Origin of the sequence: Nocardioides gansuensis (assembly GCF_003076135.1) — a bacterium.
Lineage (GTDB): Bacteria > Actinomycetota > Actinomycetes > Propionibacteriales > Nocardioidaceae > Nocardioides > Nocardioides gansuensis.
Genome location: NZ_QDGZ01000001.1, coordinates 339756 through 561297 on the forward strand (window position 1 = coordinate 339756; position 221542 = coordinate 561297).

At 72.0% G+C, this 221542-nt stretch carries 224 protein-coding genes, 4 tRNA genes and 3 riboswitches (2 of these 231 only partly in view); of the genes, 134 read left to right on the plus strand and 94 right to left on the minus strand.

The window, feature by feature from the left end; translation table 11 throughout:
• The 3 genes from DDE18_RS01575 to DDE18_RS01585 all read right to left on the minus strand — a co-directional run.
• Window positions 1–219, minus strand: the 5' portion of a protein-coding gene (locus tag DDE18_RS01575) for a class I SAM-dependent methyltransferase (protein ID WP_116570472.1). The gene continues 882 nt to the left of window position 1, outside the view; only the first 219 of its 1101 coding nucleotides appear in the window; it begins with the start codon at window positions 217–219; the stop codon falls past the left edge of the window.
• A 104-nt stretch (window positions 220–323) separates the two neighbouring features.
• Window positions 324–1925, minus strand: a complete 1602-nt coding sequence (locus tag DDE18_RS01580; RefSeq protein WP_116570473.1) for a LuxR C-terminal-related transcriptional regulator — start codon at window positions 1923–1925, stop codon at window positions 324–326.
• A 68-nt stretch (window positions 1926–1993) separates the two neighbouring features.
• Window positions 1994–2563 (minus strand): DnaJ family domain-containing protein, encoded by a 570-nt coding sequence (locus DDE18_RS01585; protein WP_116570971.1) that lies wholly within the window; start codon window positions 2561–2563, stop codon window positions 1994–1996.
• 94 nt (window positions 2564–2657) lie between these two features.
• On the opposite strand from DDE18_RS01585, the gene DDE18_RS01590 reads away from it, so the two are divergent.
• The 10 genes from DDE18_RS01590 to DDE18_RS01635 all read left to right on the plus strand — a co-directional run bounded on the left by DDE18_RS01590 (window position 2658) and on the right by DDE18_RS01635 (window position 15445).
• A complete protein-coding gene (locus tag DDE18_RS01590; RefSeq protein WP_116570474.1) occupies window positions 2658–3773 on the plus strand; it encodes a PLP-dependent cysteine synthase family protein in 1116 nt (371 codons plus the stop codon).
• Between the two features lie 130 nt (window positions 3774–3903).
• Complete coding sequence (locus DDE18_RS01595) at window positions 3904–5118, plus strand: allantoate amidohydrolase (RefSeq protein ID WP_116570475.1); 1215 nt, start codon at window positions 3904–3906, stop codon at window positions 5116–5118.
• On the plus strand, window positions 5115–6443 hold the full coding sequence (locus tag DDE18_RS01600; protein ID WP_116570476.1) for a formimidoylglutamate deiminase: 1329 nt from the start codon (window positions 5115–5117) through the stop codon (window positions 6441–6443). Before DDE18_RS01595 ends, DDE18_RS01600 begins: the two co-directional genes overlap by 4 nt.
• Window positions 6440–7609: an imidazolonepropionase gene (hutI, locus tag DDE18_RS01605; protein ID WP_116570477.1), complete on the plus strand. Its 1170-nt coding sequence runs from the start codon at window positions 6440–6442 to the stop codon at window positions 7607–7609. Before DDE18_RS01600 ends, hutI begins: the two co-directional genes overlap by 4 nt.
• Before the next feature lie 305 nt (window positions 7610–7914).
• A complete protein-coding gene (locus DDE18_RS01610) occupies window positions 7915–10851 on the plus strand; it encodes a helix-turn-helix transcriptional regulator (protein ID WP_165820978.1) in 2937 nt (978 codons plus the stop codon).
• Between the two features lie 191 nt (window positions 10852–11042).
• On the plus strand, window positions 11043–11801 hold the full coding sequence (locus tag DDE18_RS01615) for a sucrase ferredoxin (protein ID WP_116570479.1): 759 nt from the start codon (window positions 11043–11045) through the stop codon (window positions 11799–11801).
• A 93-nt stretch (window positions 11802–11894) separates the two neighbouring features.
• The gene (locus DDE18_RS01620; protein WP_116570480.1) at window positions 11895–12101 is read left to right on the plus strand and encodes a hypothetical protein; all 207 of its coding nucleotides are present in this window, start codon (window positions 11895–11897) and stop codon (window positions 12099–12101) included.
• 56 nt (window positions 12102–12157) lie between these two features.
• On the plus strand, window positions 12158–13213 hold the full coding sequence (locus DDE18_RS01625) for a cupin domain-containing protein (RefSeq protein ID WP_245916385.1): 1056 nt from the start codon (window positions 12158–12160) through the stop codon (window positions 13211–13213).
• The gene (locus tag DDE18_RS01630) at window positions 13206–14084 is read left to right on the plus strand and encodes a ferredoxin family protein (protein ID WP_116570482.1); all 879 of its coding nucleotides are present in this window, start codon (window positions 13206–13208) and stop codon (window positions 14082–14084) included. The genes DDE18_RS01625 and DDE18_RS01630 overlap by 8 nt, the downstream gene beginning before the upstream one ends.
• Window positions 14085–14140: 56 nt before the next feature.
• Window positions 14141–15445, plus strand: a complete 1305-nt coding sequence (locus DDE18_RS01635; RefSeq protein ID WP_245916386.1) for an MFS transporter — start codon at window positions 14141–14143, stop codon at window positions 15443–15445.
• Here DDE18_RS01635 and DDE18_RS01640 read toward each other — a convergent pair.
• Both DDE18_RS01640 and DDE18_RS01645 read right to left on the minus strand, forming a co-directional pair.
• Entirely contained in the window at window positions 15442–16635 is a 1194-nt protein-coding gene (locus tag DDE18_RS01640; RefSeq protein WP_116570484.1) for a hypothetical protein, read from the minus strand. The two genes, DDE18_RS01635 and DDE18_RS01640, sit on opposite strands and share 4 nt — an antisense overlap.
• A complete protein-coding gene (locus tag DDE18_RS01645) occupies window positions 16632–16940 on the minus strand; it encodes a hypothetical protein (protein WP_116570485.1) in 309 nt (102 codons plus the stop codon). The genes DDE18_RS01640 and DDE18_RS01645 overlap by 4 nt, the downstream gene beginning before the upstream one ends.
• Before the next feature lie 139 nt (window positions 16941–17079).
• Here DDE18_RS01645 and DDE18_RS01650 point away from each other — a divergent pair, with 139 nt between their 5' ends.
• A complete protein-coding gene (locus DDE18_RS01650) occupies window positions 17080–17655 on the plus strand; it encodes a hypothetical protein (RefSeq protein ID WP_116570486.1) in 576 nt (191 codons plus the stop codon).
• 10 nt (window positions 17656–17665) lie between these two features.
• Here the strand turns inward: DDE18_RS01650 and DDE18_RS01655 are convergent, their stop codons facing one another.
• Together DDE18_RS01655 and DDE18_RS01660 are read right to left on the minus strand one after the other, a co-directional pair.
• Entirely contained in the window at window positions 17666–18508 is an 843-nt protein-coding gene (locus tag DDE18_RS01655) for an aldo/keto reductase (protein ID WP_116570972.1), read from the minus strand.
• A gap of 114 nt (window positions 18509–18622) precedes the next feature.
• Complete coding sequence (locus DDE18_RS01660; protein ID WP_165820979.1) at window positions 18623–19318, minus strand: SGNH/GDSL hydrolase family protein; 696 nt, start codon at window positions 19316–19318, stop codon at window positions 18623–18625.
• A 101-nt stretch (window positions 19319–19419) separates the two neighbouring features.
• On the opposite strand from DDE18_RS01660, the gene DDE18_RS01665 reads away from it, so the two are divergent.
• The 10 genes from DDE18_RS01665 to DDE18_RS01710 all read left to right on the plus strand — a co-directional run bounded on the left by DDE18_RS01665 (window position 19420) and on the right by DDE18_RS01710 (window position 29975).
• Window positions 19420–20034, plus strand: a complete 615-nt coding sequence (locus DDE18_RS01665) for a hypothetical protein (protein ID WP_133241126.1) — start codon at window positions 19420–19422, stop codon at window positions 20032–20034.
• A gap of 25 nt (window positions 20035–20059) precedes the next feature.
• Window positions 20060–20845: a GNAT family N-acetyltransferase gene (locus tag DDE18_RS01670; RefSeq protein WP_116570489.1), complete on the plus strand. Its 786-nt coding sequence runs from the start codon at window positions 20060–20062 to the stop codon at window positions 20843–20845.
• A 164-nt stretch (window positions 20846–21009) separates the two neighbouring features.
• A complete protein-coding gene (gene dnaK / locus DDE18_RS01675; protein WP_116570490.1) occupies window positions 21010–22869 on the plus strand; it encodes a molecular chaperone DnaK in 1860 nt (619 codons plus the stop codon).
• Window positions 22866–23537, plus strand: a complete 672-nt coding sequence (gene grpE / locus DDE18_RS01680) for a nucleotide exchange factor GrpE (RefSeq protein WP_116570491.1) — start codon at window positions 22866–22868, stop codon at window positions 23535–23537. Before dnaK ends, grpE begins: the two co-directional genes overlap by 4 nt.
• Before the next feature lie 48 nt (window positions 23538–23585).
• The gene (gene dnaJ, locus DDE18_RS01685) at window positions 23586–24776 is read left to right on the plus strand and encodes a molecular chaperone DnaJ (protein ID WP_116570492.1); all 1191 of its coding nucleotides are present in this window, start codon (window positions 23586–23588) and stop codon (window positions 24774–24776) included.
• Entirely contained in the window at window positions 24776–25207 is a 432-nt protein-coding gene (locus tag DDE18_RS01690; RefSeq protein ID WP_116570493.1) for a heat shock protein transcriptional repressor HspR, read from the plus strand. The genes dnaJ and DDE18_RS01690 overlap by 1 nt, the downstream gene beginning before the upstream one ends.
• A 214-nt stretch (window positions 25208–25421) precedes the next feature.
• Window positions 25422–26771, plus strand: coding sequence for a DUF445 domain-containing protein (locus DDE18_RS01695; RefSeq protein WP_116570973.1), 1350 nt, complete (start codon window positions 25422–25424; stop codon window positions 26769–26771).
• Window positions 26768–27730: an Abi-alpha family protein gene (locus DDE18_RS23275; protein ID WP_116570494.1), complete on the plus strand. Its 963-nt coding sequence runs from the start codon at window positions 26768–26770 to the stop codon at window positions 27728–27730. Before DDE18_RS01695 ends, DDE18_RS23275 begins: the two co-directional genes overlap by 4 nt.
• A 14-nt stretch (window positions 27731–27744) precedes the next feature.
• A complete protein-coding gene (locus tag DDE18_RS01705) occupies window positions 27745–29241 on the plus strand; it encodes a cobyric acid synthase (protein ID WP_116570495.1) in 1497 nt (498 codons plus the stop codon).
• A complete protein-coding gene (locus tag DDE18_RS01710) occupies window positions 29238–29975 on the plus strand; it encodes a cobalt-precorrin-6A reductase (protein ID WP_116570496.1) in 738 nt (245 codons plus the stop codon). Before DDE18_RS01705 ends, DDE18_RS01710 begins: the two co-directional genes overlap by 4 nt.
• Before the next feature lie 243 nt (window positions 29976–30218).
• On the opposite strand, the gene DDE18_RS01715 is transcribed toward DDE18_RS01710, so the two are convergent.
• Window positions 30219–31166: a cobalamin biosynthesis protein gene (locus tag DDE18_RS01715; protein ID WP_116570497.1), complete on the minus strand. Its 948-nt coding sequence runs from the start codon at window positions 31164–31166 to the stop codon at window positions 30219–30221.
• 32 nt (window positions 31167–31198) lie between these two features.
• On the opposite strand from DDE18_RS01715, the gene cobU reads away from it, so the two are divergent.
• Window positions 31199–31711 (plus strand): bifunctional adenosylcobinamide kinase/adenosylcobinamide-phosphate guanylyltransferase, encoded by a 513-nt coding sequence (gene cobU / locus DDE18_RS01720; RefSeq protein WP_116570498.1) that lies wholly within the window; start codon window positions 31199–31201, stop codon window positions 31709–31711.
• A gap of 5 nt (window positions 31712–31716) precedes the next feature.
• On the opposite strand, the gene DDE18_RS01725 is transcribed toward cobU, so the two are convergent.
• The 7 genes from DDE18_RS01725 to DDE18_RS01755 all read right to left on the minus strand — a co-directional run bounded on the left by DDE18_RS01725 (window position 31717) and on the right by DDE18_RS01755 (window position 39787).
• A complete protein-coding gene (locus DDE18_RS01725) occupies window positions 31717–32460 on the minus strand; it encodes an adenosylcobinamide-GDP ribazoletransferase (RefSeq protein ID WP_116570499.1) in 744 nt (247 codons plus the stop codon).
• Window positions 32457–33542 carry a nicotinate-nucleotide--dimethylbenzimidazole phosphoribosyltransferase gene (gene cobT / locus DDE18_RS01730; RefSeq protein WP_116570500.1) on the minus strand — a complete coding sequence of 362 codons (1086 nt, stop codon included), beginning with the start codon at window positions 33540–33542 and terminating at the stop codon, window positions 32457–32459. Before cobT ends, DDE18_RS01725 begins: the two co-directional genes overlap by 4 nt.
• Window positions 33539–34312 (minus strand): CbtA family protein, encoded by a 774-nt coding sequence (locus DDE18_RS01735; protein WP_116570501.1) that lies wholly within the window; start codon window positions 34310–34312, stop codon window positions 33539–33541. The genes cobT and DDE18_RS01735 overlap by 4 nt, the downstream gene beginning before the upstream one ends.
• A 1-nt stretch (window position 34313) precedes the next feature.
• Window positions 34314–34535 carry a CbtB domain-containing protein gene (locus tag DDE18_RS01740; RefSeq protein ID WP_116570502.1) on the minus strand — a complete coding sequence of 74 codons (222 nt, stop codon included), beginning with the start codon at window positions 34533–34535 and terminating at the stop codon, window positions 34314–34316.
• A 140-nt stretch (window positions 34536–34675) separates the two neighbouring features.
• A complete protein-coding gene (gene cobBC / locus DDE18_RS01745; protein WP_165820980.1) occupies window positions 34676–37132 on the minus strand; it encodes a bifunctional hydrogenobyrinic acid a,c-diamide synthase/histidinol phosphate aminotransferase CobBC in 2457 nt (818 codons plus the stop codon).
• 34 nt (window positions 37133–37166) lie between these two features.
• Window positions 37167–37781, minus strand: coding sequence for a cob(I)yrinic acid a,c-diamide adenosyltransferase (cobO, locus tag DDE18_RS01750; RefSeq protein WP_116570503.1), 615 nt, complete (start codon window positions 37779–37781; stop codon window positions 37167–37169).
• Complete coding sequence (locus DDE18_RS01755) at window positions 37781–39787, minus strand: VWA domain-containing protein (RefSeq protein WP_116570504.1); 2007 nt, start codon at window positions 39785–39787, stop codon at window positions 37781–37783. Before DDE18_RS01755 ends, cobO begins: the two co-directional genes overlap by 1 nt.
• 32 nt (window positions 39788–39819) lie before the next feature.
• Window positions 39820–39940, minus strand: a riboswitch (cobalamin riboswitch).
• Between the two features lie 61 nt (window positions 39941–40001).
• Between DDE18_RS01755 and cbiE the strand changes: the two genes are divergently transcribed.
• Complete coding sequence (gene cbiE / locus DDE18_RS01760; protein ID WP_116570505.1) at window positions 40002–41207, plus strand: precorrin-6y C5,15-methyltransferase (decarboxylating) subunit CbiE; 1206 nt, start codon at window positions 40002–40004, stop codon at window positions 41205–41207.
• Between the two features lie 12 nt (window positions 41208–41219).
• Here the strand turns inward: cbiE and DDE18_RS01765 are convergent, their stop codons facing one another.
• The 7 genes from DDE18_RS01765 to DDE18_RS01795 all read right to left on the minus strand — a co-directional run bounded on the left by DDE18_RS01765 (window position 41220) and on the right by DDE18_RS01795 (window position 46978).
• Window positions 41220–41801 (minus strand): hypothetical protein, encoded by a 582-nt coding sequence (locus DDE18_RS01765; protein WP_116570506.1) that lies wholly within the window; start codon window positions 41799–41801, stop codon window positions 41220–41222.
• A 95-nt stretch (window positions 41802–41896) separates the two neighbouring features.
• Window positions 41897–42535: a 5,6-dimethylbenzimidazole synthase gene (gene bluB / locus DDE18_RS01770; RefSeq protein ID WP_116570507.1), complete on the minus strand. Its 639-nt coding sequence runs from the start codon at window positions 42533–42535 to the stop codon at window positions 41897–41899.
• On the minus strand, window positions 42535–43284 hold the full coding sequence (locus tag DDE18_RS01775) for a cobalt-precorrin-4/precorrin-4 C(11)-methyltransferase (RefSeq protein WP_211754363.1): 750 nt from the start codon (window positions 43282–43284) through the stop codon (window positions 42535–42537). The genes bluB and DDE18_RS01775 overlap by 1 nt, the downstream gene beginning before the upstream one ends.
• Window positions 43281–44897, minus strand: a complete 1617-nt coding sequence (locus DDE18_RS01780) for a precorrin-2 C(20)-methyltransferase (protein WP_116570509.1) — start codon at window positions 44895–44897, stop codon at window positions 43281–43283. The genes DDE18_RS01775 and DDE18_RS01780 overlap by 4 nt, the downstream gene beginning before the upstream one ends.
• On the minus strand, window positions 44894–45550 hold the full coding sequence (locus tag DDE18_RS01785) for a precorrin-8X methylmutase (RefSeq protein ID WP_116570510.1): 657 nt from the start codon (window positions 45548–45550) through the stop codon (window positions 44894–44896). The genes DDE18_RS01780 and DDE18_RS01785 overlap by 4 nt, the downstream gene beginning before the upstream one ends.
• Before the next feature lie 47 nt (window positions 45551–45597).
• A riboswitch (cobalamin riboswitch) is annotated at window positions 45598–45676 on the minus strand.
• A gap of 20 nt (window positions 45677–45696) precedes the next feature.
• Entirely contained in the window at window positions 45697–46533 is an 837-nt protein-coding gene (locus tag DDE18_RS01790; protein ID WP_116570511.1) for a hypothetical protein, read from the minus strand.
• Window positions 46534–46570: 37 nt separating this feature from the next.
• Complete coding sequence (locus tag DDE18_RS01795) at window positions 46571–46978, minus strand: DUF1304 family protein (RefSeq protein WP_116570512.1); 408 nt, start codon at window positions 46976–46978, stop codon at window positions 46571–46573.
• 160 nt (window positions 46979–47138) lie between these two features.
• Window positions 47139–47279, plus strand: a riboswitch (cobalamin riboswitch).
• A gap of 27 nt (window positions 47280–47306) precedes the next feature.
• Between DDE18_RS01795 and cobN the strand changes: the two genes are divergently transcribed.
• The 3 genes from cobN (at window position 47307) to clpB (ending at window position 54580) form a co-directional block, all read left to right on the plus strand.
• Entirely contained in the window at window positions 47307–51023 is a 3717-nt protein-coding gene (cobN, locus tag DDE18_RS01800) for a cobaltochelatase subunit CobN (protein WP_116570513.1), read from the plus strand.
• Window positions 51020–51811, plus strand: a complete 792-nt coding sequence (cobF, locus tag DDE18_RS01805; RefSeq protein WP_116570514.1) for a precorrin-6A synthase (deacetylating) — start codon at window positions 51020–51022, stop codon at window positions 51809–51811. Before cobN ends, cobF begins: the two co-directional genes overlap by 4 nt.
• A gap of 174 nt (window positions 51812–51985) precedes the next feature.
• Entirely contained in the window at window positions 51986–54580 is a 2595-nt protein-coding gene (gene clpB / locus DDE18_RS01810; protein ID WP_116570515.1) for an ATP-dependent chaperone ClpB, read from the plus strand.
• 53 nt (window positions 54581–54633) lie between these two features.
• Here clpB and DDE18_RS01815 read toward each other — a convergent pair whose 3' ends face one another.
• Together DDE18_RS01815 and DDE18_RS01820 are read right to left on the minus strand one after the other, a co-directional pair.
• Window positions 54634–54828 carry a hypothetical protein gene (locus DDE18_RS01815; RefSeq protein WP_116570516.1) on the minus strand — a complete coding sequence of 65 codons (195 nt, stop codon included), beginning with the start codon at window positions 54826–54828 and terminating at the stop codon, window positions 54634–54636.
• Window positions 54829–55143: 315 nt separating this feature from the next.
• Window positions 55144–56055, minus strand: coding sequence for an AEC family transporter (locus DDE18_RS01820; protein WP_116570517.1), 912 nt, complete (start codon window positions 56053–56055; stop codon window positions 55144–55146).
• Between the two features lie 98 nt (window positions 56056–56153).
• On the opposite strand from DDE18_RS01820, the gene DDE18_RS01825 reads away from it, so the two are divergent.
• Both DDE18_RS01825 and DDE18_RS01830 read left to right on the plus strand, forming a co-directional pair.
• Window positions 56154–57062, plus strand: coding sequence for a 2-hydroxyacid dehydrogenase (locus DDE18_RS01825; protein ID WP_211754364.1), 909 nt, complete (start codon window positions 56154–56156; stop codon window positions 57060–57062).
• A 55-nt stretch (window positions 57063–57117) separates the two neighbouring features.
• Window positions 57118–58125: a hypothetical protein gene (locus tag DDE18_RS01830; RefSeq protein ID WP_116570519.1), complete on the plus strand. Its 1008-nt coding sequence runs from the start codon at window positions 57118–57120 to the stop codon at window positions 58123–58125.
• Here DDE18_RS01830 and DDE18_RS01835 read toward each other — a convergent pair.
• Window positions 58122–59285 carry a pyridoxal phosphate-dependent aminotransferase gene (locus tag DDE18_RS01835; protein WP_116570520.1) on the minus strand — a complete coding sequence of 388 codons (1164 nt, stop codon included), beginning with the start codon at window positions 59283–59285 and terminating at the stop codon, window positions 58122–58124. The two genes, DDE18_RS01830 and DDE18_RS01835, sit on opposite strands and share 4 nt — an antisense overlap.
• A 22-nt stretch (window positions 59286–59307) precedes the next feature.
• The gene (locus DDE18_RS01840; protein ID WP_116570521.1) at window positions 59308–60501 is read right to left on the minus strand and encodes an MFS transporter; all 1194 of its coding nucleotides are present in this window, start codon (window positions 60499–60501) and stop codon (window positions 59308–59310) included.
• 54 nt (window positions 60502–60555) lie between these two features.
• Here DDE18_RS01840 and pyrE point away from each other — a divergent pair, with 54 nt between their 5' ends.
• Complete coding sequence (gene pyrE / locus DDE18_RS01845) at window positions 60556–61095, plus strand: orotate phosphoribosyltransferase (protein ID WP_116570522.1); 540 nt, start codon at window positions 60556–60558, stop codon at window positions 61093–61095.
• A gap of 68 nt (window positions 61096–61163) precedes the next feature.
• Here pyrE and DDE18_RS01850 read toward each other — a convergent pair whose 3' ends face one another.
• Genes DDE18_RS01850 through DDE18_RS01860 form a run of 3 tightly spaced genes read right to left on the minus strand, consistent with a single transcriptional unit; the run spans window position 61164 to window position 64371 of the window.
• Window positions 61164–62090 (minus strand): carbohydrate ABC transporter permease, encoded by a 927-nt coding sequence (locus tag DDE18_RS01850; protein ID WP_170313254.1) that lies wholly within the window; start codon window positions 62088–62090, stop codon window positions 61164–61166.
• Complete coding sequence (locus tag DDE18_RS01855; RefSeq protein ID WP_116570523.1) at window positions 62087–63016, minus strand: carbohydrate ABC transporter permease; 930 nt, start codon at window positions 63014–63016, stop codon at window positions 62087–62089. The genes DDE18_RS01850 and DDE18_RS01855 overlap by 4 nt, the downstream gene beginning before the upstream one ends.
• Before the next feature lie 17 nt (window positions 63017–63033).
• Window positions 63034–64371, minus strand: coding sequence for an ABC transporter substrate-binding protein (locus DDE18_RS01860; RefSeq protein WP_211754365.1), 1338 nt, complete (start codon window positions 64369–64371; stop codon window positions 63034–63036).
• A gap of 183 nt (window positions 64372–64554) precedes the next feature.
• Between DDE18_RS01860 and DDE18_RS01865 the strand changes: the two genes are divergently transcribed.
• Both DDE18_RS01865 and DDE18_RS01870 read left to right on the plus strand, forming a co-directional pair.
• Window positions 64555–66543, plus strand: a complete 1989-nt coding sequence (locus DDE18_RS01865) for a beta-galactosidase (protein WP_116570524.1) — start codon at window positions 64555–64557, stop codon at window positions 66541–66543.
• Window positions 66544–67338, plus strand: coding sequence for a DeoR/GlpR family DNA-binding transcription regulator (locus tag DDE18_RS01870; protein WP_245916388.1), 795 nt, complete (start codon window positions 66544–66546; stop codon window positions 67336–67338). It begins immediately after the preceding gene.
• Window positions 67339–67414: 76 nt separating this feature from the next.
• Here DDE18_RS01870 and DDE18_RS01875 read toward each other — a convergent pair whose 3' ends face one another.
• Window positions 67415–68158: a DedA family protein gene (locus DDE18_RS01875; protein ID WP_245916389.1), complete on the minus strand. Its 744-nt coding sequence runs from the start codon at window positions 68156–68158 to the stop codon at window positions 67415–67417.
• Window positions 68159–68195: 37 nt separating this feature from the next.
• Here DDE18_RS01875 and DDE18_RS01880 point away from each other — a divergent pair, with 37 nt between their 5' ends.
• Window positions 68196–68870, plus strand: a complete 675-nt coding sequence (locus tag DDE18_RS01880) for a TrmH family RNA methyltransferase (RefSeq protein WP_245916390.1) — start codon at window positions 68196–68198, stop codon at window positions 68868–68870.
• Between the two features lie 13 nt (window positions 68871–68883).
• Here the strand turns inward: DDE18_RS01880 and DDE18_RS01885 are convergent, their stop codons facing one another.
• From DDE18_RS01885 to DDE18_RS23540, 3 genes are all read right to left on the minus strand, one after another.
• Window positions 68884–69822, minus strand: a complete 939-nt coding sequence (locus tag DDE18_RS01885) for an EamA family transporter (RefSeq protein ID WP_116570525.1) — start codon at window positions 69820–69822, stop codon at window positions 68884–68886.
• Window positions 69823–69920: 98 nt separating this feature from the next.
• Window positions 69921–72017 (minus strand): M14 family zinc carboxypeptidase, encoded by a 2097-nt coding sequence (locus DDE18_RS01890; protein ID WP_116570526.1) that lies wholly within the window; start codon window positions 72015–72017, stop codon window positions 69921–69923.
• Window positions 72018–72146: 129 nt separating this feature from the next.
• The gene (locus tag DDE18_RS23540) at window positions 72147–72428 is read right to left on the minus strand and encodes a response regulator transcription factor (RefSeq protein ID WP_245916439.1); all 282 of its coding nucleotides are present in this window, start codon (window positions 72426–72428) and stop codon (window positions 72147–72149) included.
• 286 nt (window positions 72429–72714) lie between these two features.
• On the opposite strand from DDE18_RS23540, the gene fbaA reads away from it, so the two are divergent.
• Window positions 72715–73749: a class II fructose-bisphosphate aldolase gene (gene fbaA / locus DDE18_RS01900; RefSeq protein WP_116570979.1), complete on the plus strand. Its 1035-nt coding sequence runs from the start codon at window positions 72715–72717 to the stop codon at window positions 73747–73749.
• A gap of 75 nt (window positions 73750–73824) precedes the next feature.
• Here the strand turns inward: fbaA and mctP are convergent, their stop codons facing one another.
• From mctP to DDE18_RS01915, 3 genes are all read right to left on the minus strand, one after another.
• On the minus strand, window positions 73825–75540 hold the full coding sequence (mctP, locus tag DDE18_RS01905; RefSeq protein WP_116570528.1) for a monocarboxylate uptake permease MctP: 1716 nt from the start codon (window positions 75538–75540) through the stop codon (window positions 73825–73827).
• Window positions 75537–75815, minus strand: coding sequence for a DUF3311 domain-containing protein (locus tag DDE18_RS01910; RefSeq protein ID WP_245916391.1), 279 nt, complete (start codon window positions 75813–75815; stop codon window positions 75537–75539). Before DDE18_RS01910 ends, mctP begins: the two co-directional genes overlap by 4 nt.
• Before the next feature lie 62 nt (window positions 75816–75877).
• A complete protein-coding gene (locus DDE18_RS01915; RefSeq protein ID WP_116570529.1) occupies window positions 75878–76282 on the minus strand; it encodes a DUF3151 domain-containing protein in 405 nt (134 codons plus the stop codon).
• Between the two features lie 242 nt (window positions 76283–76524).
• Between DDE18_RS01915 and DDE18_RS01920 the strand changes: the two genes are divergently transcribed.
• Window positions 76525–77553: a type IV toxin-antitoxin system AbiEi family antitoxin domain-containing protein gene (locus tag DDE18_RS01920; protein ID WP_116570530.1), complete on the plus strand. Its 1029-nt coding sequence runs from the start codon at window positions 76525–76527 to the stop codon at window positions 77551–77553.
• Between the two features lie 133 nt (window positions 77554–77686).
• On the opposite strand, the gene lysS is transcribed toward DDE18_RS01920, so the two are convergent.
• The gene (gene lysS / locus DDE18_RS01925; protein WP_116570531.1) at window positions 77687–79414 is read right to left on the minus strand and encodes a lysine--tRNA ligase; all 1728 of its coding nucleotides are present in this window, start codon (window positions 79412–79414) and stop codon (window positions 77687–77689) included.
• Window positions 79415–79628: 214 nt separating this feature from the next.
• Between lysS and DDE18_RS01930 the strand changes: the two genes are divergently transcribed.
• Window positions 79629–80612 (plus strand): helix-turn-helix transcriptional regulator, encoded by a 984-nt coding sequence (locus tag DDE18_RS01930; protein WP_133241127.1) that lies wholly within the window; start codon window positions 79629–79631, stop codon window positions 80610–80612.
• Window positions 80613–80618: 6 nt separating this feature from the next.
• On the opposite strand, the gene DDE18_RS01935 is transcribed toward DDE18_RS01930, so the two are convergent.
• On the minus strand, window positions 80619–81524 hold the full coding sequence (locus DDE18_RS01935) for a diacylglycerol/lipid kinase family protein (RefSeq protein ID WP_245916440.1): 906 nt from the start codon (window positions 81522–81524) through the stop codon (window positions 80619–80621).
• Window positions 81525–81643: 119 nt separating this feature from the next.
• On the opposite strand from DDE18_RS01935, the gene DDE18_RS01940 reads away from it, so the two are divergent.
• From DDE18_RS01940 to purB, 4 genes are all read left to right on the plus strand, one after another.
• Window positions 81644–82930: an adenylosuccinate synthase gene (locus DDE18_RS01940; RefSeq protein WP_116570533.1), complete on the plus strand. Its 1287-nt coding sequence runs from the start codon at window positions 81644–81646 to the stop codon at window positions 82928–82930.
• A gap of 143 nt (window positions 82931–83073) precedes the next feature.
• Complete coding sequence (locus tag DDE18_RS01945; RefSeq protein ID WP_116570534.1) at window positions 83074–83565, plus strand: DUF2975 domain-containing protein; 492 nt, start codon at window positions 83074–83076, stop codon at window positions 83563–83565.
• Window positions 83566–83677: 112 nt separating this feature from the next.
• Window positions 83678–84934 (plus strand): phosphoribosylamine--glycine ligase, encoded by a 1257-nt coding sequence (gene purD, locus DDE18_RS01950; protein WP_116570535.1) that lies wholly within the window; start codon window positions 83678–83680, stop codon window positions 84932–84934.
• Complete coding sequence (gene purB, locus DDE18_RS01955) at window positions 84931–86349, plus strand: adenylosuccinate lyase (protein ID WP_116570536.1); 1419 nt, start codon at window positions 84931–84933, stop codon at window positions 86347–86349. Before purD ends, purB begins: the two co-directional genes overlap by 4 nt.
• A 7-nt stretch (window positions 86350–86356) precedes the next feature.
• Here the strand turns inward: purB and DDE18_RS01960 are convergent, their stop codons facing one another.
• Entirely contained in the window at window positions 86357–87121 is a 765-nt protein-coding gene (locus DDE18_RS01960; protein WP_116570537.1) for a sulfite exporter TauE/SafE family protein, read from the minus strand.
• Window positions 87118–87837, minus strand: coding sequence for a FadR/GntR family transcriptional regulator (locus DDE18_RS01965; protein WP_116570538.1), 720 nt, complete (start codon window positions 87835–87837; stop codon window positions 87118–87120). The genes DDE18_RS01960 and DDE18_RS01965 overlap by 4 nt, the downstream gene beginning before the upstream one ends.
• 110 nt (window positions 87838–87947) lie before the next feature.
• On the opposite strand from DDE18_RS01965, the gene DDE18_RS01970 reads away from it, so the two are divergent.
• From DDE18_RS01970 to DDE18_RS01980, 3 genes are read left to right on the plus strand one after another with little or no spacing between them, the layout of a single operon-like run.
• A complete protein-coding gene (locus tag DDE18_RS01970) occupies window positions 87948–89315 on the plus strand; it encodes an SLC13 family permease (protein WP_116570539.1) in 1368 nt (455 codons plus the stop codon).
• Between the two features lie 5 nt (window positions 89316–89320).
• Window positions 89321–90493, plus strand: coding sequence for a CaiB/BaiF CoA transferase family protein (locus tag DDE18_RS01975; protein WP_116570982.1), 1173 nt, complete (start codon window positions 89321–89323; stop codon window positions 90491–90493).
• A complete protein-coding gene (locus DDE18_RS01980) occupies window positions 90490–91944 on the plus strand; it encodes a carboxyl transferase domain-containing protein (RefSeq protein WP_116570540.1) in 1455 nt (484 codons plus the stop codon). Before DDE18_RS01975 ends, DDE18_RS01980 begins: the two co-directional genes overlap by 4 nt.
• A gap of 215 nt (window positions 91945–92159) precedes the next feature.
• Here DDE18_RS01980 and DDE18_RS01985 read toward each other — a convergent pair whose 3' ends face one another.
• Window positions 92160–92345, minus strand: a complete 186-nt coding sequence (locus DDE18_RS01985; protein ID WP_116570541.1) for a hypothetical protein — start codon at window positions 92343–92345, stop codon at window positions 92160–92162.
• Between the two features lie 164 nt (window positions 92346–92509).
• Here DDE18_RS01985 and DDE18_RS01990 point away from each other — a divergent pair, with 164 nt between their 5' ends.
• Both DDE18_RS01990 and DDE18_RS01995 read left to right on the plus strand, forming a co-directional pair.
• The gene (locus tag DDE18_RS01990; protein WP_425437537.1) at window positions 92510–92779 is read left to right on the plus strand and encodes an acylphosphatase; all 270 of its coding nucleotides are present in this window, start codon (window positions 92510–92512) and stop codon (window positions 92777–92779) included.
• Between the two features lie 85 nt (window positions 92780–92864).
• Window positions 92865–93410 carry an antibiotic biosynthesis monooxygenase gene (locus DDE18_RS01995; RefSeq protein WP_116570543.1) on the plus strand — a complete coding sequence of 182 codons (546 nt, stop codon included), beginning with the start codon at window positions 92865–92867 and terminating at the stop codon, window positions 93408–93410.
• On the opposite strand, the gene DDE18_RS02000 is transcribed toward DDE18_RS01995, so the two are convergent.
• The 3 genes from DDE18_RS02000 to DDE18_RS02010 all read right to left on the minus strand — a co-directional run bounded on the left by DDE18_RS02000 (window position 93400) and on the right by DDE18_RS02010 (window position 95656).
• Window positions 93400–93780 (minus strand): hypothetical protein, encoded by a 381-nt coding sequence (locus DDE18_RS02000; protein WP_133241128.1) that lies wholly within the window; start codon window positions 93778–93780, stop codon window positions 93400–93402. The genes DDE18_RS01995 and DDE18_RS02000 overlap by 11 nt on opposite strands.
• Before the next feature lie 215 nt (window positions 93781–93995).
• On the minus strand, window positions 93996–95099 hold the full coding sequence (locus DDE18_RS02005; RefSeq protein ID WP_116570545.1) for a hypothetical protein: 1104 nt from the start codon (window positions 95097–95099) through the stop codon (window positions 93996–93998).
• Complete coding sequence (locus DDE18_RS02010; protein ID WP_133241129.1) at window positions 95099–95656, minus strand: hypothetical protein; 558 nt, start codon at window positions 95654–95656, stop codon at window positions 95099–95101. Before DDE18_RS02010 ends, DDE18_RS02005 begins: the two co-directional genes overlap by 1 nt.
• Before the next feature lie 135 nt (window positions 95657–95791).
• On the opposite strand from DDE18_RS02010, the gene DDE18_RS02015 reads away from it, so the two are divergent.
• The 4 genes from DDE18_RS02015 to DDE18_RS02030 all read left to right on the plus strand — a co-directional run bounded on the left by DDE18_RS02015 (window position 95792) and on the right by DDE18_RS02030 (window position 98934).
• Window positions 95792–96682 carry a phosphoribosylaminoimidazolesuccinocarboxamide synthase gene (locus DDE18_RS02015; protein WP_116570547.1) on the plus strand — a complete coding sequence of 297 codons (891 nt, stop codon included), beginning with the start codon at window positions 95792–95794 and terminating at the stop codon, window positions 96680–96682.
• Window positions 96683–96696: 14 nt separating this feature from the next.
• Complete coding sequence (locus DDE18_RS02020; RefSeq protein WP_281258321.1) at window positions 96697–97110, plus strand: SRPBCC family protein; 414 nt, start codon at window positions 96697–96699, stop codon at window positions 97108–97110.
• An 83-nt stretch (window positions 97111–97193) separates the two neighbouring features.
• The gene (locus DDE18_RS02025) at window positions 97194–98750 is read left to right on the plus strand and encodes a long-chain-fatty-acid--CoA ligase (RefSeq protein ID WP_116570548.1); all 1557 of its coding nucleotides are present in this window, start codon (window positions 97194–97196) and stop codon (window positions 98748–98750) included.
• A gap of 1 nt (window position 98751) precedes the next feature.
• Window positions 98752–98934 carry a hypothetical protein gene (locus DDE18_RS02030; protein ID WP_116570549.1) on the plus strand — a complete coding sequence of 61 codons (183 nt, stop codon included), beginning with the start codon at window positions 98752–98754 and terminating at the stop codon, window positions 98932–98934.
• Between the two features lie 7 nt (window positions 98935–98941).
• On the opposite strand, the gene DDE18_RS02035 is transcribed toward DDE18_RS02030, so the two are convergent.
• Together DDE18_RS02035 and DDE18_RS02040 are read right to left on the minus strand one after the other, a co-directional pair.
• Complete coding sequence (locus DDE18_RS02035; protein ID WP_116570550.1) at window positions 98942–99583, minus strand: response regulator; 642 nt, start codon at window positions 99581–99583, stop codon at window positions 98942–98944.
• A complete protein-coding gene (locus DDE18_RS02040; RefSeq protein ID WP_116570551.1) occupies window positions 99580–101544 on the minus strand; it encodes a sensor histidine kinase in 1965 nt (654 codons plus the stop codon). Before DDE18_RS02040 ends, DDE18_RS02035 begins: the two co-directional genes overlap by 4 nt.
• Window positions 101545–101663: 119 nt before the next feature.
• On the opposite strand from DDE18_RS02040, the gene DDE18_RS02045 reads away from it, so the two are divergent.
• Window positions 101664–102350, plus strand: a complete 687-nt coding sequence (locus DDE18_RS02045) for a hypothetical protein (RefSeq protein ID WP_116570552.1) — start codon at window positions 101664–101666, stop codon at window positions 102348–102350.
• Between the two features lie 77 nt (window positions 102351–102427).
• Here the strand turns inward: DDE18_RS02045 and DDE18_RS02050 are convergent, their stop codons facing one another.
• Window positions 102428–102943, minus strand: coding sequence for a YflT domain-containing protein (locus DDE18_RS02050; RefSeq protein ID WP_116570553.1), 516 nt, complete (start codon window positions 102941–102943; stop codon window positions 102428–102430).
• Window positions 102944–103050: 107 nt separating this feature from the next.
• On the opposite strand from DDE18_RS02050, the gene purS reads away from it, so the two are divergent.
• Genes purS through DDE18_RS02065 form a run of 3 tightly spaced genes read left to right on the plus strand, consistent with a single transcriptional unit; the run spans window position 103051 to window position 104413 of the window.
• Window positions 103051–103302, plus strand: coding sequence for a phosphoribosylformylglycinamidine synthase subunit PurS (gene purS / locus DDE18_RS02055; protein WP_116570554.1), 252 nt, complete (start codon window positions 103051–103053; stop codon window positions 103300–103302).
• Complete coding sequence (gene purQ, locus DDE18_RS02060) at window positions 103299–103967, plus strand: phosphoribosylformylglycinamidine synthase subunit PurQ (RefSeq protein ID WP_116570555.1); 669 nt, start codon at window positions 103299–103301, stop codon at window positions 103965–103967. The genes purS and purQ overlap by 4 nt, the downstream gene beginning before the upstream one ends.
• Window positions 103964–104413, plus strand: a complete 450-nt coding sequence (locus DDE18_RS02065; RefSeq protein WP_116570556.1) for a DUF3817 domain-containing protein — start codon at window positions 103964–103966, stop codon at window positions 104411–104413. The genes purQ and DDE18_RS02065 overlap by 4 nt, the downstream gene beginning before the upstream one ends.
• A 33-nt stretch (window positions 104414–104446) precedes the next feature.
• Here DDE18_RS02065 and DDE18_RS02070 read toward each other — a convergent pair whose 3' ends face one another.
• Window positions 104447–105832, minus strand: coding sequence for a glycoside hydrolase domain-containing protein (locus DDE18_RS02070; RefSeq protein ID WP_116570557.1), 1386 nt, complete (start codon window positions 105830–105832; stop codon window positions 104447–104449).
• Window positions 105833–106054: 222 nt separating this feature from the next.
• Here DDE18_RS02070 and purL point away from each other — a divergent pair, with 222 nt between their 5' ends.
• Entirely contained in the window at window positions 106055–108337 is a 2283-nt protein-coding gene (gene purL, locus DDE18_RS02075) for a phosphoribosylformylglycinamidine synthase subunit PurL (protein WP_245916392.1), read from the plus strand.
• A 59-nt stretch (window positions 108338–108396) separates the two neighbouring features.
• Here the strand turns inward: purL and DDE18_RS02080 are convergent, their stop codons facing one another.
• Window positions 108397–109974, minus strand: coding sequence for a M28 family metallopeptidase (locus DDE18_RS02080; protein ID WP_116570558.1), 1578 nt, complete (start codon window positions 109972–109974; stop codon window positions 108397–108399).
• Window positions 109975–110119: 145 nt separating this feature from the next.
• Here DDE18_RS02080 and DDE18_RS02085 point away from each other — a divergent pair, with 145 nt between their 5' ends.
• Genes DDE18_RS02085 through DDE18_RS02100 form a run of 4 tightly spaced genes read left to right on the plus strand, consistent with a single transcriptional unit; the run spans window position 110120 to window position 113453 of the window.
• Entirely contained in the window at window positions 110120–110836 is a 717-nt protein-coding gene (locus DDE18_RS02085) for an alpha/beta hydrolase (RefSeq protein WP_211754367.1), read from the plus strand.
• A gap of 23 nt (window positions 110837–110859) precedes the next feature.
• Window positions 110860–111231, plus strand: a complete 372-nt coding sequence (locus DDE18_RS02090) for a sterol carrier family protein (protein WP_116570559.1) — start codon at window positions 110860–110862, stop codon at window positions 111229–111231.
• A gap of 9 nt (window positions 111232–111240) precedes the next feature.
• Entirely contained in the window at window positions 111241–112080 is an 840-nt protein-coding gene (locus DDE18_RS02095) for a GNAT family N-acetyltransferase (RefSeq protein ID WP_116570560.1), read from the plus strand.
• Window positions 112081–112100: 20 nt separating this feature from the next.
• A complete protein-coding gene (locus tag DDE18_RS02100) occupies window positions 112101–113453 on the plus strand; it encodes a dipeptidase (RefSeq protein ID WP_116570561.1) in 1353 nt (450 codons plus the stop codon).
• Window positions 113454–113456: 3 nt separating this feature from the next.
• Here the strand turns inward: DDE18_RS02100 and DDE18_RS02105 are convergent, their stop codons facing one another.
• Window positions 113457–115178: a sensor histidine kinase gene (locus DDE18_RS02105; protein ID WP_165820981.1), complete on the minus strand. Its 1722-nt coding sequence runs from the start codon at window positions 115176–115178 to the stop codon at window positions 113457–113459.
• A 193-nt stretch (window positions 115179–115371) separates the two neighbouring features.
• Between DDE18_RS02105 and purF the strand changes: the two genes are divergently transcribed.
• From purF to DDE18_RS02120, 3 genes are all read left to right on the plus strand, one after another.
• Window positions 115372–116922 carry an amidophosphoribosyltransferase gene (purF, locus tag DDE18_RS02110; RefSeq protein ID WP_116570563.1) on the plus strand — a complete coding sequence of 517 codons (1551 nt, stop codon included), beginning with the start codon at window positions 115372–115374 and terminating at the stop codon, window positions 116920–116922.
• A 31-nt stretch (window positions 116923–116953) separates the two neighbouring features.
• The gene (gene purM / locus DDE18_RS02115) at window positions 116954–118018 is read left to right on the plus strand and encodes a phosphoribosylformylglycinamidine cyclo-ligase (RefSeq protein ID WP_211754368.1); all 1065 of its coding nucleotides are present in this window, start codon (window positions 116954–116956) and stop codon (window positions 118016–118018) included.
• A 136-nt stretch (window positions 118019–118154) separates the two neighbouring features.
• Window positions 118155–118346: a DUF3073 domain-containing protein gene (locus tag DDE18_RS02120; protein ID WP_116570565.1), complete on the plus strand. Its 192-nt coding sequence runs from the start codon at window positions 118155–118157 to the stop codon at window positions 118344–118346.
• A gap of 108 nt (window positions 118347–118454) precedes the next feature.
• On the opposite strand, the gene DDE18_RS02125 is transcribed toward DDE18_RS02120, so the two are convergent.
• The 3 genes from DDE18_RS02125 to DDE18_RS02135 all read right to left on the minus strand — a co-directional run bounded on the left by DDE18_RS02125 (window position 118455) and on the right by DDE18_RS02135 (window position 121132).
• Window positions 118455–119528 carry a Glu/Leu/Phe/Val family dehydrogenase gene (locus DDE18_RS02125; RefSeq protein ID WP_116570566.1) on the minus strand — a complete coding sequence of 358 codons (1074 nt, stop codon included), beginning with the start codon at window positions 119526–119528 and terminating at the stop codon, window positions 118455–118457.
• A 101-nt stretch (window positions 119529–119629) separates the two neighbouring features.
• Window positions 119630–120955, minus strand: a complete 1326-nt coding sequence (locus tag DDE18_RS02130; RefSeq protein ID WP_116570567.1) for a hypothetical protein — start codon at window positions 120953–120955, stop codon at window positions 119630–119632.
• A 100-nt stretch (window positions 120956–121055) separates the two neighbouring features.
• Window positions 121056–121132 (minus strand) — tRNA-Phe (locus DDE18_RS02135).
• A gap of 134 nt (window positions 121133–121266) precedes the next feature.
• Here DDE18_RS02135 and DDE18_RS02140 point away from each other — a divergent pair.
• The 3 genes from DDE18_RS02140 to DDE18_RS02150 all read left to right on the plus strand — a co-directional run bounded on the left by DDE18_RS02140 (window position 121267) and on the right by DDE18_RS02150 (window position 121926).
• Window positions 121267–121342 (plus strand) — tRNA-Glu (locus DDE18_RS02140).
• A gap of 77 nt (window positions 121343–121419) precedes the next feature.
• Window positions 121420–121496 (plus strand) — tRNA-Asp (locus DDE18_RS02145).
• A gap of 82 nt (window positions 121497–121578) precedes the next feature.
• Window positions 121579–121926, plus strand: a complete 348-nt coding sequence (locus DDE18_RS02150; RefSeq protein WP_116570568.1) for a metallopeptidase family protein — start codon at window positions 121579–121581, stop codon at window positions 121924–121926.
• 69 nt (window positions 121927–121995) lie between these two features.
• Here the strand turns inward: DDE18_RS02150 and DDE18_RS02155 are convergent, their stop codons facing one another.
• Genes DDE18_RS02155 through DDE18_RS02165 form a run of 3 tightly spaced genes read right to left on the minus strand, consistent with a single transcriptional unit; the run spans window position 121996 to window position 123694 of the window.
• Window positions 121996–122337 (minus strand): fluoride efflux transporter FluC, encoded by a 342-nt coding sequence (locus DDE18_RS02155; protein ID WP_165820982.1) that lies wholly within the window; start codon window positions 122335–122337, stop codon window positions 121996–121998.
• Window positions 122334–122777, minus strand: a complete 444-nt coding sequence (locus DDE18_RS02160) for a fluoride efflux transporter FluC (RefSeq protein WP_116570570.1) — start codon at window positions 122775–122777, stop codon at window positions 122334–122336. The genes DDE18_RS02155 and DDE18_RS02160 overlap by 4 nt, the downstream gene beginning before the upstream one ends.
• On the minus strand, window positions 122774–123694 hold the full coding sequence (locus DDE18_RS02165; RefSeq protein WP_116570571.1) for an ATP-binding protein: 921 nt from the start codon (window positions 123692–123694) through the stop codon (window positions 122774–122776). Before DDE18_RS02165 ends, DDE18_RS02160 begins: the two co-directional genes overlap by 4 nt.
• Window positions 123695–123925: 231 nt before the next feature.
• Here DDE18_RS02165 and DDE18_RS02170 point away from each other — a divergent pair, with 231 nt between their 5' ends.
• Complete coding sequence (locus DDE18_RS02170) at window positions 123926–125401, plus strand: NAD(P)/FAD-dependent oxidoreductase (RefSeq protein ID WP_116570572.1); 1476 nt, start codon at window positions 123926–123928, stop codon at window positions 125399–125401.
• A gap of 21 nt (window positions 125402–125422) precedes the next feature.
• On the opposite strand, the gene DDE18_RS02175 is transcribed toward DDE18_RS02170, so the two are convergent.
• Window positions 125423–125495 (minus strand) — tRNA-Lys (locus tag DDE18_RS02175).
• Window positions 125496–125595: 100 nt separating this feature from the next.
• Here DDE18_RS02175 and DDE18_RS02180 point away from each other — a divergent pair.
• From DDE18_RS02180 to DDE18_RS22740, 3 genes are all read left to right on the plus strand, one after another.
• Window positions 125596–126252 carry a hypothetical protein gene (locus tag DDE18_RS02180; protein WP_116570573.1) on the plus strand — a complete coding sequence of 219 codons (657 nt, stop codon included), beginning with the start codon at window positions 125596–125598 and terminating at the stop codon, window positions 126250–126252.
• 305 nt (window positions 126253–126557) lie between these two features.
• The gene (locus tag DDE18_RS02185; RefSeq protein WP_116570574.1) at window positions 126558–126761 is read left to right on the plus strand and encodes a cold-shock protein; all 204 of its coding nucleotides are present in this window, start codon (window positions 126558–126560) and stop codon (window positions 126759–126761) included.
• 174 nt (window positions 126762–126935) lie between these two features.
• Window positions 126936–127103: a hypothetical protein gene (locus tag DDE18_RS22740; protein WP_165820983.1), complete on the plus strand. Its 168-nt coding sequence runs from the start codon at window positions 126936–126938 to the stop codon at window positions 127101–127103.
• Between the two features lie 43 nt (window positions 127104–127146).
• Here the strand turns inward: DDE18_RS22740 and DDE18_RS02190 are convergent, their stop codons facing one another.
• A complete protein-coding gene (locus tag DDE18_RS02190) occupies window positions 127147–128202 on the minus strand; it encodes a hypothetical protein (RefSeq protein WP_116570575.1) in 1056 nt (351 codons plus the stop codon).
• 45 nt (window positions 128203–128247) lie between these two features.
• On the opposite strand from DDE18_RS02190, the gene DDE18_RS02195 reads away from it, so the two are divergent.
• From DDE18_RS02195 to DDE18_RS02220, 6 genes are all read left to right on the plus strand, one after another.
• A complete protein-coding gene (locus DDE18_RS02195; RefSeq protein WP_116570576.1) occupies window positions 128248–129105 on the plus strand; it encodes an NUDIX hydrolase in 858 nt (285 codons plus the stop codon).
• A 193-nt stretch (window positions 129106–129298) separates the two neighbouring features.
• Window positions 129299–130264 carry a PstS family phosphate ABC transporter substrate-binding protein gene (locus DDE18_RS02200; RefSeq protein WP_116570577.1) on the plus strand — a complete coding sequence of 322 codons (966 nt, stop codon included), beginning with the start codon at window positions 129299–129301 and terminating at the stop codon, window positions 130262–130264.
• A 14-nt stretch (window positions 130265–130278) separates the two neighbouring features.
• Window positions 130279–131211 carry a phosphate ABC transporter permease subunit PstC gene (pstC, locus tag DDE18_RS02205; RefSeq protein ID WP_116570578.1) on the plus strand — a complete coding sequence of 311 codons (933 nt, stop codon included), beginning with the start codon at window positions 130279–130281 and terminating at the stop codon, window positions 131209–131211.
• A complete protein-coding gene (gene pstA / locus DDE18_RS02210; RefSeq protein WP_116570579.1) occupies window positions 131211–132119 on the plus strand; it encodes a phosphate ABC transporter permease PstA in 909 nt (302 codons plus the stop codon). The genes pstC and pstA overlap by 1 nt, the downstream gene beginning before the upstream one ends.
• Before the next feature lie 131 nt (window positions 132120–132250).
• Window positions 132251–133021, plus strand: a complete 771-nt coding sequence (gene pstB / locus DDE18_RS02215; protein ID WP_211754391.1) for a phosphate ABC transporter ATP-binding protein PstB — start codon at window positions 132251–132253, stop codon at window positions 133019–133021.
• Window positions 133022–133291: 270 nt separating this feature from the next.
• A complete protein-coding gene (locus DDE18_RS02220) occupies window positions 133292–133606 on the plus strand; it encodes a hypothetical protein (RefSeq protein ID WP_116570581.1) in 315 nt (104 codons plus the stop codon).
• Window positions 133607–133716: 110 nt separating this feature from the next.
• Here DDE18_RS02220 and DDE18_RS02225 read toward each other — a convergent pair whose 3' ends face one another.
• From DDE18_RS02225 to DDE18_RS02235, 3 genes are all read right to left on the minus strand, one after another.
• A complete protein-coding gene (locus DDE18_RS02225) occupies window positions 133717–134712 on the minus strand; it encodes an inorganic phosphate transporter (RefSeq protein ID WP_116570582.1) in 996 nt (331 codons plus the stop codon).
• Window positions 134713–134719: 7 nt separating this feature from the next.
• Window positions 134720–135337 carry a DUF47 domain-containing protein gene (locus DDE18_RS02230; RefSeq protein WP_116570583.1) on the minus strand — a complete coding sequence of 206 codons (618 nt, stop codon included), beginning with the start codon at window positions 135335–135337 and terminating at the stop codon, window positions 134720–134722.
• Window positions 135338–135439: 102 nt separating this feature from the next.
• Window positions 135440–137632, minus strand: coding sequence for an RNA degradosome polyphosphate kinase (locus DDE18_RS02235; protein ID WP_116570584.1), 2193 nt, complete (start codon window positions 137630–137632; stop codon window positions 135440–135442).
• A gap of 69 nt (window positions 137633–137701) precedes the next feature.
• Here DDE18_RS02235 and DDE18_RS02240 point away from each other — a divergent pair, with 69 nt between their 5' ends.
• The gene (locus tag DDE18_RS02240; protein WP_245916393.1) at window positions 137702–138730 is read left to right on the plus strand and encodes an alpha/beta hydrolase; all 1029 of its coding nucleotides are present in this window, start codon (window positions 137702–137704) and stop codon (window positions 138728–138730) included.
• Between the two features lie 18 nt (window positions 138731–138748).
• On the opposite strand, the gene DDE18_RS02245 is transcribed toward DDE18_RS02240, so the two are convergent.
• Window positions 138749–139114 carry a DsrE family protein gene (locus tag DDE18_RS02245; protein WP_116570585.1) on the minus strand — a complete coding sequence of 122 codons (366 nt, stop codon included), beginning with the start codon at window positions 139112–139114 and terminating at the stop codon, window positions 138749–138751.
• Between the two features lie 23 nt (window positions 139115–139137).
• Here DDE18_RS02245 and DDE18_RS02250 point away from each other — a divergent pair, with 23 nt between their 5' ends.
• The 9 genes from DDE18_RS02250 (at window position 139138) to DDE18_RS02290 (ending at window position 145469) form a co-directional block, all read left to right on the plus strand.
• Window positions 139138–139632 carry a heme-binding beta-barrel domain-containing protein gene (locus tag DDE18_RS02250; protein ID WP_116570988.1) on the plus strand — a complete coding sequence of 165 codons (495 nt, stop codon included), beginning with the start codon at window positions 139138–139140 and terminating at the stop codon, window positions 139630–139632.
• Window positions 139632–140051 (plus strand): Fur family transcriptional regulator, encoded by a 420-nt coding sequence (locus DDE18_RS02255; protein ID WP_116570987.1) that lies wholly within the window; start codon window positions 139632–139634, stop codon window positions 140049–140051. Before DDE18_RS02250 ends, DDE18_RS02255 begins: the two co-directional genes overlap by 1 nt.
• 9 nt (window positions 140052–140060) lie before the next feature.
• Complete coding sequence (ygfZ, locus tag DDE18_RS02260) at window positions 140061–140987, plus strand: CAF17-like 4Fe-4S cluster assembly/insertion protein YgfZ (RefSeq protein WP_116570586.1); 927 nt, start codon at window positions 140061–140063, stop codon at window positions 140985–140987.
• Window positions 140988–141103: 116 nt separating this feature from the next.
• On the plus strand, window positions 141104–141406 hold the full coding sequence (locus DDE18_RS02265; protein WP_116570587.1) for an urease subunit gamma: 303 nt from the start codon (window positions 141104–141106) through the stop codon (window positions 141404–141406).
• 11 nt (window positions 141407–141417) lie between these two features.
• Window positions 141418–141756: an urease subunit beta gene (gene ureB / locus DDE18_RS02270; RefSeq protein WP_116570588.1), complete on the plus strand. Its 339-nt coding sequence runs from the start codon at window positions 141418–141420 to the stop codon at window positions 141754–141756.
• Window positions 141749–143446, plus strand: a complete 1698-nt coding sequence (locus DDE18_RS02275) for an urease subunit alpha (RefSeq protein ID WP_116570589.1) — start codon at window positions 141749–141751, stop codon at window positions 143444–143446. The genes ureB and DDE18_RS02275 overlap by 8 nt, the downstream gene beginning before the upstream one ends.
• Window positions 143446–144078, plus strand: coding sequence for an urease accessory protein UreF (locus tag DDE18_RS02280; RefSeq protein WP_116570590.1), 633 nt, complete (start codon window positions 143446–143448; stop codon window positions 144076–144078). Before DDE18_RS02275 ends, DDE18_RS02280 begins: the two co-directional genes overlap by 1 nt.
• Window positions 144071–144802 (plus strand): urease accessory protein UreG, encoded by a 732-nt coding sequence (ureG, locus tag DDE18_RS02285; protein ID WP_116570591.1) that lies wholly within the window; start codon window positions 144071–144073, stop codon window positions 144800–144802. Before DDE18_RS02280 ends, ureG begins: the two co-directional genes overlap by 8 nt.
• On the plus strand, window positions 144771–145469 hold the full coding sequence (locus tag DDE18_RS02290) for an urease accessory protein UreD (RefSeq protein ID WP_116570592.1): 699 nt from the start codon (window positions 144771–144773) through the stop codon (window positions 145467–145469). Before ureG ends, DDE18_RS02290 begins: the two co-directional genes overlap by 32 nt.
• A 53-nt stretch (window positions 145470–145522) precedes the next feature.
• Here the strand turns inward: DDE18_RS02290 and mshD are convergent, their stop codons facing one another.
• Both mshD and DDE18_RS02300 read right to left on the minus strand, forming a co-directional pair.
• On the minus strand, window positions 145523–146353 hold the full coding sequence (gene mshD, locus DDE18_RS02295) for a mycothiol synthase (RefSeq protein ID WP_116570593.1): 831 nt from the start codon (window positions 146351–146353) through the stop codon (window positions 145523–145525).
• Between the two features lie 23 nt (window positions 146354–146376).
• Window positions 146377–147105, minus strand: a complete 729-nt coding sequence (locus DDE18_RS02300) for a response regulator transcription factor (RefSeq protein WP_116570594.1) — start codon at window positions 147103–147105, stop codon at window positions 146377–146379.
• A gap of 47 nt (window positions 147106–147152) precedes the next feature.
• Here DDE18_RS02300 and DDE18_RS02305 point away from each other — a divergent pair, with 47 nt between their 5' ends.
• The 4 genes from DDE18_RS02305 (at window position 147153) to DDE18_RS02320 (ending at window position 151278) form a co-directional block, all read left to right on the plus strand.
• Window positions 147153–147446, plus strand: coding sequence for a MoaD/ThiS family protein (locus DDE18_RS02305; RefSeq protein ID WP_245916394.1), 294 nt, complete (start codon window positions 147153–147155; stop codon window positions 147444–147446).
• A 198-nt stretch (window positions 147447–147644) separates the two neighbouring features.
• Complete coding sequence (locus DDE18_RS02310; RefSeq protein WP_133241130.1) at window positions 147645–149813, plus strand: MSCRAMM family protein; 2169 nt, start codon at window positions 147645–147647, stop codon at window positions 149811–149813.
• A gap of 110 nt (window positions 149814–149923) precedes the next feature.
• On the plus strand, window positions 149924–150409 hold the full coding sequence (locus DDE18_RS02315; RefSeq protein ID WP_116570596.1) for a thioredoxin family protein: 486 nt from the start codon (window positions 149924–149926) through the stop codon (window positions 150407–150409).
• Window positions 150406–151278, plus strand: coding sequence for an FkbM family methyltransferase (locus DDE18_RS02320; RefSeq protein ID WP_116570597.1), 873 nt, complete (start codon window positions 150406–150408; stop codon window positions 151276–151278). Before DDE18_RS02315 ends, DDE18_RS02320 begins: the two co-directional genes overlap by 4 nt.
• On the opposite strand, the gene DDE18_RS02325 is transcribed toward DDE18_RS02320, so the two are convergent.
• Window positions 151191–152573 carry an O-antigen ligase family protein gene (locus DDE18_RS02325; protein ID WP_116570598.1) on the minus strand — a complete coding sequence of 461 codons (1383 nt, stop codon included), beginning with the start codon at window positions 152571–152573 and terminating at the stop codon, window positions 151191–151193. The genes DDE18_RS02320 and DDE18_RS02325 overlap by 88 nt on opposite strands.
• Before the next feature lie 111 nt (window positions 152574–152684).
• Here DDE18_RS02325 and DDE18_RS02330 point away from each other — a divergent pair, with 111 nt between their 5' ends.
• Entirely contained in the window at window positions 152685–153998 is a 1314-nt protein-coding gene (locus DDE18_RS02330; protein WP_116570599.1) for a tyrosine-protein kinase domain-containing protein, read from the plus strand.
• A gap of 11 nt (window positions 153999–154009) precedes the next feature.
• On the plus strand, window positions 154010–155296 hold the full coding sequence (locus DDE18_RS02335) for a lipopolysaccharide biosynthesis protein (protein WP_165820984.1): 1287 nt from the start codon (window positions 154010–154012) through the stop codon (window positions 155294–155296).
• On the opposite strand, the gene DDE18_RS02340 is transcribed toward DDE18_RS02335, so the two are convergent.
• Genes DDE18_RS02340 through DDE18_RS02350 form a run of 3 tightly spaced genes read right to left on the minus strand, consistent with a single transcriptional unit; the run spans window position 155273 to window position 158207 of the window.
• Complete coding sequence (locus DDE18_RS02340; RefSeq protein WP_165820985.1) at window positions 155273–156337, minus strand: glycosyltransferase family 4 protein; 1065 nt, start codon at window positions 156335–156337, stop codon at window positions 155273–155275. The two genes, DDE18_RS02335 and DDE18_RS02340, sit on opposite strands and share 24 nt — an antisense overlap.
• Window positions 156334–157071: an FkbM family methyltransferase gene (locus DDE18_RS02345; RefSeq protein WP_165820986.1), complete on the minus strand. Its 738-nt coding sequence runs from the start codon at window positions 157069–157071 to the stop codon at window positions 156334–156336. The genes DDE18_RS02340 and DDE18_RS02345 overlap by 4 nt, the downstream gene beginning before the upstream one ends.
• Window positions 157068–158207: an acyltransferase family protein gene (locus DDE18_RS02350; RefSeq protein ID WP_165820987.1), complete on the minus strand. Its 1140-nt coding sequence runs from the start codon at window positions 158205–158207 to the stop codon at window positions 157068–157070. Before DDE18_RS02350 ends, DDE18_RS02345 begins: the two co-directional genes overlap by 4 nt.
• A gap of 156 nt (window positions 158208–158363) precedes the next feature.
• Between DDE18_RS02350 and DDE18_RS02355 the strand changes: the two genes are divergently transcribed.
• From DDE18_RS02355 to DDE18_RS02385, 7 genes are all read left to right on the plus strand, one after another.
• Window positions 158364–159332: an NAD-dependent epimerase/dehydratase family protein gene (locus DDE18_RS02355; protein WP_116570991.1), complete on the plus strand. Its 969-nt coding sequence runs from the start codon at window positions 158364–158366 to the stop codon at window positions 159330–159332.
• A 29-nt stretch (window positions 159333–159361) separates the two neighbouring features.
• Window positions 159362–160561: a glycosyltransferase family 4 protein gene (locus tag DDE18_RS02360; protein WP_116570992.1), complete on the plus strand. Its 1200-nt coding sequence runs from the start codon at window positions 159362–159364 to the stop codon at window positions 160559–160561.
• Complete coding sequence (locus DDE18_RS02365; RefSeq protein ID WP_211754369.1) at window positions 160558–161376, plus strand: class I SAM-dependent methyltransferase; 819 nt, start codon at window positions 160558–160560, stop codon at window positions 161374–161376. Before DDE18_RS02360 ends, DDE18_RS02365 begins: the two co-directional genes overlap by 4 nt.
• 267 nt (window positions 161377–161643) lie before the next feature.
• Window positions 161644–162165 carry a DUF4395 domain-containing protein gene (locus DDE18_RS02370; RefSeq protein WP_116570603.1) on the plus strand — a complete coding sequence of 174 codons (522 nt, stop codon included), beginning with the start codon at window positions 161644–161646 and terminating at the stop codon, window positions 162163–162165.
• Window positions 162166–162193: 28 nt separating this feature from the next.
• Window positions 162194–163042: a sulfurtransferase gene (locus tag DDE18_RS02375; protein ID WP_116570604.1), complete on the plus strand. Its 849-nt coding sequence runs from the start codon at window positions 162194–162196 to the stop codon at window positions 163040–163042.
• A gap of 2 nt (window positions 163043–163044) precedes the next feature.
• Window positions 163045–163341, plus strand: coding sequence for a DUF1416 domain-containing protein (locus DDE18_RS02380; RefSeq protein ID WP_116570605.1), 297 nt, complete (start codon window positions 163045–163047; stop codon window positions 163339–163341).
• Between the two features lie 182 nt (window positions 163342–163523).
• Window positions 163524–163811 (plus strand): hypothetical protein, encoded by a 288-nt coding sequence (locus DDE18_RS02385; RefSeq protein ID WP_133241131.1) that lies wholly within the window; start codon window positions 163524–163526, stop codon window positions 163809–163811.
• A gap of 119 nt (window positions 163812–163930) precedes the next feature.
• On the opposite strand, the gene DDE18_RS02390 is transcribed toward DDE18_RS02385, so the two are convergent.
• Window positions 163931–164359: an Hsp20/alpha crystallin family protein gene (locus DDE18_RS02390; RefSeq protein ID WP_116570607.1), complete on the minus strand. Its 429-nt coding sequence runs from the start codon at window positions 164357–164359 to the stop codon at window positions 163931–163933.
• Between the two features lie 151 nt (window positions 164360–164510).
• On the opposite strand from DDE18_RS02390, the gene DDE18_RS02395 reads away from it, so the two are divergent.
• Window positions 164511–164777 carry a MerR family transcriptional regulator gene (locus tag DDE18_RS02395; RefSeq protein WP_116570608.1) on the plus strand — a complete coding sequence of 89 codons (267 nt, stop codon included), beginning with the start codon at window positions 164511–164513 and terminating at the stop codon, window positions 164775–164777.
• A 64-nt stretch (window positions 164778–164841) separates the two neighbouring features.
• On the opposite strand, the gene cysN is transcribed toward DDE18_RS02395, so the two are convergent.
• Window positions 164842–166140 carry a sulfate adenylyltransferase subunit CysN gene (gene cysN / locus DDE18_RS02400; RefSeq protein ID WP_116570609.1) on the minus strand — a complete coding sequence of 433 codons (1299 nt, stop codon included), beginning with the start codon at window positions 166138–166140 and terminating at the stop codon, window positions 164842–164844.
• On the minus strand, window positions 166140–167054 hold the full coding sequence (cysD, locus tag DDE18_RS02405) for a sulfate adenylyltransferase subunit CysD (protein WP_116570610.1): 915 nt from the start codon (window positions 167052–167054) through the stop codon (window positions 166140–166142). The genes cysN and cysD overlap by 1 nt, the downstream gene beginning before the upstream one ends.
• Window positions 167055–167229: 175 nt before the next feature.
• Between cysD and DDE18_RS02410 the strand changes: the two genes are divergently transcribed.
• A complete protein-coding gene (locus DDE18_RS02410; protein WP_133241132.1) occupies window positions 167230–168363 on the plus strand; it encodes a glycoside hydrolase family 16 protein in 1134 nt (377 codons plus the stop codon).
• On the opposite strand, the gene dtd is transcribed toward DDE18_RS02410, so the two are convergent.
• Window positions 168311–168751 (minus strand): D-aminoacyl-tRNA deacylase, encoded by a 441-nt coding sequence (gene dtd / locus DDE18_RS02415; RefSeq protein WP_116570612.1) that lies wholly within the window; start codon window positions 168749–168751, stop codon window positions 168311–168313. The two genes, DDE18_RS02410 and dtd, sit on opposite strands and share 53 nt — an antisense overlap.
• Window positions 168752–168852: 101 nt before the next feature.
• Between dtd and DDE18_RS02420 the strand changes: the two genes are divergently transcribed.
• A complete protein-coding gene (locus DDE18_RS02420; protein WP_116570613.1) occupies window positions 168853–169689 on the plus strand; it encodes a beta-keto acid cleavage family enzyme in 837 nt (278 codons plus the stop codon).
• Between the two features lie 9 nt (window positions 169690–169698).
• Here DDE18_RS02420 and DDE18_RS02425 read toward each other — a convergent pair whose 3' ends face one another.
• Window positions 169699–170706: a sulfite exporter TauE/SafE family protein gene (locus tag DDE18_RS02425; protein ID WP_116570614.1), complete on the minus strand. Its 1008-nt coding sequence runs from the start codon at window positions 170704–170706 to the stop codon at window positions 169699–169701.
• 75 nt (window positions 170707–170781) lie between these two features.
• Window positions 170782–172047, minus strand: a complete 1266-nt coding sequence (gene cysC, locus DDE18_RS02430; protein WP_116570994.1) for an adenylyl-sulfate kinase — start codon at window positions 172045–172047, stop codon at window positions 170782–170784.
• Window positions 172048–172087: 40 nt separating this feature from the next.
• On the opposite strand from cysC, the gene DDE18_RS02435 reads away from it, so the two are divergent.
• From DDE18_RS02435 to DDE18_RS02455, 5 genes are all read left to right on the plus strand, one after another.
• Window positions 172088–173047, plus strand: coding sequence for an asparaginase (locus DDE18_RS02435; RefSeq protein ID WP_116570615.1), 960 nt, complete (start codon window positions 172088–172090; stop codon window positions 173045–173047).
• 78 nt (window positions 173048–173125) lie between these two features.
• Complete coding sequence (locus DDE18_RS02440) at window positions 173126–173554, plus strand: helix-turn-helix domain-containing protein (RefSeq protein WP_116570616.1); 429 nt, start codon at window positions 173126–173128, stop codon at window positions 173552–173554.
• A 46-nt stretch (window positions 173555–173600) separates the two neighbouring features.
• The gene (locus tag DDE18_RS22745; RefSeq protein ID WP_165820988.1) at window positions 173601–174218 is read left to right on the plus strand and encodes a hypothetical protein; all 618 of its coding nucleotides are present in this window, start codon (window positions 173601–173603) and stop codon (window positions 174216–174218) included.
• Window positions 174219–174322: 104 nt separating this feature from the next.
• On the plus strand, window positions 174323–174616 hold the full coding sequence (locus tag DDE18_RS02450) for a DUF2516 family protein (RefSeq protein WP_165820989.1): 294 nt from the start codon (window positions 174323–174325) through the stop codon (window positions 174614–174616).
• Between the two features lie 123 nt (window positions 174617–174739).
• The gene (locus tag DDE18_RS02455) at window positions 174740–175105 is read left to right on the plus strand and encodes a phosphomannose isomerase type II C-terminal cupin domain (RefSeq protein ID WP_116570619.1); all 366 of its coding nucleotides are present in this window, start codon (window positions 174740–174742) and stop codon (window positions 175103–175105) included.
• 183 nt (window positions 175106–175288) lie between these two features.
• Here DDE18_RS02455 and DDE18_RS02460 read toward each other — a convergent pair whose 3' ends face one another.
• From DDE18_RS02460 to DDE18_RS02470, 3 genes are read right to left on the minus strand one after another with little or no spacing between them, the layout of a single operon-like run.
• Window positions 175289–176698: a sugar nucleotide-binding protein gene (locus DDE18_RS02460; protein ID WP_116570995.1), complete on the minus strand. Its 1410-nt coding sequence runs from the start codon at window positions 176696–176698 to the stop codon at window positions 175289–175291.
• A gap of 2 nt (window positions 176699–176700) precedes the next feature.
• Window positions 176701–177699: a dTDP-glucose 4,6-dehydratase gene (gene rfbB, locus DDE18_RS02465; RefSeq protein ID WP_116570620.1), complete on the minus strand. Its 999-nt coding sequence runs from the start codon at window positions 177697–177699 to the stop codon at window positions 176701–176703.
• A 47-nt stretch (window positions 177700–177746) separates the two neighbouring features.
• Complete coding sequence (locus tag DDE18_RS02470; RefSeq protein ID WP_133241133.1) at window positions 177747–179669, minus strand: DUF4012 domain-containing protein; 1923 nt, start codon at window positions 179667–179669, stop codon at window positions 177747–177749.
• Window positions 179670–179725: 56 nt separating this feature from the next.
• On the opposite strand from DDE18_RS02470, the gene rfbA reads away from it, so the two are divergent.
• A complete protein-coding gene (gene rfbA, locus DDE18_RS02475; RefSeq protein WP_116570622.1) occupies window positions 179726–180610 on the plus strand; it encodes a glucose-1-phosphate thymidylyltransferase RfbA in 885 nt (294 codons plus the stop codon).
• Here rfbA and DDE18_RS02480 read toward each other — a convergent pair.
• From DDE18_RS02480 to gmd, 3 genes are all read right to left on the minus strand, one after another.
• Window positions 180604–181248: a sugar transferase gene (locus tag DDE18_RS02480; protein ID WP_116570623.1), complete on the minus strand. Its 645-nt coding sequence runs from the start codon at window positions 181246–181248 to the stop codon at window positions 180604–180606. The two genes, rfbA and DDE18_RS02480, sit on opposite strands and share 7 nt — an antisense overlap.
• A gap of 69 nt (window positions 181249–181317) precedes the next feature.
• The gene (locus DDE18_RS02485; RefSeq protein ID WP_116570624.1) at window positions 181318–182262 is read right to left on the minus strand and encodes a GDP-mannose 4,6-dehydratase; all 945 of its coding nucleotides are present in this window, start codon (window positions 182260–182262) and stop codon (window positions 181318–181320) included.
• Between the two features lie 7 nt (window positions 182263–182269).
• Window positions 182270–183250 (minus strand): GDP-mannose 4,6-dehydratase, encoded by a 981-nt coding sequence (gene gmd, locus DDE18_RS02490; RefSeq protein ID WP_116570625.1) that lies wholly within the window; start codon window positions 183248–183250, stop codon window positions 182270–182272.
• Window positions 183251–183381: 131 nt separating this feature from the next.
• Here gmd and galE point away from each other — a divergent pair, with 131 nt between their 5' ends.
• The 6 genes from galE to DDE18_RS02520 are packed head-to-tail and all read left to right on the plus strand — an operon-like array spanning window position 183382 to window position 188805.
• A complete protein-coding gene (gene galE, locus DDE18_RS02495) occupies window positions 183382–184386 on the plus strand; it encodes a UDP-glucose 4-epimerase GalE (protein WP_116570626.1) in 1005 nt (334 codons plus the stop codon).
• 43 nt (window positions 184387–184429) lie between these two features.
• Window positions 184430–185335, plus strand: a complete 906-nt coding sequence (locus DDE18_RS02500) for a glucosyl-3-phosphoglycerate synthase (RefSeq protein WP_116570627.1) — start codon at window positions 184430–184432, stop codon at window positions 185333–185335.
• Window positions 185335–186216, plus strand: a complete 882-nt coding sequence (folP, locus tag DDE18_RS02505) for a dihydropteroate synthase (protein ID WP_116570628.1) — start codon at window positions 185335–185337, stop codon at window positions 186214–186216. Before DDE18_RS02500 ends, folP begins: the two co-directional genes overlap by 1 nt.
• Window positions 186213–186746 (plus strand): class III extradiol ring-cleavage dioxygenase family protein, encoded by a 534-nt coding sequence (locus DDE18_RS02510; protein WP_116570996.1) that lies wholly within the window; start codon window positions 186213–186215, stop codon window positions 186744–186746. Before folP ends, DDE18_RS02510 begins: the two co-directional genes overlap by 4 nt.
• The gene (locus DDE18_RS02515; protein ID WP_245916396.1) at window positions 186734–187447 is read left to right on the plus strand and encodes a dihydrofolate reductase family protein; all 714 of its coding nucleotides are present in this window, start codon (window positions 186734–186736) and stop codon (window positions 187445–187447) included. Before DDE18_RS02510 ends, DDE18_RS02515 begins: the two co-directional genes overlap by 13 nt.
• Window positions 187444–188805, plus strand: a complete 1362-nt coding sequence (locus DDE18_RS02520; protein ID WP_116570630.1) for an MFS transporter — start codon at window positions 187444–187446, stop codon at window positions 188803–188805. Before DDE18_RS02515 ends, DDE18_RS02520 begins: the two co-directional genes overlap by 4 nt.
• 62 nt (window positions 188806–188867) lie before the next feature.
• Here the strand turns inward: DDE18_RS02520 and DDE18_RS02525 are convergent, their stop codons facing one another.
• From DDE18_RS02525 to icmF, 3 genes are all read right to left on the minus strand, one after another.
• The gene (locus DDE18_RS02525; RefSeq protein ID WP_116570631.1) at window positions 188868–190028 is read right to left on the minus strand and encodes an acyl-CoA dehydrogenase family protein; all 1161 of its coding nucleotides are present in this window, start codon (window positions 190026–190028) and stop codon (window positions 188868–188870) included.
• 9 nt (window positions 190029–190037) lie between these two features.
• Window positions 190038–190799 carry a helical backbone metal receptor gene (locus DDE18_RS02530; protein WP_116570632.1) on the minus strand — a complete coding sequence of 254 codons (762 nt, stop codon included), beginning with the start codon at window positions 190797–190799 and terminating at the stop codon, window positions 190038–190040.
• Window positions 190800–190902: 103 nt separating this feature from the next.
• Complete coding sequence (gene icmF / locus DDE18_RS02535) at window positions 190903–194151, minus strand: fused isobutyryl-CoA mutase/GTPase IcmF (RefSeq protein WP_116570633.1); 3249 nt, start codon at window positions 194149–194151, stop codon at window positions 190903–190905.
• Between the two features lie 92 nt (window positions 194152–194243).
• Here icmF and DDE18_RS02540 point away from each other — a divergent pair, with 92 nt between their 5' ends.
• Window positions 194244–194729: a MarR family winged helix-turn-helix transcriptional regulator gene (locus DDE18_RS02540; protein ID WP_245916397.1), complete on the plus strand. Its 486-nt coding sequence runs from the start codon at window positions 194244–194246 to the stop codon at window positions 194727–194729.
• A gap of 11 nt (window positions 194730–194740) precedes the next feature.
• Here the strand turns inward: DDE18_RS02540 and DDE18_RS02545 are convergent, their stop codons facing one another.
• A complete protein-coding gene (locus DDE18_RS02545; RefSeq protein ID WP_245916398.1) occupies window positions 194741–195511 on the minus strand; it encodes an IclR family transcriptional regulator in 771 nt (256 codons plus the stop codon).
• Between the two features lie 147 nt (window positions 195512–195658).
• Here DDE18_RS02545 and DDE18_RS02550 point away from each other — a divergent pair, with 147 nt between their 5' ends.
• The 10 genes from DDE18_RS02550 (at window position 195659) to DDE18_RS02595 (ending at window position 203431) form a co-directional block, all read left to right on the plus strand.
• Window positions 195659–195856: a hypothetical protein gene (locus DDE18_RS02550; RefSeq protein WP_116570636.1), complete on the plus strand. Its 198-nt coding sequence runs from the start codon at window positions 195659–195661 to the stop codon at window positions 195854–195856.
• Window positions 195853–197499: a malate synthase A gene (gene aceB / locus DDE18_RS02555; RefSeq protein WP_245916399.1), complete on the plus strand. Its 1647-nt coding sequence runs from the start codon at window positions 195853–195855 to the stop codon at window positions 197497–197499. Before DDE18_RS02550 ends, aceB begins: the two co-directional genes overlap by 4 nt.
• Window positions 197496–198749 (plus strand): DUF6986 family protein, encoded by a 1254-nt coding sequence (locus DDE18_RS02560; protein WP_116570637.1) that lies wholly within the window; start codon window positions 197496–197498, stop codon window positions 198747–198749. The genes aceB and DDE18_RS02560 overlap by 4 nt, the downstream gene beginning before the upstream one ends.
• Window positions 198750–198807: 58 nt before the next feature.
• Window positions 198808–199083, plus strand: coding sequence for a thiamine-binding protein (locus tag DDE18_RS02565; RefSeq protein WP_116570638.1), 276 nt, complete (start codon window positions 198808–198810; stop codon window positions 199081–199083).
• Window positions 199076–199444 carry a helix-turn-helix domain-containing protein gene (locus DDE18_RS02570; protein WP_116570639.1) on the plus strand — a complete coding sequence of 123 codons (369 nt, stop codon included), beginning with the start codon at window positions 199076–199078 and terminating at the stop codon, window positions 199442–199444. Before DDE18_RS02565 ends, DDE18_RS02570 begins: the two co-directional genes overlap by 8 nt.
• 107 nt (window positions 199445–199551) lie before the next feature.
• The gene (uraD, locus tag DDE18_RS02575) at window positions 199552–200043 is read left to right on the plus strand and encodes a 2-oxo-4-hydroxy-4-carboxy-5-ureidoimidazoline decarboxylase (RefSeq protein WP_116570640.1); all 492 of its coding nucleotides are present in this window, start codon (window positions 199552–199554) and stop codon (window positions 200041–200043) included.
• On the plus strand, window positions 200043–200378 hold the full coding sequence (uraH, locus tag DDE18_RS02580; RefSeq protein WP_116570641.1) for a hydroxyisourate hydrolase: 336 nt from the start codon (window positions 200043–200045) through the stop codon (window positions 200376–200378). The genes uraD and uraH overlap by 1 nt, the downstream gene beginning before the upstream one ends.
• 5 nt (window positions 200379–200383) lie before the next feature.
• Complete coding sequence (gene pucL / locus DDE18_RS02585; RefSeq protein WP_116570642.1) at window positions 200384–201304, plus strand: factor-independent urate hydroxylase; 921 nt, start codon at window positions 200384–200386, stop codon at window positions 201302–201304.
• A 20-nt stretch (window positions 201305–201324) separates the two neighbouring features.
• Window positions 201325–202686, plus strand: coding sequence for an 8-oxoguanine deaminase (locus DDE18_RS02590; RefSeq protein WP_116570643.1), 1362 nt, complete (start codon window positions 201325–201327; stop codon window positions 202684–202686).
• A gap of 1 nt (window position 202687) precedes the next feature.
• Entirely contained in the window at window positions 202688–203431 is a 744-nt protein-coding gene (locus DDE18_RS02595) for an IclR family transcriptional regulator (RefSeq protein ID WP_116570644.1), read from the plus strand.
• A 38-nt stretch (window positions 203432–203469) separates the two neighbouring features.
• Here DDE18_RS02595 and DDE18_RS23280 read toward each other — a convergent pair whose 3' ends face one another.
• Entirely contained in the window at window positions 203470–204132 is a 663-nt protein-coding gene (locus DDE18_RS23280; protein ID WP_211754370.1) for a hypothetical protein, read from the minus strand.
• Between the two features lie 92 nt (window positions 204133–204224).
• Window positions 204225–205247, minus strand: a complete 1023-nt coding sequence (locus DDE18_RS02605) for a methyltransferase (protein WP_116570645.1) — start codon at window positions 205245–205247, stop codon at window positions 204225–204227.
• An 88-nt stretch (window positions 205248–205335) separates the two neighbouring features.
• Between DDE18_RS02605 and DDE18_RS02610 the strand changes: the two genes are divergently transcribed.
• Window positions 205336–206478 (plus strand): response regulator transcription factor, encoded by a 1143-nt coding sequence (locus DDE18_RS02610; RefSeq protein ID WP_116570646.1) that lies wholly within the window; start codon window positions 205336–205338, stop codon window positions 206476–206478.
• An 86-nt stretch (window positions 206479–206564) separates the two neighbouring features.
• Window positions 206565–207569 (plus strand): metallophosphoesterase, encoded by a 1005-nt coding sequence (locus tag DDE18_RS02615; protein WP_116570647.1) that lies wholly within the window; start codon window positions 206565–206567, stop codon window positions 207567–207569.
• A gap of 40 nt (window positions 207570–207609) precedes the next feature.
• On the opposite strand, the gene DDE18_RS02620 is transcribed toward DDE18_RS02615, so the two are convergent.
• Both DDE18_RS02620 and DDE18_RS02625 read right to left on the minus strand, forming a co-directional pair.
• Entirely contained in the window at window positions 207610–207993 is a 384-nt protein-coding gene (locus DDE18_RS02620) for a hypothetical protein (protein WP_116570648.1), read from the minus strand.
• Between the two features lie 69 nt (window positions 207994–208062).
• Complete coding sequence (locus DDE18_RS02625) at window positions 208063–210264, minus strand: MMPL family transporter (protein WP_116570649.1); 2202 nt, start codon at window positions 210262–210264, stop codon at window positions 208063–208065.
• A gap of 178 nt (window positions 210265–210442) precedes the next feature.
• Between DDE18_RS02625 and DDE18_RS02630 the strand changes: the two genes are divergently transcribed.
• Together DDE18_RS02630 and DDE18_RS02635 are read left to right on the plus strand one after the other, a co-directional pair.
• Window positions 210443–211579 (plus strand): sensor histidine kinase, encoded by a 1137-nt coding sequence (locus tag DDE18_RS02630; RefSeq protein WP_116570650.1) that lies wholly within the window; start codon window positions 210443–210445, stop codon window positions 211577–211579.
• Window positions 211576–212232, plus strand: coding sequence for a response regulator (locus DDE18_RS02635; protein WP_116570651.1), 657 nt, complete (start codon window positions 211576–211578; stop codon window positions 212230–212232). Before DDE18_RS02630 ends, DDE18_RS02635 begins: the two co-directional genes overlap by 4 nt.
• A 9-nt stretch (window positions 212233–212241) precedes the next feature.
• Here the strand turns inward: DDE18_RS02635 and DDE18_RS02640 are convergent, their stop codons facing one another.
• Complete coding sequence (locus DDE18_RS02640) at window positions 212242–212730, minus strand: methyltransferase family protein (RefSeq protein WP_245916400.1); 489 nt, start codon at window positions 212728–212730, stop codon at window positions 212242–212244.
• A 71-nt stretch (window positions 212731–212801) separates the two neighbouring features.
• Complete coding sequence (locus DDE18_RS02645) at window positions 212802–214112, minus strand: glycoside hydrolase domain-containing protein (protein ID WP_245916401.1); 1311 nt, start codon at window positions 214110–214112, stop codon at window positions 212802–212804.
• Between the two features lie 155 nt (window positions 214113–214267).
• On the opposite strand from DDE18_RS02645, the gene DDE18_RS02650 reads away from it, so the two are divergent.
• From DDE18_RS02650 to DDE18_RS22750, 4 genes are all read left to right on the plus strand, one after another.
• Window positions 214268–215125, plus strand: a complete 858-nt coding sequence (locus tag DDE18_RS02650) for a slipin family protein (protein ID WP_245916402.1) — start codon at window positions 214268–214270, stop codon at window positions 215123–215125.
• Window positions 215126–215231: 106 nt separating this feature from the next.
• Window positions 215232–215402, plus strand: coding sequence for a DUF1059 domain-containing protein (locus tag DDE18_RS02655; RefSeq protein ID WP_116570653.1), 171 nt, complete (start codon window positions 215232–215234; stop codon window positions 215400–215402).
• A gap of 123 nt (window positions 215403–215525) precedes the next feature.
• Entirely contained in the window at window positions 215526–216275 is a 750-nt protein-coding gene (locus DDE18_RS02660) for a class I SAM-dependent methyltransferase (protein ID WP_165820990.1), read from the plus strand.
• A gap of 78 nt (window positions 216276–216353) precedes the next feature.
• Window positions 216354–216518: a hypothetical protein gene (locus DDE18_RS22750; protein ID WP_165820991.1), complete on the plus strand. Its 165-nt coding sequence runs from the start codon at window positions 216354–216356 to the stop codon at window positions 216516–216518.
• A 9-nt stretch (window positions 216519–216527) separates the two neighbouring features.
• Here the strand turns inward: DDE18_RS22750 and DDE18_RS02665 are convergent, their stop codons facing one another.
• Entirely contained in the window at window positions 216528–216755 is a 228-nt protein-coding gene (locus DDE18_RS02665) for a hypothetical protein (protein ID WP_116570655.1), read from the minus strand.
• Window positions 216756–216832: 77 nt separating this feature from the next.
• Window positions 216833–217030 (minus strand): hypothetical protein, encoded by a 198-nt coding sequence (locus tag DDE18_RS22580; RefSeq protein WP_133241134.1) that lies wholly within the window; start codon window positions 217028–217030, stop codon window positions 216833–216835.
• Window positions 217031–217140: 110 nt separating this feature from the next.
• Here DDE18_RS22580 and DDE18_RS02670 point away from each other — a divergent pair, with 110 nt between their 5' ends.
• Window positions 217141–217365 carry a hypothetical protein gene (locus DDE18_RS02670; protein WP_116570656.1) on the plus strand — a complete coding sequence of 75 codons (225 nt, stop codon included), beginning with the start codon at window positions 217141–217143 and terminating at the stop codon, window positions 217363–217365.
• A gap of 127 nt (window positions 217366–217492) precedes the next feature.
• On the opposite strand, the gene DDE18_RS02675 is transcribed toward DDE18_RS02670, so the two are convergent.
• Complete coding sequence (locus DDE18_RS02675) at window positions 217493–218692, minus strand: FAD-dependent oxidoreductase (protein ID WP_116570657.1); 1200 nt, start codon at window positions 218690–218692, stop codon at window positions 217493–217495.
• A gap of 53 nt (window positions 218693–218745) precedes the next feature.
• Between DDE18_RS02675 and DDE18_RS02680 the strand changes: the two genes are divergently transcribed.
• Window positions 218746–219207: a MarR family winged helix-turn-helix transcriptional regulator gene (locus tag DDE18_RS02680; protein WP_116570658.1), complete on the plus strand. Its 462-nt coding sequence runs from the start codon at window positions 218746–218748 to the stop codon at window positions 219205–219207.
• 122 nt (window positions 219208–219329) lie between these two features.
• Here DDE18_RS02680 and DDE18_RS02685 read toward each other — a convergent pair whose 3' ends face one another.
• Entirely contained in the window at window positions 219330–220787 is a 1458-nt protein-coding gene (locus DDE18_RS02685) for a phospholipase D-like domain-containing protein (protein ID WP_245916404.1), read from the minus strand.
• Between the two features lie 90 nt (window positions 220788–220877).
• Here DDE18_RS02685 and DDE18_RS02690 point away from each other — a divergent pair, with 90 nt between their 5' ends.
• Complete coding sequence (locus DDE18_RS02690) at window positions 220878–221222, plus strand: TraR/DksA family transcriptional regulator (protein WP_116570660.1); 345 nt, start codon at window positions 220878–220880, stop codon at window positions 221220–221222.
• Between the two features lie 51 nt (window positions 221223–221273).
• Window positions 221274–221542 carry the 5' end (the start) of a DUF480 domain-containing protein gene (locus DDE18_RS02695; RefSeq protein ID WP_211754371.1) on the plus strand. 940 nt of this gene lie beyond the right edge of the window, so only the first 269 of its 1209 coding nucleotides appear in the window; its start codon is at window positions 221274–221276; the stop codon falls past the right edge of the window.

Genomic DNA, 221542 nt, shown 5'->3' on the forward strand with positions numbered 1-221542 from the left:
CTCGTCGAGACCCGCGGCGTCGGCGAGCTGCGCGGAGCTGACTGGCGGCAGCGACGCCAGGGTGTCGAACAGTCCGAGCTCGTGGCCGAGGCTCGCGAGTGCGCAGATCGCGCCGTCGTTGAGGATGCCGATGAGCCGGGCGGCGACCTCCTCGGGGTCGGCGCCGGACGCGCCGGTGAGGTCGGGGACTGTGCTGGTGGGTGCGTCGAGGGTGGTCATGGTGTGCCTCCGGGTGGGTTGCTGGTCACTCGAAGCTAGGAGCGCGGGTGTGGGCGGCGCGTCGGGCGAACGCCCCATCCGGTACGCCGCGGCGTGGGGTCTGCTCAGACCAGCCCGTGCTCCCGGGCCCAGGCCGCTGCGGCGGTGCGGGTGCTGACCCCGAGCTTGGTGTAGACGCTCTCGAGGTGGCGGCTGACGGTCTTGTCGCTGATGGCCAGCGCGGTTGCGACGTCGCGGTTGGTGCCGCCGCGCGCCACCTCGACCAGCACGTCGATCTCGCGGGAGGTGAGGCCTCCCGGACGGGAGGCCGCAGCCAGGCGGTCGAGCTCGGCCGTGGCCCCGAGGCGGGCGTGGATGGCCCGGGCGGTGGCCAGGCTCGCCTCCGCGGCCAACTCCTGGCCCAGGCTCCGCAGGGCCTGGGCCAGCAGCTCGTGGACGAGCGCGCCGGCGTGCTGGTGCCGTTGCACCCGGTAGGACTGAGCCGCCCGCTGGAGCAGGGGCACGGCGTCGGCGGCGCGCTCCTGCGCGAGCAGCACCCGGGCCCGGGTCGTGTCGGCGTCGGCCCTCAGGCCCGGCGTACCGAAGTGGGCTGCCGTCGCAGCCAGCTCGGTGGCCAGCTGGCAGGCCCAGTCACGCTCGCCGGCCGCCAGGGCGATCGCGACGGTCGCGGTGAGCAGCCGGGCGCGGCGCAGCGGGGTCTCGCCCGCGAGCGCGATCCGCAGCGCCTCCATCGCCTCCCCGGACCGGCCACCGGCGTGCAGGAGCTGGGCCTCCCCGGGCTGCGGCTCTATGCCGAGCGACCGCGCCCGGACGTAGCACCGCCGCGCCTCGTCGGGACGCCCCCGCAGCCGATGGACCTCGCCGAGCTCGTAGAAGCCGGCGCCCGCCAGCCAGCCGTGGGCGCCGACCAGGCCCTCGCTGAGGCCGCCGAGCTCGGTCTCGACCGTGTCCCAGTCGCCCTCGGCCCGCAGCAGCTGCAGCTGGTGGAGGCGGGTGACCCCGGCGTACACGAACGTCTCGGACAAGGGCCTGGCCCAGTGTGCGAGGGCATCGGTCCAGGCGCGCATCCGGGGCAGGTCGCCGAGCTCCTCGCACAGGTGGATGACGGTGCAGTAGATGTCGCCGCCCCACATCGCGTCGACGTGGCCGCTGATGACGGGCAGCATCGCCTGGTCCAGGTCGTCGAAGCCACGGAGCTCGCCCCGCAGGACGGCGGCCATGCCACGCAGGGTCTGCGCGAAGACCAGCAGGCTCCTGTCGCCGAGTCGTCCGGCCAGCCCGAGGAGGTGGCCGGCCGCCTGCTCGGCCTCGTCGCCGAGCCCGCTCACGGCCAGGTCCGAGGAAGCGGCGAGGTAAATGGCGTAGCCGTGCACGACGCTCGGTGGCTGTGTGGCCAACAAGCCGTCGGCCCGCTTCAGCCAGGCCGTCGCCAGCGTGATGTCGCCCCGAGTCGCCCACAGCATGCCCACCCGGAGCGCCCGGTCCGCGGCGCGCAGGGGCTCACCGCCGGCGGCCAGCCGCTCGTAGACCTCCTCGGAGACGGCAGTCGCCTCCGGCACGTCGCCCAACCACCAGCAGGCCTCCGAGAGCAGCTCGAGCTCGGAGGTGGTGAGTGTGAGCCTCGACCGAGCCAGCCCGTCGCGTGCGGCGCGCCAGTCGTGACGGGCGAACGCCTCCCTGGCCGACGCCACCGGATCGGAGGTCATTCCACGAGTGTGGGCCCGCGTCTCCCGGTGCGGCAATGGCCCGTGCGGCCCCCTTGCCCGGCCCCAGGTCAGTCGGCTCGCCGGCGGAAGAGCCGACGCCGCGGCCGGTCCCCCTTCCCGACGGCAGTGCGCTCACGGCGTATGGCGACGGCCTGCGCCTGTCTGCGCGCGTCGCGCCGCTCCCGCCACCGCTCGACCTCCGCCTCGACGTCGCGCTTGGGCGTGACGACCGGCGGCCAGCCGTGCGTGGTGTAGAGGGCGTGGTGGACCCGCGCGTTGAACTCCTCGACCTCCTTGCGCACCAGCGCCTCGGTCGTGAGCGCGTCGAGCCGGTCGTCGAGCTCGGCGTCCTCCTTGCGCAGCGCGATCGCCGGCGGCAGGACGCTGATCTGCTCGCGCTCGACGAGCTTCTTCAGCCACCAGTCGGGATCGTGCTCCTCGCCCAGCTCGATCGGCTTGCCGGCCCCCGGCAGGTCGTCGAACTCGCCGCGCCGCTGGGCCGCCTGGATCTGCTGCTCGACCCACTGGGTCTGGTGACGGATCCGCTCGGCCGCAGCCGACCGGCCCGTGCGCTCGTCGCGCTCGGGCTCGCGGTGGCGCGTGTCGCGGTCCTCGCCCGCTGGCTCTTCGTGTGGCATCGAGATCACCCCGGGTCCCACGGTACGACGCGGCGGGTGGCCGGCCTGCACACCGAACCCGGTTGCGCCGCGGCCACCCGACTACGGTGAGCACATGACCGGCACGACGCCCCGCCCCCTCGTGGAGCACGAGGCCGTACGCCGCGGCGAGCGCGCGTGGGTGGCCGACGCGATCCACCGCCTCAAGTCCGACATGAACCGCTCGGCGGACACCCACCTCGTCGGCGTACCCATCCCGGCGCTGCCGGGCGTCGACCTCTACCTCAAGGACGAGTCGACCCACCCGACCGGCTCGCTCAAGCACCGCCTCGCGCGGTCGCTGTTCCTCTACGGGCTGTGCAGCGGCCTGATCCACGAGGGCACGCCGGTCGTGGAGGCCTCCAGCGGCTCGACCGCGGTGAGCGAGGCGTTCTTCGCACGGATGCTGGGGCTGCCGTTCACGGCCGTGATGGCGCGGTCGACCTCTCCCTCGAAGGTGGAGCTCATCGGGTTCTACGGCGGCAGCTGTCACTTCGTCGACGAGCCGTCGCAGGTCTACGAGGAGGCGCGGCGCCTGGCGTCCGAGACCGGCGGACACTACATGGACCAGTTCACCTACGCCGAGCGTGCCACCGACTGGCGCGGCAACAACAACATCGCGGAGTCGATCTTCGAGCAGATGGCCCTCGAGCGGCACCCGATCCCCGCGTGGATCCTGGTCGGCGCGGGCACCGGCGGGACCAGCGCGACCCTCGGGCGCTACGTCCGCTACCAGTGCCACGACACGAAGGTCGCCGTGGTCGACCCGGAGAACTCCGTCTTCTTCCCCTCCTACCGCGACGGCTGCCTCGACGAGTGGAGCGGCCAGCCGTCGCGGATCGAGGGGATCGGCCGGCCCCGCTGCGAGCCGTCCTTCCTGCCCGACATCGTCGACCGGATGGTGTCCGTGCCGGACGCCGCCTCGGTGGCTGCGTCGCACTTCCTGCGGGCGCGGACCGGCCAGCTGGCCGGCCCCTCGACGGGCACGGCGCTCTACGCCGCGACCAAGCTGGCCTGCGAGATGGGCGCTGCGGGCACGGAAGGATCGATCGTCACCCTGATGTGCGATACGGGCGTCCGCTACCTGCACACCTACTTCGACCGTGACTGGGTCGCCGACCAGGGCTGGGACCTCGCCCCCTACCTCGCCGTCCTGGACCGGGCCTGGGACCACGGGGAGTGGACCGGCTGAGGGCTTTCGGTGGTCGAGTAGCCGCCGAGGAACGAGGCGGCGTATCGAGACCATCGAGACGTCTCGGATCCGAGACGCTTGACGGCTGCGCCGCGTTGACCGGCGTACTCGCACCCGGTGGACTCTCCTCATGGCCTTCGAGGAGATGTGGCGCGACCTGCAGCCGATCGGACGGTCGGCCTCCTCGGGCGGCTACTTCCGCCAGCCGTGGACGTCCGCCGAGTCGGAGCTGCGGGCCTGGTTCCTCGAGCAGGCGCGCGCCCGCGGGCTCGAGCTGGAGATGGACCAGCTCGGCAACGTGGTGGCCTGGTGGCACCCGCCCGGACTATCCCGGCGGGGGGACGCGATCGTCACCGGCAGCCACCTCGACAGCGTCCTCGACGGCGGTGCGTACGACGGGCCGCTGGGCGTCGTCTCTGCCCTGGCTGCGGTCGACCTGCTCCGGGAGCGGGGCTTCGAGCCCGTGCGCCCGATCGGGGTGTCGGTCTTCGTCGAGGAGGAGGGCTCGCGCTTCGGGCTGGCCTGCCTCGGGTCGCGGCTGGCGACCGGCCTCACCGGCTGGGCCAGGGCGCGCGAGCTGCGCGACCGCGACGGCGTGTGGCTGCCCGACGCCGTCGAGGCAGCGAGCCTCCCCGTCGAGCCGGACAACTCGCCCGCGGCGTGGCTGACCCCCGAGCGGGTGGGCACCTTCGTCGAGCTGCACGTCGAGCAGGGCCGCAACCTCGTCGACCGGGGCGTCGCGATCGGGGTGGCGAGCGAGATCTGGCCGCACGGCCGCTACCGCTTCGACTTCGCCGGGGAGGCCAACCACGCCGGCACGACCCGGATGGAGGACCGGCGCGACCCGATGCTCACCTACGCGATGACCGCGCTGGCCGCCAACAAGCAGGCGCGGCTCGCCGGTCAGCGCGCGACCTTCGGGCGCGTCGAGGTGACTCCCAACGGCACCAACGCGGTGCCCTCGCACGTCACCTCCTGGCTCGACGCCCGCTGCTCCTCCGACGCCGCCCTGGCCGAGCTGGTCGAGGCGATCGAGAAGCAGGCGGCCGACCGCGCGGACCGCGACGGCACGTCGCTGGTCGTCACCGCGGAGTCGGTGTCCGCCGCGATCGCCTTCGACCCCGGGCTGGCCGCCTACCTCGCCGCCCTCGGCGACTGGCCGATCATCCCGACCCAGGCCGGCCACGACGCCGGCATCCTGTCGGCGGCCGGCATCCCGACAGCCATGCTCTTCGTGCGCAACCCCACCGGCGTCTCGCACTCGCCGGCCGAGCACGCCGACATGGCCGACTGCCTCGCGGGTGTCGAGGCGCTCGCAGCAGTCCTCGGAGGCCTCGCCTCGTGACGGCGTACCTCCTTGAGCGCGCCTGGGTCGACGGCGCCTTCCACGACGACGTGCTGGTCGAGATCGCGAACGGCCGGTTCGCGACGGTTGCAACGGCGACGAACCCGCAGGACCCCCGGCGGGCCGGCGAATCGGTCCGGGTCCCCGGCCTCACGATCCCCGGGCTGGCCAACTGCCACAGCCACGCCTTCCACCGCGCCCTGCGGGGGCGGACGCAGCGGGAGCGGGGGTCGTTCTGGACCTGGCGCGAGCAGATGTACGCCGTTGCCGAGCACCTCGACCCGGACCTCTGCCTCGCGCTCGCCCGCGCGACCTACCGCGAGATGGCATCGGCCGGCATCACGGGCGTGGGGGAGTTCCACTACCTCCACCACCAGCTCGACGGGACGCCGTACGCCGACCCCAACGAGATGGGGCTCGCGCTCGTCCAGGCCGCGCGCGAGGCCGGCATCCGGATCACGCTGCTCGACGCCTGCTACCTCAGCAGCGGCTTCGGCGCGCCGCCCGAGGGCGTCCAGAGGAGGTACGCCGATCGCGACGCCGCCGCGTGGGCGGACCGCGTGGCGGGTCTCGGCGGGTTCGAGAAGGTCGGCGCGGCGATCCACTCCGTCCGGGCGGTCCCGGCCGACCAGCTCGGCGAGGTCGTCGCGGCGGCGGCAGGGCGGCCGCTGCACGTGCACCTGAGCGAGCAGGTCGCCGAGAACGAGGCCTGCGCCGCGGCGTACGGCGTGACGCCCACGAGGCTGCTGCACGACCACGGCGCCCTCGGACCCGGCACCACGGCCGTCCACGCCACGCATCTCACCGGCGACGACATCCGGCTGCTCGGCGGCGCGGGGGCGCACGCCTGCTTCTGCCCGACCACCGAGCGCGACCTCGGCGACGGCATCGGGCCGAGCCGGCGCCTGCACGACGCCGGCGCCCGGCTCACCCTCGGCTCGGACAGCCACGCGGTCATCGACCTGTTCGAGGAGATGCGCGCCGTCGAGCTCGACGAGCGGCTCGCCACCCAGCGGCGCGGCCACTGGAGCGCGGCCGAGCTGCTGGCAGCAGGCACGGCCACCGGCCACGCGAGCCTCGGCTGGGCCGACGCGGGGGAGATCGCCGTCGGCGAGCGCGCCGACCTGGTCACCCTCGACGCCGCCAGCGTCCGCACGGCCGGCACGGGGCGCGACGAAGGAACGGTCGTCTTCGCGGCGACGGCCGAGGACATTACCCAGGTGATGGTCGACGGCCGGATCGTGGTGCGGCAGGGTGACCGCGAGCAGATCGCCCGCGAGCTCGACGAGGCGATCGCCCGCGTCTGGGAGAGGGTGAAGGAGTGACCAGCACCGTCATCACCGGCATCGGCGAGCTGGTGACCAACGACCCGGCTCGCGACGGGCTGCTCGGCCTGGTGCAGGACGCGGCGGTCGTCGTGGAGGGTGGTCGCATCGCCTGGGTCGGCTCCGCGGCCGACGCCCCGGACGCCGACGTCGCCGTCGACGCCGGCGGTCGCGCCGTCATCCCCGGCTTCGTCGACAGCCACAGCCACCTCGTCTTCGCGGGCGACCGGGCGGCCGAGTTCAGCGCCCGGATGACGGGCGAGCCCTACACCGCCGGCGGCATCCGCACCACGGTCGCGGCCACCCGCGACGCCACCGACGAGCAGCTGACCGGCCACGTCGCCCGGCTCGTCCGCGAGATGCTGCGCCAGGGCACCACGACGGTCGAGATCAAGAGCGGCTACGGCCTGACCGTGCGGGACGAGGCACGCAGCCTCGCGGTCGCGCGCCAGTTCACCGACGAGACGACCTTCCTGGGTGCCCACGTCGTGCCCGCCGACCTCGAGCCCGCGGCGTACGTCGACCTCGTCACCGGCCCGATGCTCGCCGCCGCCGCGCCGCACGCGCGGTGGATCGACGTCTTCTGCGAGGACGGCGCCTTCGATGTCGACCAGGCCCGGACCATCCTGGCTGCCGGCACCGACATCGGCCTGCGCGGCCGCCTCCACGCCAACCAGCTGACCTACGGCGGTGGGGTGCGCCTGGCCGCCGAGCTGGGCCTCGTCGCCGTCGACCACTGCACCTTCCTGGCCGACGCCGACGTCGACGCACTGCGCGACGCTGGCACGATCGCGACGCTGTTGCCGGGAGTGGAGTTCTCCACCCGACAGCCCTATCCCGACGCCCGCCGCCTGATCGACGCCGGCGTGCGGGTGGCGCTCGCCAGCGACTGCAACCCCGGCTCCTGCTTCACCAGCTCGGTGCCGCTGTGCATCGCCCTCGCGGTCCGGGAGATGCGGATGAGCCCGGCCGAGGCGCTGTACGCCGCCACGGCGGGCGGCGCCGCGGCGCTGGACCGCGACGACGTCGGCTCGGTCGCGCCGGGCAAGCGCGCGGACCTCGTCCTCCTCGACGCGCCGTCGTACGTCCACCTGGCCTATCGCCCCGGCGTCCCGCTGGTGGCCGGCGTGTGGCAGGGCGGGCGGCCGGTGCACCCGGCCGTCTGAGGTAGGCGACCGACCGCCGGCGGAGGCATCTGAGGTAGGTGGGCGCTGGCAGATAAGGCACCAGCCGATGTCCCGCCCTACCTCAGCGACGGAATCTCTTCTCAGCCCACCGAAGGGCACATCGAGAAGGAGAACCACACCATGTTCGCAACGGACAGCTTCCTGAACGCCGAGCTCGCCTATCGCGAGACCCGGATCCGCCGGGGCTGGGGGACGCGCCGAAGCGCCCGCCGCGCCTCGACCCGCTGAGACCGGCGATGACGAAGGCGACCGCGATGTCGGTGCGAGGGGACACAATGTCCGACGTGCCCGCACCGCGCAGCCCGGACCTCGTCGGACGCGATGCCGAGCTTCAGGAGCTGAGCTCCTGGCTCGGCATTCGTGTCCCCGCGCAGTTGCGTGCGGCCTCGGGCGACGCGACCCGGGCCGTGCTCCTGGGCGGCGACGCCGGGGTCGGCAAGACCAGGCTGCTCACCGAGCTGCGCGACGTCGCGACCGCCGACGGGTGGCTCGTGGTGGCCGGTCACTGCCTCGACCTGGCGGAGAGCTCGCTGCCCTACCTGCCCTTCTCGGAGATCCTTGGTCGCCTGATGACCGACCTGCCCGACGTCGTCGCGGAGGTGACGGAGCGTCACCCCACGCTGGTCCGCCTGCAGCCCGGACGGCGCATCCGCGGCACCGACGACCGTGACGACGACCTGTCCCTCGACCGGGGCAACATCTTCGCCGCCGTCCACGACCTGCTCGAGACGGCGGCCGCGAGCGCGTCTGTGCTCGTGGTGGTGGAGGACGCCCACTGGGCCGACCAGGCCACCCGCGACATGCTCAGCTTCCTCTTCTCGCGTCCCTTTGCCGGTCCGGTGTCGCTGGTGGTGTCCTTCCGTTCCGACGACCTCCACCGCCGCCACCCGCTCCGGCCCCAGGTCGCGGAGTGGACCCGGGTGCGCGGCGTGGAGCGGATGCAGCTGGAGCCGCTGACGCCGATCGCCGTACGCCACCTCGTCAAGGCCCTGCGGCCCGGCACGATCTCGGAGGCCGAGCTGGCGGCGATCGTCGACCGCTCCGAGGGCAACCCGTTCTTCGTGGAGGAGCTCGTCGGCGCGGCGTGGGACGGCCAGATCCCGGTCGAGCTGGCCGACGTCCTGCTGGTGCGGCTCGACCGTCTCGACGACACCACCCGCGAGGTGGTCCGGCTCGCCAGCGTGGCCGGCCGCCAGGTGTCCCACGACCTGCTGGCGGCAGTGTCCGGCCTCGACGCCTCGACGCTGGAGCGGGCCGTGCGGGCCGCGGTGGAGTCGCACGTCCTGGTCGCCGGCCGGCACGCGGCATACTCCTTCCGCCACGCGCTGCTCGGGGAGGCGGTCTACGACGACCTGCTGCCGGGGGAGCGCACTCGGCTGCACGCCGACTTCGCGGCCGCGATGAAGTCGGGGAGCGCGGTCGGCACGGCGGCCGAGCTGGCCCAGCACGCCCGCCGGGCGGGCGACCTGCCGACCGCGCTGCGCGCCGAGATCGAGGCCGGCAACGAGGCCATGGCGGTGGGTGGACCCCACGAGGCGGCCACCCACTTCCTGGATGCCCTGGAGATCGTGGGCAACCTGCGCCCGGCCCCCGAGGACATCGACCAGGCAGGCCTGGTGCGCCGGTGCGCCGAGGCCTTCATCGCCTCCGGTCGGGTGTCCAAGGCGGTCAAGGTGCTGCGCGCCCATCTCGAGGCGTTGCCCGCTGACGCGCCCGACTTGGAGCGCGGCCAGCTGCTCACCGAGATCGCGGCGGCGCTGATGCTCACCGACAGCACCGAGTCGCCCGAGAAGGTGGCAGCCGAGGCAGTGTCGCTGCTGCAGGACGCCCCGCCCAAGCACCTCGCGCGGGCGCTCGCCGTCCAGGCCCAGTGCCTGGGCCGGTGGAACGCTGACGAGGCGCGCGTGGTCGCCATGGAGGCGATGGCGCTGGCCGAGCGCCACAACCTCACCGGCCTCGTCGTCGACCTCACCACGACGCTCGCCAGTCTCGACACCGTGGAGGAGTCGGACCAGCTCGAGGCTGCCTGGGGAGCCGCCGTGGCCCGTGCCCGCGAGGCCGGGTTGATCGAGCCCGAGCTGCGGGCTCGCTACTTCCTCGCCCGGCTTCGTCACGACCGGGGCGAGCGCGCCGAGGCCATCGAGGGATACCGCCAGGTGGTGGCCCGCGCCGAGGAGACGGGCATGCCCTGGGCTCCCTACCCCGCCGAGGCGCGCGCGATGCTGGGGCTGGTCCTCGTCGACCAGGGCCGCCTCGACGAGGCCTTCGACCTCCTCGACGTGAGCGACCAGCAGCCGCCCATGGTCTTCGAGTGGCTCTACTTCGCCATCCAGATGCGGGTGTGCACACTCCATGGACGCCAGCACGGCGACTCCCTCGAGCGGCTGCGCCACTACTGGTCGGTCGACGGGCTCATCGCGATCATCGCGGGCACCGCCGAGCTCGACCGGGCCGACCACGACGGCGACCCCCACCGCGCCATGGAGGTCTACGAGCGGATCGTCGACACCCTCAGGCCGCTGTGGCACGAGTGGTTCCAGGCGCGGCTGAGGCTGGCCGCGACGGTGATCGGGGTGCACGCCAGCGCGGCCGCCCGCCAGTCCGCCGAGGAGCGCCTCGCGGCAGCACCGGTCGTCGCCCAGCTCTTCGCCGACGGCGAGCGTGTCATCGAGCGGTACGCCGACTACGAGATCGCCCAGGGCCCCGAGGCGCGGGCCTGGATGCTGGCCCGGACGGCCGAGCACCTCAGGTGGCGCTGGCTGAGCCAGCTCGACCCGCCTGCTGCCGACGACCTCCTCGCGGCCTGGCGCGAGACGGAGGCCGCGTTCGCGACCTACGGCTCGGTCCCCGAGCTGGCCCGGGTGCGCGCCCGGTATGCCGCCGTCCTGCGTGCCACGGGCGACGCCGCCGCGGCGCGGCAGATGGCAGACCTCGCCCGGCAAACCGCCCACGCCCTCGACCTCCGCCCGCTCCTCGACGAGCTCACCGCCCTCGGCTCGTCGGCGGCGCCCCGCAGTGAGGCCGTCGCGGACGCCCTCACCCCGCGCGAGTCCGAGATCCTCGCCCTGGTCGCGGAGGGCCGCACCAACGGCGAGATCGGCAAGCAGCTGTTCATCAGCACCAAGACCGTCTCCGTGCACGTCTCCAACATCCTCGGCAAGCTCGGCGCCGCCTCCCGCACCGAGGCGGCCGCGATCGCCCGGCGCCGCGGGCTCCTCTGACCGACTCGGCGCGTCTGCTCTTCGAGACACCGTCGAGTCGGCGCGTCTGCTCATCAAGACACCGTCGAGTCGGCGCATCTGCCGCAGACCAGCCGGCACTTGCGCCGACTCGACCCCTCGCGCGTGTGCAGATGCGCCGACTCGACCCCTCGCGCGTGTGCAGATGCGCCGACTCGGCAGAATGAGCGCCGATGACCGACTTCCGCTGCGCGGGCGCCAGCCGCGATGACGACGAGCCGCTCGCCGGCACCGCCCCGACCGACACCGAGCTGTGGTTCGTCGAGCACGCCGGGCCGTGGGCCGCGAAGGCGGTCGAGGAGAGCCGGCTGCCCGACCCGGTCAAGGCACACCTGGCCGGTCTCGCCGGCGTGCGCGTCCAGCTGATCCGCCGCCACGGGGGCGAGTCCGGCCCCGGCGTGCGCCTCTTCCGGGCGGTTGCGACCCGGGCCGGCTTCGACGTGACCACCGCCCACGTCCGGCACGCGGCCGACATCCCCGGCATCCAGGGCGCCGACTGGGCGGCGTACGACGGCCTGCTCTGGCTGGTCTGCACCAACGGCCGTCGCGACCGGTGCTGCGCCGAGGTGGGCCGGCCGGTCGCTGCGGCGCTCGCGGCCCGCTGGCCCGTGGAGACGTGGGAGACCACGCACCTCGGCGGGCACCGGTTCTCCGGCACGCTGCTCGCCCTGCCCGGTGGCCACACCCTCGGCCGGCTCGACCCGGAGTCGGCGGTGGAGGCATGCACGAGGATCGAGCGTGGGGGCGTGCCGCTCGAGGTGTCACGCGGCCGGGCCGGCCGGTCGCCCGAGGAGCAGGTGCGTGAGCTGCACGTCCTGGCAGGTGGTGACCCGGACGTCGACGTCGCCGCCGAGCCCGGTCCGGCTCGGCGGCAGAGCTGTGCGGACCTCAAGGAGAAGCCGACGACGCGGTTCGTCGTCCGGACCCCTTGACGTGCGTCATACAAGTCCGACGCAATGGGTACGGATCCGTATGATGCACGGCGGATCGGCCGCCGGGCGCGTACCCCGCTGAGGAGCGACACGATGACGAGGACTCCTGATGAGCCGCTGGGCGACGACGAGATGACCACGGAGGACCCCATGGGGTCCGGGGACCCGATGGGGGGCGTGGGCCTGGGTGACGCCGATGGCACGGACGCCGACGGCACGGACGGCATCGACGGCGACTCGACGGACGCCGACGGCACCGACGCCGACGGCACCGACGGAACGGACGGACTCGCGCCCTGACCGCGCTCGACCTGCTCACCGGTGACGCCCAGGTCTTCACGACGAAGATCTGGGCGTTGCACACCCACGTCCATCGCCGCGACCCCGAGGCGCTGGTGGCCCTGCTGCGGCTCGAGGACGTCGACAGGCTGCTGACCAGCAGCGCGATCCGCACGCCCGCCGTGCGGGTGGCGCGCGACGGCAACGTCCTGCCGGAGTCGTCGTACACCCGCTCGGGCAGCCTCGCCGGCAAGCCGCTCACCGGCCTCGTCGACCCCGCGCGGCTCCTCACGCTCTTCGACGATGGCGCCACCGTGGTGCTCCAGGGACTGCAGCGCTCCTGGCCGCCGCTCGCCGAGCTGGTGGCCGACCTCGAGCGCGAGCTCGGCCATCCCTGCCAGGCCAACGCCTACCTCACGCCGCCCGGCGCACAAGGCTTCGCCGTCCACTCCGACTCGCACGACGTCTTCGTCTTCCAGACTCACGGCCACAAGCTCTGGGAGGTGCACGGCGAGGACGGTGCCGAGGAGCTGCTCCTCGAGCCGGGCGTCGTGGCCTACCTGCCCACCGGCACGCCGCACGCCGCGCGCGCCCAGGAGGTTCCCTCCCTGCACGTGACCCTGGGCATCAACCAGCTCACCTGGCGGGGACTGGTCGGGCGCGTGGTGAGCGAGGCGCTGGCCGAGGTGCCCGACGCGCACCTGCCGGCCGGCTACCTCGACGATCCCCGCCTGCTCTCCGACGGCCTCGCGGGCCACCTCGACGCCGTCGTCGAGCACGTACGCCGCGTGGTCGGGGCCGACGTCGCGCGCGACCAGGTCCGCCGCTTCCTCACCAGCCGGCCGCCGCGGCTGGCGGGCGGCCTCGTCGACCGGGCCGCCCTGGCCGACGTGGCGCCGGGCACGCGGCTCGAGCGCCGGCCCGGCGTGCCGTGCGTGCTGGAGGAGGCCGGCGACCAGGTGCGGATGCTGCTCGGCGACCGCAGCCTGCTCCTCCCCGCCCGGATCCGGCCTGCCCTCGAGCAGGTCGCGGCCGCCGCGAGTCTGACTCCCGCAGAGCTGGCCCTCGACGAGCAGAGCGCGCTGGTGCTGTGCCGCAGGCTCGTCCGCGAGGGGTTGTTGCGGATTGGCTGAGTTCCGCTGCGCGGCCGCCTCACGAGAGCGCGGGGACTCCCTGGCCGGAACCGCGTCGACCGTGCGCCGCTTCCTGCTGCTGGAGCATCCCGGCCCCTGGGGCGTCTACGCGCTGCACGAGGCCCGCCTCCCCGACGGGCTCGGCGACCGGCTCATCCGCGACTCGCACGCAGCCGGCGTCCGGGTGCTGCTGATCCGCCGCCCCGGCCGCACGCCCGCCGGGCCGACGCGCGTCTTCGCCGCGCACACCGCGGGCGAGCAGCCCTGGGTCGAGACGGCCCTCCTCGATGACGTCCGCGAGGTGGCCGACCTCGACCTTGCGGCCTTGGGCAGGGACCAGTCGCTCGGGCTCGACGTGCATCCGGACCCGGTGCTCGCCGTGTGCACCCACGGACGCCACGACGCCTGCTGCGCCGAGCGCGGCCGCCCGGTCGTGCTCGCGCTCGCGGCTGCCGGCCACGATGTGTGGGAGGTCTCCCACATCGGCGGCGACCGCTTCGCCGGCAACGCCCTCGTCCTGCCGCACGGGCTCTACTACGGCGGCCTCGACGCCGACTCCGGCCTCGAGCTCGCCCGCGCGACCGCCGAGGGCCGGCTCCTCCTGGAGCACCTGCGCGGACGCTCCTCGCTCCCGATGCCGGTGCAGGCCGCCGAGATCGCGCTGCGGCGCCACCTCGGGGAGCACCGGGTCGGAGCGGTCTGCTTCCGCGGCGCCACCCGCCGGGACGACGTGGTCACGGCCCGCTTCGACATCGACGGCCTGGAGCACGTCGTACGCGTGACGACCCGGCACGAGGACCCCCAGCAGCTGACCTGCCGCCTCGACCAGACGTCGCCGGTGCCGTCGTTCGAGACCGACGTGCTGTCCTAGACCTACCGCGAAATTCCGGCGACGGGTCTCCCGACGGGATGCGACGATCTCCTGTTGTGACCTGGCGTGACCGGCTCCGCGCGATGCGGATGGACCTGACCCCCGTGCGCGAGTCCCGCGACTTCCGGCTGCTGTTGTCCGCGGGCACCATCTACTACCTCGGCGCGATGGTGGCCTACGTCGCCGTGCCGTTCCAGGTCTACGACCTCACCGGCTCCAACTTCCAGGTCGGCGCCATCGGCCTGGTCGAGCTCGTCCCGCTCGTCGTCTTCGGCCTCTACGGCGGCGCGCTCGCCGACCACGTCGACCGCCGGCGGCTCCTCGTCGTGACCGGCCTCGCGCAGGCCGCGGTCGTGGCCGTGCTCGCGGTCAACTCGTTCCGCGACGAGCCGTCGCTGGTGCTCATCTACGTGATGGCCGGTCTCTACGCCGCGACGTCGTCGATGCAGCGCCCCTCCCGCGAGGCGCTGGAGCCGCGCACCGTGCGGCACGACCAGATCGCCGCGGCCAACGCGCTGTCCAGCTTCGGCATGCAGGTCGGGGTGCTCGTCGGGCCCGCCGTCGGTGGCCTGCTGATCGCGTCGGTCGGCACGGCCTGGTGCTACGTCGTCGACGTGGTCGCGCTGGCCCTGGCCTGCCTGCTCTTCGTCGCGATGCGGCCCTACCCGCACCGCGGCGAGACGACGCCGCCGTCGCTGCGCGGCATCGTCGAGGGGATGAGGTACGCCGTGGGGCGCCGGGACCTGCTCGGCACCTACGTCGTCGACCTCGCCGCGATGTTCCTGGCGATCCCGGTGGTGCTCTTCCCGGCCCTCGCCGAGGACGTCTTCACGGCGCCGCACCTGCTGGGACTGCTCTACACCGCCGAGACCATCGGCGCGATCGCGGCGACCGTGTTCAGCGGCTGGATCTCGCGCGTCCACCACCACGGCCGCGCGATCGTGATCGCTGCGGCGACCTACGGTGCCTGCATCGCGCTCGCCGGCCTGGCGCCCAGCATCTGGGTGGTGGCGCTGTTCCTGGCGCTGGCGGGCGCGGCGGACATGGTGTCGGCGACCTTCCGCTCGACGGTGTGGAACCAGACCATCCCCGAGCACATGCGCGGGCGGCTGGCCGGCATCGAGATGCTGTCCTACTCGCTGGGGCCGCTGGGTGGCCAGGTGCGCGCCGGGTTCGTCGCCGACGCCTGGTCGGTCCGGGGCTCCATCGCCAGTGGCGGTGCGGCCTGCGTCGTTGGCGTACTCCTCACCGCCGCGGCGCTGCGCGACTTCTGGTCCTACGACGACAGGACCGACGAGCACGCGGCGGCCGAGCGTGCGGCCCGGGCCGCAGCCGCCTCGGAGCAGCGCGCCCCCATCTAGGCATCCCGCGCACCCGCGTCGCTCTTCCCGAGCCGGGCGAGCATCTCCTCGGCGGAGCGCAGCGCCTCGACGGCCTCGGTCGCCTCGTCCCGAGCCGCGGCGATCGCCTGCTCCTTCAGGGCGGCCGCCTGCTGCGCGGCGCCGTGGGCCGCATCCCGCTGGGCCGTCGCGGCGTCGATCGCCGCCTGGTCACCGCTCGCGGCGGCGGCGTCGAGCTGCAGCTGCGCCACCTCGGCGCGCACGCTCGCAGCGTCGGCGTCCGCCGCGGCGACCTCCGCGCGGGCCAGCGCAGCCCGCGCCTCCGCGGCCTCCTGCTCGACCGCCACCTGTGCCTCGGCCATGGCCTCCCAGCGCCGGGGAACGCCGGGCCCCTCGCCATCCCGGTGGACTCCGCCGCCGCCCCGGTCGGCGTCGCCGTGCCGGCCGTGCTCGCCGTCGGTCGCGACGTGGAGGTCGCCACCCGGTGTGCCGCTCGATGAGGCCCCCGACGGGGTCCCTGTCGAGGCGTCGGGGGCCTGCGCGTCGGACTCGTCCCGGCCCGGATGGTCGCGGGCCGGCTTGTCCGGGCGCCGCTCGTCGCTGACGGGCTGCTCCCGGGCCGGTCTCTCCGGGGGCTGACCGGGGTGCGAGGTGTCCGACGTGTGGGCGGGGAAGAAGACCCCGAGCAGGTCGGGGTCGACCAGCCCGCCGTGCTGGGCCAGCGCATACCGCCAGTCGGTCTCGGCAGTGGCGAACCGGGAGCGGACCTTCTCCAGGATGTCCCAGCAGGTTTCGAAGGCCTGCCACTTCGCCTTCAGCTCGGGTGTGTCCTCCGTGCGCTCGGTGGGGTGTGGCGGCCAGACGGCCCACTCCGCGCGCTGGAGACCTGCGCCCGCGGCGACGTGCTGGATCTGGGCGAAGCCGTCCTTGACGTCCTGGAGGTCCTTGGCCAGCTCCGCCGCGGCGGTGGCCAGTGCCGTGAACCCGGCGGCCCAGGCGCCGGCGTCGGCGGCCTGCCGGGAGGCCTGCGCACGGAACGCCTGGCCGGCCACGCCCTCCCAGTGGGTGGCGCTGATCGTGGACCCTTCGCGGAGCGCCTCGTGGAGAGTGGCGAGCCGCTCCCCGGTCTTCGCCAGGCTGCTGGCGAACGCGCGCACGTCGCCCGGCTCGGCGTACGGGCCGAAGTCGGTGGGAACGGGGTGCCAGGTCATCGATCCACGTCCTCGGCCGGGACCACGCCGACGGCGTGGAGGACCTGCCCGAGGACGCCCTGCTCGACGTGGCTCTCGACGGCGATGACGTCGGCGAGGAAGTCGTCGAGGCAGCCGGCCAGGTCGAGGCCGTTCTGGCGCAGCGTGATGACCGCGCCGAGCATGTGCTGGAGGTCGTCGGCCGCCAGCTGCATCGGCCGGCCGCTGGGCAGCTCCACGGCGGTCCAGCGGTCGAGTCCCTCGGCCGCGTCCTCGACGTCGCGTGCGACTCGGGAGACGTCCGGATAGCTGATTCGTAGTGTCATGCCGGAACTTCTGCCGCATCCTCGACCCGGCGAAACGGGGGCCTCCGCTGCCTGTGGACAACCACCCCGGTTGGTCTCCTACGGCGGGTCCCGACACAATGGCGGTCCACAGAGCCGTACGCCGACGAGGGGAGCCTGCGTGGACACCGAGAGCCGCCCGGTGCTGGCCGGACTGGTGGCCCTGGTCGCCGTCGCGGTCGTGGTGGGCCTGGTGGGGGGCTTCGCGGCGCTCGTGGGCACCCAGGCCCTCGGGATCGACGGCGACGCCATCGAGGTCGCGGACACCGAGCCGGCGGCCACCGGCACCATGTACCTCCCCGAGCCCTCCGAGACCTCGAGCCCCACCGGCCCGCAGGTCACCCTGGTGCCCGGCGAGGAGTCGAGCGACCCGGCCGGCGCCTCGAGCAGCGAGCCGGAGTCGCCGACCGAGGAGGCGAAGCCGAGGAAGGCGATCTCGCTCTCCGCAGCCCAGCTGACCGTGAGCGCGATGCAGCAGATCGACCTGACCGGCACCTACGTCGGGGGCGAGGGCGCCATCCTGCAGGTGCAGCGCCTGGAGTCCGGCGTGTGGACCGACTTCCCGGTCACCGCCTCGGTGAGCGACGAGACGTTCTCCACCTACGTGCAGACCAGCCAGCCCGGGGTCAACAGGTTCCGCGTCATCGACACCGACACCAAGCGGGTCTCCAACCCGGTGAACGTCACCGTCGGCTGAGGGCGCCGGCTCAGGGGACCCAGTCGAAGGTGTCCGGGTGCGGGCCCATCCGCCGGGACGGGCCCTGGTCGAGCGCGTCGACCGCGGACATCTGCTCGGGCGTGAGCTCGAAGTCGAAGACCTCGAAGTTCTGCTGGATCCGGGAGGGGGTCGTCGACTTGGGGAAGACGATGTCGCCGCGCTGGATCGCCCAGCGCAGGGCGACCTGGGCCGGCGTACGGCCGACGAGCGAGGCGATCTCGCCCATCACGTCGTCGTCTCCGACCTTGCCCTGCGCCAGCGGCGACCAGGCCTCGGTGGCGATGCCGTGGCCGGCATTGGCGACCCGCACATCCTCGTTGGCGAAGAACGGGTGCACCTCCACCTGGTTCACGACCGGGACCACGCCGGTCTCCTCGATGATCCGGTCGAGGTGGGCCGGCTGGAAGTTGGAGACGCCGATCGACCGCGTCAGGCCGGCTTCGCGGAGGTCGACGAGTGCGCGCCACGTCGAGACGAAGTCGCCGTCGTACTGCGTCGGCAGCGGCCAGTGGATGAGGAACAGGTCGACCTGCTCGAGGCCGAGCAGCTTGAGCGACTCGTCGAGGGAGCGCTTGGCCTCGTCGGGCTGGTGGAAGCCGTTGTTGAGCTTGGTCGTCACGTAGACCTCGTCACGGGCGAGGCCGGCGTCGCGGATGGCCTGGCCGACTCCCTCCTCGTTGCCGTACATCTGGGCCGTGTCGATGTGGCGGTAGCCGATCTCCAGGGCCTTGCCGACGACGTCGGCGGTCTGGCCCGCCGGCACCTGCCAGGTGCCGAAGCCGAGCTGCGGGATGGTCGTGCCGTCATGGAGGGTGATGTTCGGAACGCTCATGGCCTCGACCCTAGCGAGGGCCAGGTCGTAGACGGACCGGCACAACGGCCCGCAACTCCCGTGGACCCGGCGAGAGCGCCGGGCCCACGAGGGTTGTGCCGGTTGGTGTGCGAGTCAGCCGAGCTGCTCGGCGACCAGCTCGCCGAAGCGGGCATGCCCCTCGGCGGTCAGGTGCAGCCGGTCCGGAAGGTAGGGAAGCTCCCAGTCCGCGGCACTCACGTAGCGCACCCCGTGGGCGCCCGACAGGGCGGCGAGCAGGTGGTCGACGCGGGGTACGGCGCTGCGCCGGGCAGGCGCGGGTGCGGGCCCGACGACCACCACCTCCTGGCCCAGGCCGGCGAGCGCGCGCATCAGCCGCAGGAAGCCCACGGTGATCGCCGCCGTCGACCGGTCGTGGTCGTTGAGGCCGCCCTCGACCACGACGAGGTCCGCGTCCGCGACCACGCGCCTCGCCCTCGCGGCGTACGAGCGATCCCCGCAGGGGCTGGCCGTGCGGCTGAACCCGGAGCCGGAGAAGCCGGCGACGTGGACCTCGCCCGGCAGTCGCGTGGGCCAGGAGGCGGACAGGTCCCGCAGGCCCAGGCCGACCGACCACGAGTCGCCGATGACGACGACCCGCCGGCCGGAGCCGGTGACGAGGGCCGCCCGCCGGTCGGCGTCGGCCGCGTGGCGGGCGCAGCGGCTCTGCTCCGCTGCACGGGCCCGGGAGAGGTGGGCGGTGCCGAGCTGCACGAGCACGGAGACGACCAGCAACGCCACCACCACGGAGGCCGTCGTGGATCGGTGTCCCCATCGCCAGGTCACAGTCACGCGCCCATGGTCCGTGCGATCCGCGCCGCCCGCAGGAGAATCGGGCAAGCGTCATCGATCTGTGCCACGATCGCCCGGTACGACGATCACCGGGGGAGATCATGCGTGGTTCATTCGTGCTCGGACTGGCCTGTGCCACCGTGCTGGGGCTCGGCTCCGCTGCCCGGGCAGACACCTGGGAGCGCGACGACGCGGCCCGCGACGTGAGGTGGGCCAGCAGCAACGACCCGATGGGTTCGGATGCGCCGCCCCTGACTGGTGGGGTCCGGAACACGGTCGGTGACATCAGGCAGGTGCGCTATACCTACGGTCACGATCGCCTCAGGCTCGTGATGGAGCTGCGTCGGCTGGTGCCCCACGACCGCATGCCGCAGTACGAGCTCTCGATCCTCAGGCCGGACGGGAAGAGTCACACGGGGTACTTCCGCTACGCCGACGGCGAGCTCATCGAGGGGTGGTGGGGCCCGCGGTCGGCGACGGCCACCGAGTGTGGCTCCCGAGTCGTCGAACGGGAGACCTCGCGCACGCTCCTCATCGTGGTGCCCGCCGAGTGCTTCTCCGTGCCGCGACGCGTCCGGGTGGACGCGATCGTGCCGCACGAGGCGCCGCTCGGGACTCCCGACCCCGGGTCCCGGATCTTCTGGGACGGGGCCAACAGGGACGGTGACGAGTTCGCCCGCCGGCATGTGTGGAGCCCCTGGCTCGAGCGGGGCTGACCGCGCCCTCACTAGGGTCGGCGCCATGACGCCTGACGAGCTGCTCCGCGCGTACGACGAGCACCTGCGCGAGGAGGGCGAGCTGCACAACGCCCTGTCGGCCGAGCGGCACGGCCCGGTGCTGTGGGCGGAGTTCCCCTGGGGCGGGTTCGTGACCTACCGCGACCTCGGCGGCCTCGAGGGCGCCGCGCTCGACGGGCTGATCGCCGGGACCGTTGCCCACTTCCGTGACGACACCGGCCTCGACCGTTTCGAGTGGAAGACGCGCGGTCACGATGCCCCCGCCGACCTGGGGGAGCGGCTCGTCTCGGCCGGGCTGGTCGCCGAGGAGGTCGAGACCGTGATGATCGGCGAGGCCGCGGCCCTCGCGACGGCGGTCGAGGTGCCCGGCGTAGTGGTACGTCGCGCCGGCGAGGGTGGCGTCCTGCGCGAGGACCTCTCCCGGATGCTCGCCATGCAGGACGAGGTCTTCGGGCGAGGCCGCGGACCGGGCGTCGACGACGCCCTCGACGAGCTGGCCGACGGCAACGCGGAGTACTGGCTCGCCGAGGTCGAGGGCGAGGTCGTCTCCGCCGGCCGGCTCAACGTCGTACCCGGCACCGGCTTCGCCGGGATCTGGGGCGGCTCGACGCTGCCCGGGTGGCGCGGCCGAGGGATCTACCGGGCCCTGGTCGCCGCCCGCGCGGCCTCCGCCCTCGAGCGCGGCGTGCGCTGGATCCACTCCGACTGCACCGCCATGTCCCGGCCGATCCTGGAGCGGTCGGGGCTCCTCGCCGTCACCACCACCACGCCGTACGTCTGGACCCGCTGACCTCCCGCCGCCCGAGAATGCGGCGGCGAGCGGGAACATCATCCCGCCGGCCTGCGTTGGAGCCCATGAACAGAGTTGAGTCGATCCGGCTCAACTGTCTTGCCTGACGGCTCTCCGCCCGGCAGGATGGCCCCACACACCACAAGCATCTGGAGGTAACCCCCATGGCTCGAGCGGTCGGCATCGACCTCGGCACGACCAACTCCGTCGTCGCCGTCCTGGAAGGCGGCGAGCCCACCGTCATCGCCAACGCAGAGGGCGCCCGCACCACCCCGTCGGTGGTCGCGTTCGCCAAGTCCGGCGAGGTCCTCGTCGGTGAGGTCGCCAAGCGGCAGGCCGTCACCAACGTCGACCGCACGATCCGGTCCGTCAAGCGCCACATGGGCGAGGACTGGAAGGTGCAGATCGACGACAAGACCTTCACCGCGCAGCAGATCAGCGCGTTCGTCCTGCAGAAGCTCAAGCGCGACGCCGAGGCCTACCTCGGCGAGCCGGTGACCGACGCGGTCATCACCGTCCCGGCCTACTTCTCCGACGCGCAGCGCCAGGCCACCAAGGAGGCCGGCGAGATCGCTGGCCTGAAGGTCCAGCGCATCGTCAACGAGCCGACCGCGGCCGCGCTGGCCTACGGCCTCGACAAGGGCGAGGACCAGATCATCCTGGTCTTCGACCTCGGTGGCGGCACCTTCGACGTGTCCCTCCTGGAGATCGGCGAGGGCGTCGTCGAGGTGAAGGCGACCAGCGGTGACAACCACCTCGGTGGCGATGACTGGGACAACCGGATCGTCGAGTGGATGATCAAGAAGTTCAAGGACAACAACGCCGTCGACCTCGGTGCCGACAAGATCGCCAAGCAGCGCCTCCAGGAGGCCGCGGAGAAGGCGAAGATCGAGCTGTCCTCGAGCTCCGAGACCACCATCCACCTGCCCTACATCACGCACGGCGAGAGCGGCCCGCTGCACTTCGAGGAGAAGCTCACCCGCGCGGACTTCCAGCGGATGACGTCCGACCTGCTCGACCGCACGCGCGAGCCGTTCAAGCAGGTGCTCAAGGACGCCGGCATCGCGCTCGGCGACATCAAGCACGTGGTGCTCGTCGGTGGCTCGACCCGCATGCCCGCAGTGACCGACCTGGTCAAGGAGCTGCTCGGCGGCAAGGAGCCCAACAAGGGTGTCAACCCCGACGAGGTCGTCGCCGTCGGTGCTGCCCTGCAGGCCGGCGTGCTCAAGGGCGAGGTCAAGGACGTCCTGCTGCTCGACGTCACCCCGCTGAGCCTGGGGATCGAGACCAAGGGCGGTGTCTTCACCACCCTGATCGAGCGCAACACCACGATCCCGACCAAGCGCAGCGAGATCTTCACGACCGCCGACGACAACCAGCCGTCGGTCGAGATCAAGGTCGCCCAGGGCGAGCGCGCCATCTGGTCGGAGAACCAGCCGCTCGGCAACTTCGAGCTCACCGGCCTCCCGCCCGCGCCCCGCGGCGTACCGAAGATCGAGGTCACCTTCGACATCGACGCCAACGGCATCGTCCACGTCTCCGCCAAGGACCAGGCGTCCGGCCGTGAGCAGTCGATGACCATCTCTGGTGGCAGCGCGCTGTCGAAGGACGAGATCGACCGCATGGTCAGGGAGGCGGAGCAGTACGCCGAGGAGGACGCCAAGCGTCGCGAGGCCGTCGAGGTCCGCAACCAGGCCGACAGCCTCGTCTACACCACCGAGAAGTTCCTCACCGACAACGACGAGAAGCTCCCCGAGGACGTCAAGACCGAGGTCAAGGCCGACGTCGAGTCCCTCAAGGAGCTGCTCGCCAAGGAGGACTCCTCGGCCGAGGACCTCAAGGCCGCGGTCACCAAGCTCGGCGAGTCCAGCCAGAAGATGGGCGCCGCCATGTACGCCGCCGCGGAGGCCGACCAGGCCGCTGCCGGCGGCACGGGTGAGGCGACGGGCCAGGCCGACGACGACGTCGTCGACGCCGAGTTCGTGGACGAGCCGAACACCGGCACCGAGGGTGAGACCAAGTGACCGACCCGACCGACCCGGTCGAGCCGACCGCTGGCGTCCAGACCGACGGCCAGCTCCCCGAGGAGACGACCCCCGACCAGGGGTCGTCTCCCTCGGGGGAGGCCCGGGCGGAGGCCGGCTCCGGCGGGCCGAGCGAAGCCGAGACTGTCGAGGCCGATCCGCTCGCCGACGCGCAGCGGGCGCTTGCCGACCGCACGGCCGACCTGCAGCGGCTCCAGGCCGAATACGTCAACTACAAGCGGCGCGTCGACCGCGATCGCGAGCTGGTGCGCGAGAACGCCACGTTCGCGGTGCTCAGCCCGATCATCGAGGTGCTCGACACCATCGACCGGGCCCGTGAGCACGGCGAGCTCGAGGGGGGCTTCAAGGCTGTCGCCGAGCAGCTCGAGCGCATCGTCGCAGGCCTGGGCCTGACCAGGTTCGGTCAGCCGGGCGACGCCTTCGACCCGACGGTGCACGAGGCGCTGAGCCACATCGGCACCGACCCGGAGGTCACGGTCACGACCTGCCAGCACATCGCCAAGGCGGGCTACAAGATCGGCGACCGCGTGGTCCGAGCCGCCCAGGTGCTGGTGGTGGACCCCGCCGAGCCGGAGTCCGCTGGGTCGGAGACCGCCCAGCCGGAGCCTGCCGAGGCGGAGACCGCTGGGCCGGAGTCCACTGGTTGAGCTGCATCCGGGTCGGGACCGATCACCTGAGCGAAGGGAGGTGCGCGCATGGCTGAGAACGACGGCTTCCGCAACGACTGGGCGACCAAGGACTTCTACAAGGTCCTCGGCGTGGGCAAGGACGCCACGACCGCCGAGATCAAGAAGGCCTACCGCAAGCTGGCGCGCGCCAACCACCCCGACTCCAACCCGGGGGACAACGCCAAGCACGACACCTTCAAGGCGGTCGCCGAGGCCTACGACGTCCTCGGCGACCCCGCGAAGCGCAAGAAGTACGACGAGTTCCGCCAGCTGCAGGCCACTGGCGGGCTCGGCGGGTTCGGCGGTGGGTTCGGCGGTGGCCAGGGTGGCGGCTTCGGCGGCGGGGCGTTCAACCTCGACGACCTGCTCCGCGAGCGCGCGGGCGCAGGCGGAGGCTTCGGCGACATGTTCGGGGACCTCTTCGGCGGCACCGGCGCCACCCGACGTACGCAGTCCCGGCCCACGAAGGGCGCCGACGTCGAGACAACGGCGACCATCGGCTTCACCGAGGCCCTCGAGGGCGTCACGGTGTCGCTGCGCCTGACGTCCGACGCGCCGTGCCACACCTGCAACGGCACGGGCGGCAAACCCGGCACCAAGCCGCACATCTGTACGACGTGCGACGGCGCGGGCTTCGTGGTTGCCAGCGTGGGCGGCGCGTTCTCGATGAACGAGACCTGCCCGGCATGCGGCGGTCGCCAGCTGGTGTACGACGAGGCGTGCCCGACCTGCCACGGCAGCGGGCGCGGCCAGTCGACCCGGTCGATCCAGGCCCGCATCCCCGCGGGCGTGAAGAACGGGCAGCGCATCCGCCTGCGCGGCAAGGGCGCCCCCGGGGAGCACGGCGGCCCGCCGGGCGATCTCTACGTCACCGTCAAGGTGTCCGGCCACCGGATCTTCGGCCGCAAGGGCGACAACCTCACCCTCGACGTGCCGATCTCCTTCGACGAGGCGGCGCTGGGCGCGGAGATCAAGATCCCGACCCTGTCGGGCGCCCCGGTCACGCTGAAGATCCCCGCCGGCACGCCCAACGGGCGCACGTTCCGGCTGCGCGGCAAGGGGGCCCGCCGCGCCGACGGCACGACGGGCGACCTGCTGGCCACGGTGCACGTGCAGGTCCCGGCCACGCTCGACCCTGCGGCGCGGGAGGCCGTCGAGGCCTACCGCGCGGCCCGGGCGGACAAGCCCCTGCGCACCGGGCTCTTCGAGGCGTCCTGATGGCGGACCGGCAGCCCTTCGGCGCACCGTCCCCGGACGCGGCGGTCTACGTCATCAGCGTGGCCGCCGAGCTGACCGGCCTGCACCCGCAGACGCTGCGGGCCTACGAGCGGATGGGCCTGATCACGCCCGGCCGCACGGGTGGCGGGGGCCGGCGCTACTCCCACCGCGACCTCGAGCGGCTGCGCGAGATCGCCGACCTGACGGCCTCCGGCGTCGGCGTCGAGGGGGTGCGCCGGATCCTCGAGCTCGACAACCAGGTCGAGGCCCTGCGCGCACGCAACGGCGAGCTCGCCGCCCAGCTCGAGGCGACCCGCGAGGCCCTGCGCCAGGCGCTGGCCAGCCCCGGCAGCCAGCCGCCAAACAAGCTGCCGGTGCTGCGGTCGCCGCTCCCCGGCCAGTCCGTCGTGGTGTGGCGGCGCGGCAGCTGACCGCCGCTGAGAGGTCGCCGGGCTGGCTGATGTGGTGCGCCCCGAGGAGACCCGCCCAAGCGTGAACGGCGTCACCCCGACGCAGTGGTGACAGTGAGTTACACACCGCGCTACCTTCTCTGCCGGGACCCGTCACGAGCTGCCGGACGGACCACCCTCGGCTCCGGGGAGCAGCAGGTCGACGGCCACGCGTCGGGCGTCGTGAGAACAGGTGGTGAGTGCGACGCTCGACGATGTGCTCGCCCGGCTGCGCCACGTGGACTGGTGGTTGCAGGACCTGGACACGCGTGGCGAGTGGATCGCCTTCGCGTCGATCCCGCTCTTCACCGCCGTCATCGGCTGGCTGATCAACTGGACCGGCCTGGTCATGCTCTTCGCACCGATCAGGTTCCATGGCGTGAAGATCCCCGGCATGCGCGAGATCGGCTCGATCCTGCCCCGCAAGGTGCAGGAGGTGCCCGGCGTCCTCCAGGGCGGACTCGGCTGGCAGGGCATCATCCCCGCCCGCGCGGCCAAGATGGGCTCGATCGCCGTCGACAAGGCGATCGCCAAGCTGGGCACGCCGCGCGAGTTCTACCAGCAGCTCGAGCCCGACACGATCGGCGAGCACATCGTCACCATGTTCGCGCCCGACATCCCCGGCATCGTCGACGACGTCATGCGGCGTACGAACCCGGCGTTCTGGCGCGACCTGCCGCAGCCGGCGAAGGCCACGATCACCCGTCGGGTGCAGAGCCAGCTGCCGTCGGTGGTCAAGACGGTCACGGACGAGATCGGCACCCACATCGATCAGCTGCTCGACCCCAAGATCATGGTGATCGAGCACTTCCGGAAGAACCCCGAGCTGGTGGTCAGGGTGTTCAAGGACATCGGCGAGCGCGAGCTCCGCCTGATGGTCCACTTCGGGTTCGTCTTCGGCCTGCTGCTCGGCATCCCCGTGGCGTTCGCCGACCACTGGTTCCACCAGTGGTGGCTGCTGCCCGTGCTCGGCGTCGTGGTCGGCTGGACCACCAACCTGCTCGGCATGTGGCTGATCTTCGAGCCCGCCGAGCCCACGCGCTACTTCGGCATCCGCTGCCACGGCCTGTTCCTCCGCCGCCAGGACCAGGCGGCCGAGGTCTACGCCAGGATCATCGCCGACGACGTCATCACCCTCGAACGCATCGGCGACTTCCTCGTCGACGGGCCGAGCGGCGACCGGACCCGCCAGCTGCTGATGACCGCGCTCAGCCCCGCCATCGACCGGGCCGCCGGCTTCGCACGCGGCGCCGCCCGGGTCGCCCTCGGCGGCCGCGGCTACGACGCGATCAAGTCGGGCTTCGCCGACGAGGCCGTGGGCCGCACCCTGACCCCGTTCCGGGACGCGGAGTTCAGCCGGCGCCAGTCCGACAGGATCCGCACCCTGATCGCCATCCGCACCAAGGAGCTGCCCCCCGCAGACTTCGTCGAGATGATGCGGTCGGCATTCAAGGAGGACGAGTGGATGCTCTACGCTCACGGCGCGATCATGGGAGCCGCGGGCGGCTTCCTGCACCTGTGGATCTTCGGAGTGGGTGGCGGATGAGCAGCACCGAGTACGACGAGGCGCAGCGCTCGCGGGACCGCAGCTCCGGCCACGACCTGCCCGAGCTGGCTGGCATCGACGCCGTGCCCGGCCTGGTCCGCATCGGCGTGACCTCCTGGGTCAACACCACCTCGTGGGGCCTGCGCTCCTCCGCCCGGCTCGCGGGCCGGGTCGCGAAGGCGGCGGCGAGCCCCGACGAGGCCCGCGCCCTCGCGAAGGACGTGACCGACACCGGCAAGATCGTCGCCTCGCTGGCGCGGTCCGTCGCGTCGGGGTCGCCGCTGCCGGCCGCCCTCACCCGTGCCGGCGGGCAGCTGGTGGAGGTCGGGTCCGGCTCCGGGCCGATGGAGCCGGAGCCGGTCGAGGCCACGGTCGTGCGCGGCCCCTTCGATGGCCCGCGCACGCTCACGCTGCGCGAGAAGGGTGCCGAGCTGCTCGAGCGCAGCCGCGACGTGTGGAACACCGACACCGCCCACCCCGCCCACGACCGGATCCTCGGCGAGCTCGCCCCCGACGAGGCCCGCGTGCTGCTGCTCCTGCTCACGGGCGGCCCGCAGCCGAGCGTCGACGTGCGCACCGGCGGCCCGCTGGGCATGGTCAGCTCCGAGCTGGTGGCTCCCGGCCTCACGATGATCGGGGCCCGGTCCGGCTGCCGCTACCTCGACCAGGTGCCGTCGTACCTCAACAACCTGTTCCGCCTGGGCCTGATCTGGTTCTCGCGCGAGCAGCTGCGCGATCCCCTGGAGTACCAGGTCGTCGAGGCGCAGCCGGAGGTGATCGCGGCGATGCACTCGGTGAAGTTCCCCAAGGTCGTGCGCCGGTCGATCCACCTGACGCCGTTCGGTGAGGACTTCTGCCGCACCTGTTTCCTCGACGAGGACGACGCGGCGGTCGGCCTGCCCGAGCACCTGGCCCCGCCCCAGGGCCAGGAGGCCGGCGACCCACTCCCGCGCGGATGAGGGGCTTGGGCCCGGTGGGCGGCCTGCTGGTCGCGGGCACCACCTCGGATGCTGGCAAGAGCGTCGTGACGACCGGCCTGTGCCGGGCGTTCGCGCGCCGCGGCCTGCGCGTCGCGCCGTACAAGGCGCAGAACATGTCGAACAACTCCATGGTCTGCGTCGGCGCCGACGGGGTCGGCGCCGAGATCGGGCGCGCGCAGTGGGTGCAGGCCCTGGCCGCGCGCGCCGTGCCCGAGCCGGCGATGAACCCCGTGCTGCTCAAGCCCGGCGGCGACCGGCGCAGCCACGTCGTGGTGATGGGGCAGCCGGCCGGCACGATCGACTCGAAGGACTTCGTGGGCGGGCGCACCCACCTGCGGGACGCGGCGTGGGCGGCGTTCGACGACCTGCGGAGCAGGTACGACGTGGTGGTGGCCGAGGGGGCCGGCAGCCCGGCCGAGATCAACCTGCGTGCCGGCGACTACGTCAACATGGGCCTGGCGCGGCACGCGTCGCTGCCGGCGGTCGTGGTCGGCGACATCGACCGCGGCGGGGTCTTCGCCGCCATGCTGGGCACCGTGGCGCTGCTCTCGCCCGAGGACCAGGCACTGGTGGCGGGGTTCGTGGTCAACAAGTTCCGCGGCGACCTCGAGCTGCTGCGGCCGGGGCTCTCGACCCTGGAGACCCTCACCGGGCGGCCGGTCTACGGCGTGCTGCCCTGGCACCCCGACCTGTGGCTGGACTCCGAGGACGCGCTCGACCTGGAGGGCCGGCGGTCTGCTGCCTCGGGAGCGCCGTTCCGGGTCGCGGTGGTGCGGCTGCCGCGGATCTCCAACTTCACCGACGTCGATGCGCTCGGGATCGAGCCGGGCGTGGACGTCGTCTTCGCCTCCGACGCGCGGTCGCTCGCCGACGCCGACCTGGTGGTGCTGCCCGGCACGCGGGCGACCCTCGCCGACCTCGCCTGGCTGCGGTCGCGCGGGCTCGACCGCGCGGTGCTCGAGCACGCCGCCCTCGGGCGACCGGTGCTCGGGATCTGCGGCGGCTTCCAGATGCTGGGGCGGCTGGTGTCCGACCCGGCCGGCGTCGAGGGCGCGCCGGGTGCCACGGCAGAGGGGCTCGGGCTGCTGGACGTGACCACCACCTTCGAGCCGTCGAAGGTGCTGCGGGTGCCGTCCGGTACGGCGCTGGGGGTGGGGGCGTCGGGATACGAGATCCACCACGGCCGGATCGCGGTCTCCTCGGGTGAGCGCTTCCTCGGCGGTGCCCGCTCGGGTGCCGTCTTCGGCACGATGTGGCACGGCAGCCTCGAGGGCGACGCGCTGCGCCGGGCCTTCCTGCGGGAGGCCGCGGCGGCCGCGGGCGCGGCGTACACGCCGTCGGGGGTGAGCTTCGCCGCGCTGCGCGAGCGGCGCCTGGACCTGTTGGGAGACCTGGTGGAGGAGCACCTCGACGTGGACGCGCTGCTGTCGCTGATGACGGCGGGCGTGCCGGCCGGCCTGCCGGTGCTGGCTCCGGGGGCCGCGCCGTGACCGTGCTGCTGCTCGGCGGGACGGCCGAGGCGCGCGAGCTGGCGGTGCTGCTGGCCGATGCGGGCGTCGACTTCGTGTCCTCCCTCGCCGGCCGGGTGGCCGAGCCGCGGCTGCCGGTCGGGCCGGTGCGGATCGGCGGCTTCGGGGGAGTGCCGGGGCTGGAGTCCTGGCTGCGCTCGTCGGGCTGCACCGCGGTCGTGGACGCGACGCACCCCTTCGCCGAGGGGATGTCGCGCAACGCCGTGGCCGCCTGTGCCTCACTCGGCCTGCCCCTGCTGCGGCTGGAGCGACCGGGCTGGTCGTCGGCACCAGGAGCTGACGGGTGGCACTGGGTCGACTCGCACGCGGAGGCCGCGCTTGCTGCGGCGTCGTTGGGCTCGCGGCCCTTCCTGACCGTCGGGCGGCAGGCGCTCGCGTCGTTCGTCGGGCCGCTGGCCTCGGCCGCCGCGCTGGTGCGGGTGGTGGACGCGCCGCTCCTGTCGCTCCCGCCCTCGTGGACGCTGCTGACCTCGCGCGGGCCCTACGACCTCGAGGGCGAGCTCGCGCTGATGCGCAGCCACGCCGCCGACGTCGTCGTCACCAAGGACTCTGGTGGCTCCTACACGTGGCCCAAGATGGCCGCCGCCGACTCGCTCGGCGTGCCCGTCGTGGTCGTGCGGCGGGGGGCCGGCGGGTCCGGGGTGGCGGCGGTCAGCGATCCCGCTGCGGCCGCTGCCTGGGTCACCTCCCTGTGACGAGCGGGCGCATCTGCACACGCGGAAGGTGCCGAGTCGGCTGGTCTGCTCACGTGGAGGGCGCTGAGTCGGCTGGTCTGCTCACGTGGGGGTGCTGAGTCGGCTGGTCTGCACCCTCGCCTTCGGCAGATGCGCCGACTCGGCAGGACCGAAGCGTGCAGATGCGCCGACTCGGCGGGACCGAAGCGTGCAGATGCGCCGACTCGGCGGGTCAGGAGTGTGCAGATGCGCCGACTCGGCGGGTCAGGAGTGTGCAGATGCGCCGACTCGGCGGGCGGCGAGGGCGGCGAGGACGACCGCGGCGAGGCCGACCCGGCGGGAGAGTCGCACCGCGCGGTCGATGTCGGCGGCGGCCGGCGGGCGGCCGTCGCCCATCACGACCCGGTGCTCCACGCCGTAGGGGTAGGGGGTCAGGCCGCCGAGGCAGAGCCCCAGCGCCCCGGCGTACGACGCCTCCGCGACGCCGGCGTTGGGGCTCGGGTGGTGCCGGGCGTCCCGGCGCCACGCCGCGAGGGCGTCGACCGGGCGGCCGCCGACCGTCGGCGCCAGGGCGGCGGCGAGCGCCCCGGTGGCCCGGCTGCCGGGGAGGTTGAGCAGGTCGTCGAGCCGCGCGCTGGCCCAGCCGAAGGAGCGGTAGCGCTGGCTGCGGTGGCCGACCATCGCGTCGAGCGTGTTGGCGGCGCGGTAGCCGAGCAGGCCCGGCATCCCGGCGACCGCCCCGAGGACGAGGGGGGCGACGACGGCGTCGGAGGTGTTCTCGGCGACCGACTCCACGACCGCCCGGGCGACCTCCGACTCGTCGAGCTGCGCCGTGTCCCGACCGACCAAGTGGGTCAGACGCCGGCGTGCGGCCGGCAGGTCGCCGGCCGCGAGCAGGCCGTGCACGGCCGTCGCCTCACGGCCGAGCGTCGTACCTCCCAGCACCGCCCACGTCGCCCCCGCAGTCGCCGCGACGTGCAGCACCGGGCGGCCGCGAGTCGCCCGCTCGGCAAGCAGACCGACGGCGACGGCGCCCCCGGTGAGGACGGCGGAGTGGGTGACGCCACGGGAGCGGGAGTCGGCCCAGGTGTGGCGTTCGAGCGCAGCGGCCAGCCGGCCGAACGCGGCGACCGGGTGGCCGCGACGCGGGTCGCCCACGGCCCGGTCGAGCGCGTGGCCGAGGACGATCCCGAGCGCCCGGGTGGCGCTCATGCCGCGGCCCCGGCCCGGTAGCGTGCGGGCCCATGAGGACCCTGGTCACCGGCGGCGTGCGGTCGGGGAAGTCGACCCACGCCGAGGGCCTGCTGGCTGGCCGGGCCGACGTCACCTACGTCGCGCCGGGACCGCTGCGCGACGACGCCGACTGGGCCGAGCGGGTGGCCGCCCACCGGGCACGCCGGCCGGAGAGCTGGACGACCGAGGAGACCGCCGACGTCGCGGGCGTGCTCGCCGAGGCCGACGGCGACGTGCTGGTCGACTGCCTCGGCACCTGGCTGACCGCGGTGTGCGACGAGCTGGGCTGGCAGCGCGGCGACCTCGCCGACGCCGTCGGTGAGCGCGCGGACGAGCTGGCGGCAGCCGTGCGGCAGGCGCGCGGCGACGTGGTGCTGGTGACCAACGAGGTGGGCATGGGCATCGTGCCTAACCACCGCAGCGGGCGGGTCTTCCGCGACCTGCTCGGCACCGTCAACCAGCGCGTGGCGGCGGCCTGCGACGACGTGGTGCTGGTGGTCGCGGGGCGCGCACTCCACCTCTGACGCCCTCACGCCACCGCCACCAGCAGCAGGGCGAGCGAGACCTCGATCGAGGCGCCCATGACGTCGCCGTTCACGCCGCCGAGCCGCCGGTGCGCCCGGCGCGCCAGGGCGGTCACGGCGAGGGCGGCGAGCAGCACCCCGGCCGCGCCGCGCCACCAGGGCAGGCCGGCCAGGTGCGCGCCCCCGGCCAGCGCCGCGCCGGCCACGACGAGGAGCAGTGCCACGGCCGCAGGGCCCAGGCTGCCGGCGTACGCCGCGCCGAGGCCGCCCGGCGTCGCCGCCACCGAGCCTCGGGCGCACGCGGCGGCGTGGCCCCACCTGGACAGGCACACCGCGAGGACGGCGAGCAGCGGGTGGACGGTGGCGAGCGCGGTCGCCTGCACGCCGAGCACGACGACCAGGGCGGCGGCGCCCGCGGGCCCGACGTCGCCCGACTTCATCACCGCGAGCGAGCGCGCGCGGTCGTAGGAGGCCGTCAGCCCGTCGGCCGTGTCGGCGAGCCCGTCGAGGTGGAACGCGCGGCTGCCCAGGGCGAGCGCGCCGACGGCGACGAACCCCAGCGCCAGCGACGTGATGCCGATCTGTCGCCCGCCTGCCAGCACTCCCGTGACAAGGAGAGCGAGCGGGAGCACGGCCACCGGCCCCAGCACGACCGACCGGGCGGCGACCCGAGGGTCGACGCGGCCGGGGGGTGGGCAGGGCATCGCGGTCAGGGTCCCGACCGCGAGCCGCCAGCCGTCCCGGGTCACCCCGGCACGGGGCCGGGGAGCAGGTCGGCCAGCAGGGCCGTGTCGCGCAGCAGCGCGACCGACGAGCGCACGACCGGGACCGCAGCGACCGCGCCCGAGCCCTCGCCGAGCCGCATGCCCAGGTCGAGGAGCGGCTCCAGGCCGAGCTTGGCCAGCGCCAGCGTCTGGGCCGGCTCCGTCGACCGGTGGCCGGCGGCGAACCACGCCGCAGCACCCGGCGCCAGCCGCTCCGCCACCAGGGCGCAGGCGACGGACATCAGGCCGTCGAGCAGGACCGGGATGCCCCCGCCCGCCGCCGTGAGGAGGAAGCCGGCCGTCGCCGCGAGGTCGGCGCTGCCGAGCGCCGCCAGGGTGGCCACCGGGTCGTGGAGTCGGTCGGCCGTGCGGGCCAGGGCCGCGTCGAGCACGGCGGTCTTGCGGGCCAGCCCCTCCGCGTCGACGCCCGTCCCGGTCCCGACCACCTCGCAGGCGGGCAGGCCGAGGGTGGCCGCGATCAGCGCGGCGGCGGGCGTGGTGTTGCCGATGCCCATGTCGCCGGTCAGCAGCAGGTCGGCGCCCAAGGCGATCTCCTCCTGCGCCACCGCCGCGCCGGCCGCCAGGGCCTGCCGGACCTCCGCCTCGCTCAGGGCGTCCTCGAGGTGGATCGCCCCGCTCCCGCGGCACACCTTGTGGGCGCGCACGTCATCGGGGAGGCCCTCGAGGTCGTCGTCGACCCCGAGGTCCAGGACCCGTACGTGCACGCCGTGCGCGCCCGCGAGGGCGGAGACCGCAGCCCGGCCGGCCGCGAAGGTGCGCACCATCAGCGGCGTGATCTCGGGGCCGAAGGCGGAGACGCCGTGGTGGGCGACGCCGTGGTCGCCGGCGAAGATCACCAGCCGCACGTTGCCGAGCGGCCGCGGCGGGACCTCGCCCTGGCACGCGGCGACCCAGACGCCCAGCTCGCCGAGCCGGCCGAGTGCTCCGGGAGGGGTGGCGAGCCCGGCCAGGCGGGCGGCCGCGGCGTCGCGGACGTCGGCCGACGGGGGCGCGACGGGTCTCGACTCCGCCCGACCAACCGAGGCTCGATCAACCGAGGGCGTCACAGGCTCGCCGCCAGGGCCTGCCGGTCCGCTACCTGTACGGCGCGGCGCCAGGAGCGGTCGACGAGGCCGGTCAGCACGAGGGCGATCCCACCCCACAGGGCCGCCAGCACCAGCAGCGAGGCCCGGCGGAACTCCCAGAGCGTGTCCGCGGGGAAGTCGCCGGCCCCCTCGAAGCCGGGGAGGGCGACTGCGGCGGTGACCACGACGGCGAGGTAGCCGACCGCGGCGGCCGCGCACGCGGCGTACCCGCCGTGGCTGCCGACCAGCCGCCTGCCGAGCGCGACGGCACCGACCGCGGCGACCACGGACAAGGCCGTGAAGCCGAAGAAGGCGGCGGTGCGCCCGTCGATCGTGGTGGGGTCGCCGACGGCGGGCGGGGTGGAGGGGTACTTCAGGAACGGCACCAGCGCGAAGCTGACGAACCCGAGCGCGCAGACGAGCGCCGTGCTGCCGGCCGGGCGGAGCGAGCCGAGGCGGCCGAGCGCCGCGGCGGAGAGGAGGCCGGCGAGGCCGCCGAGGACCAGCCCGATCGCGACCGTGCCGGTGGCGAGGCCGATGGTCGACTGGACCTCACGGGAGACCGCCTCCGCCCCGGCGGACTCGTCGTGGCTGTGCGCGTGGCCGTCGCCCTCGTGCGCGGCGGCGGACTCCTCCACGGCGATGGCAGCATCGACGGGGGGCTCGCCGACGGTGTAGGCGACACCGAAGGCCAGCAACCCGGCGACGAGCCCTGCCAGCAGCCCGTGGACGAGGAAGCTGCGGGCCCCCACCTCAGTGGCAGGGGTAGCCGAGGAGGTGCCGCGCGTCGTGCACGAACTCGTGCACGGCCGTGCCGGCGAAGACCGAGACCGCACCCTGCTCGCTGCCCACGAAGAACAGCACGGCGACGGCCGCGAGGACGGCGAAGAGCAGCCAGGGCGCGAGCTCGCGCCAGGCGATGACGGGGGTTGCGCCGCCGACGGAGAGGGGGGCAGCGGGAACGGCGAGTGCCATGGGTTCCTCCTGCGGGATTCGTGCGTCCCGATAGATGTGGATGGACTCCAGGGCCTTCGGGTCTGACTCCACCGCAGAAGCGATGTCACAGTAGCGCGACTGTGCCGGACTCTCACCGGCTTCCTCCGGCCTGGGTGGCGTCACCCTAGCGGCATCGCGGAGAGCGCGTCGAGGAGGGCGTCCGTCGACCGCTCGTCGCGCACCGCGATCCGGATCCAGCTGCCGTCCAGCCCGGGGAACGTGTCGCACCTGCGCACCGCGAATCCCTTGTCCTGCAGGGCTTCGTGGACACCGGCCCCCGGTCGCGCGAGGACGAAGGCGGTGGTGCTGGGGACGTGGTGTACGCCGAGCGCGGCGAGGCCGCCGTGCAGGTGCTCTCGCCAGCGGCGCATCGTCTCGACGCGCCTGCGGGCCTCCTCCCGCGCCTCGGCGGTGGCGGTCGCTCGCATGGCGGCGATCGCCGGGGTGGAGACCGACCAGGGGGTCTGCGTCCGCCTGAGCGCCTCGACGGTGTCCGGCTCGCCCAGGACGTAGCCGGCGCGCAGGCCGGGGACGGCCCAGAGCTTGGTGAGGCTGCGGACGACCAGGAGGCCCTCGTGCCGCCCGCCCGCCAGGCTGGCGGCGTCGTCGTCGCAGAACGCCTCGTCGACGACGACGAGCCTCCCTTCCCTCCGCAACCCCAGCAGCGCGTCGACCGGGTGCAGCACGCCGGTCGGGTTCGTCGGGTTGCCGACGACCACGAGGTCGGCGTCGTCCGGGACGCTCGCCGGGTCGAGGGCGAACGGCGGCTCGAGGACCACGTGGCGCGGCTGGCGGCCGGCCTCCTGGAGGGCGACGTCGGGCTCGGTGAACTGGGGGTGGACGACGACGGGCGCGCGCCACGCTCGCAGGCGGGCGACTAGGCCGAAGGCCTCGGCGGCGCCGGCGGTGGCCAGCACGTCGCTCGTGTCCCTGCCATGGCGAGCGGCGATCGCGGCCTCGGCGGGGGCGGGGTCGGGATAGGCGGCCAGCTCGTCGATCGCCCGGTGCAGCGCGAGGTCGAGCCACGGCGGCCGCGGCGCGTCGTACACGTTGACCGCGAAGTCGGCGCGGCCCTCCCCGAGCTCACGGTCGCCGTGGTGGCGGAGGTCGGGCTCGGGTCGCCGGCTGCTATATGACGGATCGCGACCCGGACGCCGGGCCGAGGTCTCGTGGGCGGCCGCCGCGGCGAGGAAGCGGGCGGCGAGGTGCGGGTGGCCGGCCCAGTGGACGTGGAGGTACGACGCGTGGAGGGTGGCCGTCGCGACGCCGGCCGCGGCCCGGTCGTCGCCGAGCAGCCAGGCGGGGTCGCCGCCGGGCTCGGCGAGGAGGTGGGTGCGGTGGAACTCGTGCCCGGTCACCCGTTCCCCGGCGCGGGAGAGCAGGTCGTCGCCCGGGGCGGTGGCGGTGCGGTAGGCCAGGGTCAGGCGCGGGGCCCAGCCGGCGTCGGCGTCGAGCGCGCCGACCATCGGCGCGGGTGGTCCTTCGCGGCCCTGCACGGTGCGGCACAGGTAGAGCAGGCCCGCGCACTCGGCGACCGTCGGGAGGCCGGCGGCGATGGCCTCGCGGAGCTCGCGCCGCAGCCGCTCGTTGGCGGCCAGGTCCTCCGTGTGCACCTCGGGGAAGCCGCCGCCGAGGTAGAGCCCCGTCGTGCCCTCGGGCAGCCGCTCGTCGCGCAGCGGGTCGAGCTCGACGACCTCCGCGCCGGCGGCGCGCAGCAGCTCCTCGGTCTCGGCGTACCGGAACGTGAAGGCCCGCCCGCCGGCGACCGCGATCCTGGGCCGACTCCCCTGCCGGGGTAGTCCGTGACGAGCGGACGCACCAGCGACCCCGGAGAGGGTCCGTCCGTCACGGACTATCCCGGGGGACCAGGGGGTGCCGGGGAGGTCGGGGGCGGAGCGAGCGAGGCGTACGACGGCGTCGAGGTCGACGTGCTCGGCGACCCGGGCCGCGAGCCGGTCGAGGGCGCGGCCGGCGTCGTCGCGCTCCGCGGCGGGGACCAGCCCGAGGTGGCGCGAGGGCGCCTCGATCCCGTCGTCGCGGTGGAGCACGCCGAGCACCGGGACGTCGTCGGCGAGGGACGCGACCACCTCGGCGGCGTGCCGGGGGGAGCCGGCCTTGTTGAGGACCACCCCCACGACGTCGACCCCGGGCCGCCAGGTGCGCAGCCCGTGCACGACCGCGGCGACCGACCGCGAGGCGTGGGAGATGTCGACGACCAGCACGACCGGCGACCTCGTCACCTCCGCCACGTGGGCCGTCGAGGCGAAGCCGTCGGCGCCCAGCTGGCCGTCGTACAGGCCCATCACGCCCTCGATGACCGCCAGCCCCGCGCCCTGCGCGCCGTGCAGCAGCAGGGGGACGAGCCGCTCCTCGCCGACGAGGTGGGGGTCGAGGTTGCGGCCGGGGCGGCCGGTGGCGAGGGCGTGGTAGCCCGGGTCGATGTAGTCGGGGCCGACCTTGTGGCCGCTCACGACGTGGCCGGCGCGGCGGAGCGCGGCCATCAGGCCGGTCGCGACCGTGGTCTTGCCGTGGCCGGAGGCGGGCGCCGCGACGACGAGCCGGGGGAGGGCGGTCACGGGGTCTCGACTTGGCTCGACCGACCGGGGCGACTCACCACTCGATGCCCTTCTGGCCCTTCTGGCCGGCGTCCATCGGGTGCTTGACCTTGGTCATGTGGGTGACCAGGTCGGCGGACTCGACGAGCCGCTCGTCGGCGTCGCGGCCGGTGATCACGACGTGCTGGTGGCCGGGCCGGTCGCGCAGCGTGGCGACCACGTCGTCGACGTCGACCCAGCCCCACTTCATCGGGTAGGTGAACTCGTCGAGCAGGTAGAGGTCGTGCGTCCCGGCAGCGAGCCGGCGCTTGATCTCCGCCCAGCCCTCGGCCGCGGCGGCGGCGTGGTCGTCCTCGCTGCCGCCCTTGCGCGACCACGACCAGCCCGAGCCCATCTTGTGCCACGACACCGGCCCGCCCTCGCCGGTCTCCGCGTGCAGCTCGCCGAGCCGCTCCAGCACGGTCTGCTCGCCGATGCGCCACTTCGCGGACTTCACGAACTGGAAGACCCCGATGTCGAAGCCCTGGTTCCACCCGCGCAGCGCGAGCCCGAACGCCGCCGTCGACTTCCCCTTGCCCTCGCCGGTGTGCACCATCACCAGCGGCTGGTTGCGGCGCTGGCGGGTGGTGAGGCCGTCGTCGGGGACGGTGGTCGGCTGGCCCTGGGGCATCAGGCTGCTCCTTCTCGTGCGGTGCGTACGGCGTGGGTGAGGGCGGCGGCGCTGACCTGCCCGATGGCGGTGTGCTCGGCCTGCAGGTGGTCGGCGAGCGTGGCAGCGAGTCCCATCCGGAACCGGCCGTCCTCGCAGTCGACGACCAGGCTGCTCACGCCCTGCCCGGCCAGGTGCTCGGCGGCCTGTCGCGACCGCGCCACCGCCTCGGAGCCGTGGGTCGCGCGACCGTCGGTGACGACGACGAGCAGCGGCCGCCGTCGAGGGTCGCGCAGCCGCTCGCGCCGCAGCACGTCGGCCGCCTCGAGCAGCCCTTCGGCCAGCGGCGTGCGACCGCCGGCGGGGAGGTCGTCGAGGCGCCGGGCGGCGATCTCGACCGAGTGGGTCGGCGGTAGCGCGAGGTCGGCGGCGGCGCCGCGGAACGTCACCAGGCCGACCTTGTCGCGGCGCTGGTAGGCGTCGAGCAGCAGGCTGAGGATCGCGGTCTTGACCTGCTCCATCCGCTTCCGGGCGGCCATCGAGCCGCTCGCGTCGACGCAGAAGAGCACCAGGTTGGACTCCCGCCCCTCGCGGGTCGCCAGTCGCAGGTCCTGCTCCGCGAACCGCACCGGCCCGCTCGTCCGGCCGCGCGCGTGCTGGTGGGGGGCGGCGGCGCGCAGGGTCTCGAGGAGGTGGATCGAGCCGCCAGGCCCCTGGGACTTGCGCGCGCCCACGCGGCGCCCCGTCTCGGTCACGGCGCGGCTGCGGCGGCCCGACTCCCCCGCGCCGGTGCCGGCCACGGTGAAGAGACGGGGGCGGTACGGCGCGCCGGCGGCGACCGGCGTACCTGCACTGGGCTGGTCGGCGGGTGCCTGGTCTCGTGACGGGCCTTGACGGCCCTTCTCGACCACCGGCGCGTCGGGGCTGCCCTCTTCGGCTGACGAGCCCTCGGAGGAGTCGGAGTCGGTCGGCTCCCCGCCGCCCGGCCCGTCCGGATCGGGCTCCGGGTCGGTCGGCGGCTCGGGGTCGTCGTCGCCCAGCACCTGGTCGAGCAGCTCCTCGTCGAGGCCGGGCGCGTCGAACGGATTGCGGCGCCGGCGGTGCGGCAGCGCGAGCCGGGCGGCGACCCGGATGTCGTCGCGGGTCACGGATGTGCGGCCGCACCACGCCGCGTGCGCGACGGCGGCCCGGGCGGTGACGAGGTCGGCGCGGAGGCCGTCGACGTCGAAGGCGGCACACAGCTCGGCGATGGTGAGCAGCGAGTCGTCGGACAGCTCGACCTCGCCGACGAGCTTGCGGGCGCCCGCGATCCGGTCGGTCAGCGCGCGCTCCGGCTCGGCGTACGACGCGGCGAAGGCCTCCGGCGACGCGTCGAACGCCATCCGCCGCCGCACCACCTCGGCGCGGAGCGCGGGGTCGCGCGGCGCGGCCACCTCGACGGTGAGGCCGAAGCGGTCGAGCAGCTGGGGGCGGAGCTCGCCCTCCTCGGGGTTCATGGTGCCGACGAGCACGAAGCGCGCGGCGTGCTCGACGGAGACGCCGTCGCGCTCGACCGTCGAGCGGCCCATCGCGGCGGCGTCGAGCAGCAGGTCGACGAGGTGGTCGTGGAGGAGGTTGACCTCATCGACGTAGAGGATCCCGCGGTGGGCGCGGGCGAGGAGCCCGGGCTCATACTCCGCGACGCCGTCGCTCAGCGCCCGCGACAGGTGCAGCGAGCCGAGCACGCGGTCCTCGGTGGCGCCGACCGGCAGCTCGACGAGCCGCACCGGGCGGGTCTCGATGGCGGCATCGAGCGGCCAGTCGCCGTCGGGCGAGGTCTCGCCGGGCCGGCTCGCGAACCGGTCGCCTGCCACCACGTCGATCGGCGGCAGCACGCCGGCGAGCGCACGGACCATCGTGGACTTGGCCGTGCCCTTCTCGCCGCGCACGAGCACGCCGCCGACCTCGGGCGAGATCGTGGTGAGGACGAGGGCCAGCGCCATGTCGTCGGAGCTGACGACCGCTGAGAAGGGGTAGTGCGTTGGCATGGGGGCTCCCGCTCTCGTCTGCCATCGGGTGGCGCGAGGCCGGTCTTCGGACTTCCCGGACCGTCCTGGCTGGACGTCTCGGGTCACCGCAGCGGGCCCTGTGCCGGACTCTCACCGGCTTCCCAGATTCTCCCCACGTGGGGGCACCTCGCACCTGTTCGCGCGCCACCCTAGGGCACGGCCCCGTCAACGGTCGCCACTACCCTCGGGCGCCATGACCACCGCAGCCGCCCGCGTGACCGTCGTCGGGATCGGCGCCGACGGCTGGGCCGGCCTCGCGCCGCGGTCGCAGCAGCTCGTCACCGCAGCCGCAGCTGTCGTGGGCGGCGCGCGCCACCTCGCTCTCCTGCCCCCGGTCGACGGGCAGGCCCGGCTGCCGCTGCCGTCACCGCTGCGGTCGGGGTTGCGGCCGCTGCTGGAGGAGCACGCCGCGCACGGCGGCGTCGTCGTGCTCGCGAGCGGCGACCCGCTGGTGAGCGGCATCGCGTCGACGCTCCTCGAGCTCGGCGTCGCCGTGGCCGTCGAGCCGGCGGTGTCGTCGGTGGCCCTGGCCCGCGCCCGCATGGGCTGGCCGGCCGAGACGGTCACGGTGCTCTCGCTCGTCGGCCGGCCGGTGGCCAGGCTGGCCCGGCTGCTGGCTCCGGGCCGGCGGGTGCTGGTGCTGTCGGCGGACGGCTCGACCCCGGCTGCGGTCGCCGGCCTGCTCGTCGAAGCCGGCTACGGCGACTCGGAGCTGTCGGTCCTCTCCGACCTCGGTGCCGAGACGGAGTCACGGGTCGACTCCACCGCGGCCGGGTGGTCGGGCCAGGCGCCTTCCCTCAACGTCGTCGCCCTGTCGATGGCCGGCCCCGTCGTCGGGTCACTGACCGGAGGGCTGCCCGACGACGCCTTCGAGCACGACGGCCAGCTGACCCGGCGCGACGTCCGCGCCTCCGCCCTCGCGCGGCTCGCGCCCCAGCCCGGCCAGCTGCTCTGGGACGTGGGCGCCGGCGCCGGCTCGATCGGGATCGAGTGGTCCCGGGCCGACGCCGCCTGCCGCGCCGTCGCCGTGGAGGCCGACCCCGAGCGCGCGGCCCGGATCGCGCGCAACGCCGAGCGCCTCGGCGTACCCGACCTCCAAGTCCTGCACGGACGAGCCCCCGACGCGCTTGCCGGGCTGGCGGCGCCCGACGCCGTCTTCGTCGGCGGCGGCGCGACCCGCGACGGCGTGGTCGACGCGTGCCTCGCGGCACTGCGTCCCGGGGGCCGGCTCGTCGTGCACGGCGTGACGCTGGAGACCGAGGCGCTGCTGGCGCGGCTGCACGCCGAGCACGGGGGCGAGCTGACCCGGATCTCGGTCGAGACGGTCGCGCCGATCGGCTCCTTCCGCGGCTGGACGCCCGCGCGGGCGGTCACCCAGTGGAGCCTCGTGCTGGGGTGAGTTCTGTGCGCCTCAAGCGGGTGAGTGCAGCCAGGGGTCCTTGAGGTCGAAGTAGCGGACCTCGCCGACGCTGAGGGCATCCATCTGGTCCATGATCTCCTTCATCTCCGGGGGCATCTCCTTCTGCTCGCCCTCGCGGGCCTCCTCCTCGGAGGTGAAGTAGATCGCCATGGTCCACTCGCCGTCCTCGTGGTTGCAGGAGACGCTGCCGAGGATGTCGGGGCGGAACTCCTGCCAGTCGGTCGGGTCGCTGTTCATCAGCTCGCGGGCGCGCTCGGGGTCGCTCACCTTCCCCTGCATCACCTGCACGAAGCCTGCCGCGTCCGGATCGCCGGCCAGGTCGACGTCGACATCGGTGCTGTTGCGGAACTCCGGCTCGGCCGTGAAGCACGCGGCCATCTGCTCCCACCAGGCTCCCTGCTCGGGGCGGTCGCTGCTGCGCTGCGCCGCCTCCTCGGACTCGAACCTGGCGAGCGCGATGAAGGTGCCGTCGTCCGTCACGCCGGCCGTGCTGCCCAGCCATCCCTCGGCCGTGGAGGAGAGGTCCGTGACCCACCTCTCGAGCTGCGCGCGGGCCTGCGCGGGGTCGCTCACGGGGCCTTGAAAAACCTGTACGAACATGTCGTCCTCCCTGAGGTTGTCACCGCTGTGGAGTGTCGACCCGAGTCGACCTCTCGACGCTACTCCCGTCAGCGCGCTCGTGGGCGGCCTTCAGTCCACCGCTCGCGGTGCAGCACGCTGTCTAGGGGCGAGCGGTGCCGCCAGCCGAAGCGCTCCAGGTCCGGTGTGTCCGGCAGCCCCGCGACGGTGCCGACGCAGAGCCAGGCCACCGGCCGGACGTGAGGCGGCATGCCCACCAGGTCACCGACGAACTCCTCCCGGTAGAAGCTGACCCAGCCCACGCCCAGGCCCTCCGCGGTGGCGGCCAGCCAGAGGTTCTGGATGGCCAGGCACACCGAGTACAGCCCGGCGTCGGCGATCGCGTGCCGGCCGAGCACGTGCGGGCCGCCGCGCTGCGGGTCGTAGCCGACCACGATGCCGAGCCCGGACTCCCGGATGCCCTCGATCCGGATCCGGCCGAAGGTCTCGGCGCGCTCCCCGTCCAGGCTGGCGGCGAAGACCTCCCGCTCTCGCGCGACGTGCGCAGCGAAGGCGTCCAGGGTGGCCGGGTCGCGGACGAGCACGAAGTCCCACGGCTGTGACATCCCCACGCTCGGGGCCGCGTGCGCCGCGGAGAGCACGCGGGTGAGCAGCTCGTCGGGGACCGGGTCGCCGGTGAACTCCGCCCGGGTGTCGCGACGGCGGTTGACTGCCTCGTAGAGGTCCATCACCGGTCTCCCGGGCGCTCCCGGTCGGCGGTGTAGAGCCACGACTCGCCCCCGTCCCGGGCCAGGGCGCGGCCGACCAGGATCACCGCCGCCTGTCTCAGCCCGGCGGCCTCGACGGCGTCCGCGATGTCGGCGAGCGTGCCGTGCAGCACCAGCTCCTCGGGCTGGCTGGCGCGGTGCACCACGACGACCGGGCAGTCGGCGCCGTAGTCGCCGACCAGCTCCTCGGCCAGCGCCCGGATCCGGGTGATCGCCAGGTGGAGGACGAGGGTCGCCCGCGTCGCGGCGAAGGCGGCCAGTGACTCTGAGTCGGGCATCGCCGTCGAGCGGGCCTGCGTGCGCGTCAGCACGACGCTCTGGGCCACCAGCGGGACGGTGAGCTCGCGGCCGGCGAGGGCCGCCGCGGCGGCGTACGCCGGGACGCCGGGCGTGACGTCCCACGCCACCCCGGCCTCGTCGAGCCGTCGGGTCTGCTCGGCGAGGGCGGAGTAGAGCGACGGGTCGCCGGAGGTGAGGCGCACGACGTCGAGCCCGGCGCGCGCGGCCCCGACCAGCTCGGCCGTGATGGCGTCGAGGTCGAGCCGCTGGGTGTCGACCAGCCGCGCGTCGGGGCGGCAGTGGGAGAGGACCGCCTCGTCGAGGTAGGTGCCGGGATAAAGGACCACGTCCGCGGCGGCCAGCATCGACGCGGCGCGCAGCGTGAGCAGGTCGGCCGCGCCCGGGCCGGCGCCGACGAAGTGCACGGTCACCGCACGAACCTCGGCGTCCACACCCGCCCGCGCGTGACACGTGTGCCGGAGGCGCCGACGATCAGCAGGCACTTCATGTCGACCGAGTCGGCGTCGAGCTCGGCGAGGGTCGTCACCGTCAGCGACTCCTCGGCGCGGCCGACGTCCCGGCCGACGACGACAGGGGTGTCGGCGGAGCGGTGCTCCAGCATGATCTTCTGCAGCTCGGCGACCTGCGTCGTCCTCGAGCGCGACCGCGGGTTGTAGACCGCCAGCACCAGGTCGGCCTCGGCGATCGCGCGCAGCCGCGCCTCGACGACGGGCCACGGCTTCAGCCGGTCCGACAGGGACACCACCGCGAAGTCCGCGCCCACCGGCGCGCCCGCTCGCGCCGCCACGGCCTGCACGGCCGAGAGTCCGGGCACGACACGGATCGGGACGGCGCCGTACGCCGGGTCCTCGGCCGCCTCGAAGACCGCGCTCGCCATCCCGAAGACCCCCGCGTCGCCCCCCGACACGACCGCGACCCGCTCCCCGGCGAGGGCCAGGTCGAGGGCGGCCCGCGCGCGGTCGACCTCGACGGTGTTGCCGCTGGGGTGGCGGGTCAGGCCCTCGCGCTGCGGGACGCGCGCGACGTACGGCGCGTAGCCGACGACATGGTCGACCGACTGCAGCGCCTCGGCTGCCTCGGGCGTGAGCCAGGCGTCCGGGCCCGGGCCGAGGCCGACGACGAGGAGCTCGGCGGGCCGGCCGGGCGATCGAGCGGAGTCGAGATCCCGGCGGCGCTCCTCGACAACCGCGGTCTCGACTTCGCTCGACAGGCCGGGGGCGCTCGACAGGCCGGGGGCGCTCGACCGGCCGGGTGATCGAGCAGAGTCGAGATCCCGGCGGCCGCCGGGGTCGTCGACGAGCGAGTCGCCGGGCACGATGATGAGCGAGAAGTACGGCACCGACGCCGGATCGACGTCGACCACCCGCATCCAGCGCTCGGCGGGCATGGAGGCGCGCTCGACGTACATCGCGTGCTCGAGCCGGCCGGCCTGGCGAAGCGCCTCGACGACGCCGGGAAAGCGGCGGCCGAGCTTCATGATGATCGCGCCGTCGGTGTCGGCGAGACGGCGGGCGAGCTCGGGGACGGGCAGCGTGCCGGGCAGCACCGTGAGCACGTCGGTCTGGCGGACCAGCGGCGAGTGCAGCACCGCGGTGGCGGCGGCGAAGGCCGGGACGCCCGGCACGACCTCGGTCGGGAAGAGCGGGGCGAGCCGGTCGTGGAGGTACATGAACGAGCCGTAGAAGAGCGGGTCGCCCTCGGCGAGCACGACGACCGTCCGGCCGGCCTCCAGGTGGCCGGAGAGCCGCGAGGCGCAGGACTCGTAGAACTCCGCCATCGCGCCCGCGTAGCCGCCGGGATGGTCGGTCCTCCCGGTGGTCACGGGGTAGACCAGCTCCTCCTCGACCGCCGACTCCGGGATCAGCGAGGCCGCGATCCGGCGGGCATTGGACTGCTTGCCGACGCCGGAGTGGAAGGCGATCACGTCGGCCGACCCGATCAGCCGGGCGGCCTTGAGGGTGATCAGCTCGGGGTCGCCGGGCCCCAGCCCCACGCCGTACAACCGTCCGGCAGTCCCGCTCACAGCTCCACCTCCCGCGCCAGCGCGTTGAGCGCGGAGGCCGCGATGGCCGACCCGCCGCGGCGTCCACGGACGGTGAGGTAGGGGATGCCGAGGTCGGCTGCGACGAGGGCGTCCTTCGACTCGGCAGCGCCGACGAACCCGACCGGCACGCCCACGATCACCGCCGGGCGCGGCGCCCCGTCGTGCAGCATCTCGAGGAGGTGGAAGAGCGCGGTGGGGGCGTTGCCGATGGCGACGACGGATCCCCCGAGCCGGTCCTCCAGGAGCGAGAGCGCCGCGGCCGAGCGGGTGGTGCCCCAGTCCCTTGCGAGCCCGGCCGCCCGCGGATCACGCAGGGCACAGAGCACGTCGTTGTCCTTGGGCAGCCGCGCCCGGGTGACGCCGCTGGCGACCATGTGCGCGTCGGTGATGATCGGCGCGCCGGCCTCCAGCGCCGCGCGGGCGGCCGAGACGAGATCGGGGTGGATGACGAGGTCGTCGACGAGGTCGGTCTGGCCGGTGCCGTGCACCATCCGCACGGCCACCTTCTCGGCGTCGGCGGGCAGGTGCGCGAAGCTCGCCTCCCGCCGGATCGTCGCGAACGACTCGACGTAGATCGCGGTGCCGTCGTCGACGTAGTCGTAGCGGCGGCTCGGGCGCGCGGGTGTGCTCATCCTCAGCTCCTCGGGGTTCTCGCCCCTGGTCGGCGGACGTCACGCGCGAGTGTCTGGCTGCGGGCTCCCCGCCTCGGGAGGCCCTTCACAGTGGCGGAACCGCCCCGGACTGGCACCGGGTTCCTCTGCCACGCGACGGCGCCACCCTAGTCGTGCGCCGCCTCGAGGGGGACCAGCAGGCTCCGCCACGGGGTGACGACGAGCCGCCCGCGCGCCGGCAGGGTCGCCCGCAGGGCGGGCGTGAGGAGACCGTCCGGCACGGCGAGGTGGGTGATGTGCGGGGCGACCTGGCCGTACGCCGGGGGCGCGGCGCGGACGAGCGTCCTCTCGTCCCGCTCGTGCTGCTCGGGGGTGGCGGGCAGCTCGTCGACGTGCCACGGCGCCCCCGGGCCGTCGCCGCGGACGGTCAGGAAGGCGCGGGCCAGCCCGACCAGCCGGCCGGCGGCCTCGTCGAGCGGGACCACCGGACCCCAGGCCCTCGTCCCGACCCTCAGCTGGGCCTCCGTGTCGCTCACCGCCACCAGGCCCAGGTCCAGGGTCCGGTCGAGCAGGTCACCCCGGCCGTCGTCGAGCACGAAGAGGAAGCGTCCCGGCAGCCCGGCGAGCGACGGGCGGGCGCAGAGGCCCTCGTCGAGCGCGCGGGCGACCGGGCGGAGGTCGGCGCGCCCGCCGGTGATGCCCGTCAGCGGCGAGACCATGATGTTGCGCACCAGCTCGTGGGTCGGGTGGGGCAGCAGGCCGGTCTCGGCCAGCGCCTGCTCGACCTCCTCGCCCAGCGGGTCGGGCAGACCGCGCACCTGGAGGTTGGTCCGCTTGGTCAGGTGGACGTCGCCGTCGCCGTACCTCTCCGCCACCTCGCCGAGCCGGTGCAGTGCCTCCGCCTCGACGCCTCCACCGACCAGGCGCAGTCGCACGAGGGCGCCGTCGTCGGCCGACCAGGGGCGGAAGACCCCGGGGCAGAGGTCGCGGCGGGTGCGGCTCACGGCTGCATCGTGACACCCGCCCGTGGCCGGCGTGGACCTAGGCCCAGAAGCCCTGCGCCACCAGGGCGACGGCCGGAAGCGGTGCGGAGTAGAGCGTGTCCAGCCAGCCGCCCCCACGCGGGTGCCACTTGCCGAGCGCGTCCGCGACGCCCATCGCCACGCTGGACAGCAGCATGTACCAGGCGGTCACCAGCATCACGACCACGCCGGTCTCCTCCGCGCCTCCGCCGTGCAGCAGCCAGACTCCGGCCACCACGCCGACGCTTGCGAGGAGGTTGCGCGCGCCGATGCAGAACGCCCAGAGCTCGGCGTCCCTGACGTTGCTGGGCTCCACATTGAGGAACTTCTGGACCGCCGGCCGGTCCAGGAAGAACATCTCGAGCGGCGCCACCATCACGAGAACGATCGCGTCGACGATCAGCACGATCTCGGCCACCTGGTTCATCTCGTCACCTCCGGCATCCCCTTGCCGTCCATGAGGCCCTGCCGCGGCCGTCGCGTCCATAGCCCGCCGGGACCATCTGCCGGTCGGCGGGATCAGGGTGGATTGCTGTGAGCCCGTGTCAGCAGGCCACCGCAATCTCCCGGGCCGCCCGCTCCCGGCGTCCGTCCAGGCCCCGCTAGGCTGCGAGCCGCCACCCGCGTGGAACGGGAACCCGGTGCCAGTCCGGGGCGGTTCCGCCACTGTGAGGCCGACTGACGCAGTCGGCCGTAGCCAGACACTGGACCACGCGGATCCGACGACGAGGGGCGAGAACCCCGAGGAGGACCCCGTGCGGACTGACCCCGCGCCCACCCGCATCGCGCTGCTGTCCACGTCCGACACCGACCTGCTGAGCGCCCGCTCGTCCGGGGCGAGCTTCGCTCTGGCCAACCCGGCCCGGCTCGCGGTCGACGAGATCCCGGCCGTCCTCGAGGGCGCCGACCTCGTCGTCGTACGCCTCCTGGGCACCGCCCGCTCCTGGCAGGAGGGCCTCGACGCCGTCCTCGCCCACGGTGCACCCGTCGTGGTGCTCGGCGGTGAGCAGACGCCCGACGCCGAGCTGATGTCGCACTCGACGGTCGCCGTCGGCACGGCCGCGCAGGCGCACGCCTACCTCGCGCACGGCGGCCCGGCCAACCTCGCGCAGCTGCACGCCTTCCTCTCCGACACGGTGCTGCTGACCGGCGAGGGCTTCGAGCCTCCGGTCGAGATCCCCGCCTGGGGCTGGGCCCCCCGGGGCGCCTTCGTTGGTCGAGTAGCCCGCGAGGAACGAGCGGGCGTATCGAGACCTTCGGTGGCCCGTCCCCGCGTCGGCGTCCTCTACTACCGGGCCCACGAGGCGAGCGGCAACACCGCCTTCGTCCACGCCCTGGCCGACGCGATCGACGCGGCCGGAGGCGTCGGCCTCCCGGTGTACGCCGGCAGCCTGAGGTCCGCGCCGGACGAGCTCTTCGCGGAGCTGGCGACCCTGGACGCGCTCGTCGTCACGGTGCTCGCCGCCGGAGGCTCGACCCCCGCCGCCGCGAGCGCCGGCGAGGACGACGAGAGCTGGGACGTCGAGCGGATCAAGGCCCTCGACATCCCGGTCCTGCAGGGCCTGTGCCTGACCAGCAGCCGCGCCGAGTGGGAGGCCAACGCCGACGGCGTGACGCCGCTCGACAGTGCGACGCAGGTGGCGATCCCTGAGTTCGACGGGCGGATCATCACCGCGCCGTTCTCCTTCAAGGAGCTCGACGCCGAGGGGTTGCCCCGTTACGTCGCCGACGCCGAGCGCTGCGCCCGGGTCGCGGGCATCGCCGTCGCCCACGCCCGGCTCCGCCACGTGCCGAACAGCCAGAAGCGCGTCGCGCTGATGCTCTCGGCGTATCCCACGAAGCACTCCCGCGTCGGCAACGCCGTCGGCCTGGACACCCCGGCCAGCGCCGTGCGGCTGCTGCGGCGGCTGCGGGAGGAGGGGTACGACCTCGGGACCGCTGATCGAGCGGAGTCGAGATCCGTCCTCGAGATTCTCGACATGGCCGACGAGACCGAGGCCGGCAACGCGCTCATCCACGCCCTGATCGCGGCGGGCGGCCAGGACGAGGAGTGGCTCACCTCCGCCCAGCTGACCGAGTCGCACGTCCGCATCAGCACGGCGGACTACGAGGCCTGGACGCGCGACGTACCGAAGCCGCTCATGGACGAGATCGTCGAGACCTGGGGCGAGGCGCCGGGCCGGCTCTTCGTCAACGAGGACGACGAGATCGTGCTGGCCACCCTGCAGGCCGGCAACGTGGTGCTGCTGATCCAGCCGCCGCGAGGCTTCGGGGAGAACCCGGTCGCGATCTACCACGACCCCGACATGGCGCCGAGCCACCACTACCTCGCGGCCTACCGCTGGCTCAGCGCGCCGGTCGAGGCCAATGGCTGGGGTGCGGACGCCGTCGTGCACCTCGGCAAGCACGGCTCGATGGAGTGGCTGCCCGGCAAGAACGCCGCCCTCTCCGCCGAGTGCGCCACCGACGCGGTGATCGGCAACCTGCCGCTGGTCTACCCATTCCTCGTCAACGACCCCGGCGAGGGCGCGCAGGCCAAGCGCCGCGCCCACGCGACGATCGTGGACCACCTCGTGCCGCCGATGGCCCGGGCGGAGTCCTACGGCGACATCGCGCGGCTCGAGCAGCTGCTGGACGAGTACGGCAACATCGCCGCGATGGACCCGGCGAAGCTGCCGGCGATCCGCGCGCAGATCTGGACGCTGATGCAGGCCGCCCAGCTGCACCGGGACCTCGGTCTCGAAGACAGAGGCCCGGAGGACTGCCCAGATGAAAGGGAGTTCGACGACTTCCTGCTGCACGTCGACGGCTGGCTGTGCGAGGTCAAGGACGCGCAGATCCGCGACGGCCTCCACGTCCTCGGCGGCGCGCCGACCGGCGAGGCGCGGGTCAACCTGGTGCTCGCCATCCTCCGCGCCACCCAGGTCTGGGGCGGCACCACCGGCGCCGTCCCCGGCCTCCGCCGAGCGTTGGCCGGCGATCTCGATGGTCGAGTAGCCGGCGCCAGCGAGCGTATCGAGACCCGCGTCGACCTCGACGCCGTCGAGGCCCAGGCCCGCGAGCTCGTCGAGGCGATGGAGAAGGCCGACTGGGACCCCGCGGTCGCGGAGACGATCGCGCCCAGCGACGACGTACGACGCGTGCTGGAGTTCGCGGCCACGCAGGTCGTGCCTCGGCTGGCCCGCACCACCGAGGAGCTGGACGCGGTGGTCCGGGCGCTCGACGGCCGGTTCATCGAGGCAGGCCCCTCGGGCTCGCCGCTCCGCGGCCTCGTCAACGTGCTGCCGACCGGCCGCAACTTCTACACCGTCGACCCACGCGCGGTGCCGAGCCGCCTGGCCTGGGAGACCGGGGTCGCGATGGCCGACTCCCTGGTCCAGCGCCATCTCGCCGAGACGGGGGAGCACCCGAGGTCGGTCGGCCTGTCGGCATGGGGCACGAGCGCGATGCGCACCTCAGGCGACGACATTGCCGAGGTGCTCGCGCTGCTCGGCGTCCGCCCGGTCTGGGACGAGATGTCGCGCCGGGTCTCGGGCCTCGAGGTGATCCCGCTCGAGGAGCTGGGCCGGCCGCGCATCGACGTGACGGTCCGCATCTCCGGCTTCTTCCGCGACGCCTTCCCCCACGTCGTCGGCATGCTCGACGACGCCGTGCGGATGGTGGCGACTCTCGACGAGCCCCACGAGTCCAACTACGTCCGCGCCCATGCGGCCGCGGACCTCGCCGAGCACGGCGACGAGCGCCGGGCGACGACCCGGATCTTCGGCTCCAAGCCGGGCTCCTACGGCGCCGGCATCCTCCAGGTCATCGAGGCGGGCAACTGGCGCGACGACTTGGACCTGGCCGAGGTCTACACGGCCTGGGGCGGCTTCGCCTACGGCCGCGGCCTCGACGGCGCCCCGGCCGCAGACGACATGCGCGCCAACTACAAGCGCATCGCCGTCGCCGCCAAGAACATCGACACCCGCGAGCACGACATCGCCGACTCGGACGACTACTTCCAGTACCACGGCGGCATGGTCGCGACGGTCCGCGCGCTGACCGGCCGGGCACCGCGGGCCTATGTCGGCGACTCGACCATCCCCGACGCCGTCCGCACCCGCAGCCTCGCCGAGGAGACCGCCCGGGTCTTCCGCTCCCGCGTGGTCAACCCGCGCTGGATCAGCGCGATGAAGCGACACGGCTACAAGGGCGCGTTCGAGCTCGCCGCCACCGTCGACTACCTCTACGGCTTCGACGCCACGGCAAGCGTGGTCCACGACTGGATGTACGAGCAGCTCGCGGCCGAGTATGTCCTCGACGAGGACACCCAGGCCTTCCTCCGCGAGGCCAACCCGTGGGCCCTGCGCGGCATCGTCGAGCGGCTCCACGAGGCTGCCGACCGCGGGCTGTGGGAGTCGCCCGACCCCGACACCCTGGCCGCCATGCAGCAGGTCTACCTCGACGTCGAGGGCGAGATCGAGGACCGATGAGCACGCCGTCCGCTGAGAACCTCGCTGGTCGAGTAGCCGCCGAGGAACGAGGCGGCATATCGAGACCACGCGTGCAGGTCATCGGCATCGGCTGCCACCCCGACCACCTCACCGCCGAGGCCCGCGCCGCCCTCGCGGGGTGCGACTACGTGGTGGCCGCAGCCAAGTCCGACGACGACGCCCTCCTGGCCTTCCGTGCCGAGGTGTGCGCGCGCGCCGGCGTCGAGCTGGTCGTCGTACCGGATCCCGAGCGCGACCGCGACGACCCGGCCGACTATCCCGGCGCCGTCCGCGACTGGCATGCCGCCCGTGCCGACGCCTGGGGCGCGGTCATCCGCGAGCGCGGCGGCACGGCCGGCTTCCTGGTCTGGGGCGACCCGGCCCTCTACGACTCGACGATCCGCGTCGTGGAGTCGCTCGGGATTCCGTACGACGTGGTGCCGGGGCTGTCGGCGCCGCAGCTGCTGGCCGCCCGGCACCGGATCGTGCTGCACGAGGTCGGCCAGCCGCTGTTGGTGACGACCGGTCGGCGGCTGCTCGCGGACGCGCGCGACCACGACAACCTGGTCGTCATGCTCGACGGCGGCCTCGCCTGCTCCCGGCTCGCCGGCGACTGGCAGGTGTGGTGGGGCGCCAACCTCGGGTCGGACTCCGAGCGGCTCGTCGAGGGCCGGCTCGCGGACGTGCTCCCCGCCATCGAGGCCGCCCGCGCCGAGGCGAGGGCCGAGGCGGGCTGGGTGATGGACACCTACCTCCTCCGCCGAGTCGGCGCATCTGCACACTCGTAGGGTGCCGAGTCGGCGCATCTGCACACGGCACGTGTGAGCAGATGCGCCGACTCGAGGGCATTTTCGTGTGCAGATGCGTCAAACTGGGCAAAGTTGAGGGGAATCGACTCAACTTCTGGCGCGTTGTGAGGAGTGCGGCCAGAGTGGTCGCAGACGAGCCTGAAGGGAGCAGCGTTGAGCCAGTTCGGCGCCGAGAAGTTCACCACCCGCAGCCGCGAGGTCATCGAGGCTGCGCAGCTGTCCGCGACGACCGCGGGCAACACCCAGACCGAGCCGATCCACCTGCTGGTGGCGTTGCTGCGCCAGGAGGACGGGACGGCCCGCAACCTCGTCTCCAAGGCGGGGGTCGACCCTGCGCTGCTGACCGCCCAGGCCGAGCAGGCGATGAACTCGCTGCCCAAGGCCAGCGGCGCGACCGTGCAGCAGCCGGCCGCGAGCCCGGCCCTGACCCGTGTGCTCGCCACCGCGCTCGACCTCGCCGCGGGCATGAAGGACGACTACGTCGCCACCGAGCACCTGCTGATCGCGAGTGCGACCGTCGAGTCGTCGGCGAAGAAGGTGCTCACCGACGCCGGCCTCACCGAGGGGGGCCTGCGCGAGGGCCTCACCGCCGTGCGCGGCAACCGCCGGGTGACCAGCGAGGACGCCGAGTCGTCCTACGAGGCGCTGGAGAAGTACAGCGTCGACCTGACCAGGGCCGCCGAGGAGGGCCGCCTCGACCCCGTGATCGGCCGGGACGCCGAGATCCGGCGCGTCATCCAGGTGCTGTCGCGGCGTACGAAGAACAACCCGGTCCTCATCGGCGAGCCCGGCGTGGGCAAGACCGCCGTCGTCGAGGGACTCGCGCAGCGCGTGGTCGACGGCGACGTGCCCGACAGCCTCAAGGGCCGCCGGCTGCTCAGCCTCGACCTGGCTGCGATGGTCGCGGGCGCGAAGTATCGCGGTGAGTTCGAGGAGCGGCTCAAGGCCGTCCTCGAGGAGATCAAGGACGCCGGCGGCCAGGTGATCACCTTCATCGACGAGCTGCACACCGTCGTCGGCGCGGGCGCCGGCGGCGACTCCGCGATGGACGCCGGCAACATGCTCAAGCCGATGCTGGCGCGCGGCGAGCTGCACATGATCGGCGCGACGACGCTCGACGAATACCGCGAGCGCATCGAGAAGGACCCCGCGCTGGAGCGCCGCTTCCAGCAGGTCTTCGTCGGCGAGCCGAGCGTCGAGGACACCATCCAGATCCTGCGCGGCATCCAGGAGAAGTACGAGGCGCACCATGGCGTGCGCATCACCGACGCCGCGCTCGTGGCTGCCGCCACCCTGAGCGACCGCTACATCACCGGCCGCCAGCTGCCCGACAAGGCGATCGACCTGATCGACGAGGCCGCCTCCCGGCTGCGGATGGAGCATGAGTCCTCCCCGGAGGAGATCGACCAGCTCCGCCGCCAGGTCGACCGGCTCAAGATGGAGGAGTTCGCGCTCGCGAAGGAGAGCGACGAGGCCTCCAGGGAGCGGCTCGACGCGCTGCGCCGCGACCTCGCCGACAAGGAGGAGGAGCTGCGCGGGCTCGAGGCACGCTGGGAGCGGGAGAAGACCTCCCTCGAGGGCGAGGGCGAGCTGCGCCGCCAGCTCGACGCGCTGCGCATCGAGGCCGACAAGCTGCTCCGCGACGGTGACCTCGCCGGCGCGTCGGAGATCCAGTACGGCAAGATCCCCGAGCTGGAGAAGCAGATCAAGAGCGTCGAGAAGGCTGCGTCCTCTGGGGCCGACGACACCGAGCCGCTGGTCGGCGAGGAGGTCGGTGCCGAGCAGGTCGCCGACGTCGTTGAGGCCTGGACGGGCATCCCCACCGGCCGCCTGCTCCAGGGCGAGACCGCCAAGCTGCTGGAGATGGAGTCCGTCATCGGGCACCGGCTGATCGGGCAGAAGCAGGCCGTGGAGGCCGTGAGTGACGCCGTACGCCGCTCCCGCGCCGGCATCTCCGACCCCAACCGGCCCACCGGCTCGTTCCTGTTCCTCGGCCCCACCGGCACCGGAAAGACCGAGCTCGCCAAGTCGCTCGCCGACTTCCTCTTCGACGACGAGCGGGCGATCGTCCGCATCGACATGAGCGAATACTCCGAGAAGCACAGCGTGGCGCGACTCGTCGGCGCCCCGCCCGGCTACGTCGGCTACGAGGAGGGTGGCCAGCTGACCGAGGCGGTGCGCCGCCGCCCCTACAGCGTCGTGCTGCTCGACGAGGTGGAGAAGGCCCACCACGAGGTCTTCGACATCCTGCTGCAGGTGCTCGACGACGGCCGCCTCACCGACGGCCAGGGCCGCACCGTCGACTTCCGCAACACCGTCCTGATCCTCACCAGCAACCTGGGCTCGTCCTACCTCGTCGACCCGACCCTGGACCGGGAGGTGAAGAAGGAGTCGGTGATGGGTGTCGTGCGCGCCCACTTCAAGCCGGAGTTCCTCAACCGGCTCGACGAGGTCGTGGTCTTCGAGTCGCTGACCCGCGACGAGCTGACCCACATCGTCGACCTGCAGCTGGGCCTGCTCGAGAAGCGGCTCGCCGTCCGGCGCATCGCCATCTCGGTGACCGACGCCGCGCGCGAGTGGCTCGCCGAGCAGGGCTACGACCCGGCGTACGGCGCGCGCCCCCTGCGCCGCCTGATCCAGACCGCCATCGGCGACCCGCTCGCGCGGATGCTGATCGCCGGCGAGGTGACCGACGGCGGCTCGGTCATGGTCGACGTGGGTGCCGACGGGCTCGTGCTGAAGGCGTGAGGCGCACGCATTGGCCGGCCGGGAGGGTCACCGGCCGGCCGGTGAATCCGGCGCTACCTCGGCAGCACGTGCAGACTGGCACCGTTCGGAACGTCGGGGTCGCCGAACGCGACGGTGAGCTCCCACCGGAAGTCCTCGTCCGAGGCGCTGAAGCTGCACAGGCTCATGTCCAGGCACCGGGGCGAGGCCTCGTCGTAGGTAGGGGCGCCGATCTCGGCGAAGGCTGCCTCGACCTCCGCCAGTCCCACAGGTCCCGGCAGGCAGGTCCTACTCGCGTTCGACGGGGGGGCATGGCGCAGGACCGCCGCAGAAGAGCGACTTCTCGACGACGAGCTCGCGCCGCTGCGTCCATTCGGACGGAGGAGTGAAGCGGTCAGCTGCGTCCACGACGCCCGCCTCGCCCATGGCGCATGACGTGAGCAACGAGGTCGAGACCGCCAGCGCCAGCGCGCCACGTAGCCAAGGCCGATTGCGTCGTCTCACGCTGACCTCCGGGCGCCAGTGTGGTGCACCCTTGCGCCCGTTGCAGAGGAACCGGGACGCTCAACCCCCTAGACCGCTGCTCAGCCCAGCAGCAGGGCGACCAGCAGCGCGATCGGCAAGCTGCAGAGAGTCGTGACGAAGATGGTCTCCCGGGCGACGTCCTCACCGGTGCGGTAGCGCGTGGCGTGCAGGAAGATGTTCTGCGCGGTCGGCAGGGCGGCGGTGAGCACCACGCCGAGCAGCACGGCGCCCTCCAGGCCGAGCGCGGTGCCCAGCAGCCAGGCGAGGGTCGGCATCACGACCATCTTGAGCACCGATGCGGTCAGCACCTCGCGGTTGTGGCCGGCGCGGCCGACCGGCGGGCTGAGTCGAAGGGCGGCACCGTAGGCCAGCAGCATCAGGGGGATCGCGGCGCCGGCGAGCAGCTCGAGCGGCGACGCGATGAGCCGTGGCAGCTCCCAGCCGGTGACCGCCAGCACCAGCCCGACCACGGCGGCGAGGGTCAGCGGGTTGGTGACGAGCCGCCACAGCGAGGCGAGGGTCCCCCGGCCACGGCCGGTGATCCGGTCCAGGGCGATGAGGGCGAGCGGCTGCACGCACAGCATCTGCACCAGCAGGGTCGGCAGCACCACGGTGATGTCGCCGACGACGTAAGCCGCGATGGCGAGGCCCAGGTTGCCCGCGTTCGCATACGACGACGCCAGGGCGCCGATGACCAGCGAGCCCGAGTCGACGCGCCAGCGCAGCCTCGCGATCGCGGCGTACACGACGAAGCTCACGGCGAGGCAGGCGGCCGACGTGGCCAGGTTGGCCGCGGCGCCGCCGACGTGCAACTGGCCGATGGTGACGACCATGAGGGCGGGGGAGGCGACGAAGAACGCGATCTCCCCGAGGGTTCGCTGGGAGCGGATGTCGAGGATGCCCGCGTGCGCCAGGGCGGCCCCTGCCGCGATGACCGCGATGATCGTGAAGAATCCGGTCAGCAGGCCCACGGGGCCACCCTCTCGTGCATGGCGCCATGCACGACAACGGGTTCCGGCCCGGCGGCTCCGGGGGATCGAGAAGCGCGATCAAGACCGAAGGAGAACACGTGTCGCGAGTCGTCCGCGTCGGTCCGCTGATGCCCTACCTCGAGGAGGCGCTGGTCCGCGACCACGGGGCTCCGCTGCTGGCCGGCTCCGGCACCAGCGACGCGGAGATCGCCGTCACCAGCTATGGCACCGGCGTGACGGCCGAGACCATGGACCGGCTGCCGCGTCTGAAGGCGATCGCGTCCTTCGGGGTCGGCTACGACACGACCGACGTCGCCGAGGCCGCGCGTCGCGGCATCTCGGTCGCCAACACGCCACACGTCCTCGACGACGCGGTGGCCGAGGTCGCCGTCGGACTGGTCATCGACGTGATGCGTGGGCTCTCCGAGTCGGACCGGTTCGTACGACGCGGCGCCTGGGCCGCTGGTGAGCGCTTCCGCCTCACCCGGCAGGTGTCGGGCGCGCGAGCCGGCATCGTCGGACTCGGCCGGATCGGGACCGCGATCGCACGCAGGCTGGCAGCGCTGGACATGCAGATCGGCTACTACTCCCGCACCGACAAGGGCGTCGAGTGGCCGTTCCACCCCGACCTGCTGACCCTGGCGAAGGCGAGCGACGTGCTCGTCGTCGTGACGGCCGGAGGCCCGGAGACGGCCGGCCTGATCAGCGCCCAGGTGCTGGAGGCGCTGGGCCCCGACAGCTTCCTGGTCAACGTCGCCCGGGGCTCGGTGGTCGACGAGGACGCGCTCGTGGCGGCCCTGGAGGCCGGGGCCATCGCGGGCGCGGGACTCGACGTCTACGCCGACGAGCCGCACGTGCCACCCGCCCTGCTCGGCCGCGACGACGTGGTGCTCCTGCCGCACCTGGCCAGCGGCACCACCCAGACGCGACAGGCGATGGCCGACCTCGTGCTGGCCAACGTCGCATGCTGGCTCGAGACCGGGGAGCTCGTCACTCCGGTCGACTGAGTCGTCCGCCGGTCCTGCCGACGCGGCTCCACCACCCGTTTGGTGGAATGAGGGGGTGAACAAGCCGACGCAGCAGCGCCCCCGCCAGGTCACCCTCGCCGCAGGGGTGATCATCGCGGGCTCGGCCTTCGTCGTGCTCAGCGCCTGGGACAGCGTGTCGCGCATGCGCTCGCTCGAGACCCGCGAGGCGATCGAGCGGTTCCTCTCCGAGCCCCCCGGCAGCGGCCTGGGCATCGGCGTCGAGGCCGTGATCGAGATGATGCACGTGGCGGCGCTGACGACGGCGATGTGCGCCGCGGCCGCGACCGTCCTCGGCTGGTATGCCCTCCAGGGGCAGCGCTCCGCCCGCACCGCGCTCGCGATCCTGGCGGTGCCCCTCTTCCTCACCGGCCTGGTCGCTGGCGGCTTCCTCTCCTCCGTGGTCGCGGCCGCGTGCGCGATGCTCTGGCTCTCCCCGGCGCGGGAGTGGTACGCCGGGCGGCCGCTGCCGACGGCGCCCGCGCGTGACGTCCCGGGACCCGGTCCGCAGGGCGGCCAGTCGCCCGACCAGCCGCCGACCCTGCCGTCGTACCCCAGCCCGCAGGGCGGCTCCGTCCTCACCCAGGCGCCCGTGGCCTCCGGGACGGAGCGACGCCCCGATGCGGTGCGGTCCGCCCTGGTGATCACCGTCGTCTCGGCGACGATCGTGCTGCTGCTCTCGCTGCTCGGCGGGGTGACGCTCGCCCTCAGCGCGGAGCAGGTGCTCGACGAGATGTACCGCCAGAGCCCGCAGCTGCGGGAGCAGGGCGTCGACCGCGACATGGTGCGCAACACCAGCATCGTGATGACGGTCGTCTTCGTCCTGGCCAGCGCCGGGGCGATCCTGTGCGCGGTCGCCATGGGCGCCCGCAAGCGCTGGGGAGCGCGGGGGCTGATGGTCCTCTCCGTGGCGACCGCGGCCTTCTCGGTGATGGGCGCGGTCGGGTCGCTCATCGCGCTCGCACCGGCGCTGGCGGCCGTCGCCGTGATCGCGCTGCTGCGGAGGCCCGAGGTGCGGGCCTGGTTCGACTCGGCCCCGCGCTAGGCCGACAGGTCGGCCGAGGCCAGCCGCCGCAGACCCTCCTCGATGACGGCCGGCTCCTTGCAGAAGGCCCAGCGGACGAGCTGGCGCCCCTCGGCGAGGTCGTCGTAGAACCCCTGCATCGGGATCGCCACGACGCCCGCCCGCTCCGGCAAGGCGAGGCAGAAGCGGCGGCCGTCGAGCCAGCCGAGGTGGCCGATGTCGGTCGTCGCGAAGTAGGTGCCCTCCGGCACGCGCGGCTCGAGCCCGGCCTCCGCCAGCCCGGCGCAGAGCAGGTCGCGCCGCTCCTGCAGCGACCCCGCGAGCGCCCGCGGCCACTCCGACTCGTGGTCGAGCGCGTGCGCGACGGCGGGCTGCAGTGGCGAGCCGGACGTGAAGGTCAGCCACTGCTTGGCGGCGAGCGCAGCCTCCACGAGCGGAGCCGGTCCGGTCGCCCAGCCGACCTTCCAGCCGGTGACGCTGTAGGACTTGCCGGCGCTGGACAGGGTCAGGGTGCGCTCCCACATCCCGGGCAGGGTGGCGATCGGGACGTGCTCGTGGTCGTCGAAGACCAGGTGCTCGTAGACCTCGTCGGTCACGACCACCACGTCGTGCTCGATCGCGACCTCGGCGACGGCTGCGAGCTCGTCGCGGGTGAGGACGGTGCCGGTCGGGTTGTGCGGAGTGTTGAGCAGGATCAGCCGGGTACGGTCGGTGACCGCGGCCCGCAGCGCTTCGACGTCGAGGCGGAAGTCGGGCGCCCGCAGCGTGACGGGGCGCCGTACGCCTCCGCACATCTCGATCATCGCGACGTAGGAGTCGTAGAACGGCTCGAGCACGACCACCTCGTCGCCCGGGTCGACGAGGCCGAGCAGCGCGGCCGCGATCGCCTCGGTGCAGCCCGTGGTGACGATGACCTCGGTGTCGGGGTCGAGCCCGATCGCGTAGTGCCGCTGCTGGTGGCGTGCGATCGCCTGCCGAAGGGCGGGGATGCCGCGGCCGGGCGCGTACTGGTTGGCGCCGTCGCGCACGGCCTGCTGCGCGGCCTCGAGGAGCGCCGGCGGGCCGTCGGCGTCCGGGAAGCCCTGCCCCAGGTTGACCGCCCCGGTGCGCACCGCGAGCGCGGTCATCTCACTGAAGACGGTAGGCGGGATGTGGCGCAGGCGTGCGGCGAGCGGTCCCATGGCGGCGAGGGTACGCCGCGGCTCACCGCCCGACGGCGCCCTCCCCGGCGAGCCGCGCCCGGTCGAGCTCGCGGGTCCACTTCGTGACCCAGGCGGTGCCGCCGGCGAAGACGAGGCCCAGCACGACGCACGCCGTGCCGAGTGGGAGTGCCGCAGCCAGCACGCCCAGGGCGACGGGCGCCGCCGTACCTCCCACGTCGCCCATCAGCCGCCAGCCGCCGAGGAACTGCGCGCGCCCCACCGTCGGCGCGCAGTCGGCGCCGGTGGTCATCACGATCCCGGACCCCAGCCCGTTGCCCACCGCGATGAGCACCGCGACGGCCAGCACGGAGGCGAAGCCGGTCGTGAGGGGGAGCAGCAGCGAGCCCAGAGCGACGGAGGCGACGACCGGGAAGGCGACGAGCGCGCGGCCGTAGTGGTCCATCACCCAGCCGGCGGGGTAGAAGAGCGAGACGTCGACCGCGGCCGCGATGCCGAAGAGCAGCGAGATGCTCGCCGCGGACATGCCGATGTGGTCGCACCAGAGCGGCAGCAGCGCGAGCCGCAGGGCCCGCGACGCGGAGATCACCAGCACCGCGCTGCCGAAGGTGAGCAGCGTGCGGCGGTGCTCGCGCAGGACGCTCGCGACCGACACCCGCTCGGAGCGGGCGTGGGCGCTGAGGTCGGGCATCGACTGCACCATGGCGACCGCGACCAGGCTGGTCACGGCGCCGAGCGCGAAGACCGCCGCGATGCCCCAGGCGGCGATCAGCGCGGCTCCGAGCAGCGGTCCGACGAGCAGGCCGATCCGGTGGCTGCCGCCGAGCGTCGACATCGCCCGGGCCCGGTAGGCCGCCGGTGTCGCGTCGATGAGGAATCCTTGCCGCGCCAGCAGGAAGACGGTCCACGCCATCCCGGTGAGCAGCACGAGGACCGCGAAGGCGACCAGGTCGCGGGTCTGCCACGCCAGCACGAAGATCACGGCCTCGACGACCCCGGCCAGGGTGAGCGCGCGGCGCTCGCCGATCCGGCCGACCAGCGCCCCGGCCGGGAGGCTCATCACGAGCTGGCCGATGCTGACGAGCGCGACGACGAGCGCCGCCTGGCCCACCGTGGCGCCGAGGTCGCGGGCGTGCAGTGCGATCACCGGCAGGATCGCGCCGTGGCCGGCGGTCGCCACGATGGTCGGGCCGTACGCCGGCAGCGCGATGCGGCGGAAGCTGAACTCGGTGTCCATGGGACTCCCGAGCGTAGGCGGCGTCGCCGGCGAGCCCGTCGCTAGGCTCTGCCCGTGCCCGACGAGACCCTTGCTGCCGACATCGACTCGGCCTGCCGCCTGACGGGGGAGTTCACCCTCCGCTCCGGCCAGGTCGCCGACACCTACTTCGACAAGTACCTCTTCGAGGCCCAGCCCGCGCTGCTCGACCGGGTAGCGACCCGGATGGTCGATCTCCTGCCCGAGGGCACCGAGCTGCTGGGCGGGCTCGAGCTCGGCGGCATCCCGATCGCGACCATGGTCTCGGCGAAGACCAGGCTGCCGGCGCTGTTCGTGCGGAAGAAGGCGAAGGAGTACGGCACCGCCAAGCTGGCCGAGGGGCCCGACTTCTCCGGTCGGCGGGTGACGATCATCGAGGACGTCATCACCACCGGAGGCGCCGTACGCGACGCGACCCGCGCGCTGCGTGAGGGCGGCGCGATCGTGGAGGTCGTCGTCTGCGCGATCGACCGGTCGCCCGAGGGGGAGAACCCGCTGGCCGACGTAGGCCTGGAGGTGCGTGCCGTGCTCACGCGCGCCCAGCTCGACGCCGCCCAGTCCTCGACGGTCGAGTAGCGAGCGCCAGCGAGCGTATCGAGACCCGAGGCGTCCCTGCCTGGTGTGGTGACCCCGCTGTCCTCGGCTCAGCCCTTGGTCGACCCGAGCGTCAGGCCGGACACGAACTGCTTCTGGAGCGCGAAGAAGACCACCAGCACGGGCAGGGCGACGACCACCGAGCCGGCCGCGACCAGGTTGGTGTCGGTGAAGAACTGGCCACGCAGGTTGTTGAGCGCCGACGTGATCGGGAACTTGTCGCCCTGCTGCAGGAGCACCGTGGCCCAGAAGAACTCGTTGTAGACCCAGGTGACCTGCAGCGTGGCGAGCGCCGCCAGCGCCGGGCGCACCAGCGGCATGGTCAGCTGCCAGTACTGCCGCCACACGCTGGCGCCGTCGAGCATGGCGGACTCGTAGATCTCGTGGGGCAGTGTCTTCATGTAATTGCTGAGCACGAAGGTGCAGAAGCCCATCTGGAACGCCGTGTTGACCAGGATCAGGGACCAGAAGCTGTTGAGCATGGAGCCGCTGTCCGACATGAAGAGGGGCAGCGGGATCTCCCGGAAGAGCCGGAACACCGGGATCAGCAGCGCCTGCGGGGGCAGCAGGTTGGCGGCGAGGAAGATCCCGAGCAGCGTGAGGTTGAAGCGGTAGCTGAAGCGGGCCAGCACGAAGGCCACCATGGACGAGAGCCACAGGGTCAGCAGCACCGCGGGGACGGTGATGATCACCGAGTTCTTGAAGTGCAGGCCGAAACGGCCCTGCTCCCACGACTGGCGGTAGTTGTCCAACGTCCATCCGCCGAAGGACAGGTAGCCGTTGGCCTGCGTGTAGCCGTAGTCGCGGAACGAGTTGAGCAGCGCCCACGCCAGCGGGAACAGCCACACGAGCGCGAGGATCGCGACCACCACCGTCGCCACCGTGCCTCGGGGACGGCTCATCGCCCCGCCCTCGGTCCGCGCGGCCGGTGTCGCCGTCCTGGAGGGCACGGGCGCGGTGGGGGTCTCGATGCTCATGGGTTTCGCTCCTCACGGAAGACGATGCGCAGGTAGAGCGTGATGAACACCGACGAGATCAGCATCATGATCACGGCCAGCGCTGAGCCGAAGCCGTAGCGCGTCGCCTCGCCGATGACGTTCTGGCTGACCAGGGCGGCGATGATCTCCAGGCCGTTGCGGCCCTTGTTGATCACCCACACCAGGTCGAAGGCGCGCAGCGACTCGATCACCACGATGACCAGGACGATCATGTTGATCGGGCGCATCACCGGGAAGACGACGTGGAAGAACGTCTTGACCTCTGTGGCACCGTCGACGGAGGCGGCCTCCCGCAGGGTGGCGTCGACGCCCTTCAGCCCCGCCAGGTAGATGAGCATGATGTAGCCGGTGTGGCGCCACGCGGTTGCGACGAGCACCGCCCACAAGTTGATGCTGGGATCGCCGTACCAGTCGACCTCGGAGTTGAAGACCTGGTTGAGCAGGCCCTGGTCCCGCGAGTAGAACAGCTGCCAGATGAAGCCGATGAGGGCGAGCGACAGCACGACCGGCATGTAGAACGCCGTCTGGTAGAACCGCCCGCCCCGCATCTCCCGATCGAGCACGACGGCCAGCAGCATGCCCAGCATCGTGGGGAACACGAAGAGGAAGACGAGCCAGATCAGGTTGTGCCGGATGGCCGGCCAGAACGGCGGGTAGATCGTGGCGATGTCCTTGTAGTTCTGCAGGCCCACCCATTCGATGGTGTCGAGACCCCCGAAGCCGTTCCACTTCGTGAAGGACAGGTACACCGAGCCGAGCGCCGGCAGCCAGACCAGCCCCACGACCAGGATCGTGGGGATGGCCACCATGGTGATCACGACCAGCCGGTCTCGCGTCGACAGGCTTGTCTCGCGCCGCCTCCCGGACGGCTTGGCGGCCTTCTTCGTGGTCGTGGTCGTCGCCATGATCTCGTCTCCGGCCGTCAGCCGAGGATTGAGTTCGCCTGCTGCTGGATGCTCGACGTCAGGCCGTCGATGTCGTCGGGGTTCTTCAGGAACTCCTGGATCGAGGGGACCATCACGGTGTTGGCGAAGTCGGCGTTGGTGTCGCGGTCCATGAACTGGGCGATGTTCGACGCGGCCGAGACGACCTCCACCGACTTCTTCTGCAGGTCGGTGTAGGTGCTGGTGCTGGCCTCGGAGTTCGCGGCGATGAACGGGGCGTCGGCGCCGTTGTTGGCCGCGTCGGCGGCGGCCGCGGAGCCGAGCCACTTGACCATTTCCTTGGCGGCGTCTTGGTTCTGGCCGGCGGCTGCCACGCAGAAGCCGTCGATGGGCGCGTCGAGCGCGTCCGCCCCGATGGTGTCGTCCAGCGCGGGAAAGGTGAAGAAGTCCAGGTCGTCACCGACGTCGGCGATGGCGTCGACCACGAAAGTGCCCAGGAGGTACATGCCGCAGTCGCCGTTGCCCATCGAGGTGGCTGCCTCCTGCCAGGTGCGGCCGAGCGGGTCGGCCTGGTGGTAGGGGAGCAGGTCGCGCCAGGTCTCGAACACCAGCTTGACCTCGTCACCGTCCCAGGCCTCGTCACCGGCCATCAGGGCCATGTGGAAGTCGAAGCCGTTGAGACGCATGTTGAGGATGTCGAAGGTGCCCATGGCCGGCCAGCCGTCCTTGTCGCCGAAGGCGAAGGGGGTGATGTTCTTGCCCTGCATGTCGTCCATGAGGGCGAAGAAGTCGTCCTTGGTCTCGGGAGCCGCCCAGCCGTTCTTCTCGAAGACGGACTTCCGGTAGAACACGGCCCACGGGTAGTAGCTGACCGGGACGAAGTACTGCTTGCCGTCGGGGGCCGTGGACGCCTGCTTGAACGCGTCGTCGAGCCCGTCGATCGGCCAGACGTCGCTCAAGTCCGTGATGAGGCCGCTCTCCGCGAACTGGGCCATCCGGAAGCCGGCGAACCAGGTGAAGACGTCGTCCGGCGTGCCCTGGAGGTAGGTGTTGATGCTCTCCTGGAAGGTGTTGTGGTCGACCGCGTTGAGCGAGACCTCGGTGCCGGTCTCCTTGGCGTAGGCGTCGGCCATGGCCTTGAGGCGGTCGTACGCCGGCCCCGAGCCCTGGGCCTCGTTGATGCCGAACTTCACCGTGGCGCCCTCACCACTCGCCGGGCCACCGCCGGAGTCGCCACCGCACGCGGCGAGCAGCGAGCCGCTGGAGAGCGCCAGGCTGCCGAGGCCGAGGGCCCGCAGCACTGAACGTCGTGAGGCCTGGGCGGTGACCATCGCCGAGCCGGGGATCGAGGGGGGGCGGGGGGTGCGACTCGACATGACTGCCTCCGAATAAGGAACAGAATCCAACGCGTTCCGGCATCTTGGTGGGGGGGATTCGCATGTGTCAACCGTCACATCGGGTCGATCTGATAACGAAGTCGACCTCAATCAACAAGATCCGACAGAAAGCGATGAGCAACCTGTTGACTAGCCCGGAGGCGACGCACCACTGTGATCGCCATGACTACCGCGTGGGCCGGCATCCCCTTCGGCGGCGACTACAACCCTGAGCAGTGGCCCCGCGACGTGTGGGCCGAGGACGTCAAGCTGATGGGGCACGCGGGCGTCGACCTCGTCACGGTCGGGGTGTTCTCCTGGGCGCTGCTGCAGCCCACGCCCGACACCTGGGACTTCGGGTGGCTGGACGACGTGCTCGACGGCCTCCTTGCCGCAGGCGTGCAGGTCGACCTCGCCACGGCCACCGCCTCACCCCCGCCGTGGCTCACCCGGGCGCACCCGGAGATGCTCCCCGTGACCGAGGACGGGACCACCTTGTGGCCAGGAGGGCGGCAGGCGTACTGCCCCAGCTCGCCGGTCTACCGCGAGCACGCGCTCGCCCTGTGCCGACAGATGGCCACCAGGTACGCCGAGCACCCCGCAGTCGTGCTGTGGCACGTCAGCAACGAGATCGGCTGTCACAACGCGCTCTGCTACTGCGACACCAGCGCCGCCGCCTTCCGGGGGTGGCTACGCGGTCGGTACGGCGACCTCGAGACGCTCAACGACGCGTGGGGCACCGCGTTCTGGTCGCAGCGGTACGGCGACTGGGACGAGATCCTGCCGCCCCGGGTGACCCCCGCCACGGCCAACCCCACCCAGCGCCTGGACTTCCAGCGGTTCTCCTCCGACGAGCTGCTGGGGCTCTTCACCGCCGAGCGCGACGTGCTCCACGAGCTGTCACCGGGTATCCCCGTGACCACGAACTTCATGGTCAGCGAGCACATCCGGCAGATGGACTACTTCCGGTGGGGCCGCGAGGTGGACATCGTCTCCAACGACCACTACCTGATCGCCGCCGACCCCTGGAACCACCAGGAGCTCGCCTTCAGCGCCGACCTGACGCGCGGGATCGCTGGTGGCCGGCCGTGGCTGCTGATGGAGACGTCGACGTCGGCCGTCAACTGGCAGCCGCGCAACGTGGCGAAGCGTCCCGGTGAGCTGCGCCGCGCGGCCCTCGGCCACCTGGCGCGGGGCGGTGACGGGATCTTGTTCTTCCAGTGGCGGGCGTCGCGCGCGGGGGCCGAGAAGTTCCACTCGGGCCTGGTGCCTCACGCCGGCACGGACACCCGGCTCTGGCGCGAGGTGTGCGAGCTCGGTGCCCTCCTCGACCGGCTCGACGAGGTGGCCGGCGCCGTCTCGCACAACGACGTCGCGATCCTCTTCGACTGGGAGTCGTGGTGGGCCAGCGAGCTGGACTCCCATCCCAGCGTCGACGTGCAGTACCTCGCCCAGGCACGCGACCTGCACCGTGCCCTGGTCGATCGCGGGGTGGGCGTGGACGTCGTGCACCCGTCCGCCGACCTGGCGGCGTACCGGCTGGTGGTCGTCCCGACCCTCTACCTCGTCACGGACGAGCACGCCGCGAGCATCGCCGCGGCGGCCGAGGCCGGTGCCACGGTGCTGGTCACCTACTTCAGCGGCATCGTCGACGAGCGCGACCACGTGCGACTGGGGGGCTACCCGGGTGCGTTCCGGGATCTGTTGGGAGTCGTGACCGAGGAGTTCACCCCGCTGCGGGAGGGTGAGCGGGTGCACCTCGACGACGGCGGTGTCGGCCGGATCTGGGCCGAGGACCTGCGGCTCGAAGGCGCTGAGGCGGTCGCGTCGTACTCCGACGGACCCGTCCCCGGCGCGCCCGCGATCACCCGTCGGGCGGTCGGCGAGGGTGCCGCGTGGTACGTCGCGACGCACCTCACCGAGTCCTCCGCCGGCACGCTGGTGGACCGGCTCCTCGACGAGGCGCAGGTCTCGGCCGTGGCCCCCACCGGCCCGGGCGTCGAGGTGGTACGACGCGTCGGTGACGAGGGGCGGTCGTGGGACTTCGTCATCAACCACACCGACCAGCCCGTGACCCTTCCGATGGCCGGCCACGACCTGGTGACCGACGAGGCCGTCGGGCCCATGCTGCGCGTCGACGCGGGCGGCGTGGCCGTGGTCAGGAGCGACTGAGTGCTCGCGGCACAGCGGCGCGCGATGATCATCAACGAGCTCAACCGCGACGGGACGGTCCGGGTGAGCGACCTCGTGCGCCTGCTGGGTGTCTCCGACATGACGGTGCGCCGCGACCTGCAGCAGCTCCAGCGCGACGGGCTGCTGGCGAAGGTCCACGGCGGGGCCACGGCGGTCACGGAGCCGGCCAGCCTCGAGCCGACGTTCGAGGTCAAGTCGAGACTGAGGCTCGCCGAGAAGGAGGCCATCGCCCGGCGCGCGGCCGAGCTGGTGCGCCCGGGCTCGGCCATCGCCGTGTCGGCCGGCACGACCACGCACGCCTTCGCGCGCCACCTCGTCACCATTCCCGGGCTCACGGTCGTCACCAACTCGGTGTGGGTCTCGGACGTGCTGCACCGGTCCGGCACCGAGGGCGCCAACGTCCTGCTCACCGGGGGCATGCGGACCCCGTCCGACGCACTGGTAGGCCCGCTCGCCGTCTCGGCGGTCGCCTCCCTGCACCTGGACGCCTTCTTCCTGGGGGTGCACGGCATGGAGCCGGCGGCGGGCTTCAGCACGCCCAACCTGCTCGAGGCCGAGATCAACCGGGCGCTGGTGCGGGCGGCCCGCAACCTGGTCGTGCTCGCCGACTCCAGCAAGTGGGGCATCGTCGGCCTCAGCTCGATCGCCGGCCTGGGCGAGGCGGACACCCTGGTGACAGACAGCGGGCTGTGTGCGCAGGCCAACGGGATCCTCGGTGAGCGGGTCGGCGAGCTGATCGAGGTCGACCCTGGAGACGAGGTCTCGGAAGCCTGACCCCGAGCCGCACCACGTCGGGGGGGCATGGCCTGGGATAACCCAGACCGGACCGGGGCATGCGCCCGCGCAGGCCTCAGCCGCGCGGCGGCACGTCCTGGCCGGCGATGTCGCGGTCGGGCCGGCCGTCCTGGTCGCGGTCGTCGGCCTCGGGGGCGTTGGTCCGCTTGTGGCGCCACCACTCCCAGGCGATCGGCATCAGCGAGAACACGAGGATGACGATGATCAGCTTGTCTATCTGCTCGCCGAGCGAGGGGAAGGCCGCGCCGAGGAAGAAGCCGAGCAGGGTGATGCTGAGGACCCAGAAGACGGCCCCGACGAGACTCCAGAGGATGAAGCGGCCGCGGTCCATCCGTCCGACCCCGGCCACGACCGTGACGTAGGTGCGTACGAACGGCACGAACCGCCCGATGACCAGCGCCTTGTTGCCGTGCTTGTCGAAGAACGCGGTGGTCTGCTCGAAGTACTTGCGCTTGAGGATGCGCCCGTCACGCTCGTAGAGCGGAGTGCCGACGGCCCTCCCGATCTCGTAGCCGGCGATGTTGCCCGCGATGCCGGCGATCGTGAAGAGCACCAGCGCGGCCACCAGGTCGCCGGCCTCGCCACCGGGGAAGACGTCGACCCGCTCGCCCGCGATGAAGAGTCCCATCGCGAAGAGCAGCGTGTCTCCCGGGAGGAACGGGAAGAACAGCCCGCACTCGACGAAGATGATGACCAGGCTCAGCCAGAACAGCGCCTCGCCGAAGCGGTCCAGCAACCAGTTGGGGTCCATCCAGTCCATCCCGAGCAGGAGCGGCTGGAGGTCGAGGAGCAGGCTCACGGCGGCCACCCTAACCGCCGCCTCCTACAGTGCCCGCATGCACGACGACGAGGAGCGGGCGCCCTACGACCCGATGCCGCACGGCCCGCCCGAGGTCGGCGTCGGCCCCTGGCAGGGGCCGTGGCCCGAGGACGACCACTGGGACCCCGAGCTGCTCGCGCACGGTGACCGCCGCAACGTGGTCGACCGCTACCGCTACTGGTCGCTCGAGGCCATCGTCGCCGACCTCGACACCCGCCGCCACGACTTCCACGTCGCCATCGAGAACTGGCAGCACGACTTCAACATCGGCACCATCGTGCGCACGGCCAACGCCTTCCTCGCCGCCGAGGTCCACATCGTCGGCAACCGGCGGTGGAACAGGCGCGGCGCCATGGTGACGGACCGCTACCAGCACATCCGGCACCACCCGACCCCCGCCGACCTCGCGGCGTACCTCCACGACCACGGCGTCCGCCTCCTCGGCATCGACAACCTCCCCGGCAGCGACCACCTGGAGACGATGCCGATGCCGCGGCACGTCTGCTTCCTCTTCGGCCAAGAGGGCCCGGGACTCAGCGAGGCGGCGCGCGAGGTGTGCGACGGCACCTTCTCGATCGCCCAGTTCGGCTCCACGCGGTCGATCAACGCCAGCGCGGCGGCGGCGATCGCGATGCACGCCTGGATCAGGGAGTACGCCGACCTGTCGGGCGACGCCGCCTGGCGCGGCTGACCCGGTCGACCCCTCAGCGGGCGTCGAGGACCTCGGGCTCCAGCACGGGCGCCACGACGCGGGGCTTCCGCTCCGCCGAGATGACCAGCGCGACGGCGGCGACCACGATCGTGCCGCCGGCGACGATCGGCCAGGTGATCGCCTCGTCGAGGATGAGCCAGCCGAGGAAGACCGCGATGACCGGGTTGACGTAGGCGTAGGTCGCGACCAGCGAGATCGGGGCGTTCGCGACGAGCCAGACGTAGGCGGTGAACCCGACGACCGAGCCGAAGACGACGAGGTAGGACAGCGCCCACCAGGTCGTCGAGGGGTAGTCGAAGGTGAAGCGCTCGCCGATGGCCATGCCGGTCGCCACCATCATCAGGCCGCCGAGCACCATCTCCCACACGGCGACCACGAACGGGTCGGACGGCAGCCACAACCGTGGCTGGACGTAGGAGCCGAGGGCCCAGCAGCTCGCGGCGAAGAGCACGATCAGGGCCGGGACGACCGAGAAGTCACCGGCGCCGCGACCCAGCACCACGAGCACGGCGAGGCCGACGAAGCCGAGCGCGACGCCGACGAGGGTCGCAGGCCGTGGCATGTCGCCCTCGAGCAGGCGGAAGACCACGATGATCAGCGGGGCCACGGCGATGAGCAGCGCGGCGTACCCGGACGTGGCGCCCTTCTGCTCCCCGATCGAGACAAGGCCGTTGCCCAGCAGCGGCAGGGTGAGGCCGAGGAAGGCCGTCCCGGCGAGCTGGCGCCGGGTGAGCGCGAGGCGGCCGACGCCCCTGTGGGCGACCGAGAGCACGATCCCCAGCACCAGTCCCGCGGTGACGAACCGGAGACCCATCGACGTCATGGGCGGCGCGTCCTCGACGACGATCTTGATGCCGAGGTACGTCGAGCCCCACACCACGTAGACGATCGCGAGAGCTGCTGCGACCAGTCCGCCGCGAGCTGGCACCATGACATCACCGTCCTTCAGTTGACCCCTTACAGCCTAGGGGTCGGCGAAGGGCCGCGACAGCGATTTACGGCCGCCGGCCGCCTACATCCGGCCAGGGCTCACCGGCGGCCGGCGCACCTCCCGAGATCGACCTTGACCTGCTGCCCCCGGTCGACGATGACCGGGACGGTCTGCCGCACCTGGCCGTCGACCTCGCAGGTGAGGGTGTAGGCCTCCACCAGCGGGGCGGTGGTCTGCTCGGTGGCGTCGTAGAGCGCCGCGGTCAGGGTGTACGTCGGGGAGACGGACGCGAAGTTGATCGCGCGCAGGACGTAGGTGCCGGGCGTCGGGGCGTTGATCGTGACCTTCTCCTTCTCACCCACGAAGTTGCCCGAGCTGCCCACCTTGGTGAGGCTGCCGTCGGCCTCCTTGCGGTAGACCTCGAGGTCGAGGTCGTCCGGGGTCGGCCAGTCGAGCGTGACCTGCATGATCTCCTGGTCGGTCTCCGTCACCACGAACTCGTGGTCGGCTGTGGCCAGCGGCGTCACCGTCCCCGTGAACGTCTCGGAGCGAGTCGGCTCCTCCGCCAGCAGCTTGACCAGGCGCGACTGCACGATCGGCCGGGTCGAGGGGTTGACGTCCCACGTGAAGGTCTTGCCCGTGACCACCATGCTGCTCTCGAGGGAGTCGGTGAAGTCGTTCTCGGGGCTCCAGGTGGGCGTGGAGAACGTCTTGCGCAGCCGCAGGGTGGCGCCGATCGGCGCCTTGCCCGTGATCACCGAGTGGTGGGCCCGGTCGACGGCGTTCTCGAAGGCGAGCAGGTAGGCCTCACGGTTGCCCTTGCCGGCGTACGCCCCGGCGCCGACGTACTCGTCGACGACCTCGGCGAACGGCGGGTGGAACTCGTCGGGGCCGATCTCGAAGGTGTAGCCGTAGCCGCCGGTCGCGTTGTAGGACCAGTCCTCGGTCGTGCCGGTGGTGTCGTAGAGCTCCCAGCCGTGCTGGTTGGTGTAGCCGTTCTGCGCCGTCATCGACGCGCCGAGCGCCTTCATGGCCTCCTCGTCGGGCGCGTCGCCGACGGGCAGGCCGTCCGGTCCGATCGTCGTCGGATTGACCCCGTTGGGACGCAGGACGAGGTTGGAGAAGGTGTGGTTGGAGATCATCATCGTGACCTGCCGCTCGCTGATGAGGCGGCGTACGTTGCGGGTCTCCGGCTCCGAGAACGGGCCCGCTCCGCGGTAGGTCGGGTCGGCGAAAAGGTCGGACGCGCCCGGTCCTCCCCAGAGGCCGCCATAGTTTCGGTTGAGGTCCGTGCCGACGAGGTAGCCGCCGGGGCTGGTGGCGCTGAACGCCGCGCACGTCCCGTCCGGAGTGTCCTGGCCGTCGACGACGCGGCAGTTCTTCCGCTTGTAGGCGTTGCCCGGCGTGCCGAGGATGGCCGCCGTCCCGCCGCCGTCGACCACACGCAGGTCGACGGTCTGGCCGTCGGTGTAGGAGAGGTGGAAGCCGTCGGCGTTGACGACGGGCACGATGATCATCCGGCCGCGCTCGAGCAGCCCGGAGATCCGCGCGTCCCCGGAGACCTTGCCCTGCACGAGGTCGAGGGCGAACTCCATGGCGTGCTCGCCGGAGGGCCACTCCCGGGCATGGTGCAGGCCGAACATGGCAAAGGTCGGCCGGCCGTCCAACGCATGGACATCGATGGCGATCTCGACGCCGAGCACGGTGCGCCCGTCCAGCGTCTTCTCGGGCAGCTCCAACAGCCGCACCAGGCCCGGGTGGGCCTCCGCCAGCCCGCGCAGCTCTGTCTCGTAGTCGGCGAGGCTGCGATAGCGGTCCCGGCCCGAGGGCAGGCTCGACCGCAGGGTCGTGGCGGCGTAGGCATCGTCGATCTGGTTGATCTCGGCCTCGCGTCGGATCAGGTCGGGGATCCGGACGTCCCAGGTGAAGCCGGCAGCACGCAGCGCGTCGCGCTCGGCCGCGGTGTGGAGGATGATCTCGATGTAGTCGTGACCGGCGTGCTCGGTGAGGTCGAGACCGAGCCGCTGCAGCTCCGCCTTCGCTGCCCGGGTGGGGGTGTCCACCGTGACCAGCTGGGGGGCGAGGGGCGGTGCGGGCTCCTCGGCGGTGGCCGAGGGCTGTGCCATCACCGCGGCGGTGAGGACGAGCGAGGCGAGGCCGCCGAGGAGCGAGAGGCGGCGGGGGGTGGTGGGCATGAAGCCTCCCTGGGTGCGGGCCGAGGACGCACGGGGTGTCGGCGCAGTCGGCCGGACGGGGTGTCACGCCACCAACGGGGCCACGATCCCGGGGGTTACGGGTCGGTCGGTTTTGGCGACGTGGGGCTGCTACGTCTCGTGCGGGGCGCGGCGGGGTGCGGGGACCCGCGGGGTCGTCCAGGCATACCCCGACCTGAACGCCGTCACCACCAGTTGCACGCGGTCCCGCGCGCCGACCTTGCGGAGGATCTGGGCCACGTGCGTCTTCACCGTCGGAAGGGACACGTAGAGGGCGCAGGCGATCTCCGCGTTGCTCATGCCGCGCACGACCAGGTCCAGGACCTCGACCTCGCGCGGCGACAGCGCTGACATCCAGGCTGGCTGCTCCGTGTGCCACTCGGGCCTCTCCATGCTCACCACAGACATCCGCAGTTCTCCACTCCGTCGCCGGCTCGTCCGAACCACAAGAGTCGCGCGGATCGGCGCGTGATACATCGGCGATGCTGCGTAGCCCGGATGGGGGGTGCGAGCTACCTGTTCTGGCCAAGCCGGCAGTCGGCCACGGCCGGGTCGGCACGTCCCAGGCTCACCTCGAGTGTCGCCCGGGGAGCGGCAGCGCGAACGCTCGGATCGCGACCAGCCGGTAGCCACTAGTGTGGGCGGCGAAGACTCCACCCGTGCTGAGGAGAACTCCCCCATGCCCATCGCAACCCCCGACGTCTATGCACAGATGCTGGACGCGGCGAAGGAGAAGTCCTTCGCCTTCCCGGCGATCAACGTGTCCTCGTCCCAGACCCTGAACGCGGCCCTCAAGGGCTTCGCCGACGCAGGCTCCGACGGCATCATCCAGGTCTCGACCGGCGGTGCCGAATACCTCTCCGGCCCGACCGTCAAGGACATGGTGACCGGCTCCCTCGCGTTCGCCGCGTACGCCGCCGAGGTCGCGAAGAACTACCCCGTCAACATCGCGCTGCACACCGACCACTGCCCCAAGGACAAGCTGGACGGCTTCGTCCGCCCGCTGCTCGCGGCCTCCGCCGAGCGCGTCGCCCGCGGCGAGGACCCGCTGTTCCAGTCGCACATGTGGGACGGCTCGGCCGTGCCGCTGGAGGAGAACCTCCAGATCGCGCAGGAGCTGCTCGAGCAGGCCGCCGCCGCGCAGATCATCCTCGAGGTCGAGATCGGCGTCGTCGGCGGTGAGGAGGACGGCGTCGCCAACGAGATCAACGAGCAGCTCTACACCACGCCCGAGGACGCCCTCGCCACCGTGCGCGCGCTCGGTGCCGGCGAGAAGGGCCGCTACATGACGGCGCTGACCTTCGGCAACGTGCACGGCGTCTACAAGCCGGGCAACGTCAAGCTCCGCCCGGAGATCCTCAAGGAGGCCCAGGCGGCGGTCGCCAAGGAGCTCGGGCTGGCGGATGACTCGAAGCCGTTCGACCTCGTCTTCCACGGCGGCTCCGGCTCGACCGCCGAGGAGATCGGTGCGGCCGTCGACTACGGCGTCATCAAGATGAATGTCGACACCGACACCCAGTACGCCTTCACCCGCCCCGTCGCGGCCCACATGTTCACCAACTACGACGGTGTCCTGAAGGTCGACGGGGAAGTCGGCAACAAGAAGGCCTACGACCCCCGCGCCTGGGGCAAGGCCGCCGAGGCCGGCATGGCCGCCCGCATCGTCGAGGCCTGCGAGCACCTGCGCTCGGCCGGCCAGTCGCTCGGCGCCTGACGCCTCGGCGTACTGCCTGACACGACGAAGGCCCGCTCCCCTCCGGGAGCGGGCCTTCGCTGGTGAGTGCGATCCTCAGATGGGCGGGGCGTTGCCCGGGATGTCGTCCAGGTCGCCGTAGGGCTGGTCGTGGTGCGCGTGCGCGACCAGGTCCTTCTGCACCTTCGGGTCGTCCTTGTCGGCGAAGTAGTCGAACGGGATCGTCTCGTCGCGGCCGTTGGACACCTTCATCGCGTTCATGATCGCGGTGACCACGACCGTGACGAGCAGGTTGAGCACGAACGCCGTGAGCGCGATGTAGCCCATCTCGCCCAGCCCCGGGATCTCACCGAGCGAGCCGCCGAAGTGCTTGCCCGTGACCGGGTTGACGACGTTGTACGCCGACACCGTGCCGTAGACCATGCCGACGGCCCAGCCCGCGAGCAGGCCCCAGCGGTGGAACCAGCGCGTGTAGAGGCTGAACACCACGGCCGGGAATGTCTGGAGGATCCAGATGCCGCCCAGGAGCTGGAAGTTGATGGCGTTCTGCTTGTCGAGCGTCAGCACGAAGACCAGCGCGAACGCCTTCACGATCAGCGACATCAGCTTGGAGACCTTCGCCTCCTGGGCCGGCGTCGCGGCCGGGTTGAGCCACTCCTTGTAGATGTTGCGGCTGAACGTGTTGGCCGCGGCGATCGACATGATCGCGGCCGGCACGAGCGCGCCGATCGCGACGGCGGCGAAGGCCACGCCGGCGAACCACGCCGGGAACATGTCCTCGAACAGCTGCGGGATGACCAGCTGCGCGTTCGGCTCTCCGTCGAGGCCGATCGGCTGCGTGCCCGCGGCGATCGCCACCCAGCCCAGGAGGGCGAGGAGGCCGAGCACGAAGGAGTAGGCCGGCAGGATGGCGGCGTTGCGCCGGATCGTGTTGCGGCTCTCCGAGCTCAGCGACGCGGTCACCGAGTGCGGGTACATGAACAGTGCCAGCGCCGAGCCGAGCGCGAGCGTGGCGTAGGCCCAGCCGGTGCCCTCCCCGGGGATGAACGAGCCGGTCGGCTTCCCGGTCGCCTCGTTGACGGTCGCCATCTTGTCCTGCGCGGCACCGAAGATCGCATCCCAGCCGCCGACCTGGCCGGGCAGGTAGATGACGGCCACGATGATGACGAGATAGATCAGGATGTCCTTGACGAACGCGATCACCGCCGGCGCCCGCAGGCCGCTGGAGTAGGTGTAGGCCGCGAGCAGCGCGAACGCGATGAACAGCGGCAGGTCCTTGGCGAGCACGTTGTCGCCGCCGCCGAGGCCGGCCACCTCGAGCACCGCCTGGATGCCGACGAGTTGCAGGGCGATGTAGGGCATGGTCGCCACGAAGCCGGTCACCGCGACGGCCAGCGACAGCGACCGCGCGTCGTACCTGCCGCGGACGAAGTCGGCGGTGGTGACGTAGCCGTGGCGGTGGCTCACCGACCACAGGCGGGCCATGAAGATGAAGATGATCGGGTAGAGCACGATCGTGTAGGGCACCGCGAAGAAGCCCGCGACCGCGCCGGTCGCGAACATCGCCGCGGGCACGGCGACGAACGTGTACGCCGTGTAGAGGTCGCCGCCGAGCAGGAACCAGGTCACCCAGGTGCCGAACTTGCGGCCGCCGAGCCCCCACTCGTCGAGGGACTCCAGCGACTCCGCGCGCTTGAAGCGGGTGGCCATGAAGCCGGCCACGGTCACGACGCCGAAGAGGGCGATGAGCACGGTCAGGGCGATGCCGTTGATGCCGGTGTCGGTGGCGAGCACCGAGATCTGCGCGTTCATCGGTCACCTCCGCGGCGGCGGGCCGAGAGGGTGAGCTTGTAGGCCGTCCAGGTCAGCGCCGAGCAGACGAAGACCCAGACGAACTGGTACCAGAAGAAGAAGGGGAAGCCGAGCAGCTCCGGCTCGGTGCGGGCGTAGCTGGGCACCCACACGAGCGCCACGATGGGGATGAGCAGGAGCACGCCGGCCGCGGCCATCTTGCGCCTGTCGGTGGGCGGCGGGCCCTCGTCGTGCGGTGGCGGGACAGGGTCGGGGGGATGGTTGCCGAGACTCATGGCCACGACCCTAGCGAGATGTGACCGCGCTCACCTCCGAGGGCTCGCCGACGTCACAGGCCTCAGCCGAGGAGGGTGTCGTACGCCGTGGGGCTGGAGTCGCGCAGGAACGTCGAGCAGCGCTCCCACTCGTCGGTCTCGCCGATGGCGCGGGCGCTCTGGGCCAGGATGGCGAGGCAGGTCAGGAAGCCACGGTTGGCCTCGTGCTCCCACGGCACCGGGCCGTGGCCCTTCCAGCCGTTGCGGCGGAGCAGGTCGAGCGAGCGGTGGTAGCCGACGCGGGAGTAGGCGTAGACGGTCACGTCGTCGGCGCCCTGCTCGCGGGCCTCTTCGGCGAGCGCGGCCCAGGCGGCAGGCGACGCGGGGTGGCGGCGTACGACGTCGGCGGGGGTCGCGTCGCCGGCGAGCTCGGTGGTCGCCGGGTCGTCGGGCAGGTGGGTGGGCGGGGGGCCGGCCAGGAGGTTCATGCGCCCAGCCTCTCAGACACCTCCGCGTGCCCAGAGCTCATGTAACGCGCTGTCTATGGCACTAGCGCGCCGTCACGACAGCGCACCAGCGCATCAAACAGCGCGTGACAGCTCGCGCGCAGGCGGATCAAGTCAGCCGGGGGCAGCCAGCAATCATTCACAACCCCCTCTGGTCCGAGGCCATCCACAGACCAGCCGGCGTCCCGCTCCGGGTCCTGTGCCCTTCCTGCGACCGTCGCGGCATGGACGCACGAGTGCGAGCGGCAATCGCCGAAGGCGGAGAGCTGGTCACCACGAGACGACTTCGGGAGCTGGGCATCGACCCGCGGCTGGTCGCTGCAGCCGTACGACGGGGCGAGCTCGTCGCGGTGCGCCGCGGCATCTACACCTCGGCCGCGCTGTGGGCGTCGTGGGACGAGTTCCGCCTCCGGCCGATCGCCCGGATCAAGGCTGCCGACCTCGCGATCACCGTGCCGCATGTCTTCAGCCACGACTCCTCGGCGCTGCTGCAGGAGCTGCCCCTCATCGACGCCCGCAGGGCCGACGTTCACATCACTCGGGAGAGAGTCCTGGGATCCAGGACGAAGTTCGGCATCCGCCACCACGGCGCGCCGTACGACGCGGCGGACGTGTGCGAGATCCACGGACTGCAAGTCCTGTCCATCCCGAGGACCGTCATCGACATCGCGCGTGAGCACGGCTACGACGCCGGGCTCGTCGCCGCCGATGGCGCCCTTCGACTCGGGTGCACGCAGGCGCAACTCCTCGCGCAGCTGGAGGTGAAGACGCACTGGCCCGGGATCACTGTGGCCCGGGCGGTCGTAGAAGACGCCGACATCGGAGCGGAGAACGCCGCCGAGACGCTGGCGCGGATCCTCGTGCGAGAGCTGGGCGTGGGTGCGGTGGAGACGCAGTTCCCCGTCGTCACCCGACGGGGGGTGCGTTGGTGCGACCTGCGGGTGGGCTGCCACGTGTTCGAGTTCCACGGGCGACTGAAGGTGCTCGCCCCCGAGGCGGGAGGCGTCGCGGAGGCCGCGGCGGCGCAGGTCCTCTGGGACGAGCGCAAGCGCGAACGCGACGTGACCAGCCCGGGGCTCGGCCTGAGCAACATCTACTGGGAGGACTTCTTCGAGCCTGCCCGCGCCCGCGCGATCAAGCGGCTGGCTGAGGAGTACGCCGTCACCCGGCGTCGCTTTGGCGACGTGTTGCCCGCCCTCCTCGAGGAACAGGCGCGCAGGCTGCGGGGGCGGCGCTACCCGAGGTTCGGGTGACAAAGCGGCGACGTCGGGCACCGGCGTACCTGAGGCTGTAACGCGCCGTCCTTGACACTGCCGCGCCGTCACAGCGGCGCACCAGTGCATCGGACCGCGCGTTACAGCACGCGCGCGGTGGCGCGCACCCGGCTCAGGCCGGCGGAGTCAGCAGCCTGCGCACGGTGTCGGTCCCGAGCGCCACGATCAGCGTGGGCAGCCGAGGGCCGCGGTCGGCGCCGACGAGCAGGTTGTAGAGGAGCCTGAAGAACTCCTTCTGGTCGGCCTTCACCTGGTCGGTGGGCGCGTCGTCGAGGCCGAGCCCGAGGGCGACCTTGGGTACGCCGTAGACCAGCGACGTCACTTCGTCCAGCTCCAGCTCGGACGGCAGGCGGTCGAGGAAGGTCCGCAGCCACAGCTCCTCGTCCTCGGTCAGCGAGGACAGTCGGGCGGTGTCGGGAGTGGAGCGGACCATCGTGCGCTCCGACTCGGGCACGAACTCCGACGTCCACGCCATCGCCTTGCCGAGCCGCGGCTCGAGATCGTCGACGCTTGCGTGCGGAAAGCCGACATGCTCGATGATGCGGCTGATCTGCTCGGCCGACCCCGCGGTCACGTCGGCGACGGACGACAGGGTGCGGAACGGCACGGTGACCGCCGGGGCCGGCAGCGGGCCGGACGCGACGGCGGCAGCACGCTCCCAGGCCAGCGTGGCCACGTCCCGCTTGGCCGGGTCGGCAGCCTTGCGACCCAGGGCGTCCCACTCGTCGTACAGCCGCTGCACCTCGGGACCGAAGTCGATGGTGAACGTCTGCTTGGGCGCGCGCCGCACGTAGAGCCAGCGCAGGATCGGCGCCTCGAGGATGCGCAGCGCGTCGGACGCGGTCGGCACGCCGCCGGACGACGACGACATCTTCTGCATGCCCGCGAAGCCGACGAAGCCGTAGCCGAACCACGCCGGCCCGGAGTCGGCGCCGAAGACCGACTTCACCAGCTCGTGGCCGACGGTGAACGACGAGCCGGGGGTCGCGTGGTCGGCGCCGGCCGGCTCGAAGTCGACGTGGTAGAAGGCCCAGCGCATGGGCCAGTCGACCTTCCAGACCAGCTTGCCCTCGCTGTCCGTGCGCAGGTTGGTCGCACCGGTGAAGCCGCAGGACGAGCAGGTGTAGGCGAGGTCGGTGGTCGCGTCGTCGTACGACGTGAGGGTCACCGTGTCGCGGCCGCACTCGCGGCAGTAGGGCTTGTAGGGGAAGCGCGCGAGGCCGCCCGCGCCGTCGCCGGTGTCTTCCTCGTCGGCCACGGAGTCCGCGAGGGCGGCAGCCTCCTGGGCGTCGAGGTCGGACTGCTGGTCGCCGGTGGGAGGCGCTGCCGGCCTCTTCGTGCGGTAGCGCCCCAGCACGGCGTCGATCTCGTCCCGCGCGGCGACGGCGGCGAGCACCGGCTCGCGGTAGGTGCCGGCGGTGTAGAGGTCGGTCTGGGAGACCTCGTCCATCTCGACGCCGAGCTCGGTCAGCGCCTCGCGCAGGGGAGCCTTGAAGTGGGCGGCCCAGGAGTCGTGGCACTCCCACGGGTCGGGTACGGCGGTGAGCGGGCGTCCGATGTGCTCGGCCCAGGACTCGGGCACTCCAGCGGGCACCTTGCGGAAGCGGTCGAAGTCGTCCCAGACGTGCAGGTGGCGGGTCTCGACGCCGCGGCGGCGCAGCTCGTCGGCCACGAAGTGCACGGTGAGGAACTCGCGCAGGTTGCCCAGGTGCACCGGGCCGGACGGAGAGGCGCCCGAGGAGACGGTGACGGGCTTGCCCTCGCCGGCGTGCCGGACCGCGTCGTCCGCGGCGCGCATCACCCAGTCGACGGGATCCCTCTGCTGTCCACCTCGTGCCATGCAGCGAAGGCTATCCCCGGGCTTCGGAGGCCGGGCGTACGAGGGCCCCGGAGCCGCCCCCTGCGGCGACTCCGAGGCCCTGGACACGTGGGCCCTGACGGGCCGCCAGCCGCACACCCCCGCGGAGCCACTGGTCTCACGTGCTGTTCACATTCTGCGTGAGGGCCGCCGCGACACATGGCTCTTCCCTGCCACTGGCACTATCATGCCAACCATGCCTCCACGTCGCCGCCCGATGGCCACCGCCTTCGGGCTGCCGGCCGCGATGGAGGACCTCTACCGCCGGGTGCACCCCGGGAGTGGCCGTCCGGTCGCCGAGGTGGCCCACAGCCTGGTCGTCGAGCCCGACCAGCTGCTCGCCGACCTCGCCCCGCTGCTCGCCACCGACATCGTCCGGGTCGAGCGCGGGATCCTGCAGGTCGCGAGCCCCGTCGAGGCGGTGTCGAGGTACGTCGCGAGCCAGGCCGCGCTGGTCTCCGAGGCCGCCCAGGAGCTGACCCGGGTCTCCCGTGCCCTCCCGGTGCTCGCCGAGCTCCGGGGAGGCGACCCCCAGGCCCAGGGGGCGATGCCGCTCGACGGCGAGGTCTACGAGGGGGGCAACGTCCCCCAGATGCTCGCCCAGTGGATCCAGGAGTCGAGCGGCGACCTGTGCTTCCTCCGGCCGGACCAGTGGAGGCTGCCCACGGAGTCGGAGATGGCCAGGGTCGTCAACGACGCCATCCGGAAGGGACGCGTGGTCCGGACGATCTATCCGCTAGCGGCCCTCCAGGAGGCGCCGGCCGTGCTGCTGGGGCGGGCCTCGATCGGCGAGCAGATCCGGGTGCTGCCCGAGGTGCCGACCCGGCTCGCCATCATCGGCGCCTCCCGCGGGCTGCTGCCCGACCCGCTCGGGGTCGGCACCGAGCGGCGGATGGCGCTCCGCCAGTCGGCGCTGGTGCAGCTGATGATCCGCTACTTCGACCTGCTCTGGGAGAACGCCCACGCCGTGCCGGCGCTGGACCGCGGCGAGGCCCGGCCCGACCTCCGCAGGCTGCTGCTCGGCCAGCTGGCCGCCGGCGCCAAGGACGAGCAGATCGCCCGCACGCTGGGGCTGAGCCTGCGCACGGTGCGCCGCCGGGTCGCCGCGCTGATGGTCGAGCTGGGCGCCGACACCCGCTTCCAGGCGGGTGTGGAGGCGGCGCGGCGCGGGTGGATCTGAGGACGGCTAGGCCGGCAGGACCAGCGACCAGGCGGCCGGCTCGACCCGCCACGACCGGCTGCGCTCGGGACCGTAGATCTCCCCGTCCGCCGACACCCAGAACTCCTCGCCGCTCACCGTGGCGGTGGAGCCTCGCACGTAGAGCACGTCGTCGCGCTCGTGGTGCTCCCCGCGCCTCAGCGACACGGCGTACCCGGCCTTGGCCAGCGGGCTGACCGCCCGCGACACCATCACGTCGACCTTCCCGTCCGCGGGGTCCGCCTCCGGGGTCAGCTCGGTGCCGCCGCCGACGCTTGCGCCGTTGCCGATGGCGACCATGAGCAGCGGCCGGCTGAAGTCGTTGACCACGGTGCCGTCGACCTCCACGCGCAGCCGCCGGTGCGGCGGGTGGACGGCCGAGAGCAGGGCGCCGATCGGGTAGCCGAGCTTGCCGAGGTTGACGCCGCCGACGCCGGCCGAACCGAGCCGCTCCTTCCAGCCCTTGCCCTTGCGGGAGGCCTGCGCCCCGGCCCCGACGTGCACGTTGTTGACGACGATCTCGCCGGTCTCGTCGACCACCAGGTCGAGCCGTCGCGGCCGGCCCTCGAGCACGAGGCGGGCCGCGTCCTCCACCTCGAGCGGGATGCCGACGGTGCGGGCGAAGTCGTTGCCCGTGCCCGTCGGCAGTAGGGCGAGCGTGCGGTCGGCGAGCTCGTGGCGCTTGTGCAGCGCGGAGACGACGGCGTGCAGGCTGCCGTCGCCGCCGGCCACCACGATCCGCCGGGTGCCGGCGCGGTGCAGGACGCCGTCCAGCTCGCCGGGGTTGCGTGTCGCGGCCACCTCGACCGACGCCTCGTCGCGCAGGATCGCGACCGCCCGGTCCAGGGTCTCCTGGTCGGCGGTGCCAGCCTCGGCATTGGTCACCACGAGCATCGGTTCCACGCCGTGGACAGTAGCCGAGACCCGGTGGTCCGTGGCTTTGGTAGCGTGAGTTCGCAAGAGCTCCGGTGCACTTGCGCCGGAGCTGTTTTTCTTCTGCGAGGAGGGCCGCGATGCCCGCGATCGTCGTACTCGGCGCCCAGTGGGGCGATGAGGGCAAGGGCAAGGCGACCGACCAGCTGGCGACCAACCAGCCGATCGACTACGTCGTGCGCACGAGCGGTGGCCACAACGCCGGCCACACGATCGTCGTCAACGGCGAGAAGTACGCCACCCACCTGCTGCCCAGCGGCATCCTGACCCCCGGCGCGACCAGCGTCATCGCCAACGGCGTGGTCGTCTCGCCGGAGGCGCTTTTCCGCGAGCTGGACGGCCTGCTCGAGCGCGGCGTCGAGCTCGGCGGGCTGGTGGTCAGCGCCAACGCCCACGTCATCGCGTCCTACCACGCGACGATCGACAAGGTCACCGAGCGCTTCCTCGGCAAGAACCAGATCGGCACCACCGGCCGCGGCATCGGCCCGGCCTACGGCGACAAGGTCAACCGCGTCGGCGTCCGGATCGCCGACCTCTTCGACGAGAAGATCCTCCACGCCAAGGTCGAGTCCGCCCTCGACGTGCGCAACCACCTGCTGACGAAGGTCTACAACCGCCGCGCGGTCCAGGTGGACGCGGTGGTCGAGGAGCTGCTGTCGTACGTCGAGCGCCTGCGGCCGATGGTCGCCGACACCTCGCTGCTGCTCAACCGGGCACTCGACGAGGGCAAGACCGTGCTCTTCGAGGGCGCCCAGGCGACGATGCTCGACGTCGACCACGGCACCTACCCCTTCGTCACGTCGTCCAACCCGGTGGCCGGCGGCGTCTGTGTCGGCTCCGGGGTCGGCCCCACGCGCATCGACCGGGTGATCGGCGTGATCAAGGCCTACACGACCCGCGTCGGCGCCGGCCCGTTCCCGACCGAGCTGTTCGACGACGACGGCATCCGGCTGCAGCAGCTCGGCGGCGAGATCGGCGTCTCGACCGGCCGCACCCGCCGCTGCGGGTGGTACGACACCGTGGTCGCCCGCTACGCCGGCCGGGTCAACGGCCTCACCGACCTCTTCCTGACCAAGCTCGACATCCTCGGCGCCTGGGACCGGATCCCGGTCTGCGTGGCCTACGAGATCGACGGCCAGAAGGTCGACGAGATGCCGATGACGCAGACCGAGTTCCACCACGCCAAGCCGGTCTACGAGTTCTTCGAGGGCTGGAGGACCGACATCTCCGGCTGCCGCACCTTCGCGGAGCTGCCCCCCAACGCGCAGACCTACGTCAAGGCGCTCGAGGAGCTCTCGAAGACCCGCATCTGGGGCGTCGGCGTGGGCCCGGGCCGCGAGCAGACGGTCGTCGTCCACGACGACTGACCCGCCTGTCGACGGCGGACGACGGCTGAGCAGGGCGCGGTCCGCACATCTGCACAGGATCTCCACACCTTCGCCGCGCGACCTGACCGCGCCCGCTCCTAGTCTCGAGCTCACGAACGCGTGACTGGACGACGGGAGACCCGATGGAGACGCTCACCCACCTCGCGCTGCGGTCCGTGCTGGCAGTGGTGCTCGCCGGCTCGCTGGTCGTGCAGGTGATGATCGGTCCAGCGCCCGCCGGTGACCTGGAGGGGTCGCCGCTGCGGGTGCCGATCCTGGTCATCCTCGGCCTGGGAGTGCTGTGCATCCAGGTCGTCACGGTGTGTGCGTGGCAGCTCCAGACGCTGGTGCGCCGGGGCTCGGCCATCTCCCGGGCCGCCCTCCGCTACCTCGACGCGATCGTCGGCGCTGCCGCCGCGGCCTGCCTGCTGGCGCTGGCGTTCGCCGTGACCCTGGCACCGGGCGAGGACGTCGCGCCCGGGATCGTGCTCCTCATCTGTGGCGTGGGCGCGATCGTCACCGGCTTCGGGTTGTTGGTCCTCCTGCTCCGGCTGCAGCTGGGTGGTGCCATCGCCCGCCAGAGCCACGGCGGCGCCGGCCAGAGTCCCACCGGTCCCCGCCTGACGCGGCGGTAGCCCCGCTCGGCCGGTCACCGGTGACCGCGCAACCCGGCTGCGGGCAAAGGCGATCGTCCACGGCACCTGAGCGGTCGGGAGGGTGCGCCTCCGGCCGATAGGATCGTGGCCCGTGAAGACCCTCGTCATCGGCCCCGGAGGACGCGAGCACGCCCTCGCCAGCGCACTGGCCCGGGACCCCGGTGTCACCGAGGTGCACGCCGCGCCCGGCAACCCGGGCATGGCGTCCGTCGCGACGCTGCACGACGTCGACGCCACCGACGGGGCCGCGGTCGCGGCCCTGGCGAAGCAGCTCGGCGCCGACCTGGTCGTGATCGGCCCGGAGGCCCCGCTCGTCGCGGGCGTCGCCGACGCGGTGCGCGACGCCGGCATTGCCTGCTTCGGTCCCAGCCGCGAGGCCGCCCGGCTCGAGGGCTCCAAGGCCTTCGCCAAAGAGGTCATGGAGGCCGCCGGTGTGCCCACCGCGCAGGCCCGCGTCTGCACCACGCCCGAGGAGGCGGCCGCGGCCCTCGACGCCTTCGGCGCGCCGTACGTCGTGAAGGACGACGGCCTCGCCGCCGGCAAGGGCGTCGTGGTGACCGACGACCGCGAGGCCGCGCTGGCACATGCCGCCCAGTGCGAGCGCGTGGTGATCGAGGAATACCTCGACGGCCCCGAGGTCAGCCTCTTCGCGATCACCGACGGCGCGACGGTCTACCCGCTGCAGCCGGCCCAGGACTTCAAGCGCATCTTCGACGGCGACGAGGGACCCAACACCGGCGGCATGGGCGCCTACACGCCGCTGCCCTGGGCGCCCGAGGGCCTCGTCGACGAGGTGCTGCGCGACGTGCTGCAGCCGACCGTCGACGAGCTGGCCCGCCGCGGCACGCCCTTCGCCGGCCTGCTCTACGCCGGCCTCGCGCTGACGTCGAAGGGGACGCGGGTCGTCGAGTTCAACGCCCGCTTCGGCGACCCCGAGACCCAGCCGCTGCTGATGCTGCTGGACTCGCCGATCAGCCCGCTCCTCCTGGGCGCCGCGACCGGCAGCCTCGCCGAGGTGCCGCAGCCGGTGTGGAAGCCGGGGGCCGCCGTGGCCGTCGTGATGGCGAGCCGGGGCTACCCCGAGGGCTCGTCGGGCGGCGACGTGATCGTCGGCACCGAGACGCTCGACAAGGAGCCGGACGTCGACGTGATCCACGCCGGCACCGCCCTGGCCGACGGCCACCTCGTCACCGCCGGTGGCCGGGTGCTCGCCGTGGTCGCCGTGGGCGAGGACATCGCGGACGCCCGGGCCAAGGCCTACGAGGGCGTCGCGACCATCAGCTTCCCCGGCGCGCAGTGGCGCCGCGACATCGCCCTCGCCGCCGCAGGCCTCAAGGAGACCCGATGACCGTCCCCAACGTCCTCGCGACGAGGTACGCCGCCGCCGACCTCGCCGCGATCTGGTCGCCCGAGCACAAGATCGTGCTCGAGCGCCGGCTGTGGATCGCCGTGCTCGAGGCCCAGCGCGACCTCGGCATCGACGTGCCGGACGGCGTGGTCGAGGCCTACCAGGCGGTCGTCGAGAAGGTCGACCTCGACTCCATCGCCGCCCGCGAGCGGGTCACCCGCCACGACGTGAAGGCGCGCATCGAGGAGTTCTCGGCGCTGGCGGGCCACGAGCACATCCACAAGGGCATGACCAGCCGCGACCTCACCGAGAACGTCGAGCAGCTGCAGGTCAGGCAGTCGCTCGAGCTGCTCCGCGACCGGGCCGTGGCGACCCTCGCCCGCCTGGCCAGGCTCGCCACCGAGCACGAGACCACCGTGATGGCCGGCCGGTCGCACAACGTCGCGGCCCAGGCCACGACTCTCGGCAAGCGCTTCGCGACGGTCGCCGACGAGATGCTCGTCGCGGTCCAGCGCATCGAGGAGCTGCTCGCCCGCTACCCGCTGCGCGGCATCAAGGGGCCGATGGGCACCGCCCAGGACATGCTCGACCTGCTCGACGGCGACGCCACCAGGCTCGAGGACCTCGAGCAGCGGGTGGCCGCCCACCTCGGCTTCGACCAGGTGCTGACCAGCGTCGGCCAGGTCTACCCCCGCAGCCTCGACTTCGACGTGCTCTCCGCGCTCGTCCAGCTGACGGCGGGCCCCTCCAACCTGGCCACCACGATCCGGCTGATGGCCGGCCTGGAGCTGGTCACCGAGGGCTTCAAGGAGGGCCAGGTCGGCTCCAGCGCGATGCCGCACAAGATGAACACCCGCTCGTGCGAGCGCGTCAACGGCCTCGCGGTGATCACCCGCGGCTACCTGTCCATGGTCGGCGAGCTCGCCGGCGACCAGTGGAACGAGGGCGACGTCTCCTGCTCGGTCGTCCGCCGGGTCGCGCTGCCGGACGCCTTCTTCGCGGTCGACGGGCTCTTCCAGACGTTCCTCACGGTGCTCGACGAGTTCGGCGCCTTCCCCGCGGTGATCCAGCGCGAGCTCGACCGCTACCTACCCTTCCTCGCCACCACCAAGGTGCTGATGGCGGCCGTCCGGGCCGGCGTCGGACGTGAGGTCGGACACGAGGCGATCAAGGAGGCGGCCGTCGGCGTCGCCCTCGACATGCGCCAGGGCCAGGCCGAGAACGATGTCTTCGACCGCCTCGCCGCCGATCCGCGGCTGGGCCTCACCCGCGACCAGATCGCCGCCCTGGTGGCGGATCCGATCGAGTTCACCGGCGCGGCCGTGGCGCAGACGCAGGCCGTCGTACGCCGCGTGGTGGAGCTCGTCGCCCGCCACCCCGAGGCCGCGGCGTACACCCCCGGCGCCATCCTCTGACGGACGGCTAGAGCATCAGCGCGGCAGCGACGATGCCGGCCGTGACGACCGCGAGCCGGAAGAACGCCGGCGGCAGCAGCCGGCCCATGCGCGCGCCGGCGTAGCCGCCGACCACCGAGCCGGTCGCGAGGAGCAGGATCGCCTCCCAGTGCAGGTCGGCGGCCACCAGGAAGATCGCGCCGGCCACGAGGTTGCCCGCGAGCACCGCCAGGGTCTTGAGCGCGTTGACGACCCTCAGCTCGAGGTCGGTGCCGAGGCCGAGGACCGCGACCATCATCACGCCCGAGCCCGCGCCGAAGTAGCCGCCGTAGACGCCGGTCAGGGCCGCGAAGCCCGTCGTCGCGGGGGACATCGAGAGCCGGGGGGAGACCGGGTTGGACTCGTCGTGGTGGCGGCGCAGCCACCGCGAGATCCACGGCTGTGCGCCGACGAGCAGGCAGGCGAAGAGGATCAGCCACGGCACGACGGCCTCGAACGCGCTCGCCGGCAGCGCCAGGAGGAGCACGGCGCCCAGCACCGCGCCGACCGCACAGCAGGCCAGCACGGCGCGGGTCACGAGCGGGTGCTCCCGCAGCTCCGAGCGGTAGCCGAAGGATCCGCTCAGGCCGGCGGGAATGAGTCCCACGGTGTTGGACGCGTTCGCGACGACGGGCGGGATCCCGAGGGCGACGAGCACCGGGAAGCTGAGCAACGACGCGACGCCGACAGTGGAGGTGAGGACACCCGAGCCCAGGCCCGCCGCCAGGACGGCGAGCTGTTCGCCGCCGGTCACCCGTCGTCGCGGATCAGGGCGACGTCGCTGACCATCGTGATGTGGTCGTGCATCGCCTCCGCCGCCGCGGCAGGGTCGCCGGCGGCGATGGCATCGGCGATCCGACGGTGTCCGGCGAGCGAGTCACGCGGCCGTCCGGGCTGGGAGAGCGACTCGATCCGCGTCTCGCGGATCAGCTCGCCGATCGTGGCCATCATCCGGTACAGCAGGTCGGAGTGTCCGGCTGCCGTGACGGCGCCATGGAACTTCTCGTCACCCTCGACGCCTCGGCCGCCGGCCTCGATGTCGCGCTCCATCTCCTCCAGTGCGGCGTTGATCGCGGCCAGGTCCTCGTCGGTACGACGCTGCGCGGCGAGCGCCGCGAGCTTGGTCTCGAGCGCGTCGCGGGTCTCGATGATCTCGGGGATGCGGTCGGCGTGGGCACGGATGGCGTCGATGATCGCGCCCGTTCCCTTGCCGGTCAGCACGGTGCCGTCGCCGTGGCGCACCGCCACGACGCCGACGACCTCCAGGGCGACCAGCGCCTGGCTGAGCGTCGCGCGGCTGACGCCGAGACGGGCCGCCAGCTCCCGCTCGGGGGGGAGGCGCTCGCCGGCCGTCAGCCCGTTGTCGGCGATCCACGTGGTGATCTGCTCCGCGACCTGCTCGTAGAGCCGGGTGCGCGACAGGCGGGTGGGCAGCGGACGACCTGGGAGGTCGCGGGACAGCTCGGACATGCGTCCATCCTATTGACATTCCCGGCAGTGTCCTATTGGCTAGGCCACTGATCCAGTCCAGTGGTGCTCGTCACACCGAGCCCCCGGCACTCTGAGCAAAGGTGGACCTCATGGGACCTGAATGGGTCGCAATCCTGGCGCTGGTAGCGCTGTTCGTGGTCGGCACCGTCCTGCCGATCAACATGGGCGCGCTGGCCTACGTCGCCGCGTGGCTCGTGGGCATGTACGCACTCAACCTCGACGAGAAGGAGATCCTCGCCGGCGTCAGCGGTGACCTGATCCTGACGTTGATCGGGGTCACCTACCTGTTCGCGATCGCCAAGAACAACGGCACCGTCGACCTCATCGTGAGCAGTGCGGTGAGGGCGGTCGGCGGCCGGGTGGCCTTCATCCCGTGGGTGATGTTCGCCGTGACGGCGCTGCTGACCGCGATCGGCGCGGTCAGTCCCGCGGCCTGCGCGATCATCGGCCCGATCGCGCTGGGCTTCGCCGGCAAGTACGGCATCAGCCCCCTGATGATGGGCATGATGGTGGTCCACGGCGCCCAGGCCGGAGGCTTCTCGCCGATCAGCATCTACGGCGCGATCACCAACTCGGTGATGGAGGAGGCCGGCCTGCCGAGCAGCGAGGTGACGATCTTCCTCGCCAGCCTCGTCGTCAACACGGCCATGGCTGCGATCCTGTTCGTGCTGCTGGGTGGCCGCAACCTGTTCTCCGCGCGCATCGACGCCGACGAGGATGTCCGTGGGGACCTGCGCCGTGGGGGCAACCCGGTGTCGGCACGCGGGATGGGCGCCAGCACACCACTCGGCACCGGAACCGGCACTGGAAGCGGCACCACCCAGACGGCGCAGCCCACGCAGACGACCACCGCCACCGGCGCCCGGGTCGACCAGATCCTGACCCTCGTCGCCTTCGTCGGCGTCGCCGCGATCGCGCTGGTCTTCGACAAGAACATCGGCTTCGTCTCGATCACCGCCGCGGTGATCCTGGCCATGCTCTCGCCCAACGAGCACAAGGACGCCGTGCGCCAGGTGGCCTGGCCGACGGTCCTCCTCGTCGCCGGCGTCAGCACCTACGCCACGATCCTGACGACCGCCGGGTCGCCGGAGTTCGTCGGTGGCTGGGCCGCCGGCCTCGGTGCTGCCGCGATCGGCGCCTTGGTGCTGTGCTACGTCGGCGGTGTCGTCTCGGCGTTCGCCTCGTCGACCGCGCTGCTGCCCGTGATCATCCCGATCTCGCTCCCGTTGATCGCCGAGCACGGCATCTCGGCCGGCCTCTTCGTGGCTGCCCTCGCCGTCGCCTCGACGATCGTCGACGTGAGCCCGTTCTCGACCAACGGCGCGCTGATGCTGGCCAACAAGCCGGACACCATCGAGGAGCAGACCTTCTACAAGCAGATCCTGACCTACAGCGTCATCGTCGTCCTCGTCGGACCGCTCCTCGTCTGGGCAGCACTCGTGCTGCCGGGCTGGTGACGGCCGTGCAGGGGCCGCTGTCCGACGTCGTCGTCGTCGACCTCTCCAGGGCGCTGGCGGGACCGCACGCCGCGATGATGCTCGGTGACCTGGGTGCCCGCGTGATCAAGGTGGAGGTGCCGGGCTCGGGCGACGACACCCGTGGCTGGGGGCCGCCGTTCGTCGGCGACCCCGAGGCGCCCGAGTCGACCTACTTCCTGTCCTGCAACCGCAACAAGGAGTCGATCGCGATCGACCTCAAGGCGGGCGAGGACCGCGAGGTGCTGCTCAAGCTCGTGGACCGGGCCGACGTGCTCATCGAGAACTTCCGCACCGGCGTTCTCGAGCGGCTCGGCCTCGGCATCGCCGACCTCCAGGCCCGCAACCCGCGGCTGGTGGTGCTCTCGATCACCGGCTTCGGCCATGACGGGCCCGAGGGTGGGCGGGCGGGTTACGACCAGATCGCCCAGGGCGAGGCCGGGCTGATGTCCCTCACCGGCTCCGGGCCGGACGACCCGCAGCGGGTGGGGACGCCGATCGCCGACCTGCTCGCCGGGATGTACGGCGCGTACGGCGTCGTTGCGGCCCTGCACGAACGCCACCGCACCGGCGTCGGCCGGGTGGTCCGCACCTCGCTGCTTGCGGCCGTCGTGGGCGTGCATGCCTTCCAGGGCACCCGGTGGACCGTGGCCGGCGAGGTGGGCAGGGCGCAGGGCAACCACCACCCCTCGATCTCGCCGTACGGCCTGTTCCACTGCGCCGACGGGGCGGTCCAGATCGCCGTCGGGAGTGAGGGCCTGTGGGCCCGCTTCTGCGACACCTTCGGGCTGGACCCGAAGGCCGACGGGCTCGCGACCAACCCCGAGCGCGCGGCCCGGCGGGAGCAGGTCATCGAGGTCGTCGAGGGTGTGTTCGCCACCTGGAAGGCCGAAGCGCTGCTCGAGCGGCTGGCCGAGGCCGGCATCCCCGCGGGCAAGGTCCGGTCGATCGACGAGGTGTATGCCTGGGAGCAGACCGCCAGCCAGGGGCTGCTCGTCGACGTGGAGCACGCCACGCTCGGCAAGGTGACGCTGCCCGGGCCCCCGTTGCGGTTCTTCGGTGCCGACGGCGCCGAGCAGACGGGTCGCGAGCACGCAGCCCCGCCGACCCTGGACCAGCACGGAGGGGCGCTGCGGGCCTGGCTCGAGGAGGCGTCATGACGCATCGCTGGAGCGCCCACGAGCTGACCGACCTCGTCCTCGACGAAGGGTCGTTCGAGTCCTGGGACCGGCCGGTCGACGTGTCCGGCCTCGACCCTGCCTACCGGGCCGAGCTCGCCGCCGCGGCCGAGAAGGCCGGCACCGACGAGTCGGTCCTGACGGGGCGGGGTCTCGTGCACGGTCGTCCGGTCGCGGTGGTGGTCAACGAGTTCCGCTTCCTGGCGGGCTCGATCGGTCGCGCGGCGGCGACGCGGATCACCGAGGCCGTACGCCGCGCCACGGCGGAGGGACTGCCGGTGCTCGCGACCACCGCATCGGGTGGCACCCGGATGCAGGAGGGCACCCCGGCCTTCCTGCACATGGTGGAGATCTCCCGGGCGCTGATGGCGCACCGGGCGGCAGGGCTGCCCTACCTGGCCTACCTGCGGCACCCGACCACCGGCGGCGTCTTCGCCTCCTGGGGGTCGCTGGCCCACGTGACCGTCGCGGAGCCGGGGTCGCTCATCGGCTTCCTCGGGCCGAAGGTCTACGAGGCGCTCGAAGGCAGGCCCTTCCCGGCCGGCGTCCAGACCGCGGAGAACCTCGCCGACCACGGCGTCATCGACGCCGTGGTCGCGCCGGAGGACCTGCCCGCCCTCGTCGACCGCGCGCTGGCCGTGCTCGTCGACCCTCCCACCCGCCCGGCACTGCCGCGGCGGGCCCCGGCTGCGGCACCGCCTCCCGACGCCTGGACCTCGGTGGAGCGGACGCGGCGGCGCGACCGGGCGGGTGTGCGAGAGCTGCTGCGGTACGGCGCCTCCGACACGGTGCGCCTGCGCGGGACCGACGAGGGCGAGCGGGACGCTGCCGTGATTGTCGCGCTGACCCGGCTCGACGGTCAGCCCTGTGTGCTTGTCGGCCAGGACCGGGCCCGGCAGTCGCCGACCACGCCGATGGGTCCGGCGGCCCTGCGCGAGGCACGCCGCGGCATGCGCCTGGCCGAGGAGCTGAGGCTCCCGCTCGTGACCGTGATCGACACCCCCGGGGCCGAGCTGTCCCAGAAGGCCGAGGAAGGTGCGATCGCCGGCGAGATCGCCCGCTGCATCGCCACGATGACGACCATGACGGTCCCGACGCTCTCGGTCCTGCTCGGCCAGGGGTGTGGGGGAGGCGCGCTGGCGCTGCTGCCGGCCCGGGTCGTCGTCGCGACCGAGCACTCCTGGCTCTCGCCGCTCCCGCCGGAGGGCGCGAGCGTGATCGTGCACGGCGACGTGTCGCACGCTCCCGAGCTGGCGCGCGCGCAGCGTGTCAGGGCCGCCGACCTGCAGGCTGCCGGGACCGTCCAGCACGTCGTGGCCGAGGCCGACGGCGACACTCCCGAGGCCCTCGCCGTCGCGGTGGCGGCGGAGTGCTCCCGGGTCCTCGCCTCGCTCACCACCCTCGCCACCGCCCCGGAGGCGCTTGGCGCCTGAGCGCGGCAGCCGAGCACGGCAACCGGGTCACGACACCAGGGCCCGGGTCGGACGGCAGTCCGCTCCGGGCCCTCTCGTGGTTCAGCCCTCGCCCGGCCCGCCGTGCGCCGCGCGACACCGCATCCTGACGCGATGTAACGCGCCGTCCAGTACACCTCCGCGCCGCCACAACGGCGCGGGAGTGCCATGGACGGCGCGTTACATGCGTGGGCGGGTCAGCCGGCGGGGACCCAGCGGCGCCAGGCGAAGGTTCGCCGGACCCCGGAGGCCGAGGCCCGTGGACCGGCCTCCGAGTCGCGCGCGGCCTGGCGGGCCAGCGCTGCGTCACGGACCTGGCGGCGGATGTCGGCCTGGTGCTGGGCGGCGACCTGGCGGGTGATGTCGATGGCGGTGCTGTTCATGACGGGCTCCTCGGGTGGTGGGCTGGCACGTCCTACTGTTCGACTGAGGCCCCCTACCGGGCATCGGGCATCTGCCTACGTCTGGGGCCTCAGACCGCCTTAGCCACGCGCCGTACCCACCTGAGGCGGGCACCGCCTGCCTCAGACGGGCCATCATGGGAGGCGTGACTGCGACCGACCTGACGATCACCGGCCGCGTGCAGGGCGTCTCGTTCCGCTACTACACGCAGCGCGCGGCGGAGCGCCTCGGCGTCGCCGGCTGGGTCCGCAACGAGCCCGACGGCTCGGTGGCCGTGCACGCGGAGGGCCCCGCGGACGCGGTCCAGCAGCTGGTCGCGTGGTGCCACGAGGGCCCGCCGGGGGCGCGGGTCGAGCGGGTGGACGTCGCCGAGGGCTCGGAGACCGGCGCGGCCGGCTTCGGGATCCGCTACTGAGACGCGCCACCCCCCGACCTGCGTGTCCGAGGTCTCGTCGACGCGAGTTCGGAGCCCCGGCCGGCCCGACCCGACAATGAGGGCCATGTCCGCCCCCGTCACCGTCTCCGTCACCCGCCACGTCGACCCCGCGCAGTCGCACGAGATGCTCGCCTGGGTGCAGGCGGGCACGAGCCTGGCGCAGTCCTTCGACGGGTTCCTGGGCAGCGGCTGGGTGCGACCGGCCGAGGGGTCGAAGGAGTGGCACATGCTCTACCGCTTCGCCGACGCCGACTCGCTCGCCCACTGGGAGGCCAGCCCGCAGCGCGCCTGGTGGCTCGAGGCGGCAGCGGGCCGGATCGAGGCGACGCGGGTGGAGCGGCGCACGGGGATCGAGGGCTGGTTCGACGACCCCGCCGCGACCGATGTACAGCACCTCCGGAAGGCGCCGCCGCGCTGGAAGCAGGCCGTCGTGATCTTCCTGGTCTTCTTCCCGCTGAGCGTCGCGTCCAACTGGGTGGTGTCGCACACGATCGCCGACTGGCCGCTGCCGCTGCGGGTGCTGGCCTCCGTGCTGGTGATGACGCCGCTGATGACCTACGTCCTGCTGCCGTGGATCACCCGGCGGATGGAATGGTGGCTCAAGAGGTGACAGCGTCCGGAACGGCATCGAGGACGAGGTCCGCCAGTCGGTTCACGCGCTCGATCGCTGCATGCCGATCGGATTCCGGCACCGTGGCGGTGACGACCAGCCGGACCACCAGATTGTCGTCAGCGACGGCGTCCGCACGTCGGATCCGGGTGGCTCCGTCGTCCTCGAACCGCTCATCAGCAGCGAAGAGGGCCGACCTGCTGCGTTCCCAGGAGGCGGCAACACTCGGTGTCGAGGTCTCGACCTCGCCGAGCGTCGCCCAGGCGTCCGGGGCCGTGACTACGACGGACGCATTCCCGTAGGCCAGGTCGATGTCTGCCTTGGACGTCGGCGCGACCGCCTGCAGCTCCACGGCCACCATGGAAGCCATCGCGGCACACAGTGAGCCGGCTTCTTCCGCCTCGTCGTGAGTCCGACGGACGTCGTCCCATCCAGCCGAGGTGACCCGTGCGCTGAGGTCGATGCGGTCGCAGAAGTCCTCAGGCACGACCCACGGGTCGGGAGGAGGGTGTGCAGGTGGTTCATCGGCGCACGCGCTCGACGATGCGAGCAGGATGCCTGCGAGGCAGGCGCGGTGCAGCCGGTTCACAGTCCGCGCCCGCTGCTCTCGTGGTAGAAGGTGCCGTCGTTGCCGAGGGAGGCGGCGATCGGTGTCCAGAGGTTCACCTTCGACCCGGTCACGACCCCGTCGTCCATGCCGTCGATGTGCTCCCGCATCTCGGCCACCTTGTCCTGGACCCCGTCGTAGTTGCGCCTCACGTTGGTCTTCACCTCGGCCAGCTCGTCGACGAGCGCGCCGTCGACCTCCTCGGCGCTGCTCGCCTCGAGATTCTTGAGCTTCGAGTTCTCCGGCGGGACCTGTGTTGCAGCGTAGTTGAGCAGCAACGAGGTGCTGCCCAGCGCGGCGGCCGCCCCGGGGACCGGGAAGAGCAGCGCGCCCGCGATGCCGGAGATCGTCGACAGCAGGATCAGTGCCTCGGCACTGCTCTGCTCCCGGCTGTCGTCCTGACGCTTCTGAAGCTGCCGATCGGCGAGCCGCTTGGCCTCGGTGACGAGGTTCATCACACTGTGCTGGCCCGCGTCGTTGACCGCCTTCGCCGCAGCGATGAGCGAGTTGAGGTAGTCGAGCGCCCACAAGTGGTTCTCGCGGATGGAGTTGAAGGGCGCGTGGAAGTCCTTGAAGAACTTGTCGGCTGCCTCGCCCTCCCACTCGGACCCCTGCTCCGAGAGCCCAGCCCAGTCCACGGAGACACGCGTCTTCAGGGTCGCGTAGGTCGACACGAGGACGTGTGACGGGGTGCGGAACGAGCTGGACTCCAGCCGGACGATCGACTCGACGTCGCTCTCGAACGAGGTCTGGGCGGCCACTCGCCAGGCTGAGGCAGCGTCATAGACGTCGTCGACCCACGACATGTCGACCGGCTCGGCGGGGGCCGTGTAATAGCCCCCACCGCCGCTGCCGGGCTGCGTGCCGTGATACCGCTTCGTGAACGAGTGGGTAGTCCCCAGCGTGATGGTGCTGTCGCCGTCCGAGGCCATGTTGGACGATCCAGGGGTGACGCGGTAACCGGTCAGGCCCCGCTCGTCGAGTCCGTCGAGCACCCCGTCGATGCCGTGGAGCTCCTCCATCAGGTCATAGGCCTCGCTGGTCACGGTGTAGAACTCGGCCAGGTCGAAGGTATCGGCCATCAGTCCTCCTCCTCCGCGTCGTCGTCGGCGAGCTGGTCCTCGATGTCCGCGTCCTCGAGGATCTGGTCGAGGTCTTCCTCCTCTGGCACGTCGTCCGGATCCACCGTCGGCGGATCTCCGGGACGCGGCGGGTCGTGCCGCGCCGGGGGGTTGTCGAACAAGGACGCATCTCGCTCGAGCAGGCCTGCGAACTGGTCGCGGGCCTCCTGGTCGGTCTTCGCGTAGTCGTCCGCGATGAGCACGAGGGTCTCTCCCGCGTCGTACAGACGCTTCGTGCTCAATCGGAGGGCGTCATAGACGTCCTCTGCGCGGCGGGCAATCGCGTGTCCGACGGGGTGGGGCAGCTGCGAGGCGATGCTCTCCAGGAGGGCCTGAACGTAGTGGAGCTCGGCAGCGGCTTGCGAGTAGTGACCGGCTGTGGTGGGGATGTGCAGCTGCCCCGCCGAGTACAACGCATAGAGATCGCCGCCGAAGCGATCCCCGGAGCCGACGTCACGCCCGTCCTGGCCGGTGTAGGGGGGCACGTAGTCGGGATCGTGGGGGTCGGTTCGGGTCATGAGGGGCTCCTCGGCGTGGCGGGCGTCCTGCATTCCTTCCCCGGGGACACGCGCCCGAAACCCTTCACGGCCGATGGAGTGGCTCAAGCGCTGAGGGTCACGAGGCATCTTCCGGCGCACCATTAGGCTTCGTCCGTGGCCGACCTCGACATCCCCGACGCGCCGGCGATCCCCGGCACCACCCACGTCCACTCGGGCAAGGTGCGCGACCTCTACCGGATCGACGAGGGCGAGCACGCCGGCCGCCTGCTGATGGTGGCGAGCGACCGGGTCAGCGCCTACGACTTCGTGCTGTCCCCGGGCATCCCGGACAAGGGCGAGATCCTGACCCGGATGAGCCTGTGGTGGTTCGGCCAGCTGGGCGTGCCCCACCACGTGGTCTCCACGGACGTCCCCGATGCCGTCCGCGGCCGCGCGGTGATCTGCGAGCAGCTCGACATGTTCCCGGTCGAGTGCGTGGCCCGCGGCTACCTCACCGGCAGCGGCCTGCGTGAGTACGCCGAGTCCGGCAGCGTCTGCGGCATCGGGCTGCCGCCCGGGCTGGTCGACGGCAGCCGTCTGCCGGAGGCGATCTTCACTCCGGCGACCAAGGCCGAGCTGGGCGACCACGACGAGAACGTCGACTTCGAGGCGGTCGTCGCGACCGTGGGCGAGGCCGACGCGGTCGCGCTGCGCGACCTCACCCTGGACATCTACTCCCGCGCCGAGGCGATCGCCCGCGAGCAGGGCATCATCCTGGCCGACACCAAGTTCGAGTTCGGCCGGGCTCCGGACGCCACGATCGTGCTCGCCGACGAGGTGCTCACTCCCGACTCGAGCCGCTTCTGGCCGGGTGACCAGTGGGAGCCGGGCCACGCCCAGCCGTCGTACGACAAGGATGTCATCCGCAACTGGCTCACCTCGCCCGCGTCGGGCTGGGACCGCACCTCCGGCGAGGCGCCGCCGCCGCTGCCCGCGGAGGTCGTCGAGCGCACCCGCGCGCGCTACGTCGAGGCCTACGAGCGGCTGACCGGGGAGAGGTTCTGACGACCCGCTCGATCGTGGCGACGGTGGAGATGCCACACCCGCCGGAGGTGGTCTTCACCTACCTCGCCGACCCGCGCAACCGCCCGGAGTGGCAGGCGTCGCTGACGTCGGTGACGCTGACCGACCGCAGCGAGCCGCACGTCGGGATGACGTGGCGCGAGTCGACGCTGGTCGGCGTGCGTCCGCGGCTGGAGATCACCCACCTCGAGCCCTGCCGCCTGTGGGCCGAGCGCGGGCGCTGGCACGGGGTGACGGCGACCCTGGCGCTGCGTTTCACCGCGATCCCGGGCGGGACGCGGGTCCGCGCCGATGGCGAGGTCACCGCGCGGGGACCGTGGGGCGCGGCAGCCGCCGCAGCCGGGCGCCTCGCCTCCCGCGCCGTCAAGGCCGACCTCGAGCGGGCTGCGAGGGTCCTGGCGCGGGCGTGACGCTGTGCCGGCGCCCCACGGCAGCCGGACGAATGTGCCCGCGTCCATCCCGCCGGCGGAGCCCCGTCGCTAGGTTTGACGCCATGGCCTCACGCAACCTTGCCTCCCTGCTGGAGCACTCGACCGCCAGGCACCCCGAGCGCACGGCGCTCGTCCTGGGCGACACCAGGCTCAGCTACGCCCAGGTCGACGACGCCGCCAACCAGGTGGCCAACCTCCTCGCCTCGCGCGGGATCCAGCCCGGCGACAAGGTCGCGCTGAGCTGCGCCAACCTGCCGTGGTTCACGATCGTCTACTTCGGCATCCTCAAGGCCGGCGCCACGGTCGTGCCCCTCAACATCCTCCTCAAGGGCGGCGAGGTCGCCTACCACCTCGGCGACTCCGACGCGAAGGCCTACTTCTGCTTCCAGGGCACGCCCGAGCTGCCGATCGGCCAGGAGGGGTACGCCGGCTTCGGCGACGCCGAAGGCTGCGAGCACTTCTTCATGATCACCGTCGACCCGGCCGCGGAGTCGCCCATCGAGGGCACCGAGACCCTGGCGCGGGCGATGGCCGCGCAGCCGCCGACGTTCGAGACGGTCGACGTGGACGACGACGACACGGCGGTGATCCTCTACACCTCCGGCACCACCGGCCAGCCCAAGGGTGCCGAGCTGCGCCACCGCAACATGGTGTCCAACGCCGAGGTCTGCCGGGAGCTCTTCAACGCCGACGAGGAGCGCCCGGACACGTTCCTCTGCGTGCTGCCGCTCTTCCACTCCTTCGGCCAGACCGTGATCCAGAACGCCGGCCTGGGCCTCGGCGGCACGATCGTGATGCTGCCGCGCTTCGACGCCGACGCGGCGCTGAAGACGATGGCCAGGGAGAAGGTGACGTTCTTCGCGGGCGTGCCGACGATGTACTGGGGCCTCCTCGGCGCCCTCGACGAAGCGGGCGTCGACCCGCAGCAGCTCGCGGCCAATCTCCGGGTCGCCGCCGCGGGCGGCTCGGCCCTGCCGGTGGAGGTGCACAAGGAGTTCGAGCGCCGCTTCGGCGTGACGATCCTCGAGGGCTACGGCCTCTCCGAGACGTCCCCGGTCGCGAGCTTCGCGCCGTGGGGCGAGGACGTGCGCGTCGGCTCGATCGGCACGCCGATCCCCGGCGTGGAGATGAAGCTGATCGACGACGACTGGTCGGACTCCGCGGAGGGCGAGGTCGGCGAGATCGCGATCAAGGGCCCCAACGTGATGAAGGGCTACTACAAGCGGCCGGACGCGACGGCCGAGGCGATCCGGGACGACTGGTTCCGCTCCGGCGACCTGGGCCGCCGTGACGAGGACGGCTACTACTACATCGTCGACCGCTCGAAGGACATGATCATCCGCGGCGGCTTCAACGTCTATCCGCGCGAGATCGAGGAGACGCTGCTGCAGCACCCGGACGTCAGCCTCGCCGCCGTGATCGGCGTACCGCACGAGAGCCACGGCGAGGAGATCAAGGCCGTCGTGATCCGCAACCCCGGCTCGACGCTGACCGAGGACGGGCTGGTCGCGTGGTGCAAGGAGCGGATGGCCGCCTACAAGTACCCGCGGATCGTGGAGTTCCGCGAGACCCTGCCGATGACGGCCACCGGGAAGATCCTCAAGCGAGAGCTGTCCTGACGTGCGCGCAGCCTTCGTCGCCGTCGGCCTGGCCATGCTCCTGGCCGGCGGCGTCTGGACTTTCCAGGGACTGGGCTACCTCGAGGGCAGCCCGATGACCGGCGTCGAGACCTGGGCGATCGTCGGCCCGCTCGTCGCCGGCCTCGGCGTCGCGCTGGTGATCGTGGGCGCGGGCCGCCGCTGACCGGGGGTCAGCCCCCCAGCCCGGCGTCGCGGGCCAGGGCGACCATCTCGGCCCTGCTCCGGGCGTGCAGCTTGGCGAGGACGTCGCTGACCCGGTTGCGGACCGTCTTGTCGCTGAGCACCAGGCGGCGCGCGATCGCGCCGTTGTCGAGGCCCTGGGCGATCAGCTCGAGCACCTCGAGCTCTCGCGGCGTCAGCTGCGGGAACGGGCTGGCCGCAGTCGTCCGGCCCGCAGCGAAGAGGGCGAGCACGCGCTCGGCGATGCCGGCGCCGAACACCGCCTCGCCGCGGGCGACCGACGTCACGGCCCGCTCGATGTCCGACACGTCGGCCTCCTTGAGGAGGTAGCCGCGCGCCCCCGCCCGCAGGGCCGCGAAGATCGAGTCGTCGTCGGAGTCCATGGTGAGGACGACGACGGCCACCGACGGGTGCTCCACCCGGATCCGGGCGGTGGCCTCCAGGCCGCCCACGTCGGGCATCCGCAGGTCCATCAGCACGACGTCGGGCTGACGGGTGCCGGCCAGCTCGATGGCCTCGCGCCCGTCGGCGGCCTGGCCGACGACCTCGATCCCGGGCAGGTCCTCGAGCACGGTGAGCATCCCCGCGCGGAAGACGGGGTGGTCGTCAGCGACCAGGACACGGACTGTCATGCCACCTCCAGGGGCAGGGCGGCCGTCACCGTGGTGCCTCCGCCGGGCGGGGCCGCCATCTCCAGCCGGCCACCGACCTCGACTGCGCGCTCGCGCATCGACACGGTGCCCACGCCGGCCCGGAAGCTCGCCGGCAGCCCCACGCCGTTGTCCACCACCGCGAGCTCGAGCCACCCGTCCCGGGCTCGGGCGGTCACCCGGATCCTGCTGGCCGCGCTGTGCCGCAGCGCGTTGGAGAAGGCCTCGGCCGCGATCGCGTAGGCCGTCACCTCGATCGCGGCCGGCGGCGTCCCGAGCTCGTCGATGTCCGCCTCGCAGCGGGGGGCGTCGTGGCCGGCGACCAGCTCGCGGAGGGCCCCGGTGAGCCCCCGCTGGTCCAGCACGGGCGGCCGCAGGTCGTGGGCCAGCGACCGGAGCCCGGCGACCGTCTCGCGCAGTCCGTCGCGGAGCGTGGCAGCCCGGTCCGCCAGGTCGTCGCGCTGGTCGGACCGGAGCCGCCTGACCAGCGAGTCCAGCTGGAGGGCGCTGCCTGCGAGGGCCGGCGCCACGCTGTCGTGCAGGTCGGCCCGGATCCGGCGCCGCTCCTCCTCCCGCGCGAGCACGATCCGCTCCCGGCTGCGGGCGACGTCGGCCACCAGCCCAGCGGCGTACGCCAGCGTGCCGGCGCGGGCGGCGACCTCCTCGATCGCCGCCTGCTCCGGCGGGCTCCACGCCTCGCCCGTGCGGCGCAGCCCGACGTGCAGCTCGCCGACGGCCTCGCCCAGGGCCCTGGCCGGCACGGTGCGCGTGCCGTGCGTCGGGGTGCCGGACGCGATGTCGAGGTCGCCGCCGGTGAAAGCGACGTAGGGGAGGCGGAGCGCCTCCCGGAGTCCGTCGACCAGTCGCTCCAGTGCCTCGGTCGGCTGCCCGGCGGCCGCCATGTGCCGGCCGACGCGGGTGATCACGGCGTAGGGATCGTGCCGGTGGCCGTAGAGCAACCGGTCGACCACCGCCTGCACCCGGTCGCGGGCCGCTGCTGCGAGCAGTGCCGCCGTCGCGACCAGGACGAGGCCCCAGCGGGAGTCCGGGGCGATCGCCTGGATGCCGTAGACGGCCAGCGCGTACGCCGCCACGACGACGCCGGTGAGCACCCCGAAGACCAGGGCGCGGTTGAGGGTGAGCTCGACGTCGAAGAGGCCGTGCCGCAGCATCGCGATGCCGATCGCCACCGGCAGCCCGAAGAGGCCGACCGACAGGCCCCACTCCGCCGGGAGCACCGGCAGGGCGCCGACCGCCAGCACGATGCCGCCCAGTAGCAGCCACTGCAGCTGGGTCCGCTCCACGCCCCGGGCCCGCCGCATCCGCACGGCCAGCGACACCACGGCGACGGGGATGCCGACGAAGAAGAGGCTCATGGCGCCCGCCGCCGTCACGTAGTTGAGCCAGTCTCCGCCCGGCAGGGCGAGCGGGTTGTCGAGCGCGGGAGCGATGTCCGCGGTCACCGGTGCGAACATCCGGGCGACGGTGGTGACGACAGCGACCGCGACGACTGCGACCAGCACGCGACGCCAGCGCGGGCCGAGCGTGTGGCCGTCCGGGAAGACGTGGGGGAGGACGGGCAGGGTGAAGAAGTAGGGCGCGAAGCCCCAGATCGCGACCCAGGCCGCGAAGCCGCCGAGCAGGCCGGTGCCGCCCTGCCACGCGGCGTACAGGGCGCACAGCTGGTAGGGGCCGATCAGCGCCGGGACCATCAACAGCCAGCCCACCGGGTTGCGCGGCCTGGCCCGCACGACCAGGGCGCCGACGACCGGCCACACCGTGCCGAGCACCAGGTCCGACGGGAGGCCGGCCTGCTGGGCGACCCGGTCGCCGAGGCCCGCCTGGACGGCCGGCACCACGGCGCAGCAGGCCACGGCTACGACCGCGACGAGTGCCGCGCCGGCGGTCAGGTGCCGGTCTGCGACGGCGGGACGGTGGAGCACTCGGCCATCGTGCCCGAACCGACGTCCCGGAATGAGGGGGTTTGCGTCACTCGTGGCCGGGACATCGGGCGGGCCACGCTCCTCGTGTTCGTCAGCGACACATCCCGAGGAGATCCGCCATGTCCCAGCTCGACACCCAGACCACGACCGGCGCCGGCGCCCGCAGCACCGGCCGCGCCCATTGGCCGCTGTACGCCGCCGGAGCCGGCGTCCTCGGCTTCGTCGCGACCATGGTCCTCGACGGCCGCACCAGCGGCGTCGGGGTGGAGGTCAGCGAGAAGCTGTTCACCGACCTCAGCCCGCTCCCGTACCGGCTCAGCATGCTGTTCGGGTACGGCGCCGTGGTGCTGCTGCTCCTCTTCGCCGCCAGCTGGCGGCGGCACGTGGAGCCACGCCTCCAGGACTCGACCGCCGCCCACCTGGTCCCGATGGGCCTGCTCGCCTCGGCGGCCGGCCTGACCTACGGCTACGGCTGGAAGGGCGCGCTCGGGCTGTACATGCCGGGCGGTCTCGAGGAGGGCAGCTACGACACTCAGGGCCTCTACGTCTACTACCTGCTCAACGACTTCGGCTCGTTCATCGGCTGGCTCGGGGTGGTCGTGGCGGCGGGGGCGGTGGCATGGATGGGCCTGCGTGAGCGGACCGTCTCCCGCTGGATCGGGGTCGTCAGCGTGCTCCCGGTCCTGCAGACCACGCTGATGGTGGTCGGGCTGGGCGTCCCGGGCGTGCCCGGCCTGCTCGCCCACGTCTGGCTGGTCGTCGCCGGCCTCGGCCTGGCGCTGGGCCGCAGCACCATCACCCGTTGAGACCACCGACCCGTCAGGGGCCCGCAGTCACCGATGACTGCAGTCCCTGGCGGGTCGGCACGTCTTCTGCGACCGCTTCACTGGAAGGGGTTGGGCAGCGCCCCGGGCAGCCCGGTCAGCAGCTCGCGGGCCCTGGCCGCGCTCTTGTGCTCGACCAGCACCTCGTACTTCGTGGCGACGATCTGGGTCACCGACGAGAAGTCCCGGCGGCCCCGGGTGGCGGCGTAGCCGATCAGGGCCCACACCAGCCCGAAGAGGGCGCCGAACAGGGCGGTGCTCACCAGGACGCCCAGCGGGTTGGCCGTGGTGAAGAGCCAGAAGATCAGCCCGACGAACGTCCCGAGCCAGACCCCCGAGAGGATCCCCCCGACCGCGATCTTGCTCCAGGTGAGCCGGCCGGTGATCCGCTCGAGGCGCTTGAGCTCGGTGCCCACGATCATGCACTGCTCGACCGGGAACTCGTGGTCCGCGAGGTAGTCGACGGTGCGCTGCGCGGTCTCGTAGTCGTCGTACACCGCCAGGGACTGCGGGAAATCGAGCTTCAGTGGGGACGTCTGGCCGGGACGGCCCGCGCCGGGGGTCGACATGCTCATGCCTCGACTCTAGGGCGCCCCCGGCCGAGGGACGAGCCGAGCGTCGGGCGCGTGGCGCCCGCCGATAGACTCCGGTCGCACGCACCCGACGCCCTGAGGAGCGCCAAGTGGCCCGTTACGTGGTCGATGTCATGCCCAAGCCCGAGATCCTCGACCCCCAGGGCAAGGCCGTCCTCGGTGCCCTGCCCCGGCTGGGCTTCGCGGGCGTGACCGACGTCCGCCAGGGCAAGCGGTTCGAGCTCGAGATCGAGGGCGACGCCACCGACGAGGCGCTGGCCGAGGTCCAGAAGATGGCCGGGACGCTGCTGTCCAACCCGGTCATCGAGGACTTCGCGGTCCACGTGGAGTCGCAGGCATGAAGGTCGGGGTCGTCACCTTCCCGGGCTCGCTCGACGACGTCGACGCCCAGCGCGCCGTACGCCTCGGCGGCAACGAGGCCGTGGCGCTCTGGCACGGCGACGACGACCTCAAGGGGGTCGACGCGGTCGTCCTCCCCGGCGGCTTCTCCTACGGCGACTACCTCCGATGCGGCGCCATCAGCCGCTTCGCCCCGGTGATGACCTCGGTGATCGAGGCCGCGGAGCGCGGCATGCCGGTGCTCGGCATCTGCAACGGCTTCCAGATCCTCTGCGAGTCCCACCTGCTCCCGGGCGCCCTGATCCGCAACGACCACCGCAAGTTCGTCTGCCGCGACCAGCGCCTGCGCATCGAGAACACCCGCACGCCCTGGACCTCCGCCTACGCCGAGGGCCAGGAGGTCACCATCGTCCTGAAGAACGGTGAGGGCGGGTTCATCGCCGACGAGGCCACCCTCGACATGCTCGAGGGCGAGGGCCGCGTCGTCGCGCGCTATCTCGACGACAACCCCAACGGCTCCCTGCGCGACATCGCCGGCATCACCAACGCGCGCGGCAACGTCGTCGGCCTGATGCCGCACCCCGAGCACTGCGTCGAGGACCTCACCGGCGCCGGCACCGACGGCCTCGGGTTCTTCACCTCGCTGGCCGCCGCCGTCCTCGCGTGAGCCGGCTCAGCCCGCGCCGCGTCTTCGGCACCCTGGCGGTGGCGGAGGCGGTCACCTGGGCCCTGCTGCTGGCCGGGATGTGGGTCAAGTACGTCCCCGAGACCACCGAGCTCGGAGTCCGCGTCTTCGGGATGGTGCACGGCGTCGTCTTCATCGCCTACTGCCTCGTCACGGTCGTCGTCGCCGTCGACCAGCGGTGGTCCTGGTGGCGCGGGCTGCTCGGCCTGGTCGCGGCCGTCCCGCCCTTCGCGACCCTGCTGTTCGAGCGGTACGCCGCGGCGAGGGGCCTGCTGGACGAGCACTGGCTCTCCCGCCACCACTCCCCGACGGCGCCGCAGCGCGCGGTCTGCTTCCTGCTGCGTCACCACGTGGCCGCGGTCTTCGGCTACGTCGCCGCCGTCCTCGGTCTGACCGGGGTCGCGCTGCTCCTCGGACCGCCCGCCTGAGCCTCGGCGTACTCGCTCATGTGACAGCTCGGATCAGCTGCGGCCCTTGAGCAGCTTCCGCCAGGTCGCGGGGTTGGCGACACCGCTGACCCGGACGCCGACGGCGGCCTGGTAGCGGCGGACCGCCGCCTCGGTCTTGCCCTCGAAGACGCCCTTGGCCTTGAACCTCCCCGCGCCGGCGGCGTTGAGCGCACGCTGGAGGCGGTAGACCGGGTCGCCCATGGAGCCGACCTTCGCGACGGGCGCACTGCCCTCGGCGAGCAGCGCGACCCAGTGGGCCCGCTCGAAGGTGCCCGAGGGCGCGAACCCGTGCGCCGTCTGCCAGGCCTGGGCGGCCGCGACGGTCGCCTCGTCATAGCTGCCGGTCACCTCCCCGGCATACGTGCCGCGCTCCTTCAGCAGGCACTGCAGCGCCTCGACGCGGGTGGCGGGCGCCGAGCCGGCGGACAGGGCGGGGTACTTCCAGAAGCTCACCTTGAGCCCGCCGCAGTGGGACTCCGGCGGCGCGACGGAGCCGGCGCCGAGGTCGAGGAAGTTACGGTCGATGTTGATCGTGACGCCGCCCCAGGTCTCGTTGTGCCCGCCCTGGTACTGCTTCACCCGGCCGCCCGGCACCCACCCGTCCGGGCGCAGGTAGCTCGTCGAGGTGTTGGCGACGCCGTCCCAGCGCGCGACCCAGATCCGGTCGGGCAGCGCGAACTGGCCCGGGCGCTCCACGCGCGCGTCGTCGAGCATCTTGATGCCCGACCCGGCGCTGGAGTAGACGCCCGCGACGTAGCCGTGCTGGCGGATCCGCTTCGTCCAGGCGCTCAGGAACACCAGGGCCGACTCGCGGCAGTCGGTGTTCCCGAGGTCGAAGCCCTCGAGGTCATACCAGAGCGTGCTGCCGGGGGTGATGCCGTACGCCGCAGCGTCGGCGGCGTTCTTGTCGGCCTCCGTGGCGCCCTGGGCTGCGGCGGTGGCGTAGCCGTTGGCCCTGGCCGGGCTGATCTTGAAGTCGTCCTTGTAGCGCGGGAACCGCGGCTGGCAGGAGGCCTGGGGGCCGAGCGCGATGGGCAGGAGCCGCCAGCCCTTCGCCAGCTGGGTGGAGATCCACTCCGGGCTGAGGTTGGGCTGCACCCGGCAGGCGCGGGAGTCGCCGGAGATGTAGATGCCGACGGCGAGGAACGGCGACTGCTTGAGCCACTTGTCCATCGCGGCCTGGGTCGGGGCGACGCACTGGTCGAAGCCGTAGCCGGTGAAGTCGCCCGGCGTCACGACGTTCGCCCGGCGGGCCTCGCTGGTGGACCCCTCGCTGTGGGCCGAGGCGCCCGACCCGACCAGGGTCGCCCCGGCCAGGGCCAGCGTCGCGACGGCGGCGACCGCGCGTCGTACGCCAGTGCCGCGGACTGCGTCGGATGCGGGGAAGAGGCGGGGCATGGTGGCTCCAGGGAGGGCTGGCCGGGGTGCTGGCCGAAGCACTGTAACCACTTCAGTCACACCGGTAACAGGAGTTCGAGTGAACTACAGACCTGGAATTCGGTAGTCCGTGACGATCGGACCCTCCGAGCGACCCGCGGAGGGTCCGATCGTCACGGACTACCCCGACGGGGGCGTGGACCGGCCGGCGGGGCGCCCCGGAGCCGCCGGTAGATTGGGCCCGTGCCCGAGACTGCTGTGCGCCCCCAGCTGGACACCGTTGCCGTCGCCGCAGGCGACCCCGAACGAGAGCAGCCCTGGGCCGACCTCGGGCTGAAGGTCGACGAGTACGCCCGGATCCGCGAGATCCTCGGGCGCCGCCCGACGTCGAGCGAGCTGGCGATGTACTCGGTGATGTGGAGCGAGCACTGCTCCTACAAGTCGTCGAAGGTGCACCTCAAGCAGTTCGGCGAGCTGGCCCAGGAGACGCCGCGCGGCAAGATGCTGGCCGGCATCGGCGAGAACGCAGGCGTCCTGGACATCGGCCAGGGGTACGCCGTGACCTTCAAGGTCGAGAGCCACAACCACCCCAGCTACGTCGAGCCCTACCAGGGGGCCGCGACCGGCGTCGGCGGCATCGTCCGCGACATCCTCGCGATGGGCGCCCGCCCCGTGGCCGTGATGGACCCGCTGCGCTTTGGCCCGCTGGACGCGCCCGACACCCACCGGGTGCTGCCCGGGATCGTCGCCGGCGTCGGCGGCTACGGCAACTGTCTCGGCCTGCCCAACATCGGCGGCGAGGCCGGCTTCGACGACACCTACCTCGGCAACCCCCTGGTCAACGCCCTGTGCATCGGCGTCCTCAAGCACGAGGACCTCCACCTCGCGAAGGCCTCCGGGGTCGGCAACCAGGTGATCCTGTACGGCGCGCGCACCGGCGGCGACGGCATCGGCGGCGTCTCGGTGCTGGCGTCGGAGACGTTCGACGCCGACGGCCCGGCCAAGCGGCCCAGCGTGCAGGTCGGCGACCCCTTCATGGAGAAGCTGCTCATCGAGTGCACGCTCGAGATCTTCGCGGCCGGCCTGGTCGCCGGCATCCAGGACCTCGGCGGCGCCGGCCTGTCGTGCGCGACGTCCGAGCTCGCCTCGGCCGGCGACGGCGGCATGCACGTCGAGCTCGACCGCGTGCCGCTGCGCGACTCCACGCTCGCTCCGGAGGAGATCCTGATGAGCGAGTCGCAGGAGCGGATGATGGCCGTCGTCGAGCCCGGTGACGTCGACGGCTTCATGGAGATCTGCCGGAAGTGGGACGTCGAGGCCGTGGTGATCGGTGAAGTGACCGACACCGGCCGCCTGGAGATCGACTGGCACGGCGAGCGCGTGGTCGATGTGCCCCCGCGCAGCGTCGCCCACGACGGCCCGACCTACCACCGCCCCTTCGCCCGCCCCGACTGGCAGGACGCCCTGCAGGCGGACCGGGCCGAGGCCCTGGCCCGGCCCGCGTCCGGTGACGAGCTGCGGGAGACCCTGCTCCGCCTGGTCGCCAGCCCCAACCTGTGCGACAAGTCGTGGATCACCGACCAGTACGACCGCTACGTGCGCGGCAACACCGTGCTCGCCCAGCCGTCCGACTCCGGCATGATCCGCGTCGACGAGGAGACCAACCTCGGCGTCGCAGTCGCGACCGACTGCAACGGCCGCTACGCCAAGCTCGACCCTTACACCGGCGCCCAGCTCGCCCTGGCGGAGTCCTACCGCAACGTCGCCACCGGCGGCGCGACCCCGCTGGCCATCTCCGACTGCCTCAACTTCGGCTCGCCGGAGGACCCCGCTGTCATGTGGCAGTTCGCCGAGGCCTGCCGCGGCCTCAAGGACGCGTGTGCCGAGCTCGGCATCCCGGTGACCGGCGGCAACGTCAGCCTCTACAACCAGACCAGCGAGACGGCCATCCTCCCGACGCCCGTCGTGGCGGTGCTCGGCGTGATCGACGACGTCACCCGCCGCACCCCGAGCGCGTTCGTCGCCGAGGGGGAGCGGGTGTTCCTCCTGGGCGAGACCCGCGAGGAGCTGTCCGGCAGCGAGTGGGCGCACGTCGTCCACGGCCACCTCGGCGGACTGCCTCCCCAGGTCGACCTGGCAGCCGAGCGCGCGCTCGCGCAGCTGCTCGCCGACGCGTCGCGCGATGCAGTTGTCACCAGCGCGCACGACCTGTCCGACGGTGGACTGGCGCAGGCCCTGGCGGAGGCCTCCTTCCGCAGCGGGATCGGGGTGTCGGTCTCCGTGGCCGACGTCGCCGACGGCGATGCCTTCGTGGCCCTCTTCTCCGAGTCCGCTGCGCGAGCCATCGTGACGGTGACCACCGACAACGCCGACGCGCTCGTCGCGCTCGCCCACGAGCACGGCGTGCCGGTCACCCCGATCGGTCGGACCGGCGGCGACACGATCAGCGTCGAGGGCCAGTTCGAGGTCCCGGTCGCGGAGGCGAAGCAGGCCTGGTCGGCCACGCTGCCGGCCGCGCTGGCCTGACCACGACGTACGAAGGCCCCCGCCGGGTCGGCGGGGGGCCCTCGTCGTGCGGGTGACCGTCAGCTGCTGGGCAGCTCGTGGTCGTCGTCGTGCAGGCCGCCACCACCCGGCGTACCGTCACCATGCACCGCGCCGGAGACCGGCTGCATCAGCGAGCTGAGGTCCTGGGCGTAGGTCAGGACCGCGTGCGCGATCGCGTCGGAGTTGGCGTCGATTGCGTCCTCGTTGACGTTGCCGATCGTGTCGCAGGCGATGTGGTAGCAGGAGTCGTAGGCCACACCCGCCGTGCCGCCGAACAGCTCGGCCTGCGAGGCGGTCTTGACGCCCTCGGCCCCGGTGAAGAGGCCTCCGGCGGGGATGCCCCTCTCGATGAACGGTCCGTAGTCGCTGCGACCGCTGAACGGCGTCTCGGCGGAGGGCATGCCCTGCGACTCGAAGTAGTCGTGGAAGAGCTTCTCGATCTGGCCGGAGCCCTCGGGGCCCTCAGCCGCACCCGGTCCGACCGGGAACGCGGAGTTGTCGCCGTCGTAGACGAACAGCGCGTAGTTGGGCGAGCCCACCATGTCGAAGTTCAGGTAGAGCTTCGTCTTGCGCAGCTTCGACGGCTGGTTCGCCTCCAGGTCGTTGACGTAGTGCCTCGAGCCGAGGAGGCCCAGCTCCTCAGCGCCCCACCATGAGTAGCGGACCCGGTTGGTGGTGCGGACGTTCGCCATCTGCTCGGCGACCTCGAGCAGGGCGGCCGAGCCGGAGCCGTTGTCGTTGATGCCGGGGCCGGCGACCACGCTGTCGAGGTGGGCTCCTGCGTGGACCAGGTGCTCTCGGTCGCCCGCCTGGCTGTCCGCGTGGACGTTCCAGGTGGGCCGGATCTCCGACTCCGTGCTCGCGACGATGTGTGCCGTGGCGCCGGAGGCGAGGGCCTGGCCGATGGTGAAGCTGGTGCCGAGGGACGGCACGGTCGCGACCGGCGCGCCGAGCGTGCCGACGAAGGGGCCGGTGCGCCCCGCGGTGCCCTGGTTCATCACGATGACCGCCGAGGCGCCGGCGTGCTGGGCGTTGACCTGCTTGACCCCGAAGGTGCACGTGCCGCGCTGGACGAGCGCGATGTTGCCGCGGGTGAAGCCGTTGAAGTCAGACTCCTCGCAACCGCTGGTGGACGTGGCCGGGCTGCTCAGGGCGAGGTCCACGGCCTGCACCGGGGCCGTGACGTTGCCGGACGCCGAGTAGGTCATCAGCCCGAAGTCGGTGCCGTCCTGGTATGCGGTCGGAGTGGGCGACACCTGCTCGAAGGTCGCCGTGGCGAGCTGGCGGTAGAACGGGAAGTCGAACTGCTGCACCACGGGCTGGTAGCCGGCCGCCCGGAGCTTCCCGACGACGTAGTCGCGGGAGGCGGCGTAGCCGGGCGTGCCGGAGGCGCGGGTGCCGGCGTGGGCGTCGGCGATGTCCTGGAACGCCTCCATGTGGTCCATCACGCCGGCCGTGGTGACCGCCTCCCGCAGGGAAGCGGAGTCGGCGGCGGAGTCGGGAGCGGCGCCCACGGCCGTCGGTGAGGCAAGGGTCGCGGTGGCGACCGCGGCAGAGGACACGAACGCCAGGAACACGGCACGGGTGGGCCGCGACCTGAGTCGGGTGTGCTTCATGGTTCTCCTCTCGGGGATGTGCCCCGGGGATCCCCAGGGCACCGAGCAACCTAGGAGTGACCTGCATCACGTGCAAGCACCGGTCTGGGCCAGCCGCCACACTGGGGCCCGTGACCCCAATGCCCGACGACTCCTCGCGCGCTCCATGACCGGGCACCTCTCCTATGGCCCGGATCCCTCCCAGTGGGTCGAGCTGCACCGGCCCGACCGTCCCGGCCGCGGGGTCGTCGCCGTCATCCACGGCGGCTTCTGGAAGGCGGCGTACGACGCGTCGCTGGGGCAGCCGCTCGCGCTGGACCTGGCCGCGCGCGGCTGGACGGCACTCAACGTCGAATACCGCCGGGTCGGCAACGGCGGCGGCTTCCCGGAGACCTTCGACGACGTGGCGGCCGCCCTCGCCCTGCTCCGCGACGAGACCGGTCCGCTCGTCACCCTCGGCCACTCCGCCGGTGGCCACCTTGCGACGTGGGCGGCCGCGCGCACCCGCTTCGACCGTTGGGCCGGTGGGGCGGAGGTGACCCACGTGGTCTCCCAGGCCGGTGTGCTCGACCTCTCCGCCGCCCATGCCGACGCCCTCGGATCCGGGGCGGCCCAGGAGCTCATGGGCGAGGGCCCCGGCCACCCGTCGTACAGCCTCGCCGACCCGACGCGCCACGTCCCGCTCGACGTCCCCGTCTGGTGCGTCCACGCCCGGGACGACGAAGAGGTGCCGTTCAGCCAGTCGGCCGACTACGTCACGCGCGCCACCGCCGCCGGTGCGCGCGCCGAGCTCGTCGAGGTGCCCGGGGGCCACTACGGCGTGATCGACACCCGCACCGAGGCCTGGGCCCGGATCGTGGAGATCCTCGACGACATCGCCTGAGGCGCCACGACTACCCTCGGCGCATGCCAGTACGCATGCGCCGAGCCGCCCCAGAGGACGTGGCGAGCGCCCTGGCCGCCGAGCCGCGCACCGACGCGGAGAGGCGCCTGCTGACCAAGCACTTCCTCGCCGTGCTCACCGAGCGCGCGCCCGGCAACTCCGTGGAGGTGCGCGTCCCGCCGTACGCAGCGGCCCAGGTCGTCCCGGGTGTGCGGCACACGCGCGGCACTCCGCCGGCGGTGGTGGAGACGGACGCCGACACCTGGATCGCCGTCGCCACCGGGGAGCTCGCGTGGGGCGATGCCCTCGCCAGCGGCCGAGTCGTCGCGAGCGGGGAGCGCACCGACCTGTCGCCCTTCATGCCGCTCTCCGAGGGTGGACGCGCCGAGGGATAGCCTCCGCCCATGCACGTCCGCTCCCTCGGCTTCCGCACCGACCTCGCGCTGCTCACCCTGACCGGCAGCGTGGTCGAGGACCGCGGCACCCACCTGGTGGTCCGCACGCCCGACAACCCGACGTACTTCTGGGGCAACTTCCTCCTCCTTGCCGAGCCGCCGTTCGCCGGCGGTGAGCGGGAAGTGGTCGCCGCCTTCCAGACCGAGTTCCCCGAGGCGTCGCACGTCTCGGTCGGCATCGACCTGATAGGGGACCGGGCAGTGGAGGACGAGGTCGCCCAGCGCTTCGCGGAGGCCGGCCTCGACGTCGACCGCGCGGTCGTGCTGACCGCGAGCAGCGTGCACCAGCCGCTCCGGTCGCTGCTCGACGTGGACGTCCGGCCGCTGGAGTCCGACGAGGTCTGGCAGCAGCGCGCCGAGCTCAGCTGTGAGATCGACCCCGGCGTCGACTGCGAGAAGCACATCAGGTTCGCCCTGCGGAAGAACTCCCAGGAGCGCGCGCTCGTCGCCGCCGGTCACGGCCAGCGGTTCGGCGCCTTCTCCCGGGACGCCGAGCACGACGGCGAGGGCAAGGGCCGCCTGCTCAGCACGGCCGGCATCTTCCGCACGGAGGGCGGCGTCGCGCGGTTCCAGAGCGTCGAGACCCACCCCGACGCACGGCGACAGGGACTCGCCGCCACCGTCGTCCATGCCGCTGCCCGCCACGCGCTCGACCACCTCGGGGCGCAGACCCTGGTGATCGTGGCGGACGAGGCGGAGGACGCCATCCGGATCTATCGGCGGCTCGGCTTCGCCGACACCGAGCGCCAGCTGATGCTGGAGCGCCGACCGCCCCACTACCGCGCCTGAGCCCTCACTAGGGTGGCTGCATGACCGAGCTCACGTCCGACAGCATCCGTGCCAGGGTCGCCGAGGTCCTCCCCGGCCTGCGCCGCGACCTCGAGGACCTCGTCCGCATCGAGTCGGTCAGCGCCGACCCCGCGCGGGCCGGAGAGGTGCAGCGGAGCGCCGAGGCGGTCCGCGACCTGCTCGCGGCCGAGGGCTTCGAGACCCTGCAGATCGTGAGCATCGACGGCGGCGCGCCCGCCGTGATCGGCCATCGGCCCGGCCCGGAGGGCGCGCCGACCGTGCTGCTCTACGCCCACCACGACGTGCAGCCCGAGAACGACCACGCCGACTGGGACTCCCCGCCCTTCGTGCCCACCGAGCGCGGCGACCGCCTCTACGGCCGCGGCGCCGCGGACGACAAGGCGGGGATCATCACCCACATCGGCGCGCTGCGGATCTTCGGCGACGAGCTGCCGGTCGGCATCAAGGTCTTCATCGAGGGTGAGGAGGAGGTCGGCTCGGAGACCCTGCCGGCGCTGCTCGAGGCGCACCAGGCGGAGCTGGCGGCCGACGTCATCGTGATCGCCGACTCCGGCAACTGGGACATCGGCGAGCCCGCCCTGACCACCAGCCTGCGCGGCCTGGTGCGCATGGACGTCGAGGTCCGCACCCTGACCCACGCGGTCCACTCCGGTATGTGGGGCGGGCTGGTGCCCGACTCGATCATGACCCTCGCGCGGCTGATCAGCTCCCTCCACGACGACCGCGGCAACGTCGCGATCGAGGGCCTGCACTCCCGCCCCGCCGCCGACGTCGACTACCCCGAGGCCCGCCTGCGCGCCGAGTCCGGCGCCGCGCCCGGCATCGAGTGGATCGGCGAGGGCACCACCGTCGAGCGCCTGTGGACCAAGCCGGCCCTGAGCATCACCGGCCTGGACGCCCCGAAGGTCGAGGGCGCCTCCAACACCCTGGTGCCCGCGGCCCGCTGCCGCATCTCGCTGCGCATCGCGCCCGGAGACACCACCGCCAACGCCGTGAAGTGCCTCCAGCGCCACCTCGAGGCCCACGTGCCGTGGGGTGCGACCCTCACCACCACGGTCGTCGACACCGGTGAGGCGACCCAGATCGACGCGACCGGACCGGCGTACGACGCGGCGCGCGAGGCGTTCACCGAGGCCTGGGACGGCACCGCCCCCATCGACATGGGCGTGGGCGGCTCGATCCCCTTCATCGCCGAGTTCCTCGAGGCGTTCCCGGAGGCCAGCGTGCTCGTGACCGGCGTCGAGGACCCGGACACGCGGGCGCACGGCGCCAACGAGGGCCTGCACCTGGCGGAGTTCGAGAAGGTCGTGCTGGCCGAGGCGCTGATGCTCCGCAACCTGGCGCGCGGCTGACTCTCAGGCGCGCGGCAGGCGGACGCTGAACGTGCTGCCCTGCCCGAGCTTCGACTCGACGCCGATGCTGCCGCGGTGGCGCTCGACGATGCGGTGCACGATCGCCAGTCCCAGGCCGGTGCCGGGGTGCGAGGCCGCCTCGGGGTCGGTGGAGCGGAAGAACTCCTCGAAGAGCCGCTTCTGGTCCTCCTCGGAGATGCCGAGGCCGGTGTCGGTGCACTGGAGCACGACCTCGTCGCCCGCGTTGCGGGCGGAGATGGTGACGATGCCGCCGGCGGGGGTGTACTTGATCGCGTTGCCGAGCAGGTTGGCGCACACGCGATCCAGCTCGTCGGGGTCGCCGAGGGCCAGCACTGCCTCGTCCGGCAGGTCCGTCTCGAGCACCAGTCCGGCACTCTCCGCCAGCGCCTGCTGCACGAGCGCCGCCTCGGCCGCCAACCCCGCCAGGTCGACGGGCTCGGGGGACAGCGGGGCGCCGGGGTCGGTCACGGCCGAGAGCATCAAGAGGTCCTCGACCAGGCCCTCCATCCGGGCGGTGCCGATACGGATGGCGTCCAGGGAGCGGCGTACGTCGTCGGCGTAGGTGGCGCGCGTGGCGAGCTCCGCGTGGCCCGCGACCGCGCCGAGGGGGTTGCGCAGCTCGTGGGCGAGCGTGCGGATGACCTGGCTCTTGTAGGCGTCGACCTCGCGCAGCCTGGCGATGATCCGCTGCTCGCGGTCATAGCTGCGGGCGTTGGCCAGGGCGCGGCCGATGTCCTTGCCGAGGTCGAACGCCTCGTCGCGCTCGACCGAGGACCAGGGCGGGTCGTCGGGCCTGCGAGCGAGGGACAGGACCCCGAGGCACTCGTTGCCGAGCCCCAGCGGCACGCACAGCAGGCTGGCGATCCCGAGCGAGCAGAGGTGCTCATCGATCTCGGTGGCCTGCTCGTCGGTCAGGATCGCCGGCGGCTCGATGCCCGCCCCGACCAGACTGGTCACCTGCTCGTTCCAGCACTCCCGGTAGACGCCCTCGACCAGGTGCACCAGCGACTGCGGCAGCACCTCTCCGGTGCCGAGGCCGGACCAGATGCTCTGCGATCCGTCCTCGTCGAAGGTGCGCAGCCAGGCGCCCTCGGCGCCGAAGCCGTGCATCACCGCGGGCAGCACGATGTCGGCGATCCGGTCGATGGGTTCGTCGCTGGCGATGCCACGCACGGCCTCGCGAGCCGCGGTCGCGAGCCGCACCCGCTCGGCCAGCGACTCCTGCTCCATCGACATGAGCAGGGCCGGCATGGCCTGGCGGACGGCCTCGTCGAGGAACTCGCGGGTCTGTGCGTCCGGCCGCCGGCGCGAGCGCGGCAGGTCGAGGCTCAGCATGCCGCGCAGCTGACCGGCAGCGTCGCGGAGCGGGACGAACAGCAGGTCCAGGGGGTGCCAGGCGTCGGCCTCGTCGCTCTCCTCGATGTCCGGCACCCAGCCGAAGACCTCAGCGTCCGGGTCGAGCCGCTCCGCGGGCACGAAGCAGAGCGAGCCCCAGGTCTCCGCGATCGCCAGCTCGTCCTCCATCCGGGCAAGCGGCGTGCGGGCGCCGAGCAGTCGCTCGCGCGCCGCGTCGCTCCCTGCCACGGCGACCACGACCATGTGGTCGTCGCGCAGCGCGCTGATCACGCAGACCTCGAAGTCCATGCGCTGCAGCAGACCCTCGGCCAGGAGCTGGAAGGCCTCGCGGAAGAGACGGCTGGACACACCGCACCTCCTCCAGGCGTCAAAGGCCGGGAAACCCGAGGAGCGGCCGCGAAGATCGAGCGTACGCCGTGCAGGAGCGCCGCGCATGGTTCTTCGGGGTAGTTCGCCTCGGGCGATCGGGCCAGCGCCTCGTCCATCCGGATGGTACGAATCGGCCGATCGGCCCCGCGCCCGTAGAATCGTCCGCGTGCCCATGCCGAGCAGACAGCGCAAGGGCGGCGACGGCCGTCTGACGGCGGCTCTCGACCCCCAGGACCAGGGCCCGCAGGACGCGTGCGGTGTCTTCGGTGTCTGGGCTCCGGGCGAGGACGTCGCCAAGCTCACCTACTTCGGGCTCTACGCCCTGCAGCACCGCGGGCAGGAGTCCGCGGGCATCGCGGTGAGCAACGGCCGCCAGATCCTCGTCTACAAGGACATGGGCCTGGTGTCCCAGGTCTTCGACGAGTCGACGCTGGAGTCCCTCAAGGGCCACGTCGCCGTCGGCCACGCGCGCTACTCGACCACCGGGGCCAGCACCTGGCACAACGCGCAGCCGACGTTCCACCCCACTGCCACGGGATCCATCGCGCTGGCCCACAACGGCAACCTGATCAACACCGCCGACCTGGCGCAGATGGTCGAGGACGGGCCCGACTCGGGCCTGCTCGACCTCCGCATGCCGGTCTCCAGCAACGACACGAGTGTCGTCACCCAGCTGCTCGCGCACCACCCCGACCAGACGGTCGAGGAGCGCGCTGTGGAGCTGCTGCCCCTGATCCAGGGCGCCTACTCCTTCATCTGGATGGACGAGCACACGCTGTACGCCGCGCGGGACCCGCAGGGCATCCGCCCGCTCGTCCTCGGCCGGCTCGAGCGCGGCTGGGTCGTGGCCTCCGAGACCGCGGCCCTCGACATCGTGGGCGCGTCGTTCATCCGCGAGATCGAGCCCGGCGAGCTGGTCGCCATCGACGAGGACGGGCTGCGCGCCCAGCGTTTCGCCGAGGCGGCGCCCAAGCACTGCCTCTTCGAGTTCGTCTACCTCGCCCGGCCCGACACCCGCATCACCGGCCAGCGGGTGCACAGCGTGCGGGTCGAGATCGGTCGCAAGCTCGCGCGCGCCTTCCCGGCGGACGCCGACCTGGTGATCCCCGTGCCGGAGTCCGGGACGCCGTCGGCGATCGGCTACGCCGAGGAGTCGGGCATCCCCTACGGCATGGGCCTGGTGAAGAACTCCTACGTCGGGCGCACCTTCATCCAGCCGAGCCAGACGATCCGCCAGCTCGGCATCCGGCTCAAGCTCAACCCGCTGCGCGACGTGATCGAGGGCAAGCGGCTGGTCGTCGTCGACGACTCGATCGTGCGCGGCAACACCCAGCGCGCGCTGGTCCGGATGCTGCGCGAGGCCGGCGCCCGCGAGGTGCACGTGCGCATCTCGAGCCCGCCGGTGAAGTGGCCGTGCTTCTACGGCATCGACTTCGCCACCCGCGCCGAGCTGATCGCCACCGGCCTCTCGTCCGACGAGATCTGCACCTCGATCGGGGCCGACTCCCTGGGCTACATCTCGCTGGAGGACCTCGTCGAGGCCACCAACGTGCCGATGGACAACCTGTGCCGGGCCTGCTTCGACGGCGTCTACCCGATCGAGCTCCCGAGTGCCGACAAGCTCGGCAAGGGCATCCTCGAGAGCCCGGTGATCACCGACGTCGACGGCCTGGCCGCCTCCCTGACCGGCGTGGGCGCGGCGGACGCGCTCGACCGCCCCTGACCCGCGCCGTCCCCACCTGAGCAGGAGAGCCGTGACCGACCAGAACGCCTATGCCGCAGCGGGTGTCTCCATCGAGGCCGCCGACCGGGCCATCGACCTGATGAAGGGCTGGGTGGAGAAGGCGCGGCGCCCCGAGATGATCGGCGGGCTCGGCGGGTTCGCAGGCCTCTTCGACGCGACCAAGCTGACGAAGTACACCCAGCCGCTGCTCGCCACCTCCACCGACGGCGTGGGCACCAAGGTCGCGATCGCCCAGCGGATGGACGTCCACGACACCATCGGCTTCGACCTGGTCGGTATGGTCGTCGACGACCTCGTGGTGTGCGGCGCCGAGCCGCTGTTCATGACCGACTACATCGCCTGCGGCCGGGTGGTGCCCGAGCGCATCGCGGCGATCGTCAAGGGCATCGCCGAGGCCTGCGTGGTCGCCGGCTGTGCGCTCATCGGCGGCGAGACCGCCGAGCACCCCGGCCTGCTCGACCCGGACGACTACGACGTCGCCGGCGCCACGACCGGTGTCGTCGAGGCCGCGAAGCTGCTCGGCCCGGCCCGCGTGCGCCCCGGTGACGTCGTGCTGGCGATGGGCTCGAGCGGCCTCCACTCCAACGGCTACTCCCTGGTCCGCCACGTCTTCCTCACCCAGGCCGGCTGGGAGCTCGACCGCCACGTCGACGAGCTCGGCCGCACCCTCGGCGAGGAACTGCTCGAGCCCACTCGCATCTACGCCAAGGCGTGCCTCGAGCTCGCCGACGCCGTCGAGGTGCACGCGATGTCGCACATCACCGGCGGTGGCCTGGCGGCCAACCTCGAGCGCGTGATGCCCGAGGAGCTGAGTGCCACCCTCGACCGCGCCACCTGGACCCCGCAGCCCGTCTTCGACGTCGTACGCCGCGTGGGCGAGGTGTCGCAGCCCGACCTCGAGGCCACCCTCAACTGCGGGGTCGGCATGGTCGCGCTGCTGCCCGAGTCGTCGGTGGACGCCGCCGTGGAGCTGCTGGCCCGACACGAGGTGACCGGGTGGGTCGCCGGCTTGGTCTCCGCGGACGCCGAGCGTGGCGGCCGGGTGGTCCTGGAGGGCCAGCACCCGGGCTGGTGAACGATTTCGCGGACCCGGCGTGCGGGAACACCCACCGAGCAGGTAGCGTTGTCCCCACGATATGTGACCGATCAGACCGGGCGCAGTGGTGATGACACCCCGAGCCCCGGCCAAGTGTGCGAGGGGGTCGGACCCTATGGGGCGCGGCCGAGCAAAGGCGAAGCAGACGAAGGTCGCACGCGACCTGAAGTACCGCACTCACGAGACGGACTTCGGGGCGCTGGCGCGCGAACTGCACGGCGAGGACAACACGTCCACGGACCAGGTCGAGTCTGATGACTACGACGACGACTGGGTCGATTACGCGGAGCCCCGCCGCAGCGACTGACTGACCCTCGTGGTCGAGTAGCCGGGTGAGGAACGAACCCGGCGTATCGAGACCCATGGTGGGTCTCGATACGCTCGCTGGCGCTCGCTAGTCGACCTCCGAGGCCTCTCAGCCCAGCCAGATGCCGCGCAGGCGTCCGACGTCGCGCATCCGGCGCTCGGCGAGCCGGTCTGCGGCGATGGCGGGCGGCACCCCGTCGCTCTTGGCGAGCTCGAACACGCGCCGCGTGGTGTCGAGGATGGCGGTCGCGCGCTGCTTCGCGCGCTCGAACGAGAAGCCCTCGAGCTCGTCGGCGACCTGGATGAGGCCGCCGGAGTTCACGCAGTAGTCGGGGGCGTAGAGGATGCCGCGCTCCTCGAGCGCCTTCTCGATTCCGGGGTGGGCGAGCTGGTTGTTGGCCGCGCCGCACACGATCTTCGCGCTGAGCACCTCGACCACGTCGTCGCTGAGGGCGCCCCCGAGGGCACACGGGGCGTAGACGTCGAGCGGCGACGCGACGAGCTCCGCGGTCGAGGCCACCACCCGCAGGGCGGGGTGCAGCTGGCGGACCGCGTCGAGCGCCGCCGTGGACACGTCGGTGACGACGACGGTCGCCCCGTCCTCGAGCAGGTGCTCGACGAGGTGCCGGCCGACCTTGCCGACGCCGGCGACGCCGACCGTGCGGCCCGCCACCGTGGGCTCGCCCCAGACCGCCTCCGCGGCCGCGCGCATGCCCTGGAACACGCCGTACGCCGTGAGTACGGAGCTGTCGCCTGCACCACCGTGGGCGACCGTGCGCCCGGTGACGTAGGAGCACTCGCGGGCGACCTCGTCCATGTCCTCGCTGTAGGTGCCGACGTCGCAGGCGGTGAGGTAGCGGCCGTGCAGCGACTGCACGAAGCGGCCGTAAGCGCGCAGCAGCGCCTCGGACTTGTCCCGGGCCGGGTCGCCGATGATCACGGCCTTGCCGCCGCCGAGGTCGAGCCCGGCGAGCGCGGCCTTGTAGGTCATCCCGCGCGAGAGGTTGAGGACGTCCTCGAGGGCGGCCCTGGTGCTCGGGTAGGGATGGAACCGGGTGCCGCCGAGCGCGGGGCCGAGGGCGGTCGAGTGGATCGCGATGATGGCCTTGAGACCGGTGGCGGCGTCCTGGCAGAAGACGACCTGCTCGTGCTCGTGGGCGAGTTCGAAGACGTCGACAGACATGGATCGTGTCCTTTTCTCGTGGTGCGGCCGCGGGGTGTGCGACCTGTCCTCGACGGCCACAGGGGTGGGTGACCGCCGTCACGTCCCAGCCTAGAGCCGACTCACGCTTCGCGCATGACCACCACATCGCCGTGGGTGCCGTAGCCCGGCAGCGGGCCGCAGACCGGCCGTCCGTTGAAGGCCACCAGCCACCAGCGGCCGTCGTGGCGCAGGAGCGTGGGCCACGGCAGGTTCGTCGGGTACGGCGCGTCCAGGGCGCCGCGCGGGGCCAGGTCGAGGTCGAAGACGGGGAACCGCTCGCGCTCCCCTCGCCGCCCGTCACGTCCGTCGCTGGCGAGGACGAGCAGCTCGCCGTCGACCTCGAGCAGCGTCGTACCCTCCGTCGCCACCCGCTCGGTCGCCGCCGACCTGAGCCGGAGGTCCGACAACGTGCGGCCGGAGGCCACCACAGGGTGGAACCGGAAGAACTTCCGCGCGCTCACGTAGCCCACGTGCCAGGTGTCGTCGCGTCGCACCAGGTGGGGGTCCCAGACGCCGACGCTGGTGAAGCCGTCGGTCGGCAGCGGCAGCTCGCAGGTGCCGAGGACATGCTCCCCGTGCAGCACGTCAGCGGTGGTCTCCGCGATCGTGGCCCGGACTCCCCGGGTCCTGGTGAAGTCGCCCCAGGTGCTGGTGGCGACCAGCCAGCGGTCGCCGTCGCGCACGACGTGGGTGGCGTGGTCGCCGAAGACCCCGGGTCGGTCCGGTCGCCGGAAGTACAGGTCCGCGGCGTGCTCGAGCGCCTCGGTCGGTCGAGCGGGGTCGAGACCCTCCAGATCCAGCCGCCAGATGCTCGTGTGCCCCGTGTCGAAGAACCCCGGCCCGGCCGACGTGGCGCTCAGCCACACCCGGGATCCCTCGACCAGCGGCTCGCCACCGGCGGTGGTGACGAGGCGGATGTCGCGCAGCCCCAGCTGCCCGAAGCCGCCGGCCGCCAGCCTGCCGCCCTCGCCCTCGACCTGCAGCGCGGCGAGCAGGGCGGGATCGCGGGTGTCGAGGCGGTCGCGGAGGTCGACCCGCGCCCGCGCGACCCAGTGGCCGTCCTCCTCGACGAGCGCCGTGAGGTGGGTGCCCGTCAGGGCCAGCCCGAGCCGCGTGGGCCGGCCCTGCGTGCGCCCGTGCCGCCGGCTTCGCAGCTCCTGGGTGCGGTGGCCGTGCGTGACCTGCAGGCTGACCCGCTCGCCGTCCCAGGTGCCGCCCAGGCGCCAGCCGGGCACGCGGAAGGCGAGGGAGCCCCGGCGGCTGTCGACGTCGAGGACCGCAGCGGCGTACGGCGCGGGGCGGGGGAGCGGGTGGGACTGACCGTCAGCATCCACGTCCAAAGCGGGTGTCCCTGCCACGAGGTCCACGGGCCGCAGGCGACGCACGATCTCGAGGCGGGGCAGCACCGGACCATCGTCTCAGGGCGCCCTTCCGCATGCCCGGGGAGCCGGGCCGGGCCCGGAAGTCGACGAAGGCCCCGCCGGGACGTGGCGGGGCCTTCGAAGGTGGTGGGCAGGGGCGGGGTCGAACCGCCGACCTTCCACTTTTCAGGCGGACGCTCGTACCAACTGAGCTACCTGCCCAACGGGAGGAGACTACAACAGCGTCCGGGCTCGTTCGAATCGTGGTCGCTGGCGGCGCGCGGCAGGAAGTTGGGGGCGGATCGGCCCGAGCCCTATGCTGTGACCCGCTCCCGCGGCCGCGGCCGGGGGAGCGGGCCCCCATCGTCTAGCGGCCTAGGACCCCGCCCTTTCACGGCGGTAGCGCCGGTTCGAATCCGGTTGGGGGTGCCAATCCCGGTCGGTAGGCTGCCGATTGGGAGCGTGGCCCGACCATGGGTTAGAGTTCCACCGCTTCGCAAGGAGCACCTGGCCCCGTAGCGCAGTTGGTTAGCGCGCCGCCCTGTCACGGCGGAGGCCGCGGGTTCGAGTCCCGTCGGGGTCGCCACAGCCGAGGCCCGCACCACTGGTGCGGGCCTCGGCTCATTTCAGATCCGGGCCCGCTGGGGCCGCCGCTCTAGGGTGGCCGCGTGCACCTCGACCCCGACCAGTTCGACGCCCTCGTCGACCGCGCCCTCGACGACCTGCCCGACGAGCTGGCGGCCCTGGTGCGCAACGTCGTGGTCCTGGTCGAGCCCGAGGCGCCGCCGGAGGACCCGGACCTGCTGGGCCTCTACGACGGACTGGCGCTGACCGAGCGCCCGGCCAACCACGCGGGTGGGCTGCCCGACCGGATCCTGCTGTTCCGCGGCCCGCTGCTCGAGATGTGCGACTCCCTCGAGCAGCTCGAGGACGAGGTCCGCATCACCGTGGTGCACGAGCTCGCCCACCACTTCGGGATCTCCGAGGCCCGTCTGCACGCCCTCGGCTGGGGCTGAGCCCGCGACCGGATAGTCCGTGACGATCGGACCCTTCCCAGGCCCTCAGCAGGGTCCGTTCGTCACGGACTATGCCGCCGTTGCGACGCCTCCGAGCCAGTAGCCCAGGGCACACGCCGCCACCGCCAGCACCACGGTGGAGACGGCGTAGAGCCCGCCGAGCCGCAGCCCTCGCTCCTCGGCCTGCACGGCGAACGCGGAGTAGGACGTGAAGGCGCCGCAGAACCCGGTGGCGAACAGCGCCCACGCCTGGTCGGTCAGCGACAGGGCGGCGAAGAACCCGATCAGGCCGGAGCCGACGGTGTTGACCAGCTGGGTGCCGGCCGGCCACCGGCCGTCGAGGGTGACCGCCCACGCGTAGCGCAGGGGGCCGCCCAGGGCTGCGCCGAGCGCGACCAGCAGCGCCGTCACTCGAGTGCCCCCTCGGGCTCGGGCCGGTGCGAGATCGCCCGGCCGGCAACGGCGGCCAGCAGGCACGCAGTCACGGTGCCCAGGACGTAGGTGCCGGCCAGGCCGGAATGGCCGTCAGCAGCCAGCGACCTGGCCTGCTCGGCGTACGCCGAGACGGTGGTGAAGCCGCCGAGGAGGCCGGGGCCGAGGGCGATCGCCACGGTGGGCTGGAGGCGTACGACGCGGAGCATGGGCAGCAGTGCGAGCGCGAAGCAGCCGGCGACGTTGATCGCGAAGGTGGTCCACGGGAAGCCGGACCCGTCCGGGACGGCTTCGCCGAGGCTCCAGCGGGTCAGGGCGCCCACCATCGCGCCGAGCGAGACCAGGAGGAGGTCGACGGCCCGCAGCCTGCGGAGCGCGCCGACCTGAGCAGGCGCGCCAGCGCCGTCCCGAAGGGTCACGACACCTGGACGCGGGTGGCGTGGAGCTCCGGCGGGTCGTGCCAGGGGACGGGCATGCCGCCGTCGAGCTGGCGCACGAACTCGCCGAGGTACCAGAGGTGGAACTCGCGCTCCTCGGGCGTGCGCTGGATCGAGAGGAGCCGCTCCGCGCGGCAGAAGGCGTCCGCGAGGTCGAAGATCTCCGCCATCGCGGTGAGGATGGGCACCGCGACGGGCGACATCATCAGCTCGAGGTCGAGCAGCTTGGCGCCGTTGCGTCGGGCCGCGGCCACCGCCGCCGCCGTCCTGCGGGGGAACTGGCGGTCGAAGGTCGCGAACACCGCGGCCAGGTCGCCGGCCTGGGCGTAGGTGTCTTGGTGGGCCAGGGAGAGCAGCCGCAGCTCGCGGCGCAGCTCGGTGTACTTCTTGTCCAGGGCTGTGAACAGCTCGACGTCGAGCCCGCGCAGCCGCACTCGCACGGCGTCCTCGCCGATCGGCTCCGGCTCGTGGGTGACGCTGTCGAAGACACCGACGGCGCCGCTGTCACGCAGCTCGGTGGCCGGCTCGAACCAGACGACCTTCCCGTCCGGCTCGATGGAGGCACCCCAGGCGGTGGCGCTGCGGGCCACGATCGAGAGACCCCGGCCGAAGGTGGCCAGGAAGTCGTCGGGCTCCGGCTCGGCCGGCGGGGGCTCCGGGGCCACGGGCGACGCGTCCGCGACCTCCACGCGGGGGTGGGTCCGGGTGCCCCGGACGCGCACCCTGATGGGCGGGCGGGCGTGAAGCACTGCGTTGGTCACCAGCTCGGAGACCCCCAGCTCTGCGCACTCGGAGAGGTCTTCGCGATCCAGCTGTGCGCAGATGTGTGCGACCCACCGGCGCGCCTCGGCCGCAGCGCGGGACGAGGCGTCCAGCTGGAGCACCTGGGTCTGGGGCACGTGTCACTTCCAGGGGTCGACTGATCAGTCCGATAGTGAGTGCATACCCGCCCGATCGGGCTGCCAAACGCCGGGGCACGGGATTTTACGGCTTCGAGGTCCACCTGTGACCAAGGCGACCTGCCCACCGGTTGGAACGGGGAGAATGGCGTTCGGGACAATGGGTGTACGACGGTAGGTGTGCGCGGTGCGGACAGGAGCCCGTGTCGCCCCCGGCACCAGGAGGAAGTCATGGCAGCAGCGCAGGCGGAGACGCGTCACAAGGTGGTCGTCATCGGCTCCGGTTTCGGTGGCCTCTTCGGCACCAAGGCGCTGCGGAAGGCGCCCGTCGACGTGACGATGGTGGCCAAGACGACCCACCACCTGTTCCAGCCGCTGCTCTACCAGGTGGCGACCGGCATCCTCTCCGAGGGCGAGATCGCCCCGCCGACACGGGAGGTGCTGAGCAGCCAGCGGAACGCCCAGGTGCTCCTGGGCGAGGTCACGGACATCGACCTCGAGGCGCGCACGGTCACCTCGCACGTCCTGGGCCGCCAGACCGTCTCCCACTACGACTCGCTGATCGTGGCCGCGGGCGCCACCCAGAGCTACTTCGGCAACGACCACTTCTCCGAGCACGCGCCCGGCATGAAGAGCATCGACGACGCGCTAGAGCTGCGCGGCCGCATCTTCGGTGCGTTCGAGATGGCCGAGCTCGGAGCCAACCGCGGCGACAACATCGACCACTTGCTGACGTTCGTGGTCGTGGGCGCCGGCCCGACCGGCGTCGAGATGGCCGGTCAGATCGCGGAGCTCGCCCACCGCACGCTGCGACGCGACTTCCGGGCCATCAACACCCGCAGCGCGCGGGTGATCCTGGTCGACGCCGCTCCCCAGGTGCTGCCCCCGTTCGGCGCCAAGCTCGGGGCTCGTGCTCAGCGCGAGCTGGAGGAGCTCGGCGTCGAGGTGCTGCTGGGCGCGATGGTCACCGACCTCGACGAGCGGGGCCTCGAGGTGAAGTACAAGGACGGCCGCAGCGAGCGGATCAGGGCCGTCACCAAGATCTGGGCCGCCGGAGTGCAGGCCAGCCCGCTCGCCCGCACCCTCTCCGAGCAGACGGGAGCTCCCCTCGACCGCGCCGGCCGGATTGCCGTCAACCCCGACCTCACGCTGCCGGGCCATCCGGAGGTCTTCGTCGTCGGCGACATGATCTCGCTGGACAACCTGCCGGGCGTCGCCCAGGTCGCGATCCAGGGCGCCAAGTACGCCGCCAAGGAGATCCGCAACCGTCTGGAGGGCAAGGCCCCCCAGCCGCCCTTCAAGTACTTCGACAAGGGCTCGATGGCCATCATCAGCCGCTTCAACGCCGTCGCGATGGTCGGCAAGCTGCGCCTCACCGGCGTCATCGCCTGGCTGATGTGGCTGGCCGTGCACCTCGTCTACATCACCGGCTTCAAGAACCGCGTCACCGCGGTCCTGCACTGGTTCATCTCCTTCCTGGGCCGGGGCCGCTCCGAGCGCACCACGACCGAGCAGCAGATCTTCGCCCGCGCCGCCCTCGCCCGGCTCCGGCGCGGAGCCACCGACCTGGTCTCCCAGCCGGGGGCCTACGACGCGGCGCGCCAGCTGCTGGAGGAGACGCGTCGCCAGGAGCTGGAGGCGGCCGCCCTCGAGGAGGCGCGCCTCACCGACTCGGGTGAGCGCGGCGTACACGCCGACCAGCGCTGAGGCGGTGTGAGCCGCCGGGGGTAGGCCTCGTGGGGCTCGAACCCACAACCAACGGATTAAAAGTCCGCTGCTCTGCCAATTGAGCTAGAGGCCCCCGGGGAACGCAACGTTACCGACGCGGCGGGTGCTCCCAGATGTGGGGGATCATTCTGCGGTTGTCCAGCGGGCCGCACCGTCCCGCCCTAGGCTGAGGCATGCGCGCCGAATGGGTGTCAGGTTCTGCTGCTGCGCTGGTCTTCGGCGCCCTGTCGCTGCTTCTCGGCTTCTCGCTCTCCCCGTTGCCACAGGACCAGACGGTGTCCAAGTCGGTGCTGGCGGCCTCGGACGTCCCGGGACAGTGGCTGTTTTCGGCCCTGATGCTCTTCGTGGCAGCCATCGGCCTGACGTTGGGAACGGTCGCCCTGCTCACCCTCCTGCGCGCTGGCGACCACCGGAACCGCCGACTGGCCGTGCTGGCGATCTCGCTCTACACGATCGGCACCATCGGCATGGCGGGCTATGCGATGGTCCTCGTCCTGCTGCGGGCGCTCGTCCTGAACGACGTCCTGGTGCTCGAGGGATTCGACCGGGTGATGGAAGACCCCGGATTCCGCGGCCTCTCCGCGATCTGGCTGGGCGGGTTCCTCCTCGGCCTCGCCCTGCTGGCAATCGGCATGCTCCGCACGGACACGGCAGGACGCTGGGTGCCGGCTCTCCTCCTGGCGTTCGTCGCGAGCCAGTTGATGCCGCTGCCCGGGGCGAACGTGACGACCGTCCTCCAGTTTGTCGTCCTCGCGGTCGCGCTCACCGGCGCCGGCCTCGCCGCCAACGACCTCACCGAGGAGCGCCGCGGCGCCCTCGCCACTGGGTGAGACAAAGGTCGCCAGGGACGTCGAGATCCCTTCCTGGAGGGCCCATGTCACCTCGGCGTCTCCGTGCTCTTGCACAGAGTTCGCCGACTCCGTTCTCCGTTGACCATTGGCATTGGGCAAAACGTTGATAGTGTCGATCCTGCAACAGGTGCAAGTTCCAGCAGGTGGACGCCAGCGGAGTTTGTGATCCAACGGCGTTTCTTCTTCGGGCCTGCCAGACCCGCAAGTCGGAGCGACGTGTCACCGCCCCTCGTTGCGGGTCGCCGAGGTGGCGGCTCTCGCTTTCACAAGGAGTATCGAGCGCAATGGCTCAGGGCACAGTTAAGTGGTTCAACGCCGAGAAGGGTTTCGGCTTCATCGCGCAGGAGGACGGCGGCGACGACGTCTTCGTGCACTACTCGGCGATTCAGAGCCAGGGCTACAAGTCCCTGGACGAGAACCAGAAGGTCGAGTTCGACGTCACGCAGGGCCCCAAGGGTCCGCAGGCGGAGAACGTCCGTCCCATCTGACGGCGACTGGCCCGGACGCACCTGTCCGAGCTTTCCGACACGGGGCTCCATCCCTCAGGGGATGGGGCTTCGTGCCATTTCGGGATCCGACGCACAATTGTGGGTATCCGCAGGTTTCAGGGGCCTGCGGAGGGGGAGGCTTGTGCTGGGGTATGACTAGATGGGAGGTGGGTGTTGGCTGACCAGTTCGATGTGACGCTCGAGGACGACGACCTCCTGAGCGAGGTCGAGCTCACGACCACCCTCATCATCGCCGCCAGCGAGTCCGACGATCACCTCTCGCAGGAGGAGATCGACCGGCTTCTTGGCGTGACCCCCATCCCGCCCCCGCCCCAGGAGTGAGCGGGTCAGCGGTGCTGCGCCCCGAAGACATCCCCGCGGACCTTCAGCAGGTCGCGAACAGCACCGGCCCGCTCGAGACGTCGGAGAGGACGTACTGACCCTCGCGGGGAGCGAGGTCGAGCACCACCGCAGGCCCGTCGGCCACGGCTGACTCCACGGCGAAGCGCTCGGAGAAGTCGCCGCCCTGCCCCGGGGCAGGACCGGCCGCCAGACGGGCTCGCGTCTCGGCGTCCTCGCGCGCGGTCTCCTCGTCCGCGAAGGACATGACGACGCGCACGCCGCCACCGGGCTGGCGGGACATCGCCATCGCGGTCATCGGGTGGACCTCCCCGGCCTCGCTCAGGAGCGCCTCCGCCTCCGCCTGGTCGTCGGGGTCGGCCTGGCCCATCGCGAGCTTCTCGCAGGCGTGCGCCCCCGAGTAGACCAGGCCGGCCACCGCGTCGCCGCTGTGTCCCACCACCTCGTCGAGACCGTCGGCCGTGGCACCCTCACCGCCCGCCGCTGCCAGGGCAGTCTCGAGGAAGCCGGGCTGGTCCGAGGTCAGGAGCAGGCCCTGGTCGGCGAGGATCGCGGCGTACTGCAGCTCGGGCGTCAGGCCCTCCCCGATCCGCGGCAGCAGGTCCACGCCACCCTCCCAGATGCCGTCCGACTCCCCGGGCCGCTGGTAGCCGAGGCCTTCGAGGCGGTCGCCCAGCCCCTCGGGATCCAGGTCCCCGAGTCCCATCACGACCACCGCGCCCTCTTCCGACTGGGCGAACAGCTCCCAGTCCAGCGTCGCCGGCGACACGCCGTACTCCGCCTGCATCACGGGCGCGGAGGAGCCGAGCGCGGTGGTCGCGCTGAGGTCGTGCTCGAAGGCCTCGTCGAGGAACGCCCGGACCTCCTCGGCGGTGGAGTCGGCGGAGACGTCGGTGCCGACCTCACGGCGTACGGCCGTCCAGTCGGTCCACGACATCCGGGCCGTGCCCTCGGGCGCCAGCTCCACAGCGGCCGCCAGCCGGCTGTCCGGGCCGCGGGTGAGGAGCACAACGACCACGGAAGCGCCGACGACGAGGGCTAGGACGACCAGGGCGCGGGGGGTCGCGACGCGGCTGCGCATCCGGACGGGCTCCTCACGGGGGTTCGGGGATGTGAGACTAACGCCATGCCTGCGCCCGACGTCCTCGCCGCCGGCGCCGTCGTCACCCGCAAGGGTGGCGACGTGCTCCTCGTGCACCGCCCGCGCTACGACGACTGGTCCTTTCCCAAGGGCAAGCTCGACCGCGGCGAACATGTGACGACCGCGGCGGTCCGCGAGGTCGCCGAGGAGACGGGCCTCGACATCCGTCTCGGGCCGCCCCTGCTTGCCCAGCGCTACCCCGTGAAGGGCGGCCGGATGAAGGCGGTCCACTACTGGGTCGGCCGGGTGGTCGGCAGCGACGACGTGGGCCGCTACGCCGTCAATGAGGAGATCGACGAGGTCGCCTGGGTGTCGTGGGACAAGGCCCGCACACGGCTCACCTACGCCTACGACCGCGACACGCTCGACGAGGCCGAGCGGGTCCGTCGCAAGACCCGGGCCCTCGTCGTGCTCCGGCATGGCGACGCGCGCTCGCGGAAGGCGTGGCGCGGTGACGACCGCCGCCGTCCGCTCCTGCGCACCGGCAGCATCCAGGCCGAGAAGCTGGTGCCGGTGCTCGCGGCGTTCGACGTCACCTCCGTGCACACGTCCTCGAGCACGCGCTGCGTCGACACGGTGGCCCCCTACGGGCACACCACCGGCTGGCCGGTGAAGACCTACGACGAGCTCACCGAGGAGGATGCGACCACGGACGCGGTGGTCGAGCTTGTCGACGAGCTGCGGGGGCTCAAGGAGGGCGCGGTGCTCTGCACGCACCGGCCCGTCCTGCCGACGATCTTCAACGCCCTCGGCGTACCGGACGTGCAGCTCGAGCCCGCCGAGCTGGTCGTGGTGCACCACCGGAAGGGGAAGGTCGTCGCCACCGAGCGGCACCGGCCCTGACGCCATTACCCCTCAGCAGTGAACGGCGTCAACGCACGGCGTCGCTGTTCACGTGACCGTCGTCTCCCTTCCGCTGGGCCGACACCAAACGGGTCGGCTGAGTTCACCGCCCGTTCACCGACGGCCACGTGCCCGTTCGCATGGGCTACCTAGCGTCACCGCGTCAGCATCCAAAGTGATCCAGGAGTTACACGTGAAGCGCACCTCCTTCCGCCGGGCCGTCGTGCCGGGCGTCGCCGCCCTGGCCCTCTCGCTCGCCGCGTGCGGCGGCGGTGACGCCGGCGCCTCCGACTCCGAGGGTGGCGAGACCGCCGTCAGCGGTTCCGTCGCCGTCGACGGCTCCTCGACCGTCTACCCGATGAGCGTCGCCGCCCAGGAGCTGCTCAACGAGCAGAACCCCGAGGTCCAGGTCACGGTCGGCGAGGCCGGCACCGGTGGCGGCTTCGAGGTCTTCTGCACCGGCGAGACCGACATCTCCGACGCCTCCCGTCCTATCGAGGAGGACGAGGCCGCGGTGTGCGAGGAGAACGGTGTCGAGTACACCGAGCTCCAGGTCGCCACCGACGCGCTCACCGTCGTCGTGCACCCCGACCTGGCCGTCGACTGCCTCACGGTCGACGAGCTCATCGCACTCTGGGGTCCCAAGTCCAAGGCCACCAACTGGCAGGACATCAACCCCGAGTTCCCCGACCAGGAGATCAAGCTCTTCGGTCCCGGCACGGACTCCGGCACCTACGACTACATGGCTGCCGACGTGATCGGTGACGAGTCCGAGACCACCCGCAAGGACTACGAGGCGTCCGAGGACGACAACGTGCTCGTCGAGGGTGTCGCCGGTACCGAGGGCGCGACCGGCTACTTCGGCTACACCTACTACGAGCAGAACTCCGACAAGCTCAAGGCCGTCGCCATCGACAGCGGCAACGGCTGCGTCGAGCCCTCGGCCGAGACCGCCCAGTCGGGTGAGTACACGCCGCTGGCCCGCCCGCTGTTCATCTACGTGAGCAACAAGAGCTACACGGACAACCCGGCCGTCAAGGAGTACGTCGACTTCTACATCGAGAACCTCGCCGAGATCGCCGAGGTCGGCCAGTTCATCCCGCTGAGCGATGAGCTGTACGCCGAGACCCAGGCGGCGCTCGAGGGCCTCCAGGGCTGAGTAGCCTCACCTCGATGAGCACCACCACCGCAGGTCCGGCAGGCCCGTCGAACGCGACGGGCCTGCCGGCCGCTCCCTTCCTCGGCGCGAAGCGCCGTCCACTCGAGGCCGTCATCAAGGCCCTTCTGATCATCTCGGCGATGCTCTCGATCGCGATCACCTTCGGCATCATCGCCGCGCTGATCCGGCCTGTTATCGACTTCTTCGGCGAGATCCCGTTCTCGACCTTCTTCAGCAACGACCAGCAGTTCGGCGTACTGCCGCTCGTGGTCGGCACGCTGATGGTCACGGTGATCGCCCTCGTGGTGGCAGTCCCGCTGGGCTTGGGCGCCGCGATGTACCTCTCCGAGTACGCCTCCAGGCGTGCCCGCAAGGTCCTCAAGCCGACGGTCGAGCTGCTCGCCGGCGTGCCGTCCGTGGTCTACGGCTTCTTCGCCCTGACCTTCGTGACCCCCGCGCTGCTGCAGGGCCTGCTCAACCTCGAGATCGGCTTCACCAACGCGCTGGCAGCCGGGCTCGTCCTGGGCGTGATGATCATCCCGACCATCGCCTCCTTGGCCGAGGACGCCTTGAGCGCCGTGCCGCAGGCGATGCGCCAGGGTTCGCTCGCGATGGGTGCCAACCGCATGCAGACCACCGTGCGCGTCGTACTGCCTGCCGCCATCTCGGGCGTGGCCGCGGCCATCGTGCTCGGCATGTCGCGCGCGATCGGAGAGACGATGATCGTCGCCCTCGCGGCGGGCGCCCAGAAGAACTCGAGCCTCGACATCTTCGAAGGGCACCAGACCATGACGGGCTTCATGGCCCAGACGGCGGGCGGTGAGAACCCAGTCGGGTCGCTCGAGTACAACACCCTCTTCGCCGTGGGCATGCTGCTCTTCCTCATCACCCTGGTGCTCAACATGATCAGCATCAGCATCGTCCGACGCTTCAGGCAGGCCTACTGATGAGCATCGCCGCCACCACCGCGCGTGAAGTCACCGCCCAGCTCGCGACCGGCAAGAGCAAGGACCGCACGGTCGGCTCGCTCGTCTTCCTGTGCGCGCTCTGGTTCTCGCTGTTCTTCGGTGTGATGGTCCTCGTCGCGCTGATCGCCAGCACGGCCATCAAGGGCGCTCCCCGCTTCGACGCCGAGCTGCTCACCAACTACACCTCGATCGTGCGGCCGGAGACCGCCGGCTTCCGGGCCGGCATCCTCGGCAGCCTGTGGCTGATGCTGTTCACCGCGATCATGGCTGTGCCGCTTGGCATCGCCGCCGCCGTCTACCTCGAGGAGTTCGCGGACCCCAACAAGCCGTGGAACCGCTTGATCGAGGTCAACCTGCAGAACCTGGCCGCCGTGCCGTCCATCGTCTACGGCCTGCTGGCTGTGGCTGTGATGGCGCTGCTCGGCTTCGACGACGCCGGCATCGTGCTGGGCGGTGCGCTCGCGCTGGCCCTGCTGATCCTGCCGGTGATCATCATCACCACCCGCGAGGCGGTGCGCGCGGTGCCGCGGGAAATCCGCGATGGCTCGCTCGCGCTCGGGGCAACCGTGTGGCAGACCACCTGGCGCCAGACGCTGCCGTCCGCCGTCCCCGGCATCGCGACCGGCACTATCCTGGGCCTTTCCCGGGCGATCGGCGAAGCCGCGCCGCTCGTCGTCGTCGGCCTCGCCGGGTCGGTGTTGTTCGACCCCGAGGGCATGATGAGCAAGGTGACGGCCCTGCCCATGCAGATCTACTCCCTGACCTCGCAGTCGCGGGAGGAGCTCCGGGAGGCCGCCTCGGCGGCCATCATCGTGCTGCTGGTCATGATCCTCGGGCTCAACGCACTCGCGATCTACATCCGCAACAAGTTCCAGCGATCCTGGTGAGGAAGAGAACCGCCATGGCCAACCCCCCTGCCACCGCCACCACGAGTGTGGACAAGCCCATCGTGGGCTCCCTCTCCGAGGTCCATGCCGACGCCGACCGGCCGCTGCCGGCGCACCCCGTCACGACGGTGATGGAGGCCAGGGACCTCAACGTCTTCTACGGCGACTTCCACGCCGTACACGACGTCAACCTCGCCTACGGCCGCAACGAGATCACCGCCATGATCGGGCCGTCGGGCTGCGGCAAGTCGACGGTGCTGCGCTGCCTGAACCGGATGAACGACCTCGTCACCGGGGCGCGCGTCGAGGGCCAGGTGCTCTACCACGACCAGGACATCTACGCGAAGGGCGTCGACCCGATCGCGGTCCGCACGCACATCGGCATGGTGTTCCAGAAGCCGAACCCGTTCCCCAAGTCCATCTACGACAACATCGCCTACGGTCCCCGGGTCACCGGCATGAAGGTCGACAGCATGGACGACCTGGTCGAGGAGGCGCTCCGCGGCGCCGCCCTGTGGGACGAGGTCAAGGACAAGCTCAAGCAGTCCGCCTACGGCCTCTCCGGCGGCCAGCAGCAGCGCCTCTGCATCGCCCGCACGATCGCGACCAAGCCCGACGTGATCCTGATGGACGAGCCGTGCTCGGCCCTCGACCCGATCGCCACGGCCCGCGTCGAGGACCTGATGATCGACCTGCGCAAGGACTACACGATCATCGTCGTGACCCACAACATGCAGCAGGCCGCCCGCGTCTCCGACCGCACGGCGTTCTTCACGGCCCGGCCCGACGAGACCACCGGCAACCGCACCGGCCTGCTCGTCGAGTACGACCTCACCTCGAAGATCTTCTCCAACCCCGGCGACAAGCGGACCGAGGACTACATCTCCGGCCGCTTCGGCTGAGCCGGCTCCTTCTCGGGCCCCGCGGTCCTGCCCTGTCCGGGTGGGGCCGCGGCGGCCTTTCCGGGGGCTTGCTCCTCTGCCCCCGGGGATCGGCCGGGCGCGCGAGGCGCTCGACCTGGCAGTGGAGAACTCGTGGTCGCCGAAGGAGACCGACACCCGGCTGGTCTGGCGTCTGGACGCCGGGTTGCCGCCCCTCCTGTGCAACCGGCCGATCTTCGACAGGTCCGGCCACCACCTGGTCACACCCGATCTTCTGGACGAGGAGGCGGGATGGCGATCGAGTACACGGGTGAGGTCCACCTGGACAGCTCGCGACGGCGAAGCGACCGGGACCGCGAGGAGCTCTACGGCCGGCTCGGGATAGCCCTTCTGGTCGTCATGACCGGTGACTCCACCAGCACCGCGCGACTCGTCGACCGGATGGTGCAGACCCGGCAGCGAGCGGCCTTCGCATCGCCAGAGTCACGCACCTGGACGTCGGTGCCGCCACGATGGTGGATCGACACGAGCACCGTCGACAAGCGCCGTGCCCTCTCGGCGTACGACCGGGAGCGTCTGCTTCGTTATCGGCCTCCGGCTGCCTGACCCGGGTCACGCCCACATGGCCGGATCGTCGGGGTACTCCGTGACGAAGGGACCCTTCCCGGCGAGGTTCGAGGGTCCGATCGTCACGGACTATCGGGCCGGGGCGCGCGTCAGGGGAGGAACAGGCGGGCGATGCCGTAGCAGATGCCGGCGGCGAGAGCGGCCATCGGGAAAGTGAGCACCCAGGCGGTCAGGATGTTGCCGGCGACGCCCCAGCGCACCGCGGACAGGCGCTTGGTGGCGCCCACGCCCATCACGGCGGAGGTGATGGTGTGGGTCGTGGAGATGGGCGCCTCGAAGGCGTAGGCCGTGGTGTAGAGGACCGACGCGGCGATCGACTCGGCGGCGAAGCCGCGCGGGGGGTCGAGGGCGATGATCCGGCGGCCCAGCGTGCGCATGATCCGCCAGCCACCCGACCAGGTGCCGAGCGAGATGGCGGCCGCGGCCGCGAAGATCACCCACAGCGGGAGCCCGTCGGACTCGGCGACGTAGCCACCCGTGAGGAGCGCCAGGAAGATGACACCCATCGTCTTCTGGGCGTCCTGCAGGCCGTGGCCGAGGGCCATCGCAGCGGCGGAGACGGTCTGCGCGATCTTGAAGCCACGGTTGGCCCGGCCGGGGTGGACGCCGCGGAACATCCACATGATCGCGATCATCAGGAGGAAGCCCAGGGAGAAGGCGACGAGGGGGGAGACGAGCATCGGGATGACCACCTTCTCCAGCACCACGCCCCAGTCGGCGCTGGCCCCGGCGAACACAGCAGCGCCCACGAGGCCGCCGATCAGCGCGTGCGAGGAGGAGGAGGGGAGCCCGTAGTACCAGGTGATGAGGTTCCAGATGATGGCGCCGAGGAGGCCGCACATCACGATCACGAGCCCGTGGCTGCCCTCGCCGGGATCGATCGTGTCGGAGACCGTGTGGGCGACCTTCTGGCCGAGGAAGGCGCCGACGAAGTTCATGACGGCTGCCAGCGCGAGGGCCACGCGGGGCGTCAGCGCACCGGTCGACACCGAGGTGGCGATCGCGTTGGCTGCGTCGTGGAAGCCGTTCGTGTAGTCGAAGACGAGCGCGACGACCACGACCGCGATGATGATCGCGAATTCCATTGTGGGGTCAGGACTCCTTGACCGCGATCTGCTCCATGATGTTGGCGACCCGCTCGAAGGCGTCGATGGCGCCCTCCAGCGACTCCACCACGTCCTTGAGCTTGATCACCTCGAGTGCCTCGTAGTCGCCGGTGAACAGGCTCGCCAGGATCCGGCGGTAGCTGCGGTCGCCGGCGTTCTCGAGCCGGTTGATCTCGATCCAGTAGTCCTCGAGCGACCGCATCGTCTGGAGGCGGGGCATCGCCGCGGCGGTGAGCTCGGCGCACCGCTGCAGCACCTCTACCTGCTCCGACGTCTCGTTGGGCAGGGTGTGGACCTCGTAGAGCAGGACGAGGTCGACGGCCTCGTCCATCATGTCCATGACGTCGTCGAGCGCCGACGCGAGCGCGTAGATGTCCTCGCGGTCGAACGGCGTGACGAACGTGCTGTTGACCTTGCGCACGAGCTCGTGGGTCGTCTCGTCAGCGGCGTGCTCGGCCTCGCGCATGTGGCGCGCGACCTCCGCCTTGTCGTTGCCGTCGCCGAGCATCTCCGCCAACAGGGCAGCGCCGGTGACGAGGTGCTGCGCGGACTGCGTGAACATCTCGTAGAACGACGAGTCCAGGGGTCGGATCTTCAAACGCACGGCGAACTCCGAGTAAGGGGGGTCTGAACGCCCCACATGCTAGGGGGTCGCCAGTCCCCCCGCGCAAAACAGCGCGTGGTGGCGTACGCCGGGCGTGCGGCGTCAGCGGCGCCTGCGCTGCCGCTCGATGAGCGTCTGCTGCAGGTCCACGGTGCCGCGGTTGCGGGTCCAGCGGCCGTCGCTGTCGAGCAGCCAGGCGGCCGTGTCCTCGTCGAGGGCGAGGTCCAGGAGGTCCCCGACGCTCGTCACGTCGTCGCCCCGCGGCAGTCGCACGAGCACCTCGACGCGGCGGTCGAGGTTGCGGTGCATCAGGTCCGCCGAGCCGATCCAGGCGACCGGGTCGCCCGCGTTGTCGAACCAGAACACCCGGCTGTGCTCGAGGAACCTGCCCAGGACGGAGCGCACGCGGATGGTCTCCGAGAGGCCGGGCACGCCGGGGCGCACGGCACAGATGCCGCGCACCAGCAGCTCGATCGGCACCCCGGCCTGGGAGGCGAGGTAGAGCGCGTCGATGACGGCCTCGTCGACGATGGAGTTGGCCTTCATCCGGATGCCCGACGACCGGCCGGCCTGGTGGTTGGCCACCTCGGCGTGGATCTGGGCGACGAGCCCGCCGCGCACGTTGTCGGGCGCGACGAGCAGGTGCTCGTAGGAGGTGTTGCGGCTGATGCCCGACAGGTTGTTGAAAAGGTGGGCGACGTCCTCGCCGATGGCCGGGTCGGCGGTCAGCAGGCCGAGGTCCTCGTAGAGGCGGGCGGTCTTGGGGTTGTAGTTGCCGGTGCCGATGTGGGTGTAGCGCCGGATGCCGTCGGGCTCGTCGCGGACCACCAGCGCCAGCTTGCAGTGGGTCTTGAGGCCCACGAGGCCGTAGACGACGTGGCAGCCGGCGTGCTCGAGCTTGCGGGCCCACCGGATGTTGTTGGACTCGTCAAAGCGGGCCTTGATCTCGACGATGACCAGCACCTGCTTGCCCGCCTCGGCCGCGTCGATGAGCGCATCGATGATCGGGCTGTCGCCGGAGGTGCGGTAGAGCGTCTGCTTGATGGCGAGCACGTGGGGATCGGCAGCCGCCTGCTCGACGAACCGCTGCACCGAGGTCGCGAAGGAGTCGTAGGGGTGGTGCAGCAGCACGTCGTGGCGGCGTACGGACTCGAAGACGTCGACGGGGGAGGACGACTCCTTCTCCGCCAGCTGGCTGTGGGTGGTCGGGAGGAAGGAGCGGTACTTGAGGTCCTCGCGCGGCAGGTCGGCGATGGCGTGGAGGCCTCGCAGGTCGAGCAGGCCAGGCAGCCGGGTGACCTCGGCCCGGTCGACGCCCAGCTCGGAGACCAGCAGGTCGAGCACCCGCTCGTCGATGGTCTCCTCCACCTCCAGGCGCACGGGGGGACCGAACTTGCGGCGGAGCAGCTCCTTCTCGAGGGCCTTGAGGAGGTTCTCTGCGTCGTCCTCCTCGACCTCGAGGTCCTCGTTGCGGGTGACCCGGAAGGTGTGCTTCTGCAGCACCTCCATGCCGGGGAAGAGGCGCTTGAGGTGCTCGGCGATGACGTCCTCGAGTGGCACGAACCGCTGGTTGCCGAGCGGCACGAACCGGCTGAAGATCGGCGGCACCTTGACGCGCGCGAAGTGCTCGGTGCCGGTCTTGGGGTTGCGCACGATGACGGCGAGGTTGAGCGACAGGCCGGAGATGTAGGGGAACGGGTGCGCCGGGTCGACGGCCAGCGGCGTCAGCACCGGGAAGATGCGCTCCTTGAAGAGGCGCTTGCAGGCCTTCTGCTCATCCCGGTCGAGGTCGGCCCACCGGACGATCTCGATGCCCTGCTCGAGGAGGGCCGGCTGGACGCCCTCGGTGAAGGCGTGCGCATGGCGCTGCATCAGCTCGCGGCTGCCTGCCCAGAGATGCTCCAGCTGGTCGCGGGGCAGCAGGCCGCTCGCGGCGCGCACGGCGACACCGGCGGCGATGCGGCGCTTGAGGCCCGCCACCCGGACCATGAAGAACTCGTCGAGGTTGCTGGCGAAGATGGCCAGGAAGCGGGCCCGCTCGAGCAGCGGCAGGCTCGGGTCCTCCGCCAGCTCGAGCACCCGCTGGTTGAAGTGCAGCCAGGAGAGCTCGCGGTCGAGGAACCGGTCCTCGTACTTCTCGACGGCCGCGATCTCCTCGGCGTCCGGCACATAGGGAGGCTCGACGTCGAAGGTCTCCGCCGGGTGCCCGAACAGCTCGGTGGTCGGGCCGTCCTCGAGGGAGGTGCCCACGGTGGAGGGCAGCGCCGTCACGGTGGAGGCAGAGGTATCGGACATAGACAGGAGTCTTCCACCGATTGGTGAACTTTCGGTGACGGACGGTGACCTGCCTGTACGGTGCCCGGCGTGAGCCTCCTCGAGCGTGCCCGGGCCGTCGCCGCGCGTGCCGCGCTCGCTTTGCCGCACCCGGTCCAGCGGATGCTCGCCGGGCGCCCCGTACGCCGCGGCGGCGAGCTGCTGGGCGTCGAGCCGCAGCTGCTCCTGCGCCTGCAGAGGATCGGCCGCGAGCCCGCCATCGAGAGCCTCCCGATCCCGGAGGGCCGGCTCGCGACGGCGCGGCAGGCCGCCCTCGTCGCCGGCGACCAGCCCATCGGGTCGGTGCGCGACCTGGACGCCGGTGGCGTGCCGGCGCGGCTGTACGTGCCGCGTGGCCTCGCTGCCAGCGAGGCCAGTGGGCTGCTCGTCTACTTCCACGGCGGAGGCTTCGTCTACGGCGACCTGGAGACCCACGACGCCGTCTGCCGGGTGCTCGCGGAGCAGGCCGGCGTGCGCGTGCTCGCGGTCGACTACCGGCTCGCGCCCGAGGCCCCGTGGCCGGCCGCTGTCGACGACGCCGTCGCGGCGTACCGGTGGGTCGTCGAGCACGCCGACGAGCTCGCCGCGGATCCCGGCCGCATCGCCGTGGGCGGTGACTCGGCCGGCGGCAACCTGGCGGCCCTGGTGGCGATCGCGGCGGCGCGGGCGGGATGGCGGTGCGCGTTCCAGCTGCTGGTCTACCCCGTGACCGACATGACGGCCTCGATGGAGAGCCGCCGCACCTTCGGCACCGGGCTGTTCCTCACGACGCGGTTCATGGACCTCGGGCGCGACACCTACGTGCCCGACCGGGGGAGCTGGACCGACCCCCGGGTCTCGCCGCTGTTCGCCGAGCTGCCCGAGGGGCTGGCGCCGGCATACGTCGCGACCGCCGCCCTCGACCCGCTCCGCGACGAGGGCGAGGCCTACGCCGCGAGGCTCGCCGAGGCCGGCGCCAAGGTGGAGACCCGCTGCTTCGGCGGGCAGATCCACGGCTTCGTCAACATGGTCGGTGTGGGTCGCTCCGGCCCTGCCGCCGTCGCGGAGATCGCGGCCGCCCTGCGGGCAGCGATCGGCTGAGGCCCGACGGACGCATCGTCAGTAGACGAGCGCCTGGACGTCGTCGCGGAGGACCTGCTCGGCGAACACGGCGGCCCCGGCGATCGTCACGCCCTCCACGAGGTCGGACTCGGTGATGCCGCGGCGGGCGGCACACTGGGAGCAGACCGTCACCGCACCCCCGGTCGCAAGGACGGCGGCGCGCAGGTCCGGGAGCGGGGTGGCCAGGTCGAGGTGGAATGCCTCAGCGCGCCCCGGCGTACCGAACCACGCCGCCTCGCCCGTGAGCCACAGCGACACCTCGGCTCCGGCGGCTGCCGCCGCCGCCGCGACGGTGAAGGCCTGGTTGACGCGCTCGGGGTCGTCGGCGCCGCAGGTGGCCTTGACGACGAGAGATCTGCCCATGGCCCAACACTAGAGTGGCCCCCATGCCGTTCGAGCTCCCCCAGAACCTCCACCCGAACTGCGGCCCGGTCGCCTGGCTGCTCGGCACCTGGCGCGGCAACGGGCACGGCGACTACCCGACGCTCGAGAAGTTCCAGTACGGCCAGGAGCTGATCTTCACCCACGACGGGCGGCCGTTCTTCCACTACATGGCGCGCGCCTGGATCACCGACGCCGACGGGGGCTTCGTGCGCGACGCGGCGATGGAGGCCGGCTTCCTGCGCTGCCCCGAGCCCGGCAAGGTCGAGCTGCTGCTCTCGCACAACACGGGGATCTCGGAGATCTGGTACGGCGCGGCGGACGCCGGCAAGCTCGAGCTGCACACCGCGGGCGTCTCCTTCACCGAGACCGCCAAGGAGGTCACCGCGGGATCCCGGATGTATGGCAACGTCGACGGGGACCTGCTCTACGCCTACGACATGGCGGCCGTGGGCCAGGAGCTCCAGCCGCACCTGTGGGCGCGGCTCCAGAGGGCCTGATGGACGACGAGCTCGCGGCACGGCTCAGGGAGAGCGGCTACCGGCTCACTCCGCAGCGGCAGCTCATCCTCCGTGCCGTCGAGACCCTCGGCCACGCGACTCCCGACGAGGTGCTCGAGCATGTGCGGGCCCAGGCGTCCGCGGTCAACGCGTCCACGGTCTACCGCACCCTCGAGGTGCTGGAGGAGCTCGGGCTGGTGCGGCACGCCCACCTGAGCGACCGCGCCCCGACGTACCACTCCACGGCGGAGCCGGAGCACTTCCACCTGGTCTGCCGCTCCTGCCACCGGGTCCGCTCCGTCGAGCCCGAGGCGGCGGCGGCGCTCGTGGCGACGCTGCGGGCGGAGCACGGCTTCGAGCCGGACCTGGGTCATCTCGCCATCTTCGGGCGGTGTCTCGCGTGTGAGCCCCCTGCCTAGACTCGAGGCATGGCCAGCCCCCTCCTCGACCTGCCCGGCGCGGTTGCCGGCGACGGGATCGACGCCCCCGTCGCGGCGCACTACGGCTCCTTCAACATCGAGCAGCGCACGCTGGAGTCGGGCGACGGGTTCGTCGACCTCTCCCACCGCGACGTCGTCCGGATCGCCGGGCCCGACCGGCTGACCTGGCTGCACTCGCTGACCACGCAGGACTTCACCGGCCTGGGGCCGGGCGTGTGGACCTCCGCGCTGGTGCTCTCGCCGCAGGGGCACGTCGAGCACGCGTTCACCGGTGTGAATGACGGGGAGGCCTTCACCGCGCACACCGAGCCGGGCATGGGCGCCGGGCTCGTCGCCTGGCTCGACTCGATGCGCTTCATGATGCGCGTGGAGGTCGGCCTGGTCGACGACCTGGCGGTGATGTGGCGGCCCACGAAGACGGACCTGGTGCCGCGCGCACGAATGCGCGAGTACGCCGAGGCGGCGGGCCCTGCATGCGGGCTGTGGGCCCACGAGGCCCTGCGGATCGCGCGGGGAGAGCCGCGGCTCGGCCTGGACACCGACCACCGCACCATCCCCAACGAGGTCGGCTGGATCGGCTCCGCCGTGCACCTCGACAAGGGCTGCTACCGCGGCCAGGAGACCGTCGCCCGGGTGCACACCCTGGGTCGCCCGCCGCGGCGCCTGACGCTGCTCCACCTCGACGGCTCGGAGAACCGGCTGCCCGCGGCGGGCTCCCCGCTGCTGCACGAGGGGCGCGAGGTGGGCTTCGTCGGCTCCTCGGCCCGTCACCACGAGCTCGGCCCGATCGCCCTGGGGCTGGTCAAGCGCAACGTCCCCGTCGACGCGCCGCTCGAGGTCGACTCGATGCCCGTCGCCCAGGAGGTCGTGGTCGACCCCGAGGTCGGGCTGCACGTGCGGCCGCGCCTGCGCTGACCGGCGTACTGCTGCGCCTCGCCGGGCCGGGGTCACGAGCGCGTCATCCGCACGAAACATCCGCTGCCTAGGTTTGCTCCCATGTGCCGTGATGCAACCCATGTCGGCGGTCTGACATGCACTTGACTCCCTCCGACACCGAGAAGCTGCTCCTCGCGGTCGCCGGGATGGTCGCCCGCGACCGCCTGGCGCGCGGCGTGAAGCTCAACTACCCCGAGTCCGTGGCGCTGCTGAGCACCTGGGTGATCGAGCGTGCCCGCGAGGGCGCCAGCGTCGCCGAGCTGATGACGGCCGGTCGCGAGGTGCTGACCGCCGACCAGGTGATGCCCGACGTGGTGCCGATGCTCACCGACGTCCAGGTCGAGGCCACCTTCCCCGACGGCCGCAAGCTCGTCACCCTCCACCACCCGATCGGCTGAGGCAGGAAGACATGGGAACCCACACCGACGGTCCCGGCGCGATCCGCTGCGCACCCGGAGTGCTCGTCCTCAACGCCGACCGCACGCCGGAGGAGCGCCGGACGCTCGTCATCACCAACACCGGCGACCGCCCGGTGCAGATCGGCTCGCACATCCACCTGGCGCAGGTCAACGCGGCGCTCGCCTTCGACCGCGCCCGCGCCGAGGGCTTCCGGCTGGACGTGCCGTCCGGGACGTCGCAACGGTTCGAGCCGGGCGCCTCGCGCGAGGTCGCGATCGTGGCGTTGCGCGGGGCCCGGGTCGTGCCCGGCATCCAGGTCCGCGACGGCGAGGAGCACGCCGATGGCTGAGATCAGCCGCGAGCGGTACGCCGCGATCTACGGGCCGACGGCCGGTGACCAGGTGCGTCTGGGCGACACCGACCTGTGGGTCGAGATCGAGCAGGACCTCACCTTCGGCGGCGAGGAGGCGATCTTCGGGGGCGGCAAGTCCATCCGCGAGTCGATGGCCCAGTCGACGGTGCCGCGCGCCGGGGGAGCGCTCGACACCGTCATCACCAACGCGGTCGTGCTGGACCACTGGGGCGTCGTGCGCGCCGACGTCGGCCTACGCGACGGCCGGATCGTGGCGCTCGGCCGGGCCGGCAACCCGGACATCGCCGACGGTGTCCACCCCCAGCTGGTCATCGGGCCCGGCACCGACGTGATCGCGGGGGAGGGCAAGATCCTCACGGCCGGCGCCATCGACGTACACGTCCACCTGCTGTCCCGCTCCCAGGTCGTGGAGGCGCTGGCCACCGGCACCACCACCATCGGCGGGGGCGGCACCGGGCCCTCGGAGGGGTCGAAGGCCACCACCGTCACCCCCGGTGCCTGGCACCTGCAGGCCGTGCACCGCGCGCTCGACGAGCTGCCGGTCAACGTGCTCCTCATGGGCAAGGGCAACACGGTGTCCGCTGCCGGTCTGGCGGAGCAGGCGCTGGCGGGTGCCGCGGCCTACAAGGTGCACGAGGACTGGGGGTCGACTCCGGCCGCGATCGACGCGGCGCTGCGGGCGGCCGACGAGTTCGGGCTCCAGGTCACGCTGCACTCCGACAGCCTCAACGAGGCCGGCTTCCTCGAGTCGACGCTGGCCGCGATCGGCGGCCGCTCCATCCACGCCTTCCACGCCGAGGGCGCGGGCGGGGGCCACGCGCCGGACATCATGAAGGTCGCCTCGCACGCCCACGTGATCCCCGGCTCGACCAACCCGACGCTGCCGCACACCGTCAACACGGTCGCCGAGCACCTCGACATGCTGATGGTCTGCCACCACCTCAACCCGCGCGTGCCGGAGGACCTGGCGTTCGCGGAGTCGCGGATCCGGGCCACCACGATCGCCGCCGAGGACCTGCTGCACGACCTGGGCGCCATGTCGATCACCTCCTCCGATGCGCAGGCCATGGGGCGCATCGGCGAGGTGGTCTGCCGCACCTGGCAGGTCGCCCACGTGATGAAGGCCCGGTTCGGCTCGCTGGGCGGAGCGGCCGACAACGTGCGGGCGAAGCGCTACGTCGCGAAGTACACGATCAACCCCGCGATCGCGCACGGCATCGGGCACGAGGTCGGCTCCGTTGAGCCCGGCAAGCTGGCCGACCTGGTGCTGTGGGACCCGCGGTTCTTCGGCATCCGGCCCCAGGTCGTCCTCAAGGGCGGCGCCCTGGTGTGGGGGGCGCTGGGGGACCCCAACGCCTCGATCCCCACGCCGCAGCCGGTGCTGATGCGGCCGACCCTGGTCGGTGCGGACGGGGCGGACCACTCGGTCACCTTCGTGGCGCCCGCTGCCCTGGCCGACGGCCTCGCGGCCAGGCTGGGGCTGCGGAGGCGGCTTGCCGCCGTCACCCCCACGCGCGACGTAGGGAAGGCCGACATGGTCAACAACGACGCCCTGCCCGACATCTCCATCGACCCCGAGACGTTTGCGATCGAGATCGAGGGCGAGCTGGTGACCCCGGCTCCGGCCACGTCCCTGCCGCTCGCCCAGCTCTACTCGATGTTCTGATGCACCCCGTCGCCCTGCTCCTTTCCGACGCGCGGCTGCCCGTGGCCGGCCACACCCAGTCGGGCGGGCTGGAGCCGGCACTCGCGGCCGGCCTCGACGACGTACCGGGCTATCTCGCGCTGCGCCTCGCGACGGTGACGCGGACGGAGGCGGCGACCGCCGTGGTCACCCTGGCCCACCTGCAGCGAGGTGAGGGGATCGACGCGGTGTACGACGCGTGGGCGGCACGCACGCCCAGCGCCGCCATGCGCGAGACCTCCCGGGAGCTGGGGCGGGCGCTGTGGCGGCTGGCCTCCCGGCTCTGGCCGTTGCCGCCGTTGCCGGCATGGATGCCGCGACCTGTCGTGCTGGGAGCGGTGGCGGTGGCCTGCGACCTGCCGGCGGAGGATCTCGTCCGGGTCATCGGCTACGACGACCTGCAGACCGTCGCGTCCGCGGCCCTCAAGCTGCGGCCACTGGACCCTGCGGTCGCCACCGGCTGGGTCGTGGCCGCCCTGCCGCTCCTCGACCAGCTGGCCTCGTCCGTGACCGGGCTGGCCCGGCCGGAGGAGATCCCCGCCACCGGCGCGCCCTGGATCGAGCAGCTCGCCGAGACCCACGCCGCCACCAGCAGGAGGTTGTTCCGTGCCTGACCCCACCCGTGCTCCGTCCACCCGTGCCCTCCGCCTCGGGATCTGCGGTCCCGTCGGCACCGGCAAGTCGTCGCTGATCATGACCATCTGCGCGTCCCTCGCCGCCGAGCTAGAGATCGGCGTGGTCACCAACGACATCTACACCGACGAGGACGCGCGGATGATCCGCGCCGCGGGGGTGCTCCCGTCGGCGAGGGTGGTCGCCGTCGAGACGGGCGCCTGCCCGCACACCGCGATCCGGGACGACGTCACGGCCAACCTGATGGCGGTGGAGGACCTGGAGGCGGCGTTCGCCCTGGACCTCGTGCTGGTGGAGTCCGGTGGCGACAACCTGACCGCGACGTTCTCGCCGGCCCTGGTGGACACCCAGATCTTCGTGATCGACGTCGCCGGAGGGGGCGACGTGGCCCGCAAGGGGGGACCGGGCATCGAGCGGGCAGACCTGCTGGTGGTCAACAAGACCGACCTGGCACCGCACGTCGGCGTCGCCGTCGAGGAGATGTGCGCCGACGCGACGGCGGCCCGCGAAGGCCGACCGGTCCTGGCGCTGTCCCGGCACGACCCGGACTTGGTCGCCCTGCTCCTCGACTGGGTGCGTGGTCAGGTCGCCTCCCACGCCGCCGGCACGCTGGTGCCGGCGGACCCCGGTCCGATGGCGCCCCACTTCCACGCCGAGACCGGATGGCACAGCCATGACGACCACCCCCTCACGCACCAGCACTGACACCACCGTCGTCTCGCTCCACCGGACCACCGGGGGCCGGGTCCGGGTCACCTCGGGTGGCGGCGCGTTCCGGTGCCTGACCCTCGGTGTGTCTCCCTCGGGCGCCCGGGTCGCCCTGGTGCCCGACCGCGCGCTCCTGCTCACCGGGGACTCCGTCGCCTTCCGCGTCTCGGTGGACGCCGGACTCACCCTCCACCTGCAGGAGACCAGCGGGACCGTGGCCTACGACATGCGCGGCGGCTGCGCCTCGTGGTCGCTCTCCGCCAGCGTGGGACCGGGCGCGGGCCTGGTACTCGACGCCCTGCCCTGGGTGTCGGCAGCCGGCTCGCGGGTGGCGCGGACGACGGACGTCGCGCTGCTCGGGGACGCGACGCTGCTGGCCCGGGAGACGCTGGTGGTGGGGCGCTCGGGCGAGCCCGCGGGGGATCTGGTGGCGCGCACGTCGGTCACCCGCGACGGTCGCCCCGTCCTCGTGGAGGAGCTCCGCAGCGCCCACCTCGCGCCGTACCGTGTCCTCGACAGCGTGCTGGCGATCGGGCTCGACGGACCACACCCCGACGCCATGCGGCTCGAGACCGGGGACGCCCTCTGGCGCCGGCTCGGAAGGGAGACCCACGAGACGGCCGCCTCGCTCGGCCCGATCTGGTCCCGGCTGGCGTCGGGATAGTCCGTGACGAAGGGACCCCCGGAATCGCCCGGGACGGGTCCGTTCGTCACGGACTATCCCGTCGGGGCGGGAGCATCCCGGCTGTACATCACGTGGGTGTCGCTCGGCGCGTGGCTGAAGCCGAGACCGGAGTAGGTGCGGATCGCGGCGGCGTTGTCGCCCTCGACGTAGAGGACGACCTCGCCGACCCCGAGGCCCGTGAGGTGGTGCAGGCCCGCGAGGGTCAGCGCGCGCCCGAGGCCGCGACCCTGGGCCTCCGGGGCGATGCCCAGGACGTAGACCTCGCCGAGACCGGGGGAGTGCTGCTTGGTCCAGTGGAAGCCGAGCAGCCGGTCGCGCTCCGGCACGACGAGCAGGCCCGCGGGGTCCCACCACGGCTCGGCCATCCGGAGGGCCAGGCCCTCCGCGTCGAGCGCGCCCTGCTCGGGGTGGTGGGCGAAGGCAGCCGCGTTGACCCGGAGCAGCTCGTCGCGGTCGGAGTCGCGGTAGCTGCGGATCTCGACGCCGGCCGGCACCGGGAGGAGCGGCTCCGTGAGCGCCCGCCGCATCAGCCAGAGCTCGCGCACGCGCCTGAAGCCATGCGCGGCCGCGAGCCGGGCCGCCGCAGGGTGGTCGGCATGCGACCACGCTGTGAGCACGGTGTGCTGCTCCAGCGCCTTCCGCAGCAGCTCGCCGCCCAGCCCCCGCCCACGCGCCCGGGGGTGTACGACGAGGCTCAGGGCCTCGTCGACGACGAGCCAGAAGCCCTCGGCGCCCTGCTCGCCGGCGACGTCATGCCCGAACGGGGAGCGCAGGGCCAGCCAGGTCGCCTCGTCGAGGGGCTCTGCGCCGTCGGCAAGTGCGGCGGCCTCCGCGACAGCGGCGATCCGGTCGAGGTCGAGCACTCGGCGAGCCTAGCGCCGTGGCGTCAGCGCGAGGCGGGAGACTCCTGGCCGGACTCCTCGGTGACCCGCTCCTTGGCCGGCAGCACGAAGCGGTAGCCGACGTTGCGGACCGTGCCGATGAGGTGCTCGTTCTCGGGGCCGAGCTTGGCGCGCAGCCTCCGGACGTGCACGTCGACGGTGCGGGTGCCGCCGAAGTAGTCGTAGCCCCAGACCTCCTGCAGCAGCTGCTGGCGGGAGAAGACCCGGCCGGGGTGCTGGGCGAGGTACTTGAGGAGCTCGAACTCCTTGTAGGTCAGGTCGAGCGCGCGGCCGCCGATCTTGGCGGTGTAGGTCGCGTCGTCGACGACGACCTCCCCGGACCGGATCACGTGGGCGCTGGGGTCGTCGGCTTCGCGCTGGGCGATGAGCCGGCCGATCGCGAGCCGGATGCGGGCCTCGAGCTCGGCCGGGCCGCAGGTGTGGAGCACGACGTCGTCCATCCCCCAGTCGTGGGCGACGACCGCGAGCCCACCCTCGGTGACGATGAGGATGACGGGGCTGTCGGTGCCGGTCGTGCGGATCAGGCGGCACAGGTCGCGGGCCCCGGCGAGCTCGTGGCGTCCGTCGACCAGCAGGAGGTCGGCCTCGGGCGCCTCGAGCAGCGCCGACCCCTCGGCGGGGAGGATCTTGACGGAGTGCCCGAGCAGCGCGAGCCCGGGGAGCACCTCCGCCGAGGGCTGGAGGGCGCTCGTCAGCAGCAGCAAGTTACTCACGGGCCGGCCTCCTTCGCGCGAGGGCAGATGGGGAAGGATAACGGGACATGGGCACCGAGATGGCTTCCTCGCGCACGCGTGAGACCGTGACGGTCCGCTACTGGGCGGGCGCGCGCGCCGCCGCAGGGGTGGACCACGACGAGCTGGAGGTCGACGGGCCGACCACCCTGGCCGACGTCGTACGCCGCGTGGTCACCGCCCATCCCGGCCGGCTCGAGAGCGTGCTGGCAGTCTGCTCGGCGCTGGTGGGTGACCGGCCCGTCGGCACCCGGGAGCCGGCGGACGTGGTCGTGCGGCCCGGCGACACCGTCGAGTTCCTGCCCCCCTTCGCGGGCGGGTGACCAGCCCTCGAGTGCTCTCTCGGACCGGCTCTGTCCCACCAGGGGCACTCGATGGCACACTCGGCGCACCCGCGGTCTCGTGCCGCGGGGACTCGACGACTTCTCAGACGTTTGTCCGACGGGATTTCGGGGGAGTGCTGGCTCGGGGTGACGGACCCATGTCCGCGCCGCTTCACACAATCTCACAGGGGGAACACCATGGGTGTGCATCCAGGAGGCGTCGCGCGACGTCTCACCACCTGCGCCGCGGCGTCTGCACTCGCGGCGGGTGCGCTGTCGATGGGCCTCGCGGCCCCGGCGCACGCCGCGCCGGTCGCGGTGACCACGACGCTCACCGACCCGGCAGGCAACGGCCTCGACGGCTGGGTCGAGATCACCCGGCTGAACGCGGACGGCACCTTCGCCGGGTTCGACTTCGAGCCGGTCTCCGACGGACTGGTCTACATGTCGCTCGAGCCGGGCTCCTACAAGTTCGAGTTCAGCGGCCAGGACGGATTGTTCGTCCCCGAGTACTACAACAACAAGACGACGTACGACACGGCAGATGTCGTGCCGGTCACCGGCACGACGTCGCTCGATCCCGTGCAGCTGGCGCCGCGTCCGGTCGCAACCGGCCAGGTGCTCTCCCCGACCGGTCGCCCGGTCAGCGCGGAAGTGGAGGTCTACGACTCCACCGACGGCAGCTTCGTCGACTCCGTGAGCACCGACGAGGACGGTGTCTTCAAGTTCGGCGTCGCCGAGGGCAGCTACAAGGTGCTGATCGACCCCGACCACACCTTCGTGGCCGAGTGGTGGAACAACAAGCCCAGCCTGGAGACGGCCGACCTCGTGACCGTGGGCGCGGCCGGCGCCAACTTCGGCGTGATCACGGTGACCAGGGGCGGCTCGATCAACGGACGGGTCACCAACGCCGCAGGGGCTCCGCTGGAGCGCGTGCTGGTGACGGCCGGGGGCTATTCCGACTACACGGACGCCAACGGTGTGTACCTGATCGAGGAGGTCCCGAGCGGCTCCTACGGCGTGCGCTTCAGCGACCCCGCCGCGGAGTACCTGCCGGAGTACTACAGCGACAAGGCGACCGAAGCAACCTCGGACCAGGTCGCCGTGGGCGTGGACCAGGCCGTGGGAGGCGTCGACGCAGTCCTCGCCAACGACCCGGCCGCGGCCGTCGACCCGGCCACCGTCGACATGTCCGGCACCGTCACCGACTCCGCCGGTGCTCCGGTCATCGCAGCCACCGTCAGGCTCATCGACACGCCCGCCGATCCGGCTGACCGCGAGACGGTCGTCACGCTCCGGACCAACCGGGCCGGCCAGTGGTTCGCCACCCAGCTCAACGAGCGGCATGCCGAGACCGAGTACAAGGTGAGCGCCACCGACCTCTTCGACCGCGAGGAGGGGCAGTACTACCGCCTCTCCCGCTTCTTCGGCGGTGCCCAGGCTTGGGAGAACGCCAAGCCCGTCGCGGTGCCGGCGGCCCACGTCAACATCACGCTGCCGCTGACCGGCGGCATCTCCGGCACCATCACCTCCGAGGCCGCACTGCCCGTCGAGGAGACCTGGGTGCGCGTCGTCACCGAGTTCGAGAACGAGGACCACGGCTACGTGGACGTCGAGGACAGCGGCACCTACCTCACGACCAACCTGGAGCCGGGCAAGTACAAGGTGCTGTTCGGCGACAGCGGCACGGCTGGCTTCGACGAGCGGCACGCGGGCGAGTGGTACGACAACACCACCTACGCCAAAGCCAAGGTGGTCACCGTCACGAGCGGCAAGACGACAGGCAGCATCAACGCCGCCCTCGGCAAGGACCTCAAGGCCCTGCGCAAGCCCGAGATCGAGGGCAACCCCTACATCGACGGCAAGGTGACGGCGTACCCCGGCGTCTGGACCGCGATGACCGGCACGACGTTCATCTACGAGTGGCTGGTCGACGGCAAGGTCGTGGCCACCGGCCAGAGCCTGTCGCTCGGCACGTCGTACAAGAACGAGAAGGTCGTGCTGCGCGTCACCGCGGAGAACGGCGACCTCGACGGCACCGCGCTCGTCACCTCGCAGCGCATCGAGAAGAAGCCCAAGGTCAAGGTCAAGGTCTCCGGCTCGTCGGCGTCCTTCACGATCAAGGGCAAGGGCGTCAAGGCCAAGAAGATCAAGGGCAGCGTCGTCGTCAAGCGGATCAAGGACCTCGACGCCTACGGCGCACCGAAGTACGCCAAGGCCGGCAAGGCGAAGTTCGCCAACGGCAAGGGCAAGGTCCCGCTCAAGAAACTGAAGAAGGGCAAGAACAAGCTTGTCTTCTTCTTCGAGATCAAGGGCAAGCTCGGCGACGCGACCGTGAACAAGACGGTCAAGGTGCGCCGCCGCTGACGCGAGCCTGAGTGACAGCCTGCGGGGCCCCGGGACCATCTCTCCGGGGCCCCGCTCCCATTTCCGGCTGCCGACCAGCGGTGGTTGTCGGCTGGCGATAGGTTGGCGCCGTGGCGACAGGTGCGTGGGTGCTGCTGGCCGCGATCGCCCTGGCCCTGGCCATCGGGCTGTGGCGCGCGGCGACCTACGGTCGCTTCCGCGGCACGCACCGGGTGAAGGGCGGGTCGGCCCCGGCGCGGGACCAGCCAGGCGCCGGTGAGTCGGTCCCGGACGCGCCGGCTCCGGCCGCAGAGGCGGTCACCGAGGTGGGCGCCGTCCTGGGCGAGCGCGCCACCCTCCTCCAGTTCTCCAGCGCCTTCTGTGCCCCGTGCCGCGCCACTCGCCGGGTCCTCGGCGACGTCGCCGCGTCGGTCGACGGGGTCGCGCACGTCGAGGTCGACGCGGAGCACCACCTGGAGGTCGTACGCCGCCTCGGCGTCGTCCGCACGCCCACGACCTTGGTCCTCGACGCGGCCGGCCGGGAGGTCGCCCGCGCGACCGGCGCACCGCGCAAGGAGCAGGTCCTCGCGGCCGTCGCCCAGGCGGTCTCGCCGTGAGCCCCTCCCTGGCGCGCCGCGTGCTGGTGCACGCCTCCTGGCTGGTGCGCGACCGGCTCCCCGACCGCCCGGTGACGCGCGTCGTGCAGGGCGTCGAGCTGCGGCTGCCGTGGTCGCACCGGCTTCCCGACTACGCCCTGCTCCACCCGACGTACGGGCAGAACGTCGTGGCCCTGGCCCGTGAGCTCGTCGGGGAGGAGCCGCTGCGGGTGATCGACGTGGGCGCCAACGTCGGCGACACCGCCCTGCAGGTGCTCGCGGCCGTGGACGCCCGGGTCCTCTGCGTCGAGGGAGACCCGCACTGGCTGGCCTGGTTGCGCGGCAACGTCGACGGCGACGACCGCGTCGAGGTGCACGCCGGGCTGCTCGCCCTGGACGGGTCGGCCGCCTCACCCGTGCGCAGCACCGCGGGCACCACTCGCTTCCAGGCCAGCGCGCAGGCAACGGGCGAGGCGCCGGTGACGCCGGCGCGGCTGCTGGCCGAGCACCCCGACTTCGCGACGGCTCGGCTGGTCAAGAGCGACACCGACGGCTACGACGTGCGCCTGGTGCCGGCCCTCGCTGAGGTGCTGACGAGCCGGCCGGTGCTGTTCTTCGAGTACTACCCGGAGCTGACGCGACTCGCCGGCCTCGACCCCGTCGCCGTGTGGCCCGAGCTGGAGTCGCTGGGCTGGACCCACGCAGGCGTGTGGGACAACAACGGCCTGCCGCTCGGGCGGGTGGCTGTGGCCGAGCTCGCGGTCCGCGCGGAGCTGCTCGAGGAGGGCCGGCCGCGGTGGCCCTACTGGGACGTGGCGCTGGTCCACGCCGACGACGCCGAGGGAGCCGACGCGCTGTCGACCCTGCTGCCCGTGGGCTGGCTGGGCTGACGGGCGGCGCCGCCGTCGGCGAGCGTGGGCGGCAGCGCGAAGAGCGCGACGGTGATGAAGAACCACAGGTGGCGGTCCCAGATGATCGGCTCGAGCTGGCCGATCACGAAGTAGCCCAGCACGGCGACGAGCAGCGACGCGCGGAGCCAGTGCTCGCGGCGTACGCCGTGGCGCAGCTGCCGCGCGAGCAGCAGCCCGATGCTGCCCCAGATCAGGAGCAGGCCGACGAGGCCGAGCACGCCGCCGACGTTGGCGGCCTCGAGGAAGAGGTTGTGGGCGTCGAGCCCCTCGTGGAAGCCGAGCCCCGTCCACGGGCGGGAGCCGATCTCGGCGATGGCCTCGGCGGCGTCGCTGAGGTGGTCGGAGTTGGAGGCGGCGACGTGGCCGGGCAGGCCGATGCCCAGCGCGCGGTGGACCGTCGAGCCGGGGGGCAGGAACGGAAAGGCCGCCGCCAGGGCGACCAGCCCCACGACGCCTCCGGCGGCCGCGATCCGGATGCCGCGCCAGCGGCCGAGGAGCGCGAGATAGGCGACGGCGACGAACGTGCCGAGCATGGCCGAGCGCGCCCCGCTGAGCACCTGCCCGGCCAGGCAGACGACGCCCATCAGGGCCGCGGCCGCCTGGGTCCAGCGTGACCGGGCGGACACGCACCACCCGATCGCGACGACGGTGCCGAAGAGGCTGGTCAGGGCCAGGTGCATCAGGTGCTCGCCGAAGCCGAAGGCGCGCTGGAAGTAGGGGTCCGAGCGGCCGGCCAGGGCCGACGCCGCCGAGAGGGTGGCGCCGGCGGCGTAGGCGACGCCCAGCAACGACGCGACCCGCGGAGAGGGGTTGAGAGTGCAGAGGACCAGCATCACCACGGGCATGCCGAGGACGAAGCGTGCGAGCAGCGTCCACTGGTCCCAGGTGTCCGTGGCGATGGTGCCGAGCAGCCCGCCGGCGGCGAGCACCATCACGCCGACGAAGGGCGCGAGGACGTGGGGCGGCATCCGGAAGCGACCCAGGAACGGCAGGCAGAGCAGGGCGAGCACGACCAGCGCCACGTCGCCGACGCTCACCGACGGGTGGAAGGGCCGGATCCCGTTGAGGGGCTGGAGGAAGGCGACCACCGCCACCGGCCAGGCGGCGGTGACGCCCATCCGCTCACTGGCGCCGGCGGCGACGGCCAGGAGGAAGAAGACGCCGACGATGATGGGGACGATCAGCCGGTGACTGGGGAGCTGAACGGCGCACAGCAGTCCGAAGGCGCCGACGACGGGGGCGACCGCGGCCGCGGGGACGCGCCTGCCATCCACGATCCGACTCCCAGCTGCCACCGCCGGCCACTCGCCGACTCGTAGGAACACTAGTCGGGGTGGGAGTGGCTGGTGTGATACTTGCCCGGCAATCGAGGATGTGGAGGCCCGATGACCCTGAGCGACTACGTGCGTCGCATCCTCGTCCGGTGGCGCACGATCGTCCTCGTCGCTGCGGTGGTGGTGGCCGGGGTCGTCTTCGTGACGCTCCGGACCACGCCGCTCTACACCTCCACCGCGCAGCTCTACGTGAGCAACATGGCGGACGACCCCGACATCGAGGCGGTCCTCGCCGAGGGCGTGCACGCCCAGGAGCGGGTCGCCTCCTACGCCGCCGTCGCCCGGTCCGAGGCGATGGCCGAGCGGATCAAGGACGACCTCGACCTGCCCTACCCGGTGGACACCGTGGCGGGGCTGGTGCGCACCGACATCCCCTTCGGCACGGTGGTCATCGACCTGGCGACCGAGGGCGCCTCCCCGGAGGAGGCACAGGGGATCGGGGAGGCCGTGATCGAGCACTACAACGAGCTGCTCGCCGACCTCGAGGACGTCGAGGGGACGGGCCTGACGATCAAGGTCTCGCCGCTGCACGAGCCGACGCTGCCGTCCCGCCCGAGCGCGCCCAACGTCCCCTTCAACATCCTGGCCGGCATCACCGCCGGACTCCTGCTGGGCCTCGCGGCGGCGGCGCTGCGCGACCTGCTCGACCGCACGCTCCAGGGCGTCGGCGACCTGGAGGTCGCAGGGCTGGGCGTGCTGGGCGAGGTGCCCTTCCTCGGCCGCGGCGACGAGGAGCCGACGCGTACGACGGAGGCGTTGCGGCAGCTGCGCGCCGTGCTCGAGGGCCACAAGCACCGGGCGTTCGTCGTCGCCTCCCCGGGACCCGACGAGGGCGCCACCTTCGTCGCGGCCGGTCTCGCCGAGGCCTTCGCGCGGACCGGCCGGGCCACCGTGCTCGTCGACGGCGACCTGCGCACTCCGGAAGCCGGGGAGCGGCTCGGTCCCACCGACGGCCCCGGCCTTGCCGGCGTACTCCGCGGCGAGGCGACCCTCGACGACGCCCTCCGTGAGGTCTCCGAGCACCTGTCCGTGCTCCCCGCCGGGGCGCCTGCCCTTGACGCGGGCGAGCTGCTCCCGACGTCCGCGATGCACCTGCTGGTGCGGGAGCTGCGGGAGCGGTTCGCCGTCGTCGTCGTCGACGGGCCGCCCTTGCGGGCGTTCGCGGACTCCGGCGTGATCGCCCGCCACGTCGACGGGATCGTCGTCGTCGCCGCCCGCGAGCGCACCACCGGCCCCGAGCTCGCGGCCGCCGTCGACGGCCTGGTCGCCGTCCGCGCGACCGTGCTCGGCGGCGTCCTCAACCGCGCCAGGGCGGACCGCCGGGACGGCTTCGACGCCTTCGCGGCGGCCGCCCGCCAGGGCTGAGGCCGACCCTCGTGGCCGGGGCTCGCGTGCTCGGGCGCGTGCGCGGCGGTCTGGCACACCCGGCCGCCGCCGTCGTCCGCGGCTCGCTGGTGGCCCAGCTCGCCCTGCTGGTCTCCGGTCCGGTCGTGCTGCGCCTGCTCGGCGTCACCGACCGCGGCGAGCTCGCCCTGGTCTGGGCGGTCGTGCTGCTCGCCTGCCAGGTGGGCGTGCTGGGGCTTCCGGCGGCGGTGACCTGGTACGTCGCGCGCCGGGGGCTGCGGCCCGCCGACCTGCTGACCCGGCTGCAGGCCCGGTTCGCCGGCCAGGTCGCGGCGGTCTCCGCGCTCACCGCTGCCGCCGTGCTGGGGGTGAACCTGCTCGGGCCGCCGCTCGGGCGGCCCTGGCTCCTGGCCGGGGTGGCGGGCCTGGGCGCCGGGGCGGCGATGGTCGCACTCGTCGGGCTCGCCGCCCTCCAGGGCGCCCAGCGCTACCGGCTGCTGGCCTGGCTGCAGCCTGTCCCCGCCGTCTCCTACGCCGTCGCCGTGTGCCTGCTCGCCCTGGCCGGGGTGGGCTCCGTCCCGCTGCTGCTCGCCCTCAACCTCGCCGGCTGGGGACTCGTGGCGGTGGTCTCCGTGGCCGCGGCGAGGCGCCTTCCGGCCGCGGAGCCGGACGGTGTGCTGCCCGACGTGGCCGAGGTCGTGGCGTACGGCCGTCGCTCGCTCGTCGCCACCGCCGCTCCCATCGACACGCTCGGCCTCGAGCAGATCCTCCTCGGGCTCGTCGCGGGGCACCACGCGCTCGGCCTCTTCACGGTCGGCTGGGCGTTCGAGACCGGGCCGGTGGTGGTCCTGGTCGCGTTGGCCGGCTATGCGGGGTCGCGGGTGAGCACGCTGGAGCGTCCCGGTCCGTTCGTACGACGGTGGCTGCTGCGCGGGCTCGCCGTCGGGGTCGCTGCGTGCGTGGCCATCGAGCTGATGCTGGAGCCGGTGCTGCTGTGGGCGTTCGGCCAGGAGGCGGCCCCGGCTGTCCCGCTGGCGCGTGTCCTGGTCGTCGCCGGCGTGGTGCTCGGCTTGCGCCGACTGTCCGCCGCGATCCTGGTCGGCCTGGGCAAGGCGCGGGCCGCCTCGTGGTGCGAGCTGGCCGGCCTGGCCACGATGCTCGCGGGGATGCTGATGCTGCTGCTCCCCCGGTGGACGATCGCCGCGCCCGGCGTGGTGCTGCTGATGGCCGGGGCGGTCGCCCTGTGCGGGCAGCTGGTCGTGCTGGGGCGGGCGCTCTCGCCGGCCCCTGGCGCGCTAGAGCAGCGAGGCGAGGAGTGAGCGGGTCTGCGAGACCGTACGCCGCCAGGTGAAGGTCGCCGCGTGCGTCCGCGCGGCCTGCCGCTGCGCCGGGGAGACGGCGAGCGCGGCCCGGACCGCGGTGGCGAGCGCCCCGGGGGTGAAGCCGGCCAGTTCGAACGCGTGCCCGCCCGCGGCCTCCCGGGTGGCGGGCTCCGGGCCGATCACCACGGGGATGCCGAGCCGCATGGCCTCCACCACCGGCAGCCCGAAGCCCTCGAAGTCGGACGGGAAGACGACCAGCCCCGCCGAGGCCAGGAGCGCCTGGAAGTCGGGCTCGGGGAGGTACGGCGCGAGCTCCACCGTGCTGAGCCCGCGCTCGGTGATCCCGGTGGCGACGGCGTCGCGGTCGGCCCCGACGCCGGTCACCACGAGCCGCGGGGCGTCGGCGCCCAGGGCGGTCCAGCCGTCGAGGACGAGGTCGAGGTTCTTGTTGGGCTGGTGCGCGAATGCGACCGCGTGCCCGCCGGGCCGGTCACCGGCCTGCCACGAGTCGACGTGGTCCGAGCCGTGGTGGGCGACGACCGAGGGCTTGCCGCGGGTCGCGGGGTGCAGGGTGTGCAGGTCGTCGAGGGTGCGCTGGGAGACCGCGCAGAATCCGTCGGCCAGCCGATAGCTCCGGCCGTAGGCCGCGGACCGCTGCCAGCGCCGTATCCTGGAGAACTGCCCCGGGCGCAGCTCGTGCCGCAGGTCGTGGACCACCACGGCCAGCGGCAGGCCCGGATGGCGGAGCGTGGTCGCGGGCAGGGTCGCGAGCACGACGTCGGCGTCCACTGTGCGGGCGAGCCGGGAGACCTCCCGGGTCTGCACCCACGCCCGCCCGACGACGGCGGGGCCCGGCACGGGCACCCGGTGCAGTGTCACGCCGGGCAGGGTGGGGCCGGGCAGCCCCGGATGCTCCTCGCGCACCAGCAGGTGCACCTCGTCCTCGGGGCAGGCGTGGGGCCACGCCTCGACGAGCGCGTCGACGTAGGTCCTGATCCCCCCGAACTCCGCGGCCAGGGCCTCGACCAGCACCCTCATCGGCGCACGAAGAGCGTGTCGCAGAGCAGCAGCCGGCCGTCGTCCCCGCACCGCCCGGCCTCCCAGGTCCATGGCTCGAGGCCGTGCGCCGCGAGCCGCGCGGTCAGCTCGGGGGCCAGCAGCTGGCCGGCATAGAGCTCGACGTGGCACAGCTCGAGCTGCACCGCGGCGACCGAGTCGAGCAGGTCTCCGGTGCCGTCGAGGACCTCGCCCTCGTGCCCTTCGGTGTCGACCTTGAGCAGCAGCCTCGCCGGGGTGAGCCCGTGCGCTGCCACGAGCTCGGCCACCGTGGTCACCGGCACCTCGTGGCGGGTGACCGTCTCGGCAGCGGGGTCGGTCGCGAGCAGGGCGGCGGTGGGGCTGCTCAGCGTGGAGGAGTAGGAGTTGCGGGCCTCGTGCAGGGTCGCCCGGCCGGGCGCCCGCCCGACGGCGGCCGCAAGGACGTCCCAGCGGGGGTCGCCGGCCGCCCGCGCGGTCAGCCGCTCCAGGGCGCTGGGCAGCGGCTCGACCGAGACCACACGCCCGGTGAAGCCAGCCTGGCGCAGCAGCGCGGCGTACTGCCCGACGTTGGCGCCCACGTCGAGGACCTCCGCGATACCGCGGGCGGTGAGTGTACGGCGTACGCGCGAGGCCCAGGGGTCGCGACCCAGGTCGAGGTCGGCCCGGAGCAGCGCGCGGCGGACGCCCAGCTTGGCGCGCTCGCGGACGTCGTAGCGGAGACGCTGGAGGTTCACGCCACCCCCACCGGGACGCGAGGCCGGCGGCCGACCTGGGCGGATCGGCGGGCCGTGGGCTGCTCGACCGTGCGGAAGAGCAGCTCGCCCAGCACCCCGCTCATCGCCGCGGAGAGGATCGTGAGCAGCAGCACATCCAAGGCGATGCTGGGGTCGGGAAGGGGAGCGACCACGAAGCGCCACAGCGCCTCGATCACGACCCCGTGCAGCAAGTAGATCGAGTAGGAGCGGTGACCGATCCACCGCAGTGGCGCGGACGCGAGGGCCCGGCGGGCCGGGTCGGTGCCGGGGCCGAGGTCGCCCAGCAGCAGCAGCCCGACCACGACCGGCGTGAGCACGGCGTCGAGTGCCAGGTAGCGGGAGGCGCCTTCCTGGAGCACGCCACCGGTCGCCAGCACCAAGGCCCCGCCCAGCAGCACGGTGGGGAGCACCTCACGCGCGACCAGCCCCGCGGAGGGGCGCTCCATGCCCTGGCGGCGCAAGCCGGTCGAGAAGGCGAGCACGAAGGAGAGCCCGAGGAACGGCGGCATGTGCTCGGGTGGCCCGCTCAGCGCGATGAGGAGGACCAGCAGTCCGCCGAGAGCCAGGGCGGCCGAGCGCGACCGGAGCACCGCGATCAGCGGGGCCAGGAGGTAGAGGTGGTACTCGAAGGGGACGGTCCACATCGGATGGCTGAAGGTGGCGATGCCCGCGATGTCGGTGAGCATCAGGAAGTTCAGCACCGTCCGGCCCCAGCTCACCGGCAGGCCGACGTCCCAGTGGGTGCCGCCGGGGTGGTCGAGGCCGAGGGCCACCATGGTGCCCAGGGTGAGCAGGAGGGCCGCCCAGTACGTCGGGACCAGCCGCCAGGTGCGCCGGCGCACGAAGAGCCAGGTCTGGGGGAGGATCGCTCCGCCGCGCCAGTGCCGGCCCAGCAGGTAGCCCGACAGCACGATGAACACCAGGACCGCGGAGTGGGCCAGGCCGCCGAGGGCCGTGACGATGGCGGTCGAGCCCAGCCCCGCCGCGGAGCGCACCGTCAGCACGACGTGCCACACGATCACCGCGGCGCATGCGAGCGCCCGGACGCCGTCGGTCCAGGGCAGTGCGGGCGGGCTCGCCGTGGACCGCATCCGGCCCTCCTTGTCGATCCGCACATCCAACATCCGACCGCGGGAGGATGTCACAACTCGATTCGTCTTGTCGGTTTCTTGCCGAAAGGAAGAACCAGCGTGGCAAAGTGACCTCCATTCACGCCGGCCGTTACCCGGGTGACCGGGGATTTTCGTGTACGACGGAGGTATGACGTGTCGGTGGACGTTCTCGTCGCGGGCGGTGGCGGCTTCATCGGAGGACATCTCGTGGCTGACCTGCTCGCACAGGGCAAGTCGGTGCGCAGCGTCGACATCAAGCCGCTGGACGAGTGGCACCAGGTGCATCGCGGTGCCGACAACCAGATCGCGGACCTCTCGCTCCTCGACCAGGCGATAGCGGCCACGCAGGGCGCGCGCGAGGTCTACATGCTCGCCGCGGACATGGGCGGGATGGGCTTCATCGAGCTGCACAAGGCCGCGTGCATGCTGTCGGTGCTGACCAGCACCCACATGCTGCAGGCCGCCCGCCACCACGGCGTCGAGCGCTACTTCTACTCCTCGTCAGCGTGCGTCTACCCCGCCGCGCTGCAGACCGGGTCCGACGTCACCGCCCTCCGCGAGAGCGACGTCTACCCGGCGATGCCCGAGGACGGCTACGGCTGGGAGAAGCTCTTCTCCGAGCGGATGTGCCACCACTTCGAGCAGGACTTCGGCCTGGTCACCCGAGTCGGCCGCTACCACAACGTCTACGGGCCGCACGGCACCTGGGACGGCGGCCGCGAGAAGGCGCCGGCCGCGATCTGCCGCAAGATCGCGATCGCCGAGATCACCGGCGAGCACCGCATCGAGATCTGGGGTGACGGCGAGCAGACGCGCAGCTTCACCTACATCGACGACTGCCTCGAGGGCACCCAGCTGGTGATGGGGGGCGCGAGCAAGGAGCCGGTCAACATCGGCAGCTCCGAGCTGGTCACCATCAACCAGCTGGTCGCGCTCGTCGAGGAGATCGCCGGCATCCGCTGCGACCGCGACTTCCGCCTCGACGCCCCGCTCGGCGTGCGCGGCCGCAACAGCGACAACACCCTGATCCTGGAGCGCTACGGCTGGGCGCCCTCGACCTCGCTCGCTGACGGCATGGAGCGCACCTACCGCTGGGTCCGCGACGAGGTCAAGCGGTCGCTGGGGTGACCGGCGCCGCTCTCCGGGGCGCGCGACGGATGCGAGTCCTGGTCTTCGACTTCTCCGGCCACCCGTTCCAGGCCCAGCTGAGCCGCGAGCTGGCGAGGCGCGGCCACGATGTCGTGCACTCGTGGTCGGCGGCCTACGTCTCCGGCCACGGCCAGCTGACCGCCTCGGAGGACGACACGGTCCGCTACGCCCCGGTCTCCGCCGGGCGCTCGATCGCCAAGACCGACTACGTCCGTCGCTCGCTCCAGGAGCTGAGGATGGGCGTCGACCTGGTCCGCCACGTGCGCCGGGTGCGGCCCGACGTGGTGCTCGTCTCGACCACGCCGGTGCCGATGGCGGTGCTGCTCGCGGCCTTCCTGCGATTGGTGCGGGTGCCGTGGGTGCTGTGGCACCAGGATGTCCAGGCCGACGCCGTACGCCGCCTCGCCGGCACCAAGCTCTCCCGCGCCTTCGCGCTCGCGGCCCGGGTGCTGGAGCTGGGTGAGCGGTTCTCGGCCCGCGCCGCGGCCGCGATCGTCGTGATCACGTCGGCATTCCACTCCGTCCACGAGTCGTGGGGGACCGGCGAGAAGGTCGAAGTGATCCCCAACTGGGCGCCGCTCGACGAGATCGTGCCGGTGCCGCGAGACAACGAGTGGGCGCGCCGCCACGGCCTGGTCGGCGTCCGTACCCTCCTCTACTCCGGCACCCTCGGCCTCAAGCACGACCCGGCCCTGCTGCCCGAGCTCGCGCGCGCCGTCATCGACGACGGCACGCCCGTGCGCCTGGTGGTCGTCAACGAGGGCCCCGCCGTCGACGTCGTACGCCAGCGAGCCACCGAGCTGGACGTGCCGCTCACGCTGCTGCCCTTCCAGCCGTACGACGAGCTGCCGCACGTCCTCGGGTCCGGTGACGTGCTCGTGGTGCTGCTCGAGCAGGACGCGGGGGAGTTCTCCGTGCCGTCGAAGACGCTGTCCTACCTCGCCGCCGGCCGTCCGGTGCTCGGGCTGATGCCGGAGTCCAACCTCGCGGCCGGGCTGGTGCTGGAGGCGGGCGGCTACGTCGCGCCGCCCTCCCGCGAGTCGCTCTCGGGCGCTGCCCGCTGGGTGGGCGGGGTGCTCGCGGATCCCGTCCGGGCTGGCCATCTCGGGGCGGAGTCGCGGCAGCTGGCGGAGCGGGAGTTTGCCCTGGAGAGGTGCGCCGACCGCTTCGAGGAGATCCTGGTCGGGTGTGGAGGGAGGGGCGCGTGAGCCACGACGACGCACGCCTGGAGGCCGTGGTGGCCGCCCAGGACCGCGGCCACGCAGACGGCCACGACTACGCCAAGGGCTCGCCCCACCTGCGGCACACGCACCTGGGCCGGATGATCGAGGAGCGGCTGACGGGCCTGGTCGAGGAGCGCCTCGCGGCGCGGGGTCGGTGTCGGGTGCTCGAGGTGGGCGCCGGTCACGGCACGTTCACCCGCACCCTCGTCCGCGCCGGGGCCGAGGTGACGGTGACCGAGGCGAGCCGGGCGAGCGCCGACCTGCTTTGCGAGGAGTTCGTGGGGTCGGGCAGCGTCGAGGTGCTGCATGACGCCACCGGCGAGCAGGTGCTCGAGCGGGCCGAGCAGTGGGACCTCGCCGTCATGATCGCGGTGCTCCACCACATCCCCGACTACCTCTCCTTCCTCGACCGGCTGTGCGACCGCGTCGCCCCCGGCGGCCTGCTGTTCACGGCGATGGACCCCCTCTACTACCCCCGGATGTCGGGGTGGGCCCATCGCGCCGACAAGGCCGGCTACCTCACCTGGCGGCTGTTCCAGGGCAACTATCGGCGCGGGCTGGCCACGAGATGGCGGCGCCTGCGCGGGATCTACGACGAGACCCAGGAGTCCGACCTCGTCGAATACCACACCGTCCGCCAGGGCGTGGACGAGGAAGCCATCGCCGACCTGCTCGGCTCGCGCTTCGACGCCGTCGAGGTCTTCAGCCACTGGTCACACCAGGCTCCGTTGTTCCAGTGGCTGGGCGACCGCACCTCGATGCGGACCACATTCGGCATCTGCGCTCGCGGAAGACGCTAGCCCGTCTCACGATGCGATCCACCCATCCGGATGGTGAGACGCGGGAATGATGCGAGGCCGCCGACGCCTACAGTCCCTGTCATGTTCTCGACCATGCTGACCAGGCGCCGCGCAGTGGACCACTGCCGCGTGCGCTCGTCGCTGTGTCGAATGCCCTGACGAGCCCGTCGGACGATCCTGCCTCGAGTCCACTCGTTCAGTGGACTATGTGAGCAGCGCCCGGGCTCGTGCCGCAACCAGGCCGACCACTCGATCGCAGGAGCATCCTTGTCCACGGACAGCCAGTCCACGCTCGCCCAGCCCGCCGCCGACGTGCGGCCGGCCGGGATCGACCCGCGCGGGCCCCGGTTCGCCGCAGCCGTGACCTCTGTGGTCCTGGCCGCGGTGCTGCTGCTCGCGCCGCACCCGGTCGGCGTCGCGCTGCTCGGCGTACAGACCGCGGTCTTCGCGGTGGCGGCCCTGCGCGGCGTCGCGAGGTCGCCGTACGCCGCCCTCTACCGGGCGGTCCTGCAGCCCCGCCTCGGCCGCCCCACCGAGCTGGAGGACCCGGCTCCGCCGCGGTTCGCCCAGGCAGTGGGGCTCGCCTTCGCCGCGACCGCCCTGGTCGCCTTCCTCGCCGGCGCCACGCTGGTCGGCCAGGTCGCCGTCGGGCTTGCCCTCGTCGCCGCCCTGCTCAACGCGGTCTTCGCGTTCTGTCTGGGCTGCGAGCTCTACCTCCTCGCGGTCTCGATACGGGCTCGCTTCGCTTCGCCCTACTCGACCACCGACCAAGCAAATACCCACCACTGAGTTTTCACCACCAACAAGGAGCAATCACATGAGTCGCGAGTCTTCGCTCGTCACCGCCCAGTGGGTCGAGGACAACCTCGACACCGACGGCATCGTCCTGATCGAGGTCGACGAGGACACCACGTCCTACGACAAGGGCCATATCCGGGGCGCCATCAAGCTCGACTGGACCACCGACCTCCAGGACCAGGTCCGTCGTGACTTCGTCAACAAGGAGCAGTTCGAGGCCCTGCTGTCCGAGCGCGGCGTGAGCAACGACGACACCGTCGTGCTCTACGGCGGCAACAACAACTGGTTCGCCGCCTACGCCTACTGGTACTTCAAGCTCTACGGCCACCGGGACGTCAAGCTGCTCGACGGCGGCCGCAAGAAGTGGGAGCTCGACTCCCGCGAGCTCGTCTCCGAGCTGCCCCAGCGTGAGAAGACCACCTACACCGCCACCGAGCAGGACCACTCGATCCGCGCCTTCCGCGACGAGGTCGTCGCCGCCATCGGCGCGCAGAACCTGGTCGACGTGCGCAGCCCCGACGAGTACGCCGGTCGCCTCCTCGCCCCGGCCCACCTCCCGCAGGAGCAGGCCCAGCGTGCCGGCCACATCCCGACCGCCGCGAGCGTGCCGTGGAGCAAGGCTGCCAACGACGACGGCACCTTCAAGTCCGACGAGGACCTCAAGCAGATCTACACCGAGGCCGGTGTCGACTGGAGCAAGGACACGATCGCCTACTGCCGCATCGGCGAGCGCTCGAGCCACACCTGGTTCGTGCTCAAGGAGCTGCTCGGCCAGGAGAACGTGAAGAACTACGACGGTTCGTGGACCGAGTACGGCTCCCTCGTGGGCGTGCCCGTGGCCCTCGGCGACGAGCCCGGGGAGGCCTGAGCATGTGCGGAGCAACTGAGGGCGGTCTGTCGCTCGAGGGCGTCAACGTCGCCAAGGAGGCCGTGATCCAGGGCCAGGTGCTGCGCGGCGACGAGCCCGTGCCGAACGCCTACGTGCGCCTGCTCGACAAGTCGGGCGAGTTCACCGCCGAGGTCCCGACCAGCGCCACCGGCCACTTCCGGTTCTTCGCCGGCGACGGCGAGTGGACGCTGCGCACCCTGGCGCCGAAGGCCGACCCGGTCGACACCCGTGTCGTCGCGGCCGTCGGCTCGGTCGCCGAGGTCCAGGTCGCCATCTGATCGCCTCGCTGGTCGAGTAGCCGCCGAGGTACGAATCGGCGTATCGAGACCCGTCACATCCGTCATGCGGATCCGAACCGGTTGGTTCGGGTCCGCATGACGCATTTCACGAGGTGCCCGCGGACGCGCCCTTGGTCGACCGGGAAAACTCCGAGGAGATACCGCTCGACTGAAGGTCGCGCATGACTCCCGGCGTCCCCGGGCACCGCACGTCCATGAGCGACATGGGTGGAATGAGCCAGCAGGAGGCACGCGTCGAGGCCCTGCGGGGCGTGGTCGACCGGGTGAGGTCGTGGCAGGAGACCGCGACCGAGGGGACCATCCACGACGAGCTCGACCACGGGCTCCGCGAGGCAGGGGTGACCCTCACCGACGAGCAGCGGGACGCCGTCGCGCGGCAGATCGCCGACGGCCAGGAGGTCGACGTCGAGGCGCTCGCCGCCGACAGCGAGGCGGGCGGGCCCGCTTGATCGGGCGGCCCGCCCGCCTGGACTGCGACTGCTGAGGGCGAGGCCATCCCCGTGGAATGGCCCCGCCTTCCCCTCGGGTTCCGGTCCCGGGTCCCTACCGACGCAGGACCGGTGACCCCTCAGGCCTCGATCGCGGTGCGCTGCTCGGAGCCGCCGGCCTGGACCTCGATCTTGCGCGGCTTGGCCTTCTCGGCGACCGGCACGCGCAGCTTCAGCACGCCACCGTCGTACGACGCCTCGATGTGCTCGAGGTCGAGGTTGTCGCCGAGCACCAGCTGGCGGCTGAAGACGCCCCGAGGACGCTCGGAGGCGAGCATCTCCCAGTCGCCGTTGTTGGGGACTCGCTCGGCGCGGACGGTCAGGACGTTGCGCTCGACGTCGAGGTCGATGCTGTCCTTGGCGACACCGGGCAGGTCGAACTCGATCATGAAGGTGTCACCCTCACGCCAGGCGTCCATCGGCATCACGGTCGGGCGGTTGGTGGTGCCGAGGAGCTGCTGCGCGAGGCGGTCGAAATCGCGGAACGGGTCAGTAGTACGAAGCAGCATCACGGATCCTCCCTTCGACTCGATTGATGTGCTGCTGCAGTCGAGGTAACCTGAATCAGCGGTTACATATTCCTTATAACGCTGACGGACGGATCAATCAAGACCCAACTTTCCTCGCGGGCGGACTCGAGACCACAGAGAGGAGGACCCGATGCCAGGACCGGACGAGGGTGTCTACGGCATCTCCGTCGCTGCCCGGATGACGTCGATGGACGCGCAGAACCTGCGGGTCTACGAGCGTCGCGGCCTCGTCTCGCCGGACCGTACGCCGGGGGGCACGCGCCTCTACAGCGATGCGGACATCGCCATCCTGCACCGGATCCGGGACCTGCTCGCCGACGGGCTCAACCTCGCCGGGATCGCCAAGGTGCTCGAGCTCGAGGCCGAGCTGTCACGGCTTCGCCGCCGCACGAAGTGAGTGGCGGCCACCCTCAGGGTGACCGCCACTCTCTCGCTCTTGCGTGCGCCGCCGCGAGGCGGACTCAGCTCCCGCTGTTGATCATCCCGGCGCCGACGGTGACGCCGGTCGCCTCGTCGATCAGGATGAACGAGCCGGTGGTCCGGTTCTTCGAGTAGGGGTCGCACAGCAGCGGCACCGTGGTGCGCAGCTGGACGCGGCCGATCTCGTTGAGGCCCAGCTCCTTGGTGTCCTGGTCGCGGTGCAGCGAGTTGACGTCGAGGCGGTACTGGATGTCCTTGACCATGGCGCGCGCGGAGCGGGTCGTGTGCTTGATGGCGAGCTTCTGGCGCGGGCGCAGCGGGTCGTTGGTCATCCAGCAGATCATCGCGTCGATGTCCTGCGAGGGCTTCGGCGCGTTGTTGACCCGGGCGATCATGTCGCCGCGCGAGACGTCGACGTCGTCGGCGAGGCGGACGGTGACCGACATGGGCGGGAACGCCTCGTCGATCTCCTTGTCGAACAGGTCGATGGCCTCGATGGTCGAGGTCATGCCGCTCGGCAGCACGACGACCTCGTCGCCCGGCTTCAGGACGCCGCCGGCGACCTGGCCGGCGTAGCCGCGGTAGTCGTGGTAGTCGTCGGACTTCGGGCGCACGACGTACTGCACCGGGAAGCGGACGTCCACCAGGTCGCGGTCTGACGCGACGTGGACGTGCTCGAGGTGGTGCATCAGCGTGGGGCCGCTGTACCAGGTCATCTTCTCCGAGCGCGTGACGACGTTGTCGCCCTGCAGCGCCGAGATCGGGATGACCTCGAGGTCGGGGATGTTCAGCTTGGTCGCGAACTGCGTGAACTCGTGGTGGATCTTGTCGAAGACCTCCTGCGAGAAGTCCACGAGGTCCATCTTGTTGACCGCGAGCACCAGGTGGGGCACCCGGAGCAGCGACAGCAGTACGGCGTGGCGCCGGGACTGCTCGGTCAGGCCCTGCCGGGCGTCCACGAGCACGAGGCCGAGGTCGGCGGTCGAGGCGCCGGTGACCATGTTGCGCGTGTACTGGATGTGGCCCGGGGTGTCCGCGATGATGAACTTGCGGTTGGGCGTCGCGAAGTAGCGGTAGGCCACGTCGATGGTGATGCCCTGCTCGCGCTCGGAGCGGAGACCGTCGGTCAGCAGCGCGAGGTCGGTGTAGTCGTAGCCCTTGGACTGGCTGGTCGCCTCGACGGCCTCGAGCTGGTCCTCGAAGATCGACTTGGAGTCGAGGAGCAGGCGCCCGATGAGGGTCGACTTGCCGTCGTCGACCGAGCCGGCGGTCGCGAAGCGCAGGAGGTCCATCTGCCGCGGCTTCTCCGCGGTGTAGCCCTCGATGGTGTTGTCGGCCATCAGAAGTAGCCTTCCTTCTTCCGGTCCTCCATGGCAGCCTCGGAGAACTTGTCATCACCACGCGTGGCGCCACGCTCGGTCACGCGGGCAACCGCGATCTCCTCGATGATCTTGTCGATGGTGTCGGCCTCGGACTCCACGCAGCCGGTGAGCGTGAGGTCGCCGACGGTGCGGAAGCGCACGGTCTTCTCCACGACGACCTCGCCGTCCTTGCACGGGTTGAACTCGGACTCCGAGAGCCACATCCCGCCGCGCTGGAACACCCGGCGCTGGTGGGAGTAGTAGATCTCCGGGATGTCGATCTGCTCGCGGCCGATGTAGTGCCAGATGTCCAGCTCGGTCCAGTTGGAGAGCGGGAAGATCCGCATGTGCTCGCCCTCGTGCAGGCGGCCGTTGTAGAGGCTCCAGAGCTCGGGGCGCTGCATCTTCGGGTCCCACTGGCCGAACTCGTCGCGGTGGGAGTAGACGCGCTCCTTGGCGCGGGCCTTCTCCTCGTCGCGGCGGCCGCCACCGAAGGCGGCGGTGAAGCCGTTCTCCTCGATGGCGTTGAGCAGGGTGCCGATCTGGAGGCGGTTGCGGGAGGTCTTGCCGTCGTCGACGACGATGCCGTTCTTGATGGCCTCCTCGACGCTGGCGACGTAGAGCTTGGCGCCCAGCCGGTCGACCCAGCGGTCACGGCAGGCGAGCACCTCGGGGAAGTCGTAGCCCGTGTCCACCTGGAGCAGGGGGAACGGCAGCTTGGCGGGGTAGAACGCCTTCTCCGCGAGGCGGAGCATGACGATGGAGTCCTTGCCGCCGGAGAACATCAGGACCGGCTTCTCGAACTCGGCGGCGACCTCACGGAAGATGTGGATCGACTCGGCCTCGAGCTGGTCGAGCTGACTCAGCTGGTAGTCGGCGTGGGTTTGCGTCATGACGAACGGGGGGCCTCTCCTGTGGACAGCGACCCACATCGTAGCGAGGCCGTCGGGGAACGCCGCATCCGCCGCAGCCCCCGGACAGTCCCGTGGGGAGGCGCGGAATTGGCACGTCCCTGCACCGTTCAGCGAATATGGCCGAATGCGAGCTCCCGGGATCATCCTTGCGCTGGTGCTGACGCTGTCTGCCTGCTCCGGGTCGGACGCCGGGGGGCCGGAGGAGTCCTCGTACGCCGACGGCGAGGGCATCTCGGTCGAGGTGCACCCCCGCCTGGCACACGCCGGTGAGGATCCCGCGCCCGCCGACGCCGCGGCGTACGTCATCGACGCGAAGCTGGACGAGGCCGAGGAGGGCGTCGAGGTCCAGCTCCAGGTCGACGGCGAGGCCGGCTGGACCGTGGTGGACGAGGCCGAGACGGACGCCAAGGGCCGGGCCAGCCTCACCTCCGCCGAGTCGGGCGAGCAGCGGGTAGTGACGACCGATGAGGACAATCCGCTCGGCGTCCACTTCGACCCCGCGGAGGACAGCCCGGCGCCGACCATGACCGACGACTTCGTCGACTCCATCGGCGCGTGGGTCACCAGGGCCCAGGGCTATGCCGGCGTCCGGATGTGCTCCCGCGCGGACGATCGCGCGGTCCGGGTCAAGGACGGCCTGCTGCGGCTCTCAGTCCTCGACGACCCCCAGCGCGGCCTGTGCACGCACAAGGGCGAGCGCTACGCCTACCGTCTCAACGGGCACATCGGCTCGGAGGCCTTCCACATCTTCCGCTTCGGCTATGCGGCGGCCCGCATCCGCTTCCAGTCGCCGCGCGGGCAGCACGGCGCCTTCTGGTTGCAGAGCTACGGCCTCGGCACGCCGGGTCCGGCGAGCCGCACCGGCGCCGAGATCGACGTCATCGAGTACTTCGGCGACGAGCACCCGCAGGGTGGGCTCACCAGCTTCGTCTACTGGACGCCACCCGGCGGCAAGTCTCAGACGCAGGGCAGCTGGATCGCCGACCCCGAGCAGTACGGCGAGGACTGGTCGTCGAAGTTCCACGTCTTCTCGGTCGAGTGGACGCCGAGGGAGTACGTCTTCCGCATCGACGGCGAGATCACCCGCCGGATCCGCGAGGGCGTCTCCGGGCAGCCCGAGTTCCTGATCCTGTCGCTGCTCAGCTCCGACTACGAGCTCCAGCACATCGAGGACGACGAGCTGCCAGTGCACATGGACGTCGACTGGGTGCGCGTCTGGGAGACCCCGAAGACCCTCAAGGGCGAGCGGAAGGCGAGTCGAGGACAAGGGTCACCGGGCCGTCGTTGACCGACTCCACGGCCATGTCGGCCCCGAAGACGCCGCGCTCCACCCGCGCTCCGAGACGCTCCAGCTCGGCGCAGACCGCGTCGTACGCCGGGCGGCCGACGTCGCCCGGAGCAGCGGCCTGCCAGGTCGGGCGGCGGCCCTTGCGGGCGTCGCCGTAGAGCGTGAACTGGCTCACCACGAGCACCGGGGCGCCGACGTCGCTGGCCGACTTCTCGTCGCGCAGCAGGCGCAGGTCCCAGATCTTCCGGGCGGACCAGGCCACCTCCGCGGGCCCGTCGGCGTGCGTGACGCCGAGGTAGACCAGCAGCCCCGGCTCGTCGATGGCGCCGACGATCTTCCCGTCAACCGCGACACTGGCGCGAAGAACTCTCTGCAGGACGGCTCGCACGCGGAAGATCCTTCTGTGAAGATGGTCTCGATACGCTCGCTGCGCTCGCTACTCGACCACCGAGGTTCGCTGCGCTCGCTACTCGACCACCGAGGTTACCCATGACTGTCGCTGCCGACCGCCTCCTCATCACCGTGGCGCCCACCGGCGCCGAGACCAGCAAGGCCGACTGCCCCCAGCTCCCCACCACCCCGGAGGAGATCGCGCACACCGCCGCCGAGTGCGAGGCCGCCGGCGCGGCCATGATCCACATCCACGTCCGGGACGGGGAGCACGCGCCCACGCTCGACCTCGCGCTGCTCAAGGAGTGGGTCGCGGCCGTCCGCGAGTCCTCGAGCCTCGTCGTACAGCTCTCCACGGGGGGCTCGGTCCACGACCCGCTCGACGCCCGGCTGCGCGTCCTCGAGGCCGAGCCGGACTCGTGCAGCCTCACCATGGGCACGACCAACTTCGGCGACGACGTCTTCCTCAACCCGTGGCCCTTCGTCCGCGAGCTCTACCAGGCGGCCGTGGAGCGGGGCATCGTGCCGGAGTTCGAGCTCTTCGACCTCGGCCAGGTGCACGCCCTCGGCCGGCTGCTCGCCCTGCACGGCCCGCCGTCGGGGGGCAAGGTGCACTGCGACTTCGTGATGGGCGTGCCCGGTGGCATGCCCGGTACGACGCCCGCGCTGGTCGCCGGTGTCGCAGCCCTGCCCGACGGCGTGACGTCCTGGTCGGCCACCGGCATCGGGCGCTCCACCCTGGCCGTCGCGATGGCATCGCTCTCCATGGGCGGTCACCTGCGGGTCGGCATGGAGGATGTGCTCACGATCGCGCGCGGCGTGCCGGTGAAGTCCAACGCCGAGCTGGTGTCCCGGGCCGTGGCGCTCGGTGAGCTGGCGCAGCGGACGCCGATGACGCCTGCCGAGTGCCGCGAGCTGCTGGGGCTGCCTGCCTGAGCCGCAGGGTCAGGAGTCGGCGCGCTTCATCCCGACCAGGCCGGGTTCGAAGTCCGGATCCTCGAGCTGGGCGATGGTGGGAGAGCCGAACATGGGCAGTCCCTGGGACTTGCGGATGAAGCCCCACACGATCGGCAGCACGACCAGCACGGCGAGACCGACGCCCGCGATGAGGAACGGGTGGGTCTCGTCCTTGCCCAGCGGCGCCCAGCCGGACTTGTCTAGGAGGGCCACGCCGCTCATCGTCAGCACGACGACGATGCCGCGCCGGATGATCGACTGCGGCACGCGAGGGGCGAGCGCGGCGCCCAGGAGGGTGCCGGGGACCGACCCGAGGATCAGGGGGACCAGGATCGCCCAGTCGATGCCGTGCAAGGCGATGTTGGAGATGGCGGCAGCCATCACCAGGGGGACCGCCTGGACGAGGTCGGTGCCGACCAGCTTCACCGCCGACAGGCCGGGGTAGAGCATCAGCAGGGCGATCATGATCACCGAGCCCGAGCCGACGCTGGTGATGCCGACGAGCAGGCCCCCGAGCATGCCCACGAGCAACGTCGGGACGACCCGGATCGTGGGGTCGTCGTCGTGGACGTGCGTCCCGGAGCGGACGCGGAGGAGGTTGACGTAGAGCCGCAGGGCGTACGTGGCCGCCGCGAGCAGCAGCGCGAAGCCGATGCAGATCACCAGCACGTGGTTGAGCTGGTCGACGTCGTCGGTGAACCAGGCGACCAGGTGGGGCCCCAGCAATGCCATCGGGATCGACCCGATCATCAGCCACTTGGCCAGCTGCATGTTGGGGGAGCCCTCGCGCTTGTGCACGATGGCGCCGCCGGTCTTGTAGACCGCAGCCGCGGTCAGGTCCGCGGTGACCACGGTCGCGGCCTCGCCGACGCCGAGGAAGAGGAGGGCCGGCGTCATCAGGGCCCCGCCGCCCATGCCGGTCAGGCCGACGACGACGCCGACGAGGAAGCCGGCGATCAGGATCGACAGCGCCGTCATGGTGACCAGGTCAGCCATCTGACCCTCCTTCGACCAGTGCGGGAACAATGGCGAGCAACCTACTAGAGATTGTGTGCGCCGCCTCTTCGGCGGTCATCTCAGGTCCAGGTAGCCCTCGGCGCACAAGGCCTTGAGCACGTCGTCGAGGGCGTCCTCGATCGTGCGGCCGGTGGTGTCGACGTGTACGGCGGCGTCGTCGGGCTCCTCGTAGGGCGAGCTGATCCCGGTGAACTCGGGGATCTCGCCGCGGCGGGCCCTGGCGTAGAGCCCCTTGCGGTCGCGGCGCTCGCACTCATCCAGCGGGGTGGCGACGTGCACGAGGAAGAACGCGCCGCCGGCGTCCTCCACCATCTGGCGCACCTGGGCGCGGGTCTCGGCGAAGGGGGCGATGGGGGAGCAGATCGCGACCCCGCCGTGGCGGGCGATCTCGGCGGCGACCCAGCCGATCCGGCGGATGTTGGTCTCGCGGTCGGCCTTGGAGAAGCTCAGGCCGGCCGAGAGGTTCCGGCGTACGACGTCGCCGTCGAGGCTGGTCACCGAGCGCTCGCCCTGCTCCAGCAGCCTGTCCATCAGCGCGCGGGCCAGGGTCGACTTGCCGCTCCCGGAGAGCCCGGTGAAGAAGAGGACCAGCCCCTGCTCGTCGGGCGCGGGCCGGTCGCGGTCGACGATGGCCTGGATGGCGGGCGGGTAGGCCTCGACCTCGCTCGACCGCCCGAGGTCGGCTGGTCGAGCGAGGTCTGCTGGTCGAGCGAGGTCGGCCGGTCGAGCGGAGTCGAGACCACCGGCCAGGGCGTGGACGGGGTCGGGGCCCGCGTAGCTGGCCACCACCTGCACGCCCAGGTCGTGGTCTGCCTGCGCGTCACCATGGTCGGCGAGGGGTGCGGCGACCACCTCGGCGTCGTCGAGCAGGGCGGCCGCGGCGAGGGTGGCGCGTACCAGCGCGACGGGCGACAGCCCGGCCGTGCGGTGGCCGGCGAGTGCGAGCAGGACAACGGGGCCCAGGCGGCGTACCTCCTCGATCTCCGCCTCGGTGAGGGCGTCGGCGACGGGGACGAACGTGCGCCCGGCGTGTGCTTCGCGGACCTGCGCGGGAGAGAGGTAGAGGCGTCGGAAGGGGCCGTACTGGGCGTGGGTGAGCGGGGTGACCGCACCGGTGAGGGTCTCTACCCGGGCGAGCGGCAGGCCCTCGGGGTCGACCAGCTCGACGACGTCGGCCTGGGCCAGCTCGCCGGGCAGGTCGAGCGTGACCACGCTGCCGGGCTCGTTGAAGCTGGTGAGCGGGGCGAGTGCCCCGGTCGTGAGCAGCTCGAGGTCGTCGAGCTCGCGGGGGGAGGGGCAGTGCTGGGGAGGCGTCGACACGGCGGCCATCCTCTCACTGCCCACGGATAGGTTGTAGGCCATGTCGAGTCCTGTCGTGGTGGCCGAGATCGTGCGTTCGGGCTTCGTGGAGGGCCACCACTACGGCTCGGTGGTCGCGCTGGCGCCGGACGGCTCGGTGGAGTGGTCGGTGGGGGCGGTCGACACCGCGATGCTGCCGCGCTCGTGCAACAAGCCGCTCCAGGTCGTCGGGATGGTCGAGATGGGCCTCGACCTGCCTCCGGAGCTCCTGGCCCTCGCGTGCGCCTCGCACTCCGGGGAGCCGTTCCACGTCGAGGGCGTCCGGCGGATCCTCGACTCGGCCGGGCTCGACGAGCGGGCCCTGCAGACTCCGCCGGACTGGCCGCTCGACGACGCGGCCCGGGACGACGTGATCCGGGGCGGCGGCGAGAAGTCGCGGATCCTGATGAACTGCTCGGGCAAGCACGCCGCGATGCTCGCCACCTGTGTCGTCAACGGCTGGGACGCCAGGGCCTATCTCGTCCACGACCACCCGCTGCAGAAGGGCATCCTCGAGACGTTCGGCCGCCTCACCGGCGAGCACGTCGACACCGTTGCCGTCGACGGCTGCGGCGCCCCGCTGCTGTCGACGTCGCTCACCGGGCTGGCGCGCGCGTTCCGCTCCCTCGCCGTTGCCGAGTCCGGATCGGGACGCCGGGTGGCCGAGGCCATCCGCATGCACCCGGCGTACGTCTCGGGGACCCGGCGCGACGAGCTCACGCTGCTCACCGCGCTGCCTGGTGCGATCGGCAAGGCGGGAGCGGAGTCCTGCTACGCCGTCGCGCTGCCGGACGGGCGCGCCTTCGCGCTGAAGACCGACGACGGCGCACCGCGGGCTCGGCCGGTGCTGATGGCGGCAGCCCTGGAGCGGTCGGGGGTGCTGGAGTTCCCCGGCGTGGACGCGGCGGCCGTCCGGCGTACGGGCACTCACACCCTGCTCGGCGGGGGCCGGCCGGTGGGGGAGGTCCGCGCGGTCTTCTGAGGTTCTGGTCGCCGGCTGTGCGGGCAATCACAAACTCTCAGTTTGCATAGTGCTAACAAGTGTTAGCACTATGGAGGCATGGCACGGGACAAGAGTGGCAAGAACGGCGGCAAGAGCGTCGTCGGGTCACTGGGCGACACCCTCAGGGAGCACCGGCTCGCGATGCGCCTCTCCTTGCGGCAGCTCGCCGAGCAGGTCGGGGTCAGCAACCCCTACCTGAGCCAGATCGAGCGTGGGCTCCGCCGGCCGTCGGCCGAGGTGCTCCAGCAGATCGCCAAGGCGCTGCGCATCTCCGCCGACCAGCTCTACATCCAGGCGGGCATCGTCAACCCCGCCCGCGGAGCCGGGAGCTCGGTCGAGCTGGCGATCCTCGCGGACACCGGACTCACGGAGCGCCAGAAGCAGTCCCTGCTCGACGTCTACGCCTCCTTCCTCGCCCTGAACGGTGAGCGGGCGGCCGACGACGGCCCCTCCCCCGACAGTCCTGAGGCACCCACGCAGGACTGAACCCCGACCCGGCCACCAGGGTCGGGCACACCCAGAAGGAGAAGACATGGCGAAGGCCAAGTTCGACATCAAGACCGAGGCGATCAAGCCGTTCTACGCCGGCGCCGGCGCCACCGACCTCGCTGTCGAGAAGGTGCGCGACTACGTCACCGGTGCGCAGAAGAAGCTCACGGACGTGCAGGCCGACGTGACCGCGAAGGTCGCCGACGTGCAGAAGAGCGTCACGGAGCTCGAGCCCAGGACCCTCCGCAGCCAGGCGAAGACCGTCGTCAACGCCCGCGTCGAGGCGCTCAGCACCGAGGCCAAGGCCCGCCGCGCCGCCATCGAGAGGCGCATCGCCGGGCTGCAGTCCGAGGCCAAGACCGTCCCGGCCAAGGTCCAGGCCCGCGTCGACGAGAACGTCTCCGCTGCCACCGGGACCTACACCGACCTGGTCAAGCGTGGCGAGTCGTTCGTCGGGCGCCTCCGTGGCCAGCAGCCGGTGAAGCCGGCCGCGCGGAAGGCTCCCGCCAAGACCGCCGCGAAGCCCACGGCGAAGAAGGCTCCGGCCAAGAAGGCCCCGGCCGCCAAGAAGGCTCCGGCCGCGAAGGCGCCCGCCGCCAATCAGGCCGCGGCCACGACGGCGCCCGCCGCCAAGCAGGCCCCGACCGCGTCGGCCAACTGAAGGACTGACGAGGAGCAACTGCTGCTCTTCTGACGACAGGAGAGGACCCCCGGGCGCTTGTGGCCCGGGGGTCCTTTCTGCTCCGGCTCGCATACGCTATGGGTGTGAACGTCTTCGTGGTCCAGGACTACGTCTCCCTGGTCGTGCTGGTGGTGCTGCTGGCGGTGAAGGGGTTTGCCTTCGTCAACTCGCTGCTCTGGTCCCCCCAGGCCTACGAGGCCGCGGGCAAGCTCACCAAGCCGGCGTGGGTGGCCATCACCGGCCTCGGGTTCGCCGCCCAGCTGCTGATGCTCACGTCCTCGCCGCTCAACCTGATCCACCTGGCCTTCACGATCGCTGCGTTCGTGTACCTCGCCGACGTCCGGCCCGCGCTTGCGGAGGTCACCAGCCGGCACTGAGGCTGCCTTGAGACCAGCGCGCACAGGTCATGTGACACACCCCCATCAGGAGCCGGTGGGGGCGCGCGGATACGGTTAGGCTCTTCGGTGACCACATCAGATCGGACGGGGAGAACTGACCGCATGCCGCACGACTTCGAAGAGCGTCCGTGGGGCTCTTGGCACGTCATCGACGAGGGCCAGGGCTACAAGGTGAAGCGCATACACGTGAAGCCGGGTCAGCGCCTGTCCTACCAGACGCACGAGCACCGCTCGGAGCACTGGGTGGTCATCTTCGGCATCGCCACCTGCATCGTCGAGGGCGAGACCATCGTGGCCGGCCCCGGCCAGTCTGTCGACGTTCCCCTGGGTGCCGCGCACCGGATCACCAACCAGCACGCCGAGGAACTCGTGATCATCGAGGTGCAGCGCGGCGCCTACACCGGCGAGGACGACATCTGCCGCCTCGAGGACGACTACGGCCGCAGCGAGGTCCCGGCCGCCAAGTGACGTTGAGTGGTCACGCGACGCGCACGCGGTACGCGACCACGTCCTTCAGCGCGGCCCGCACGTAGTCGTACCGGTGCATCACGTCGCCCCGGGCGGTCGCCGGACGTCGAACTGCCGACGCCAGCGGACCAGGATGGTTTCGAGACGGGACTTCGTCCCTCCTCAACCACCGACGGCGTGGTCCTACTCGACCACCGGACTCTTCAGATAGCGGTCGAGAGCGAGCATGGCGTCCTCGGGCTCGAACCCGGTCGCCCGGATCTTCTCCAGCGACATGGCGCTCTGGAGCGGTCGCGGGGCGAGGTCCTTGCCCGCGGCATACTCCTCCGTCGTCGTGAGAGTGACGTCGTCGGCGCTGCGGCCGCAGCGCTCGAAGACCGCCTTCGCGATCTCGGCCCACGACATCGCCGGGCCACCGTTGGAGATGTTGTAGGTGCCCCACGCCGCGCCCGAGTCGACCAGGTGGCGGGTCGCGCGCGCCAGCTCGCCGGTGAAGGTGAGCCGCCCGACCTGGTCGGAGACCACGCTGGGGGAGACACCCTTCTCGGCCAGGGCCTGCATGGTGCGGACGAAGTTCTTGCCCTCGCCGATCACCCACGAGGTGCGGAGCACGTAGTGGCGCGGCGCCAGGCCGACGGCGATGTCGCCCGCGGCCTTGGTCTGCGCGTAGACGCCCAGCGGTGAGAGCGGCTCGTCCTCGGTGTGGTCGGGCGCGGTCCCGTCGAAGACGTACTCGCTCGAGTAGTGCACCAGCGTGAAACCGTGCTCCCGGGCCAGCCGGGCCAGGGTCGCGGGCGCCGTGGCGTTGGCGGCCCACGCCGTACGACGCCCGTCGGCCGTCTCGGCGGCGTCGACCGCGGTGTACGCCGCGGCGTTGAGGACGAGGGCGTACTCGTGCCACGGCCAGGCCGCGACCGCCTCGGTGTCGGTGAGGTCGAGCGTGGCGACGCCGTCGCCGGAGACCAGGTCGATGAGGTCGGAGCCGGGATACTCGGCCTGCAGGGCGCGGCCGAGCTGGCCGAGGGCGCCGATGATGAGCGTCTTCTTCGGCTTCATCGGCGTGACGTCCGCCAGGCGCGGGTTGTTGAGGTCCTTCTCGGAGATCTCCGCCTGGTCGAGGGGGATCGGCCACGGGATGGCGACCGTCTCGTCGGCGAGGTTGAGCGCCGGGTAGGGCGTGGCCGGGCGCCAGTGCTCGTTGACGAGATAGGTGTAGGCGACCCCGTCTTCGAGCGTCTGGTAGCTGTTGCCGACGCCGCGCGGGACGAAGACCGCGATGTCGGGCGTGAGCTCGATCGTGAAGACGGCGCCGAAGGTGTCGCCCTCGCGCATGTCCACCCACGCGCAGAAGGCACGGCCGTTGGCGACGGAGACGAACTTGTCCCACGGCTCGGTGTGGATGCCCCGCGTGGCGCCCCTCGCGGCGTTGAAGGAGATGTTGTTCTGCACCGGCCCGAAGTCGGGGAGGCCGAGGGCGACCATCTTCTCGCGCTGCCAGTTCTCCTTGAACCAGCCGCGGGAGTCCTCGCGCAGGTCGAGCCGGAGGACGACGAGGCCAGGAATCGGGGTGGTCTCCAGGCGGGGGAGGTCCACCGTCACTGGCCCTTCGCGGCGTACGTCGCCTCGACGGCGTCCTTGTGGGGACGCCACCAGTCCTCGTGGGCCCGGTACCACTCGATGGTGTTCTCCAGGCCGGACTCGAAGTCCTGGAACTGCGGCTGCCAGCCGAGCTCCTGGCGGAGCTTGCCCGACTCGATGGCGTAGCGCAGGTCGTGGCCGGCTCGGTCGGTCACGTGGTCGAAGGCGTCCTCCGGCTGGCCCATCAGCTTGAGGATCAGCCGGACCACCTCGAGGTTGTTCTTCTCGCCGTCGGCGCCGATCAGGTAGGTCTCGCCGATGCGGCCCTTGGTCAGGATCGTCCAGACCGCGCTGGAGTGGTCGTCGGCGTGGATCCAGTCGCGCACGTTCGCGCCCGAGCCGTAGAGCTTGGGCCGGATCCCGTCGATCACGTTGGTGATCTGGCGGGGGATGAACTTCTCGATGTGCTGCCACGGGCCGTAGTTGTTGGAGCAGTTGGACACCGTCGCCTGCACCCCGAAGGAGCGCACCCAGGCGCGCACCAGGTGGTCGGAGCCCGCCTTGGACGCGGAGTAGGGGCTGGACGGGTTGTAGGGCGTCTCCTCGGTGAACCGCTTGGGGTCGTCGAGCTCCAGGTCGCCGTAGACCTCGTCGGTGGACACGTGGTGGAGGCGCTTCTCGTGCCTGCGCACCGCCTCGAGGATCGTGAACGTGCCGAGGATGTTGGTCTTGACGAACGGGCTCGGGTCGTTGAGCGAGTTGTCGTTGTGCGACTCGGCGGCGTAGTGGACGACCGCGTCGTGCGCTGCGACCAGCGGGTCGACCACGTCGGCGTCCGCGATGTCGCCGACGACCAGCGAGACCCGGTCCTCGGGGAGCCCGGCGAGGGACTCCTTGCTCGCGGCGTAGGTCAGCTTGTCCAGCACGGTGATCGTGACGTCCGTGTGCTCGACGAGGTGGTGGACGAAGTTGGAGCCGATGAAGCCGGCGCCGCCGGTGACGAGGAGTCGATCCATGCGGGCGAGTCTAGGGTCTCGATACGCCTCCCCCGTTCCTCGGTCGGCTACTCGACCTCCGGGGCGGTCGGCGTGGCGCGGAGCTCGAAGCGGGGGGACGCCACGAGCGCGGGGCCGCCCCACATGGCGGTGCGGGCGTTCTTCGCGACCCAACCCTCGGGCAGGTCGGTGGGGGTGTGGCCCGCGGGGAAGCGCACCGTCACCGCAATCCCCTGCGGGCGCACCATGCCCTGCGGGTCGACGTCGAGCCCGTAGGTGAGGCCGCCGTCCTCCTCGACGACGGCGGCCGACGGCACGTCGTACACCAGTCGCACGGTGTGCCGCTGCTGCGGCGCGAAGACGACCGTGCGCCGCACGAAAGGCCGCCCGAAGTAGTCGCCGACGTTGTACTCGAAGGGAACGCCGTCGACGCTCGCGCTGCGCACCTCGGTGCCCTTCGGGAGGAACGTGCCGACCGACGCGTGCAGCCAGCGGGTGAAGTAGCCCTCGCGCGGGTCCGCGCCGTCGAACGCGTACGCCGGGGTGTCGTTGTGGATGTCGACCTCGAGCTCGACCCGGGCGCTGCCGTCCTCGGCGAGCCTGACCCGGGACCTGAGGGTGCGTGACTGGTAGTAGTCCGTCTTGCTGGGCACGGCGTTCTGCGTGAACACGCCCAGGTAGTCGTGGTCGGTGTCGGAGAGGTCGCCGGTCACTCCCAGCCGGTCGAAGGCGGCCTGCACGTCGTCGTCCCGGAAGAAGACGGCGAAGTGGCGGCCCTGCGCCATCTCGTGCAGCACCCGCGCCTTGGCGGCGAGCTGGCCACCGTCGAAGAGCCGCTCGTGGAAGAGGGGGACGAGGCTCGCGTTGATCGTGTGCCGGATGTAGGGGTTGGGGATGTTGTCGTAGTTGCCGATCAGGATGTGTGCCAGGTTGGCCGCGTCGACCGTGCCGTAGCCCTCGACGGCCATCGGTCCGGTGATCTCGGCCAGCCGCGCGAGCGTCATCACGTCGACGGCGATCACGCCGGCGCCCTGCACGCCGTAGAGGCTCCGCCACGCGTTGAGAAGCTCCTCCCCGGCGACCGGCCAGGACGGCGCCATCGTCGCGGTCGCGACACGCAGGCGCCCGCGGTGGAACGGGTTGCCCTCCACCTTCTTCCAGAAGCGCGGCACGAAGTCTTCGCCGTTGTCGGCCGTGTCGACAGTCTCGCCCATCTCTATCCGGCCGTCGTCGACCGTCAGCGGCGCGAAGCTCAGCGGCGTGCCACCGGAATAGAGCAGCTCGGCGGGGTTGAGGATCGCGATGACGTAGCGACGTGGGCCTTCGGCGCCGAGCATCGCCGGAAGCCGGGGGAGCAGCGGTCGGAGGTCCTCGGCCGCGTCGTCGAGTGGGACCAGCTCGGCGAGCGCGTCGTCGCGGGCGTCGGCCACTGCGTCACCGAGGACCACCCCGTCACCGCGGACCGCCTCGAGCGACTCGCGTGCGCGGTCGAGTCGGGTGACCACATCGTCCGCTTCGTCGATGACCCGTTCCAGCAACGCCAGGTCGACCTGCTTGCCGTCGAAGAGCTGTGATTCCTCGCCGGCCATCTCCGGCCACAGCTCCAGGCCGCTCCCGGCCACCGCCACGACGTCTGCCAGCGCAGCGCCGAAGCGCCTCCCGTCGGTCAGCGCGGTGCCGAAGCCCGGCACCCGTCCCCAGGCGTCACCGACCGGGCTGTCCACGATCGTGCGAAAGTCGTGCACCTGGTCCCGGGCCTCGGCGACCGCCGCTCGGGCGGCGTCCTCGTCACCGTCCTGCAGTGCGACCTTGACCGCGACCAGGGAGTCGCGCGCGGCGTTGCCGAGCAGCCAGGCCCTGGCCAGCGGCAACAGTGCCAGTCCCACCAGCAGGCCGACAAGCAGGGCGAGGACCCAGCCGACCGGCCACGATCCCAGCCGCCGCGGGCGCGCCTTCCTCGAGGTGCGGGTGGCAGGGGCGGGCGCGGACACGGGCGTCATGGTGCCAAACGCGAGCACTGGGCCGGCCACGCCCTAAGGTGTGGCGCATGCACGGAATCATCCTGGCCGGCGGCACCGGCTCTCGCCTGCACCCGATCACCCAGGGCATCAGCAAGCAGCTCGTGCCGGTCTACGACAAGCCGATGATCTACTACCCGCTCACCACCCTGATGCTCGCGGGCATCCGGGACGTCCTGGTGATCACGACGCCGCACGAGGCGGAAGGCTTCCACCGGCTGCTGGGCGATGGCTCGCAGTTCGGCATCTCGCTGACCTTCGCGGTGCAGCCGAGCCCCGACGGCCTGGCCCAGGCCTTCATCATCGGAGCCGACCACATCGGCTCCGACACCTCCGCCCTCGTCCTCGGTGACAACATCTTCTACGGCAGCGGGCTCGGCACCCAGCTGCGCCGCTACACCGACCTCGACGGGGCCGCGGTCTTCGGCTACCACGTCGCCGACCCCACGGCGTACGGCGTCGTGGAGTTCGACGAGGAGGGCCGCGCCCTCTCGCTGGAGGAGAAGCCCGCGAAGCCCAAGAGCCACTTCGCCGTCCCGGGCCTCTACTTCTACGACAACGACGTGGTGCAGTACGCCGCGGAGCTGAAGCCGTCGGAGCGTGGCGAGCTCGAGATCACCGACCTCAACCGGCGCTACCTCGAGGAGGGGCGGCTGCAGGTCGAGGTGCTCCCGCGCGGCACCGCCTGGCTCGACACCGGCACCTTCGACTCGCTCAACGACGCCTCCAACTTCGTGCGCACGATCGAGGGCCGGCAGGGCTTCAAGATCGGCTCCCCGGAGGAGGTCGCGTGGCGCATGGGCTTCCTCTCCGACGACGAGCTGCGCGAGCGCGCCGAGCCGCTGCGCAAGAGCGGCTACGGCGAATACCTGCTCGCGCTGCTCGCCGAGAGGGCTGAGCGGCAGCCTCAGTAGGCGCCGCGGCGGGTGAGCACCGCTGGGATCGTCTTCGCGAGCACCCACACGTCCATGCCCAGCGACCATCGGGTGGCGTAGCGGACGTCGAGGCGAACCGAGTCCTCGAGGGACAGGTCGGAGCGGCCCGAGACCTGCCACAGGCCGGTGAGGCCGGGGCGCACGGACTGGCGGAGCGGGAACGCCTCGCCGTAGAGGCCGACCTCCGACGGCAGGATCGGCCGGGGGCCGACCAGGCTCATGTCGCCCCGGATCACGTTGACCAGCTGGGGGATCTCGTCGATCGACATCCGTCGCAGCGAGCGGCCCGGACCGGTGAGCCGGGGGTCGTCCGCCAGCTTGAACAGGCCGTCGACCGGCCTGGTCCGCTCGGCCAGGGCGAGCAGCGCCTCCTCGGCGTCGACGGCCATCGTCCGCAGCTTGAGGCAGGTGAACGGGCGGCCCTCACGGCCCAGCCGGGTCTGGGTGAAGACGATGGGGCCGCGGTCGTGGCTCCACACCCAGGCGGCGGCGACCGCGAGCACCGGGAGCAGCAGCCCCAGCAGGACGAGCGCGCCGGCCACGTCGAGGGAGCGCTTGGCGGCCACCCGCACCGAGGGGGCGGCGGCGACAGCGGTGCTGGTGGAGGCGAGCGTCACGTGTGGTCCTCACGGGGGTCTGTGCGGGATCAACGTAGTGGCAACGCACAGGTGACGCCCGGTTTTGCCTCAGGTGAGGAGATCGGCGTCGACCATCCGGCCGACGAGCTCCTCGAAGCCGACGGTCGGCGACCAGCCGAGGTGCTTCCGCGCGCGCGTCGAGTCGCCGAGCAACTCGGTGGCGTCGGTCGGACGCAGGAACCGCGGGTCGGTCTCGACCAGGCCCTCCCAGTGGGCGATGCCCGCGCGAGCGAAGGCGGCCGCCACGAATTCGCGAACGCTGTGCGCCTCGCCGGTCGCGACGACGTAGTCGCGCGCCTCGTCGGCGCGAGCGGCGCGCACCATCGCGTCGACGTAGTCGGGGGCCCAGCCCCAGTCACGGCGGGCGTCGAGGTTGCCGAGCACCAGCCTGTCGGCGCGGCCCTGCGCGATGGCGGCGACGGTCGAGGTGATCTTGCGGGTCACGAACCGCTTCGGCCGCCGCGGCGACTCGTGGTTGTAGAGGATCGCGCTCACGGCGTGCAGCCCCCTGGCCCGCTGGACCCCGACCGAGAGGTGGGCGAACGCCTTCGCCGCGCCGTACGGGTTGAGCGGCCGGATCGGGGTGTCCTCGTCCTGCGGTGACGTCGGCGGCTCCCCGAAGATCTCGGCGCTGGAGGCCTGGACGACGCGTATGTCGTGGTTGCGCGCGTGCAGGAGGTGCGCCGACTCGAGGAGCGCGACCGCGGCCAGGCCGTTGACCTGGGCCGTGAGCTCCGGCTCCTCCCAGGACTGGTCGACCGAGCTGACGGCCGCGAGGTTGTAGACCTCGTCCGGCGCCAGGTCGAGCACGAGGCGGCGGGTTCCCTCGACGTCGGCGAGGTCACCCTCGTGGCGCACGACCTCGGCCGGGGTGTGCTCGCCGGTGTTGCCGCTCAGGGTGAGGGCGTGCACCTCGACGCCCTCGGCGAGGAGGTGGTCCGCCAGGTAGCTGCCGTCCTGGCCGCCGACGCCGGTGATCAGCGCCCGGGTCACCGTGGGCTCACCACCCTGCCCGGGCGGCCTCGATGTCGGACTCGACCATCATCGTGACGAGCTGCTGGAACGAGACCTTCGGCTCCCAGCCGAGCTTCTCCTTCGCCTTGGCGGGGTCGCTGATCAGCAGGTCGACCTCGGCGGGACGCATGAAGCGCGGGTCCTGCTTGACGTACGACGACCAGTCGTCGATGCCGATGTGCCTGAACGCCAGGTCCAGGAACTCGCGGATGGAGTGGGTCTCGCCCGTGCCGATGACGTAGTCGTCGGCCTCGTCCTGCTGCAGCATCAGCCACATCGCCTCGACGTAGTCGCCGGCGAATCCCCAGTCGCGGCGCGCGTCGAGGTTGCCGAGCGAGAGATCCTTCTGCATGCCGAGGGAGATCCGGGCGACGGCCTGGCTGATCTTGCGGGTCACGAACTCGGGGCCGCGGCGCGGCGACTCGTGGTTGAAGAGGATGCCCGAGCTGGCATGCATGCCGTAGGACTCGCGGTAGTTGATGGTCATGTAGTGGCCGAAGACCTTCGCCACGCCGTACGGCGAGCGCGGCCAGAGGAGGGTCTCCTCGGTCTGCGGCACCTGCTGGACCTTGCCGAACATCTCCGAGCTGGACGCCTGGTAGAAGCGCACGCTCGACAGGTCGTCGCCGGCGTGCAGGCGGACCGCCTCCAGCATGCTGAGCACGCCCTTGCCGGTTACGTCGGACGTGACGGCGGCGTTCTCCCACGAGTAGGCCACGAACGAGATCGCGCCGAGGTTGTAGACCTCGTCCGGCTGTGACTTCCGGAGCGCCCGCATCAGGCTCGAGATGTCGAGCAGGTCGCCGGTATGGAGCGTGACGTCCGGGACGAGCTTCTCGACCAGTTCGGTGCGGGGATTGTTCTGGCCGCGGATCAGGCCGTGGACCTCGTAGCCCTTGCCGAGCAGCAGCTCGGCGAGGTAGAGGCCGTCCTGGCCGGTGATTCCGGTGATGAGGGCGGTGGGCATGGCCCGAAGTCTGCCCTACGACGCCTGGTGGGCCGAAAAGAGAACCCGCCCCGGGGTCGGGCCCGACGCGTCGGCCCAGCGGCTCAGCACAGGCGCGGCCCGGCGCGGCCGTGACCCCTACGATGGCCGGCATGAAGGTTCTCGTGACCGGCGGTGCCGGCTACATCGGTTCGATCACCGCCAAGGCCCTCGAGGAGGCGGGCCACACGCCCGTCATCCTCGACTCGCTGCTCACTGGGCCGCGCGTCTTCGTCAAGGACCGGATCTTCTACGAGGGCGACATCGCCGACCGCGAGCTGCTCGCCCGCATCGTCGACGAGCACCCCGACATCGAGGCCACGATCCACATGGCCGCGCGCATCGTCGTGCCGGAGTCGATGGAGCTGCCCTACGAGTACTACCGGGACAACGTCGCCAAGTCGCTCGAGCTCTTCGACCAGCTGCTCGCGCTCGGCAAGACGCGGGTGCTGTTCTCCTCGTCGGCGTCGCTCTACGCCATGAAGGACTCCTTCGAGGTGACCGAGCAGGACCCGCTCGCCCCGAACTCGCCCTACGCCCGCACCAAGATGATGATGGAGCAGGTGCTGCAGGACATGGCGTCCGCGACCGACCTCCGCGGGATCATCCTGCGCTACTTCAACCCGATCGGCTCCGACCCCGACCTCGAGTGCGGCATCTACGTCAAGGAGCCCTCGCACGTGCTCGGCCAGCTGGTGATGGCCGCCCGGGGGCTGAAGCCGCAGTTCACCATCACCGGCACCGAGCACCCGACCCGCGACGGGACGGGCATCCGCGACTACATCCACGTGTGGGACCTCGCCCGCGCCCACGTCCGCGCGGTCGAGCGCTTCGACAGCGTGCTCGCCCGGGTGGACGCGCCGTCGGCCGTCATCAACGTCGGCCGCGGCGACGGCGTCACCGTCCGCGAGCTGGTCGCCGCCTTCGAGCGGGTCTCCGGGTCCAAGGTGCCGATCGGGGAGGCCCCGCCGCGTCCCGGCGACGCGGTCGGCGCCTACGCCAACGTCGACCGCTCCCGCGAGCTGCTCGACTGGGAGGCCGAGCTGTCGATCGACGACGCGATCGCCTCGGCGCTGGCCTGGGGTGAGAAGCGCAAGGAGATCCTGGGGTACGAGTGACTCCGGGCTCGCGTGCGGTGTTGCCGGCGAAGAAGCTGCCGGCGTGATCACCCACCACTGGGACGACTGGACGCTCGACGAGCTGCTCGCCGCCAAGGGCGACACCAGCGTCAGCCTCGTGGTGCCGGCGCGCAACGAGGCCGCCACGGTCGGTGCCGTGGTGACCCGCGTGCGTGAGGCGCTCGTGGACACCGTCGAGCTGCTCGACGAGATCGTGGTGATCGACAGCGACAGCACCGACGCGACGTACGACGTGGCGAGCGACGCGGGCGCGCTCGTGCACCGCTCCGCGGAGATCCGCCCCGACCTCGGCTCGCATCCCGGGAAGGGCGAGGCCATGTGGAAGTCGCTCTTCGTCACCCGCGGGGAGCTGATGGTCTTCATGGACGCCGACCTGCTCGACTGGGACACGCACTTCGTGCCCGGGCTGCTCGGCCCGCTGCTCACGGCGCCGTCGGTGTCGCTGGTGAAGGGCTTCTACGAGCGGCCCGGGGTGTCCGGTGCGCTGGACGGCGGACGGGTCACCGAGCTCGTCGCGCGGCCGCTGATCGCCCTCGAGTGGCCGGCCCTGGCCGGGCTGGTCCAGCCGCTGGCGGGGGAGTGGGCGGTGCGCCGGTCGCTCTTCGGCTCGCTCTCGGTGCCGACCGGCTACGGCGTCGAGATCGCCGCGCTGATCGACACCGTGCGGCTGCACGGCGAGTCCGCCATCGCCCAGGTCGACCTGGGCCGCCGGGCCCACCGGCACCAGGCGCTGCTCGACCTGGGCGGGATGGCGACGCAGGTGCTGGGCGCCGTCGCTCGCCGCTCCTCGGCTGGTCGAGCGGAGTTGAGAGCCCCCGACTCGGTGACGCTGCGGCAGTGGCGCACCGTCGACGGCCGCCCGACGCCGTCCGATCGGGAGGTGGCGCTGGCCGAGCGCCCACCTGCCGCCGACTACGGTGCGCCGTGATGACACTGGAGACCCTGCGGCCCTTCCGCCTCGGCCGCCACCGCTTCGGCGAGGACGCCACCGTGATGATGGCGATCGTCAACCGCACGCCCGACTCCTTCTACGACAAGGGCGCCACCTGGGCCGAGTCCGCCGCCTTCGACCGGGTGCGCCTCGTCGTCGAGCAGGGCGCGGAGATGGTCGACATCGGCGGCATCAAGGCCGCCCCCGGCGCCGAGATCTCCGTGGCCGAGGAGAAGGCGCGGGTGGTTGACTTCGTGGCGCGGGTGCGCGAGGAGCACCCGCACGTCGTCATCTCCGTCGACACGTGGCGGGCCGAGGTCGCGGACGCCGTGTGCGCCGTCGGAGCCGACGTACTCAACGACGCCTGGGGCGGCGCCGACCCCGAGCTCGTCGACGTCGCCGCCGCCCACGACGTCTCGATCGTCTGCACGCACACCGGCGGGGTGCGGGTGCGGACGCGGCCGCACCGCATCGAGTACGACGACGTCGTCGCCGCCGTCCTCCACGACACCCTCGCCTACGCCGACCGCGCCGTGGCCGCGGGCGTCGATCCCGAGGCGGTGGTGATCGACCCGGCGCACGACTTCGGCAAGAACACCTTCCACTCGCTCGAGGTGACGCGCCGGCTGGGCGAGCTGGTCGCCACCGGGTGGCCGGTGCTGGTGTCGCTGTCCAACAAGGACTTCGTCGGCGAGACCCTCGACCAGCCGGTCGGGTCGCGGCTCGTCGGGACACTGGCCGCGACGTCGGTGTGCGCGCTCGCGGGAGCCCGGGTCTACCGGGTTCACGAGGTCGTGGAGACCCGGCAGACCGTCGACATGGTGTGGACGATCGCGGGGCGACGGCCGCCGGCTCGGGCGATCAGGGGGCTGGCGTGAGGGTCGTCGTCGTGCCGCCGGTGCCGGCGCTGCTCTCGCGCTACGCGTCGCTCACCGATCCCGTCCCCGAGCTGCGTGCGGCCTGTGTCTCCGCGGTGGCGTGGCTGGTCGAGCACGACGACGCGCGGATCGTGGCGGCGGACGACCAGGCCCGCCGCATCGGCGAAGAGCTGCTCGCGCAAGGCCTCGCTGGTCGAGTAGCGAGCGCCAGCGAGCGTATCGAGACCCGTATCGAGACCGGGAACATCCTCGTGATGGCCAACGGCTCGGCCCGGCGGTCCGAGAAGGCGCCGGGACACCTCGACGAGCGGTCGTTCGGCTTCGACTCCGAGGTCGAGGCCGCGCTGGCGGCGGGCGATGCCGCTGCGCTCGGCGGGCTCGACGCCCGCCTGGGTGCCGAGCTGCTCGCGTCCGGGATCGGCGCGCTGGCGACTCTTGCCGACCTCACGGTCACGCGTGCTGTGATGGACTACGCCGACGACCCGTTCGGCGTTCGCTACTGGGTGGTGAGGTGGGAATGCGCGTCTTGATGGGGCCGGCCGGAGACCCGGTGGTCGAGGAGGGCGCGGAGCCTTCGTCCCGAGAGCACCTGGCTGCCCTCTACTCCCGTCCCGAGGGCCATGACGGGCCGTGGCTGCGGGTGAACTTCGTGGCCACCGCCGACGGCGCCGCGCAGGGCGAGGACGGGCGCAGCGGCACGATCAACAACGCGGCGGACAAGAAGGTCTTCGTCGCGCTCCGCCGCCTGGCCGACGTCCTCATCGTGGGGGCCGGGACACTGCGGACCGAGGAATACCGGCCCACCTCCATCCCGCTCGTCGTCGTGAGCCGGTCGGGTCGCGTGCCCGACACGCTGTGCTCGGCCGAGCCGGGCCGCGTGCTGATGGCGACGTGTGCCAACGCTCCCGGGCTCGCCGAGGCATGCGAGACCCTCGGGGAGGAGCACGTGCTCGTGCTCGGCGAGAACGAGGTGCACTTCCTCGACCTCAAGGCGGCGCTGGCCGACCGCGGCTGGGTCGAGCAGCTCTCCGAGGGCGGGCCACACCTCCTGCACGCGATGCTGGCCGCCGGCGTCGTCGACGAGCTGTGCCTCACGATCACGCCGCGGCTGATCGCCGGCGCCCACCTGCGCATCGTCGAGGGCCAGCCGCTCGACGTACCGCTCGAGCCGACCCTCCTCCTCGAGGAGGACGGCACGTTCCTCGGCCGCTGGCGCGTAAGAGGGGAATGACCCCCCGCGGATGGGCGTTGCCGATGGACGTGGCCCAGCCAGACGACTCCCGACGCATCTCGCTGCTGCTGGGACTCCTCTTCGGGCTGGCCGGCATGGGCTCCTCCTCCGCCGCGATCGCCCTGCCGCTGATGGCTCCCGATCTCGGGGTGAGCGTCGGCGTCGCGGCCTGGACGATCAGCCTCTACGTGCTCATGCTCGCCGTGACGACCGCGGTCTACGGCCGCGTCTCCGACCTGGTCGGCGTGCGCCTGCCGCTGCTCTTCGGTGTCCTCCTGATGACGGCCGGGGCGCTGACGGCGGCCGTGGCGCCGTCGTACTCCGTGCTCCTCGTCGCCCGGCTCTTCCAGGGAGCCGGCGCCGCTGCCGTCCCGACCCTCGGCATCGCGGCGCTGAGCGTCCGGTACGACGGGGCCGTGCGCGGCCTGGCCCTGGGCCGGCTCGCCGGTATGGCCGCGGCGGTCAGCTGTCTGGGCCCGCTGGTCGGTGGCGGAGTGGAGCACGTCTTCGGCTGGCGGGCAGTCATGGCGCTGCCCGTCCTCGGCCTGCTCGTGATCCCCTTCGTGTGGCGGGCCCTGACGGGTGAGGGCACCGGCGCGAGCCTGGACATCCTCGGCGCCGTGCTCGTCGCGCTGACGTCGGCGGGGCTGGTGCTGCTGGTCCAGTCGCCGTCGACGGGGCTGGCCGTGGCGCTCCTCGGAGGGCTGCTGCTGGTGATCGGGACGCCGCTCGTCGCGCGCCGGGTGCGGCGACGTCCGCACGGCTTCCTGCCCGTGTCCGTCATCCGCAACGGGACGGTGGTGCGCTCGGCTCTCGCGGCGGCCGCCGTGCCGGCGGCGTGGTTCGCGCTGCTCGTCGGTGTGCCGGCCGTGCTGGTCGACGCCGGCTGGGAGCCCTGGGAGGTGGGGCTGGTGCTCCTGCCCAGCGCGGCGTTCGCGCTGTTCGTGCCGCGGTTCGCCGGACCCATGATGGAGCGGATCGGGCCGGCCCGGGTGCTGGCCCTCTCCGGTGTGATCGCGTCGGCCGCCATGGTCGTCGCCGCCCTCGGCACCTGGTGGCTGTCCGTCATGCCGCTGGCGCTGTCGGTGGTGTGCGTGACGATCGCCTTCGGGATGGGACAGCCGGCCCTGAGCGCGGCCGTCGGTGGAGCAGTCGAGCTGGACGTGCGGGGTGTGGCTCTGGGCGTGGCGACACTGCTCTTCCTAGTCGGCGGCAGCGTGGGCTCAGCGGTCGTCGCCGGCCTGGGCGAGGTGATCGGCGTCCCGGGGAGCCTGGCCGTGCTCGCCGTCCTGCCGCTACTCGGCCTGGTGGCGCTGGTGCCGGAGCTGCGGCGACAGCCTGCGGGTGTACGCGACTGAACGCCCACCAGCTCGAGGCGCTCACCGCCAACCTGAACGCGATCAACCGGCGCTACAAGGCGCTAGCGCACGACGCCGGAGTTGTCGACGGCGAGGGAGCGGGAGATGACCATCCGCTGGATCTGGTTGGTGCCCTCGAAGATCTGCATCACCTTGGCCTCGCGCATGTAGCGCTCGACGGGGAAGTCGCGGGTGTAGCCGTAACCGCCGAGGACCTGGACGGCGTCGGTGGTCACCTTCATCGCGTTGTCGGTGGCGACGAGCTTGGCGATCGACGCCTCGCGGGAGTAGGGCAGGCCGGCGTCCTTGAGGCGCGCCGCGTGGAGGGTGGTCGCGCGTGCCGACTGCACGGCGGCCTCCATGTCGGCGAGCACGAAGGCCAGGCCCTGGTGCTCAATGATCGGCTTGCCGAAGGTCTCCCGCTCGCGGGCGTAGGCGACCGCGTTGTCGAGCGCGCCCTGCGCCAGTCCGGTCGCGACCGCCGCGATGCCGAGGCGTCCGGAGTCGAGGCCGGCTAGGGCGATCCGCAGGCCCTCGCCCTCGGCGCCGAGGCGGCGGGTGGCGGGGATGCGTACGTCGTCGAGGCGCACCGTCGCGGTCGTCGAGCCCGTGAGACCCATCTTCCGCTCCGGAGGGTCGGCACTGAGCCCGGGCGTGTCCGCGGGGATCAGGAAGCAGGAGATCCCGTTGCGGTCGTCGGAGGTGCGGGCCATCACCTTGTAGAAGTCGGCGTGGCCGCCGTGGGTCGTCCAGGCCTTCGCGCCGTTGAGGACGTAGTCGTCTCCGTCGCGCCGCGCCGTGGTCTTCATCGCGGCAGGGTCGGAGCCGGCGTGCGCCTCGGAGAGGCAATAGGCGCCGAGCAGCGAGCCGCCGAGCATCTCGGGCAGCCACTCGGCGCGCTGCTCGTCGGTGCCGAAGTAGGCCAGCCCGAAGCACGACAGCGCATGCACCGAGACCCCCACCCCCACGGACGACCAGACGGCGGCGATCTCCTCGAGCACCTGGAGGTAGACCTCGTAGGGCTGGCCCCCGCCGCCGTGCTCCTCGGGGTAGGGCAGCCCCAGCAGTCCGGCGTCGCCGAGCAGCCGGAAGACGTCGCGTGGGAACGTCTCGGTGGCCTCCGCCTCGGCCGATCTCGGGGCCAGCTCACGGGTGGCGATGTCGCGGACCAGCTTGATGAGCTCGGTGGCTTCCTCGGTCGGCATGACACGACTGGCAGGCATGGGTGGTACCTATCTCTCCAGGGACGAATGGGCGGCGACGAGCGAGGGCCCGTACCAGGTCATCAGCCGGCCGCTCACCAGCTCGACGGGTGTGCGGGGGAACGCCTCGGGCCCGTCGGTCTCGGTGAAGACGTAGGGCTCGTCGGGCAGCAGGACGGCGTCGGCGTCGGCGCCGTCGATCGCCTCGAGATCGGCGTGCGGGTAGCGCTCGCCGTCGGGGTTGTGCGCCGGCAGCTCCCACACGTTCACCATGCCCAGCCGCCGCAGCAGGTCGCCCGTGAACGTCCGGGCGCCCACCACCATCCACGGGTCACGCCAGATCGGCACGACCACGCGGCGTACGACGGGGGGCAGGGCGCCGCACCACAACGACCGCGCCTCGGCGAGCCAGGGCGGCCGCTGCCAGCCGAGTGCCTCGTCGAAGAGCCGCTCCATCGACTCGACGGCCTGCGGCACGCTCTGGATGTCGGTCACCCAGACCGGCACGCCGGCCTCGCGGAGGCGGCGCACGTCGAGCTCGCGGTTCTCCTCCTTGTTGGCGACGACGAGGTCGGGGGCGAGGTCGACGATCGCGCGGACGTCGGGGTTCTTGGTGCCGCGGACCCGCGGCACGTCGAGGTCCGCCGGGTGCGTGCACCACTCGGTGGCGGCGACCAGCCGGTCTGCTCCGACGCTGGCCAGCGCCTCGGTGAGGGAGGGGACGAGGCTTACGACGCGGCGTACCTGGGCTGTCAGCTGGACGGCGGTTCCCAGGTCGTCGACTGTGGTCACGTCTCGACGCGCCCGTCGATCGGGCTCGCAGGCTCGCCCGACCGGGGCTTGCTCGACCTCTTCGCCCGACGCGCTGCGCTCGCAGGCTCGCGCATCGCTGGGCTCAGACATTCCGGCGGTACTGGCCGCCTACCTCGAAGAAGGCCTCGGTCACCTGCTGGAGCGAGCAGACCCGGGCGGCGTCCATCAGGACGGCGAAGACGTTCTCGCCCGAGACCGCAGCCTCCTTGAGCTGCGCGAGCGCGGCCGGCGCCTCGGACGCGTGCTCGGCCTGGAACTCCCGCACCCGACGCAGCTGGGACTCCTTCTCCGCCTCCGTGGCACGGGCCAGCTCGACCTCCCTCGGGGAGGCCTCCGAGCCCTCCTTGACGAAGGTGTTGACCCCGATGATCGGCAGCGAGCCGTCGTGCTTGCGGTGCTCGTAGAGCATCGACTCGTCCTGGATGCGCCCGCGCTGGTAGCCGGTCTCCATCGCACCGAGCACGCCGCCGCGCTCGTTGAGGCGGTCGAACTCCGCCAGCACCGCCGCCTCCACGAGGTCGGTGAGCTCGTCGATGACGAAGGAGCCCTGGAGCGGGTTCTCGTTCATCGCCAGGCCCCACTCGCGGTTGATGATCAGCTGGATGGCGACCGCCCGGCGCACCGAGTCCTCGGTCGGCGTGGTGACGGCCTCGTCGTAGGCGTTGGTGTGCAGCGAGTTGGCGTTGTCGTAGATCGCGATGAGTGCCTGCAGCGTGGTGCGGATGTCGTTGAAGTCCATCTCCTGTGCGTGCAGCGATCGGCCGGAGGTCTGCACGTGGTACTTCAGCTTCTGCGAGCGCTCGTTGGCGCCGTACTTCTCCTTCATCGCGATCGCCCAGATCCGGCGGGCGACGCGGCCGAGCACGGAGTATTCCGGGTCCATGCCGTTGGAGAAGAAGAACGACAGGTTCGGCGCGAAGTCGTCGATGTCCATGCCGCGCGCGAGGTAGGCCTCGACGTAGGTGAACCCGTTGGCGAGGGTGAAGGCGAGCTGGCTGATGGGGTTCGCCCCGGCCTCGGCGATGTGGTAGCCGGAGATCGACACGGAGTAGAAGTTGCGCACCTGGTGCTCGATGAACCACTCCTGGATGTCGGCCATCATCCGCAGCGAGAACTCGGTGGAGAACAGGCAGGTGTTCTGGCCCTGGTCCTCCTTGAGGATGTCGGCCTGCACCGTGCCGCGGACGTTCGCGAGGGCGTACGCCGCGAGCTCGGCGCGCTCCTCGTCCGACGGCTCGCGCCCCTCCCTCTCGATGAAGCGGTCGACCTGCTGGTCGATCGCGGTGTTGAGGAAGAACGCCAGCACGGTGGGGGCGGGTCCGTTGATCGTCATCGAGACGCTGGTCGACGGGTCGACGAGGTCGAAGCCGTCGTAGAGGGCCAACATGTCGTCGAGCGTCGCCACGCTCACACCCGACGTGCCGACCTTGCCGTAGACGTCGGGCCGCGGGTCGGGGTCGCGGCCGTAGAGCGTCACCGAGTCGAAGGCGGTGGAGAGGCGGGTCGCCGGGTTGTCCTTCGAGAGCAGCTTGAAGCGGCGGTTGGTGCGGAACGGGTCGCCCTCGCCGGCGAACATCCGAGCGGGGTCCTCGGTGTCACGCTTGAACGGGAAGACACCGGCGGTGAAGGGGAAGAACCCGGGCAGGTTCTCCCGGCGCCAGAAGCGGACGAGCTCGCCGTGGTCGGTGAACCGGGGGAGCGAGACGCGGGGGATCTTGTTGCCGCTCAGCGACTCGCGGGTGAGCTTGGTGTGGATCTCCTTGTCGCGCACCCGCACGACCTGCTCGTCGCCCGAGTAGGACTCCACGACCGCCGGCCACCCGGCGATCTGGTCGGCGAGCTCGTGCGGGACGGCCCTGCGCGCCTCGTCGTACAGGCGCTCGAGGGTCTCGACTCCGCTCGACCGACCGCTCGGCTGGTCGAGCGCAGTCGAGACCATCCCCCGCACCGCCTCGACCTGCTGCAGCCGGCGGGCCGCCTCGGCGAGCTCCTCGGTGCGCGCGTGGTAGCCGCGGACCGTCTCGGTGATCTCGGCGAGGTAGCGCACGCGATCGGTGGGCACGACCTGGCGGATCCCCGAGGAGTGCCGCACGTCGACGTGGGGGAGGGTGCCCTCGGAGACGGGCAGGCCGAGGCCGGCGAGCTCGTCGCGGAGGTGCTGGTAGAGCGCGGTGACGCCGTCGTCGTTGAACGTCGCGGCGCTGGTGCCGAAGACCGGCATGTCCTCGGGCCGCTTGCCGAAGGCCCCGCGGTTGCGCACCAGCTGGCGGCCGACGTCGCGCAAGGCGTCCTTGGCGCCGCGGCGCTCGAACTTGTTGATCGCGACGGTGCTGGCGAAGTCGAGCATGTCGATCTTCTCCAGCTGGGAGGCGGCGCCGAACTCGGGCGTCATGACGTAGAGCGACGTGTCGACGAACGGCACGATCGCCGCGTCGCCCTGGCCGATGCCCGGCGTCTCGACGATGACCAGGTCGAAGCCCGCCGCCTTCGCCACGGCGATCACGTCGGCGAGGTGCTCGGGCACCTCGTGGGCGCCGCGGGTGGCCAGCGAGCGGAAGAAGGTGCGGTCGCCGTCGAGGGAGTTGGCGCGGATGCGGTCGCCCAGCAGGGCACCGCCGCCCTTGCGGCGGGTGGGGTCGACGGCGATGACGCAGATCCTCAGCTTGTCCTGCTGGTCGGTGCGGAAGCGGCGGACCAGCTCGTCGGTGAGGCTGGACTTGCCGGACCCGCCGGTGCCGGTGATGCCGAGGACGGGCACGGTGCGGAAGGCCGCGGTCTCGCGGAGGCGCTCGAGCATCTCCTCCGGCAGCTGGCCGGTCTGCGCGCCGGTCATCGCGCGGGCGACGGAGAGGCGGTCGCCGGAGAGTACGTCGTCGAGGCAGGCGGCCTTCGCCTGCCACGGGTCGAAGTCGCAGTCGGCGACCACGGAGTTGATCATCCCGACGAGCCCCATCCGCTGGCCGTCCTCCGGCGAGAAGATGATGACCCCGGACTCGCGCAGCCGGGCGATCTCGGCGGGCACGATCACGCCGCCACCGCCGCCGACGACCTTCACGTGGTCGGCGCCGGCCGCGCGGAGGGACTCGACGAGGTACTCGAAGTACTCCACGTGGCCGCCCTGGTAGGACGACACCGCGACGCCCTGCACGTCCTCCTCGATCGCCGCGTCGACGACCTCCTGGACGGAGCGGTTGTGGCCGAGGTGCACGACCTCGCAGCCCTGGGCCATGAAGATCCGCCGCATGATGTTGATCGACGCGTCGTGGCCGTCGAACAGGCTGGACGCAGTCACCAGGCGGACCGGGTGGGTGGGGGTGTGCAGGTCGGGCACGGGGTCTCCCTCGTCGAGATTCCTAGGAAGTCCTAGTATTTAGTCGATACTAGGATGTCCTACCAATGTGGGCAACCCGAGGAGGGGTGCAGGTGGACCCGATCCGAGAGGCGCACCGCCAGTGGGTCGCCCACGGGTGGGGGTCGGCCGCTGACGGCATGGCGATGGTGACCTCGGTGGTCCGCGCCCACCAGCTGCTCATGGAGCGGATCGACGCCGTGCTGCGCCCTCGCGACCTGTCGTTCGCGCGCTACGAGGTGCTCCGGGTGCTGTCCTTCACGCGCACCGGCGAGCTGCCGATGGCCCGGCTCGGCTCGCTGCTCCAGGTGCACCCCACGTCGGTGACGTCGGCGGTCGCCCGCCTGGAGAAGCAGGGGTACGTCGTGCGCACACGCTCGGACGCCGACCGCCGGGTGGTGCTCGCGGCGATCACCGACGCGGGCCGGGAGGCGGTCGAGGAGGCGACCGTCGGCCTCAACTCGGAGGTGTTCGAGAAGCCGGGCATCGACGACGTGGTGACCCTGACCGGGCTGCTGGCCGAGCTGCGCGCGGCGGCCGGCGACGCGGTGGACGGCTGACCGGGCGCCGGTCAGCCCAGGTCGGCGGCGAGCTCCTTGCCTGCCTTGGTGAGGAGCGGGACGGCCCGCTCCACGAGGTCCTCGGTCATCCGGGTGGCGGGACCGGACACCGAGACGGCCAGCCGGGTCGGCAGGTCGGGCACCGGCACGGCGACACAGCGCACCCCGACCTCCTGCTCGCCCTCGTCGAGGGCGTAGCCGTGCTCGGCCGTCCAGGCCAGCTGGCGGGCGAACTCGTCGGGGTCGGTGATGGTGTTCTCGGTGTGCCGCGGCATACCGGTGCGCTGGAGGATGTCGCGCACCTGCTCGGGCGGCATGGCCGCCATCATCGCCTTGCCGACGGCCGTGCAGTGGGGGAGGACCCGGCGGCCCACCTCCGTGAACATCCGCATCGAGTGGCGCGACTGGGCCTGGGCAACGTAGACGACCTGGTCGCCGTCGAGCATGGCGAGGTTGGCCGACTCGCCGAGCTCGTCGACGAGCCGGGCGAGGTAGGGGCGAGCCCAGGTGCTCAGCATGTGCGACGAGGTCTCGCCCAGGCGGATCAGCTTCGGACCGAGCACGTAGCGGCGCGACTCGTCCTGGCGCAGGTAGCCGAGGTCCACCAGGGTCCGCACCAGCCGGTGGATGGTCGGCAGCGGCAGCCCCGACTCGGCTGCCAGCTGGGAGAGTCCGAGCGTGCCGCCGTGGTCGGCCATGGTCTCGAGCAGGCCGAACGCGCGCTCGATCGACTGGACGCTGCCGCCGCGGGTGCGGCCGTTCGCCTGGGTGGCCTCAGTCACTGCATACCCCTTGGAGTTTTCCGGATAGCGAAAAGTATACGGGCCGTCGCGGAGGTGGCGGGCTCTGGAAGGGCCTTGCACCTTCCGTCTAGTAGATACTAGTATCCGCATAACGAAATCCGACCTCGTTCTCGTCGAGAGGTTCCCATGGCCAGTCCGAGCCCCGGCTACGCGATCCCCGTCCGGGTCGACACCCGCGCCATCTCGAGCGTCACGGGAGTCCTCGCCTTCCCCGGCCTGTTCCGGGGCATGCTGGACGCACAGGCCCGGGAGATCACCCAGCAGGTCAAGCTGGCCGGAGCCGTGGGACACGCCGCCTCGGGCGTGACGGAGGAGCGTCGGTGACGGCCCACGCCACGCAGGACGACGAGAGAGGAACCGAAGTGGACATCCGAGTGACCGGACACGACGTGACGGGTGGGGAGAAGATCCTCACCCCCGAGGCCCTCGGGTTCGTCGCCGAGCTGCAGGCGAGGTTCGGGTCGCGCCGCGACGAGCTCCTCGCGGCGCGCCGTACACGCCGTGAGCAGGTCTCCAGCACCGGGCGCCTCGACTTCCTCCCGGAGACCGCGGAGGTGCGCGAGGGCGACTGGCGGGTGGCGCCCGTGCCGGCGGACCTGCAGGACCGCCGCGTGGAGATGACCGGCCCCACCGATCGCAAGATGACCATCAACGCCCTCAACTCCGGCGCCCGGGTCTGGCTGGCCGACATGGAGGACGCCAGCACGCCCCACTGGGACAACGTCGTCGGCGGCCAGGTCAACCTCTACGACGCCATCCGCCGCGACATCTCCTTCACCTCTCCCGAGGGCAAGAGCTATGAGCTGCGCACCGACCAGCGGCTCGCCACGATCGTGATGCGCCCCCGCGGCTGGCACTTCGACGACCAGCACGTCCTGGTCGACGGCCGTCCGGTGGGGGGCGCGTTCGTCGACTTCGGCCTCTACTTCTTCCACAACGCCGCCCAGCTGCTGGCGCGCGGGTCGGGCCCCTACTTCTACCTGCCCAAGATGGAGAGCCACCTCGAGGCGCGGCTGTGGAACGACGTCTTCACCTTCGCCCAGGAGCGCCTCGAGATCCCGCACGGAACCGTCCGCGCCACCGTCCTGATCGAGACGATCCCGGCCGCCTTCGAGATGGACGAGATCCTCTACGAGCTGCGCGACCACATCGCCGGCCTCAACGCCGGCCGCTGGGACTACCTCTTCAGCGTGATCAAGTACTTCCGCGACTCGGGCGAGGCCTTCGTGCTGCCCGACCGCAACGTCGTCGGGATGACCTCGCCGTTCATGAGGGCGTACGCCGAGCTGCTGGTGAAGACCTGCCACCGGCGCGGCGCCCACGCGGTGGGCGGCATGTCGGCCTTCATCCCCAGCCGCAAGGACCAGGAGGTCAACGCCCGCGCGTTCGCCAAGGTGCGCGAGGACAAGGAGCGCGAGGCCGGCCAAGGCTTCGACGGCTCGTGGGTCGCACATCCGGACCTCGTGCCGGTCTGCCAGGAGGTGTTCGACCGGGTGCTCGGCGACAAGCCCAACCAGGTCGACCGGCTCCGCGACGACGTCGAGGTGACCGCCGACGACCTGCTCGACGTCGCCTCCACGCCGGGGGACATCACCCGCGCCGGCCTGCACGGCAACGTCGAGGTCGCGCTCCTCTACCTCGAGGCCTGGCTGCGGGGCAGCGGCGCGGTCGGCATCCACAACCTGATGGAGGACGCCGCCACCGCCGAGATCTCCCGTTCCCAGATCTGGCAGTGGGTGCGCAACGGCTCCAAGCTCGACGACGGCACAGTCGTCACCGAGGCGCTGGTCCGCGAGGTGCTCGACGCCGAGATGGAGCACATCCGCGAGCAGGTCGGCGAGGGCTTCGACGAGCGGCCGTTCGCCCAGGCGCGCCAGCTGTTCGAGGAGGTCGCGCTCGCCGAGGAGTACGCCGACTTCCTCACCCTGCCGGCCTACGAGGCCGTGGTGAGCGGAGAGAAGCCATGAGCGACCCCGACGTCCTGGCCGACCAGCTCGACGCGATGCTGGCTGCCGACGACGAGCGGCTCGCCGCGGCGTACCCCGGCGACCGCGGCGTCCGGCAGCCCGTCCACACCGTCTACGTGCCGGGCGACCGCTACGACGCCGGCACTGTGACGGCGTGGAGTGCTGCCGCGGTCGAGGCGCTCGAGCAGTACGGCGGGTCGCCGGCGCAGCTCGCCGACGCGACCGGCCTCGACGCCGGACTGGTCGCGGACCTCGCCGGCCGGGTGCGCGCGAAGCTCGAGCAGCAGCCGATCGAGGACCTGCGCATCGACTTCGAGGACGGCTTCGGTGCCCGCCCCGACGAGGAGGAGGACGCGGCCGTCGTTGCGGCCGCCCATGCCCTCGCCAAGTCGGTGAGCGAGGGGACCGCCGCGCCCTTCCACGGGATCCGGTTCAAGAGCCTCGAGGCGCCGACCCGGCGCCGGGGCGTGCGGACGCTGCAGCTCTTCGTGCGCGAGCTGGCCGGGGCCGGCGGCCTCACCGACGGCTTCGTGGTCACGCTGCCGAAGGTCACCTCGGTCGCCCAGGTCGAGGCCATGGTCGCCGCCTGCGCGCGGCTGGAGGGCGAGCTCGAGGTGGAGCCCGGGCGGCTGCGGTTCGAGATCCAGGTGGAGACGCCGCAGTCCATCCTCGGCGCTGACGGCACCGTGCTCGTGGCCGGGATGATCCACGCCGGCGGCGGGCGGGTCACCGGCCTGCACTACGGCACCTACGACTACTCGGCCTCGTGCGGCATCGCCGCGGCCTACCAGAGCATGGAGCACCCGGCCGCCGACCACGCGAAGGCGATCATGCAGGTCGCGGCCGCGGGCACCGGCGTGTTCGTCTCCGACGGCTCGACCAACGTGCTGCCGGTCGGCGATGCCGACGCGGTGCACGCGGCGTGGCGGCTGCACGCGCGGTTGGTCCGCCGCTCCCTGGAGCGAGGCTTCTACCAGGGCTGGGACCTCCACCCGGCTCAGCTGCCCAGCCGCTTCCTGGCTACCTACGCCTTCTACCGCGAGGGCCTGCCCACCGCGGCCGCACGGCTGCACGCGTGGGTGCACGGCGGCGAGTCCGGCTACCTCGACGAGCCGGCCACCGCGGCGGCGCTCGCCGCGTTCGTGATGCGCGGGGTCGACTGCGGTGCGGTCACCGCCGACGAGGTCGGGTCGCTGATCGGGATCGACACCGAGCGGCTGGCGGTCCTGGCCCGCCGGCGCGTCGCCTGAGACGAGCCCTGCCCGCTGGGGGTCCTCATCCCGGGCACGGTGCCCTAGCCTTCCCTGCATGCGCCTGGTCGCGGAGTTCACCACCGAGCCGTTCCACGGGGAGGGCGAGCCGCCCGCGCACGCCCTCGCCGCGCTCCATGCCGCCGAGCATGCAGATCTCGACGTGGAGTTCGGCCCGCTGGGCACCACGGTGCGCGGGGAAGGCGACCAGGTGGTGCACGCGCTGGCCGACGTGCTGCGCGCGGCGCTCTCCCACGGCGCCTCGCGGGTGACCCTCCAAGTGGAGCCCGCCGACGTGGACGACGACCCGGACGACGACGAGCCCGATGACTGAGCATCACCCCCTGCTCGACGCGATCGCCCCGCTGCTCGAGCGCATCGAGGGTGAGGTCGTCGCGGCCACCGCGATGCGCCCCGGCGACGTACCCCTCGTCTGGGAGGGGGAGACCGTCGCCGCCGTCCGGCTGCCCGCGGACGACACCGCCGGCGCCACCTCGCTCGAGGATCTGATCGAAGAGGTCGCCGTCGAGGTGGGCGCGCCGCTGGCCGACCTGCCGCGGGAGGCCAAGCAGCGCGCCGTCCGGCTCCTGGAGGAGCGGGGCGCGTTCGCCTACCGGCGCTCGGCCGAGACCATCGCCGAGGCGCTCGGCGTCAGCCGGTTCACCGTCTACAACTACCTCAACCGCGCCCGCTGACCCGCTGACCTGCACATGATTTCAACAAACTGTTGACGTGGCCCGGGTCGCCGTGTCAGCCTCGGTATGTCGGAACTCCCCTTCCGCATTCCGAAAGGAGCTGGTCGATGACGCTCGACGAGCTGAACGCCGCACCCGACGCCGAGCTGCGCGCCCTGCTGCTCGCGTGCGCCGACGTACCAGCCTGGGCCGAGGCGGTCCTCGCCGGACGCCCGTACGCCGACGACGCGGACGTCGTGGAGGTCGCCGACAAGGCTGCCCGTGAGTTCACGCCCGAGGACGTCGACCGCGCGCTCGCGGCCCACCCGCGGATCGGGGAGAAGGCCCAGGGCCGGCGCACCGAGGCGGCCTGGTCGCGCGACGAGCAGGCAGGCGTCTCCCGGGACGAGCAGACCCGGGCCGCGCTCGCCGACGGCAACCACGCCTACGAGGAGCGGTTCGGCCGGGTCTTCCTGATCTGTGCCACCGGGCTCTCGAGCGAGCAGATCCTGTCCGCCCTGCAGCGGCGGCTGGCCCACGACGACGCCACCGAGCAGGCCGTGGTTGCCGACGAGCTCCGCAAGATCGCCCTCCTCCGACTCCGAAAGGTCCTGGACTGATGAGCGCCATCACCACCCACGTCCTCGACACCGCCCTCGGGCGCCCGGCTGCCGGCGTACGCCTGCGGCTCGAGCGTGCCGACGGCTCCCAGACCCGCATCCTCGCCGAGGCCACCACCGACGACGACGGACGCGCCCGCGAGCTCGGCGCCGACCAGGTCGAGCCGGGCACCTACCGGCTGGTCTTCGACGTCGCGGCATACGCCGCCGCGACCGGCCAGCCCTGCTTCTTCCCGGAGGTCGCGATCACCTTCGCGCTCACCGACGCCACCCAGCACCACCACGTCCCGCTGCTGCTCAGCCCGTTCGCCTATTCCAGCTATCGAGGGAGTTGACCCCCATGCCCATCCGCCTGGGTCCCAACCAGTACGGCAAGGCCGAGAACCGTGTCGTCCGCGTCTACCGCGACACCGCCCGGCACCAGATCCGCGACCTGAACGTCTCGACGTCGCTGCGCGGTCGCTTCGAGGACGCGCACATCTCCGGCGACCAGAAGGACGTCCTGCCCACCGACACCCAGAAGAACACGGTCTTCGCGTTCGCGAAGAAGATCGGCATCGCCTCCGTCGAGGAGTTCGCCATCGCCCTGGCCGACCGCTACCTCGAGGCCGCGCCGGCGGCCGAGGGCGCCCGGATCGGCATCCAGGAGTATGGCTGGGACCGGATCCAGGTCGAGGGCGCCGGCCATGACCACGCCTTCGTCCGCTCCGGCCAGGGCGTGCGCAACACCGTCGTCAACGTCGACGGCCGCGGCGACGGGCGCGTCGTCCAGGTGGTCTCGGGGATCGAGGACCTGACGGTGCTCAAGTCGACCGGCTCGGAGTTCCACGGCTTCCTGAAGGACGAGTACACGACCCTGCCGGAGACGCACGACCGGATCCTGGCCACCTCGCTGGTGGCGCGCTGGCGCTACGACTCCGCGGCGATCGCCCGCGGCGGCATCGACTGGGACAAGTCCTACGACGGGATCCGCGCGCTGCTGCTCCAGCGGTTCGCCGAGATCCACAGCCTGGCGCTGCAGCAGACGCTCTACGGCATGGGTGAGGCGGTGCTCGAGGAGCACCCCAAGGTCGCGGAGGTGCGCTTCTCCGCGCCCAACAAGCACCACTTCCTCTCCGACCTCTCGCCGTTCGGGCTCGACAACCCGGGCGAGGTCTTCTTCGCAGCGGACCGGCCCTACGGCCTGATCGAGGCCGCGGTGATCCGCGACGAGGCCAGCGAGCCGGGCAACGCCTGGCACGCCGTCCCCGGCTTCTGCTGAACGGGACGGGAAGGCCAGCCATGCACGAGCAGTCACTGGTGATCGACGGGGCCGCCGTCGCGACGCTCGACGCCGGCCGCCGCGAGCTCACTCGTGGCCACGTCGTGGTGCAGGGCAGCCGGATCGTCGCCGTCGGCGAGGGCCCGGCGCCGGCGTACCCCGGACCCCGCGTGGTCGACGCCCGCGGCTGCCTGGTCACGCCGGGCTTCGTCAACACCCACCAGCACCTCTACCAGTGGGTCACCCGCGGGCTCGCTGCTGACGCGACGCTCTTCGAGTGGCTCACCACGCTCTACCCCGTGTGGGCGGGCATCGACGAGGAGGCGGTGTACGTCGCGGCGCAGGCCGCGCTCGCCACGCTGGCCCGGTCGGGCTGCACCACGGCCGCCGACCACCACTACGTCTTCCCGCGCGAGGGCGGCGATGTGCTGGCCGCGGAGATCCGCGCCGCCGCCGAGGTGGGCCTGCGGTTCCACCCGGCGCGCGGCTCGATGGACCTCGGCGCCAGCCAGGGCGGGCTGCCGCCCGACTCGGTGGTGCAGGACCGCGACGAGATCCTTGCTGCCACCGAGGCCGCCATCGACCGCTGGCACGACCCGTCGCCGGGCTCGATGCTGCAGGTGTCGGTGGCGCCGTGCTCGCCGTTCTCGGTGACCGCTGACCTGATGCGCCAGGCCGCCGAGCTGGCGCGGCGCCGCGGCGTACGCCTGCACACGCACCTGGCCGAGACCACCGACGAGGCGGACTGGTGCGCCGAGCGGTTCGGGTGCACGCCCGTGGAGTACGCCGAGCAGCTCGGCTGGACGGGCGCCGACGTGTGGTTCGCCCACGGCATCCACTTCGACGACGCCGAGGTGAAGCGGCTGGGGAGCTCGGCGACGGGCGTGGCGCACTGCCCGAGCTCCAACGCCCGGCTCGGTGCCGGGATCGCGCGCGCAGCAGCCCTCTGCGCGGCCGGTAGCCCGGTCGGCCTCGGGGTGGACGGCGCGGCGAGCAACGAGGCGGGCTCGCTGCTGGAGGAGGCGCGGCACGCGGTGCTGTTCGCCCGCGCCCGAGGCGGCCCGCGGGCCCTCGGCGTCCGCGACGCCCTGGAGATGGCGACCCTGGGCGGCGCACGGATCCTCGGCCGGGACGACGAGCTGGGCTCCCTGGAGGTCGGCAAGCTCGCCGACCTCGCGGTGTGGCGGCTCGACACCCTCGCCCACGCCGGGATCGAGGACCCGGTGGCAGCGCTGGTGCTCGGCTCGCCGCCGCCGCTGGAGCTGTTGCTGGTCAACGGCCGGCCGGTCGTCGAGTGCGATCGGGTCGTCACCCTCGACGAGTCGGCGCTGGCCGCCCAGGTGGCCGCCGTGCAGCGGGCCCTGGTGCGGAAGGCGGGCTGACATGCCTCCCCGCGCCGCTGGCGGACACACCAGGGTCCAGTCGCTCGACCGGGCCCTGGGCCTGCTCGACCTCCTGGCCGACGCCGGACGACCCCTGGGCCTCTCGGAGCTCGCGTCGGCCGGCGGCCTGCCCGTCTCCACCACTCACCGGATGCTCGCCTCGCTGACCGCCTCGGGTCACCTGCACCAGGCCCCCGACCGCCGCTACCGGCTGGGCCCGCGGCTCGTCGCGCTGGGCGGCGCTGCGATGCTCCCGGTGGGCCCGGACGTCCCCGCGTGGCTCAGCCAGCTCGTGGCGAGCACCGGCGAGACCACCAACGCAGCCACGCTGTGCGGTGACGCGGTGCTGTTCGTCGCGCAGGTCCAGTCCGCACAGGCCATGCGCACCTCGACCGAGGACTACCGCCGCACGCTGCCGCACTGCTCGGCCGTCGGCAAGGCGCTGCTGTCGCTGCTGCCCGACTCCGAGGTGGTCTCGCTCGCTGACCGCGTCGGCCTGCCGCGGCGTACGTCCCGCACCATCGACAGCGTCGAGGGCCTGTTGTGGGCCGTCGCCCAGGTGCGGCTGTCCGGTTACGCGGTCGATGACGAAGAGGAGGAGTACGGCGCGCGCTGCGTCGCCGTGCCCGTGCCCGCGGCGCCGTTCCCGCTCGCGGTGTCGGTCTCCGGGCCGACGAGCCGGGTCACCCCCGAGCGCGTCCCGGCGATCGCCTCCGAGCTGGCCCGAGTCGTCCGCGCTGCCTGAAGTCTCAGCGGATGTCGGGACACCCCCGCAGACCCAGGTCAGCGGACGGGCTGGCGCACCGGTGTGCCGGGGAAAGCTGCATCCACCCGGTCCGGCGGGGGACAGGCGGCGATGCCCACTTCGAGCAGGGCGCGCAGCCGTCGATCACGGTCGGGGCTGCCGCTTGCCACGATCCCTTCGACGGCCCAGCGGACCATCGTCGGGGCACAGGACTTGACGAAGGCCTGGGCGCTGGTCCGTCGTCGTGTCCGGAGCCGCTCGACCCAGGCGACCGCGCCGGGGACCTGGTCGAGCGCGATCCGAGCCTGCCGCCGGGTCGAGGCCAGATCGGGCGCGTCGGCACACAACCTCTCGGCGTGCAGCAGACCCGCTGACAGCACCCGCTGGGCACTCTCGGGGACGTCGAGGATGGGACTCGCGGCGACGGCCACGGCCACCGTGAGCCACGTCCGGTCGTCCCCGCGACGGCCGACGACCGAGGGGATGAGCGGCGCCAGCTGCTGACGGGCGGCGTCGCTGGTGTGGTCGTTGACCTCCCTCGCCAGCTCCGCGAGCAGGGGATGAGTGCACGCGGGGTGGTCGCTCCACCGCTCACCAGCGAGCACCGAGGCGAGCTCCATGAAGCACGCTCCACGTCGGGGCGTGCGGTGTCGGCCACGTGACAGGACCGGGATGCCGTCGGGAACAGTCGAGGACTTCATCGCAACCTCCTCCCTCAGGATGCGCCGACGCGAGGGTTCCAGCAACCCCCGAGGGAGGCACGATCGGCCACGCCCGTTCTGGGGACGTCACGTCAGACGGCCTCGCCGATGACCAGGCTGATCGGTCCGGCGAGCTGGGCATGACTTGTGAGCCTCCAGCCGGTGGCCGTGAGCCACTCGCCGCCCTCCTCGACGCCGTAGACGTCGCCGTCGTTGACGTGGATCGCGAACTCGCCCGCCATGAGCGCCGCGGGCAGCGGCTGGGTGTGGGTCGGGTCGGTCCAGAAGTCGGCGATCAACACCCTGGCGCCGGGCTCGGCCACCTCCCGGATCCGCTGGAGGATCGCGCGGTTGGTGTCCGGGGTGAAGTAGTGCACGAGGTTGGCGAGCAGGAAGGCGTCGTAGCCGCGGGGGAGCTCGTCGACGAGGACGTCGCCCTCGCGGACATCGACGCGGTCGCCGTACGCCGTGGCGCGCAGCGCGTCCCGGGCGACGCGGGCCACCTCGGGGATCTCCAGCACCGTCGCCGTGAGTTCGGCGTCGGAGGACGCCAGGGCGACCGACCAGGAGCCGGTGCCCCCGCCGATGTCCAGCACCCTGCTCGCCGCCGGCAGCGCGGCGGCCGCGGGCAGGGCGTGGCACGCGGCAGCGGTGGCCGCGGCGATGCCGGCGGACATGACGGGCACCAGCTCGTCGTCGATCTCGAAGATCTCGTGCGTGGGCCGCCCGCGGCCCAGGGCTCCGGCCAGGTCCTGCCAGGCGGGATAGCTCAGCCGGTCCCAGAACCTGAGGAGGGGCCGGAGGTCGGCAGGGGTCTGCCCGGACAGGAACGTGGCCGCCGCCGCGCCGTTCGCGTAGTGGTCGCCGTGCCGCTCCAGCAGGCCGATCGCGACCATGGCGTCCGCGCTGATGCGCGCCGTACGCCGCGTCAGACCGGTGCGCGCGGCCAGCCCGTCGAGGTCGACCGGACCCTCGCCCAGGGCCTCGAACAGGCCGAGCTCGGAGGCCGCGAACAGGTGCTTGCTGGCCATGAAGCCCTGGGCGATCGCAAAGATCCGATCGGGCGTGACGACATCCTCGGCTGCCCGAGTGGGGGGTTCGTGTGTGGTGGTCATGCCACCCAGCGTGAGCGGGGCTTCCCGCGGCCGCCATCCCACGATTCTGGGGATGCCGCCGCGCACCCATCCCGCCGTACTCTCAAACATGGGCTCAGCATTGGAGCCGCGAGCTCGCGAGGAGATCGAGCACGTGCGCTCGCGTGGACTGACGTGGGTGGACTACAGCGCGGCCGTCGCCGAGGTGCTCGCGCCAGTCATCCCGTTCGACGCCTACTGCTTCCACACGATCGACCCGGGAACAATCCTGTTCACCGGCAGTGTCAACCGCAACGTCGCCTGCTCGGGCTCCTGGCTGGCCCACCACGAGTATTTCATCGAGGACGTCAACAAGTGGTCCTTCCTCGCCCGCAGCGGCCGCATCGCCGGCGCCACCAGCATCGACAGCCATGGGGAGCTGTCCCGCTCGACCCGGCACCGGTCCCACGAGAACTACGGTTTCGGCGACGAGCTGCGCGTGTCCCTCGTCGTCGATGGCCTCTACTGGGGAGCCGCGGCGTTCCTGCGCGGCGCCGACGAACCCTGGTTCACCGACACCGACGTGCGCGCCCTCACCGCGTTGGCTTCCCCGATCGCAGCCGGCCTGCGGCGCTCCCTCCTGGCGCAGCCGATCGCGCCCCACACAGGTCGCCCCGTCGAGCACGGCCCGGGCGTCGTCGTCTTCGACGAGCATGGCCAGCCTGAGTCGATCTCCACGGCCGCGGAGCGCTGGATCGAGGAGCTGGTCGAGGAGCCTCCGCCGAGCACGCCGAGCGATTCGAAGACCGTGCAGGCGGTCGCGGCCCGGGCCCGCGCCATCGCGCCGGGCAACGACCCGCTCGAGCTGGCCGCCCGGGCCCGGGTCCGCACCCGCTCCGGCACCTGGCTGCTGCTCTACGGCACCCGGCTGAGCGGGGACTCCGACGGGCGGACCGCGGTGATCATCCATCCGGCCACCCCGCAGGACGTCGCACCCGTGATCGCCCTGTCCTACGGCCTCACCGAGCGGGAGTGCCAGGTCGCCATGCAGTGCGTCCAGGGACGGGTCACCAAGGAGATCGCCCGCGCGTTGTCCCTGTCGCCCTACACCGTCCAGGACCACCTCAAGTCGATCTTCGACAAGACCGGTGTCCGCAGCCGGGGCGAGCTGGTCGGTCAGATCTTCCTCGACCACTACGCGAGCCGGTGGGAGGCGCCGGAAGCGGCGCCACCTGGCCTGCTGGTGCGAGGCATCTCGCCGAACGGCGTGTGACGCCAAGGCGCGCAACGGCGAGCATGTCAGCGTCCGTTTGCCTCGACGTCGCCGCCCTGACGCGATGGCATGCCACGGTGACGCCCATGCGTCGCACCCACCTGTCCCTGGCCACTGCCCTCGCCGCCGTGGCGCTCGCGCCAGCAGTGACCGCCGCTGCCGACACCGGCAAGGACGACCCCTCCTCGTACGTCTTCGGCGTCATCGGAGACGTGCCGTACGGCGCGGACCAGGTGGCGGCGTTCCCCGGCTGGATCGACCAGATCAGCGCCGATCCCGATGTCCGCTTCGTTGCCCACGTCGGCGACATCAAAAACGGCTCGAGCGTCTGCTCAGATGAGTACTTCGACTTCATCCGGACTCAGTTCGACCGGCTCGACACGCCCCTTGTCTTCACCCCGGGCGACAACGAGTGGACCGACTGCCATCGGCTGAACAACGGGCCGTACGACCCCTACGAGCGCCTCGACGCGCTGCGGGCGACGTTCTTTCCCGAGCCGGGCGTGACCCTCGGCGCCCGGACCATGAAGGTCGACGCCCAGCCGGGCTTCCCGGAGAACGTCGACTGGCGCGCCGCCGAGGTCACGTTCACCACCGCCCACGTCGTGGGCAGCAACAACGGCATGTCCCCGTGGACCGGGGCGAGCGAGCCCAACGCCCGACAGGTCGCGGAGGTCGCCGCTCGCAACGAGGCCAACATCGCGCAGCTCAGGGAAGCCTTCGCCGAGGCCGAGCAGCGCGACGACCGAGCCGTGGTGGTCTTCCAGCAGGCCGACATGTTCGACCCCACATACACGCCGACCTTCGCCGACGTCTACGCCTTCAAGTCCTGGGTGCAGGCGCTCGTCGACGAGTCGGAGGCCTTCGGTCGGCCGGTCTACCTGATCGACGGTGACAGCCACGTGTACAACGTCGACCGGCCGCTCGCCGCGGGCTCGAAGTGGCTCGGGCTGTACGGCGTCGACGGGGCCGCAGACAACCTGACCCGCATCACCGTCGACGGCTCCAGCAACAACACCGACTGGCTCGAGGTGCGCGTGCACCGGAGTGGCTCCGAGGTCCTCACCTGGGAACAGGTCCCCTACCGTTGAGCGGCCGGCGGGTCGACGTACTCGATCCCGGCACCGGTGACTACGAGCTGCTGGCGACCGCCACACACAGGATGCACAGGGCCGCCGCCGCGGGGGTCATCACCGCCCGCTCGCCCTTGCTTCGGGACGCTGCATTCAGCGCGATGCCGATGAAGAAGTAGGCCGCGACGACCCAGCTGGCGGTGCGAAGCACCCCGTCCGGCGCCCTGGCCCACACGAGATCGGCCCGTGCCAGGACCACCACCGCTATCAGCGCGTAGACCAGGATCGAGACACCACTTCCGACGCGCAGCGCGAGCGGCAGGGTCCGATGCTGCCCACCCCATGCGAACCGCCCAAGGGGAGCGCCGAGAGCCAACGACAGCTGGAAGACCGACAGCACCGCCAGGATGAGACATGCCAGGAGGGCAGCGGTCGGGGCCATGCCCCGCATCCTAGGACCCCGTGCGCGTGGGGTGGCCCAGGTCGGGGTGGCGACCTGGTTCGACCCCGGTCATGCCACGGCCGCAGCCCGTCGGTCGTCGGTCTCGGCTGGGCGGGTGGTGCCGGTGGGGTGCCGGCCGCCGGGGAGCGCTCTGTCGAGCCAGCTCGGCAGCCACCAGTTCGCGTGGCCGAGCAGGTTCATGGTGGCCGGCACCAGGACCAGCCGGACGACGGTCGCGTCGACCGCGATCGCGGTCGCCAGCCCGAGGCCCATCATCTTGGCGAGCGGGTCCTCGCCGAGGACGAAGCTGCCGAAGACGGCCACCATGATCAGCGCTGCCGACGTGATGGTCCTGGCCGTCCCCGCGAGTCCCCGCACGACCGCCTCGTCGTTGTCCCCGGTGAGCAGGTACTCCTCCCGCACCCGCGACAGCAGGAAGACCTCGTAGTCCATGGAGAGTCCGAACAGGATGGCGAACATGAACAGGGGGATGAACGACAGGATCGGCACGGTCGACTCCAGCCCGATCAGGTCGGCGCCCCAGCCCCACTGGAAGACCATCACCATCACGCCGTACGCCGCCCCGACGCTGAGCAGGTTCATCACCGCCGCCTTGAGCGGCACCACGACGGACCGGAACATCACGAGGAGCAGCAGGACCGACAGCAGCACCACGGCCGCGATGAACCACGGCAGGCGCTCCTGGACGCGGTCGCCCAGGTCGGAGAAGACGGCCACCTGCCCACCGACGTGCGCCCGGGCGGGGCTGTCGGCCAGGACGTCGGGCAGCACCTCGGCGCGCAACCGCGCGATGGTGTCGCGCGTGGCCTCGGCCTGCGGGGACGTGGTCGGCTCGGCCACCAGCACGGCGATGCCCTCCGCGCTGACCCGGGCGGGTGCGACGCCGGCAATGCCCGGGTCGGCCGCGACTGCCTGCGACAGGGGCTCCAGGACCTCTGGGTTGCCCGCGACGTCCACGGCGATGACCAGGGGGCCGTTCGCGCCTGGTCCGAATCCGCTCTCGATGAGGTCGTAGGCGCGGCGCTCGGTGCGCGACTGCGGCATGGTGCCCTCGTCGGGGAAGCCGAGGCGCAGCGCGGTGACAGGGGCGGCCATGGCGACCAGCAGGAGCGTGGCACCGACGGTGTACGCCACCGCGTGACGGCCGACGTGCGCGCCCCAACGGCGCCACCGTCCGCTGACGGCCCCGGTACGACGCGCCCGGCGCCCGTTGACGCGGTGTCCCGCCAGCCCGAGCAGCGCGGGCAGCAGGGTGACCGACGCGAGCACCATCACCAGCACGATCCAGGAGATGCCGATCCCGCCGGCGGTGACGAACGGAATCCTGGCGACGGCCAGGCCGAGGATCGCCACGACGACCGTGCCGCCGGCAAAGACGACCGACCGGCCGGCGGTGGCCAGTGACAGGCCCACCGCGTCCTCGACGCTGCGCCCGTCGGCCAGGTGCTCACGGAAGCGGGTCAGCACGAAGAGGGAGTAGTCGATGCCGACGCCCAGGCCGACCATGGCCCCGATGACCGTGGCCCAGGCGGGGACGTCGACGCCGTACGCCAGCAGCGGCAGTGACCCGGCGCCGACGGCGAGTCCGACCAGCGCCGCGCCGATCGGCAGGCTCATCGCGACGACGGAGCCGAAGGCGAGGAGCAGGATCACGACCGCGGCCAGCAGGCCGAGGGCCTCGCCCAGGCCCGCGGGCGGCTGCTCGAACGCGAAGTGGAGGTCGCCACCGGCCTCGATCCGCAGCGACGTGCTGTCGCGCAGGTCGTCGAGGACCGCCTCGAGCCGCTCCAGGTCGGCGGCCGACAGGTCCTCCCGCTCCGGGTACTGGACCCGGACCAGTGCGACCGTCCCGTCCGGCGAGACGACGCCGGAGTCGACGGCCGCCTGCCTGCCCTGGTCGAGGGCGCCGGACGGGTCGCTGGTGCCGAGCACGTTCGGCAGTGCGGCCACCGCGGCCTGCACCTGCGCGACCCCGGCCCGTGCCTCGGTCGACTCGAAGAAGCCGGCGTCGCCCTCGCTAGGGGCCAGCACCACGTCGGCGCCGAGCCCCAGGTCATCGTCGCCGGCATGCTCCAGCAGCTCGCTCGCCGCGTGGGAGTCGAGGCCGGGTGCCTCGAAGGGGTCGTCGAGCTCGCGCCCGAACCCGGCCGCCGAGGCGAGGACGATCAGGCACATCGCGAGCCAGCTCGCGATGACCACCCACGGGCGGCGGGCCGCGAGGCGGCCGAGCCGTTCGAGTGCACGGGACATGGGTGGTTCTCCTCCAGTGGGGGGCGGCGCCGTCGGCCTGCCCAGTGGGTCCACGGTCGCGCCGGGCGGGGTCCGGGCACATCGGACCCGGGGCCGGGACCAGACCGTCCGTCTGACCGAGGGCGGATCAGACTTTCGGCCGGTCACAGCAGGGGCGGACGTTCCCTAGGGTGGGGAGGTGACCTTCCCGTGGCAGTCCTTCCTGGATGAGCCGCGCGTCCCCGTCGCGGCGGAGCGGCGACGGTGGGACTGGCTGCTGGTGGCCCTCGTGGTGGTGGGAGCCACCCTCGAGGCCACGCTGCGCGACGACCTCCCGCTGCCCGTGCTGTCGTGGCTGGTGACGGTCGGGCTCTCGCCCACGCTGCTGTGGCGTCGTAGCCGCCCGCTCGCCATGGTGCTCATCGCCTTCGGGGTCGCCATCGGCGTGGACGTCGGGTCGCTGGTGGCTGGTGCGCCGGCCATGGAGATGGTGTCGGCGGTCTGGTTCATCCTGCTGCCCTATGCGCTGTTCCGGTGGGGGTCAGGGCGTGAGGCAGCAGTGGGCATTGCCGTCATCCTCAGCGGCGCCGTGATGGGGCTCGTCGTCGGCTGGACGGGAGTGGGGGACGCGATCGGCGGCAGCGCGGTGCTCCTGAGCTCGGTGGCCCTCGGCGTCGCCGTACGCTCCCAGCACGGCGCGCGCGACCGCCGGCTGGAGCAGGCGAAGGCGGACGAGCGGGTCCTCATCGCCAGGGAGCTGCACGACACGGTGGCCCACCACGTCTCCGCGATCGCCATCCAGGCGCAGGCCGGGCGGGCGCTCGCCGTCACCAGCCCCGAGGCATCGGTCCAGGCGCTGCGAGTGATCGAGCAGGAAGCCTCACGCGCACTCGGCGAGATGAGGGCCATGGTGGGAGTGCTGCGCAACCAGGCGGCTGCGGAGTACGCGCCCCAGCCCGGCGTCAAGGACCTCGAGCGGCTGGCGGCAGCTGCCGCGAGCGGTCCTCCGGTGCGGGTCACGCTGACCGGAGACCTCGACGGGCTGCCCGCGGCAGTCGACGCCGCCGTCTACCGGATCGCGCAGGAGGCCGTCACGAACGCGCGGCGGCACGCCCATCACGCCACCGCGGTGGACGTCCGCGTCGCAGGCGGCGACGACAGGGTGACGCTGACCGTGCACGACGACGGCGAGCCGGCCAACGCCACCGGACGCGGGTTCGGCATCACCGGCATGGTCGAGCGCGCCGCGCTGCTCGGCGGGACCTGCCGCGCCGTCCCACGCCAGCAGGGCGGGTGGGCCGTCGAGGCCACCCTGCCCAGGGCGGTGCCGCAATGACCATCAGGGTGCTGGTCGCCGACGACCAGGACCTGGTGCGGACCGGGCTGCGGCTGATCCTCGGCACCCTCGACGGCATCGAGGTCGTGGGGGAGGCGCGGGACGGGCGCGAGGCCATCCGGCTGGCGCGCGAGCGCCGCGCCGACGTCTGCCTCATGGACATCCGGATGCCGGTCCTCGACGGCGTGGAGGCGACCCGGCAGCTCGCCGGGCCGGGCGTCAAGGACCCGGTGGCCGTCGTCGTCATCACCACGTTCGACCTGGACGAGTACGTCCATGGGGCCCTGCAGGCCGGCGCCACCGGCTTCCTGCTGAAGGACGCCGGACCCGAGCTCCTCGGCGAGGCCATCCGGGCCGCCATGCGCGGCGACTCGCTGATCTCACCCAGCATCACGCGCAGGCTGCTGGCGTCCTTCGCGGGAACCGGCCGATCCACCCCGCCGGGACAGCCGGTCGCCCCGCTCACTGACCGCGAAGAACAGGTGCTGCTCACCCTCGCCCGCGGGCGCACCAACGCCGAGATCGCCGAGGAGCTGCACATCAGCCTGAGCACCGTGAAGACCCATATCGGGAGCCTGATGGCGAAGCTCGGCGCCCGTAACCGGGTGGAGGTCGCGATGTGGGCGTACGAAACCGGTCGGGTCACCGATTGAGCTGGACTGTCACACTGACGGCCGCCGGGAGGGGATGACAGACCTGTGGTCGAGCCAGCGCGGCACCGTCGCGCGGTAGATCTCGTAGTCGGCTCCGAACCTGGCCTTCAGGGCGGATTCCTCGGTCGTGATCTGGAGCCGGTCGATGGTCGCCACGAAGCCGGCCAGAGGCAAGAGGGCGGCCCATGAGCCTCGCCGGATCGCGTTCGCCGCCAGGAGTCCCGCCATCCCGACGTACATCGGGTTCCGGCTGATCGAGTTGGCGCCGGTGGTGACCAGGACCGAGGCTCGGTCCGGGTGGAACGGCTCCACGGTCGTGCCCCTGCGCCGGAACTGGTTGGCCGAGGCTCCCGCCAGTGCCGTGGACGCCAGGGCGATGGTGATGGCCGCGCCCGTTCGACGCGCCGTCGGTGTCGGCGCGCCGGGGGTGAGCGCACGCTGGGCCAGGGCCGCCGCCAGCGCCCACAGTGGGGGAGGAACGCGGATCACAGATGCCACTCTGCCGCTCCTGTCAAGGCGGTCGAGAGGCGCTGCGGTCGGTTCGCCCGGATTGGGGAGCCGTGAGGGGATCAGCAGCGGGGGATCGGCCGGCTGTACGACGTGGCGCTCGGCGTGGCGACGTGGCGGTCTGTCACGTAGGACCCGTCGAGCAGCCGGTCCCAGACCCGGGTGTTGCCCACCAGCGAGCCGCGGGTCTGGCAGTAGACCCGGGCCAGGGCGCCGGTGGGCAGCCGGCCTACGACGGGGTGGCCGGTGCCCGGGCCGGTGCGACGGTTCACGCCCTCAGCGGCGCGCACCTGGTAGGGGTATGAGCACCGGGGTAGCGGCGCGCTGTACCCGGTTTCCGACGGCGTGCTCACGTAGTGGTCGGTCACGTACGTGCCGTCGACCAGCTTGTCCCAGACCACCGTGCGGTCCACCTTCGAGCCCGGGGTCTGGCAGACCACCTGCACGGTGCTTCCCGGGGCGAAGGTGCGGGTGACCGGGCGACTCGCCGACGGGCCGGAGCGGCCGTTCAAGGGTGAGGCGCTGGTGACCCGATAGGGGTAGGAGACCGTTGCCACGGGCGCGTTGAACCGGTTGCTGTCGATGTTGAGCGTGACGCCACCGTGCGTCTCGTCGTGGTCTCCGCGGTACTGCTTGCCCCTCTGCCCTCGAGCCCAGGAGCTGTCGGGGACGCCGCTCCAGCCGAACAGGCCAGGGTCGCCGTCCCAGCGGGCGATCCACACCGCATCGGGGCGGGCGTACGACGTCGAGCCGTAGGTCTGCACCAGGTGCTCGGCGCCGTGGTGGAGGTTGACGTAGACACCGGACAGGTATCCGCTTCGATGCAGCTGCCTGGTCCACGCCGAGAGGAAACTCAGCACGGCATCGCGGCAGCGGGGGCGGGTCACGTCATAGGGCTCCACGTTGTAGTAGACGGCACTGCCCGGCCGCAGCCCCAGCGCCCTGGCCTTGGCAACCGCGTCCGAGGCGGCCGCGGCTCCCTGCTCGGCCGCGCGTGACGGCCTGATGAGGAGGTCGGTGGGGTCCAGCGTCGTGCACGGTGCCTGGCGGCCCTTGTAGATCGGCACCAGCCGCCAGCGCATCAGCGTCACCTCGCGCACCCATGATGCAGACAGGTTCGGCTGCAGACAGCTCCGGTTCACGCCTCCCATGTAGATGCCGACGGCGCGGTACGGCGACTCGCGCCAGGCCTGCATCGCCGCCAGGGACGGCGCGGTGCAGGTGTCGAACGCGTAGCCCCGGAACTGCGTGGAGGATGCCCCGAGGGGATACCGGACGGTGGTGGCCGGCTCGGCCAGTGCGGGAGGCGCGGCAGCCGCCGTGGCCAGCACCGTCGCGGCGATGGTGGCAAGGGTCGCGAGTCTGGTTCGCACGGCTTCCTCCCGGGGACGCCCGGATCCGGCATCCGTGATGTGGACGCCCTGCTGAGCCGGCCGGTTTACCGCCTGCGATGTCGAGGACACTGGCCTTCAGTCGCCGCGGGATCCCCTTCCCATGGCGGCGTACTCTCGAAGCGAGGCCCCTCCTCGTGACCGGAGTCGTCATGGACGTGGTGTTGTACGTGCTGGGGGCGCTGGCCCTCGGCGGGGGTGCGCTCTTCGGGGCCAGCGCGCGCGTGGTCCAGCAGATCGAACGCGGCGTCGTGTTCCGGCTGGGTCGCGCACAGCCGGAGCCGAGACGCCCGGGGTTCACCATGCTCATCCCGATCGTGGACCGGATGAAGCGCGTCAACATGCAGGTGGTGACGCTGCCGGTCCCGGCCCAGGACGGGATCACCAAGGACAACGTGACGGTGCGCGTCGACGCGGTCGTCTACTACCGGGTGATCGACCCGATCGGTGCGGTCGTCCAGGTGCAGGACTACGGCTTCGCGATCGCCCAGGTGGCGCAGACCTCGCTGCGCTCGATCATCGGCAAGAGCGAGCTCGACGCGCTGCTGTCCAACCGCGAGCGCCTCAACCAGGGCCTCGAGGTGATGCTCGACAGCCCAGCCGCCTCCTGGGGGATCGAGATCGACCGCGTCGAGATCAAGGACGTCGCACTGCCTGACTCCATGAAGCGGTCGATGTCGCGTCAGGCCGAGGCCGAGCGCGAACGCCGGTCCCGGATCATCACCGCCGACGGCGAGTTCCAGGCGTCCCAGAAGCTGTCGCAGGCAGCGACGGTGATGGCCGGAACGCCGGCCGCGCTCCAGCTGCGGCTGCTGCAGACGATGGTGGAGGTGGCGGCCGAGAAGAACTCGACCCTGGTGCTTCCGTTCCCGGTCGAGATGCTGCGCTACTTCGAGGCGATCGCTTCGGATACGCCGAGCGCAGCGCGAGCCCCCGCGCCATCCCCGGATGAGGCTCCTCCCGAGCCCGTCCCGGAGCAGCGCGACGCGCCATGAGACCCCCACGGCCAGGCCTCGCGACGCCGTCGCCGAAACCCCTTCTCACCACGTGCCACTAGTGGCACGCTGAGTTCAGGCACCAGCTCACGACAGGACGCACACCATGAGAGCACTGGACTGCCGCGCCCCCGGCACGCATGACGACGTGCACATCACGGCGGCAAGCGACGAAGAGCTGATCGCTCGGGTACAGGAGCACCGCGATCAGTATCACGACGACATCACCGACGACCAGATCAAGGAGCTCGTCGCCAGCGGCGCCTACGACGAGTAGCCAGAGTGTGGCGACATGGGATCTGCGTCCGTGATCAGGCGCGGGTTACGTCGCCTCGCGCGCCAGGTCGGGCCAGCCGACCCACGTTCACAGGCTCCCAGGAAAGAGAGCAAGTCCCCCTGGATGGCGCCTTCCTCGGCGCCTGGCTCACGAGTTGTCACCTCGCCCTTCTTCGACCGGTTTCCCCGTTTCTACGAGACCAGTCAGACGTTCGCATATCCGAGTCGTCTCAACCTGCGGCACGAGGCGATCTTCGGGGAGAACCGGGACGTCTTCGAGGGCCGTCGTGTGCTGGACATCGCGAGCCACGATGGCCGGTGGTCGTTCGCGGCCCTCCAGGCAGGCGCAGCGTCCGTGGTTGGCATCGAGGGACGCCCTGAGCTCGTCGACGCTGCGAACGAGACCTTTGCGCACTACAACGTCAGCCCGGAGCGTTACCGGTTCATCGCCGACGATGTCTTTCACGCGTTGGCCCAGGAACCTTGGGAGTTCGACGTCGTCTTGTGCCTGGGATTTCTCTATCACACGCTGCGGTACAACGAACTGATGGCGAGAATCCGGCGGTGCAACCCGACGTACTTGATCATCGACACTGAAGTTGCCGGTGACGGGCGCGCACTGGTTCGCCTCAGGGTCGAGGACGTCATGCCTCAGCGCAATGCGGTCAGGGATGAGTTCTCCTACCGAGACTCCGTGTTGAGCGGCAAGCCGTCGGTCAAGGGACTCGAGACGATCGTGGGCGCCTATGGCTTCCGTCTCGAGAGATTCTCCGACTGGGCCGGCCTGACGCGCGACAACCCCGAGAACGCGGACGAGTTCCAGAACTACCTCCGCGGCTCTCGGGTGACCGTGCGTTGCAGGGCGATCAGCTAGCCAGTTCACCCATCGCGGACACGTCCCCGGTGTCATGGCAGGGTGGCCGACGGGGCCGGCCAGTCCTATGGTGGGTTGATGGCCGAGGGAAACCTGGACGCAGCCGAGCCGGACGTCATGGAGCTGTTCGACAGCGACAGCGACGTCGGCCTCGTGTGCCGCGTGTGCGGGTCGCTGGTGGCCGCCGCCGGCGAATACCCGAGAGCGCACTGGGACTGGCACGAGGCCTCGAACGGCGCCTGACTCGAGGGCTCAGGCGCCCTGCCCGAGCGGCTCGATCTCCCCCTTCTCGACCAGCTGCTCCAGAGCCAGCGAGCAACCGGACTGCCATCGCCCGTCCCGGTCCTGGAACGAGACAACGGCTTCACCCGCGCACGGGCCGACCCCCTCGCCGGCGGACGCGTGGTGGGAACACTTCCCCTGTGCAGCGATCGAACCAGCATCATGGAGCTTCGCATCGAACGTTCTCGACGGATTCATGGGTCGACCTCCTCCGTCAAGTCTCCCACCTCGATCCGCTCCCATCGAGCGAGTCGCCGCACCGAAGGGCGCCCGTGTCAGGCTTCCCCGCCCTGGTCGGGGTCGTCGTACTCGTCGTGACGTTCGTCCTCACGCTCCCGGCCCTCGCGCGCGATCTCTCGGGCGCGCTGCGCGATCACCTCGGGGTCCTCGACGTCGTACAACTCCTCGGTGGCTCGCCGCAGCGCCCAGGTGGGGGGCGACGCGGTGGATGAGCCTTCGTCCGGTTGCGACATGTCTGCCTCTAATGCCCTGTCGGTGGGGAGTATTCGACCTTACGCTCCGCCGGCCCTGCCTGCGAGGTGCGTCAGAGGGCAGGCCGCCCTGGGCGGACTACCGTTCGAGCATGGCAACTATCGTGCTGCGTGTTCGGCTCCTCGGTGGCGAGCACACGGACCTGATCTATGAGGATCCCGGCCAGGCCGATGAGGATGAGATCGTCGAGCGGGTCATCGAGGAGCTGCGCGAGGAGTCCGGTGTCCTCCGCTGCCGCCACGGCGACCGGTTGGTCGTGCTCTACGCGCGCGGCGTGGCGAGCATCGAGGTGGCACCGCGAGGCGCGATCATCTGAGCTGGCCTGGCGCCGTAGGGGACGGGATGGCGCTGCTCGCACGTGCGTCCCGGCCGGCGAGCGGGTGGACAACCGATCCCCCGGGGTTGGCGTCACAGACTGGCCATCGACCATGGCGTTGTGGCAGTCAGAAGTCATCGCGTGCAGGAGCGACTTCTTCGATGCGGTGGTCGTAGATCCAGGCCATCGACTTGTCGGTGACCGCGTATCGGAACACAGGCCTCAGGATCGCGTCGCGGAGCACCCGACCTACTGGGCCGGGAGTCTTCGCGCTGCTGGTCCTGGCGCCGGTGGCGACAATCCGCTCGACGCGGGGACGTCGCTGGTGCACGAATCTGGCAAGGGCGTCCTCCACTGTCGGGTGCCTGCGCAGGGCAGCGGTCAGCAGCGCGGCATCCTCCAGTGCCATCGACGCTCCCTGCCCCGAGCTCGGCGAGGGGGCGTGCGCGGCGTCACCGATGACGACCAGCCGGCCGCGGTGCCAGGTCGGCACGTGGCCCAGGTCGTAGACGTTGTCGGCGACGAGCTCGAGCTTCCCCGCCGCGATCAGCTCCGCGGCCGGACCCGGATCTCCGGTGAACAGTTCGGCCAGCTGATGGTGCCATGCGTCGGGTGAGATCGCGCCGCGCTGTGCCCGGTCGATCTCGGGGCCGGGCAGGTTCACGAACCAGACCACGTCCCGCCCGGGGGTACGCGCCGCGCCGAAGAAGGCCCGTTTCGCGAAGCGGAACTCCCAGGCCTCTTCGGGCAGTTCCTCGGCGAGGTGGGTGTCCCGGGTGATGCCGCCGAAGTTGAGGAGTCCGACGTACCGACCGCTGGGCGCGTGGGGATCGATCGCCCGGCGGACCTTCGAATGCACTCCGTCGGCGCCGATGAGGAGGTCACCCTCGAATGTGCGGCCATCGGTCAGCGTCGCTCGCGCCGAGCTGCCGTGATCGGCTACCTCGGCCACGGGCGCGTCGTACTCGATGGGGATGCCACGCCGCTCGGCCTCCTGCGCGAGGCACATGCTGAGCAGCGATCTCTTCACGGTGACCGCGTGGGTGCCGTCATGCAGCGGCTCTCCGAGGCCTACCTCGCCCAGCCGCTGCCCGCGGGACCCGAGCATGACATTGCGGCGGGCGGGGAACCCGGCGTCGCGCACCAGCGACAGGGCGCCCATGTGCTCCAACGCATCCAGGCCGTTCGGCGTCACCGTGAGGTAGGAGCCCTCACGGCCGTCGGACCGTGGCCGCCCCTCGAGCACGACAGCCTCGACGCCGTTCCAATGAAGCGCCATGGCAACCGCAGGACCGGCGATCCCTCCTCCAACGACGACGACTCGCATTGGTATCGTCTCCTTACGATGATCGGATAGTTCGAGAATCGAAGGATATTGGGGTGACCGAGACGCGTCAACAAGCGGCGGCCGAACTGGGCCGTGCGTTGCAGCGGTACCAGCGCAGCGTGCAGGCCTTCGACGACCGCGTGGGCCGCAGCCTGGGACTCAACCCCGCGGACCTGCGCTGCCTTGACTGGCTGACCGAGGGCCCCCTCTCCGCAGGACAGCTGAGCCAGGCGACCGGGCTGCGGCCCGCCGCGACCACCGCGCTGATCGACCGACTCGTCGCCAAGGGATACGTGCGACGCGTGCCCGCTGCCGGCGATCGGCGCCGAGTGCTCGTGGAGATGACCGAGGAGGGCGCTGCCCGCACGTGGGCCTGCTACGGACCGATGGTCCAGGAGGGCGAGGGTCTGTTGTCCGGGTTCACCCGCGCAGAGCTCGCCCGGATGCGCGATCTGCTCATCGCGATGATCGAGCTCACCGACCGGCACGCTGAGCGGCTGGTCACGGAGTCTTAGCTGTGATGTCCAGGGACGTTGTCCTGCTGGATATCGGTCAGCCTGCCTGAAGGGCGTCGGAACGGCGCAACTTGCTGATCGCGCAATACGCGCGGACCGGCGCCGGGCGACGGCGTCCTCCTTCAGAAGCGCTCCGTGCCGCGCAGCTTCCGCGGGCGGCCGTCGGGGTCGTAGAGGGCGTGGTACGCGGGCCGTGCCCAGAGCCGGGTGCGTGCCGACAGGGCGGGGGGCACGTGGTGGCGTATCCGGCTCCCTGGAGCGCCCGCCCGCTCGACCCACAGGGCCATCGGGTCGCTCAGGTCCGACAGCCGCGGGTCGTCCGGCGGCAGACCGAGGTGCTCGGCCCACAGGGAGGTCCGCGTGCTGCGGGGGAGCGCACCGTCGGGATCGACGACCGCGCACGTGAGCTCGGAGTCGTGAGTCCAGGAGCGCAGGTTGAGGTTGTCCGAACCGATGGTCATCCACTCGTCGTCGACCACGCAGACCTTCGCGTGCACGTAGATCGGTGTCCCGGCGGCGTTCTCGAGGTCGAACATCGCGAACCGGTCACCACCCGCCTCGCGCAGCCGGTCCCAGGCCAGCCGCTGCCCGTACATCATCGGCGGCCCGCTGATGCGGTTGTCCTCCTCCGGGTATCTCGGGACGACGGCGATGACGTGCAGCTCCGGCTCGCGCCGGAGCGCCTCGGCCAGCGTCGTTGCCACGAGGGCGGACCAGAAGTACTGGTCCTCGATGTAGACCACCCGCCTGGCCCGTTCGAACGCACGCGAGTAGGCCCTCGCGATCGAGCGTTCGCCTTCGGGCGCAAAGGGGTACGGCGGCCGCTTGGCCGGGTACGTCCGCAGGATCTGCACCTGGTGTGGACCTGCCTCGGGAGGCGGGTCCCAGCGCTCCGGCAGATCCTCGGGATGCCGCGGCATCCTGGCCAGCCGGTGCAGGACCGCCCGGTAGGGGTTGCGATGGTCGACCGGCGTGGGGTCGTCCCAGCGCTCCGCGAACGTGTCGAGCACGTGCGCCACCGCGGGTCCACGGATCTCCGCCATCGCGTCGTGCCACGGCGGGGTCTCGCCGTACCGCTCGTCGAGCGGCGGCGCCTGGGGGTCGCCTTCGTGGGCCGCGTCGTCACGACGGCCGTGGCAGAGGTCGATGCCGCCGACGAACGCCACGTCATCCTGCGGCCTGCCCTTCCGACGTACGACGAAGAGCTTCTGGTGGTGGGAGCCGCCGCGGCGCACCCTCTCGTCCAGCAGCGCCTCGCCGCCGCTCTCGTTGATGACGGCACCGACGTGGTCGTTCTCCTCGGCGTTGAGGGGGCCCGGGTGCGAGCGCCACAGGAGCGCGCGCACTTCGACGCCGCGACGTCCTGCAGCCGACAGGAGCTCGGCGACGGTCGGGCCGTCCTCGGTCAGGCGCTCGTCGCAGTCGCCACGCCAGTCGGTCAGGAAGATCCGGTCGCCGGCCCGGGTCGCCCCGATGACCTCGAGGATGCGAGCGAAGTAGTCGGCACCGTGAACGCGCGGGACCACCAGGTTGCCCGAGGTCCAGGGTCGCTCCGCGGGGGGAAGGAACCACTCACTCACCCGCTCAGGTTCGCAGCCGCGGTGGTGATCGTCCATGCTCCCCCAGAAGGACCAGTCGTTTCGTGCGGCAAGCAGTGTCAGCATGGACGGATGGACAGCGCTCGCGAGCTGCTTGCGGCGGAACGCCAACAGGCGCTGCGGCGCCTTGCGGCCCTGACCGGCGACTTCGATGACGTGGTGGCGGCCTCCCGTGACAGCAACGCCGATGACGAGCACGACCCCGAGGGTGCGACGATCGCGTTCGAGAGGTCGCAGGTTGCAGCGCTCGTGCTGCAGGTCCAGGGTCACCTGGCCGAGGTCGAGGCGGCAATCCAGCGGCTGGAGGGCGGCACCTACGGGATCTGTGAACGGTGCGGACAGCCGATCGCGAAGGCCCGGCTCGAGGCCAGGCCGGCGGCGCGCACCTGCATCAGTTGCGCGTCTGCAGCACGCTGAGCACCGGGCATGGCGGACCATAGCCGGCCGGGTTGGCTCTATGGTCGCGGTGTGAGCGAGCTCCCTGTCCTCGAACCGGAAGAACAGCGCATCCTCGGCAGCCTGCTGGAGAAGCAGACGACCGTGCCGGCGTCCTACCCCCTCACCGCCAACGCGTTGCGGGCTGCCTGCAACCAGACCAGCAATCGGGACCCTGTCGTCGACTTCGACCAGCAGACCGTCGAGCAGACCGCTCGGGCGCTCAAGGAGCGAGGGCTGCTGCGCATCGTGTGGTCCGACACCGGGCGGCGGACGCTGAAGTATCACCAGATCCTCGATGA

Bases quoted from the DNA above. Each gene is read 5' to 3' on its own strand.
- purB (WP_116570536.1), top strand. From the start codon at position 84,931: ATGACCGTCCCCAACGTCCTCGCGACGAGGTACGCCGCCGCCGACCTC.
- DDE18_RS02605 (WP_116570645.1), bottom strand. From the start codon at position 205,247: ATGACCACCACACACGAACCCCCCACTCGGGCAGCCGAGGATGTCGTC.
- DDE18_RS02390 (WP_116570607.1), bottom strand. From the start codon at position 164,359: ATGCTGCTTCGTACTACTGACCCGTTCCGCGATTTCGACCGCCTCGCG.
- DDE18_RS01590 (WP_116570474.1), top strand. From the start codon at position 2,658: ATGACCGGCACGACGCCCCGCCCCCTCGTGGAGCACGAGGCCGTACGC.
- DDE18_RS23275 (WP_116570494.1), top strand. From the start codon at position 26,768: ATGAGCAGCACCGAGTACGACGAGGCGCAGCGCTCGCGGGACCGCAGC.
- DDE18_RS02570 (WP_116570639.1), top strand. From the start codon at position 199,076: ATGACTGAGCATCACCCCCTGCTCGACGCGATCGCCCCGCTGCTCGAG.
- DDE18_RS01945 (WP_116570534.1), top strand. From the start codon at position 83,074: ATGGAGACGCTCACCCACCTCGCGCTGCGGTCCGTGCTGGCAGTGGTG.
- DDE18_RS01755 (WP_116570504.1), bottom strand. From the start codon at position 39,787: ATGCCAACGCACTACCCCTTCTCAGCGGTCGTCAGCTCCGACGACATG.
- DDE18_RS02310 (WP_133241130.1), top strand. From the start codon at position 147,645: ATGGGTGTGCATCCAGGAGGCGTCGCGCGACGTCTCACCACCTGCGCC.
- DDE18_RS02690 (WP_116570660.1), top strand. From the start codon at position 220,878: ATGGACAGCGCTCGCGAGCTGCTTGCGGCGGAACGCCAACAGGCGCTG.
- DDE18_RS02010 (WP_133241129.1), bottom strand. From the start codon at position 95,656: ATGACCCGAACCGACCCCCACGATCCCGACTACGTGCCCCCCTACACC.
- DDE18_RS01835 (WP_116570520.1), bottom strand. From the start codon at position 59,285: ATGGGACCGCTCGCCGCACGCCTGCGCCACATCCCGCCTACCGTCTTC.
- DDE18_RS01595 (WP_116570475.1), top strand. From the start codon at position 3,904: ATGGCCTTCGAGGAGATGTGGCGCGACCTGCAGCCGATCGGACGGTCG.
- DDE18_RS01890 (WP_116570526.1), bottom strand. From the start codon at position 72,017: ATGCCCACCACCCCCCGCCGCCTCTCGCTCCTCGGCGGCCTCGCCTCG.
- DDE18_RS02425 (WP_116570614.1), bottom strand. From the start codon at position 170,706: ATGGCTGACCTGGTCACCATGACGGCGCTGTCGATCCTGATCGCCGGC.
- DDE18_RS01985 (WP_116570541.1), bottom strand. From the start codon at position 92,345: ATGAACAGCACCGCCATCGACATCACCCGCCAGGTCGCCGCCCAGCAC.
- DDE18_RS02190 (WP_116570575.1), bottom strand. From the start codon at position 128,202: ATGCGCAGCCGCGTCGCGACCCCCCGCGCCCTGGTCGTCCTAGCCCTC.
- DDE18_RS02525 (WP_116570631.1), bottom strand. From the start codon at position 190,028: ATGCCTGCCAGTCGTGTCATGCCGACCGAGGAAGCCACCGAGCTCATC.
- DDE18_RS02080 (WP_116570558.1), bottom strand. From the start codon at position 109,974: ATGAAGCACACCCGACTCAGGTCGCGGCCCACCCGTGCCGTGTTCCTG.
- rfbA (WP_116570622.1), top strand. From the start codon at position 179,726: ATGCACGGAATCATCCTGGCCGGCGGCACCGGCTCTCGCCTGCACCCG.
- DDE18_RS02180 (WP_116570573.1), top strand. From the start codon at position 125,596: ATGCGCGCCGAATGGGTGTCAGGTTCTGCTGCTGCGCTGGTCTTCGGC.
- DDE18_RS02615 (WP_116570647.1), top strand. From the start codon at position 206,565: ATGCGTCGCACCCACCTGTCCCTGGCCACTGCCCTCGCCGCCGTGGCG.
- DDE18_RS01855 (WP_116570523.1), bottom strand. From the start codon at position 63,016: ATGGCGACGACCACGACCACGAAGAAGGCCGCCAAGCCGTCCGGGAGG.
- DDE18_RS02375 (WP_116570604.1), top strand. From the start codon at position 162,194: ATGAGTCGCGAGTCTTCGCTCGTCACCGCCCAGTGGGTCGAGGACAAC.
- bluB (WP_116570507.1), bottom strand. From the start codon at position 42,535: ATGGACCTCTACGAGGCAGTCAACCGCCGTCGCGACACCCGGGCGGAG.
- DDE18_RS02595 (WP_116570644.1), top strand. From the start codon at position 202,688: ATGCCTCCCCGCGCCGCTGGCGGACACACCAGGGTCCAGTCGCTCGAC.
- galE (WP_116570626.1), top strand. From the start codon at position 183,382: ATGAAGGTTCTCGTGACCGGCGGTGCCGGCTACATCGGTTCGATCACC.
- DDE18_RS02395 (WP_116570608.1), top strand. From the start codon at position 164,511: ATGCCAGGACCGGACGAGGGTGTCTACGGCATCTCCGTCGCTGCCCGG.
- DDE18_RS02090 (WP_116570559.1), top strand. From the start codon at position 110,860: ATGCCAGTACGCATGCGCCGAGCCGCCCCAGAGGACGTGGCGAGCGCC.
- DDE18_RS02385 (WP_133241131.1), top strand. From the start codon at position 163,524: ATGACTCCCGGCGTCCCCGGGCACCGCACGTCCATGAGCGACATGGGT.
- DDE18_RS01860 (WP_211754365.1), bottom strand. From the start codon at position 64,371: ATGTCGAGTCGCACCCCCCGCCCCCCCTCGATCCCCGGCTCGGCGATG.
- DDE18_RS01995 (WP_116570543.1), top strand. From the start codon at position 92,865: ATGTCCGCCCCCGTCACCGTCTCCGTCACCCGCCACGTCGACCCCGCG.
- DDE18_RS02665 (WP_116570655.1), bottom strand. From the start codon at position 216,755: ATGAATCCGTCGAGAACGTTCGATGCGAAGCTCCATGATGCTGGTTCG.
- DDE18_RS01620 (WP_116570480.1), top strand. From the start codon at position 11,895: ATGACGAGGACTCCTGATGAGCCGCTGGGCGACGACGAGATGACCACG.
- DDE18_RS02000 (WP_133241128.1), bottom strand. From the start codon at position 93,780: ATGGCTTCCATGGTGGCCGTGGAGCTGCAGGCGGTCGCGCCGACGTCC.
- DDE18_RS02435 (WP_116570615.1), top strand. From the start codon at position 172,088: ATGTCGAGTCCTGTCGTGGTGGCCGAGATCGTGCGTTCGGGCTTCGTG.
- purF (WP_116570563.1), top strand. From the start codon at position 115,372: ATGCCGAGCAGACAGCGCAAGGGCGGCGACGGCCGTCTGACGGCGGCT.
- DDE18_RS01655 (WP_116570972.1), bottom strand. From the start codon at position 18,508: ATGAGCGTTCCGAACATCACCCTCCATGACGGCACGACCATCCCGCAG.
- pstB (WP_211754391.1), top strand. From the start codon at position 132,251: ATGGAGGCCAGGGACCTCAACGTCTTCTACGGCGACTTCCACGCCGTA.
- uraH (WP_116570641.1), top strand. From the start codon at position 200,043: ATGAGCGCCATCACCACCCACGTCCTCGACACCGCCCTCGGGCGCCCG.
- DDE18_RS01980 (WP_116570540.1), top strand. From the start codon at position 90,490: ATGACGCATCGCTGGAGCGCCCACGAGCTGACCGACCTCGTCCTCGAC.
- DDE18_RS01640 (WP_116570484.1), bottom strand. From the start codon at position 16,635: ATGACCTGGCACCCCGTTCCCACCGACTTCGGCCCGTACGCCGAGCCG.
- DDE18_RS02095 (WP_116570560.1), top strand. From the start codon at position 111,241: ATGCACGTCCGCTCCCTCGGCTTCCGCACCGACCTCGCGCTGCTCACC.
- DDE18_RS02675 (WP_116570657.1), bottom strand. From the start codon at position 218,692: ATGCGAGTCGTCGTCGTTGGAGGAGGGATCGCCGGTCCTGCGGTTGCC.
- DDE18_RS02045 (WP_116570552.1), top strand. From the start codon at position 101,664: ATGTCCCAGCTCGACACCCAGACCACGACCGGCGCCGGCGCCCGCAGC.
- DDE18_RS02290 (WP_116570592.1), top strand. From the start codon at position 144,771: ATGACGACCACCCCCTCACGCACCAGCACTGACACCACCGTCGTCTCG.
- DDE18_RS02265 (WP_116570587.1), top strand. From the start codon at position 141,104: ATGCACTTGACTCCCTCCGACACCGAGAAGCTGCTCCTCGCGGTCGCC.
- DDE18_RS02360 (WP_116570992.1), top strand. From the start codon at position 159,362: ATGCGAGTCCTGGTCTTCGACTTCTCCGGCCACCCGTTCCAGGCCCAG.
- DDE18_RS01930 (WP_133241127.1), top strand. From the start codon at position 79,629: ATGCCTCCACGTCGCCGCCCGATGGCCACCGCCTTCGGGCTGCCGGCC.
- DDE18_RS01915 (WP_116570529.1), bottom strand. From the start codon at position 76,282: ATGAACCTCCTGGCCGGCCCCCCGCCCACCCACCTGCCCGACGACCCG.
- DDE18_RS22580 (WP_133241134.1), bottom strand. From the start codon at position 217,030: ATGTCGCAACCGGACGAAGGCTCATCCACCGCGTCGCCCCCCACCTGG.
- DDE18_RS01880 (WP_245916390.1), top strand. From the start codon at position 68,196: ATGCACGACGACGAGGAGCGGGCGCCCTACGACCCGATGCCGCACGGC.
- cbiE (WP_116570505.1), top strand. From the start codon at position 40,002: ATGACCACCGCAGCCGCCCGCGTGACCGTCGTCGGGATCGGCGCCGAC.
- DDE18_RS02305 (WP_245916394.1), top strand. From the start codon at position 147,153: ATGGGCACCGAGATGGCTTCCTCGCGCACGCGTGAGACCGTGACGGTC.
- DDE18_RS02005 (WP_116570545.1), bottom strand. From the start codon at position 95,099: ATGGCCGATACCTTCGACCTGGCCGAGTTCTACACCGTGACCAGCGAG.
- DDE18_RS02565 (WP_116570638.1), top strand. From the start codon at position 198,808: ATGCGCCTGGTCGCGGAGTTCACCACCGAGCCGTTCCACGGGGAGGGC.
- DDE18_RS02420 (WP_116570613.1), top strand. From the start codon at position 168,853: ATGACTGTCGCTGCCGACCGCCTCCTCATCACCGTGGCGCCCACCGGC.
- cobU (WP_116570498.1), top strand. From the start codon at position 31,199: ATGAGGACCCTGGTCACCGGCGGCGTGCGGTCGGGGAAGTCGACCCAC.
- pucL (WP_116570642.1), top strand. From the start codon at position 200,384: ATGCCCATCCGCCTGGGTCCCAACCAGTACGGCAAGGCCGAGAACCGT.
- DDE18_RS02070 (WP_116570557.1), bottom strand. From the start codon at position 105,832: ATGCCCCGCCTCTTCCCCGCATCCGACGCAGTCCGCGGCACTGGCGTA.
- DDE18_RS02560 (WP_116570637.1), top strand. From the start codon at position 197,496: ATGAGCGACCCCGACGTCCTGGCCGACCAGCTCGACGCGATGCTGGCT.
- dnaJ (WP_116570492.1), top strand. From the start codon at position 23,586: ATGGCTGAGAACGACGGCTTCCGCAACGACTGGGCGACCAAGGACTTC.
- DDE18_RS02035 (WP_116570550.1), bottom strand. From the start codon at position 99,583: ATGACAGTCCGTGTCCTGGTCGCTGACGACCACCCCGTCTTCCGCGCG.
- folP (WP_116570628.1), top strand. From the start codon at position 185,335: ATGACACTGGAGACCCTGCGGCCCTTCCGCCTCGGCCGCCACCGCTTC.
- fbaA (WP_116570979.1), top strand. From the start codon at position 72,715: ATGCCCATCGCAACCCCCGACGTCTATGCACAGATGCTGGACGCGGCG.
- DDE18_RS02170 (WP_116570572.1), top strand. From the start codon at position 123,926: ATGGCAGCAGCGCAGGCGGAGACGCGTCACAAGGTGGTCGTCATCGGC.
- DDE18_RS02520 (WP_116570630.1), top strand. From the start codon at position 187,444: ATGACCCCCCGCGGATGGGCGTTGCCGATGGACGTGGCCCAGCCAGAC.
- DDE18_RS02340 (WP_165820985.1), bottom strand. From the start codon at position 156,337: ATGAGGGTGCTGGTCGAGGCCCTGGCCGCGGAGTTCGGGGGGATCAGG.
- DDE18_RS22745 (WP_165820988.1), top strand. From the start codon at position 173,601: ATGGCGAAGGCCAAGTTCGACATCAAGACCGAGGCGATCAAGCCGTTC.
- DDE18_RS02380 (WP_116570605.1), top strand. From the start codon at position 163,045: ATGTGCGGAGCAACTGAGGGCGGTCTGTCGCTCGAGGGCGTCAACGTC.
- DDE18_RS01740 (WP_116570502.1), bottom strand. From the start codon at position 34,535: ATGGCACTCGCCGTTCCCGCTGCCCCCCTCTCCGTCGGCGGCGCAACC.
- DDE18_RS23540 (WP_245916439.1), bottom strand. From the start codon at position 72,428: ATGGAGAGGCCCGAGTGGCACACGGAGCAGCCAGCCTGGATGTCAGCG.
- DDE18_RS02185 (WP_116570574.1), top strand. From the start codon at position 126,558: ATGGCTCAGGGCACAGTTAAGTGGTTCAACGCCGAGAAGGGTTTCGGC.
- DDE18_RS02625 (WP_116570649.1), bottom strand. From the start codon at position 210,264: ATGTCCCGTGCACTCGAACGGCTCGGCCGCCTCGCGGCCCGCCGCCCG.
- DDE18_RS01795 (WP_116570512.1), bottom strand. From the start codon at position 46,978: ATGAACCAGGTGGCCGAGATCGTGCTGATCGTCGACGCGATCGTTCTC.
- DDE18_RS01850 (WP_170313254.1), bottom strand. From the start codon at position 62,090: ATGAGCATCGAGACCCCCACCGCGCCCGTGCCCTCCAGGACGGCGACA.
- DDE18_RS02125 (WP_116570566.1), bottom strand. From the start codon at position 119,528: ATGTCTGTCGACGTCTTCGAACTCGCCCACGAGCACGAGCAGGTCGTC.
- DDE18_RS01715 (WP_116570497.1), bottom strand. From the start codon at position 31,166: ATGAGCGCCACCCGGGCGCTCGGGATCGTCCTCGGCCACGCGCTCGAC.
- ureB (WP_116570588.1), top strand. From the start codon at position 141,418: ATGGGAACCCACACCGACGGTCCCGGCGCGATCCGCTGCGCACCCGGA.
- DDE18_RS01965 (WP_116570538.1), bottom strand. From the start codon at position 87,837: ATGTCCGAGCTGTCCCGCGACCTCCCAGGTCGTCCGCTGCCCACCCGC.
- pstC (WP_116570578.1), top strand. From the start codon at position 130,279: ATGAGCACCACCACCGCAGGTCCGGCAGGCCCGTCGAACGCGACGGGC.
- DDE18_RS01670 (WP_116570489.1), top strand. From the start codon at position 20,060: ATGACGCCTGACGAGCTGCTCCGCGCGTACGACGAGCACCTGCGCGAG.
- DDE18_RS22750 (WP_165820991.1), top strand. From the start codon at position 216,354: ATGGCCGAGGGAAACCTGGACGCAGCCGAGCCGGACGTCATGGAGCTG.
- DDE18_RS02220 (WP_116570581.1), top strand. From the start codon at position 133,292: ATGGCGATCGAGTACACGGGTGAGGTCCACCTGGACAGCTCGCGACGG.
- dnaK (WP_116570490.1), top strand. From the start codon at position 21,010: ATGGCTCGAGCGGTCGGCATCGACCTCGGCACGACCAACTCCGTCGTC.
- DDE18_RS01580 (WP_116570473.1), bottom strand. From the start codon at position 1,925: ATGACCTCCGATCCGGTGGCGTCGGCCAGGGAGGCGTTCGCCCGTCAC.
- DDE18_RS02670 (WP_116570656.1), top strand. From the start codon at position 217,141: ATGGCAACTATCGTGCTGCGTGTTCGGCTCCTCGGTGGCGAGCACACG.
- DDE18_RS02250 (WP_116570988.1), top strand. From the start codon at position 139,138: ATGCCGTTCGAGCTCCCCCAGAACCTCCACCCGAACTGCGGCCCGGTC.
- DDE18_RS02195 (WP_116570576.1), top strand. From the start codon at position 128,248: ATGCCTGCGCCCGACGTCCTCGCCGCCGGCGCCGTCGTCACCCGCAAG.
- DDE18_RS02550 (WP_116570636.1), top strand. From the start codon at position 195,659: ATGGCCAGTCCGAGCCCCGGCTACGCGATCCCCGTCCGGGTCGACACC.
- DDE18_RS02025 (WP_116570548.1), top strand. From the start codon at position 97,194: ATGGCCTCACGCAACCTTGCCTCCCTGCTGGAGCACTCGACCGCCAGG.
- uraD (WP_116570640.1), top strand. From the start codon at position 199,552: ATGACGCTCGACGAGCTGAACGCCGCACCCGACGCCGAGCTGCGCGCC.
- DDE18_RS02620 (WP_116570648.1), bottom strand. From the start codon at position 207,993: ATGGCCCCGACCGCTGCCCTCCTGGCATGTCTCATCCTGGCGGTGCTG.
- ygfZ (WP_116570586.1), top strand. From the start codon at position 140,061: ATGGCCAGCCCCCTCCTCGACCTGCCCGGCGCGGTTGCCGGCGACGGG.
- DDE18_RS01885 (WP_116570525.1), bottom strand. From the start codon at position 69,822: ATGGTGCCAGCTCGCGGCGGACTGGTCGCAGCAGCTCTCGCGATCGTC.
- DDE18_RS01865 (WP_116570524.1), top strand. From the start codon at position 64,555: ATGACTACCGCGTGGGCCGGCATCCCCTTCGGCGGCGACTACAACCCT.
- DDE18_RS23280 (WP_211754370.1), bottom strand. From the start codon at position 204,132: ATGAAGTCCTCGACTGTTCCCGACGGCATCCCGGTCCTGTCACGTGGC.
- DDE18_RS01920 (WP_116570530.1), top strand. From the start codon at position 76,525: ATGGACGCACGAGTGCGAGCGGCAATCGCCGAAGGCGGAGAGCTGGTC.
- cobO (WP_116570503.1), bottom strand. From the start codon at position 37,781: ATGCCCCAGGGCCAGCCGACCACCGTCCCCGACGACGGCCTCACCACC.
- DDE18_RS02255 (WP_116570987.1), top strand. From the start codon at position 139,632: ATGGACGACGAGCTCGCGGCACGGCTCAGGGAGAGCGGCTACCGGCTC.
- DDE18_RS02515 (WP_245916396.1), top strand. From the start codon at position 186,734: ATGCGCGTCTTGATGGGGCCGGCCGGAGACCCGGTGGTCGAGGAGGGC.
- DDE18_RS02245 (WP_116570585.1), bottom strand. From the start codon at position 139,114: ATGGGCAGATCTCTCGTCGTCAAGGCCACCTGCGGCGCCGACGACCCC.
- DDE18_RS02660 (WP_165820990.1), top strand. From the start codon at position 215,526: ATGGCGCCTTCCTCGGCGCCTGGCTCACGAGTTGTCACCTCGCCCTTC.
- DDE18_RS01970 (WP_116570539.1), top strand. From the start codon at position 87,948: ATGGGACCTGAATGGGTCGCAATCCTGGCGCTGGTAGCGCTGTTCGTG.
- DDE18_RS02120 (WP_116570565.1), top strand. From the start codon at position 118,155: ATGGGGCGCGGCCGAGCAAAGGCGAAGCAGACGAAGGTCGCACGCGAC.
- cobF (WP_116570514.1), top strand. From the start codon at position 51,020: ATGAGCACGCCGTCCGCTGAGAACCTCGCTGGTCGAGTAGCCGCCGAG.
- DDE18_RS01645 (WP_116570485.1), bottom strand. From the start codon at position 16,940: ATGACACTACGAATCAGCTATCCGGACGTCTCCCGAGTCGCACGCGAC.
- DDE18_RS01910 (WP_245916391.1), bottom strand. From the start codon at position 75,815: ATGAGTCTCGGCAACCATCCCCCCGACCCTGTCCCGCCACCGCACGAC.
- DDE18_RS02635 (WP_116570651.1), top strand. From the start codon at position 211,576: ATGACCATCAGGGTGCTGGTCGCCGACGACCAGGACCTGGTGCGGACC.
- DDE18_RS02235 (WP_116570584.1), bottom strand. From the start codon at position 137,632: ATGTCCGATACCTCTGCCTCCACCGTGACGGCGCTGCCCTCCACCGTG.
- pstA (WP_116570579.1), top strand. From the start codon at position 131,211: ATGAGCATCGCCGCCACCACCGCGCGTGAAGTCACCGCCCAGCTCGCG.
- DDE18_RS02655 (WP_116570653.1), top strand. From the start codon at position 215,232: ATGAGAGCACTGGACTGCCGCGCCCCCGGCACGCATGACGACGTGCAC.
- lysS (WP_116570531.1), bottom strand. From the start codon at position 79,414: ATGGCACGAGGTGGACAGCAGAGGGATCCCGTCGACTGGGTGATGCGC.
- DDE18_RS01665 (WP_133241126.1), top strand. From the start codon at position 19,420: ATGCGTGGTTCATTCGTGCTCGGACTGGCCTGTGCCACCGTGCTGGGG.
- DDE18_RS01840 (WP_116570521.1), bottom strand. From the start codon at position 60,501: ATGGACACCGAGTTCAGCTTCCGCCGCATCGCGCTGCCGGCGTACGGC.
- DDE18_RS02225 (WP_116570582.1), bottom strand. From the start codon at position 134,712: ATGGAATTCGCGATCATCATCGCGGTCGTGGTCGTCGCGCTCGTCTTC.
- DDE18_RS02280 (WP_116570590.1), top strand. From the start codon at position 143,446: ATGCACCCCGTCGCCCTGCTCCTTTCCGACGCGCGGCTGCCCGTGGCC.
- cysN (WP_116570609.1), bottom strand. From the start codon at position 166,140: ATGGCCGACAACACCATCGAGGGCTACACCGCGGAGAAGCCGCGGCAG.
- DDE18_RS01935 (WP_245916440.1), bottom strand. From the start codon at position 81,524: ATGCTCGTGGTGACCAATGCCGAGGCTGGCACCGCCGACCAGGAGACC.
- DDE18_RS02330 (WP_116570599.1), top strand. From the start codon at position 152,685: ATGACCCTGAGCGACTACGTGCGTCGCATCCTCGTCCGGTGGCGCACG.
- mctP (WP_116570528.1), bottom strand. From the start codon at position 75,540: ATGAACGCGCAGATCTCGGTGCTCGCCACCGACACCGGCATCAACGGC.
- rfbB (WP_116570620.1), bottom strand. From the start codon at position 177,699: ATGGATCGACTCCTCGTCACCGGCGGCGCCGGCTTCATCGGCTCCAAC.
- DDE18_RS02050 (WP_116570553.1), bottom strand. From the start codon at position 102,943: ATGAGCATGTCGACCCCCGGCGCGGGCCGTCCCGGCCAGACGTCCCCA.
- DDE18_RS01785 (WP_116570510.1), bottom strand. From the start codon at position 45,550: ATGAGCACACCCGCGCGCCCGAGCCGCCGCTACGACTACGTCGACGAC.
- purQ (WP_116570555.1), top strand. From the start codon at position 103,299: ATGAAGGTCGGGGTCGTCACCTTCCCGGGCTCGCTCGACGACGTCGAC.
- DDE18_RS01940 (WP_116570533.1), top strand. From the start codon at position 81,644: ATGCCCGCGATCGTCGTACTCGGCGCCCAGTGGGGCGATGAGGGCAAG.
- DDE18_RS02610 (WP_116570646.1), top strand. From the start codon at position 205,336: ATGGGCTCAGCATTGGAGCCGCGAGCTCGCGAGGAGATCGAGCACGTG.
- DDE18_RS01615 (WP_116570479.1), top strand. From the start codon at position 11,043: ATGACCGACTTCCGCTGCGCGGGCGCCAGCCGCGATGACGACGAGCCG.
- DDE18_RS02590 (WP_116570643.1), top strand. From the start codon at position 201,325: ATGCACGAGCAGTCACTGGTGATCGACGGGGCCGCCGTCGCGACGCTC.
- DDE18_RS01690 (WP_116570493.1), top strand. From the start codon at position 24,776: ATGGCGGACCGGCAGCCCTTCGGCGCACCGTCCCCGGACGCGGCGGTC.
- DDE18_RS02275 (WP_116570589.1), top strand. From the start codon at position 141,749: ATGGCTGAGATCAGCCGCGAGCGGTACGCCGCGATCTACGGGCCGACG.
- DDE18_RS02100 (WP_116570561.1), top strand. From the start codon at position 112,101: ATGACCGAGCTCACGTCCGACAGCATCCGTGCCAGGGTCGCCGAGGTC.
- DDE18_RS02085 (WP_211754367.1), top strand. From the start codon at position 110,120: ATGACCGGGCACCTCTCCTATGGCCCGGATCCCTCCCAGTGGGTCGAG.
- DDE18_RS02455 (WP_116570619.1), top strand. From the start codon at position 174,740: ATGCCGCACGACTTCGAAGAGCGTCCGTGGGGCTCTTGGCACGTCATC.
- gmd (WP_116570625.1), bottom strand. From the start codon at position 183,250: ATGCCCACCGCCCTCATCACCGGAATCACCGGCCAGGACGGCCTCTAC.
- cysD (WP_116570610.1), bottom strand. From the start codon at position 167,054: ATGACGCAAACCCACGCCGACTACCAGCTGAGTCAGCTCGACCAGCTC.
- DDE18_RS02440 (WP_116570616.1), top strand. From the start codon at position 173,126: ATGGCACGGGACAAGAGTGGCAAGAACGGCGGCAAGAGCGTCGTCGGG.
- DDE18_RS01585 (WP_116570971.1), bottom strand. From the start codon at position 2,563: ATGCCACACGAAGAGCCAGCGGGCGAGGACCGCGACACGCGCCACCGC.